Source organism: Mycobacterium sp. NGS35 (assembly GCF_059812855.1).
In genome coordinates, this window is record NZ_JCALDL010000001.1 from 394,865 (window position 1) to 620,937 (window position 226,073).

Annotated in this window: 219 protein-coding genes, 4 tRNA genes and 5 pseudogenes (2 of these 228 running past the window's edge); 82 read left to right on the forward strand and 146 right to left on the reverse strand. The window is 66.6% G+C overall.

Annotated elements, in window-relative coordinates; translation table 11 throughout:
• The 6 genes from AC5Y4C_RS01965 to AC5Y4C_RS01990 form a co-directional block, all read left to right on the forward strand.
• A protein-coding gene (locus AC5Y4C_RS01965; protein WP_499964224.1) for an APC family permease crosses the window boundary here: on the forward strand, window positions 1-919 show its 3' portion. The gene continues 668 nt to the left of window position 1, outside the view; 919 of the gene's 1,587 nt are visible here — the last part of the coding sequence; its start codon lies off the left edge, out of view; its stop codon occupies window positions 917-919.
• Window positions 920-927: 8 nt separating this feature from the next.
• Window positions 928-1,794, forward strand: coding sequence for an urea amidolyase associated protein UAAP1 (locus AC5Y4C_RS01970; RefSeq protein WP_499964226.1), 867 nt, complete (start codon window positions 928-930; stop codon window positions 1,792-1,794).
• Window positions 1,795-1,859: 65 nt separating this feature from the next.
• Entirely contained in the window at window positions 1,860-2,477 is a 618-nt protein-coding gene (locus AC5Y4C_RS01975; RefSeq protein WP_499911535.1) for an urea amidolyase associated protein UAAP2, read from the forward strand.
• Window positions 2,474-6,091, forward strand: a complete 3,618-nt coding sequence (gene uca, locus AC5Y4C_RS01980; RefSeq protein ID WP_499964228.1) for an urea carboxylase — start codon at window positions 2,474-2,476, stop codon at window positions 6,089-6,091. The genes AC5Y4C_RS01975 and uca overlap by 4 nt, the downstream gene beginning before the upstream one ends.
• Window positions 6,091-7,743: an allophanate hydrolase gene (locus AC5Y4C_RS01985; RefSeq protein WP_499964230.1), complete on the forward strand. Its 1,653-nt coding sequence runs from the start codon at window positions 6,091-6,093 to the stop codon at window positions 7,741-7,743. Before uca ends, AC5Y4C_RS01985 begins: the two co-directional genes overlap by 1 nt.
• Before the next feature lie 26 nt (window positions 7,744-7,769).
• The gene (locus tag AC5Y4C_RS01990) at window positions 7,770-8,459 is read left to right on the forward strand and encodes a TetR/AcrR family transcriptional regulator (RefSeq protein ID WP_499911346.1); all 690 of its coding nucleotides are present in this window, start codon (window positions 7,770-7,772) and stop codon (window positions 8,457-8,459) included.
• Between the two features lie 67 nt (window positions 8,460-8,526).
• Here the strand turns inward: AC5Y4C_RS01990 and AC5Y4C_RS01995 are convergent, their stop codons facing one another.
• From AC5Y4C_RS01995 to eccCa, 4 genes are read right to left on the reverse strand one after another with little or no spacing between them, the layout of a single operon-like run.
• Window positions 8,527-8,823, reverse strand: coding sequence for a WXG100 family type VII secretion target (locus tag AC5Y4C_RS01995; protein ID WP_499911343.1), 297 nt, complete (start codon window positions 8,821-8,823; stop codon window positions 8,527-8,529).
• Window positions 8,824-8,831: 8 nt separating this feature from the next.
• Window positions 8,832-9,155 carry a WXG100 family type VII secretion target gene (locus AC5Y4C_RS02000; protein WP_499964232.1) on the reverse strand — a complete coding sequence of 108 codons (324 nt, stop codon included), beginning with the start codon at window positions 9,153-9,155 and terminating at the stop codon, window positions 8,832-8,834.
• Window positions 9,156-9,173: 18 nt separating this feature from the next.
• Window positions 9,174-10,385 carry a type VII secretion-associated protein gene (locus AC5Y4C_RS02005; protein ID WP_499964234.1) on the reverse strand — a complete coding sequence of 404 codons (1,212 nt, stop codon included), beginning with the start codon at window positions 10,383-10,385 and terminating at the stop codon, window positions 9,174-9,176.
• Window positions 10,382-14,167, reverse strand: a complete 3,786-nt coding sequence (gene eccCa / locus AC5Y4C_RS02010; RefSeq protein ID WP_499964236.1) for a type VII secretion protein EccCa — start codon at window positions 14,165-14,167, stop codon at window positions 10,382-10,384. Before eccCa ends, AC5Y4C_RS02005 begins: the two co-directional genes overlap by 4 nt.
• Before the next feature lie 119 nt (window positions 14,168-14,286).
• Here eccCa and eccD point away from each other — a divergent pair, with 119 nt between their 5' ends.
• Window positions 14,287-15,618, forward strand: a complete 1,332-nt coding sequence (gene eccD, locus AC5Y4C_RS02015; protein ID WP_499964238.1) for a type VII secretion integral membrane protein EccD — start codon at window positions 14,287-14,289, stop codon at window positions 15,616-15,618.
• Complete coding sequence (mycP, locus tag AC5Y4C_RS02020; RefSeq protein ID WP_499964240.1) at window positions 15,615-17,009, forward strand: type VII secretion-associated serine protease mycosin; 1,395 nt, start codon at window positions 15,615-15,617, stop codon at window positions 17,007-17,009. The genes eccD and mycP overlap by 4 nt, the downstream gene beginning before the upstream one ends.
• On the opposite strand, the gene eccB is transcribed toward mycP, so the two are convergent.
• Together eccB and AC5Y4C_RS02030 are read right to left on the reverse strand one after the other, a co-directional pair.
• Window positions 16,929-18,323: a type VII secretion protein EccB gene (gene eccB / locus AC5Y4C_RS02025; RefSeq protein WP_499964242.1), complete on the reverse strand. Its 1,395-nt coding sequence runs from the start codon at window positions 18,321-18,323 to the stop codon at window positions 16,929-16,931. The genes mycP and eccB overlap by 81 nt on opposite strands.
• A 63-nt stretch (window positions 18,324-18,386) precedes the next feature.
• Entirely contained in the window at window positions 18,387-18,932 is a 546-nt protein-coding gene (locus AC5Y4C_RS02030) for a CGNR zinc finger domain-containing protein (protein ID WP_499911329.1), read from the reverse strand.
• A 74-nt stretch (window positions 18,933-19,006) separates the two neighbouring features.
• Between AC5Y4C_RS02030 and AC5Y4C_RS02035 the strand changes: the two genes are divergently transcribed.
• From AC5Y4C_RS02035 to AC5Y4C_RS02045, 3 genes are read left to right on the forward strand one after another with little or no spacing between them, the layout of a single operon-like run.
• Entirely contained in the window at window positions 19,007-20,056 is a 1,050-nt protein-coding gene (locus AC5Y4C_RS02035) for an EamA family transporter (protein WP_499964244.1), read from the forward strand.
• A 2-nt stretch (window positions 20,057-20,058) separates the two neighbouring features.
• On the forward strand, window positions 20,059-20,709 hold the full coding sequence (locus tag AC5Y4C_RS02040) for a cutinase family protein (RefSeq protein ID WP_499914591.1): 651 nt from the start codon (window positions 20,059-20,061) through the stop codon (window positions 20,707-20,709).
• Window positions 20,710-20,767: 58 nt separating this feature from the next.
• Window positions 20,768-21,430: a cutinase family protein gene (locus AC5Y4C_RS02045; RefSeq protein WP_499964246.1), complete on the forward strand. Its 663-nt coding sequence runs from the start codon at window positions 20,768-20,770 to the stop codon at window positions 21,428-21,430.
• A 4-nt stretch (window positions 21,431-21,434) separates the two neighbouring features.
• On the opposite strand, the gene AC5Y4C_RS02050 is transcribed toward AC5Y4C_RS02045, so the two are convergent.
• Together AC5Y4C_RS02050 and AC5Y4C_RS02055 are read right to left on the reverse strand one after the other, a co-directional pair.
• The gene (locus AC5Y4C_RS02050) at window positions 21,435-22,487 is read right to left on the reverse strand and encodes a polyprenyl synthetase family protein (protein ID WP_499911320.1); all 1,053 of its coding nucleotides are present in this window, start codon (window positions 22,485-22,487) and stop codon (window positions 21,435-21,437) included.
• Window positions 22,484-23,128, reverse strand: coding sequence for a hypothetical protein (locus AC5Y4C_RS02055; RefSeq protein ID WP_499964248.1), 645 nt, complete (start codon window positions 23,126-23,128; stop codon window positions 22,484-22,486). The genes AC5Y4C_RS02050 and AC5Y4C_RS02055 overlap by 4 nt, the downstream gene beginning before the upstream one ends.
• Window positions 23,129-23,320: 192 nt before the next feature.
• On the opposite strand from AC5Y4C_RS02055, the gene AC5Y4C_RS02060 reads away from it, so the two are divergent.
• The 5 genes from AC5Y4C_RS02060 to AC5Y4C_RS02080 all read left to right on the forward strand — a co-directional run bounded on the left by AC5Y4C_RS02060 (window position 23,321) and on the right by AC5Y4C_RS02080 (window position 32,226).
• A complete protein-coding gene (locus tag AC5Y4C_RS02060) occupies window positions 23,321-24,748 on the forward strand; it encodes a hypothetical protein (RefSeq protein WP_499964250.1) in 1,428 nt (475 codons plus the stop codon).
• The gene (locus tag AC5Y4C_RS02065; protein ID WP_499964251.1) at window positions 24,745-25,299 is read left to right on the forward strand and encodes a hypothetical protein; all 555 of its coding nucleotides are present in this window, start codon (window positions 24,745-24,747) and stop codon (window positions 25,297-25,299) included. The genes AC5Y4C_RS02060 and AC5Y4C_RS02065 overlap by 4 nt, the downstream gene beginning before the upstream one ends.
• Window positions 25,296-28,499, forward strand: a complete 3,204-nt coding sequence (locus tag AC5Y4C_RS02070) for an ATP-binding protein (protein ID WP_499964253.1) — start codon at window positions 25,296-25,298, stop codon at window positions 28,497-28,499. The genes AC5Y4C_RS02065 and AC5Y4C_RS02070 overlap by 4 nt, the downstream gene beginning before the upstream one ends.
• Window positions 28,496-30,574, forward strand: coding sequence for an FAD-dependent oxidoreductase (locus tag AC5Y4C_RS02075; protein ID WP_499964255.1), 2,079 nt, complete (start codon window positions 28,496-28,498; stop codon window positions 30,572-30,574). The genes AC5Y4C_RS02070 and AC5Y4C_RS02075 overlap by 4 nt, the downstream gene beginning before the upstream one ends.
• Window positions 30,575-30,948: 374 nt before the next feature.
• Complete coding sequence (locus AC5Y4C_RS02080) at window positions 30,949-32,226, forward strand: hypothetical protein (RefSeq protein WP_499964257.1); 1,278 nt, start codon at window positions 30,949-30,951, stop codon at window positions 32,224-32,226.
• 58 nt (window positions 32,227-32,284) lie between these two features.
• On the opposite strand, the gene truA is transcribed toward AC5Y4C_RS02080, so the two are convergent.
• The 9 genes from truA to AC5Y4C_RS02125 form a co-directional block, all read right to left on the reverse strand.
• A complete protein-coding gene (gene truA, locus AC5Y4C_RS02085) occupies window positions 32,285-33,157 on the reverse strand; it encodes a tRNA pseudouridine(38-40) synthase TruA (protein ID WP_499964259.1) in 873 nt (290 codons plus the stop codon).
• A gap of 4 nt (window positions 33,158-33,161) precedes the next feature.
• A complete protein-coding gene (rplQ, locus tag AC5Y4C_RS02090) occupies window positions 33,162-33,785 on the reverse strand; it encodes a 50S ribosomal protein L17 (protein ID WP_499964261.1) in 624 nt (207 codons plus the stop codon).
• Between the two features lie 27 nt (window positions 33,786-33,812).
• Window positions 33,813-34,868: a DNA-directed RNA polymerase subunit alpha gene (locus AC5Y4C_RS02095; protein WP_499911304.1), complete on the reverse strand. Its 1,056-nt coding sequence runs from the start codon at window positions 34,866-34,868 to the stop codon at window positions 33,813-33,815.
• A gap of 97 nt (window positions 34,869-34,965) precedes the next feature.
• On the reverse strand, window positions 34,966-35,571 hold the full coding sequence (gene rpsD / locus AC5Y4C_RS02100; protein ID WP_499911301.1) for a 30S ribosomal protein S4: 606 nt from the start codon (window positions 35,569-35,571) through the stop codon (window positions 34,966-34,968).
• A gap of 27 nt (window positions 35,572-35,598) precedes the next feature.
• A complete protein-coding gene (gene rpsK / locus AC5Y4C_RS02105; RefSeq protein WP_499911298.1) occupies window positions 35,599-36,024 on the reverse strand; it encodes a 30S ribosomal protein S11 in 426 nt (141 codons plus the stop codon).
• Between the two features lie 3 nt (window positions 36,025-36,027).
• The gene (rpsM, locus tag AC5Y4C_RS02110) at window positions 36,028-36,402 is read right to left on the reverse strand and encodes a 30S ribosomal protein S13 (protein ID WP_499911296.1); all 375 of its coding nucleotides are present in this window, start codon (window positions 36,400-36,402) and stop codon (window positions 36,028-36,030) included.
• 182 nt (window positions 36,403-36,584) lie between these two features.
• On the reverse strand, window positions 36,585-36,698 hold the full coding sequence (gene rpmJ / locus AC5Y4C_RS02115; RefSeq protein WP_003879483.1) for a 50S ribosomal protein L36: 114 nt from the start codon (window positions 36,696-36,698) through the stop codon (window positions 36,585-36,587).
• Window positions 36,699-36,766: 68 nt separating this feature from the next.
• The gene (gene infA, locus AC5Y4C_RS02120) at window positions 36,767-36,988 is read right to left on the reverse strand and encodes a translation initiation factor IF-1 (protein WP_003418601.1); all 222 of its coding nucleotides are present in this window, start codon (window positions 36,986-36,988) and stop codon (window positions 36,767-36,769) included.
• A 272-nt stretch (window positions 36,989-37,260) separates the two neighbouring features.
• Window positions 37,261-37,533 (reverse strand): hypothetical protein, encoded by a 273-nt coding sequence (locus AC5Y4C_RS02125; RefSeq protein WP_499911294.1) that lies wholly within the window; start codon window positions 37,531-37,533, stop codon window positions 37,261-37,263.
• A gap of 159 nt (window positions 37,534-37,692) precedes the next feature.
• Here AC5Y4C_RS02125 and AC5Y4C_RS02130 point away from each other — a divergent pair, with 159 nt between their 5' ends.
• Both AC5Y4C_RS02130 and AC5Y4C_RS02135 read left to right on the forward strand, forming a co-directional pair.
• Window positions 37,693-39,357 (forward strand): NAD(P)/FAD-dependent oxidoreductase, encoded by a 1,665-nt coding sequence (locus AC5Y4C_RS02130; protein ID WP_499911292.1) that lies wholly within the window; start codon window positions 37,693-37,695, stop codon window positions 39,355-39,357.
• Window positions 39,358-39,367: 10 nt separating this feature from the next.
• Window positions 39,368-40,828, forward strand: a complete 1,461-nt coding sequence (locus AC5Y4C_RS02135; protein ID WP_499911289.1) for an ATP-binding protein — start codon at window positions 39,368-39,370, stop codon at window positions 40,826-40,828.
• A gap of 30 nt (window positions 40,829-40,858) precedes the next feature.
• Here AC5Y4C_RS02135 and AC5Y4C_RS02140 read toward each other — a convergent pair.
• The 3 genes and pseudogenes from AC5Y4C_RS02140 to AC5Y4C_RS02150 all read right to left on the reverse strand — a co-directional run.
• Window positions 40,859-41,050: pseudogene (locus tag AC5Y4C_RS02140) on the reverse strand (SDR family oxidoreductase); the annotation flags it as partial.
• Between the two features lie 57 nt (window positions 41,051-41,107).
• On the reverse strand, window positions 41,108-41,470 hold the full coding sequence (locus AC5Y4C_RS02145; RefSeq protein ID WP_499911288.1) for a hypothetical protein: 363 nt from the start codon (window positions 41,468-41,470) through the stop codon (window positions 41,108-41,110).
• A gap of 370 nt (window positions 41,471-41,840) precedes the next feature.
• Window positions 41,841-43,100, reverse strand: coding sequence for an HNH endonuclease signature motif containing protein (locus AC5Y4C_RS02150; protein WP_500007952.1), 1,260 nt, complete (start codon window positions 43,098-43,100; stop codon window positions 41,841-41,843).
• Window positions 43,101-43,217: 117 nt separating this feature from the next.
• Here AC5Y4C_RS02150 and AC5Y4C_RS02155 point away from each other — a divergent pair, with 117 nt between their 5' ends.
• From AC5Y4C_RS02155 to AC5Y4C_RS02185, 7 genes are all read left to right on the forward strand, one after another.
• Window positions 43,218-44,060, forward strand: coding sequence for an LLM class F420-dependent oxidoreductase (locus tag AC5Y4C_RS02155; protein WP_499964995.1), 843 nt, complete (start codon window positions 43,218-43,220; stop codon window positions 44,058-44,060).
• 11 nt (window positions 44,061-44,071) lie between these two features.
• Entirely contained in the window at window positions 44,072-44,926 is an 855-nt protein-coding gene (locus AC5Y4C_RS02160; protein WP_499964997.1) for an LLM class F420-dependent oxidoreductase, read from the forward strand.
• A gap of 19 nt (window positions 44,927-44,945) precedes the next feature.
• On the forward strand, window positions 44,946-45,941 hold the full coding sequence (gene rfbB / locus AC5Y4C_RS02165) for a dTDP-glucose 4,6-dehydratase (RefSeq protein ID WP_499964998.1): 996 nt from the start codon (window positions 44,946-44,948) through the stop codon (window positions 45,939-45,941).
• Entirely contained in the window at window positions 45,938-46,549 is a 612-nt protein-coding gene (rfbC, locus tag AC5Y4C_RS02170; RefSeq protein ID WP_499912166.1) for a dTDP-4-dehydrorhamnose 3,5-epimerase, read from the forward strand. The genes rfbB and rfbC overlap by 4 nt, the downstream gene beginning before the upstream one ends.
• An 85-nt stretch (window positions 46,550-46,634) precedes the next feature.
• Entirely contained in the window at window positions 46,635-47,117 is a 483-nt protein-coding gene (locus AC5Y4C_RS02175) for a MarR family winged helix-turn-helix transcriptional regulator (RefSeq protein WP_499912168.1), read from the forward strand.
• A gap of 59 nt (window positions 47,118-47,176) precedes the next feature.
• Window positions 47,177-47,590 (forward strand): MmpS family transport accessory protein, encoded by a 414-nt coding sequence (locus AC5Y4C_RS02180; RefSeq protein WP_499965035.1) that lies wholly within the window; start codon window positions 47,177-47,179, stop codon window positions 47,588-47,590.
• Window positions 47,587-50,469 (forward strand): MMPL/RND family transporter, encoded by a 2,883-nt coding sequence (locus AC5Y4C_RS02185; RefSeq protein WP_499965000.1) that lies wholly within the window; start codon window positions 47,587-47,589, stop codon window positions 50,467-50,469. The genes AC5Y4C_RS02180 and AC5Y4C_RS02185 overlap by 4 nt, the downstream gene beginning before the upstream one ends.
• A 17-nt stretch (window positions 50,470-50,486) precedes the next feature.
• Here the strand turns inward: AC5Y4C_RS02185 and AC5Y4C_RS02190 are convergent, their stop codons facing one another.
• The 3 genes from AC5Y4C_RS02190 to AC5Y4C_RS02200 form a co-directional block, all read right to left on the reverse strand.
• A complete protein-coding gene (locus AC5Y4C_RS02190; RefSeq protein ID WP_499965002.1) occupies window positions 50,487-50,765 on the reverse strand; it encodes a hypothetical protein in 279 nt (92 codons plus the stop codon).
• A gap of 72 nt (window positions 50,766-50,837) precedes the next feature.
• The gene (locus tag AC5Y4C_RS02195) at window positions 50,838-51,551 is read right to left on the reverse strand and encodes a Rieske (2Fe-2S) protein (RefSeq protein WP_499912176.1); all 714 of its coding nucleotides are present in this window, start codon (window positions 51,549-51,551) and stop codon (window positions 50,838-50,840) included.
• On the reverse strand, window positions 51,548-52,114 hold the full coding sequence (locus AC5Y4C_RS02200) for an RNA polymerase sigma factor (RefSeq protein ID WP_499912179.1): 567 nt from the start codon (window positions 52,112-52,114) through the stop codon (window positions 51,548-51,550). The genes AC5Y4C_RS02195 and AC5Y4C_RS02200 overlap by 4 nt, the downstream gene beginning before the upstream one ends.
• Window positions 52,115-52,374: 260 nt before the next feature.
• On the opposite strand from AC5Y4C_RS02200, the gene AC5Y4C_RS02205 reads away from it, so the two are divergent.
• The 4 genes from AC5Y4C_RS02205 (at window position 52,375) to mmsB (ending at window position 56,460) form a co-directional block, all read left to right on the forward strand.
• Window positions 52,375-52,749, forward strand: a complete 375-nt coding sequence (locus tag AC5Y4C_RS02205) for a heme-binding protein (protein ID WP_499914570.1) — start codon at window positions 52,375-52,377, stop codon at window positions 52,747-52,749.
• 141 nt (window positions 52,750-52,890) lie between these two features.
• Window positions 52,891-54,411 (forward strand): CoA-acylating methylmalonate-semialdehyde dehydrogenase, encoded by a 1,521-nt coding sequence (locus AC5Y4C_RS02210; RefSeq protein WP_499965004.1) that lies wholly within the window; start codon window positions 52,891-52,893, stop codon window positions 54,409-54,411.
• 4 nt (window positions 54,412-54,415) lie between these two features.
• Window positions 54,416-55,576, forward strand: coding sequence for an acyl-CoA dehydrogenase family protein (locus AC5Y4C_RS02215; RefSeq protein ID WP_499965006.1), 1,161 nt, complete (start codon window positions 54,416-54,418; stop codon window positions 55,574-55,576).
• The gene (mmsB, locus tag AC5Y4C_RS02220; protein ID WP_499912188.1) at window positions 55,576-56,460 is read left to right on the forward strand and encodes a 3-hydroxyisobutyrate dehydrogenase; all 885 of its coding nucleotides are present in this window, start codon (window positions 55,576-55,578) and stop codon (window positions 56,458-56,460) included. Before AC5Y4C_RS02215 ends, mmsB begins: the two co-directional genes overlap by 1 nt.
• 79 nt (window positions 56,461-56,539) lie before the next feature.
• Here the strand turns inward: mmsB and AC5Y4C_RS02225 are convergent, their stop codons facing one another.
• On the reverse strand, window positions 56,540-57,052 hold the full coding sequence (locus AC5Y4C_RS02225; protein ID WP_499965008.1) for an HAD family hydrolase: 513 nt from the start codon (window positions 57,050-57,052) through the stop codon (window positions 56,540-56,542).
• Window positions 57,053-57,144: 92 nt separating this feature from the next.
• Between AC5Y4C_RS02225 and AC5Y4C_RS02230 the strand changes: the two genes are divergently transcribed.
• Together AC5Y4C_RS02230 and AC5Y4C_RS02235 are read left to right on the forward strand one after the other, a co-directional pair.
• Window positions 57,145-57,819 (forward strand): response regulator, encoded by a 675-nt coding sequence (locus AC5Y4C_RS02230; RefSeq protein WP_499912195.1) that lies wholly within the window; start codon window positions 57,145-57,147, stop codon window positions 57,817-57,819.
• Entirely contained in the window at window positions 57,816-59,033 is a 1,218-nt protein-coding gene (locus tag AC5Y4C_RS02235) for a GAF domain-containing sensor histidine kinase (RefSeq protein WP_499965010.1), read from the forward strand. Before AC5Y4C_RS02230 ends, AC5Y4C_RS02235 begins: the two co-directional genes overlap by 4 nt.
• Here AC5Y4C_RS02235 and AC5Y4C_RS02240 read toward each other — a convergent pair.
• The 10 genes from AC5Y4C_RS02240 to secY form a co-directional block, all read right to left on the reverse strand.
• A complete protein-coding gene (locus AC5Y4C_RS02240; protein ID WP_499951856.1) occupies window positions 59,030-59,527 on the reverse strand; it encodes a MarR family winged helix-turn-helix transcriptional regulator in 498 nt (165 codons plus the stop codon). The genes AC5Y4C_RS02235 and AC5Y4C_RS02240 overlap by 4 nt on opposite strands.
• A 66-nt stretch (window positions 59,528-59,593) precedes the next feature.
• Window positions 59,594-60,637 carry an aminotransferase class I/II-fold pyridoxal phosphate-dependent enzyme gene (locus AC5Y4C_RS02245; RefSeq protein ID WP_499951858.1) on the reverse strand — a complete coding sequence of 348 codons (1,044 nt, stop codon included), beginning with the start codon at window positions 60,635-60,637 and terminating at the stop codon, window positions 59,594-59,596.
• Entirely contained in the window at window positions 60,637-61,656 is a 1,020-nt protein-coding gene (locus AC5Y4C_RS02250) for a 3-oxoacyl-ACP synthase III family protein (RefSeq protein ID WP_499951860.1), read from the reverse strand. Before AC5Y4C_RS02250 ends, AC5Y4C_RS02245 begins: the two co-directional genes overlap by 1 nt.
• A 7-nt stretch (window positions 61,657-61,663) precedes the next feature.
• On the reverse strand, window positions 61,664-62,359 hold the full coding sequence (locus AC5Y4C_RS02255) for an SRPBCC family protein (protein WP_499951862.1): 696 nt from the start codon (window positions 62,357-62,359) through the stop codon (window positions 61,664-61,666).
• Complete coding sequence (locus AC5Y4C_RS02260) at window positions 62,340-64,061, reverse strand: thiamine pyrophosphate-binding protein (protein ID WP_499951863.1); 1,722 nt, start codon at window positions 64,059-64,061, stop codon at window positions 62,340-62,342. The genes AC5Y4C_RS02255 and AC5Y4C_RS02260 overlap by 20 nt, the downstream gene beginning before the upstream one ends.
• A gap of 74 nt (window positions 64,062-64,135) precedes the next feature.
• Window positions 64,136-64,870, reverse strand: coding sequence for an anti-sigma factor family protein (locus tag AC5Y4C_RS02265; protein ID WP_499912210.1), 735 nt, complete (start codon window positions 64,868-64,870; stop codon window positions 64,136-64,138).
• Complete coding sequence (locus AC5Y4C_RS02270) at window positions 64,867-65,382, reverse strand: sigma-70 family RNA polymerase sigma factor (protein WP_499951865.1); 516 nt, start codon at window positions 65,380-65,382, stop codon at window positions 64,867-64,869. The genes AC5Y4C_RS02265 and AC5Y4C_RS02270 overlap by 4 nt, the downstream gene beginning before the upstream one ends.
• Window positions 65,383-65,540: 158 nt before the next feature.
• Window positions 65,541-66,338 (reverse strand): type I methionyl aminopeptidase, encoded by a 798-nt coding sequence (map, locus tag AC5Y4C_RS02275; protein ID WP_499951867.1) that lies wholly within the window; start codon window positions 66,336-66,338, stop codon window positions 65,541-65,543.
• Window position 66,339: 1 nt separating this feature from the next.
• Window positions 66,340-66,885 carry an adenylate kinase gene (locus AC5Y4C_RS02280; RefSeq protein ID WP_499912215.1) on the reverse strand — a complete coding sequence of 182 codons (546 nt, stop codon included), beginning with the start codon at window positions 66,883-66,885 and terminating at the stop codon, window positions 66,340-66,342.
• Window positions 66,882-68,213 (reverse strand): preprotein translocase subunit SecY, encoded by a 1,332-nt coding sequence (gene secY / locus AC5Y4C_RS02285; RefSeq protein ID WP_499912217.1) that lies wholly within the window; start codon window positions 68,211-68,213, stop codon window positions 66,882-66,884. The genes AC5Y4C_RS02280 and secY overlap by 4 nt, the downstream gene beginning before the upstream one ends.
• 229 nt (window positions 68,214-68,442) lie before the next feature.
• Between secY and AC5Y4C_RS02290 the strand changes: the two genes are divergently transcribed.
• Genes AC5Y4C_RS02290 through AC5Y4C_RS02300 form a run of 3 tightly spaced genes read left to right on the forward strand, consistent with a single transcriptional unit; the run spans window position 68,443 to window position 71,219 of the window.
• Complete coding sequence (locus AC5Y4C_RS02290) at window positions 68,443-69,360, forward strand: SAM-dependent methyltransferase (RefSeq protein ID WP_499912219.1); 918 nt, start codon at window positions 68,443-68,445, stop codon at window positions 69,358-69,360.
• Window positions 69,361-69,370: 10 nt separating this feature from the next.
• Window positions 69,371-70,309 carry an SAM-dependent methyltransferase gene (locus tag AC5Y4C_RS02295; RefSeq protein WP_499951868.1) on the forward strand — a complete coding sequence of 313 codons (939 nt, stop codon included), beginning with the start codon at window positions 69,371-69,373 and terminating at the stop codon, window positions 70,307-70,309.
• Window positions 70,310-70,319: 10 nt separating this feature from the next.
• A complete protein-coding gene (locus tag AC5Y4C_RS02300; RefSeq protein WP_499951871.1) occupies window positions 70,320-71,219 on the forward strand; it encodes a class I SAM-dependent methyltransferase in 900 nt (299 codons plus the stop codon).
• Window positions 71,220-71,227: 8 nt separating this feature from the next.
• Here AC5Y4C_RS02300 and sppA read toward each other — a convergent pair whose 3' ends face one another.
• The 34 genes and pseudogenes from sppA to AC5Y4C_RS02470 all read right to left on the reverse strand — a co-directional run bounded on the left by sppA (window position 71,228) and on the right by AC5Y4C_RS02470 (window position 98,632).
• Window positions 71,228-72,997: a signal peptide peptidase SppA gene (gene sppA / locus AC5Y4C_RS02305; protein ID WP_499951872.1), complete on the reverse strand. Its 1,770-nt coding sequence runs from the start codon at window positions 72,995-72,997 to the stop codon at window positions 71,228-71,230.
• A 41-nt stretch (window positions 72,998-73,038) separates the two neighbouring features.
• On the reverse strand, window positions 73,039-73,245 hold the full coding sequence (locus AC5Y4C_RS02310) for a hypothetical protein (RefSeq protein ID WP_499912227.1): 207 nt from the start codon (window positions 73,243-73,245) through the stop codon (window positions 73,039-73,041).
• Window positions 73,246-73,364: 119 nt separating this feature from the next.
• Window positions 73,365-73,808 (reverse strand): 50S ribosomal protein L15, encoded by a 444-nt coding sequence (rplO, locus tag AC5Y4C_RS02315; RefSeq protein ID WP_499912230.1) that lies wholly within the window; start codon window positions 73,806-73,808, stop codon window positions 73,365-73,367.
• On the reverse strand, window positions 73,805-73,996 hold the full coding sequence (gene rpmD, locus AC5Y4C_RS02320; protein WP_499912232.1) for a 50S ribosomal protein L30: 192 nt from the start codon (window positions 73,994-73,996) through the stop codon (window positions 73,805-73,807). Before rpmD ends, rplO begins: the two co-directional genes overlap by 4 nt.
• Window positions 73,997-73,998: 2 nt before the next feature.
• Window positions 73,999-74,667 carry a 30S ribosomal protein S5 gene (gene rpsE, locus AC5Y4C_RS02325; protein ID WP_499912234.1) on the reverse strand — a complete coding sequence of 223 codons (669 nt, stop codon included), beginning with the start codon at window positions 74,665-74,667 and terminating at the stop codon, window positions 73,999-74,001.
• A gap of 31 nt (window positions 74,668-74,698) precedes the next feature.
• The gene (gene rplR / locus AC5Y4C_RS02330; RefSeq protein ID WP_499912236.1) at window positions 74,699-75,097 is read right to left on the reverse strand and encodes a 50S ribosomal protein L18; all 399 of its coding nucleotides are present in this window, start codon (window positions 75,095-75,097) and stop codon (window positions 74,699-74,701) included.
• Window positions 75,098-75,637 (reverse strand): 50S ribosomal protein L6, encoded by a 540-nt coding sequence (gene rplF, locus AC5Y4C_RS02335; RefSeq protein WP_499912239.1) that lies wholly within the window; start codon window positions 75,635-75,637, stop codon window positions 75,098-75,100.
• Between the two features lie 15 nt (window positions 75,638-75,652).
• Window positions 75,653-76,051 (reverse strand): 30S ribosomal protein S8, encoded by a 399-nt coding sequence (gene rpsH / locus AC5Y4C_RS02340; protein WP_499912241.1) that lies wholly within the window; start codon window positions 76,049-76,051, stop codon window positions 75,653-75,655.
• 40 nt (window positions 76,052-76,091) lie between these two features.
• Window positions 76,092-76,277, reverse strand: a complete 186-nt coding sequence (locus tag AC5Y4C_RS02345; RefSeq protein ID WP_499912243.1) for a type Z 30S ribosomal protein S14 — start codon at window positions 76,275-76,277, stop codon at window positions 76,092-76,094.
• The gene (gene rplE / locus AC5Y4C_RS02350) at window positions 76,277-76,840 is read right to left on the reverse strand and encodes a 50S ribosomal protein L5 (protein ID WP_499951873.1); all 564 of its coding nucleotides are present in this window, start codon (window positions 76,838-76,840) and stop codon (window positions 76,277-76,279) included. Before rplE ends, AC5Y4C_RS02345 begins: the two co-directional genes overlap by 1 nt.
• A complete protein-coding gene (gene rplX / locus AC5Y4C_RS02355; RefSeq protein WP_499912247.1) occupies window positions 76,837-77,157 on the reverse strand; it encodes a 50S ribosomal protein L24 in 321 nt (106 codons plus the stop codon). The genes rplE and rplX overlap by 4 nt, the downstream gene beginning before the upstream one ends.
• Complete coding sequence (gene rplN / locus AC5Y4C_RS02360) at window positions 77,158-77,526, reverse strand: 50S ribosomal protein L14 (RefSeq protein ID WP_499912249.1); 369 nt, start codon at window positions 77,524-77,526, stop codon at window positions 77,158-77,160.
• Window positions 77,527-77,768: 242 nt separating this feature from the next.
• Window positions 77,769-78,194, reverse strand: coding sequence for a DUF7144 family membrane protein (locus AC5Y4C_RS02365; protein ID WP_499912251.1), 426 nt, complete (start codon window positions 78,192-78,194; stop codon window positions 77,769-77,771).
• A gap of 38 nt (window positions 78,195-78,232) precedes the next feature.
• A complete protein-coding gene (locus tag AC5Y4C_RS02370; RefSeq protein ID WP_499951875.1) occupies window positions 78,233-79,111 on the reverse strand; it encodes a formylglycine-generating enzyme family protein in 879 nt (292 codons plus the stop codon).
• A 115-nt stretch (window positions 79,112-79,226) separates the two neighbouring features.
• Window positions 79,227-79,311, reverse strand: a pseudogene (locus tag AC5Y4C_RS02375) (ribbon-helix-helix protein, CopG family); the annotation flags it as partial.
• Window positions 79,312-79,338: 27 nt separating this feature from the next.
• Window positions 79,339-81,690, reverse strand: coding sequence for an arylsulfatase (locus tag AC5Y4C_RS02380; RefSeq protein WP_499951876.1), 2,352 nt, complete (start codon window positions 81,688-81,690; stop codon window positions 79,339-79,341).
• A gap of 140 nt (window positions 81,691-81,830) precedes the next feature.
• Complete coding sequence (locus tag AC5Y4C_RS02385) at window positions 81,831-83,516, reverse strand: glycosyltransferase family protein (protein ID WP_499912257.1); 1,686 nt, start codon at window positions 83,514-83,516, stop codon at window positions 81,831-81,833.
• Window positions 83,513-84,985 carry a glycosyltransferase gene (locus AC5Y4C_RS02390; protein WP_499965016.1) on the reverse strand — a complete coding sequence of 491 codons (1,473 nt, stop codon included), beginning with the start codon at window positions 84,983-84,985 and terminating at the stop codon, window positions 83,513-83,515. The genes AC5Y4C_RS02385 and AC5Y4C_RS02390 overlap by 4 nt, the downstream gene beginning before the upstream one ends.
• Entirely contained in the window at window positions 84,982-86,496 is a 1,515-nt protein-coding gene (locus AC5Y4C_RS02395; RefSeq protein ID WP_499912262.1) for a hypothetical protein, read from the reverse strand. Before AC5Y4C_RS02395 ends, AC5Y4C_RS02390 begins: the two co-directional genes overlap by 4 nt.
• A gap of 1 nt (window position 86,497) precedes the next feature.
• Window positions 86,498-88,438 (reverse strand): hypothetical protein, encoded by a 1,941-nt coding sequence (locus tag AC5Y4C_RS02400; protein ID WP_499965017.1) that lies wholly within the window; start codon window positions 88,436-88,438, stop codon window positions 86,498-86,500.
• A 125-nt stretch (window positions 88,439-88,563) separates the two neighbouring features.
• Window positions 88,564-89,919, reverse strand: a complete 1,356-nt coding sequence (locus tag AC5Y4C_RS02405; RefSeq protein ID WP_499965019.1) for an alpha/beta hydrolase — start codon at window positions 89,917-89,919, stop codon at window positions 88,564-88,566.
• Between the two features lie 55 nt (window positions 89,920-89,974).
• The gene (locus tag AC5Y4C_RS02410) at window positions 89,975-91,183 is read right to left on the reverse strand and encodes a lipase family protein (RefSeq protein WP_499965021.1); all 1,209 of its coding nucleotides are present in this window, start codon (window positions 91,181-91,183) and stop codon (window positions 89,975-89,977) included.
• A gap of 100 nt (window positions 91,184-91,283) precedes the next feature.
• On the reverse strand, window positions 91,284-91,616 hold the full coding sequence (gene rpsQ, locus AC5Y4C_RS02415; protein WP_499912276.1) for a 30S ribosomal protein S17: 333 nt from the start codon (window positions 91,614-91,616) through the stop codon (window positions 91,284-91,286).
• On the reverse strand, window positions 91,616-91,849 hold the full coding sequence (rpmC, locus tag AC5Y4C_RS02420; RefSeq protein WP_499965023.1) for a 50S ribosomal protein L29: 234 nt from the start codon (window positions 91,847-91,849) through the stop codon (window positions 91,616-91,618). The genes rpsQ and rpmC overlap by 1 nt, the downstream gene beginning before the upstream one ends.
• Window positions 91,849-92,265, reverse strand: coding sequence for a 50S ribosomal protein L16 (gene rplP, locus AC5Y4C_RS02425; protein ID WP_499912280.1), 417 nt, complete (start codon window positions 92,263-92,265; stop codon window positions 91,849-91,851). Before rplP ends, rpmC begins: the two co-directional genes overlap by 1 nt.
• Before the next feature lie 3 nt (window positions 92,266-92,268).
• On the reverse strand, window positions 92,269-93,129 hold the full coding sequence (rpsC, locus tag AC5Y4C_RS02430) for a 30S ribosomal protein S3 (protein WP_499912282.1): 861 nt from the start codon (window positions 93,127-93,129) through the stop codon (window positions 92,269-92,271).
• On the reverse strand, window positions 93,129-93,671 hold the full coding sequence (gene rplV / locus AC5Y4C_RS02435; RefSeq protein WP_499912284.1) for a 50S ribosomal protein L22: 543 nt from the start codon (window positions 93,669-93,671) through the stop codon (window positions 93,129-93,131). Before rplV ends, rpsC begins: the two co-directional genes overlap by 1 nt.
• On the reverse strand, window positions 93,668-93,949 hold the full coding sequence (gene rpsS, locus AC5Y4C_RS02440) for a 30S ribosomal protein S19 (RefSeq protein WP_003925848.1): 282 nt from the start codon (window positions 93,947-93,949) through the stop codon (window positions 93,668-93,670). Before rpsS ends, rplV begins: the two co-directional genes overlap by 4 nt.
• A 12-nt stretch (window positions 93,950-93,961) precedes the next feature.
• On the reverse strand, window positions 93,962-94,804 hold the full coding sequence (gene rplB / locus AC5Y4C_RS02445; RefSeq protein ID WP_499912287.1) for a 50S ribosomal protein L2: 843 nt from the start codon (window positions 94,802-94,804) through the stop codon (window positions 93,962-93,964).
• 18 nt (window positions 94,805-94,822) lie between these two features.
• Window positions 94,823-95,125 (reverse strand): 50S ribosomal protein L23, encoded by a 303-nt coding sequence (rplW, locus tag AC5Y4C_RS02450; RefSeq protein ID WP_499965025.1) that lies wholly within the window; start codon window positions 95,123-95,125, stop codon window positions 94,823-94,825.
• Complete coding sequence (gene rplD, locus AC5Y4C_RS02455; RefSeq protein WP_499912293.1) at window positions 95,125-95,781, reverse strand: 50S ribosomal protein L4; 657 nt, start codon at window positions 95,779-95,781, stop codon at window positions 95,125-95,127. The genes rplW and rplD overlap by 1 nt, the downstream gene beginning before the upstream one ends.
• Entirely contained in the window at window positions 95,781-96,434 is a 654-nt protein-coding gene (gene rplC, locus AC5Y4C_RS02460) for a 50S ribosomal protein L3 (protein ID WP_499912297.1), read from the reverse strand. Before rplC ends, rplD begins: the two co-directional genes overlap by 1 nt.
• Before the next feature lie 15 nt (window positions 96,435-96,449).
• A complete protein-coding gene (rpsJ, locus tag AC5Y4C_RS02465; protein WP_003883485.1) occupies window positions 96,450-96,755 on the reverse strand; it encodes a 30S ribosomal protein S10 in 306 nt (101 codons plus the stop codon).
• A 362-nt stretch (window positions 96,756-97,117) separates the two neighbouring features.
• On the reverse strand, window positions 97,118-98,632 hold the full coding sequence (locus AC5Y4C_RS02470; protein ID WP_499965037.1) for a carboxylesterase/lipase family protein: 1,515 nt from the start codon (window positions 98,630-98,632) through the stop codon (window positions 97,118-97,120).
• Between the two features lie 139 nt (window positions 98,633-98,771).
• Here AC5Y4C_RS02470 and AC5Y4C_RS02475 point away from each other — a divergent pair, with 139 nt between their 5' ends.
• Window positions 98,772-100,022: a cytochrome P450 gene (locus tag AC5Y4C_RS02475; RefSeq protein WP_499912302.1), complete on the forward strand. Its 1,251-nt coding sequence runs from the start codon at window positions 98,772-98,774 to the stop codon at window positions 100,020-100,022.
• A gap of 114 nt (window positions 100,023-100,136) precedes the next feature.
• Window positions 100,137-101,798, forward strand: coding sequence for an MFS transporter (locus tag AC5Y4C_RS02480; protein WP_499965039.1), 1,662 nt, complete (start codon window positions 100,137-100,139; stop codon window positions 101,796-101,798).
• Here the strand turns inward: AC5Y4C_RS02480 and mftG are convergent.
• The 7 genes from mftG to mftA form a co-directional block, all read right to left on the reverse strand.
• Window positions 101,715-103,151 carry a mycofactocin dehydrogenase MftG gene (gene mftG, locus AC5Y4C_RS02485; RefSeq protein ID WP_499965027.1) on the reverse strand — a complete coding sequence of 479 codons (1,437 nt, stop codon included), beginning with the start codon at window positions 103,149-103,151 and terminating at the stop codon, window positions 101,715-101,717. The two genes, AC5Y4C_RS02480 and mftG, sit on opposite strands and share 84 nt — an antisense overlap.
• 7 nt (window positions 103,152-103,158) lie before the next feature.
• On the reverse strand, window positions 103,159-104,571 hold the full coding sequence (mftF, locus tag AC5Y4C_RS02490; protein WP_499965029.1) for a mycofactocin biosynthesis glycosyltransferase MftF: 1,413 nt from the start codon (window positions 104,569-104,571) through the stop codon (window positions 103,159-103,161).
• Window positions 104,568-105,308, reverse strand: a complete 741-nt coding sequence (gene mftE, locus AC5Y4C_RS02495; RefSeq protein WP_499965031.1) for a mycofactocin biosynthesis peptidyl-dipeptidase MftE — start codon at window positions 105,306-105,308, stop codon at window positions 104,568-104,570. The genes mftF and mftE overlap by 4 nt, the downstream gene beginning before the upstream one ends.
• Before the next feature lie 125 nt (window positions 105,309-105,433).
• A complete protein-coding gene (gene mftD, locus AC5Y4C_RS02500; protein WP_500007960.1) occupies window positions 105,434-106,618 on the reverse strand; it encodes a pre-mycofactocin synthase MftD in 1,185 nt (394 codons plus the stop codon).
• 2 nt (window positions 106,619-106,620) lie between these two features.
• Window positions 106,621-107,781 carry a mycofactocin radical SAM maturase gene (mftC, locus tag AC5Y4C_RS02505; RefSeq protein ID WP_499963264.1) on the reverse strand — a complete coding sequence of 387 codons (1,161 nt, stop codon included), beginning with the start codon at window positions 107,779-107,781 and terminating at the stop codon, window positions 106,621-106,623.
• A complete protein-coding gene (mftB, locus tag AC5Y4C_RS02510) occupies window positions 107,781-108,050 on the reverse strand; it encodes a mycofactocin biosynthesis chaperone MftB (protein WP_499912317.1) in 270 nt (89 codons plus the stop codon). Before mftB ends, mftC begins: the two co-directional genes overlap by 1 nt.
• Window positions 108,051-108,052: 2 nt before the next feature.
• Window positions 108,053-108,148, reverse strand: a complete 96-nt coding sequence (mftA, locus tag AC5Y4C_RS02515; protein ID WP_499912319.1) for a mycofactocin precursor MftA — start codon at window positions 108,146-108,148, stop codon at window positions 108,053-108,055.
• 87 nt (window positions 108,149-108,235) lie between these two features.
• Between mftA and mftR the strand changes: the two are divergent.
• From mftR to AC5Y4C_RS02530, 3 genes and pseudogenes are all read left to right on the forward strand, one after another.
• Window positions 108,236-108,808, forward strand: a pseudogene (mftR, locus tag AC5Y4C_RS02520) (mycofactocin system transcriptional regulator MftR); the annotation flags it as partial.
• Window positions 108,809-108,947: 139 nt separating this feature from the next.
• Window positions 108,948-109,466, forward strand: a complete 519-nt coding sequence (locus AC5Y4C_RS02525; RefSeq protein WP_499963266.1) for an RNA polymerase sigma factor — start codon at window positions 108,948-108,950, stop codon at window positions 109,464-109,466.
• Window positions 109,463-110,737: a VOC family protein gene (locus AC5Y4C_RS02530; protein WP_499963268.1), complete on the forward strand. Its 1,275-nt coding sequence runs from the start codon at window positions 109,463-109,465 to the stop codon at window positions 110,735-110,737. The genes AC5Y4C_RS02525 and AC5Y4C_RS02530 overlap by 4 nt, the downstream gene beginning before the upstream one ends.
• A gap of 194 nt (window positions 110,738-110,931) precedes the next feature.
• Here the strand turns inward: AC5Y4C_RS02530 and AC5Y4C_RS02535 are convergent, their stop codons facing one another.
• The 8 genes from AC5Y4C_RS02535 to AC5Y4C_RS02570 form a co-directional block, all read right to left on the reverse strand.
• A complete protein-coding gene (locus tag AC5Y4C_RS02535) occupies window positions 110,932-112,116 on the reverse strand; it encodes an NAD(P)/FAD-dependent oxidoreductase (RefSeq protein WP_499963270.1) in 1,185 nt (394 codons plus the stop codon).
• A 65-nt stretch (window positions 112,117-112,181) separates the two neighbouring features.
• Window positions 112,182-113,027 (reverse strand): mycofactocin-coupled SDR family oxidoreductase, encoded by an 846-nt coding sequence (locus AC5Y4C_RS02540; RefSeq protein WP_499912328.1) that lies wholly within the window; start codon window positions 113,025-113,027, stop codon window positions 112,182-112,184.
• Window positions 113,028-113,175: 148 nt separating this feature from the next.
• Window positions 113,176-114,006, reverse strand: a complete 831-nt coding sequence (locus AC5Y4C_RS02545; RefSeq protein ID WP_499963272.1) for an SHOCT domain-containing protein — start codon at window positions 114,004-114,006, stop codon at window positions 113,176-113,178.
• A gap of 357 nt (window positions 114,007-114,363) precedes the next feature.
• Window positions 114,364-115,554: an elongation factor Tu gene (tuf, locus tag AC5Y4C_RS02550; RefSeq protein WP_499912332.1), complete on the reverse strand. Its 1,191-nt coding sequence runs from the start codon at window positions 115,552-115,554 to the stop codon at window positions 114,364-114,366.
• 86 nt (window positions 115,555-115,640) lie between these two features.
• Window positions 115,641-117,746, reverse strand: a complete 2,106-nt coding sequence (gene fusA, locus AC5Y4C_RS02555; protein WP_499912335.1) for an elongation factor G — start codon at window positions 117,744-117,746, stop codon at window positions 115,641-115,643.
• 76 nt (window positions 117,747-117,822) lie between these two features.
• Entirely contained in the window at window positions 117,823-118,293 is a 471-nt protein-coding gene (gene rpsG, locus AC5Y4C_RS02560) for a 30S ribosomal protein S7 (protein WP_499912338.1), read from the reverse strand.
• Window positions 118,293-118,667, reverse strand: coding sequence for a 30S ribosomal protein S12 (gene rpsL / locus AC5Y4C_RS02565; RefSeq protein ID WP_424745522.1), 375 nt, complete (start codon window positions 118,665-118,667; stop codon window positions 118,293-118,295). Before rpsL ends, rpsG begins: the two co-directional genes overlap by 1 nt.
• Window positions 118,668-118,930: 263 nt before the next feature.
• Complete coding sequence (locus AC5Y4C_RS02570; protein WP_499912349.1) at window positions 118,931-119,479, reverse strand: TetR/AcrR family transcriptional regulator; 549 nt, start codon at window positions 119,477-119,479, stop codon at window positions 118,931-118,933.
• Between the two features lie 259 nt (window positions 119,480-119,738).
• Between AC5Y4C_RS02570 and AC5Y4C_RS02575 the strand changes: the two genes are divergently transcribed.
• Entirely contained in the window at window positions 119,739-120,104 is a 366-nt protein-coding gene (locus AC5Y4C_RS02575) for a DUF3060 domain-containing protein (protein ID WP_499914566.1), read from the forward strand.
• Window positions 120,105-120,185: 81 nt separating this feature from the next.
• Here AC5Y4C_RS02575 and AC5Y4C_RS02580 read toward each other — a convergent pair whose 3' ends face one another.
• The 5 genes from AC5Y4C_RS02580 to AC5Y4C_RS02600 are packed head-to-tail and all read right to left on the reverse strand — an operon-like array spanning window position 120,186 to window position 125,198.
• Window positions 120,186-120,950 carry a crotonase/enoyl-CoA hydratase family protein gene (locus tag AC5Y4C_RS02580; RefSeq protein ID WP_499963274.1) on the reverse strand — a complete coding sequence of 255 codons (765 nt, stop codon included), beginning with the start codon at window positions 120,948-120,950 and terminating at the stop codon, window positions 120,186-120,188.
• Window positions 120,947-121,666 (reverse strand): PaaX family transcriptional regulator C-terminal domain-containing protein, encoded by a 720-nt coding sequence (locus AC5Y4C_RS02585; RefSeq protein ID WP_499963276.1) that lies wholly within the window; start codon window positions 121,664-121,666, stop codon window positions 120,947-120,949. Before AC5Y4C_RS02585 ends, AC5Y4C_RS02580 begins: the two co-directional genes overlap by 4 nt.
• 56 nt (window positions 121,667-121,722) lie before the next feature.
• On the reverse strand, window positions 121,723-122,661 hold the full coding sequence (locus AC5Y4C_RS02590; RefSeq protein ID WP_499906239.1) for a crotonase/enoyl-CoA hydratase family protein: 939 nt from the start codon (window positions 122,659-122,661) through the stop codon (window positions 121,723-121,725).
• Complete coding sequence (locus tag AC5Y4C_RS02595) at window positions 122,658-124,286, reverse strand: acyl-CoA dehydrogenase family protein (protein ID WP_499963277.1); 1,629 nt, start codon at window positions 124,284-124,286, stop codon at window positions 122,658-122,660. The genes AC5Y4C_RS02590 and AC5Y4C_RS02595 overlap by 4 nt, the downstream gene beginning before the upstream one ends.
• Window positions 124,287-124,343: 57 nt before the next feature.
• Window positions 124,344-125,198: a CE1 family esterase gene (locus tag AC5Y4C_RS02600; protein ID WP_499963279.1), complete on the reverse strand. Its 855-nt coding sequence runs from the start codon at window positions 125,196-125,198 to the stop codon at window positions 124,344-124,346.
• Between the two features lie 225 nt (window positions 125,199-125,423).
• Here AC5Y4C_RS02600 and AC5Y4C_RS02605 point away from each other — a divergent pair, with 225 nt between their 5' ends.
• From AC5Y4C_RS02605 to AC5Y4C_RS02615, 3 genes are read left to right on the forward strand one after another with little or no spacing between them, the layout of a single operon-like run.
• On the forward strand, window positions 125,424-125,753 hold the full coding sequence (locus tag AC5Y4C_RS02605; protein WP_499906233.1) for a hypothetical protein: 330 nt from the start codon (window positions 125,424-125,426) through the stop codon (window positions 125,751-125,753).
• Window positions 125,750-125,926, forward strand: a complete 177-nt coding sequence (locus AC5Y4C_RS02610) for a hypothetical protein (RefSeq protein ID WP_499906231.1) — start codon at window positions 125,750-125,752, stop codon at window positions 125,924-125,926. The genes AC5Y4C_RS02605 and AC5Y4C_RS02610 overlap by 4 nt, the downstream gene beginning before the upstream one ends.
• Window positions 125,927-125,941: 15 nt before the next feature.
• Window positions 125,942-126,526 carry a hypothetical protein gene (locus AC5Y4C_RS02615; RefSeq protein ID WP_499963281.1) on the forward strand — a complete coding sequence of 195 codons (585 nt, stop codon included), beginning with the start codon at window positions 125,942-125,944 and terminating at the stop codon, window positions 126,524-126,526.
• On the opposite strand, the gene AC5Y4C_RS02620 is transcribed toward AC5Y4C_RS02615, so the two are convergent.
• The 9 genes from AC5Y4C_RS02620 to AC5Y4C_RS02660 form a co-directional block, all read right to left on the reverse strand.
• Entirely contained in the window at window positions 126,490-127,125 is a 636-nt protein-coding gene (locus AC5Y4C_RS02620; protein ID WP_499963283.1) for a hypothetical protein, read from the reverse strand. The two genes, AC5Y4C_RS02615 and AC5Y4C_RS02620, sit on opposite strands and share 37 nt — an antisense overlap.
• Window positions 127,126-127,269: 144 nt before the next feature.
• A complete protein-coding gene (locus tag AC5Y4C_RS02625) occupies window positions 127,270-131,229 on the reverse strand; it encodes a DNA-directed RNA polymerase subunit beta' (protein ID WP_499906226.1) in 3,960 nt (1,319 codons plus the stop codon).
• Window positions 131,230-131,279: 50 nt separating this feature from the next.
• Window positions 131,280-134,771, reverse strand: a complete 3,492-nt coding sequence (rpoB, locus tag AC5Y4C_RS02630) for a DNA-directed RNA polymerase subunit beta (protein WP_499906224.1) — start codon at window positions 134,769-134,771, stop codon at window positions 131,280-131,282.
• A gap of 327 nt (window positions 134,772-135,098) precedes the next feature.
• Window positions 135,099-136,238 carry a dienelactone hydrolase family protein gene (locus tag AC5Y4C_RS02635; RefSeq protein ID WP_499906222.1) on the reverse strand — a complete coding sequence of 380 codons (1,140 nt, stop codon included), beginning with the start codon at window positions 136,236-136,238 and terminating at the stop codon, window positions 135,099-135,101.
• 739 nt (window positions 136,239-136,977) lie between these two features.
• On the reverse strand, window positions 136,978-138,063 hold the full coding sequence (locus AC5Y4C_RS02640; RefSeq protein WP_499906220.1) for an ABC transporter ATP-binding protein: 1,086 nt from the start codon (window positions 138,061-138,063) through the stop codon (window positions 136,978-136,980).
• A 163-nt stretch (window positions 138,064-138,226) separates the two neighbouring features.
• Window positions 138,227-138,622: a 50S ribosomal protein L7/L12 gene (rplL, locus tag AC5Y4C_RS02645; protein WP_499906218.1), complete on the reverse strand. Its 396-nt coding sequence runs from the start codon at window positions 138,620-138,622 to the stop codon at window positions 138,227-138,229.
• A gap of 26 nt (window positions 138,623-138,648) precedes the next feature.
• Window positions 138,649-139,209: a 50S ribosomal protein L10 gene (rplJ, locus tag AC5Y4C_RS02650; protein ID WP_499906216.1), complete on the reverse strand. Its 561-nt coding sequence runs from the start codon at window positions 139,207-139,209 to the stop codon at window positions 138,649-138,651.
• Window positions 139,210-139,729: 520 nt separating this feature from the next.
• The gene (locus AC5Y4C_RS02655) at window positions 139,730-140,632 is read right to left on the reverse strand and encodes an ROK family protein (protein ID WP_499963285.1); all 903 of its coding nucleotides are present in this window, start codon (window positions 140,630-140,632) and stop codon (window positions 139,730-139,732) included.
• Window positions 140,632-141,405: an endonuclease/exonuclease/phosphatase family protein gene (locus AC5Y4C_RS02660; protein ID WP_499914559.1), complete on the reverse strand. Its 774-nt coding sequence runs from the start codon at window positions 141,403-141,405 to the stop codon at window positions 140,632-140,634. The genes AC5Y4C_RS02655 and AC5Y4C_RS02660 overlap by 1 nt, the downstream gene beginning before the upstream one ends.
• Window positions 141,406-141,440: 35 nt before the next feature.
• Here AC5Y4C_RS02660 and AC5Y4C_RS02665 point away from each other — a divergent pair, with 35 nt between their 5' ends.
• Complete coding sequence (locus tag AC5Y4C_RS02665) at window positions 141,441-141,992, forward strand: nucleotidyltransferase family protein (RefSeq protein WP_499963287.1); 552 nt, start codon at window positions 141,441-141,443, stop codon at window positions 141,990-141,992.
• Here AC5Y4C_RS02665 and AC5Y4C_RS02670 read toward each other — a convergent pair.
• A complete protein-coding gene (locus AC5Y4C_RS02670; protein ID WP_499963289.1) occupies window positions 141,982-142,938 on the reverse strand; it encodes a helix-turn-helix transcriptional regulator in 957 nt (318 codons plus the stop codon). The genes AC5Y4C_RS02665 and AC5Y4C_RS02670 overlap by 11 nt on opposite strands.
• Before the next feature lie 62 nt (window positions 142,939-143,000).
• Between AC5Y4C_RS02670 and AC5Y4C_RS02675 the strand changes: the two genes are divergently transcribed.
• From AC5Y4C_RS02675 to AC5Y4C_RS02695, 5 genes are all read left to right on the forward strand, one after another.
• Window positions 143,001-143,528 carry a DinB family protein gene (locus AC5Y4C_RS02675; protein WP_499906206.1) on the forward strand — a complete coding sequence of 176 codons (528 nt, stop codon included), beginning with the start codon at window positions 143,001-143,003 and terminating at the stop codon, window positions 143,526-143,528.
• On the forward strand, window positions 143,528-144,130 hold the full coding sequence (locus AC5Y4C_RS02680) for a DinB family protein (protein WP_499906204.1): 603 nt from the start codon (window positions 143,528-143,530) through the stop codon (window positions 144,128-144,130). Before AC5Y4C_RS02675 ends, AC5Y4C_RS02680 begins: the two co-directional genes overlap by 1 nt.
• Before the next feature lie 315 nt (window positions 144,131-144,445).
• Window positions 144,446-145,849: an ABC1 kinase family protein gene (locus AC5Y4C_RS02685; RefSeq protein ID WP_499963291.1), complete on the forward strand. Its 1,404-nt coding sequence runs from the start codon at window positions 144,446-144,448 to the stop codon at window positions 145,847-145,849.
• The gene (locus AC5Y4C_RS02690; RefSeq protein WP_499963293.1) at window positions 145,849-146,757 is read left to right on the forward strand and encodes an alpha/beta fold hydrolase; all 909 of its coding nucleotides are present in this window, start codon (window positions 145,849-145,851) and stop codon (window positions 146,755-146,757) included. Before AC5Y4C_RS02685 ends, AC5Y4C_RS02690 begins: the two co-directional genes overlap by 1 nt.
• Before the next feature lie 93 nt (window positions 146,758-146,850).
• Window positions 146,851-147,747 carry a cyclopropane mycolic acid synthase family methyltransferase gene (locus AC5Y4C_RS02695; RefSeq protein ID WP_499906197.1) on the forward strand — a complete coding sequence of 299 codons (897 nt, stop codon included), beginning with the start codon at window positions 146,851-146,853 and terminating at the stop codon, window positions 147,745-147,747.
• Here AC5Y4C_RS02695 and AC5Y4C_RS02700 read toward each other — a convergent pair whose 3' ends face one another.
• Window positions 147,748-149,379 carry a PE-PPE domain-containing protein gene (locus AC5Y4C_RS02700; RefSeq protein ID WP_499963295.1) on the reverse strand — a complete coding sequence of 544 codons (1,632 nt, stop codon included), beginning with the start codon at window positions 149,377-149,379 and terminating at the stop codon, window positions 147,748-147,750. It abuts the gene before it with no gap.
• Between the two features lie 160 nt (window positions 149,380-149,539).
• Between AC5Y4C_RS02700 and AC5Y4C_RS02705 the strand changes: the two genes are divergently transcribed.
• Window positions 149,540-150,607 carry an alpha/beta hydrolase fold domain-containing protein gene (locus AC5Y4C_RS02705; protein WP_499963297.1) on the forward strand — a complete coding sequence of 356 codons (1,068 nt, stop codon included), beginning with the start codon at window positions 149,540-149,542 and terminating at the stop codon, window positions 150,605-150,607.
• Window positions 150,608-150,639: 32 nt separating this feature from the next.
• Here AC5Y4C_RS02705 and rplA read toward each other — a convergent pair whose 3' ends face one another.
• The 12 genes from rplA to AC5Y4C_RS02765 all read right to left on the reverse strand — a co-directional run bounded on the left by rplA (window position 150,640) and on the right by AC5Y4C_RS02765 (window position 155,669).
• Window positions 150,640-151,347, reverse strand: a complete 708-nt coding sequence (gene rplA, locus AC5Y4C_RS02710; protein WP_499906190.1) for a 50S ribosomal protein L1 — start codon at window positions 151,345-151,347, stop codon at window positions 150,640-150,642.
• A 71-nt stretch (window positions 151,348-151,418) separates the two neighbouring features.
• Complete coding sequence (gene rplK, locus AC5Y4C_RS02715) at window positions 151,419-151,847, reverse strand: 50S ribosomal protein L11 (protein ID WP_499906187.1); 429 nt, start codon at window positions 151,845-151,847, stop codon at window positions 151,419-151,421.
• A gap of 65 nt (window positions 151,848-151,912) precedes the next feature.
• A complete protein-coding gene (gene nusG, locus AC5Y4C_RS02720) occupies window positions 151,913-152,665 on the reverse strand; it encodes a transcription termination/antitermination protein NusG (RefSeq protein ID WP_499963299.1) in 753 nt (250 codons plus the stop codon).
• A 15-nt stretch (window positions 152,666-152,680) separates the two neighbouring features.
• The gene (secE, locus tag AC5Y4C_RS02725; RefSeq protein ID WP_499906183.1) at window positions 152,681-153,121 is read right to left on the reverse strand and encodes a preprotein translocase subunit SecE; all 441 of its coding nucleotides are present in this window, start codon (window positions 153,119-153,121) and stop codon (window positions 152,681-152,683) included.
• Between the two features lie 72 nt (window positions 153,122-153,193).
• Window positions 153,194-153,266, reverse strand: a tRNA-Trp gene (locus AC5Y4C_RS02730).
• Window positions 153,267-153,426: 160 nt separating this feature from the next.
• Window positions 153,427-153,936 carry a (3R)-hydroxyacyl-ACP dehydratase subunit HadC gene (gene hadC, locus AC5Y4C_RS02735; RefSeq protein ID WP_499906180.1) on the reverse strand — a complete coding sequence of 170 codons (510 nt, stop codon included), beginning with the start codon at window positions 153,934-153,936 and terminating at the stop codon, window positions 153,427-153,429.
• Between the two features lie 2 nt (window positions 153,937-153,938).
• Window positions 153,939-154,367 (reverse strand): (3R)-hydroxyacyl-ACP dehydratase subunit HadB, encoded by a 429-nt coding sequence (gene hadB, locus AC5Y4C_RS02740; RefSeq protein ID WP_499906176.1) that lies wholly within the window; start codon window positions 154,365-154,367, stop codon window positions 153,939-153,941.
• Window positions 154,354-154,833, reverse strand: coding sequence for a (3R)-hydroxyacyl-ACP dehydratase subunit HadA (gene hadA / locus AC5Y4C_RS02745; protein WP_499906173.1), 480 nt, complete (start codon window positions 154,831-154,833; stop codon window positions 154,354-154,356). Before hadA ends, hadB begins: the two co-directional genes overlap by 14 nt.
• Before the next feature lie 16 nt (window positions 154,834-154,849).
• Window positions 154,850-155,017, reverse strand: a complete 168-nt coding sequence (gene rpmG, locus AC5Y4C_RS02750) for a 50S ribosomal protein L33 (RefSeq protein WP_499906171.1) — start codon at window positions 155,015-155,017, stop codon at window positions 154,850-154,852.
• Between the two features lie 31 nt (window positions 155,018-155,048).
• A tRNA-Met gene (locus AC5Y4C_RS02755) sits at window positions 155,049-155,122 on the reverse strand.
• Window positions 155,123-155,160: 38 nt separating this feature from the next.
• Window positions 155,161-155,233, reverse strand: a tRNA-Thr gene (locus tag AC5Y4C_RS02760).
• A 64-nt stretch (window positions 155,234-155,297) separates the two neighbouring features.
• Window positions 155,298-155,669 (reverse strand): hypothetical protein, encoded by a 372-nt coding sequence (locus AC5Y4C_RS02765; protein WP_499963301.1) that lies wholly within the window; start codon window positions 155,667-155,669, stop codon window positions 155,298-155,300.
• Between the two features lie 193 nt (window positions 155,670-155,862).
• On the opposite strand from AC5Y4C_RS02765, the gene AC5Y4C_RS02770 reads away from it, so the two are divergent.
• On the forward strand, window positions 155,863-156,717 hold the full coding sequence (locus AC5Y4C_RS02770; RefSeq protein WP_499914543.1) for an NYN domain-containing protein: 855 nt from the start codon (window positions 155,863-155,865) through the stop codon (window positions 156,715-156,717).
• A 22-nt stretch (window positions 156,718-156,739) separates the two neighbouring features.
• Here AC5Y4C_RS02770 and AC5Y4C_RS02775 read toward each other — a convergent pair whose 3' ends face one another.
• Together AC5Y4C_RS02775 and AC5Y4C_RS02780 are read right to left on the reverse strand one after the other, a co-directional pair.
• A complete protein-coding gene (locus AC5Y4C_RS02775; RefSeq protein WP_500007969.1) occupies window positions 156,740-157,045 on the reverse strand; it encodes a hypothetical protein in 306 nt (101 codons plus the stop codon).
• A 59-nt stretch (window positions 157,046-157,104) separates the two neighbouring features.
• Window positions 157,105-157,974 (reverse strand): hypothetical protein, encoded by an 870-nt coding sequence (locus AC5Y4C_RS02780; RefSeq protein ID WP_499963305.1) that lies wholly within the window; start codon window positions 157,972-157,974, stop codon window positions 157,105-157,107.
• Between the two features lie 194 nt (window positions 157,975-158,168).
• On the opposite strand from AC5Y4C_RS02780, the gene AC5Y4C_RS02785 reads away from it, so the two are divergent.
• Together AC5Y4C_RS02785 and AC5Y4C_RS02790 are read left to right on the forward strand one after the other, a co-directional pair.
• On the forward strand, window positions 158,169-158,885 hold the full coding sequence (locus AC5Y4C_RS02785; protein WP_499914537.1) for an MBL fold metallo-hydrolase: 717 nt from the start codon (window positions 158,169-158,171) through the stop codon (window positions 158,883-158,885).
• Window positions 158,886-158,900: 15 nt separating this feature from the next.
• Window positions 158,901-159,602, forward strand: a complete 702-nt coding sequence (locus AC5Y4C_RS02790) for a crotonase/enoyl-CoA hydratase family protein (protein WP_499963307.1) — start codon at window positions 158,901-158,903, stop codon at window positions 159,600-159,602.
• 16 nt (window positions 159,603-159,618) lie between these two features.
• Here the strand turns inward: AC5Y4C_RS02790 and AC5Y4C_RS02795 are convergent, their stop codons facing one another.
• The 7 genes from AC5Y4C_RS02795 to AC5Y4C_RS02825 form a co-directional block, all read right to left on the reverse strand.
• Entirely contained in the window at window positions 159,619-160,395 is a 777-nt protein-coding gene (locus AC5Y4C_RS02795; RefSeq protein ID WP_499963309.1) for an SDR family NAD(P)-dependent oxidoreductase, read from the reverse strand.
• 4 nt (window positions 160,396-160,399) lie between these two features.
• Window positions 160,400-161,488, reverse strand: coding sequence for a galactokinase (locus tag AC5Y4C_RS02800; protein WP_499963311.1), 1,089 nt, complete (start codon window positions 161,486-161,488; stop codon window positions 160,400-160,402).
• The gene (galT, locus tag AC5Y4C_RS02805; protein WP_499963313.1) at window positions 161,478-162,560 is read right to left on the reverse strand and encodes a galactose-1-phosphate uridylyltransferase; all 1,083 of its coding nucleotides are present in this window, start codon (window positions 162,558-162,560) and stop codon (window positions 161,478-161,480) included. Before galT ends, AC5Y4C_RS02800 begins: the two co-directional genes overlap by 11 nt.
• 14 nt (window positions 162,561-162,574) lie before the next feature.
• Window positions 162,575-163,084 carry an LppP/LprE family lipoprotein gene (locus AC5Y4C_RS02810; RefSeq protein ID WP_499914526.1) on the reverse strand — a complete coding sequence of 170 codons (510 nt, stop codon included), beginning with the start codon at window positions 163,082-163,084 and terminating at the stop codon, window positions 162,575-162,577.
• Between the two features lie 136 nt (window positions 163,085-163,220).
• Window positions 163,221-164,378: a zinc-binding dehydrogenase gene (locus tag AC5Y4C_RS02815; protein WP_499963315.1), complete on the reverse strand. Its 1,158-nt coding sequence runs from the start codon at window positions 164,376-164,378 to the stop codon at window positions 163,221-163,223.
• A gap of 133 nt (window positions 164,379-164,511) precedes the next feature.
• Window positions 164,512-164,904 carry a PIN domain-containing protein gene (locus AC5Y4C_RS02820; RefSeq protein ID WP_499963316.1) on the reverse strand — a complete coding sequence of 131 codons (393 nt, stop codon included), beginning with the start codon at window positions 164,902-164,904 and terminating at the stop codon, window positions 164,512-164,514.
• A 2-nt stretch (window positions 164,905-164,906) separates the two neighbouring features.
• Entirely contained in the window at window positions 164,907-165,149 is a 243-nt protein-coding gene (locus tag AC5Y4C_RS02825; RefSeq protein WP_499906124.1) for a type II toxin-antitoxin system Phd/YefM family antitoxin, read from the reverse strand.
• A gap of 64 nt (window positions 165,150-165,213) precedes the next feature.
• Here AC5Y4C_RS02825 and recC point away from each other — a divergent pair, with 64 nt between their 5' ends.
• From recC to recD, 3 genes are read left to right on the forward strand one after another with little or no spacing between them, the layout of a single operon-like run.
• A complete protein-coding gene (recC, locus tag AC5Y4C_RS02830) occupies window positions 165,214-168,447 on the forward strand; it encodes an exodeoxyribonuclease V subunit gamma (RefSeq protein ID WP_499963318.1) in 3,234 nt (1,077 codons plus the stop codon).
• Complete coding sequence (recB, locus tag AC5Y4C_RS02835; protein ID WP_499963320.1) at window positions 168,447-171,728, forward strand: exodeoxyribonuclease V subunit beta; 3,282 nt, start codon at window positions 168,447-168,449, stop codon at window positions 171,726-171,728. Before recC ends, recB begins: the two co-directional genes overlap by 1 nt.
• Window positions 171,725-173,416: an exodeoxyribonuclease V subunit alpha gene (recD, locus tag AC5Y4C_RS02840; RefSeq protein WP_499963322.1), complete on the forward strand. Its 1,692-nt coding sequence runs from the start codon at window positions 171,725-171,727 to the stop codon at window positions 173,414-173,416. The genes recB and recD overlap by 4 nt, the downstream gene beginning before the upstream one ends.
• A 6-nt stretch (window positions 173,417-173,422) precedes the next feature.
• Here recD and AC5Y4C_RS02845 read toward each other — a convergent pair whose 3' ends face one another.
• Window positions 173,423-173,887, reverse strand: coding sequence for a DUF1942 domain-containing protein (locus AC5Y4C_RS02845; protein ID WP_499906114.1), 465 nt, complete (start codon window positions 173,885-173,887; stop codon window positions 173,423-173,425).
• An 85-nt stretch (window positions 173,888-173,972) separates the two neighbouring features.
• Between AC5Y4C_RS02845 and AC5Y4C_RS02850 the strand changes: the two genes are divergently transcribed.
• From AC5Y4C_RS02850 to AC5Y4C_RS02870, 5 genes and pseudogenes are all read left to right on the forward strand, one after another.
• Window positions 173,973-174,995, forward strand: a complete 1,023-nt coding sequence (locus AC5Y4C_RS02850; RefSeq protein ID WP_499963324.1) for a TIGR03617 family F420-dependent LLM class oxidoreductase — start codon at window positions 173,973-173,975, stop codon at window positions 174,993-174,995.
• Window positions 174,996-175,172: 177 nt separating this feature from the next.
• A pseudogene (locus AC5Y4C_RS02855) lies at window positions 175,173-175,370 on the forward strand (ADP-ribosylglycohydrolase family protein); the annotation flags it as partial.
• 226 nt (window positions 175,371-175,596) lie between these two features.
• Window positions 175,597-176,169 (forward strand): Uma2 family endonuclease, encoded by a 573-nt coding sequence (locus tag AC5Y4C_RS02860; protein WP_499963326.1) that lies wholly within the window; start codon window positions 175,597-175,599, stop codon window positions 176,167-176,169.
• Between the two features lie 106 nt (window positions 176,170-176,275).
• Window positions 176,276-177,661 (forward strand): AAA family ATPase, encoded by a 1,386-nt coding sequence (locus tag AC5Y4C_RS02865; RefSeq protein ID WP_499963484.1) that lies wholly within the window; start codon window positions 176,276-176,278, stop codon window positions 177,659-177,661.
• 70 nt (window positions 177,662-177,731) lie between these two features.
• Window positions 177,732-178,082 carry a hypothetical protein gene (locus AC5Y4C_RS02870; RefSeq protein WP_499963486.1) on the forward strand — a complete coding sequence of 117 codons (351 nt, stop codon included), beginning with the start codon at window positions 177,732-177,734 and terminating at the stop codon, window positions 178,080-178,082.
• Between the two features lie 37 nt (window positions 178,083-178,119).
• Here AC5Y4C_RS02870 and AC5Y4C_RS02875 read toward each other — a convergent pair whose 3' ends face one another.
• Together AC5Y4C_RS02875 and AC5Y4C_RS02880 are read right to left on the reverse strand one after the other, a co-directional pair.
• Window positions 178,120-178,389 carry an AbrB/MazE/SpoVT family DNA-binding domain-containing protein gene (locus AC5Y4C_RS02875; protein WP_499963328.1) on the reverse strand — a complete coding sequence of 90 codons (270 nt, stop codon included), beginning with the start codon at window positions 178,387-178,389 and terminating at the stop codon, window positions 178,120-178,122.
• 62 nt (window positions 178,390-178,451) lie between these two features.
• A complete protein-coding gene (locus tag AC5Y4C_RS02880) occupies window positions 178,452-179,546 on the reverse strand; it encodes a hypothetical protein (protein ID WP_499963329.1) in 1,095 nt (364 codons plus the stop codon).
• A 664-nt stretch (window positions 179,547-180,210) separates the two neighbouring features.
• Between AC5Y4C_RS02880 and AC5Y4C_RS02885 the strand changes: the two genes are divergently transcribed.
• Both AC5Y4C_RS02885 and AC5Y4C_RS02890 read left to right on the forward strand, forming a co-directional pair.
• Entirely contained in the window at window positions 180,211-180,657 is a 447-nt protein-coding gene (locus AC5Y4C_RS02885) for a very short patch repair endonuclease (protein ID WP_499963331.1), read from the forward strand.
• Window positions 180,658-181,050: 393 nt separating this feature from the next.
• Window positions 181,051-182,482, forward strand: a pseudogene (locus tag AC5Y4C_RS02890) (IS1634 family transposase).
• Between the two features lie 220 nt (window positions 182,483-182,702).
• Here the strand turns inward: AC5Y4C_RS02890 and AC5Y4C_RS02895 are convergent.
• The 4 genes from AC5Y4C_RS02895 to AC5Y4C_RS02910 all read right to left on the reverse strand — a co-directional run bounded on the left by AC5Y4C_RS02895 (window position 182,703) and on the right by AC5Y4C_RS02910 (window position 188,614).
• Complete coding sequence (locus tag AC5Y4C_RS02895) at window positions 182,703-183,899, reverse strand: DNA cytosine methyltransferase (RefSeq protein ID WP_499963333.1); 1,197 nt, start codon at window positions 183,897-183,899, stop codon at window positions 182,703-182,705.
• Window positions 183,896-185,173, reverse strand: coding sequence for a DUF2357 domain-containing protein (locus AC5Y4C_RS02900; protein WP_499963335.1), 1,278 nt, complete (start codon window positions 185,171-185,173; stop codon window positions 183,896-183,898). The genes AC5Y4C_RS02895 and AC5Y4C_RS02900 overlap by 4 nt, the downstream gene beginning before the upstream one ends.
• Before the next feature lie 383 nt (window positions 185,174-185,556).
• Window positions 185,557-186,984 carry a DUF8727 domain-containing protein gene (locus tag AC5Y4C_RS02905; RefSeq protein ID WP_499963337.1) on the reverse strand — a complete coding sequence of 476 codons (1,428 nt, stop codon included), beginning with the start codon at window positions 186,982-186,984 and terminating at the stop codon, window positions 185,557-185,559.
• A 964-nt stretch (window positions 186,985-187,948) separates the two neighbouring features.
• Window positions 187,949-188,614, reverse strand: coding sequence for a rhomboid-like protein (locus AC5Y4C_RS02910; protein ID WP_499963339.1), 666 nt, complete (start codon window positions 188,612-188,614; stop codon window positions 187,949-187,951).
• A 149-nt stretch (window positions 188,615-188,763) separates the two neighbouring features.
• On the opposite strand from AC5Y4C_RS02910, the gene AC5Y4C_RS02915 reads away from it, so the two are divergent.
• Window positions 188,764-189,588: an SDR family oxidoreductase gene (locus AC5Y4C_RS02915; RefSeq protein WP_499963341.1), complete on the forward strand. Its 825-nt coding sequence runs from the start codon at window positions 188,764-188,766 to the stop codon at window positions 189,586-189,588.
• Between the two features lie 21 nt (window positions 189,589-189,609).
• Here the strand turns inward: AC5Y4C_RS02915 and AC5Y4C_RS02920 are convergent, their stop codons facing one another.
• The 3 genes from AC5Y4C_RS02920 to AC5Y4C_RS02930 are packed head-to-tail and all read right to left on the reverse strand — an operon-like array spanning window position 189,610 to window position 194,046.
• A complete protein-coding gene (locus AC5Y4C_RS02920) occupies window positions 189,610-191,109 on the reverse strand; it encodes a serine hydrolase domain-containing protein (protein WP_499963488.1) in 1,500 nt (499 codons plus the stop codon).
• A 24-nt stretch (window positions 191,110-191,133) separates the two neighbouring features.
• Entirely contained in the window at window positions 191,134-192,492 is a 1,359-nt protein-coding gene (locus AC5Y4C_RS02925) for an MFS transporter (RefSeq protein ID WP_499963343.1), read from the reverse strand.
• Window positions 192,493-192,525: 33 nt separating this feature from the next.
• Complete coding sequence (locus AC5Y4C_RS02930) at window positions 192,526-194,046, reverse strand: serine/threonine-protein kinase (RefSeq protein WP_499963344.1); 1,521 nt, start codon at window positions 194,044-194,046, stop codon at window positions 192,526-192,528.
• Window positions 194,047-194,226: 180 nt separating this feature from the next.
• Between AC5Y4C_RS02930 and AC5Y4C_RS02935 the strand changes: the two genes are divergently transcribed.
• From AC5Y4C_RS02935 to AC5Y4C_RS02945, 3 genes are all read left to right on the forward strand, one after another.
• Window positions 194,227-194,613 (forward strand): DUF2237 family protein, encoded by a 387-nt coding sequence (locus AC5Y4C_RS02935; RefSeq protein WP_499906047.1) that lies wholly within the window; start codon window positions 194,227-194,229, stop codon window positions 194,611-194,613.
• Between the two features lie 180 nt (window positions 194,614-194,793).
• Complete coding sequence (locus tag AC5Y4C_RS02940; protein ID WP_499963347.1) at window positions 194,794-196,017, forward strand: DEAD/DEAH box helicase; 1,224 nt, start codon at window positions 194,794-194,796, stop codon at window positions 196,015-196,017.
• Window positions 196,018-196,131: 114 nt separating this feature from the next.
• Complete coding sequence (locus tag AC5Y4C_RS02945; RefSeq protein WP_499906041.1) at window positions 196,132-196,335, forward strand: cold-shock protein; 204 nt, start codon at window positions 196,132-196,134, stop codon at window positions 196,333-196,335.
• A gap of 73 nt (window positions 196,336-196,408) precedes the next feature.
• Here AC5Y4C_RS02945 and AC5Y4C_RS02950 read toward each other — a convergent pair whose 3' ends face one another.
• On the reverse strand, window positions 196,409-196,915 hold the full coding sequence (locus AC5Y4C_RS02950; protein WP_499906039.1) for a DUF5994 family protein: 507 nt from the start codon (window positions 196,913-196,915) through the stop codon (window positions 196,409-196,411).
• Window positions 196,916-197,076: 161 nt separating this feature from the next.
• Between AC5Y4C_RS02950 and AC5Y4C_RS02955 the strand changes: the two genes are divergently transcribed.
• The 4 genes from AC5Y4C_RS02955 to AC5Y4C_RS02970 all read left to right on the forward strand — a co-directional run bounded on the left by AC5Y4C_RS02955 (window position 197,077) and on the right by AC5Y4C_RS02970 (window position 201,998).
• Window positions 197,077-197,781: a M15 family metallopeptidase gene (locus AC5Y4C_RS02955; RefSeq protein ID WP_499963349.1), complete on the forward strand. Its 705-nt coding sequence runs from the start codon at window positions 197,077-197,079 to the stop codon at window positions 197,779-197,781.
• Window positions 197,782-197,819: 38 nt separating this feature from the next.
• The gene (locus tag AC5Y4C_RS02960) at window positions 197,820-199,100 is read left to right on the forward strand and encodes an alpha/beta hydrolase fold domain-containing protein (RefSeq protein ID WP_499963351.1); all 1,281 of its coding nucleotides are present in this window, start codon (window positions 197,820-197,822) and stop codon (window positions 199,098-199,100) included.
• A 203-nt stretch (window positions 199,101-199,303) separates the two neighbouring features.
• Window positions 199,304-200,554, forward strand: a complete 1,251-nt coding sequence (locus AC5Y4C_RS02965) for a KasA/KasB family beta-ketoacyl-ACP synthase (protein ID WP_499963353.1) — start codon at window positions 199,304-199,306, stop codon at window positions 200,552-200,554.
• Window positions 200,555-200,582: 28 nt separating this feature from the next.
• Entirely contained in the window at window positions 200,583-201,998 is a 1,416-nt protein-coding gene (locus AC5Y4C_RS02970; protein ID WP_499963354.1) for an NCS2 family permease, read from the forward strand.
• A gap of 2 nt (window positions 201,999-202,000) precedes the next feature.
• On the opposite strand, the gene AC5Y4C_RS02975 is transcribed toward AC5Y4C_RS02970, so the two are convergent.
• Complete coding sequence (locus tag AC5Y4C_RS02975) at window positions 202,001-202,945, reverse strand: DUF3533 domain-containing protein (protein ID WP_499906025.1); 945 nt, start codon at window positions 202,943-202,945, stop codon at window positions 202,001-202,003.
• 263 nt (window positions 202,946-203,208) lie between these two features.
• On the opposite strand from AC5Y4C_RS02975, the gene AC5Y4C_RS02980 reads away from it, so the two are divergent.
• Window positions 203,209-203,634 carry an STAS domain-containing protein gene (locus tag AC5Y4C_RS02980; protein ID WP_499906023.1) on the forward strand — a complete coding sequence of 142 codons (426 nt, stop codon included), beginning with the start codon at window positions 203,209-203,211 and terminating at the stop codon, window positions 203,632-203,634.
• Between the two features lies 1 nt (window position 203,635).
• Here the strand turns inward: AC5Y4C_RS02980 and AC5Y4C_RS02985 are convergent, their stop codons facing one another.
• A complete protein-coding gene (locus tag AC5Y4C_RS02985) occupies window positions 203,636-204,520 on the reverse strand; it encodes a cyclopropane mycolic acid synthase family methyltransferase (protein ID WP_499949455.1) in 885 nt (294 codons plus the stop codon).
• Between the two features lie 25 nt (window positions 204,521-204,545).
• Window positions 204,546-205,487, reverse strand: a complete 942-nt coding sequence (locus AC5Y4C_RS02990) for a cyclopropane mycolic acid synthase family methyltransferase (protein ID WP_499906017.1) — start codon at window positions 205,485-205,487, stop codon at window positions 204,546-204,548.
• Between the two features lie 180 nt (window positions 205,488-205,667).
• On the opposite strand from AC5Y4C_RS02990, the gene AC5Y4C_RS02995 reads away from it, so the two are divergent.
• Window positions 205,668-206,129, forward strand: coding sequence for an SRPBCC family protein (locus tag AC5Y4C_RS02995; RefSeq protein WP_499963357.1), 462 nt, complete (start codon window positions 205,668-205,670; stop codon window positions 206,127-206,129).
• Window positions 206,113-206,640, forward strand: coding sequence for a TetR/AcrR family transcriptional regulator (locus AC5Y4C_RS03000; protein ID WP_499963358.1), 528 nt, complete (start codon window positions 206,113-206,115; stop codon window positions 206,638-206,640). Before AC5Y4C_RS02995 ends, AC5Y4C_RS03000 begins: the two co-directional genes overlap by 17 nt.
• Here the strand turns inward: AC5Y4C_RS03000 and nrfD are convergent.
• The 6 genes from nrfD to AC5Y4C_RS03030 all read right to left on the reverse strand — a co-directional run bounded on the left by nrfD (window position 206,624) and on the right by AC5Y4C_RS03030 (window position 214,997).
• Window positions 206,624-207,580, reverse strand: a complete 957-nt coding sequence (gene nrfD / locus AC5Y4C_RS03005; protein WP_499963359.1) for an NrfD/PsrC family molybdoenzyme membrane anchor subunit — start codon at window positions 207,578-207,580, stop codon at window positions 206,624-206,626. The genes AC5Y4C_RS03000 and nrfD overlap by 17 nt on opposite strands.
• The gene (locus AC5Y4C_RS03010) at window positions 207,577-208,380 is read right to left on the reverse strand and encodes a 4Fe-4S dicluster domain-containing protein (RefSeq protein ID WP_499906006.1); all 804 of its coding nucleotides are present in this window, start codon (window positions 208,378-208,380) and stop codon (window positions 207,577-207,579) included. The genes nrfD and AC5Y4C_RS03010 overlap by 4 nt, the downstream gene beginning before the upstream one ends.
• A complete protein-coding gene (gene fdh, locus AC5Y4C_RS03015) occupies window positions 208,377-211,607 on the reverse strand; it encodes a formate dehydrogenase (protein WP_499963360.1) in 3,231 nt (1,076 codons plus the stop codon). Before fdh ends, AC5Y4C_RS03010 begins: the two co-directional genes overlap by 4 nt.
• 309 nt (window positions 211,608-211,916) lie before the next feature.
• Window positions 211,917-213,617 (reverse strand): selenocysteine-specific translation elongation factor, encoded by a 1,701-nt coding sequence (selB, locus tag AC5Y4C_RS03020; protein ID WP_499963361.1) that lies wholly within the window; start codon window positions 213,615-213,617, stop codon window positions 211,917-211,919.
• Window positions 213,608-214,885, reverse strand: coding sequence for an L-seryl-tRNA(Sec) selenium transferase (selA, locus tag AC5Y4C_RS03025; RefSeq protein ID WP_499963362.1), 1,278 nt, complete (start codon window positions 214,883-214,885; stop codon window positions 213,608-213,610). Before selA ends, selB begins: the two co-directional genes overlap by 10 nt.
• 17 nt (window positions 214,886-214,902) lie before the next feature.
• Window positions 214,903-214,997, reverse strand: a tRNA-Sec gene (locus AC5Y4C_RS03030).
• A gap of 47 nt (window positions 214,998-215,044) precedes the next feature.
• On the opposite strand from AC5Y4C_RS03030, the gene selD reads away from it, so the two are divergent.
• Complete coding sequence (gene selD, locus AC5Y4C_RS03035; protein WP_499963363.1) at window positions 215,045-216,037, forward strand: selenide, water dikinase SelD; 993 nt, start codon at window positions 215,045-215,047, stop codon at window positions 216,035-216,037.
• A 4-nt stretch (window positions 216,038-216,041) separates the two neighbouring features.
• Here the strand turns inward: selD and AC5Y4C_RS03040 are convergent, their stop codons facing one another.
• The gene (locus AC5Y4C_RS03040) at window positions 216,042-216,545 is read right to left on the reverse strand and encodes a hypothetical protein (RefSeq protein ID WP_499905994.1); all 504 of its coding nucleotides are present in this window, start codon (window positions 216,543-216,545) and stop codon (window positions 216,042-216,044) included.
• Window positions 216,546-216,786: 241 nt separating this feature from the next.
• On the opposite strand from AC5Y4C_RS03040, the gene AC5Y4C_RS03045 reads away from it, so the two are divergent.
• Entirely contained in the window at window positions 216,787-216,987 is a 201-nt protein-coding gene (locus AC5Y4C_RS03045) for a hypothetical protein (RefSeq protein ID WP_499905989.1), read from the forward strand.
• 145 nt (window positions 216,988-217,132) lie between these two features.
• Window positions 217,133-219,499, forward strand: coding sequence for a lysylphosphatidylglycerol synthase domain-containing protein (locus AC5Y4C_RS03050; protein ID WP_499963364.1), 2,367 nt, complete (start codon window positions 217,133-217,135; stop codon window positions 219,497-219,499).
• A gap of 16 nt (window positions 219,500-219,515) precedes the next feature.
• On the opposite strand, the gene AC5Y4C_RS03055 is transcribed toward AC5Y4C_RS03050, so the two are convergent.
• Window positions 219,516-220,316: a GntR family transcriptional regulator gene (locus tag AC5Y4C_RS03055; RefSeq protein ID WP_499963365.1), complete on the reverse strand. Its 801-nt coding sequence runs from the start codon at window positions 220,314-220,316 to the stop codon at window positions 219,516-219,518.
• Window positions 220,317-220,428: 112 nt separating this feature from the next.
• On the opposite strand from AC5Y4C_RS03055, the gene AC5Y4C_RS03060 reads away from it, so the two are divergent.
• A complete protein-coding gene (locus AC5Y4C_RS03060; protein ID WP_499963366.1) occupies window positions 220,429-220,683 on the forward strand; it encodes a sigma factor-like helix-turn-helix DNA-binding protein in 255 nt (84 codons plus the stop codon).
• 141 nt (window positions 220,684-220,824) lie between these two features.
• Window positions 220,825-221,412 carry a VldE C-terminal domain-containing protein gene (locus tag AC5Y4C_RS03065; protein ID WP_499906359.1) on the forward strand — a complete coding sequence of 196 codons (588 nt, stop codon included), beginning with the start codon at window positions 220,825-220,827 and terminating at the stop codon, window positions 221,410-221,412.
• On the opposite strand, the gene AC5Y4C_RS03070 is transcribed toward AC5Y4C_RS03065, so the two are convergent.
• Window positions 221,409-222,611, reverse strand: a complete 1,203-nt coding sequence (locus AC5Y4C_RS03070; RefSeq protein WP_499963367.1) for a cytochrome P450 — start codon at window positions 222,609-222,611, stop codon at window positions 221,409-221,411. The two genes, AC5Y4C_RS03065 and AC5Y4C_RS03070, sit on opposite strands and share 4 nt — an antisense overlap.
• Window positions 222,612-222,623: 12 nt before the next feature.
• Complete coding sequence (locus AC5Y4C_RS03075; protein WP_499963370.1) at window positions 222,624-223,409, reverse strand: spirocyclase AveC family protein; 786 nt, start codon at window positions 223,407-223,409, stop codon at window positions 222,624-222,626.
• Between the two features lie 231 nt (window positions 223,410-223,640).
• On the opposite strand from AC5Y4C_RS03075, the gene AC5Y4C_RS03080 reads away from it, so the two are divergent.
• Both AC5Y4C_RS03080 and AC5Y4C_RS03085 read left to right on the forward strand, forming a co-directional pair.
• The gene (locus tag AC5Y4C_RS03080) at window positions 223,641-224,291 is read left to right on the forward strand and encodes a TetR/AcrR family transcriptional regulator (protein WP_499963490.1); all 651 of its coding nucleotides are present in this window, start codon (window positions 223,641-223,643) and stop codon (window positions 224,289-224,291) included.
• Window positions 224,292-224,449: 158 nt separating this feature from the next.
• The gene (locus AC5Y4C_RS03085) at window positions 224,450-224,785 is read left to right on the forward strand and encodes a DUF732 domain-containing protein (RefSeq protein ID WP_499963372.1); all 336 of its coding nucleotides are present in this window, start codon (window positions 224,450-224,452) and stop codon (window positions 224,783-224,785) included.
• Window positions 224,786-224,867: 82 nt separating this feature from the next.
• Here the strand turns inward: AC5Y4C_RS03085 and AC5Y4C_RS03090 are convergent, their stop codons facing one another.
• Both AC5Y4C_RS03090 and AC5Y4C_RS03095 read right to left on the reverse strand, forming a co-directional pair.
• The gene (locus AC5Y4C_RS03090; protein WP_499905967.1) at window positions 224,868-225,182 is read right to left on the reverse strand and encodes a DMT family transporter; all 315 of its coding nucleotides are present in this window, start codon (window positions 225,180-225,182) and stop codon (window positions 224,868-224,870) included.
• The gene (locus tag AC5Y4C_RS03095) at window positions 225,179-225,814 is read right to left on the reverse strand and encodes an FMN-dependent NADH-azoreductase (protein WP_499963373.1); all 636 of its coding nucleotides are present in this window, start codon (window positions 225,812-225,814) and stop codon (window positions 225,179-225,181) included. The genes AC5Y4C_RS03090 and AC5Y4C_RS03095 overlap by 4 nt, the downstream gene beginning before the upstream one ends.
• Window positions 225,815-225,898: 84 nt before the next feature.
• Here AC5Y4C_RS03095 and AC5Y4C_RS03100 point away from each other — a divergent pair, with 84 nt between their 5' ends.
• Window positions 225,899-226,073, forward strand: the 5' portion of a protein-coding gene (locus tag AC5Y4C_RS03100; RefSeq protein WP_499963375.1) for a TetR/AcrR family transcriptional regulator. It continues 410 nt past the right edge of the window; only the first 175 of its 585 coding nucleotides appear in the window; it begins with the start codon at window positions 225,899-225,901; its stop codon lies off the right edge, out of view.

The window sequence follows — 226,073 nt, forward strand, 5'->3', positions numbered from 1 at the left end:
CGAGGGCTGGTCCGGCGGCGGCTACCTGTCGGCGTTCCTCGCCTCGTCGCTGATGGCGGCGTACGTGATGGTCGGCTTCGACTCGGCCGGTGAGCTCGCAGAGGAGACGCACCGCCCCCGCAAGACCACTCCGCGCACGATCCTTCGCGCTCTGGTCATCTCGGGCATCGGCGGCGGGCTGCTGATCCTGGCGGCGCTGATGTCGGCCAGCAGCCTCACCGACGGCAAGCTGGCCACCGGCGGGCTGGCGTGGGTGCTCACCGACCGGCTCGGCGAGGTCCCCGGCCGGCTCTTGCTGTCCTGTGTCGCGGTGGCGATCTTCGCGTGCACGCTGGCCGTGCAGACCTCGGGCACCCGGATGATCTACTCGATGGCCCGGGAGCGGGCGCTGCCGCTGCACCGCTACCTCAACCGGGTATCGCCCCGCACCGGAACACCGATCCTGGCCACGATCGTGGTGGGCGCCGGCGCCGCGATCGCACTGCTGGTCAACATCAAGCAGGCCGCGATCTTCACCGCGCTGTCGAGTCTGTGCATCGCGATGCTGTACCTGGCGTATCTGGGTGTCACGCTGCCGCTGCTGGTGCAGCGGATCAGGCACCGCAACACCGACCGGTTCCCCAGCGGCGTCGACGAAGACGGCGCGCCCCAGTTCTCGCTCGGAAAGTGGGGTGTGCCAGTCACATTCGCGGCCGTGATCTACCAGATCGGCATGGTGGTCAACCTGATGTGGCCGCGCCGGGAGATCTACGACCTGACCGGTGACACGTGGTGGCTGCAGTGGAGCGCGCTGCTCTTCCTCGGCGTGTCGCTGGCCGTCGGCGCCGTCTATTTCGTGCTGCGGCGCCTGCACCGGCGCATCGAACTGGCCCACATCCCCCACACCCACGTGCACGCCCGCGTGCCGGAAACCGCGTGAGGACACCGATGACGATCTCGCATCACCAGCCTCCGGCACGCGAGGCCCGCCGCACCGACAGCGTCGGCAACGCCCGGGCCGACGCGCGCGCCCGGGCCGGCCAGACCAGCCAGTGGATGCCGTACCTGCCGGCCTCGTCGAGCCCGTACTGCCCGCCGGGGGTGACGCCTGAAGATCTGGTGTGGGCCGAAACCGTTGCGCCGGGCGGATACACGCACAAGGTGCTGGCTCGCGGCACCCGGCTGCGGCTGGACGACCCGACCGGCGACGCCTGCGCGCACCTGCTGGTGTTCAACGCGCTCGAGCCCGTCGAGCGGCTCAACGTCGCCGACACCACCAAGATCCCGTGGCAGGCCTACCTGGGCGCCGATCACCCGCTGCTCTCCGGCGACGGCCGAGTGCTGGCGACGATCAGCGCGGACACCTCGGGTCGCCACGATGCGTTCTGCGGCACCTCCACCGACTCGTGGAACCTGCGCAAATACGGCGACGCCCGCGCCCACGGCCCCTGCCCGTCGGGCCGGGCGCTGTTCGTCAAGGCCGCAGCCAAACACGGCCTGGGCCGGCGCGACCTACCACCGAGCGTGTCGTTCTTCCAGGGCGTGCGGGTGGCTGCCGACGGCGAGCTGGTGTGGCACGGCTCTGCCGGGCCGGGCACGCACGTCGAGCTGGTCGCCGAGCTGCCTCTGCTGGTGCTGCTCGCCAACGTCGCGCACCCGCTCGACCCGCGACCGGACTACGTGGTAGGCCCGCTGCGGGTGCACGCCTGGCGGGGGCGGCCCACCGGCCCGCAGGACGAAAGATTCAGTGCCACACCGGAACTCAACCGCGCCTATCTGAACACTATCGACTATGCGGAGGCCCGAGGACTGTGACCAACTCGACCGTTCCCGTCGGCGCGGCGTGCGCCGACGACACTGCGCTCGACTGGGGCGAACCCATGGTCCCCGGACGGATAGTGCTCGACGACCGCGTCCCTCCCAACGGCCCGTGGTCGGCGGTCGTGCGCGCCGGGCAGGTGCTCACGATCGTCGACGTCGGCGGCAACCAGTCGGCGGACTGCCTGATCTACAACGCCGCAGACACCGCCGAGCGCTACAGCGTCCCCGACACACTGGCCTGGCAGCGCAACGCCTACGTCCGCACCGGCACGGTGCTGCGCAGCAACGAGGGCGCAGCCCTGATGACCGTGGTCGGCAACGAGATCGACCGCCAGGACACGATCGGCGGTGCCTGCTCCAAGGAGTCGAACACCCTGCGCTACGGCCACCACGTGATGTTCCATCACGGTTGCCGGGAGAACTTCCTTTCCGAGGCGATCCGCCACGGTCTGGGGCTGGCGGATTTGGTGTCGAACCTGAACTGGTTCATGAACGTTCCGGTGGAGCCCGACGGTGCGCTGGGCATCGTCGACGGAATGTCTGCGCCCGGCAAGCGGGTCGCGCTGCGCGCCGAGATGGACGTGCTGGTGATCGTCTCGAACTGCCCGCAGATGAACAACCCGTGCAACGACTTCAACCCGACGCCGCTGCGGATGCTGGTGGTCGAATCGGCATGAGTGCGACGAACTCCGGCACCGTCCTGGTGGCCAACCGCGGTGAGATCGCCCGCCGCGTCATCCGCACAGTGCACCGCATGGGAATGCAGGCGGTGGCTGTCTACTCCGACGCCGACCGCGCCGCGCCGCATGTGCGTGAAGCCGACCACGCGGTGCGGCTGGGGCCGGCCCCGGCGCGCGACTCGTACTTGCGCGGTGAGGCGATCGTCGAGGCCGCGTTGGGCAGCGGCGCCACGATCATCCACCCCGGTTACGGATTCCTTTCGGAGAGCGCGGCTTTCGCCCAGGCCGTGGAGTCGCAGGGCATCCGGTTCGCGGGGCCGACGGCGCGCCAGATCGCCGCGTTCGGCGAAAAGCACACCGCCCGCGCGCTCGCCAGCGCGGCCAACGTGCCGCTGCTGGCCGGAACTTCACTGCTCAGCGACGCCGACGAAGCGGTGGCCGCCGCCGAGGCGATCGGTTTCCCGGTGATGGTCAAGGCCACCGGTGGCGGTGGCGGCATCGGCTTGCAGGCCTGCGCCGACGCCGACGAGGTACGGGCCGCGTTCACACGGGTCGCGGCGATGGCCGAGGCGAACTTCGGCTCCGCGGGCGTGTTCCTCGAGCGCCTGGTGCGGCCCGCCCGGCACGTCGAGGTCCAGGTGTTCGGTGACGGAACGGGACGGGTGGCCGTGCTGGGCGACCGGGACTGCTCCTTGCAGCGGCGCAACCAGAAGGTGATCGAGGAGGCTCCTGCCCCGGCGCTGCCCGACCACGTGCGGGAGCTGCTGCACACTTCGGCGCGCGACCTGCTCGCGTCGGTGCGCTACCGCAGCGCCGGCACCGTCGAGTTCGTCTACGACCCGATCCGCGAAGAAGCCGCCTTCCTGGAGGTCAATACCCGCCTGCAGGTGGAGCATCCCGTCACCGAGGAGATCTTCGGAGTTGACCTGGTGGAGTTGATGCTGGCGCTGGCCCGCGACGGCAGCGTCGACGACGACGTGTTCACCCGCACCTGGGTTCCCAGCGGGTTCGCGGTCGAGGCGCGCGTCTACGCCGAGGACCCGGCCAAGGACTCACTGCCGTCGTCGGGCCTGGTCACTCAGGCGGTCTTTCCCGGGCAGGGCGCCGACGCGATCCCGGGTGTGCGCGTGGACGGCTACATCGAGGCGGGACTTGAGGTTTCGCCGTTCTACGATCCGATGCTGGCCAAGCTCGTCGCCACCGGGCCGACCCGCGACGACGCGCTGGACCTGCTGCGCGAGGCGCTGGCAGCCAGCCGCGTGGACGGCATCGTGACCAACCTCGGGCTGTTGCGCGTGCTCACCGACGACACCGCGCTGCGCGCGGCGGCGCACTGCACCTGCAGCCTCGCGGGCAGCGGTGATCCCGACCCGCGCATCGACGTGCTCGACCCCGGCCCGCTGACCACGGTGCAGGACCTGCCCGGCCGGCTCGGCTACTGGCACGTCGGCGTGCCGCCGAGCGGCCCGTTCGACGCGGTCTCGTTCACCGAGGCCAACGTCGCCGTCGGAAATCCCGCCGGCGCGGCCGGGCTCGAGGTCACCGCCGGCGGTCTGCGCGTGCGTTTCTCGGCGCCGTCGGTGGTGTGTGTCGCCGGCGCACCCGTGCCGGTGAGTGTCGACGGCCAGCCGGTCGCGATGTGGGAGCCGTTCGACGTTCCCGGCGGAGCCGTGCTGGCGCTCGGCGTCTCAGCGGGCCCGGGCCTGCGCACGTACGTGGCGATCCGCGGCGGCATCGACGTGCCGTCGTATCTGGGCAGCGCGTCGACGTTCACCCTCGGCGGGTTCGGCGGGCATGCCGGCCGGGCGCTGGTGTCCGGTGACGTGCTGCGCACCCGCTCGGCCGACTCGGCGGAGAACGCCAGCGGGCTGGGCCGCATCGCCGGATCCACCCCCGCGCACCGGCGCCCGGCGATCCAGAACCATTGGGAGATCGGGGTTCTCGAAGGACCGCACGCCGCGCCGGAGTTCTTCACCCGCTCCGACATCGACGTGTTGTTCACCACCGACTACATGGTGCACCACAACTCGGCGCGCACCGGGATCCGCCTGATCGGGCCGAAACCCGAGTGGGCGCGCCGCGACGGCGGCGATGCGGGCCTGCACCCGTCGAACATTCACGACACCGCGTACGCGGTCGGTGCCATCGACTTCACCGGCGACACGCCGATCATCCTCGGCCCCGACGGCCCGTCGCTCGGCGGCTTTGTCTGCCCGGCGGTCGTCGCAAGCGCGGAGCGCTGGAAACTCGGCCAGCTGCGCCCCGGCGACACGGTCCGCTTCGTCGCCGTCCGCGAGTCCGATGCGAGTTCGCTCGCCGCGCAACTCAATTCACCCACGGTACGCAGCCGTGGCGGAGACGGCGACGACGGGGTGATCGCCCGTCTCGACGCCAGCGACGACCGCCCCGCCGTGACGTATCGGCGCGACGGCGACGTGAACCTGCTCGTCGAGTACGGGCCGATGGAACTCGACCTGTCGCTGCGCATGCGGGTGCACGCCCTGCAAGAGACGCTGGCCGAGCACGCCCCGGCCGGCATCGTCGACGTCACCCCCGGCATCCGGTCGCTGCAGATCCACACCGATCCCAGCCTCTTGTCGCCTCGCGCCCTCGCCGCGCTGCTCGCTGAGCTGGAGGACGAGGTGCCGCCCACCCATGAGCTCGTCGTCCCGTCCCGCACAGTGCGGCTACCGCTGAGCTGGGACGACCCCGCGACCCGGCTTGCGATCGAGCGGTACATGGCCGGCGTGCGCGACGACGCACCGTGGTGCCCGGACAACATCGAATTCATCAGGCGCATCAACGGATTGGAGTCGGTCGACGACGTGCACCGCATCGTCTTCGACGCCAGCTACCTGGTGTTGGGGCTGGGCGACGTGTACCTGGGCGCTCCGGTGGCCACGCCGCTGGATCCGCGCCACCGTCTGGTCACCACGAAGTACAACCCGGCGCGCACCTGGACCGCGGAGAACTCGGTCGGCATCGGCGGGGCGTACCTGTGCATCTACGGTATGGAGGGACCCGGCGGGTACCAGTTCGTGGGGCGCACCGTGCAGATCTGGAACCGGTTCCGCTCCGGCGGCCTGTTCCGCGACAACCCGTGGGCGTTGCGGTTCTTCGACCGCATCGAGTGGTACCCCGTCGGCGCCGACGAACTGCTGGAGCTGCGTGCCGAAACCGCGGCCGGGCGCGCCGAATTCGACACCGTCGATTCGGTGTTCGCCCTCGCCGACTACACCCGGTTCCTCGCCGACAACGCCGACTCGATTGCGCAGTTCCGGGCCCGGCAGTCGGCCGCGTTCGAGGCGGAAAAGCAGCGCTGGCGGCGGTCCGGCGAGTTCGACCGCCGAGACGAGCCGACGGACGCTGCGCCGCAACAGGTTTCGGTTCCCGACGGTGCCGCCCCGGTCACCGCGCCGTTCACCGCGACGGTGTGGCAGGTGCGCGCCGACGTCGGCAGCCGGGTGACCGAGGGCGACCTGCTGTTCTCGTTGGAGGCGATGAAGATGGAAAGCCACGTCACCTCGCCGGCCAGCGGCACGCTGGTCGAGGTCTACGTCAAGGCCGGTGAACAGGTGGCGCCGGGCCAGCTGCTGGCCGCGGTGCGCTGATGGACCCCCGGGATGCCGTCGCGGCGGCGTTCGAGCGGATCCGCGCGGCGGACCGCCCTGAGGTGTGGATTACGCTGCGCGACCGCGGCGAGGCACTGGAGGAAGCCGGCGCCGTCGACCCGGGCCTGCCGCTGGCCGGGCGGGTGTTCGCGGTGAAGGACAACATCGACGTCGCGGGGCTGCCGACGACGGCGGCCGCCCCGTCGTTTCGCTATGTGCCACAACGCGATTCGACGGCGGTCGCCCGGCTGCGCGCGGCCGGGGCGGTGGTGCTCGGCAAGACCAACCTGGATCAGTTCGCCACCGGGCTGGTGGGCACCCGCAGCCCGTACGGTGCGGTGCGCAACGCGTGGGACCCGTCGCGCATCGCCGGCGGCTCGTCGTCGGGGTCGGCGGTCGCGGTGGCGCTGGGCATGGTGGACTTCGCGCTCGGCACCGACACCGCCGGGTCGGGGCGGGTGCCCGCCGCGCTCAACGGCATCGTCGGCGTCAAGCCGACACGGGGTCTCATTCCGGTGACCGGCGTGGTGCCGGCCTGCTACCGGCTCGACTGCGTCAGTGTCTTCGCCCGCGATATGGCGCTGGCCCGCGCCGCGGCCGAGACGATGACCGGTCCCGACGGCTCCCCGTTGTGCCGCACCGAATCCCCGATCCCGCCCGCGCCGGCACGCCCGCGCATCGCGGTTCCGGCGGCGCACCAGCTGGACGGGCTCGCCGACGGCTGGCAAGAGGCCTTCACCGCGGCGGTGAACCGGTTCGCGGCAGTCGGCGCCGAGATCGTCGAGACCGACGTCACCGCGCTGCTGCAGGCCGCCGCGCTGCTGTATCGCGGGGCATTCGTCGCCGAGCGCTACGCGGCGGTCGGCGCACACATCGAGCAGCACACCGACCTCGTCGGCACCACGCTCGACCCCACCGTGGCGGCGATCATCTTGTCCGCCCGCACCAAGACCGCCGCCGACTGGGCAGCCGACACCGCCAAGCTGGCGTACCTTGCCGCAGCGGCCCGCGCCGCCCTGGACGGCTGCGCAGCACTGTTGACCCCGACCACCACGTGGCATCCCACGCTGGCTCAGGTGGCCGCCGATCCCGTCGGCGCCAACGACCGCATGGGCAGGTTCACCAACTTCGCGAACCTTCTCGACTTCGCGTCGCTGGCCATTCCCGCCGGCTTCGTCGACGGTCTGCCGTTCGGCGCGATGCTCACCGGGGACGCGTTCAGCGACCGGATGCTCGCCGAACTGGCCCAGCGGTTCGCCAATCCGGCGGTCGAGCTGTTCGTCGTGGGTGCGCATCTGAGCGGTCAACCGTTGAACCGTCAGCTGGTTGAGGCCGGCGGCACGCTGGTCGGCCCGGCGGCGACGGCCCCGCAGTACCGGCTGCACGCGCTGCGCACGGTGCCCGCTAAGCCGGGTCTGGTGCGCGTCGGCGGGGGCGGGATCAGCGTGGCCGGGGAACTGTGGCGGCTGCCCGCCGCGGGGTTCGGAATGTTCGTCGCCGCGGTGCCGGCACCGATGGTGATCGGCAGAGTGGCTCTGGCCGACGGCGGCGAGGTCAGCGGCTTTCTCGTCGAACCGGCCGCGGTGGCCGGTGCGCCCGACATCAGCGACTGCGGTGGCTGGCGCAACTACCTCGCGGCCGCCGCGACGTGACCGGCCCGCCGAACGTTCGTGCGAAGATGAGCGACATGGTGTCGCGGCCACGGCTCGGACGACCCCGCCACACGCCGGAGGAGCCCGATGCCGACACGTCGCCGCGCCAGCAGATCCTCGACGCTGCCGCCGCGCTGTTCGTCGAACACGGCTTCGCCGCGACCTCCACCCGCATGATCGCCGAACGGGTCGGTATCCGGCAGGCGTCGCTGTACTACCACTTCGCCGGCAAGGATGAGCTGCTGATCGAGCTGCTCACCACGTCGGTCAGGCCCAGTCTGGAGGCGGTGGAGGCGATCGAGGCGCTGGTGCCGCAACAGGCGAGCGCCGCGGCCGCGCTGTACCTGCTGGCCACGGTCGACGTCGGCACGCTGACCCGCATTCCCCACAACGTCGGCACCCTCTACCTGCTGCCGGAGATTCAGCACGAACGCTACGACAGCTTCCGGGCCGAGCGACGCCAGCTGCAGGACGCCTATGCCCGGCTCGGAATGCTCGCGGCCACCCCGTCGGTGCGCGCGGGCGTCACGGCGACGCAGCTGGGCGAGCTGCTGATCCAGCTCACCGAGGTGGTCATCCAAATTCGCCGGGCACGCGACCCCGACCAGTCCGACGCCGGTGTGATCGGGGCGGCGTGCCTGCGAGTGTGCGGACTTTCCGACCGGGCCGTCGAGGCGGCCCGAACCGAGGCTGCCGCGCTGGCCTCGCTCGTCTGACCGCGGGCATGCCTGTGCGGGTCCCGACGGCTCCCCTCCATCGAGACCCGCACAGCGGTCTTCGGGCTCAGCGCCCCCAGGCGTTCGCGGCCCGGCGGTCGGTGGCGGCGACATCGTCGGCGCCATCCCGGACGGCGTTGGCCAACCGGAACAGGATGTCGTTCAGCGCGGCGGCCGACGAGTCCCACATGGACTGCTCGACCTGGTATGCGTCGGCGGCCTCGCGTGTCCAGACCTGGCGCAGCGGCGTGATCTGCGCCCGCAGGTCGTCGAGCGCGGCGTTGAGGCGCCCCGCAGTCGCATGGATGTCTTGGCGCACCGAGAACTCGATCTCGGCGAAGTTGTACGAGAGAACGGGATCCATCACGTCTCCTAGAGGTTTCCGCCGATGGCGCCGATCTGCTGCGAGTGGGTCTCGCCCGCATCGCGCAGCACCCGCTCGTTGGCGCGGATGGTTTCTGCAATGCCTTGCAGCGCCTGGTGCAGCTTCATCGACTCGCTGTTCCAGCGGTCGACGACGCCCTTGAAGGCCGTCGCGGCGGTGCCGCCCCAGACCGACGCGGGCACGTTCGTCATCCGGTCGATGAAGCCACGCAGCATGGTGCGGATCTCGTCGTTGCGGGCGTCGATCTTGCCCGCGACGTTGTGCATCAGGTCGAAGTCGGTGGTGAGACTGCCCGGCCCGGGTGAGGTCATGTCGGTCCTTTCAGGTCGTTATGTGGTGTTGGACTGTGGCTGCGGCGCAACGGTTCCCGCTCTTTCGCCGGCATCTCGAGCGGTCGCCACGGCCCGCTCGCACGCCGCCCGCACCGCCTCCTCGGATCCGCGGGGGCTCTGGCAGCCGATACTGATCCGCACCCTGCCGTCGAGCAGCACTGTCCAGCGCACGTCGTGGCCCGCCCGGACCTCGGTGTACGTGACCGCAGGCCGGCCCGCCCGGCGGCCGGCCGCTTCGAAGCGGACGAAGACCCCCGGTGGTTCATCGAGCAGTGCACGACGCAACGTGTCGGCGGTGGCCTGCAACGTCTCGCCCGGCGGCACCGGCGACTGCGTGAGATGCACGGCGACGTGCGGATCGGCCGGTGACGTCACCTGTACCCGTGCCGAACCCGGGCCGCTCGTGATGCGCCGCGCGGTCCAGTCCGCCGGCACTTCGACCACCACCCTGCCCTCGACCAGCATGGTCGGCGCCGGCGCTGACGGCCCGCCCGCGACGACGACGATCGCCCCCACGGCGAGTGCCGCCGCCACGGCCGCGCCCATGGTCTGCCACAGCCGGCGCGACGGCCGTCGCGACGCGGGCGGCACGTCGACCGGCGCTGGCGAGTCGTGACGGGCGGCTCGTTCCCCGGCCGCAGCCATCAGCCGGTCGTCGTCGACGACGGTGACCTCGAACGCACCCGCGTCGGCGATCAGTCGGCCGAGTTCCGCCGCCCCGTCGACGCCCTCGGCGCAGTCGACGACAACCGCGCCGTGTCCACCGGCCAGTGACCTCACCGCATCCGCCACTTCGGCGGCGACCTCGGCTGGACTCCCCACCCGCGAGACGGCCCGGGCCGGCCTGTCATCGGCCGGACTGCTCAGCGCCACAAGCGATTCGGCGATCTCGACGACCACCGCCGGGTGCCGCCGGACCGTGGCTGCCAGCACTGCCGCCCGGCGGATCACCTCGACTTCGGACACCACGCTGCATGCGGCATCCTGAATGGTGGCAATGCGACGTTGCGGCCACCACGACGGGCAGATCAGCACCGCGGCGCCGTCGAGCATGGCGGCGAACACATCATGCCACAACGCCGCCACGGCGACGGGTTGTCCGTCGACCGACACGAAATCGTCGTCGATGCTGTCGACGGCCACTGCTGCGCGATGATCCGACGTCCCTGCGCTTTTCACGACGCGCGGGCCGACGACGACAACAGTCACGGGCCTGGCACCCAGGCCAGTTGCACGACCCGTTCGCTCCCGCGGGTGATCAAACGTGCGCGTCCCGGCGGCAGCGGGCCCGGTCGCGAGGTGCCCAGCAGCACACCCTCGTCGGGGCTGGCGCTCATCATCAGCCCGATGCACCCGAGCTCACGCATCCGCGCGAGCAGCGGGTCGAACAGTGCCCGGCCCGCTCCTCCTGAGCGCCGCGCCACCACCAGATGAAGGCCCACATCTCGTGCGTGCGGCAGCAATTCGACGACCGGTGCGAATTGAGCGGCCGAGACGAGGTCGAAGTCGTCGACGATCACGTACAGGTCCGGACCCGACCACCACGACCGCGAGCGCAATTGCCGTTGGTTGACGTCCGGCCCGGGCAGGCGCGCCCTCAACCGCTCCACGAGGGCGGACAGCTGTGCCGACAACACCGGTTCTGACATCACGTATCCGGCCAGGTGCTCGGATTCGACCACCCCCAGCAGCGTGCGCCGGTAATCGACGATCAACAGCTGCGCGTGGTCGGCGCTGTGATTGCGGACGAGTTCAGTGCATAGCAGCCGAAGCGTCGCCGTCTTGCCGCATTCGCTGTCACCGAAAATCAGCATGTGCTGTTGCTGACTGAATTCCAATGCAACACAATCGAGTTCGTCTTCGTCGAGGCCGAGCGCCATCGCGTCGGGCAGCTGTTCGACGATCGCGCTGTGGTCGACGCGCTGCGGCAGCAGCCGCACTTCAGGCGCGGTGAGGGCGGGGTGCCGGGTCCGGATCGCCGCGGCCGCGTCCGCGAGCGCCGCGGAAAGGTCTGCGGTGTCGTGCTTGCCGTCGAGCCGTGGCAGCCCGACGAGCAGATGCATGCCGTCGGCGGTGATGCCGCGCCCCGGCCGGCCCAGCGGAACCTGTTGAGCCGCACGGCGATTGACCTCCGAGTCGCCCGGCTCGCCGAGCCGTAATTCGACACGGGTGCCGAGCTGATCCTTCAACGCAGGCCGGATCTCCGCCCAGCGAGAGGCCGTCAGTACGACGTGGACGCCGTATGACAGGCCGCGCGTCGCCAGCGCAGTGATCGCAGTTTCCAAGCCGTCGAAATCGTCACGCAGGCTGCCCCATCCGTCGACCACCAGGAAGACGTCACCGAACCGGTCGTCGGCGACACCAGGGTCGCCAGCCGTGCGGCGCCGGCGGTATTCGGCCATCGAGTCGATGCCGAGCCGGTGAAACACCGTCTCGCGTGTGCGCAACACCGCGGCCAGCTCGGCGACGGTCCGGCGAACGACGTCGGTATCGGCTCTGCCGGCTACCGATCCCACGTGCGGGAGCGCGGTGAGCGGCGACAGCACACCGCCGCCGAGGTCGATGCAGTAGAGCTGCACCTGATCCGGTCCGTGGGTGGCGGCCAATGCGGTGACCAGCGTCCGCGCGGCCGTCGACTTGCCCGCCTGCGGCCCTCCGACGATCGCGACGTTGCCGGCGGCACCGGACAAGTCGACGAGCAGCGGGTCGCGGCGCTGCGCGAACGGGCGGTCGACCACGCCGATCGGCACGGTGAGCAGTCCGCCCGAGTGGCCGAGCAGTTGGTCGAGCGGCGGCGATTGAGTCAACGGTGCCAGCCACACCTTGTGCGCGGGCGTGCCGTGTCCGGCCAGCCGGTCGAGCACCGTGTTCATGACGGTCTTGCCGCCCGCCCGAGCGGCCGGCGGCTGAAGGGTGACCGTCGGGCCCATCGGTGCCGCGGTGAACACACGCACTCCACGTGCAACCTGATGTGTTGGGGCCGCATCCGAGATGCGGGACGGCCCCGACACATACGCGGTCTGAAACGCCACCGGCTCGTTGGATCCGACCTTCAGGAAAGCTGCGCCGGGTGTGGCGGGTAGGTGGAAGGCATCCGGACGGCCGATCACCGCACGGGACTCGTTGGGCGAGAACGTCTTCAAGCAGACCCGGTACGACAGGTGGGATTCCAGGCCGCGTAACCGGCCCTCGTCGAGCCGCTGACTGGCCAGCAGCAGGTGCATCCGCAGTGAGCGGCCCAGTCGGCCGATCGCCACGAAGGTCTCGGCGAAATCGGGATGCTGGCTGAGCAGTTCGGAGAATTCGTCGACGATCACCACGAGAGTCGGTAGCGGGGGAAGCGAGGCGCCGGCCTGCCGTGCTCGTTCGTAGTCGGCGACGCTGGAGTAGGCGCCGGCCGCCCGCAAAGTCTCTTGCCGCCGGTTCATCTCACCGGCCAGCGCGTCCTTCATGCGTGCGACCAAGTGCGCCTCGTCGGACAGGTTCGTGATCACCGCTGACACATGCCGGGCGCGGTCCAGGCCCAGAAACGTTGCGCCGCCCTTGAAGTCGACGAGCACGAGGTTCAGCGACTCGGGCGGGTGCGTTGCGATCAGCCCGAGGGTCAGCGTGCGCAAGAACTCGCTCTTGCCTGACCCGGTGGCACCCACACACAGCCCGTGCGGGCCCATGCCGTTCTCCGCGGCCTCTTTGAGGTCCAGTTCAACCACGTCGCCGGACGGTGTCACACCGACGGGCACACGAAGTCTGTGCCGGGGCAGGCGCTCTCGCCAGGCCGTCGAGGGGTGGATTGTTCGAGGGTTGTCCATGCCCACCAGCTGTGCCCAATCGTGTGGCTGGCCCTCGACGGCGCGCGTGCCGGTGGTGTTCCGGTACGACGCCAGTCGCCGTGCACACACGTCGGCGTCGACAACGGTCATCGCATCGGGCCGGGCGACCACTTCACGGACATCTGCGAGCACCGCTACCTCGTCGGCCGAGACGTCGAGCCGAAGGCAGGCCGCCGCATGGCACCGGTTGCCGTGCTCCAGGATCGTCACGTCGCCGCGCTCGAGGCGGCGGTCCGCCGCGGCCACATCTCCCCCGTCGACCACCACCACCGTGTGCCGGGCCGGGTAGCCTTCGACGGACTCGATGCTGCGGTAGTGCAACCGCGCCGTGCCGCCGGGATCAGTGGCGCTTGAATGCTGATGGTGCGGAAGCCACTTCAGCCAGTCCCATTCATGAGCTGCCGTGTCGTCGACCACCGCAGCGATCGCGACCGACTCCGGTCCGTGAAGAACGCCGAGTTGGCACACCATCGCTCGCATCAGATCCCGGGCATGCCGTGGCGCCCCTTGCACTGACACCACGCCGAACCTCTTGAGCGCCAGGGTTATCGGCAGCTCTGCGACGACGGAGTGGACGCGCAGGAAGTTGCGCAACGCGATTGCTGCCACGGGCTCGAGCTGGTCGACCGGGCTGAGGTCGGGTGCGGTTATCGCGGCGGCGGCTCGCTGGCTGCCCAGCCCGATGCGGACGTGGCAGAAATCCGAATCGGCGCTGCGGCGTTCCCACATTCGTCGTGTGCCGGCAAGCGTCCACAACGCCGGAGGGTCGGGATGCTGCCACCGCAGCGATTCCCACTGCCGGTGTGCGTTGTCGGCGACGTCGCCTCGCAGCCGGTCGAGGTATCTCACATAGTCTTTGCGGGTTTCATCGACCTCGGCGGCGCGGGCGCCCCCGCCTCGGCTCTGCGCGATCATCCCGATCGACGACATCGCCATCATTGCCGGAAAGAGCAATGCCGACGGATTGTGAGCGGCGCCGGCACCTGACCTGAGGAACAACACTGTCATGCCGGCCATCCCGACGAACATCACGATCGGTAGAAGCCGCGTGAGCGGGTGCACCGGTGACGGCCGCGGCGGATCCTCGGGCGCTTCGACGACGACGTCGCCGTCGGGTAGTGGTGGCCCCGCAGCGCGGGCGCTCGATTGCCAATCCGGCATGCGGCCAACGTTTGCGCCGCACCCGCCGAGCCGCAACCGACTATCCACAGGCGGCTGTGCACTATCCGCCGCAGTCCGCATCCGTCGGTTAGCGTCAGTCTCGACGAGGGGGAATGGCGATGTCGAGGACCGTCATGGCCGATGTGTGCCGCATCGGTGTGCAATTCGAAACGCAGCGAACGGATTTCGCGCTTCCGGCGGATGCCGGGATCGCGGGGCTGATGCCCGCGATCGTCAACCAGGTGACGGTTGACCGGCATTATTGGGCCGACGTGCCCATGGACTGGCACCTTGCCCGCGCCGACGGCCGACCGCTGACACCGTATCTTTCGCTGCGCGACAACGACATTCACGACGGCGATCTGCTGTGGCTACGTCGCAGCAGCCTGCAGCCGCCGGCACTGCCGATCGACGACACGACCGCCTTGGTCGCAGCGGCGGTCGCGGCCACGCCGCGCTGGAATTCGGCAGCGACGCGCGTCGCCGCATGCGCTGCCACGTTGTGCGGGACCGCGCTGGCAATTTACGGAGTGTTGCGGTCGACCTCGGCCGCCGCCCCCGTGGTGGCGGCAGTGCTGTGCACCGGCGCGCTCGTCGCCGCGGTGGTGTGCGCACAGCTGTATCGAGAATTGTTCGCCGCATTGATCTTCGGTTGCTGTGCGGCCGCGCTGGCATCAGCAGCGGGCTATCTGGCTGTGCCCGGGACCGTGCTGCCGCCCAAACTCATGCTCGCAAGTGCGCTGGGCGCAACGGTGTCGGTGGTCACCGCCCGCTGCACCCGCACCGGGCTCGCTGTCTTCACTGGTGCTGCGGCGTTCGGGTTTCTCGCCGCGGCAGCTGCCTGCATGCAGGTCGTCGCGGTAGGTGAGGTCACCGCAGCCGGGGCCGTGCTCACCGCCGCAGCGGCCGTGCTGCTCGCCGTCACTCCGCGGTTGGCCATCTGGCTGGGGCGTCTGCCGGTACCTCGTCTTTCCCACGAAGTCCACCCCGATGTGGTCGCTGCCGCGTCACGCCGCGCGCACGGCATGGTCAACGGACTGGTGTGCGGGTTCGGGGCGGCAGCAGCTTTGGGCGTCTGGCTGGCGGTTCAGGGCGAGTCGGCCTCCGGCGCGGCCTTGGCCGCCGTCGTCGGCGTTGCGCTGACCTTGCGCGCTGAACTTCATGCCGGCCTGGTACAGGTTTCGGCCTTACTTGCCTGTGGCGCAACGGCGTTCGTAGCGTGGGTGGTCTGGACGGTCGGCCAGTGGCCACAGCATGCGCACTGGATAGGGGCCGCGGCAGCCATTGCCGCCGCGACACTGGCCACGGCATCATCCCGACCAATGGCCGGCTCGCCGGTCAACCGCCGAGCCGTCGATGTAGCTCAGTACGTCGCACTTGCCGCGGTCATCCCGCTCACATGCTGGGCCAGCGGCGTATTCGCCTACACCCGCGGATTGGCGCTGTCATGACCATGGTCCGGCTCGTCGCAGTCACTTCCCTGACACTTGGCCTGGCTGGCTTGCCATCCGCGCCGGTCGCCTCCGCAGTGCGCCCGCCCGCAGTCGACCAGTCCGAGCTCCCGCCCGCTGCACCGCCGCGGCCGCCGGCGCCCACCCGCAAGCAATCCGACTGCACGACAGCCGTTTTCGACCGTAACCTACACGCGGCGGCCACTCAGCTGGCACCGTTCGACATGCGCCCGCTGTGGGCGCTGTCCACCGGCGAAGGCCAAACCGTCGCGGTGATCGACACCGGGGTATCGACGCATCCCCGGCTGCCGCGGCTGATCCCCGGCGGCGACTACGCCTCGACGGGCGACGGCCGCGAGGATTGCGATGCCCACGGGACGCTGGTCGCCGGAATCATCGCGGCGGCAGCCGACTCCGACGGGTTCGCCGGCATCGCTCCCGGTGTGTCGGTGCTGACGATCCGGCAGACCAGCGTGAAGTACGGCCCGGTCGGCGCCCACGACTTCGGTACCGGGACCGTGGAGACGCTTGCGATGGCGGTGCGCACCGCTGCCGATAAGGGTGCAACGGTGATCAACATCTCCTCGGTCGCGTGCACCGCCGGTGCGGCGTTGCGCGACCGGGCACTCGGCGCCGCCGTCGCCTATGCGGTCGACGTCAAAGATGTGGTCGTGGTGGTCGCTGCGGGGAATGTCGGCCCTGGCGGCAACTGCCCGCAACAGAATCCGGCGCCCGCGCAGCTGCACGAACCCGATTGGGAGACCGCCGATGTCGCGGTGAGCCCGGGCTGGTACGACGACTACGTCCTCACGGTCGGCTCCGTCAGCCCCGACGGGTCGCCGTCGCCGTTCAGCCTGGCCGGGCCGTGGGTCGACGTCGCGGCACCCGGCGAGGCAGTGGTGTCGCTGAATCCCAACCACACCGGACTCGCGAACACCTACCGCGGCGCCAGCGGCTCCGCCATTGCCGGGACCAGCTATGCGGCCCCAGTCGTCAGCGGGGTCGCCGCATTGGTGCGTGCGCGATTCCCCGACTTGACCGCGCGGCAGGTGATGCAACGCATCGAAGCCACCGCACACCGGGTGTCCGGCGGCTGGAATCCTAACGTCGGCAACGGCGTCGTCGACCCGCTGGCCGCCCTGACCGACGGGCGCCAGAGCGCCTCACCGGCGTGGGCGCAGCGCCCGCTGGCACCTGCGGCACCGGCCCGGCTTCCCGGAAGCAACGGGCGCGCAACGGCTTTCGTCGGCCTTGCCGGGTGTGCAGCGTTTCTGGCTGCCGCACTGGCGCTGCTCGCGCCCGCGAACCGGCTAGCGCGGCGCCGCCGCAGTGCCCTCACTGGGCAGCGCGACACCGCCGCGGTCGGGGGCGATTCCGTCGTGCGCCACTGATGCGGCGGCGCGGCTGAGTTCGGGTCCGTCGGCGAGCAGTTTGAGGATCGGCCAGTATGCCGGCACAGGTGCCGACGGAAGGCCAAGGGCTGCCGCGCTTTCGACGTCGCGCACCCCGAATCGGACGCCGGTGTCGGTGACCAGATATCGGCCCGTTGCCTCGACGTAGAGGCAGCGCCCCGGCGGCACGAACACCGCGTCGGCGTTGGGGCCGGCACCGTCTGCCTGGGCCAGCGCGACAGGCACCTGCCCCGCGGTCACCGGCAACCCCGACCCGGCTGCCACAGTGACCCCGCGATCCGGTCCCCAGTGCGCGCACACGACGCGCTCGCTCACCGGTGGTGTCACCACGTCGGGAAACGTTGTCATAGCCAGGCTCTCCAGTTGCGGCAGATTGCTGATCGCGTCGCCGGTGACCGCGGTGATGTCCGACGAGCCGTGCGAGTCGCTGAACCGCAACAGATCCGCGCCCACATGCCCGATCCGCTGCACACCATCGGCCAGCACGACGTACAACTCGTCGCCGTCGGCCCTCGCGACCCGCACCACCGAGCCGACGGGCGCCCCGCCCAGCGATGCCGGCCCCGGTGAGCCGGACGACGGAATCACCGGCGCCATGATCGCCGGCGCCTCGGGGATTGCATTCAACACTGCCGACGCCACCTCGACCGGCTCGACGCCCTCCAACCGCAGCGCTTTTGCGACCGCGAGGTCGGCCAGGCTCACGCGGGCCCGGCGCCCGTCGTAGAGAAGATATGTCGCCGAGTCGCTGCGCGAGCGGACGAACATGGTGCGGTCACCCTGCAGCGGCCGATTGTCGCCTACCGGCCCGACGATCACGGTTGACGCAGTCGCGTCGTCGCACACTTCCCACTGCGCTTCATCGGCTGCGAGCGGCTCCGGCAGTGTCGCCGGTGCGCCCGGAATGCCAAGCGTTGCTCCGAGATTTGCCCTGCGCAATTCGGATTCCCTGACAACTCGGGGAGCGGCCGGCCTGCCGGTGATCAGGCGCGCCGACGCGAGATTGAGCACCGGATGCAGCGTGTCACCGACACGGGCGTACAGCGCACCGGATTCGCGCACCATCACGATCGGGGCGTCGCCGAGCGCGCCCTGAGGGCGCACCAACGCGACGACCGCGCACGCCGCCAGCGCCACCACGGTCAGCACGGCGCCGGTCACCATCGACCTGGCCTGTGCGCGCATCGGTTCGTCGATCATCCGCACATCCCGACGCACCAGCGCATTCTCCATGCGCCGCAACAGAAATCGATGCCCGCTGACCGCGAGCCGGGTCGTCGGTTGCCGAGCCACTGTCCCCCCAATGTGCCGCCGGCTTCAACCTAACCCGCGAGAGCAAGGTGTGCGGCGGCAATTTCACCGCCTGCGTTCGCGGTAGGCCGCGACGTGCTGACGGTTGGCGCAGTTCCCGGTGTCACAGAAGATCCTCGATCGATTGCGCGACAGATCCATCACCGCCGCACGGCAATCCGGTGCCGCGCAGATCTTGAGCCGCCGCAGTTCACCCGCCCGGATCACGTCGGCCAGCGCCATCGCCATCTCGGCACCCATGCGCTGCGCCAGCGGATCGCGCACCGACGCCAGATGCAGATGCCACTCGGGCATCTCCGGATGCCGGGTCAGCCACGGCGCGGCGTGCGTGTCGGACAGCAGCGCGTTCACCTGCTCGACGGCCCGCTCCTCGTCGTCGGCGGACTCCCAGATGCGGCCCAGTCGTGCCCGCAGCTTGTGCACTGCCGCCAGCTCGGCGTCGTCGTGGTCGCGCCGCCCCGTCCAGCCGTAGGAGTCCAAGTACTCGTCGAGCGCCGCCTGAGACCCCAGCCGCTCACCGTCGACGCGGTCGCTGTTGATCAGCGAGCACGCAGCCCGCAGTGTGACCTCTGTGTCATGACTGAAAAGCATTTGACTCCTGACGGCGCGCGCTTGTAGCGTCAGTACCAAAGCAGATTTTACTCGTTACCAGCTGAAGGGGTGTCATGGGCGCGCAACGCACCTTCCGGCTCGGCGTCGCGTTCGCGCTCGGGTCGGCCGTCACATTCGGCATGTCCGGGCCGTTCGCGAAGGCGCTGATGGCTGCGGGCTGGTCGCCCAACGCGGCGGTGACGATCCGGCTTACCGTCGGCGCCGCGGTGATGGCGTCGTTCGCCACCCTGACCCACCGCCGCTGGCTGCGCGAAGCCGTCCAACACGCCAGGACTGTGGTGCTCTACGGGGTGGTCCCGATCGCCGGCGCGCAGCTCTGCTACTACAACGCCGTCTCGCGGCTGTCAGTCGGCGTTGCGCTGCTGCTGGAGTATCTGGCACCGGTGCTGGTGGTCGGCTGGCTCTGGGCGACCACTCAGCGACGCCCCGGCGCCGCCACCTTGGCCGGCGCGGCGCTCGCGCTGGCCGGCACCGTCATAGTGCTCGACGTGTTCTCCGGCGCGCATGTGGATCCAGCCGGGGTGGCGTGGGCGCTCGGCGCCGCGGTGTGCGCCGCCTGCTATTTCCTGCTGTCGGATCGGGTGGCCGCCGACGGCAGCGGCTTGACGTCGACAACCCTGGCGGCCGGTGGCCTGATCGTCGGTGCCGCCGCCGTGGCGGCACTGGGTGCGACGGGCGCGCTGCCGCTGACGTTCACCGCCCAGCACACCGTCGTCGCCGGCCACCAGACACCGATCTGGGTTCCCGTCCTCGCGCTCGGAGTGGTCTGCACCGCGGTCGCCTACACGCTCGGCATCAGCGGCGTGGCGCGGCTGCGCCCCAGCTACGCGTCGCTGATGGGCCTCGGCGAAGTGCTGTGCGCGGTGCTGGCCGCATGGATCCTGGTCGGCGAGGCGATCACCCCGGCACAGGCGTTCGGCGGCGCCGTGGTGTTGCTGGGGTTGGCGTTGGCCGGTCGTGAGCACGCCCGGCCCGTCGACGTCGTCGCGGAGGCCGGCTGGCCGGAGGTAGGCCCCGCAGACATCGTCGACCAGCCCGGCCGCGACCGTACCGACGGGCCGGCGCTGGCCGCCGGTTTGCCGGCCACCGAGTCCGGTATGTGAGGATGACCGGCGTGAGTCTTCGTCGTTTCTTTGCCGCCGCGCTGACCGCGGCCGGCGCGCTGGTCTGGCTGCCCGGCGGTGTCCCCGTCGCGTCAGCTCAGCCGTGCCCCGACATCGAGGTGGTATTCGCTCGTGGCACAAGGGAACCCGCTGGGGTCGGTGAAGTCGGTCAGGCGTTCGTCGATGCACTGCGCGAACAGGTCGGCGGCCGCAGCGTGAGCGCATACGCGGTCAACTACCCCGCCAGCTATGACTTCCTCGCCGCGGGTGACGGAGCCGCCGACGCGAGCGCTCACGTCATCGACATGGAGAAGACATGCCCGTCCACCAAGCTTGTGCTGGGCGGCTTTTCGCAGGGCGCGGCAGTGGTCGACATGCTGTTGAACGTTCCGATCCTCGGCACGAACATCGGTGTGCCGCTGCCGGCGTCGGCCGCCGACCACGTCGCCGCCGTCGCGGTGTTCGGCAATCCGTCGACCAAATTCGGCAAGCCGGTGTCGTCGGCCGCCCCGCTTGTCGCCGGCAAAGCCATCGACTTGTGCAAAGACGGCGACCCGATTTGCTCGGGCGGCCGCAATCCGTTCGCGCACCACGACTACGTGACCGCGGGCCTGACGAACGAAGCCGCGAATTTCGTTGCCGGACTGGTGTAAGAGCCCCTGATCGGGCAAGCGGACGACGCAACCGGCGATCATCGCTAACATCGTCACGATGAACGCCTTGCATCCGCGTCAATGGTTCGTCGCCGTTCTCACCGCTGTCTTGGCGGCGTGCGCACTGATCGTCACGCCGCCCGCCACAGCCGTGAACTGCCCGAACGTCGAGGTGATTTTCGCACGCGGCCGTGAAGAACCTGCGGGCCCAGGCGTACTCGGTACCGCATTCGTCAACGCCCTGCGCTCACGGGTCAAGGGCAAGTCGGTCGGCTTCTACGCGGTCAATTACCCGGCCGATTACGAGGTCGACCTTGGCGCCAACGACATGAGCCAGCGCATTCAGTACAACGCGACCAATTGCCCGAATACCCAGCTGGTGCTCGGCGGCTACTCACTCGGCGCCGGTGTGGTCGACGTCGTACTCGCCGTGCCCGCACCGGTGTTCGGCTTCAACAACCCGCTTCCGCTGGGTTCCGACGCCCACATCGCCGCGGTGGTGATGTTCGGCAACGGAACTCGCCGGGTGCTGGGACCGTTCTCCGACTTCAATCCGGCCTACGGCGACAAGACAATCGACCTGTGCCATGCCAACGACCCGATCTGCTCCAACAGCGATCTCGGCGATGCCAACAAGAACTGGCCGGATCACAGTGCCAATGCGTACATTTCGGCGGGGCTGGTGAACCAGGCGGCGGACTTCGCCGCCGGCCGGCTCTGACTGCTCACCGCCAGCGCGCCCATACGTAGGGCACCAGTGCGCGCAGAAAGTCGAGATCGGGCCCGGGCTGGGCGTCGGCGAACGCCTGCTCGAAGTACTCCTCGGCGACCAGCAGGATGCCTTCGGCGTATTCGCTTGTGAATTGGATGCTTCCGTAGTCGTCCATCAGCGCGCGCACCGCCGCCACCATTTGCGGTGTGCGCGTAGAACGGTCGCGCCGAAGGTAGTCGCGCACGAACGCAGCGTCGGCGCCATTCACGACGCTGAGCAGGTGGACAAGCGTCAACGTGCGTTTGCCCTCGTACAGATCACCCAAGATCTCCTTGCCGTACATCGCTTCGTCGCCAACGAGATTCAGCAGGTCGTCGCGGATCTGGAAGGCCGCGCCGAAGTGAAAGCCGAACCGCACCAGCGGGCGCAGATCAGCGGTGCCGCGCGAACCGACCATCGCGCCCACCCGCAGCGGGTGGATGATCGTGTACCAGCACGTCTTGTGCATGATCAGGTGCAGATAGTCTTCGGGGCGCAGCTGCTCCACGTTGTCCAGCCGCCAGCCCAATTCGGTGGCCTGGCCCTCGAGCGTGCGCATCGCCATCGTGTCGAATTCGCCCCAGACGAGGTCGGCCAAGTCGCGGTCGAACCGGCGGGTGGCGCGGCGCAGCACCTGGCCGGCCACCACCGCCAGCCCGTCGCCGGCGTTCACCGCGGCGCCGATTCCGTAGGTGGCCGCAAGCGTGGGGCGGCCGCGACGCATCTCGCTGCCGTCGGCCACGTCGTCGTGGATGAGAAATGCGTTGTGCAGCAATTCGATGGCCACCGCCAGGCCCACGAGATCGTTCTCGTCGGCGCCGAACGCCCGCCCGGCGGAAAGGCACAGCGCGGGACGCAACGCCTTACCCGGGCGCGACGGATATTCGCGCATCGGCGCGTACAGCCACTGGTTCGGCTCGCCGTCCGGCATCGCGTCCAGCATCGACCGCCGGACCAGCTTCGCCACCGCCCGGAGGCGGCCCTCGACGGCCGAAACCAGATCGGTTCGATCCGCAGTGCTGGTCATGGCGCCGCTGCGCTGACGGACAGCACCACCGGCGACCACAGCTCGGGATGGCCGCTCACCAGCATGGTGCCGCGGTAGGTGTTAGGCGATAACGCTTGGGGCACTTGTACTTTCACGTGGATTCCGCGGCTGCACCGTGGCAGCAACGGAACCACGGCCGGGTCGAACGTGACGCGGTCTGAGGCGATCAACGAACCGTCGTGCGCCAGTAAGTCGCTGCAGCGCAACACGACCTGCCCGAGATCGTCGTCGCCGCGGTTGTGCATCCACACTTCAGCGCATGCCGTGCCGCCGGCCGTTGCCCGAAGTGACACTTCACCGTCCGAATGTGTCAGGTCGACAGCGCAGGAAGCGCCCGGCGCAGCTCTGAGCAGGAACTGCCCGACGGCCGACCACCACGCCCGGGTGAGTTTCTCGGCATCCGACGCCGACGACGCCTCGTCGCCGTTGCCCAGTGCCGGCGTGCCCGTCGCAGGCGATCCGCTGGGCGTGACGATCCGGACGAACCGATCGACGAGTTGGCTGGCGGCGCGGAAGCCTTCGGCCTGAATGGCGCTGAGCGCACGGGCGTTGGCGGCCGGATCGAACACCGACGACCACGGCAGATCGTCGGTGCCGCCATGGTCAGCCCGATGTGCCACCGACGTCCTCCCGCCTACTTCTGCCTGGTGGCGACCAGCCGAACGCAATGCTAGGGCAGCACATGCAGGGACGGCGGTCCATCGGAAAAGTCGCCTTGCCGCACGAGAGTGAGCAGCACCGATCGTCGCGATGACATGTGGAAACACTCCGCTCGCCGGTATGCTAACCAGCCATACCGGCTGGAGGACGCGATGGCGGCGGTGCAATCTCTGATGGCGCTGTACGGCGCCATGGATCGGCTGGTCGCCGAATCGGAAGATCCCACCACAGCGGCCGTCGTCGAGCAGTACCTGCCCGGCACTACGGGAGCGCACGGCGGCTGGTTCGCCGAAATCGAACAGTTCTTCGACGACATGCCGGGCCGGACGCTGGCCTTCCCGAGCGTGCGCGGCGCGATCGGCGACCTGGTGGAAGGCAACGGCATGCCGATCGACCAAGGCGGCGAGCCGCTGACCAAGCCGCAGCTGTCTCGGATGGTGTACGCGCTGGGAGCGTTGTGCCACCTGGAGGGCGGGCCGGTCGACGCCTCCGAAGAGGACTACGTGACCGCACTCGCGATGGCTACGCCGGCCGACGACCGCAGCGGAACCGCCGAAGTGCGCGCAGGAGAGCTGTTCGATCTGCTGCGGTCGGAGTTCGCGTATCGCGGCGACTGGCAGCGCGTGATGCGGATCGCCATAGAGCGCTCTCTGATTGACCCCGTGGTCGCCGAGATCCCCCTCTGTGACCACACCTTGCGCCAGATCTGCGGTCACACCTGCGTCGTGCTCACCACTGATTTCACCAGCACCAGGGCATCATTCAACGAGGTGAAAGACGTTGCGGATCCCCGTAATTGGAACCGGTGCCTGCCGTTCTTCTGCACCATGGAACCGCACGGCATTCATCCCGACGACGGGTGGAGCTGGACGCTCGAACACGTCAGCATGAGTTGCAAGGTGGCCGGCTCCCCGGTGATGAAGACACCGCTTCGGTATTGGAAGGGCGAAGATCCCGCGGGCGCCTCCACCGGGTTCGCGACCGCCTGGGTCAATTACGAACTCGACGAGCACCCCGATCCGACCGCTGCGGGAGACGGCTTGACGCTGGTCGACGAGGGCTTCATCCGGATGGTCGCCACGGCCGCCGACCCGTCGACGCGGGGCGTGCGGGTGATCACCCGAAAGGTGGTGGCGTTCCGCAACCTGTCGCCCGTCGCCATCGAGAAGCTCGCGTGTATCTGCGGATACGCCGATCAGGGAATGGAGATGCTGCTCGGCGGCGTGGAGCAGCGGCGCCAAAGCGCCGCGGGATGGCAGAACTGGACGGCGTCCCGGGCGCCTCAGGCGCCGGCGACACCGCCCAAGCCTCTCGATCCGTGCCGAGCGCTCGGCGCCGCCCCGTCATGTCAAACCGACGGCGCCAGCCGGCAGGCCGTCACCGTCGCCGTCGACATGCTCACCGAGTGCATCGACGACATGTCGAAGAAGAGCATGGCGCTCGCGCAGAAGTGCGCCGGCGGAGTGGTGCCCGTCCCGGAAATGATGGCGTTCGGTGCGGAATTCGCGGCGCGGCTGGCCACCGACCCCCTGCGGTACTTGCAGAGGTTGCGCGAATCGACCGAAGGAGGTGGCGCGTGACCTCGCGCGCGGCGCACATCTCCGCGAGCATTCAGCAATGCGCGGATATGTACCGGTGCCTGATCACCCGGGCCGGTGAGGTTGCCACTGAAGCGAACGACCACATCGACGACGGCACATACGGAGCCGAGCAGTGGGCGCAGTCCATTCGTGCGCTTTTCGACATCGCCGTCACCGCCGGGCTGCACACCGCATCGGAAATGATGTCGGCGCCGTGCGGACCGGCGGGATGCGCGGCTGGGTGCGGAACATGTTGTGCGACAGGGACTGTAGAATCTGCCGACATCGTGATCGCCGGCGCCGATTACCCCCGCGCCCTGTCGATCGCGAAACCCTTTGCCCGAGAAGGTGATTCGTCGTACAAGATCCCCGACCACCTGGTCACGTTCCTTCCGCCGGTGTTGGCCAAGTCCGCGACGACGTTCCGTATCGCAGTGGCGTGGCCCGAGGTGAGAAGCGCGACGTATCGCGGGCAGGTGCGGCTGACCACCGCCGGTCAGGCCGGCGCAGCGCCCACTGACGAGACGATAACGGTCCTCATCGACCTGTGACTCCAGCCGCGCCCAGATCACCCATCGGAGAGCTGCTTGACCGGGCAGTTCAAGCGATCAACCGCGGCGATCGCATCACCGCCGCCGAGCTTGCCGAACAGGTGCTCGAGGTGGACCGCCACAATCCGGAAGCCGAAGACATCCTCGCCGCGCCGCCGGGGCGCGGCGAACTTCGGCGGCTGACAATTCTTTTCGCCGACATCGTGGGTTCGACTGCGCTGTCAACGCGGGTGGAGCCGGAGATCTACCGCACGGTGATCGGGCGGTACCGCGATCAGGTCAAGCACATCGTCGACCACTACGAAGGCCACATCTTCTCCACCAAGGGCGACGGGCTGCTAACCGTCTTCGGGCACCCGATCGCGCACGAGAACGACGTCCGCCGCGCCGTGCAAGCCGGGCTTGACATCACCCGCGACGTCGCTGCGCTGAGCGAAAAGGTAAGCAAGCGTTTCGGTTTCGGGATCGCGGTGCGGGTTGGTGTGCACCGCGGGCTGGTCTACCTCGACCGCTCCCAGGACGACGTGTACGGGCTGGGAGCCAACATGGCCGCCCGGGTGTCAGAGCTCGCGCCGCCGAACTCCGTCGTCGTCTCCGCGGCCATCGGTGGCCTGATTGCCGACGACTTCGAACTCGAGGCGCAGCCGGCCCAGACAGTGAAGGGCATCGAGGAGCTCATCGAGCATTACCGGGTGGTCGCCGAGCGCAGCGGCACCAGAGCCCCGCTCGGGCCCTTGATCGGCCGACACCGCGAAATCGCCTACCTGCAAGACAGTTGGGCTAAGGCGCAGGCCGGCACGCTGGACGTCGCCGGCGTCGGATTCTTCGGCGAGGCCGGCATGGGCAAGAGCCGCCTGGCCGCTGTCGCTACCGATCTGGCGCGCCAGTCAGGTGGCCCGGTGCTGACACTCATCGGCTCTCCGTTCCATGCAGACGCCGGCCTGCACCCGGTGCGCAGACTGCTGGAACGTCGCTGCGACATCGACCGGCTGACCGAGCAGGCTGAGCGGATTCGCCGCCTCGAGGCAGATCTTCGGGCGTACGGGCTCGACGTCGACGCCACCCTGCCGCTGCTGGCACCGGTGCTCGGCATCGGCGCAGAGTACGGCTACCAGCCGGTGCCCACCGAAGGCACCAAGCTCTACGACCAGATCGTCGGGGCCATCAGTGACTATCTGGTGGCGTGCCTGGGCGGCGCACCTGGGGTGGTGCTCGCCGAGGACGTGCAGTGGTTCGACGCGTCGACCCTCGACGTGCTCGACGCGCTGCTGGCCACCGATACTGGTCGGCTGCTGGTCGTGCTGACCGCCCGCGACGCAGCATGTTTCCCGAATCTGGCGAACGTCAAGACATTCGAGTTGCAGCCGTTGACGGCAGCCGAGACCGACGAACTCAGTGCCGCGATCGATCCCGACCTGTCCGAAGAGCAGCAGGCCGAAGTCCGCCGCCGCTGCGACGGCGTGCCGTTGTACATCGAAGAAGTGGTCACCAAGATCCACGAGCAGCCCACCGACGAGTTCCGGTGGCACCGCGTTCCCGATGCTCTCTACGAGCCGCTGTTTGCCCGACTTCGGGCCAGCGACAACGTGATCCCGGTGGTCGAAGCCGCCGCCGCGATCGGCCGCGAATTCGACCGCAGCCTGATACTCGCGGTGCTCGACATGGCCGACGACGATTTCGCCGCCGCCGTCGCCGAGCTCGAGCAGGCGCACGTGTTCGAGCCGACTCGCACCGGCTCCTGGCGGTTCCGTCACGAGCTGTTGCGGGAGGTCGCCTACGAGCTGGCGCCACCAACCGTGCGGCGGCGCTTGCACGGCCGCGCCGGCGACGCGCTGGTGAGCGCGCACGGCGGCAGCGATCCCGACTGGCATCTGGTCGCGCTGCACTACGACCAGGCGCTGCGGTACGAGGACGCGGCCGTGGCATACCAACAGGCGGCCACCGACGCCCGGCGCCGCGGCGCGTTGGAGGAGGCCCGCACCTATCTCACTCGGGCGGTCGAGCAGATCGAACGAATGCCGCCCAGCCCCGCACGCGATCGTCGGGAGATCGCGCTGCGTCTGCGCCGCGGATTCCTCGCGTCGGCGGCCGAAGGCACCGCAAGTCCGGGTGCGGCCGCCGACTTCGAACGCTGCCTGGAGCTGTCGGGCACCGATCTGCGCGAAGACGAACTCGTCGCGACGCTCGTCGCGCTGTGGGCGTACTTCTTGCCTCGCGCAGACCTGCACCGCGCCGCACAGGTCTCCGAGTCGTTACGCGGCAACCTCGACAACGCCAAGGAATGGTTTCGGTCGGAAAACGACGCCGCCATGGGCATGTTGGCCTGGTACGCAGGCGATTTCGAGGCGTCGCGGCGCCTGCTCGAGCAGGCCACCGAGTCGGTGGCGCAGGTGCAGATCGACGACTTCGACACGGTGTGGTTCGTGCCCAACGAGCCGGTCGCGTCCATGCACACGCATCTGGCCCTGGCCCGTGCCGTGCAGGGCGACTTCGCCGGCGCGGAAGCCGAATTCGCCGAAACCGAGCGTATTGTCGAAGGGCTCGACTTTCCCCAGGGTCCGTTCAGCCAGGCCTACGCGCGCTCCTACGAAGCATGGATGCGACTGGAGGCGGGCCAGCTCGACGCGGCGGCGCGGCTCGTCGAATCGCTGGCCGCGCAAGCCGAGCGGCACGGATTCGACTTCTGGGCCATGGTGGCGGCCACCGAACAAGCAACCGTCGCAGCGTTTTTCGCGTTGAACGCGGATCCGGTCGACGTCGACGAGCTGCAGAACCACATCGCGGTCATGGCCATGTTCGTCGACGCGTGGCGCGAGGCCGAGGCGCGGCTCTTCGTCACCTTCTACGACGGGGTGTTGGCACGGCTGCTGATCGCGGCCGGCCGCACGCAGGAGGCCGCGGCGCGGTTGGACACGGCACTGCGGCTCGTCGACGACACCGGGGTATGCTTCTACCGGTCAGAGCTGCTGCGGCTGCGGTCGCGCACCGCCGCCGACGACGACGCGCGGGCCGCCGACCTGCGTGCCGCGCTCGACGTCGCCAGGCGCCAGCACGCGCAGATCTTCGAATTACGAGCTGCTGTCGACGATTTCGAACTGCGTCATGATGCCGCCCGCGCGCAGCTTGTCGACGCGATCAGCAGCTTCCCCGCCGACAGCACCTGGCCGGAGCTCGACCGGGCGCGCGCGCTGCTGGCGTGAGCAGGCCCGGCGGCAAGGTCGCGATCCTCGGCGGCGGCATGGCCGGCTTGAGCGCCGCCTGGCGACTCAGCGAGCCCGGCTGGCGTGACCGCTTCGACGCGATCACGGTCTACCAGCGCGGCTGGCGACTCGGCGGCAAAGGCGCGTCCAGCCGCGGCGAGCACGGCCGCATCGAAGAACACGGTCTGCACATCTGGCTGGGCTCGTACGAGAACGCATTCGGCCTGCTGCGAGAGTGCTATGCCGAATTGGACCGCATTGCAACTGATCCCGGCGCACCGATCCGCACCTGGGATCAGGCGCTGATACCCGGCGACAACCTCGGGCTGGCCGACCGGTTCGGCAACGACTGGCTGATGTGGCTCGGCACGTTCACCCGCAACACGGGCTCACCCGGCGAGCCGGACAGCACCGGCCGGGAGATGACCGTCATCGAGTTCACCCGCCGTGCCGTCCAGCTGGTCCGCGACTTCGCCGAATCCCAGCGCAGCGCAAGTCCTTCCGGGCTCGTGCTGTCCTGCTGCCCCGAGCCGCCAGCCGCCCAGCGCTGGCTCACCACGGTGGCCGACAGCGCCCTCGCCGCACTGCTGGCCCTGGCCGATCCTCGGCGCGGCCCGCGCAGCGCCACCCGCATGATCGACGACGCACTCGACGCCGTACGCCACGCGCTCGACTACGAGCGCCGCGCTGACCACAAGCGGTCGTGGCTGTTGTTGTCGCTCATGACCGCCGTCATCCGAGGCATCCTCGCCGACAACCTGGTCACCGATCCCCGCGGCTTCCGCGCCATCAATGACGAAGACTTCGGCGACTGGATCCTGCGCCACGGCGCGCATCCCGACGTGCTCGAGTTCTCGCTGGTGCGAGGACTTTACGACCTGGTGTTCGGATACGAGGACGCCGATCCGGCGCGGCCAGCCTTCGGTGCCGGGCTCGCGGTGTTCCTCACAGGCCTGGTGCTGTTCGGCTACAAGGGCGCCATCTTCTGGAAGATGACAGCGGGCATGGGCGACATCGTGATCGCGCCGTTGTACCAGGCGCTGCGACAGCGCGGCGTCGAGTTCGAGTTCTTCCACCGGCTCGACGCGCTGCACCTGGACGAGCACCGCCAAGGCATCGCGGCGATCTCGATGGGACGCCAGGTCCGGCTCGCCGACGGCGTCGAGCACTACGAGCCGCTGACGCGGGTGCGCGGGCTGCCGGTGTTCCCTTATCGGCCGCTGCTCGATCAGCTTGCCCCCGGTCAGCATGAGCCGGCAGGCGGCTGGCACGCCCTTGAAACGCATTGGGCCGAGCCCGCCGACGCTGAAGCACGGGTGCTGCGCCGCGGTGCCGATTTCGACCACGTGGTGCTCGCGGTGTCGGTCGGCATGCTGCCCGTGGTCGCAGAAGAGCTCATCGCCGACCGGCCCGAGTGGCAGGAGATGACGACCCAGATCCGCACGGTGGCGACGCAGGCGTTCCAGATCTGGTTGCGGCCAGACGAACCGGAGCTCGGGTGGGCTGAGCCCGGTGTCACGATCAGCGCCTACCTGCGCCCGTTCGAGACGTGGGCCTCGATGCCGCAGACGTTGTGGGCCGAGGACTGGCCCGACGAGCAGCGTCCCGGTGCGGTCGCGTACTTCTGCGGCACGCTGAATGCGCTGTGGCCCACTACCGAGACCGGCGCCGGCTACGCGCGCCGCTACCGCGACGTGGTTCATACGGAAGCGGTCAAGTACATCGATCGTCACCTGAGGCCTTATTTCCCACGCGCATTCGACGACCACGGCTTCAGGTGGGATCTGTTGAGCGGCGCCGACGGCCAGCGAGGCCGGGCGGCGCTGGCCACTCAGCACGTGAGCGTCAACGTCGACCCGTCGGATCGCTACGTGCAGTCGGTGCCGGGAACCGAGCGCTACCGACTGCGCCCGGACGAAAGTGGTTGCGATGGTTTGATATTGGCCGGCGACTGGACCGACTCCGGGATGAACGCCGGCTGCATCGAGGCCGCGGTGATGTCCGGGCTCGAGGCGGCCAATGCGCTGCTGGGCCGCGGACGCTACCACCGGATTCGCGGATTTTACATGCCCTGACCGCCATGCACTGTCACACTCGACTGGTGAGCGGAACCGAGCCGGCGCCGTCGATCGAGGCCCTCCTGGACCGGCCGTGGATGCGATGAACAAGGGCGGTCGAGCAACCGCCGACGTCCTGGCGCAGCGTGTTCGGGCAGTTGACCAAAGCAACATCGACGCCGAAGACTTACCCGCGCCCACTGACCACGGCGAGATACGCCGAATGGCAATCCTTTTCGCTGACTTGGTGGATTCGACCGCGCTCTCGACGCGACGCGCGTCGAGAGCGTTGGCTTCCCACGTGGCAGATCCGGCAACGGATCCCGCGACGGCCGTTCCCTAACGTCATCCGCAGGAAGGATAGTCGAGTGATGAAGTCAATAAGCTGCGCGATGGCGATGCCTCTTTTGGCGGGCGGTTTAATAGCAGCAACGCCGCAAGAACCACAATTCAACCCATTGCCGATACGGGCGATACAGGTTCAGTTAGTGGTGACATATACCCTCGAACCGCTCGACTTCGACCACGTAATTACTATCATGAATGTCACACAAAATCAGCTCGGCGGCAAACTGTGTACTGCGGCGAGCCGTTGCGTCAAGATCGCCTACCCGGCGACCGCGTTACAGAACAAGGATGGTGTCAACGCGATCAAAGCCGCTGTAGCGTCCGGGGCGCTGAAGAGCGGTGACACCCTGAGTGGATACAGCAACGGTGCAGTAGTAATCGGCGCGTGGCTCAATAGCGGCAGTCCGGTCCCTCCCGGCCTGCGGATCATTCTGATGGGGATGGACACCAGCAGGTACGGCCAGCTGACCGTGCAGGGCGCCGCCTCCCTCTGGGGTGGCACTGTGAAGTCAGCGCCGACGACCGATCAAACGGTGATCATCATCAACCAGTACGACGGACTCGCTGCATACCCTACCGACACCTTTGATGTCGGCTACCAAATGGCCGTACAAAACGCGACGAATAACGGTCAGCACGATTACAGTAATCCAAACATTCTCGATAACCCGAACAACATCACATGGACTCAGAATGGCATCACTTACCAATTGGTACCGGCAGCAACCCTGCCGATGAACAACTGGCTCCGCGCTATTGGATTGTCATCAGTAGCGGACTCGCTTGACTCTTGGGAAAGGCCACTGATTGACCAGGCATACGGGCCATTAACGCCGATGATGCTGGCGGCGTCCGCACGAGCCAAGACAGCCGCCACGGCTGCTGAACAAGTGCCGACAAAAAGCGCGCCACAGAGACCAGAGCCTGTACTTGGCGATGGAATTGACGTTCCATTCGGCGCCACCACGACTACGGCGACAACGAGGGTGACGCTGGACCAGCCAGCGAGTCCGACGAGACCAGTACTAGACCCGCGAAGGAGCCAGCCGACGGTCAAGACCGTCAGGCCGACACTCGTGCTCCGGGTGCCACGCACAGCACAAGACGCGCCTTCGGTGATGGCGGCACCCGAGACGAAGCCTGCGTCCAAGCAGCCGCCGTTAGGCGATGTCGTCAACAAACCAGGTGAGAAGCACGATGCAGAAGCCACGCATCGAGGTCAGTCGGCCCGCGCGGCCAGCGCACCGCGCGCCGACCATGACACTGCACCGAACGACGCGGCGGACAGCACACCCGACAGGCATGACAGCGCAACGCATTAGCGGAGCTGATCGTGGCCGGAGGTGAACCGGGCGGGGTTACTGATCGGGCTGTCCTGAACTACTCGCGGGTGCGCAGGTCACGGGTGATCAGTATCCGGGCCGCGAGTTCGCCGTCGGGCGGGTAGTCGACCCCCGCCAACGTGAGGCCACGCGCAGGTGCGGCTGCGAACGCACTCGACCGCCGGATCGAATTCAGCAGGCTTGCAAGCCATTCCGCGCTGCGGCGGCCGTCACCCACCGCCAGCAGTGCCCCGACCAGCGATCGCACCATCGACCAACAGAACGCGTCGGCGCTGACGTGGGCGGTGACGAGGTGGCCGTCGCGGGTCCACTCCAGCCGCTGCAGATCCCGGATTGTCGTCGCACCGGCGCGAGGCCGGCAGAATGCCGCGAAGTCGTGAAGTCCCAGAAGTTGTTTCGATGCCGCCGTCATCGCGTCGACGTCCAGTTGCCGCGGCCAGGCCGTCACATACCGCGACAGTTGCGGTTCGACGCCGTACGGTGCGGTCGACAACCGGTACTCGTAGTGGCGGCGCAGTGCCGAGAAGCGGGCGTCGAATCCGTCGGGCGCACGGACGATGTCGCGGACGCGCACGTCGTCGGGTAGGAAGCGGGCGAGCCGGCGCACCAGGGGAAGGAACTCGGGCTCACCCGCGGATATCCGGCGCGGCCGGGCGTGACCGAGCGCGCTCGCGGGTACGTCGACGTGCGCGACCTGGCCAGTGGCGTGCACTCCGCTGTCGGTGCGACCGGCGCCGAAGACCCGCACCGGCCTACGGAACACCGTCGACAGCGCCTCGTCGAGCACTCCGGCGACCGTGCGGTGCTGGCCCTGCACCGCCCAGCCGGTGAAATCCGTTCCGTCGTAAGCAATGTCGAGGCGAAGACGAACGAACCCGCCATCGGTTTCGATGGCGGGTTCGTCGCGCATGACGTTAGGACTCGTCGTCGGTTTTCTGCTCCTCGGCCGAGGCCTCGTCGGAAGCCTCGTCGGCCGCTCCGTCTGCGGCTTCGGCCTCCTGAGCCTCCTCGATCGCGGCGTCTTCTGCCTCGACGTCAGCCACAGTCTCGGTCTGCGGACCAGCCGTCGCCTCCGGCTCCACCGCCGCCTGCGGTGCGGCCGCAGCGGCAACCGGCGCCGCCTTCTTGGCGGCCTGTGACGCCGCGGCCCGCCTGGCGCGATCGGCCTCCGACGTGACCGTCTTCTCCCGCACCAGCTCGATCACCGCCATCGGCGCGTTGTCGCCCTTGCGCGGCTCGACCTTGATGATGCGGGTGTAGCCGCCGTTGCGGTCGGCGTAGAACGGCCCGATCTCGGCGAACAAGGTGTGCACGACGTCCTTGTCCCGGATCTTCTTGAGCACCTCACGCCGGTTGTGCAGCGTGCCCTTCTTCGCGTGCGTGATCAGCTTCTCCGCGTACGGCCGCAGCGCCCGGGCCTTGGTCTCGGTGGTCTTGATGCGGCCATGCTCGAACAGCGAGGTGGCCAAGTTGGCCAAGATCGCCTTCTGGTGCGAGGACGACCCGCCGAGGCGAGGGCCCTTGGTGGGCTTGGGCATTGCTCAGTCTCCTTGTTGCAAAGCGGATTACAGCTGCTCGGTTTCGGCGTAATCCTGGTCGTTGTCGAAGTCGTACGACGCCGAATCACCGTGCCAGGTGCCGGTGGCTGCGTCGTAACCGGCGACCTCGGACGGGTCGAAACCGGCCGGGCTGTCCTTGAGCGACAGGCCCAGCTGGTGCAGCTTGACCTTGACCTCGTCGATCGACTTCTGGCCGAAGTTGCGGATGTCCAGCAGGTCGGACTCGGTGCGGGCGACCAGCTCGCCGACGGTGTGGATGCCCTCGCGCTTGAGGCAGTTGTACGAGCGCACCGTCAGGTCGAGGTCGTCGATCGGCAGCGCGAACGACGCGATGTGGTCGGCCTCCGCAGGTGACGGCCCGATCTCGATGCCCTCGGCCTCCACGTTGAGTTCCCTTGCGAGACCGAACAATTCGACCAGCGTCTTGCCCGCCGACGCCAATGCGTCGCGGGGGCTGATCGAATTCTTGGTCTCGACGTCGAGAATCAGCCGATCGAAGTCGGTGCGCTGCTCGACGCGGGTGGCCTCCACCTTGTAGGTGACCTTGAGCACCGGCGAGTAGATCGAATCGACCGGAATGCGGCCGATCTCGGCGCCCGACGCCTTGTTCTGCACGGCCGGCACGTAGCCGCGGCCCCGTTCGACGACGAGCTCGACCTCGAGCTTGCCCTTGTCGTTGAGCGTCGCGATGTGCATGTCCGGGTTGTGCACGGTCACGCCGGCAGGCGGCACGATGTCACCGGCGGTGACGTTGCCAGGGCCCTGCTTGCGCAGATACATCGTCACGGGCTCGTCTTCTTCCGACGAGACCACCAGGCCCTTGAGGTTGAGGATGATGTCGGTGACGTCCTCTTTGACGCCGGGCACGGTGGTGAACTCGTGCAGCACGCCGTCGATGCGAATGCTGGTCACGGCCGCGCCGGGAATCGACGACAGCAGCGTGCGGCGCAGCGAATTGCCAAGTGTGTAACCGAATCCCGGCTCCAGCGGCTCGATGACGAACCGCGACCTGTTGTCGGCGACAACCTCTTCGCTCAGTGTGGGTCGCTGAGAAATCAGCATGTGTTTCTTCCTCCTTCACGGCACCCGCTATTTGATGCCGCGTCCCTTCCCCGCGAGCGGGGAAATTTCGGCCGCCATCCGGACGGCCGAAAGTCCTTTACTTCGAGTAGAACTCGACGATGAGCTGCTCGGTGAGCGGCACGTCGATCTGCGCGCGCTCCGGCAGCTGGTGCACGAGGATGCGCTGACGCTCCCCGACCACCTGCAGCCAGCCCGGAATCGGCCGGTCCCCTGCGGTTTCCCGCGCGATCTGGAACGGCACCGTGTTCAGGGACTTGTCGCGCACGTCGATGATGTCGTACTGCGACACCCGATAGCTGGGCACGTCGACCTTCACGCCGTTGACGGTGAAGTGCCCGTGGCTGACCAGCTGGCGGGCCATCCGGCGGGTGCGTGCCAGCCCGGCGCGGTACACGACGTTGTCCAGCCGGCTCTCCAGGATCTGCAGTAGCTCCTCGCCGGTCTTGCCGGGGCGGCGTACCGCTTCTTCGTAGTACCTGCGGAACTGCTTTTCCTGCACGCCGTAGGTGAAGCGCGCCTTCTGCTTCTCCTGCAGCTGCAGCAGGTATTCGCTTTCCTTGATCCGCGCGCGGCCGTGCTGGCCAGGCGGATAAGGCCGCTTCTCGAACGCTTGGTCGCCGCCGACGAGGTCGACGCGCAGACGCCGCGACTTGCGAGTGATGGGTCCGGTGTAACGAGCCATGAAGTCCTTCTCCTCCTACCCCAGGCCCTAGACTCTCCGCCGCTTCGGCGGCCGGCAGCCGTTGTGCGGCTGCGGGGTGACATCAGCGATCGCGCCGACCTCCAGGCCGGCGGCCTGCAGCGAGCGGATTGCGGTTTCGCGGCCCGAACCCGGGCCCTTGACGAACACATCGACCTTCTTGACGCCGTGCTCCTGCGCCTTGCGGGCGGCGTTCTCTGCGGCCAGCTGCGCGGCGAACGGGGTCGACTTGCGGGACCCCTTGAAGCCGACATGTCCCGATGACGCCCACGCGATCACGTTGCCCTGCGGGTCGGTGATCGTGACGATCGTGTTGTTGAACGTGCTCTTGATGTGCGCGGCGCCGTGCGGGATGTTCTTCTTCTCCCGGCGGCGGCCCTTTTGACCCTTCTGCCCCTTCTTCGGAGCGGTCGCGCCCTTTTTTGCTGGTGGCATCGGTTACCTGGCCTTCTTCTTGCCGGCGATGGTGCGCTTGGGGCCCTTACGGGTGCGCGCGTTGGTCTTGGTCCGCTGGCCGCGCACCGGAAGTCCGCGCCGGTGGCGCAGACCCTGGTAGCAGCCGATCTCGATCTTGCGGCGGATGTCGGCCTGCACCTCGCGACGCAGATCGCCCTCCACCTTGAGGTTGGCTTCGATGTAGTCACGCAGTTGCGTCAGCTGCTCGTCGGTGAGGTCCTTGGTGCGCATGTCCCGGTCGATGCCGGTGGCGGCCAGGATTTCGTTGGAGCGGGTGCGGCCGATGCCGTAGATATACGTCAGCGCGACCTCCATGCGCTTGTCGCGCGGCAGGTCGACGCCCACAAGACGTGCCATCAGGCGGTGTCCTTCTTCTCTAGCGGAGGTCTGATCCCAGCCCGTTCCCTGCTCTGCAGGGGCCCGGCCTCCGGTCCGGACGTGCATGAGCGCGTATCGCTCACTGGTGCTGGGAGGTCTGCATTCAGTTGTTGGGCAGCGAGGGCTTGACTAGCCCTGTGCTCTGGTCTTCGCGCAAGCGCTCATCCCTGCCGCTGCTTGTGGCGTGGATCGGAGCAGATCACCATGACCCGCCCATGCCGACGGATCACCCTGCACTTGTCGCAAATCGGCTTCACGCTGGGGTTGACCTTCACGGCTGTATTCGATCCTTCTTGCTTTGTCGGTGACTCGCGCAAGGGCTCGTCACACCCAGTTTGTCGGGTTACTTGTACCGGTACACGATGCGGCCGCGGGACAGGTCGTACGGAGACAACTCCACGACCACCCGGTCCTCGGGCAGGATGCGGATGTAGTGCTGCCGCATCTTGCCACTGATGTGGGCGAGCACCTTGTGACCGTTCTCCAGCTCAATGCGAAACATCGCATTGGGCAAAGGCTCGACCACGCGACCCTCGACCTCTATGGCGCCGTCCTTCTTTGCCATAACCTCCGCAATCCCTAACTCCGGCTGCGATGGGCGCTCCGTGGGGAGCCTCCCATCAAGTGCAGTTTTCGCCCCGACTTCGAAACGTGGGCGGGACGCGGAATCATTCCGGAATTCCGCGAGATGCCAGGGCACGCAGGAGCCGGCGCGGTTGCCGCACCGTTGCTCCACGATACCGGGTCGACGGGCGCAAGCCAAAATTGTCCCGCGGCGGCCGCCGCGGCGCTTCTACCTGGACGCCCCGGCGTTCCCGCGACCGCCCAGGCGCCCCGTCACAGCAGGTTGCTGTACTGGGGGCAGCGCGTCGAAACCACCGTGTCGATGACGTTGTGCACGTCGAACGAGCTGGTTCCCGCCTCGACGAGCATCCGCGCGGAGATCGGGCGAGCCGCCCCGCGAATCACCAGCCCGGACGCTTCGGCGCCGTACGCGTCGCAGACCGCCTGGTACGGGTCCAGGGGCATCGCGTGCCCCACCGACGGTGTCAGCAGCCCGGCAGCTGTCAGCGAGCCCGCGGCCGTCAGGGCTGCGATGGTCTTTCTCATCGCGGTTCTCTCTGTCGTCGGAGGCAAACGACCCGATGCCGCTCGCTCTCCTCGAGATTAAAGCAGCCCGCACCACGCTCGCGTCGCTTCGCTGCCTTAGGCCGACGGCCCCGGGCAGGCCGGCGAACGAGAGGGCGCGTGGGCGCATACTTGACAGCGATGACTGGACCTTCCCAGCCCCGTAAACCCGTCATTCTCACCGTCGACGACGATCCCGCCGTGTCCCGAGCGGTCGCCCGCGATCTCCGCCGTAAATATGGCGAGCACCATCGCATCATCCGCGCCGAATCCGGCCCGGACGCGCTTCAGACATTGCACGAGCTCAAGCTGCGCGGCGACACCGTGGCAGTTTTCGTCGCCGACTACCGCATGCCGCAGATGAGCGGCATCGAATTCCTCGAAGAGGCGATGGACATCTACCCACTGGCACGACGGGTACTGCTCACCGCCTATGCGGACACCCACGCCGCGATCGAGGCCATCAACGTCGTCGACCTCGACCACTACCTCCTCAAACCGTGGGACCCGCCGGAGGAGAAGCTCTACCCGGTGATCGACGCGCTGCTCGACGCGTGGCGGGCAGCCGGTGACCGGGTGATCCCCCACACCAAGATCATCGGTCACCCGTGGAATGCGAGATCGACGCACGTGCGCGAGTTCTTGGCGCGAAATCAGTTGTACTACACATGGTTTCGCGCCGACGAACCCGAGGGGCAGCGCCTTCTGGAAGCTGCCGGCGAGGACGGTATGACGCTACCGGTGGTGATCACCGAGCAGGGCGAGACACTGGTCGACCCCGCCGATGCCGAGCTCGCGGCGACCCTCGGGCTCACCACCACGCCGGCCGAGGATTTCTACGACTTGGTGGTGATCGGCGGCGGCCCGGCGGGGCTGGCGGCGGCGGTGTACGGCGCGTCCGAGGGCCTCAAAACCGTGCTGATCGAACGCACCGCGACCGGCGGCCAAGCCGGCCAGAGCTCGCGGATCGAGAACTACCTCGGCTTCCCCGACGGGGTTTCGGGTGCCCAGCTGGCGGACCGTGCCAGGCGCCAGGCCGAGAAGTTCGCCGCGGAGCTCATCACCGCCCAGGAGGCCGTCGCGTTGGAGGTCAAGGGCGCGGCCCGCAGCGTCAGACTGTCCGACGGTCGCTCAATCGGTGCGCGGGCGGTGATCTTGGCCACCGGGGTGTCGTATCGCCAACTGCCCGCCGACGGCTGCGATCGATTGACCGGCGTAGGGGTGCACTACGGGGCGGCGACGTCGATCGCCGCTGAATGCGACGGCGAAGAGGTGTACGTCATCGGCGGGGCCAACTCGGCCGGCCAGGCCGCGGTGAACCTGGCCAAGCACGCGAAGTCGGTGACGCTCGTCGTGCGCGGTCCGTCGCTGGAGTCGTCGATGTCGTACTACCTGATCCAGCAGATCGACGCCATCGACAACATCAAGGTCAGGACCTGCACGGTGGTCACACAGGCATGCGGCGACGACAGACTCGAGAAGTTGGTGCTCGAAGACCGGCGCACCGGCGCGATCGAGGAAGTGACGTGCGGGCGGATGTTCATCTTCATCGGTGCCGAGCCGCGCACCGACTGGCTCGACGGCGTGGTGGCTCGCGACGACCACGGCTTCGTGCTGGCCGGCCCCGACTTGAAGAACGTGTGCGGCTGGACGCTCACCCGCCCGCCGCACCACCTGGAAACAAGCGTGCCCGGTGTCTTCGTTGCAGGTGACGTGCGAGCCCAGTCCGCCAAGCGTGTGGCGGCCGCTGTCGGCGAAGGCTCGATGGCCGTGATGCTGGTGCATCGATACTTGGCCGAGGCGTAGGAGAGACAGCATGGGTGAGAACTGCCTGCCCGACGAGCTGCGGACGCTGTTCTTGTTCGAGGCGCTGTCCGACGAACAGCTCGCGACCCTGTGCAAGGACGGCCACATCGAAACCTTCGAGCCCGGCCCGATCTGCGTCGAAGGTGAGCCGGCCACATGCTTCTATGTGCTGCTCGACGGCGAGCTGGTGATGTCGAAGCGCTCCGGCGGCGTCGACATCGAAACCAACCGCACCTCGCAGCGCGGCGTGTACTGCGGGGCCTGGTCGGCGTACGTGCCCGGTGAGGAGCACGTCTACGAAGCGTCCGTGCGCGTGACCCGCCCGTCGCGGTTCTTCGTCCTCGACGCCGACGCCTTCGCCCGCTTCATGCAGGCCGAGTTTCCGATGGCCGTGCACCTGCTCGAGGGGCACAAGGTCGGCGGGCTGCGGCAACGCCAGATCATCGGTCAGCGTGAGAAACTGCTCGCGCTGGGCCAGATCACCGCCGGGCTGACCCACCAGCTCAACAATCCCGCCGCCGCGATCACCCGTGACGTGGCCAACCTGCGCGACAACGTCGGCAAGATGCGGCACAAGCTCGCGATGCTCGCCGACGGCAAGTTCACCCCGGAGGCACTGCGCGTCTTGGTCGGCATCCAGGAGGAGGTCGCCGAGCTGGTCGCCAAAGCCAAGCCGGTGGAGCTCACAGCGCTGGAGACCTCCGACCGTGAGGACCAGATCGGCGACTGGCTCGAGACTCACGGCATCGCCGGTGCATGGGACTACGCGCCGACGTTCGTCGAAGCCGGCCTGGACATCGACTGGCTGGAGCGGGTGTCCGCGTCGATCGAAGACGTGGACGCGACGGCGTCTCTGCAGGGGGCAGTCGGTTGGCTGAAATACACGATCGACACCGAGCTCGCGGTGAACCGGATCACCGAGGCCAGCAAGCGCATCTCGGTGCTGCTGGCCGGGGCCAAGCAGTACTCGCAGATGGACCGGGCGCCGTATCAGGCTTCCGATGTCCACGAGCTGCTGCACAGCACGCTGATGATGTTCGGCGACCGGGTGGGCAAGGACAACCCGATTCGGCTGGTCAAGGAATACGACAAGTCGCTGCCTGAAATCCACTGCTACCCAGGCGATCTCAACCAAGTCTGGACCAACATCATCGAGAACGCGGTACAGGCGATGGACGGCGCCGGCACGCTGACGGTGCGGACCATGCGCGAGAACGACGACCACATCCGCGTCGAGATCTGCGACGACGGACCCGGTATCCCGGACGAGATCGTCGACCGCATCTTCAACCCGTTCTTCACCACCAAGCCGTACGGCGAAGGCACCGGGCTCGGCTTGGACCTGGCGTGGCGGATCGTCGTCGAGAAGCATCACGGCAACCTGCGCGTCGAATCCGAGCCGGGCAACACGCGCTTCATCATCGTGTTGCCGTTGGTGGCGCCCGCACCTGATGCGCCCAATCCTGAGTAGTCCCCGCCATTCAGATGAAACTGACCCGCCGTCGACGGGATTCTCGGCGTCCAAGCCGTCGGCTGCGAGGACGTCGGTCAGCGCGTCGGTGAAGCTCGCGGTGACAATGGTGTCCGGTCATACGCAGTTCACCCGAATGCCTTCTCGTGCAGGGCTTTTCGCGAGATTCTTGGTGACGCCGCTCAGTGCGGCCTTGGATGCGGTGTAGGCGACGACCGCCGGTCACGACCGTGGCGCCGGCCAATCCGAGGTCCACCCAGTCTCCTTTCCGGTGAAGCGCTAGTCGTCCAGGACCGACGCAATCACGTCGGGTGTGACGCCGATCCCGCGCAAAAAGAACTGCTTCGTGTGCCGACGCGCCCCACCGCCCGTCCGGTCACCGGTGATCCACTGCCGCTGGGTGCACACCCACACCACGCCGTGAATGGCCTCCGCGTCGGCCTCGGGATCCACGCCACGGAAATATCCTGTTTCCCTTCCCTTTTCGAGTTGCTCGATGAGCGGTCGCAGCATTTCGCCGAACGCCGCCGCGACCTTGTCGGGCGAGGCGAACATCTGCGATTGCGCCTCGATCGAGAAGTGGCGCAATTCGGACGTGTTGCGCTCGTCGAACGCCGGGTCCAGTCGCGCGTCGATCCACATGCCACCGCCTCAACGGGATTGGCAGCGGCTGCCATGCGGGCTCGAAGCCGCGACGTTTCGGCCCGCGCCGAGATTCGTCGATGCCGCGCTGCACATCGACTGGCGCGGGCGGGTGTCGGTCGTTCGTCGACGACGTCGGCGCGGCGTGGTTAGCAGGGCGCGATCGGGCGGCTGCGATGCACGATCGAGCACGTGACGATGGCAGCGGAGGTCACGCGGATCGTGACGACGGCACTTCGAGAAGGCCGTCGGTGAGGTCGGGCGGCGAGGCGGACCCTGCGGTTGATGCGTCGACTGTGGACGAATTCCGCTGTGTGCCAATCAGTTACGAGTCGACGCGGTGGCGATGCCCGACGCTGGGCGACATACGTCAGTTGTTTGTCGGTGGTGGTTGGGGTTGGAAGGGTTGGTACCACCACCACTGGGCGCGTTCGCCGGTGGGTCCGGGGCATGGTGGGACCGCGGGCGGGGGGTGCTTGGGTGGGCGGGCCAGCGAGGCGGCGCTCAATGGTCGGCCGTCGCTGTCGGTGACGGTCAAGGCGTCGGCGGGTCCGGTGATGGTGATGGCGCCGCGGTGGTGCAGCCGGTGATGATGTGGGCAGACCAGCACCAGGTTGGCCAGCTCGGTGGGGCCGCCGTCTTCCCAGTGCCGGAGGTGATGAGCGTGCAAACCGCGGGTGGCCCCGCACCCGGGCACCACACAGGTGCGGTCGCGGTGCTCGAGTGCGCGGCGCAGCCGCCGGTTGATCTGGCGGGTTGTTCGGCCCGCGCCGATGGGTTGCCCGTCGCGTTCGAACCACACCTCACAGGTGGCCTCACAGGTCAGGTAGCGGCGCTCGGCGTCGGTGAGCAGCGGACCCAGATGCAGCGCCGCGACACGGTCTTTGACATCCAGGTGCACCACCACCGTGGTGTGCTGGCCGTGCGGGCGGCGCGCCGCCTCGACGTCCCAGCCCGTCTCCACCAGCCGCATGAACGCATCGACGCTGCTGGGCATGGGCGGGGCCGTCTCTGACGGGCGCTCGCTGTTGTCGTGGTCGTGTTTCCACTCGCCGATCAGCGCCTCCAGATGCGACGCCAACGCCGCGTCGAACTTGGCCGCGTCATCATGCGGCAGCCTGATCCGATAATTGCTGCCCTGCTCGTCGCTGGTCTTGATGATCGAGCGCGCCGGGTGCGGCCGCGCAGGCTGCAGCTCGCGTTCGGGTCGCGGTTCGAGCTTGACCGCGGTACGTAACTGGTTGACCGTGGCCACGCTGGCCAGCTGCGCATAGTGCTCATCAGAGCCCTCGGCTGCGTGTGCGGCGATCACCCCGACCTGATCCAGCGACAGCCGGCCCTCGGCCAGACCCTGCACACACCGCGGAAACTGCTCACGCCGGCCCGCCACCGTGGTGATCGTGTGCGCATTGGCCGACGACACCCCCAGCTTCCAGGCCACCAACGCCGGCACCGACCGCGCACCCGTCGCGCCCCATAGCCCGTCGCGATCGATCTCAGCGACGATCTCCACGATGCGCCCATCAATCGCATTACGCTGACCGCTCAGCTCCGCCAACTCCTCGAACAGCGCCTCAAGACGCTGCGCAGGGCTCACCGCAACAGCGCCACCAGAAGCGGAAGAAGACATGACGCCAGCATCGCACCCACCACCGACAAAGTTCCGGCACCAATTTTCTGCCGGCGCCCCGGACCAGCCAAATGTCGACGTGGAATAGCGGCCGACCGAACCAGGGTTGGAGGTGTCATGACTGAGCTGAACCTTGGCAAGTTCGGATCGTTCGGACGCGGAGTGACCCCCGAACAAGCAGCGCAGATCGAGAAACTCGGCTATGGCGCCGTCTGGGTCGGCGGCTCTCCCCCGGCCGAGCTCGAGTGGGTGGAGCCGATCCTCGAGAAGACCACCACGCTGAAGGTGGCCACCGGAATCGTCAACATCTGGACCGCCGCGCCCGGGCCCGTCGCCGAATCGTTCCACCGCATCGAAAAGGCCTATCCCGGAAGGTTTTTGCTCGGCATCGGCGTCGGACACCCCGAGGCGCACACCGAGTACCGCAAACCCATCGACGCGCTCACCGAGTACCTGGACAAGCTCGACGAGTACGGCGTGCCCAAGCAGCGCCGAGTCATCGCCGCACTCGGCCCGAAGGCCCTGAAGCTGTCTGCCGAGCGCAGCGCCGGCGCCCATCCGTACCTCACGACGCCAGAACACACCGCCAAGGCGCGTGATCTGATCGGCCCACAGGCGTTCCTGGCGCCCGAGCACAAGGTGGTTCTGACCACCGACGCCGAGAAGGCGCGTGCCATCGGCCGCAAGGCCCTCGACATCTACCTCAACCTGACGAACTACGTGAGCAACTGGAAGCGCCTGGGCTTCACCGACGACGACGTACGCCGCCCGCCTAGCGACAGGCTCGTCGACGCGCTGGTTGCCTACGGAACGCCCGACGCGATCGCCAGGCGGCTGACACAACATCTGGACGCCGGCGCCAACCATGTTCCGATCCAAATTCTGGGTAACCAAGACCGACTGATTCCGACGCTTGCCGAACTGGCCGGTCCGCTCGGACTGGCCACGCGAAGCACTTAGAAAGGGACACCATGACCGACCCATCACTGCTCAAGCCCGACGTCGGCCGCTACGGCGTCTGGACCGGCGGACCGGTGAAGCCTGAGCAGGCGGCCGAGATCGAAAACCTCGGCTACGGCGCCATCTGGGTGGGTGGGTCACCGGCCGCCGAACTGAAGTTCGCCGAACCGATCCTGGACGCTACGGAGTCGATCACGCTCGCGACGGGCATTGTCAACATCTGGTCGGCGCCCGCGGACGAGGTCGCGGAGTCGTATCACCGCATCGAGAAGGCTTACCCCGGGCGGTTTTTGCTCGGCATCGGCGTCGGGCATCCCGAACACAGTCAGGACTACAGCAAGCCCTACGACGCTTTGGTGGCCTACCTCGATCGCCTCGATGCGGCCGGCGTCCCGACCAGCCGACGGGTACTTGCGGCGCTAGGCCCGAAGGTGCTCGAGCTGGCCGCCCGTCGCAGCGCCGGCGCACACCCGTACCTGACCACCCCCGAGCACACCGCCCAAGCCCACGATCTCGTCGGACCGTCGGTGTTCTTGGCGCCCGAACACAAGGTGGTGCTGACGACGGACGCTGACGAGGCGCGCGAGATCGGCCGCAAGACGGTGGAGTTCTACCTTGGCCTGAGCAACTACGTGAGCAACTGGAAGCGGCTCGGCTTCACCGACTCCGACGTCACCAAACCGGGCAGCGACAAGCTGATCGACGCCGTGGTGGCCTACGGCACGCCGGAGCAGATCGCCGCACGGCTGGGCGAACACCTGCGAGCCGGGGCGGATCACGTCGCGATCCAGGTGTTGGGCGGCTCCGAGCGGCTGATCCCCACGCTCGCCGAGCTCGCCAACCCCCTCGGGCTCGCGAGCGACTGACGACCGTTACTGTTTGCCCATGCGGGTGTTGGTGACGGGCGGCGCAGGCTTCATCGGCGCCAATTTCGTCCGCGCCACCGTGCGCGAACGCCCGGACGTGTCGCTGACGGTGCTGGACGCATTCACGTATGCGGGCAGCCGCGAGTCGCTGGCCGGCGTGGAGCACGCGGTCAAGGTGGTCCAGGGCGACGTCACCGACACCGGCCTGATCTCTGCGTTGGTCGCCGACGCCGACGTGGTGGTGCACTTCGCCGCCGAGACGCACGTCGACAACGCACTGGCCGACCCGGAGCCGTTCTTGCGCAGCAACGTCATTGGCACGTTCGCGGTGCTGGAAGCGGTGCGCCGGCATGGGGTCCGGCTGCACCACGTCTCCACCGACGAGGTGTACGGCGAGCTCGCACTGGACGATCCGCATCGGTTCACCGCCGACACGCCCTACAATCCGTCGAGCCCATATTCGTCGACCAAGGCGGCCGCCGACATGCTGGTACGGGCGTGGGTGCGCTCGTACGGCGTGCGAGCCACAATCTCCAACTGCTCCAACAACTATGGGCCGTATCAGCATGTGGAGAAGTTCATTCCGCGCCAAATCACCAACGTGCTGACGGGCCGACGTCCGAAGCTCTACGGCAACGGCGCCAACGTGCGGGACTGGATCCATGTCGACGACCACAACGCTGCGGTCTGGCGGATCCTCGAGGACGGTAGCATCGGGCGGACCTACCTGATCGGCGCCGACGGCGAACGCGACAACCTGTCAGTCATGCGGTTGATCCTGACCGAAATGGGCTGCGAGCCGGACGATTTCGACTACGTGCCGGATCGTGCCGGCCACGACCTGCGCTATGCGATCGATCCGACGCCACTGCGCTCTGAATTGGGTTGGACCCCAATACATGCCGACTTCACCGAAGGTCTGCGCACCACGATCGACTGGTATCGCGACAACGAGTTGTGGTGGCGGCCACTGAAGGACGGCGTCGAGGCGCAATACGCCGAGCGCGGCCAATGACGGCGCGCGAGTTGGCGATTGCGGGCGCGTGGGAAATCAGCCACCCGTTGTATCCCGACGACCGCGGGCTGTTCTTCGAATGGTTCACGCAGCGAGAGTTCAGTGGTTTTGCGGGGCACCGCTTCGATTTCCACCAGGCCAACTGTTCGGTGTCGGCGGCCGGCGTGCTGCGCGGTCTGCACTTTGCCCAGCTGCCGCCCAGTCAAGCGAAATACGTGACGTGCGTGCGGGGGGCGGTGTTCGACGTGATCGCCGACATCCGGGTCGGCTCACCGACTTTCGGCAAGTGGGATTCCGTACTGCTCGACGACCGGGATCGCCGATCGGTGTATCTGTCGGAAGGGCTGGCGCACGGATTCCTTGCCCTGCAAGATGATTCGACGGTCATGTATCTGTGCTCGGCGCCGTACAACCCCAGCCGTGAGCACACGATCTCGGCGACGGACCCCCAGCTCGCGATCGACTGGCCTGCGGTCGACGGTGCGCAGCCGCGAATGTCGGGACGCGACGCGGCGGCGCCCAGCCTCCAGGAGGTCCGAGATGCGGGTCTGCTGCCCACTTGGGACGACACTCGTGCCTTCGTCGAGCAGCTGCGGCGACTGCATTAGGCCCGTGATGCTTCCCACCCAGAATGGCAGGCCCGCTGCACCTATCCGTTGTCGATAAATAGGCACCGTGATATAAGTTCTGCTCGTGAATCCGTCGTCCCTGCCCCGGCACGGTAGCGACACCGTCGGGGAGGTCCTCGATCAGGCGACGGATCTGACGGTGCGGTACCTGAGCGACCGGTCGGGCTTGAGCGTGTCGGCCGGGTTCCTGCTCAACAGGGTGAGCCGCGACGGTCCGACCCGGCTCACCACACTGGCTGCCAAAGAGGGAGTCAGCCAGCCGTCGATGACTCAGCTGATCCAGCGGCTCGAACGCCACGGCATCGTGACCAGGCAGCCCGACCCCGACGACGGCCGCGTGTGCCTGGTCGCGATCACCGAAGCGGGCCAGGCGCTCCTCGATCAACGCACAGCCACCCGGCGCGACCGGCTGGCCGCATTGCTGACCACATTGTCTACCGAAGAGCAGTTCGCGCTGTGGCTTTCGGCGCAGGTGGCGCTGCCGCTGCTGAATCGACTCGTCGAGAACGCCCAGTCGCTGGATCTCAAATGCGGCAAGGAGGCCTGAGCTCACAGGTGAAGGGTCGGGAGCGGGTGCGCGCGGCGGCGAGAGCGGTCGGCCGCCTGATGAAGCGTGCGTGGATACCGTTGGTTCTCGTCGTGGTGCTTGCCGTCTCGGGATTGGTGGTGACCCGGCTGCACAAGGTCTTCGCCTCACAAGACCTCAACGCGAACGCCAACGCCGGCATCGAGATCGTGCAGTTCCATCCAAAGATCTTGGTGTACGACGTATTCGGCGCCTCGGGCAGCACCGCCAAGGTCAACTACTTCGACGCCGAGGCCAACATCCACGAACTCGATGTGACGCTGCCGTGGTCGACGACGATATCCACCACCCTTCCGGCGGTCAGCGGCAACATCATCGCCCAGAGCGACGGCGGTGAAGTCGGTTGCCGGATCACTGTGGACGGCGTGGTACGCGACGAAAGGCACACAGATGGCGTCAACCCACAAACCTTTTGCCTGGTGAAGTCCGCATGACAGACACCAAGCACGCAGCGCCGCAACCCAAGCGGCCGTTCTTCCCACACGCCATCCGCCTGCTGGCGGTCCCGATCATCCTGTTCTGGCTGGCGATCACCATCGCGCTGAACGTGTTCCTGCCGTCCTTGGAGAAGGTCGGCGAGGCGCACTCCGCGCCCATGGCGCCCAACGACGCGCCGTCGATGGTGGCGATGAAGCTGATGGGGCACAACTTCGACGAGTTCAGGTCGAATAGCACCGTGATGATCGTGCTCGAAGGCCAGGACAAGCTCGGCGACGACGCACATCACTACTACGACAACATCATTCACCAGCTGAACCAGGATCCGGCGCACATCCAGCACATCCAGGACTTCTGGGGAGATCCGCTGACCGCGGCCGGCGCGCAGAGTTCGGATGCGAAAGCCGCCTATGTGATGGTCTATCTCGCCGGTGACCAAGGCACCACGGAAGCCAACAACTCCGTGGAGGCGGTGCGCAAGGTCATCGACCACACCCAGCCACCGCCGGGGGTGAAGGCCTACGTCACCGGGCCGGCGGCGCTGACCGACGATCTGCACGTCATCGGCAACGCGAGCCTCGCCAAGATCACGCTGTTCACGCTGGGCGCGATCGCGATCATGCTGCTGATCGTCTACCGCTCGATCGTCACCACGCTGGTTCAGCTGTTACTGACGTTTATCGGGCTGGCCTCCGCACGCGGCGTGGTGGCACTCATGGGCAGCCTCAACGCTTTTGGGCTGACCACGTTCGCCTCCAACATCCTCACAATGCTCGGCATCGCGGCCGCCACCGACTACGGCATCTTCATGTTCGGCCGCTACAGCGAAGCCCGCGCCGCCGGCGAGGACCGAGAAGAGGCGTACTACACCACATTCCGGTCCGTCACACCCGTGATCGTGGGCTCGGGCTTGACCATCGCCGGGGCCACCTACTGCCTGAGTTTCGCTCGGCTGCCGTACTTTTCGACGATGGGCGTGCCGGTCGCAATCGGGATGCTGGTGGTAGTGGCGGCCGCCGTGACGCTCGGGCCGGCAGTGCTCTTCCTCGGCGGACTTGCGGGCCGCTTCGAATCCAAGCGCGCTCAAGGCAAACTGTGGCGGCGCGTGGGCACGGCCGTGGTGCGCTGGCCCGCACCGATCCTGGCTGCCAGTGCCGCTGCGGTACTGATTGGCATGGTCGCTGTGCCCGGCTACCACCCCTACTACAACGACCGGTTCTACCTGCCCACCAGTGCGCCGGCCAATCTGGGCTATGCGGCTTCGGACCGGCACTTCTCGCAGGCCCGGATGAACCCGGACATCCTCATGGTGGAGGCGGACCACGACATGCGCAATCCCGCCGACATGCTCGTGTTGGACCGCGTGGCGCGCAATGTGCTCAACATCCCGGGCATCGCGATGGTGCAGGACATCACCCGCCCGCTGGGCATTCCGATCCAGCACAGCTCGATTCCGTTCCTCAGCAGCATGCAGGGTCAGACCACCATGCAGCAGTATCCGTTTCAGCAGATCAACATCGCGAACATGCGCAAGATGGCCGACGACATGGGCGTCATGGCCGACACCATGGAGCACATGTATCACGTCATGCTGCAGGTCGTCGACGCCACACACGCCACCACCGCCGACACCAAGCAGCTGCAGGCCGACGTCGACGTATTGCGCGGCCACATAGCGGACTTCGACGACTTCTGGCGTCCGATCCGCAACTACTTCTACTGGGAACCGCACTGTTACGACATCCCGATCTGCTGGTCTCTGAGGTCGCTGTTCGACACGGTCGACGGGGTCGATGCCCTCACCGACGACACCGGCAAGCTCACCGCCGACATCGAGCGCCTCGACACGCTGATGCCGCAGATGGCCGCGCTGCTGCCGCCGACGATCGCCACCATGCGCATGACCCGCGGACTGATGTTGTCGACGTACAGCACCATGTCGGCGCTGCAGGCCCAGATGGCGGCGATGAACGACACCGCGATCGTCATGGGACAGAGCTTCGACGCCGCCAAGAACGGCGACCTGTTCTACCTGCCGCCCGAAGCGTTCCAGAACCCGGAGTTCCAGCGCGGACTCAAGATGTTCCTCTCCCCCGACGGCAAGTCGGCGCGCTATTTCATTACCCATCAAGGTGATCCGATGACCCCGGAGGGCATCGACCGGGTCAACGCGGAACGCACCGCCGCTCAGGAGGGGCTCAAGCAGTCGTCGCTGTCCAGCGCCAAGGTGTATCTGGGCGGCACGGCCGCCACCTACCGGGACATGGCCGACGGCGCCAAGTACGACCTGATGATCGCGGTCGTCTCCGCGCTCACGCTGATCTTCATGATCATGCTGATCATCACCCGCAGCTTGGTGGCGGCGCTGGTGATCGTCGGGACCGCAGCCAGCTCCATCGCGGCGTCGTTCGGGCTTTCGGTGCTGATCTGGCAAGACCTTCTGGGCATCCGCGTGCACTGGATCGTCATGTTGATGTGCGTGATCATCCTGCTGGCCGTCGGTTCCGACTACAACCTGCTGCTGGTCTCCCGGTTCAAAGAAGAAATCCAGGCGGGACTCAAAACCGGCTATCTGCGCGCGATGGCGGGTTCCGGTGGGGTGGTGACCGCGGCCGGGTTGGTGTTCGCGTTCACCATGGCCGCGATGCTGGGCAGCGAGCTACGGGTGCTCGCCCAGATGGGCTCGACGATCGCGATCGGCCTGTTGCTCGACACGTTGATCGTGCGATCGCTGCTCATGCCGTCGATAGCCACGCTGCTGGGGCGGTGGTTCTGGTGGCCGCAAGTCATCCATCCGCGCGGCGATTACGGGTTGCGTCGGATCAGGACGCCGGCTCCCGACACCGATACCGACGCGATCCCGGTACGGCCGTAACTCCAAGCGCCGCAGCGTCAGTCGTCGTCCGGACAGTCGACGTCGACGTACACGGTGGTCAGCGGGGCGGGCCGGGCGGTGATGGGCAGCCCGTGCACGCCGGTCACCACACAGCGCGATAGTGGCACTTGGGCCGAACCGTTCACCTGGACGCTGTAGCCGGCGTCACCGAGTTGCTGGACCACGTCGGCGGCCGACCCGCCGACGTCGGTGGATGCAGCAGCGGCTGGGTTGGCAGCAAGCATCGAGGCGGCGGCCGCAAATGCGAGTTGTGCGGTGATTCTCGTGGTGATCATGAAAACTCCAGTGCCACTTACTGATTGAGGCGTATGCCTCACCAACAGATAGCGACTGGGGTTACAGGATCCTCAGGCCGGCTGTGCCGGCGGCGCCAACACTTCGACGAGGCCGTCGCGCTCCCTGACCTCCAGCTGCGGCAGCGGCTTCGGAGCGATCGGCAGCGCGTGGGTGATCACCTGGCCCGCCGGCGAGAACGACGTGGAATGGCACGGGCAACGTAAGCGGTCGGCGCCCTGGTCGAACCACAGTTTGCAGCCTTGGTGTGTGCACACCCCCGACACCGCTTGAACCACACCGTTGCGCCGATGCACAAATCCGTTGACCGATCCCAGGCTGAAGGGGTGAACCGACCCTTCGGGCACATCGGCGCTGTCCGCGACCACCTGCCAGGTGCCGTCACTGGGCACCAATCGCGAGGCGGTGTCGGCTTGACCGGGCGGCTGGTCTCGGGTGCCCAAGACCAGCCGATCGACCGACACCGCTGCCACCGCGGCGGTCGCCGCCGCCGCGCCGCCGACCATCACCTGTCGGCGCGTCGCGCTCACAGCTGGCGGCGGCGCAGACGTCCCGGCCTCCGGTGCCGGCCCTGACATCTGTTGTGCCAGGCGATGTTTCAACGTATCGACAAACTCGGCGCGCGGCTCGTCGTTGCCTGGCCGCGCGGCGCGCAGATCGATGGCGGTGCGGATCTGTGCGGCCTCGAAATCGTCGGGCGTGAACGGCTTCGGGCGCCGGCCGGCCAGCAGGTCGTCGAGGTACCGGCGCAGTTCCCGGCGGGTCATCGGGCACCTCCCTCGCTGCTCTGAGCCTCGTTCGTCTGGCTGTCATTCATCTGTGCGGCCAATCGCAGCGCGCGATGCTGCAACACCTTCGCGTTCGCGATGCTGACACCGAGGTCGCCGGCCGCGTCGCGCACCGACTTGCCTTGCAGGAAGCGCAACTCCAGAATCCGCCGGTATTGGACGGGCAGCCGGTCCAGCACCGCTGCCGCTCGCTGCGGGGCGGTGCTGGGTTGCGCGTCAGATGCGGTCTCGGGGGCCGCGACGTCGTCGAGCGTGGTGATTTCGCGCCCCATCGTGGCTCGCCAGTGTGCCGCCAGCACGGTACGCGCGGTGGCGCGCAGATACGCGCGCACCTCGGGCACACTGGCCGTCAACCGCAACGGCCGCATCGCGGTCAAGAACACCTCGGAGGTGAGGTCCTCGGCATCGGCGCGGTTGCCGACTCGCCCGAAGATGCTGCGGTACACCCACGTCACGTTGTCTTCGTAGACCGCTTCCCAGTTCGGGTAGCAGGCGGTGGAGACCAGCCGCAGATCCCGGCCCGACTCATGTGGCACCGGCACCGCGAATCTCCCTCACTCTGGCCGGACCACCGCCTGCGATGGCGGCGCTGTCCTCGAGGAGATAGGTCACCGGGTTACACGGCGGTCGTCCGCGCGAAGTTCTTCGACTGTAGCCCCGGCTCGGTGCGCAGACAGCCCAAAGGCACCGACATCCCCAGCGATCACCCAGGTCAAACCCGCCTCGACACCCAGCGCTGCGCGTTACGGTGAAAAGCCCTGTGCTCAGCGGTATGGAACCAACGCACGACGAAGGAGTCGCCATGAAGTCATCCACCTCCAGGCGCCACGCTGTCGCCGTCTCAGTCAGCGGGGCCGCCCTCGCCGCGACCATGCTGTGGAGTGCCGCGCCGGCGGTCGCAGATCCTCCGCCGGGCTGTAGTGCAGCCGACCGCGCGCAGGTGATGTCCGACGTCTCGTCGGCGACCGCCAACTATCTCCGCACCCACCCCGACGTCAACGCGTTCTTTTCTGGCCTGGCCGGCCAGCCGCACGACGCCATGCGCAACCAGATCCACGACTACATGAACGCCAACCCCACCGTGGCGTCCGACCTTCGCGGGATCCGGCAGCCCATGAAAGACATGAAGAACCGTTGCGGCCCGTTCTTCACCAAGCCGCAGGGCGCCCAGGGCTGAGTCTTCGAGCGTGGATCAGACGACGCGCTTTGCGTGCGTCGCCTAGCTGAGCGCGCCGTCGCCGACCCGGTATTGAAGCCGAGGCCTGCCGCTTACTAGGATGTCCTAGTAATCATCTTCGCCGATTCCACGGGGCCTCTCATGACGACTCAGATTCCGCATTTCATGGACGGCCGGCGCACGCTGGGTCAGTCGCAGCGCATGGCCGACGTCTACAACCCCAATACGGGACAGGTGCAGGCCCAGGTGCCGATGGGAACGGCGGGCGATGTCGACGCTGCGGTCGCCATCGCGGTCGAGGCGCAGAAACAGTGGGCGGCGTGGAACCCTCAGCGCCGGGCCCGCGTGATGATGAAGTTCATCGACTTGGTCAACCAGAACGTCGACGAGCTCGCCGAGATCCTGTCGCTCGAGCACGGCAAGACGCTCGCCGACTCGCGCGGTGACATCCAGCGCGGCATCGAGGTCATTGAATTCACCGTCGGCATCCCGCATTTGCTGAAGGGCGAGTACACCGAGGGGGCGGGCACCGGCATCGACGTGTACTCGATCCGTCAGCCACTCGGCGTCGTCGCCGGCATCACCCCGTTCAACTTCCCTGCGATGATCCCGCTGTGGAAGGCGGGGCCGGCCCTGGCATGCGGAAATGCGTTCATTCTCAAGCCATCTGAGCGTGACCCCTCGGTGCCGGTGCGGCTCGCTGAGCTGTTCGAGCAAGCCGGCCTGCCCAAGGGCGTCTTCCAGGTGGTGCAGGGCGACAAGGAGGCCGTCGACGCGATCCTCGACCATCCCGACATCAAAGCCGTCGGGTTCGTCGGCAGCTCCGACATCGCGCAGTACATCTACGCCGGTGCAGCAGCACACGGCAAGCGCGCGCAGTGCTTCGGCGGCGCCAAGAACCACATGATCGTGATGCCCGACGCCGATCTCGACCAGGCCGTCGACGCGCTGATCGGCGCCGGCTACGGCAGCGCCGGCGAACGGTGCATGGCGATCTCGGTCGCGGTGCCGGTGGGTGAGCAGACCGCAGAACGGTTGCGCGCCAGGCTGATCGACCGGATCAACAACCTGCGCGTGGGCCATAGCCTGGACCCCAAGGCCGACTACGGACCACTGGTGACCGAGGCCGCGCTCAATCGCGTCAAGGACTACATCCAGCAGGGCGTCGACGCGGGCGCCGAAGCGGTGATCGACGGCCGTGAACGCGCCAGCGACGACCTGCAATTCGGCGACGCGAACCTCGAGGGCGGCTACTTCATCGGGCCCACGCTGTTCGACCACGTCACCCCGGACATGTCGATCTACACCGACGAGATCTTCGGACCGGTGCTGTGCATCGTGCGCGCGCATGACTACGAGGAGGCACTGCGGCTGCCGAGCGAGCATGAATACGGCAACGGCGTCGCGGTTTTCACTCGCGACGGCGACACCGCGCGCGACTTCGTGTCCCGCGTGCAGGTGGGCATGGTGGGGGTCAACGTGCCGATCCCTGTTCCGGTGGCCTACCACACGTTCGGCGGCTGGAAGCGTTCAGGTTTCGGCGACCTGAACCAGCACGGTCCGGCGTCGATCCAGTTCTACACCAAGGTCAAGACCGTCACGTCGCGCTGGCCGTCGGGGATCAAGGACGGTGCCGAGTTCGTCATCCCCACCATGAAATAGCGCCGTGTTCCGCCTCGACGACGACGAGCGCGTCATCATCCAGACGGCCGCGGCGTTCGCCGCCAAACGCCTTGCGCCGCATGCACTGGAGTGGGACGCCACCGACCACTTTCCGCTCGCCGAGCTGCGCGAAGCCGCAGAACTGGGGATGGCGGCAATCTACTGCAGCGAGGACGTCGGCGGCAGCGCACTGCGCCGGCTGGACGCGGTGCGGATCTTCGAACAACTGGCCATGGCCGATCCCACCACCGCTGCATTCCTGTCGATCCACAACATGTGCGCGTGGATGATCGACCGCTACGGCACTCGCGAACAACGCAAGACGTGGGTGCCGCGGCTGGCGTCGATGGAGGCCGTCGCCAGCTACTGCCTCACCGAGCCGTCGGCCGGGTCCGACGCCGCGGCGCTGCGCACCAAAGCCCGCCGCGACGGATCGGACTACGTTCTCGACGGCGTCAAGCAGTTCATCTCCGGAGGCGGCAGATCCGACGTCTACGTGGTGATGGCCCGCACCGGAGGTGAAGGCCCGCGCGGCATTTCGGCGTTCATCGTCGAAAACGGTACGCGCGGACTGAGTTTCGGTGCCCAGGAGCACAAGATGGGCTGGCACGCACAGCCGACGGCGCAAGTGATCATGGACGGAGTGCGGGTGCCGGCGGACGCGATGCTCGGCGGCGCCGACGGCGAGGGCACCGGCTTCGGGATCGCGATGAACGGGCTCAACGGTGGCCGGATCAACATCGCAGCGTGCTCGTTGGGCGGCGCGCAGGCCGCCTACGACAAGGCCGCCGCCTACGTGCGCGACCGCGAGGCGTTCGGCATCAGCCTGCTCGACGAGCCCACCATCCGGTTCACGCTGGCCGACATGGCCACTGCCCTGGAGTCGTCGCAAATGTTGTTGTGGCGTGCGGCAGCAGCGCTCGACGACGACGAGCCGGACAAGGTGGCACTGTGCGCGATGGCCAAGCGCTACGTCACCGACGCGTGCTACGAGGTGGCCGACCAGGCACTGCAACTGCACGGCGGGTACGGCTACCTGCGCGAGTACGGTCTCGAGAAGATCGTCCGCGACCTGCGTGTGCACCGCATCCTCGAAGGCACCAATGAAATCATGCGAGTGGTCATCGGGCGCGCTGAGGCCGCTCGGGTAAAGGGGCAGAACTGATGACGACGATTGCGTTCCTCGGCCTGGGCAACATGGGCGGCCCGATGGCGGCGAATCTGGTGGCGGCCGGGCATACCGTGCACGGCTTCGACCCGGTGCCCGCGCTGAAATCTGCCGCCGCCGACAAGGGCGCGCAGGTGTTCGACAACGGCGCCTCTGCCGTCGCCGACGCCGAGGTGGTGATCACCTCGCTGCCCAACGGTGAGGTCGTGAAGGCTTGCTACGCAGAGGTTCTCCCCGCCGCGAAGCCGGGTGCGCTGTTGATCGACACGTCGACGATCTCGGTCGACGACGCCCGCACGATTCATGCGCAAGCCGTCGAGCGCGGGTTCGCGCAACTGGACGCCCCGGTTTCGGGCGGAGTCAAGGGCGCGACGGCGGGCACGCTGGCGTTCATGGTCGGCGGCGAGGACGACGCTGTGGCACGCGCCCGGCCGGTGCTAGAGCCTTTGGCGGGCAAGATCATTCACTGCGGACCGTCCGGCACGGGCCAGGCCGCCAAGTTGTGCAACAACATGGTCCTGGCGGTGCAGCAAATCGCGATCGGCGAGGCGTTTGTGCTCGCAGAGAAGCTGGGGCTGTCGGCGCAGTCGCTGTTCGACGTGATCACCGGTGCCACCGGGAACTGCTGGGCGGTGCATACGAATTGCCCTGTGCCAGGCCCGGTTCCGACGTCGCCGGCCAACAACGACTTCAAGCCCGGATTCGCCACCGCGCTGATGAACAAGGACTTGGGTTTGGCGATGGCCGCGGTGCGCTCGACCGGCGCGTCCGCGCCGCTGGGTAGCCATGCCGCCGAGATCTACGCCGAGTTCATCAGGTCCGCCGAGTCCAACGCCGCCAAGGACTTCAGTGCGGTGATCGAGATGCTGCGGGGCACCTAGCCCCTCGCCGAGTGTGCAGTCCCGCACGCGACACGCCGATCAACGCGTACGAGGACGCACAGTCGCGGAGGCTCCCGAGTCAGGCGGCTCGCTTTTGCGTGGTCCAGCTGCGGCGGTGAACCCGTTTGCAAGCGGCCGCACTGTCGAGCTCGTCGAAATCCGTCGACACCGCGGCCAGGCCGGCGTCGGCGGCGGCGGCGGCGCCCGATGGAGCGACCACAGCCAACGCACTTCCGGCCTCGATGCCGAACTCCCACAGCGCCGATGCGTAGAGAGCCGATTCGACGTCGTCCGCACTGGAGTCGATGTCGTCGATCGTGACGATCGTCTCGACGAGCCCGTCCCCGATCAGATCACGCACCAGCGGCTCCACCTCGGCCCGACGCTTCATGCTGACAACTCCGACCCACACGCCCGCGACGAACAGACTCATCACCAAGTCGATCAGACCAGGACGCGGCGCCAGTTCGCCGTCTGCACCGAGTTCGGCCATCGCATCGAGGTCGAAGATCACCGCGGCCAACGGATTCACGTCGACGTCGGTGGATCGGTCCCACCAAAACGACCTCGCTGCAAGAGTCTGGCCCGGCATGTCATCAGAATCTGACGGCCGGGCCGCCGCGACATCCCCCGCAAGGGGGATTGTGCAGGCGGTTGCCACTCCCCCGGCTCTATTGTTTTCGCATGCGTGACGGCACAGAGCCTTCGGGACCGGTGCGCATCGTGCTGGTCGACGATCACGAGATGGTGATCGAGGGCCTCAAGGCGATGCTGGCCGCGTTCGCCGACCGCGTCGCAGTCGTCGGCCAGGCCGTGGGCGCCGAGCGTGCGCTGCCCGTGATCGAAGAGCTCGGCCCGGACATCGTGCTGTGCGACGTGCGCATGCAGGGCTCCAGCGGGCTGGACCTGTGCCAGACGCTGCGTGCCAAGGACCCGGATCGTAAGGTCGTGATGCTGTCGGTCTATGACGACGAGCAATACCTCTTCCAGGCGCTGCGGGTTGGGGCGTCGGGTTACCTGCTGAAGAGCATCAGCAGCGACGAGCTCGTCCGCCAACTCGAATTCGTCCACAGAGGCGAAACCGCGATCGACCCCGGCATGGCCGCGCGCGCCGTCGACACCGCCGCACGCATGCAGCGTGACGAATTCTGGCCCGGCGCGCGCCACGGCTTGACCCAGCGTGAGAGCGAGATCCTGTCGTACGTCGTCAGCGGGTTGTCCAACCGCGGCATCGCCAACAAGCTGGTGATCGGTGACGAGACCGTCAAAAGTCATCTGCGGTCGATCTACCGCAAGCTCGGCGTCAGCGACCGCACCGGCGCGGTGGCGACCGCACTGCGCGAGGGCATCTACCAATGACGCGGCCCCGGGCGGTCCGCGACCTCGGCCAGTACAAGTTAGGGGCCGACCGTGAACTGGCTCTGCTGCGGGAATTGATCCAGGCGGCATCCAGCGGCCCGGGTGTGGAACCGCTGGCTGCGGCCGCGGCCCGGATGATCACCGCCGCCACCGGCACCGACGTGTGCTTCGTGCACGTGCTCGACGACACCAACCAGTCGTTGACGCTGACCGGCGCGACGCCGCCGTTCGACAGCCAGGTCGGCAAAATCAGGCTGCCGCTGGGCTCCGGTATCTCCGGATGGGTGGCCAGCCATCGCGAACCGGTGGTGATCACCGAGAACAAAGAATCCGATCCGCGCTACCTGCCGTTCCAGTCGCTGCGCGGCCGCGACTTCACGTCGATGGTCTCGGTGCCCATGGAGACCGACCCCGGCGGGCTGGTCGGCGTGTTGAACGTGCACACGGTCGCGCGGCGTAAGTTCACCGACCGCGACGTGCAGCTGCTGCTGGTGATCGGCCGGCTCATCGCGGGCGCGCTGCACCAGGCGCGGCTGCACCGCCAACTGGTGGCCCGCGAACGCGCGCACGAGAACTTCGTCGAGCAGGTGATCGAGGCGCAGGAGCTGGAGCGTCGCCGGCTGGCCGCGGACATCCACGACGGAATCAGCCAGCGGCTGATCACGCTGTCGTACCGCCTCGACGCCGCGCAGCGCGCCGTCGGCAACGACGCCGACGCGGTCGCCGAGCAGCTGGAGAAGGCGCGGGAGCTCGCCGATCTGACGCTGCAGGAGGCCCGAGCGGCGATCGGAGGTCTGCGACCGCCGGTGCTCGACGATCTCGGGCTGGCCGGCGGGCTGGCCAGCCTGGCCCGGTCGATCCCTCAGATCGACCTCGACGTGCACCTGGACAACACCCGGCTGCCCGACCACATCGAGCTGGCGTTGTACCGCATCGCGCAGGAGTGCCTGCAGAACGTGGTCAAGCATGCCAAGGCCAGCACCGCCAGGCTGACGTTCGCCGTGGAGGACGGGATCGCGCGGCTGGAGATCGTCGACGACGGCGTCGGGTTCGACACGTTCGAGAATCCGCTGGGCAGCGACGAGATGGGCGGCTACGGGCTGCTGTCGATGGCCGAACGGGCCGAGATCGTCGGCGGCCGGCTCAACATCCGGTCACGGCCCGGCGCCGGAACCGCAGTCACCGCGACGATCCCGCTTCCGACACCCGCCTAGAAGTCGCCGGCGTGGCGGCGCAGCGTCTCGATCGACGCGGACAGCGCCTGCGACTCCGCAGGCGACATCCCGATGTCGGCGAACACCTCTTTGTTGAGCGTGACCGTCGCCTCCTCGACGGTCGAACGGCCCACCGCAGTGATCTGAACCAGCGTGGTGCGCCCGTCGGTGGGATGCGGGACCCGCTCGACCAGCCCGGCTGCCTCCAGCCGCCGGATCGCATGGGTCACGCTGGTGACGTGCACCTGCAGCAGGTCTGATGCCTTGCCGATCGGCAGTGCGCCGGTGCGGCTGAACGCCAGCAGACGCAGCAGCTCGAACCGCGAGAAGCTCAGATCGTAGGGGCGCAACGCGTTCTCGACACGGGCCAGCAGAATCTGGTGCGCCCGCATCACCGACGTGACGGCCACCATCCCGTCGGCGACGTCACCCCACCCGGCGCGCTGCCAGTTGGCGCGCGCCTGGGCGATCGGGTCGCGCTTCTGCGAAGGCACGCCTCTTCATACCGCACACCGGCGGTCGTCGACACGTAGCCACGGTCGCTCTGCTCGTGCGTCGCGTCACGCGACGACGGCGGACACCGCGGCCAGCACCGCGCGCGTCGACGCACGCCCCCCGACCGTCACCCGCACTCCCCCGTCGGCGTAATGCCGGGCCCGCACGCCGGCCGGTTCGAACACCTCGCGCCAGCTGCGTCCGACGCGGGCGGGCAGGTATACGAAGTTCGCATGCGCGTCATAGCTGTAGACACCCAGCGCCCGAAGCCGCCGCTGCAGATAGCACCGCTCGGCGGAGATGAACCGGATGCGTTGGCACAGTTGATTTTCCGCCTCATAGGACGCTGCCACCGCGACCGCGCTGGTGATGCCGACGCCGAACGGCAGCTGTAGCGTACACAGCCGCTTGGCCAGCTCGGGTGCGCCGAACCCGTATCCGATACGCAGTCCGGCGAGTCCATACGCCTTCGAAAAAGTCCGCAGCACAAACACATTCGGAAACTGCCGCACGAGCGCCGGTGCGTCGAGGCGGTGTTCGGGTGCGACGAACTCGACGTAGGCCTCGTCGAGCAGTACCAGGGTGTCCGACGGCACGCGCCGCACAAACCTCACCACGTCGGCTGCCGGCTCCAGGGTTCCCGACGGGTTGTGTGGCCGGCACAGCACGACCACCTTCGCGGTGCGCGCCGCGTCGGCGAGCGCGTCGAGGTCATGATGCCCGTGCGAATCCAGCGGCACGGTCACCGACACCAGCCCCGCGATCTGCGCGAAGATCGGGTAGCCGTCGAACGTCGGTGACGTCATCACGATCTTTTCACCGGGCCGCGTCACCGCCTGCAGCAGCTGCAACACCACGCCCATCGCCCCCGCACCGAGCACTACCTGGTCCTCCCGGACATGGACCCGGCCCGCGATCAGGCTGCGAAGCTGCAGCGGCAGAAACTCCGGATAGCGGTTCGCAACGTCGATTGCCTTCACGAGAGCGGCACGCACGGCGGGTAGCGGCGGGAACGGATTTTCGTTGAGCGACAACGCATATGGATCGACGGCGTCCGGCAGCGCCCCGACGACCTCGGCGACGGTGGTCTCGTGCTGGGGAAACGCCATCAGTCCCGGCCGCCCCACCGCACTGCCGCAGCGCCGGCGAAGTCACCGGCGTGCGCGAACCCCGACATCATTACCACGTCGCCTTTCGTAAGCCGGCCGTCAGAGATCGCCCGATCCAGGTTCACCGGAATCCCGGCACCGAAGAGGTTGCCGCACCGATCAAACGTGTCCACGTGCCGCTCTCGCGGCAGCTCGAGCGCTTCGCGCCAGTTGCGCAGGAATGCCCGGTTGGGCTGGTTCGTCACGAGCACGTCGATCTCTCTGGGCTGCAAGCCGATTCGGTCGCAGACGGCGTAGGACACCTCGGGCACCAGCCGGTTGCCCCGCGCCAGCACCTTGGTGATCTTGCCTTCCGTGAAGCCGACGCTGCCCTGTCCTGGCCCGGCTTCCCACCACCTGCGCGGCACGTCGAAGGAGATCGTCATGTCGGCCGAATACTCGCCGTACGTGCGGCACTCGACGTCGAGCACGGGCGACGAATCCGACACCGTCACCAACGCGACCGCCGCGCCGTCTCCGGGAACCGCTGCCTGCGCCTTCGTGCGGACCCTGTCTTGGTCGAACACCTTTCCGGCCGAATTCTGCGCGATGCACAGCAGCGCGGATCGTCCTGCGCCCGAGGTCAGCAGCTGACGCGCGAGCTTGATCATCAGCACGAACACCGCACATCCGCCGTTGTGCAGGTCGAGGACCCACTCCGGGCGCATACCGAGGCGATCGGCGACGCCGCTGCCGCAGCCGAAGACGGGGATGTCGGGCAGCTGGGTGTGCGTCAGCAAGACGTCGGCGCCGGTGACTGCGTCTTCGCCGTGGCGGGCGATCAGTCCGGCGGCGGCCCGCTCGATCATGTCGGTCGCGGTCTCGTCCTTGCCGACGTGATGACGGAACTTGGGCGCCCGGAACATCACGTTGTCGCGCAAGTCGTCCGATTCGGCGAACTGCGCGTAGTAGTCGGCGGGTATCGGCGCCCCGGGAAGGTACGTCGACACGTCGACCAGGCTGACGGGAATACTGCTCATCGGATCCTCATCTCATCCAGTCCGGGGTCACCGGCAGGCCGTTGTGATGGCGATATTCGGCAATCGCCTTGAGGTTCTTGAGCTCGAGCAGATGCCCGGGGCCGAACATGTCCCAGAAATCGCCCACCCACACCGGCCGCTTCGGCGGCGCGGTCTCCGGATAGGGATTCTTGTCGTAGAACGGGTGATGGCAGTTGGTCCACAACACCACCGAGCCTGGTTTGTCGAACACCAGCTGCGCGTCGACAATGCGCATCAGGTAGATCATCCACAGGTGCTTGCCCTGGTCCCACGCGCAGTGATAGTCGACGGTGCGCGCTTGCGCGTTGGCCACGGTGCGAGTGAAAATCGCACTGCCAGGCTGTGATCCGGTGCCCGCTCCGAGTTTGTCGTGCGCGATCCACAGGCCCGGTTCCTCCGTCGGGGCGAAGCCGCGCAAGCTGTAGGTCCACTCTTCGAGGCTGCGGGTGTCGGCCATGTAGTCGAACAACTCGCCGGGCGGGCAGTCGATGTAGTCGTTGACGGTGCAGTATTGGCCGAACACCACGTCGTGCGGGTAGACCGACCGCATCTGTTCCATGATCAGCGGGGTGGCCTTCTCTTTGGGAGTGGTCTCGATCCGGATCAGGCCCTCGATCGGGCCAGCGGCACCGGTTTCGGCAAGGTGATGGGAGGTGATGTCCTCAAGTGCTGGCAACGACATCGCGTGGGTTCTCCTTCGGAATCGAATGATTGTTGACGCCTTGGGTTTTGGATGCGGCGGCGGTGAGGAACGGCGCGAACGGCGGCATCTCGTCGGCGGCGCATTGCACGCTCACCACCGACGGCCCGTCGACGCTCAGCGCGGCGCGCACAGCATCGGCGAAGTGGGCGGTGTCGGCCACGTCGACGGAAGGCAACTCGGGAAACATCGCGGCCAGCCCGGCGCCGAGGTTGGCCGGCCGAAACCTGTTGTAGCTGTAGAGGTCGTCGTAGAACAGCTGTTCGCGGGTCACGCACATCGCGTGCGCATTGTTGTTGAACAACACCAGCGTCACCGGCAGCCCGTATTGCAGGGCGGTGTGAATCTCCATGCCGTGCATGAAGAACGAGCCGTCGCCGGCGATCACCACGGTCCGGCGGCGTCGAGCGAACGCCATGCCGATACCCGCGCCGAAGCTGTAGCCCATGCCGCCCATGCCCAGCGCCACCAGGAACCGGCCGTCGCGACGGACCGGCAGATAGTGGATCGCCGCCGCACCGGTGTTGCCGGCGTCGACGACCACGTCGACGCCGGCAGGCAATGCCTTGTCCAGGACGGCCATCGCGTCGCGGTACCGAATACCGGGTCCGTCATATGGGGGCGGCGAGAGTTGGCTGCGCCCAACGGAATCGGGCACGCGGATTCCCACCGGCCTGCCGGAGCCGGCGAGCGCCAAGGTGAGCAGCGTCAGCGAGCCGCGCAAGTCGTCGGTGTGCACGTGCGTGCACGGCAGGTATGGCGGCGCCGAGCCCAGCGAGACCGTGGGAACCGACGCCAGCACGTCGTCGAGTCCCGCGCGGGAGGTGACCGACAGCCTGGTGCCCACCAGCAGGCACAGCCCGCTGCGCGCCACCGCGTCGGCGACACCCGGATGCCCCATCACGCCGGTCACCCCGAGAGCTGACGACGAGCCGAGCCCGGGAACGCCCGCCGTGTCTTTGGCGTCGGGCACCGTGGCGACCCGCGCGCGCAGCACCGCACGCAGCTGTTCGAGTTCGGCGCGGGCGTCGTCGCGGGCCACCTGCTCGCCGGCGATGATCGTCACCGGCCCGACCGCACGGCGCAACGCGCGCGCGATCGGATGCGGATCGCCGATCTGGTGCTGCGAGCCCGGGTCGCCCGGCGGTGTGCAGTTGATCTTGGCCTGCTGAATGTCTTTGGGCAGCAACAGAACTGCCGGGCCGCCGGTGCGGGCTGCGGCGATCGCACGGGTCAACGCGGGCATGATGGCCGCGGGCGTGGTGACCCGTTCGCAGTACACCGACACCGCCGAGAACAGAGCGTGTGCGTCCAAGGCGCCGTTGCGGCCGCTGGTGTCCTGGAAGCTGCCGCGGCCGTCGAGCGCCGTGGGCGGCTGGCCGATCAGGGCCAGCACAGGAACCCGGCTGGCCAGCGCCTCTCCCAGGCCGGGCACCACGTTCAGCGAGCCGCCGCCGGAGGTGGCCGCCACCACGCCCAAGCCTGCGCCGCTGCGGCTGTAGCCGTCGGCCATGGTGGCTGCCGAGAACTCGTGCTTGGCCAGCACCGCGGTGATGTCCGGCCGGAAATGCGCGGCGTCGTAGAGGTCTTCGATGTTCGCGCCGTCGACGCCGAAGAGGTGGGTGATCCCGATGGCGGCGAGATGTTCGACGATGTGGTCGACCACCCGGTACTGCCTTGCCATGAACCCACCTGCCTTGCGTAGCGCCTGACAAGTACACGACCCGTCATGGCGATGGGTTCACGCAGTGAACGGGATCACAGCCGGCTTTCGAGTAGAACGCGATCGTTGTCGGCCGAAACCAGTTGCACCGCAGCGATTTCGTCCTTCGGCAGCGGAGTGTTGGCACTCGGCAGCGCCGTCGCGCCGGAGAGCCCGAGCCATGTCGCGACCTGTGTGCGACTGCCGTCGCGGCCCACGACGACCATCCCCAGAGTCTGCGGCTGGGTGCTGCCGCTGTTGCCCCAGTCGCCGTAGGAGCAGGCCATGTCGATGCGGGTGCCCCAGCTGAACGAGGTCATCGTGATGCTGGCGTTGATCGTCGTGTCGGACACATGCTTCATCTCCAGGCCCTGGGCGGTGGTCTGCGGAGAGTCGTTCTGCGATCCCACCGTTTCGGGCCGGATCGCGATCATCACCGCCACCGCGAGCAGCGCGGCCGCCAGCCCCACCGCCGCGGAGGTGAGCCAGCGCGAACGCCTGCGCCGCCAGCGCACCTTGTCCAGCACCGAGTCGAGGACCTCGGGCCGCAGCGGCGGCTCGGGCTGCGCGTCGTCGAGCGCGCGGACGTCTTCGAGATCCAGCTTGGCCAGCAGAGCCGGAATGCCGCTGATTTCCGCGACGGCGGCGCGACAGCGCGCGCAGGTTTCCAGGTGCGCCTCGTATTCACGACGGTCGTTGCTGGACAGCGAACCAAGGACGTAGGCCGCATCCCACGTCACGTAGCGGTCGCCGTCGGCCACGTCACCCTGGGGAAAACCGAATTGCGTCACCGTGTCACCCCCATTTCCTGCAGATTGAGCCGCAACGCCCGCACGGCGTAGTGAAGGCGGGATTTCACGGTGCCCTCCGCTATCTGTAAGTCCGTTGCGATCTGGGCGGTGCTCCAGCCCTGGTAATAGGCCCGCCGGATCACCGCGCGATGTTCGTCGGTGAGCTGACTCAGCGCGGTGGCCAAAAGCAGCCGGTCCAGCGCGGAGTCCACCTCGTCGGGCCCGGCACGGTCGGGCAGGTTCTGGATGTCGGGGCTGCTCGACTCGCTGCGGTACCGCGCGCTGCGCCGCTCGTCGATGACGAGATTGCGCGCGACCGTGAACAGCCATGCCCGCGCCGATCGCTCGGCGTCTCCCGTCACCTCGGGATGACGCCACGCGCGCAGCAGCGTCTCTTGCACCACATCCTCCGCACGAGCCCTGTCCCCAGTAAGCCGCAAGGCGTAACGCCACAGCGCCGCGGCGTGCTCGTCGTAGAGCGCCCGCATCATGGCGGCTTCTGGGTCGTCCATTACCAACCTCCGTCTGTGACACGACGTTGGCGGTATTCCGGTTCATTCTTAGGCCCACGAACGCGCAGCTCGTAGGGTTTTCAGCGATTCGGCTCGGGGCAGCTGGTGGACGCTGCTACAGCGTGCTACAGCGCTGCTACAGCGCTGCTACAGCGCTGCTACAGCGTCAGGATCCGCGGCCCGTCGTCGGTGGCGGCCACGGTGTGCTCCCAGTGCGCCGCACGCGAGCCGTCGGCGGTCACGACGGTCCACCGGTCGTCGAGGATGACGGTCTTCGTGGTGCCCAGAGTCAGCATCGGCTCGATCGCCAGCACCGACCCGGACGCCAGGTACGGCCCGCGGCCGGGTGCGCCCTCGTTGGGCAGGAACGGATCCATGTGCATGCGCCGCCCGATGCCGTGGCCGCCGTACCCCTCGACGATGCCGAACGCGCGGTCGTAGCGCGCCTCGGCGGCGTGGGTGGCCTGCTCGACGGCATGCGACACGTCGGTGAGCCGGTTGCCGGGCACCATCGCGGCGATCCCCGCTTCCAGCGACTCCCGGGTGGCCTGTGAGAGCGCGGCGTCGACGGCAGTCAGCTCGCCCACGCCGAACGTCACGGCGGCGTCGCCGTGCCAGCCGTCGACGATCGCACCGCAGTCGATCGAGACCAGGTCGCCCGCGGCCAGGATCTCGGTCGGCGACGGGATGCCGTGCACCACGCGGTCGTTCACCGACGAGCAGATGGTGGCCGGATAGCCGTGGTAGCCGAGGAACGACGGGATGCCGCCGCCGTCGCGGATCACCGCTTCGGCGACCTGGTCGAGGTCGTGCGTCGACACTCCCGGCTCGGCGGCCGCCTGCACGGCACGAAGTGCGGCAGCCACCAGCGACCCGGCAGCGGCCATCGCGTCGAGTTCACCCGCGCTGCGGTGCGGGACGACCTTGCGGTTGCGCAGTCCCGGCAGCGCGATCACGTCACTTACCGAGGGCGCGCAACGCCCTGGCGAAGACCTCGTCCATGGTGCCGACCGCGTCGACGGCCTTCACGGTTCCGTCGTAGTACTCCAGCAGCGGTGCGGTCTCGTCGCGGTACACCTTCATCCGGTTGTGGATGATCTCTTCGGTGTCGTCGGCGCGGCCGCGGTCCTTGAGCCGCTTGAGCAGCTCCTCCTCGCAGACCCGGAATTCCAGCACCGCGTCCAGCTTGGTGCCGCGGTCGGCCAGCATCCGGGTGAGCGCCTCCGCCTGCTCGACGGAGCGCGGGTAGCCGTCCAGGATGAACCCCTCGGCGGCGTCGGGTTCGTCGATGCGCTTTTCCACGAGGGCGTTGGTCAGCTCCGAGGGCACCAAGTCGCCGGCGTCGAGGTACCGTTTGGCCTCCAGCCCGAGCTCGGTGCCCTCGCTGATGTTGCTGCGGAACAGGTCGCCCGTGGAGATCTGCGGGATCCCGAACTTCTCGGCCAGCTTGGCCGCCTGCGTCCCTTTACCGGCGCCCGGCGGGCCGAGCAGAACGAGTCTCACTTCAGGAATCCTTCGTAGTTGCGCTGCATCAGTTGGCTTTCGATCTGTTTGACCGTATCCAACCCGACGCCGATCAAGATCAGAACCGCAGTCCCGCCGAACGGCAGGTTCTGCGCGCCGCCGCTGTTGCCGATCTCCAGGAACAGATTGGGCAGGACCGCGATGACGCCCAGGTAGATCGATCCGGGCAGCGTGATCCGGTTGAGCACGTAGCGCAGGTAATCGGCGGTCGGACGGCCGGGTCGGATGCCGGGGATGAAGCCGCCGAACTTCTTCATCTCGTCGGCTCGCTCATCCGGGTTGAACGTGATCGACACGTAGAAGTACGTGAAGAACACGATCAGGCCGAAGTAAATCGCGATGTAGGCGGGGTTGCTGGGGTCGGCGAGATAGCTGCCGACGAACTTCTCCCACCAGCTGGTGCCCGGTGTGGCGCTGCGACTGCGCACGATCTGGGTGACCAGGTGCGGGATGTAGATCAGCGACGACGCGAAGATCACCGGGATGACGCCGGCCTGGTTGACCTTCAGCGGCAGATAGGTGGAGGTGCCGCCGTACATGCGCCGCCCGACCATGCGCTTGGCGTACTGCACCGGGATGCGGCGCTGGCCCTGCTCGACGAACACCACGCCGATGATGATCACCAGCGCGGCCACGCACACCGCGGCGAAGATGCCGGGCCCGCGCGAGTCGAGGATGCTCTTGCCTTCGGCCGGGATGCGCGCCGCGATGCCGGCGAAGATTAGCAGCGACATGCCGTTGCCGATGCCACGTTCGGTGATCAGCTCGCCCATCCACATCACCAGCGCGGCGCCGGCCGTGATCACCAGCGTGATCACCACCAGCGTGAAGATCGACTGGTCGGCGATGATCTCGTGGCCCACCGAGCAGCCTTGCAGCAGGTTGCCGCTGCCCGCGAAGGCGACGATGCCACCGGCCTGGAGCATGGCCAGCGCGATCGCCAGGTAGCGCGTGTACTGCGTCATCTTCGTCTGGCCGGACTGGCCCTCTTTGCGCAGCTCCTCGAACCGCGGAATCACCACGGTGAGCAGCTGCACGATGATGCTGGCGGTGATGTAAGGCATCACGCCCACCGCGAACACCGACAGCTGCAGCAGCGCACCGCCGGAGAACAGGTTGATCAGCGAGTAGATCTGGGCGTTGTCGCCGCCGGCCAGCTCGTTGATGCACTTGTCGACGTTTTGGTAGTTGACTCCCGGCGACGGCAGCGACGCGCCGAGCCGGTAGAGCAGCAAGATTCCCAGCGTGAACAGGATCTTGTTTCGCAGGTCGGCTGTCCGCAGTGACGAGATGAAAGCCGAAAGCACTCTTCCTCCTGCGCAGCCGAGCGTCGGCGGCATGCAATGAGCTGGTGGTCACCAGCGTCGGGTTGGTCGGGTCTGTCAGGTTTTGCGGGTCGCGCCGATTCCCACCCCAGGCGGATACCAGGCGACAAACAGTCTACGAGACTAACAGTTGCGCACTGCCTTCAGTGCGCTGAAGAGGGCGCTCAGAAAAGCGGCGTACAGTTACATCAGCTAAGTAATGAGGAGCCCGATGCCACGCACCGAGAACGACACTTGGGACCTTGCGTCCAGCGTGGGCGTCACCGCCACGATGGTCGCCGCGGCCCGTGCCGCGGCGGGCCGGGCCGAGCACCCGCTGATCAGCGACCCGTTTGCGGAGCCGTTGGTGTCCGCAGTCGGCGTCGACGTCTTCACCAAGCTGGCCACCGGCGAGGTCACATTCGCCGAGGTCGACGACGACGCGGAGACGGGCGCGCGGCGCTTCGTCGAAGGGATCGCGGTGCGCACCAAGTTCTTCGACGATTTCTTCCTTCAGGCCGGCGACGCCGGCATCCGCCAGGCCGTCATCCTCGCCTCCGGTCTGGACTCGCGCGCCTACCGGCTGCCGTGGCCGGCGGCCACCGTCGTGTTCGAGATCGACCAGCCCGCAGTCGTCGACTTCAAGACCCGCACGCTCGCCGGGCTCGGCGCCGAGCCGACGGCCGATCGCCGCGCCCTCGCGGTCGACCTGCGCAGCGACTGGCCGGGCGCGCTGCGCGACGCCGGGTTCGACCCGGACCGGCCGGCGGCCTGGATCGCCGAGGGACTGCTGGGCTACCTACCACCCGACGCGCAGAACCGGCTGCTCGACGACGTCACCGCACTCAGCGCTTCAGGCAGCCGGTTCGCCACCGAGACGGCGGCCAACCCCGGCGCCCTGGACCGAGCCGAGATCGAGGAGCGGATGCGAACGGCGTCGGAACGTTGGCAGCGGCACGGCTTCGACATCAACCTGGCCGATCTGGTGTACATCGGCGAGCGCACCCCGGCGCCGGCGTATCTGGCCGCACACGGCTGGGAGACGACGGCCGCGACCGCCTCGGAGCTGTTCGTGCGCTACGGGCTGCCGCCCAACGACTATGTACCGAGTTTTGGTGAACTGCTCTACGTCGACGCCACCCTGAAGTAGAGGACACGCAATGGCACGCACCGACAACGACACCTGGGACCTGGCGTCCAGCGTGGGCGCGACCGCGACGATGGTCGCCGCGGCGCGGGCGATGGCGAGCCGGGCGCCCGATCCGCTGATCACCGACCCGTTCGCCGAGCCGCTGGTGCGGGCGGTCGGCATCGATTTCTTCGTCAAGGCCCTCGACGGCGAGATCTCGTTGGCCGACGACCCGGATGAGCCGCAGGACACCCTGCCGATCATCGAGATGATGGCGGTGCGAACGAAGTTCTTCGACGACTTCTTCGTCGGAGCCGTTTCGGCGGCGACATCACGCCCCGACTCCGGCGACGCCGGCATCCGGCAGGCCGTGATCCTGGCATCCGGTCTGGATTCCCGCGCCTACCGGCTGCCGTGGCCGGCTGGCACCGTCGTGTTCGAAATCGACCAGCCCGCGGTCATCGACTTCAAGACCCGCACACTGGCCGACCTGGGCGCCGAGCCGCCCGTCGAGCACCGGCCCGTCGCCGTCGACCTGCGCGACGACTGGCCGGCGGCATTGCGGGCCAACGGTTTCGACCGAAATCGCCCGACGGCGTGGAGCGCCGAGGGGTTGCTGGCCTACCTGCCGCCTGACGCGCAGGACCGGCTGTTCGACAACATCACCGCGTTGAGCGCCGCAGGTAGCCGGCTGGCCACCGAGTACCACCCGGACGGCCCGTCGGCGATCGCCGAGCGGCAGAAGGAGATGGCGCGCAGATTTCGCGAGCGCGGCTTCGACCTCGACCTCTCGGAGCTGATGTATCACGAGGACCGCACCCCGGCCACCGACTACCTCGCCGGGCTGGGCTGGCGGGTGTCGACCGAAACGCGGGCCGAGGTATTCGCCAAGTACGGCCGCCAGATGGCCACCGACGACTCGACCGCGCCTATGCGAAACAGCGTTGCCGTCACGGCGATTCGCGACTGAAGGAGCAGCCATGGCCAGAACGGACAACGACACGTGGGATTTGACCACGAGCGTGGGCGCGACCGCGACGATGGTCGCGACGCAGCGTGCGCTGGGCACCCGTGAGCGCCTGATCGACGACCCGTTCGCCGAGCCGCTGGTGCGGGCGGTGGGCCATCGCTACTTCAACCAGGTGCTCGACGGCGAGATCGACCTGTCGGAAGTGGACCCGCAGTTCAGCGTCCGGCGCTCCGCCGAGGGTATCGCCGTGCGCACGCGATTCTTCGACAACGTGTTCATGGACGCCGGCGCCGCGGGTGTGCGACAGGCCGTGATCCTGGCCGCCGGGCTGGATGCGCGTGCATACCGGCTGCCGTGGCCGGACGGCACGGTGGTCTACGAGGTGGACCAGCCAGAGGTCATCGACTTCAAGACCAGGACGCTGGCGCAATTGGGCGCCCAGCCCACGGCCGGCCACCGCCCCGTCGCCATCGACCTGCGAGACGACTGGCGAAAAGCGTTGCTGGACAATGGCTTCGACGCCGGCACACCCACGGCGTGGAGCGCAGAGGGTCTGCTGATCTACCTGCCGCCGGACGCGCAGGACAAACTGTTCGACACGATCACCGAGCTGAGCGTGCCGGGCAGTCGGGTGGCCACCGAGCACATCCCGGACACCAACGTGTTCTCCGACGAACGCTCGCAGCGCATCAAGGAGCGGATGAAGAAGTACGGCCCGGACTTCGACTTCTCCGAGCTGATCTACGACGGCGAACGCAGCCACGTCATCGAATACCTGACGTCGCTGGGGTGGCGCGTGTCCGCCCAGACGATGCGAGAAGCCTACGCGGCCAACGGGTTCGAGTTCCCCGAAGACGAGGCGATGACGCCGTTCGCGGATCTGAGCTACGTCAGCGCGGTGCTGACGTAGCCCAACGCTCAGAAGCGGTGCTCCCCCAGCCACAGCACCTGGGCGCCGCTGACGGCGCGCCCGGCCTGGTCGACCAGCCCGGCGACCGATCGGCCCAGCACCACGGCTACGGCTTCGGGTAGCGACGCGGCGGCCGGCTGCGACGACGGCCGGGGCCGCAGGAAGTCCAGCCACGACGCGCCGGGATAACTGACGATGTGGACGTCTTCGTCGGCGTCCAAGCCGGCCAGGATCTTCGCACGCCGGATCGCTGTGCGCAGGCCGCCGAGTTCGTCGACCAGGCCGCGGTCGAGGGCATCTGCGCCTGTCCACACCCGGCCGCGAGCCACCTTGTCGACGTCGTCGACAGAAAGGTTGCGACCGTCGGCGACGCGCTTGACGAAGTCCTCGTAGAAGAGGTCGGCCTCCGCTTCGACTTGGGCGCGCTGCTCTTCGGTGAAAGGGGTGTCGATGGACCAGGCGTCGGCATTTGCGTTGGTGCGCACGGCATCTGAACGCACCCCCAGCTTGTCCTTGAGCTCGCGAGCGACGAATTTGCCGGTGACCACACCGATCGAGCCGGTGATGGTGCCCGGGTTGGCGACGATCGCGTCGGCGGCCATCGACACGTAGTACCCACCGGAGGCAGCGACCGAGCCCATCGACGCGACCACCGGCTTGCCTTGGCCGCGAAGGCGGTTGACCTCACGCCAGATGGTCTCCGAGCCGGTGACCGACCCACCCGGGCTGTCGACGCGCAGCACCACCGCGGCGACGTCGTCGGCGGCACCGGCCTCACGCAGGCCCGCGGCGATGGTGTCGCCGCCAGCGCTGTTCGATCCGAACGGCAGTGCCCGCGGGCCGCCGCGGCCACTGACGATTGCACCGGCCACCGTGACGACGGCGATCGACGGCTTGCCTTTGCGCCCAGGCACTTTCGGCGTGGGCAAGCTCGGGCGCTGCGTGCGGGCGTAGCGGGCGAGATACAGCCGTGGCGGCTCCTTCTCGGGATCGGCGGTGTCGGCGCCGACCAGCTCGGCGATGCGGGCGTATGCCTCGTCGCGGAAGCCGATCCGGTCCACCAGCCCGCCGGCGAGCGCGTCGTCACGCAGCAGGGGCGCACGGTCGGCGAGCGCGTCGACGTCGGCGACATCGAGCTTGCGCGACTCTGCGATCGCTTGCCACACCTGGCTGTGCAGGCTCTCCACCAGCCGGGTGTCGGCTTCGCGGTGCGCGTCGGTGTAGCTGTCTTCGGTGAAAAGGTTTGCCGCAGACTTGTATTCGCCGCGCGCGACGAATTGCGCGTCGATGCCGGCCTTGTCCAGTGCGCCCTTGAGGAACAGCGCGTGGGCGGCGAATCCCACCAGCCCGACGGTGCCTGAGGGCTGCATCCACACCTCGCGAAACGCCGACGCGAGGTAGTAAGCCAGTGTGCCGGGGTACGTTTCGGCCCAGGCCAGCGACGGTTTGGCCGCGCTGAACGCCGCGATCGCGTCGCGCAGTTCCTGTATCGGCCCCGCAGGTGCGGCCGGGATCTGCACGCGCGCGATCAGCCCGCTGACCCGGTTGTCCTCTGCGGCCCGATGAATAGCTGCGACGGCCTCTCGCAACAGCAACGGGCGTCCGCCGGCGGTGATCACCGCCAACGGATCGAAGCCTCCGGTCTCCGGCGGTACCGCCTGCAGATCGAGTTCCAGCACGCAGCCCTTCGGGATGCCGTGATGACGGGCCGTGTCGACCTTGCGGCTCAGGGATCTCAGGTCATCGAGGTCGGGTACGCCGGGCAGGAAGCTGAACATACCGTCACCCTATGCGCTGGCGAGCAGGCGCAACGGGGTGGCTAGCCGCCGTACGGTGTGGCCTTCACGGCAGGCGCGGCCGACGGGGTCTCCGGAACGCTCGGCGGCGTCGACTGGGTGATCGTCGTGCCGGCGCCGCCGAACTTGTTGTCGGCACGCGCCTGATGGCCGCTGCCGAACACGACGGTCAGAACCGTCATCGCCGCAATCCCTGCCGTGCCGAGTGCCACCAGGACCGTTTTCGTCACAGTTGCTCACCTCGCTTTCGCATCGGCAGGCACGCTAACTTCTGCAGATTGCCGTGAGGAAACGCTTCGTTACCACGACGTTTCGTCACCGCCGCGCGGGCATGCTCGGCGCGATGGGGCTAGGACAGCTCGGTGACGGATCCGCCTGCGGCGGTGATCTTCTCGCGTGCGCTGCCACTGAACTTGTGCGCGCTGACCGCCACCTTCACCGAGATCTTGCCGTCGCCCAGAACCTTCACCAGCGTGTTCTTGCGCACCGCACCCTTGGCCACCAGCTCGTCGACGCCGACGTCGCCGCCCTCGGGGAACAGCCGGTTGATGTCGCCGACGTTGACGACGGCGTACTCGGTGCGGAAGCGGTTGCGGAAGCCCTTGAGCTTCGGCAGCCGCATGTGGATCGGCATCTGGCCACCCTCGAACGTCACCGGCACGTTCTTGCGTGCCTTGGTGCCCTTGGTGCCGCGGCCGGCGGTCTTGCCCTTCGAGCCTTCACCGCGGCCGACGCGGGTGCGCTTGGTTTTCGACCCGGGTGCGGGCTTGAGGTCGTGCAGCTTGATCGTCATTTGTTCGCCTCGACTGCTTCTACTTCCACGAGGTGGCGCACTACCGCGATCAGGCCACGGGTCTGCGGATTGTCCTCACGCACCACGGAATGACGGATGCGCCGCAGGCCCAATGTCCGCAGGCTCTCCCGCTGCTTCCAGCGGGCGCCGATGGTGCTGCGCACCTGGGTGATTCGAACGTCTGCCATGGTCACGCCGTTCCTTCACGCGCCGCCGACGCCGCCAGCGCTGCGTTCTCGCGCCGAGCGCGCAACATGCCGGCCGGCGCGACATCCTCGATCGGCAGGCCGCGGCGGGCCGCCACTTCCTCCGGACGCTGCAGCAGCTTCAGCGCGGCCACCGTCGCATGCACCACGTTGATCGCGTTGTCGCTGCCCAGCGACTTGGCCAAAATGTCATGCACGCCAGCACATTCCAGCACCGCCCGCGCGGCGCCGCCGGCGATCACGCCGGTACCCGGGCTGGCCGGGCGCAGCAGCACCACGCCTGCGGCGGCTTCACCCTGCACGGGATGGGTGATCGTGCCGCCGATCAGCGGCACCCGGAAGAAGTTCTTGCGCGCTTCCTCCACGCCCTTGGCGATCGCGGCCGGCACCTCTTTGGCCTTGCCGTAGCCGACACCGACCATCCCGTTGCCGTCGCCGACGATCACCAGCGCGGTGAAGCTGAACCGGCGGCCACCCTTGACCACCTTGGACACGCGGTTGATCGCGACGACGCGTTCGAGGTAGTTGCTCTTCTCGCCGCCGTCGCGGCCACGGCCCTCGCGGCGGCCGCGCCCCTCGCGGGGTCCGTCGCGCTGGTCGCGAGTTTCGGTGCGGCCCTCGGATACCGGCGGGCCACCCGCCTGCTCGGCCATCATGCTGTCCCTTCGTCGAAAGTCAAAGTCATCAGAACTTCAGCCCGCCTTCTCGTGCCGCATCGGCCAGCGCGGCGATCCGTCCGCCATAGGTGTAGCCGCCGCGGTCGAACACCACGGTGTCGATGCCAGCAGCCTTGGCGCGCTCGGCGATCAACTGCCCCACCCGCACGCTGTGGGCCTTCTTGTCGCCCTGCACTGCCCGGACATCGGCCTCGATGGACGACGCGGCGGCCAGCGTGGTGCCGGTGAGGTCGTTCACCAGCTGCACGTGAATGTGCCGCGACGACCGGTGCACCACCAAGCGGGGACGTTCGGCCGTTCCCGACAGCTTCTTGCGCAGCCTGGCGTGGCGGCGCAGCCGCCCGGCACGCCGCACAGCGGACACACTCTGGCCGACCGGCTTGTGCTTGTTTTCGGTACTCGTCATTTACTTGCCCGTCTTTCCGACCTTGCGGCGGATCTGCTCGCCCTCGTAGCGCACGCCCTTGCCCTTGTACGGGTCGGGACGGCGCAACCGGCGGATGTTCGCCGAAACCTGGCCGACCTTCTGCTTGTCGATGCCCGAGATCGAGAACTTCGTCGGGCTCTCCACCGCGAACGTGATGCCCTCAGGCGCCTCGATCACCACGGGATGGCTGTAACCGAGCGCGAATTCGAGGTTGTTGCCCTTCAGCTGCACGCGGTAGCCGACGCCGTGGATCTCCATCTTCGTGGTGTAGCCCTGCGTCACACCGGTGACCAGGTTGCTCACCAGCGTGCGCGACAGCCCGTGCAGCGAGCGGTTGCGCCGCTCGTCGTTCGGCCGGCTGACGATGATCTCCCCGTTGTCGTTGCGTGACACGGTGATCGGCTCGGCAACCTGCAACGCGAGCTCGCCCTTGGGTCCCTTCACCGAGACGTTCTGGCCGTCGATCGTGACGTCGACGCCCGCCGGAACGGGAATCGGCTGCTTACCAATACGCGACATCTGTTCCGTTCCCCCTCACCACACGTACGCGAGGACTTCGCCACCGACGCCCTCGCGGGCCGCCTGACGGTCGGTCTTCAGACCCGACGAGGTGGAGATGATGGCCACACCGAGGCCGCCGAGCACCCGCGGCAGGTTGGTGGACTTGGCGTACACGCGCAAACCTGGCTTGGACACGCGGCGCAGTCCCGCGATGCTTCGTTCCCGGCTGGGGCCGTACTTCAGTTGCACCACAAGCGATTTGCCGACGCGGGCATCTTCGGTGCGGTAGTCCGCGATGTAGCCCTCGTTCTTGAGAATCTCGGCGATGTTGGCCTTGATCTTGCTGTGCGGCAACCGAACTTCGTCGTGGTACGCCGAATTGGCGTTGCGCAGACGCGTCAGAAAGTCTGCGATGGGATCCGTCATCGTCATCGGGCTACCTCAATGCTCTTCGCGCAAGCGCTCATCGACCTCACCAACTAGCCTTCTGCACGCCCGGCAACTGGCCGGCGTGCGCCAACTCCCGCAGGCAGATTCGGCACAACCCGAATTTGCGATACACCGCGTGCGGACGGCCACACCGGCTGCACCGCGTGTACGCGCGCACCTTGAACTTCGGCTTGCGCTGTTGCTTGTTGACCAAGGCCTTCTTCGCCATCAGTTCTCCTTGAAGGGAAAGCCGAGTGCCCGCAACAGCGCCCGTCCTTCCTCGTCGGTCGTCGCCGAGGTGACGACGGTGATGTCCATGCCGCGCGGCCGGTCGATCTTGTCCACGTCGATCTCGTGGAACACCGACTGCTCGGTGAGCCCGAAGGTGTAGTTGCCGGTGCCGTCGAACTGTCTGGGGCTCAACCCGCGGAAGTCGCGGATACGCGGCAGCGCGATCGTGATCAACCGGTCCAAGAACTCCCACATCCGGTCGCCGCGCAGCGTCACCCGCGCACCGATCGGCATGCCTTCGCGGAGCTTGAACTGCGCGATCGACTTGCGGGCCCGCCGGATCTCGGGCTTCTGGCCGGTGATCAGCGCCAGGTCGTTGACTGCGCCGTTGATGAGCTTGCCGTCGCGGGCGGCGTCGCCGACGCCCATGTTGACGACGACCTTGACGATGCCCGGGATCTGCATCACGTTCGCGTAGCCGAACTGCTGCTGCAGCGCGCCACGGATCTCTTCGCGATAGCGAAGTTTGAGGCGGGGCTGGATCTTTTCGACCGTCGTCATGGGATGTCCTTGCCGTTGCGCTTGGAGACGCGGACCTTCTTGCCGGTCTCTTCGTCGATGCGGTAGCCGACGCGGGTGGGCTTGCCGTCGGAGTCGACGATCATCACGTTGCTCACGTGAATCGGCGCTTCCTGAGTGACGATGCCGCCCGAGCGGGCGCCGCGCTGGTTGGTGGAGACGGCGGTGTGCTTCTTGATCCGGTTGACGCCCTCGACGAGCACTTTGTTGTCTTTCGGGAACGCCTTGAGCACCTTGCCTTTGGCGCCCTTGTCTTTACCGGAGATGACGAGCACGGTGTCGCCCTTGTGGATTTTCATCTACAACACCTCCGGGGCCAGCGAGACGATCTTCATGAACCGCTTTTCGCGCAGCTCGCGGCCGACGGGCCCGAAGATGCGCGTGCCGCGCGGATCGTTGTCGGCCTTGATGATCACGGCCGCGTTCTCGTCGAACTTGATGTAGCTGCCGTCCGCACGCCTGCGCTCCTTGGCGGTGCGCACCACCACGGCGCGCACCACGTCACCGCGCTTGACGTTGGCCCCAGGGATGGCCTCCTTCACGGTCGCGACGATCACGTCGCCGATGCCGGCGTAGCGTCGCGACGAGCCGCCGAGCACCCGGATGCACAAGATCTCCTTGGCGCCCGTGTTGTCGGCGACCTTGAGCCGCGATTCCTGCTGGATCACAAGATCTCCTCGACAGTGGTATGTGCACGCCGAGGGAAAGCCCGAACGTGCGCGGTCTTGGCGTCACCGAAGGGCACGCGGGGCCAACCAGCGCGAACGCGGCCAGCCGAGGTCTGCCCAAGGCAACCCCTAGATTCTAGGGGACGACCCGCGAGCAGCCAAATTGCCCGCCTCACCCCGCGAGCGGGCGTGTTTGCACAGCGACACGCCGCCTCCACCCGGACGACGGCGCACGCTCGCGCTCATCTGAGCGTGCTGTCCACGCCCCTGTCCCACGTCGCGACAGCCCAGATCACGATCACGTCCAGTGCGATCACCACCAGCGACCACACCGGGTAGTAGGGCAGCCACAAGAACATCACGACGATCGACACCGACGCGATCACAATGGCCCCGACGCGCGCCCAGTCCCGGCCGGTGATGAGGCCGATGGCGATCGCCGACAGCACGACACCCAGCACGATGTGGATCCAGCCCCACACCGTGGTGTTGAACTTGTACACGTAGTCGGCGGTGACCACCAGCAACTCGTCGTTGACCACCGCCGACACGCCCTGGAAGAAGGTCAGCAGTCCGGTGACCAAGAGCAATGCGCCGGCGGCGATCGACGTTCCGGCTGCGACGACGTTGCGGACACGGTGGTTCTCTGTGGGGTTGCTGTGCGTCATGTGCACTTCTTTGCCCGTTGGCGGAATCGGCTAAACGGTCAGCCTGCGACGCACCGAAATCCGATGTGCGTGGTGGCGGTGTCGCGCGCCTGCGGAGACCGGGCGGCGGGGCGGTACCGGTGGCAGTACTCGGGTGCGCACAGATGCGAGCCGCCTTTCAGCGTCTGGTTGACGCTCGGATTTGCCGACGGGATGGTGTTCGACGGTGCACAGCACGCGCCGCCGACGCGGTGGTGCGGCGAGTATTCGGTGGTGGTCCACTCCCAGACATTGCCGATCATGTCGACGAGCCCGAAGCCGTTGGGGGCAAACGTGCCGACCGGTGACGTCCCCACCCAGCCGTCGGCGCCGTCGTTGCGGTAGGGGAAGCGGCCCTGCCACGTGTTGGCCATCAGCCGGCCACCGGGACGTGGCTCGTCACCCCAGGGATATACCGACGTCGAGCCGGCCCGGGCTGCGTACTCCCACTCGGCCTCGGTGGGCAGTCGCCGGGCCGCCCATTGCGCGTACGCCCACGCGTCCGGGTAGGCGATCTGTACGACGGGGTGGTCGGGCTTGGCGACGACGTCGCTGTAGGGCCCGAACGGGTGGCGCCAGCTCGCCCCGGGCGCCCAGTCCCACCACTGCCGCCAGTCGCGCAGATCGACGGGGCCGGCGCTGGGTTTGAACACCATTGCGCCGGGCACCAGGTCGGCGACGGCCGCCCCCGGATACAGCGCAGGATCAAGCGGCTGCTCGGCGACCGTCAAATACCCTGTGGCACAGACGAATTCGGCGAACTGCTGATTCGTCACCGGATGCTGCTCGATCGCGAATCCCGCGACAGTGGCGGTGTGGACGGGCGCCTCTTCGGGGTAGAAGCTCGTCGACCCCATGCGGAACGACCCGCCGGGCAATTCGACCAGCTCCGTCAGCATGTGCCCAGAGTAAGGCGTGCATCCGCCGCTGACGCCCGACGCTCACGCCATCGTGAACGGTGGATGTAGTTCGGCCAACACCGGAAATGCCGGACGTTCAACGTCGCCCGCTCGAGGCCCGTGACACCCCTTCCTGTTCGGCGAGCCGGTCCAGCGTTGCTGTTCGCTCTCGCGTCGAGATAGATGTTGGTGCGCTTCATACACACAAATACACCGCCGACAGTTTTCTAGTCCTTCGCGAACGCCAGCGCCAACTCCTTCTCCAGGTCCTCGTAGGGCTGCCCGGAGATGTCGACGACCACCTGGTCGATCGTTCCGCCGGTAAACGCATACGGCGCTTTGTAGGCAGCCGAGACCGCCGACCCGCTGTTACGCCCGACCGACAGGCTCGCTCCCGCCAGGCCGAAGGTGCCCGGGTGGGCCTTGACTTCCGCCCGGGCCGCCACCGCCTGCTCGTCGACGTAAAGCGTGGCTTCTCCTACAGGTGTGTGACTGCCCTCGACGATGCCCACTCGGCCATAGCGGACACCGAAGACGTGCCTGCCCAGCGGCACCGGGCCCGGTGCCGAGACCTTCTGTTCTTCGTCGCCCATGAAGTTGTAGACGTAGTGCAGCCTGCCGTCCTGAATGAACAGCACATGCCCGCCGTGCGCACCGCCCTGCTTGAACAGCACACCTTCGGCGCCGGTGGTGTCGACGGACACTTCGGCCAGCACGGAAAACGACTGCCCCCGAATCTCCACCGCCGCACCGATTCCCACTTCGGCGGTGTCGGGGTAGTACGTGAAGCTTTTCCTGTCGCCGGCGAGATACGGCCGCCACCGGGTCATGGTTTCCAGAAGGTTCAAGTCGGCCAACGGCAGTCCGTTGTACTTGGCCGCTTCGGCGAACCAGAGCTGTTTCATCTCCTCGAGCTTGTCCGGCTCCCGCGACGCCAAGTCGTGGCATTGGCTGCGGTCGACGTCGATGTGAAACAGCTCCCAGCGGTCCTGCTCGAAGTGCGACCAGCCCGACGGCGTGGCAGCGTGCACGGTGTCGGCGAACCAGCCTCGATGCCAAATGCCGCGGGTGCCCAGCATCGTGTAGAACTGCGTGTCCTTGCCGGTTTTTGCACACGGATCGTCAAGGGCCGCTTTGAAACTGATGCCGTCGAGTGGCTTCTGCGCAATACCTTTGACGGTGTCCGGCGGCGTGACGCCTAGAAGATCGTACACCGTAGGTGTGATGTCGCAGACGTTGATGTAGTTGTCCCGCACCTCGCCACGCGCCCGAATACCCTTGGGCCAGCCGATGATTGCGGTATCGGCGATACCGCCCTCGTGGGAGGCGTAACGCTTGAACAGCTTGTACGGCGTGTTGAACGCCATCGCCCACCCGATCGGATAGTGGTTGTAGGTGTCCGGCCCGCCGAGGTTGTCGTAGAACCGCAGGCTTTCCTCGACGGTGTCGATGTACCCGTTGAAGAACTTCACCTCGTTCACCGAACCGTTCGGGCCGCCCTCGCCACTGGCGCCGTTGTCGGAGATCACCACGATGATCGTGTTGTCGAGCTGGCCGGACTCTTCGAGGTAGTCCAGGATGCGGCCGAGCTGGGCGTCGGTGTAGGACAGGAAACCGGCGAACACCTCCGCCATCCGGCAGAACAGCTTCTTTTCTTCGTCGGCCAGGCTGTCCCAGGGCCGCACGGTGTCCTGCAGCGGCCACGGTTCGCCGTTGGGCCCCTTGACATCTGAGTACGGGTTGAGCGGCGACAGCTCGGTGTCGGGCGGGACGATGCCCAGCCTTTTCTGGTTTTCCAGGACGATGTCGCGATAACGCTCGTAACCCATATCGAAGGTGCCCGCGTACTTGTCGGCCCATTCTTTGAACACGTGGTGCGGCGCATGACCGGCGCCCGGGCAGACGTAGGAGAACCATGGCTTGTCCACAGCGATCGTCTTCGCGTCGCGGATGAACTCGATTGTCTTGTCGGCCAGGTCTTTCGACAGGTGGTAGCCCTCCTCGGGCGTGGCCGGCGGGGCGACGGGATGGTTGTCGTAGACGAGGTCGGGATACCACTGGTCGGTTTCCCCGCCCATGAAACCGTAGAACCGCTCGAAGCCGCGTGACAACGGCCAGTGGCGTTTGGTGGCAGCCAGGTTCGATTCCTCGAGCGGGGTCAGGTGCCACTTGCCCAGACAGTAGGTGTTCCAGCCGCGCTCGGCGAGCACCTCGGAGATCAGTGCGGTGTCGAACGGAATGCGTCCGTTGCTATTCGGGAATCCGTCGGTGAACTCCTCGATGGTTGCCATGCCGACGGTGGTCGCGTTGCGTCCGGTCAACAGTGACGCACGCGTCGGCGAACACAGTGCCGTGGTGTGAAACTGCGAAAGCCGCACGCCCTGTGCGGCGATACGGCTCATGGTGGGCATCTCGACGAGTCCGCCGAAACAGTCCCACGTGGCGATGCCGTTGTCGTCCCAGACGATGTAGAGAATGTTGGGTGCCCCCGCAGGGGCGGTCGGCGCCGCGTACGGCCCCCAGTCCGGCTCGGAATCTCGAATATCCAGCTCGATCTTGCCCGCAAACTCAGCCGCCATCATCGGCTCCGTCCTGCTGTTTCTGATCCCGACGTGGCCCGGACACTACACCGGCAACGTCGACGTCAGCTGAGAAATCGACGAGCCGCCCACCGACGGCATCGGAGTTCCAGACCACCCGAAACAGGCTGCGGTGAGCCTCAACTCGCGGGCACAGGCTTGTTCACCCGGTAGAGCCGCCAGGTCGGCTGGCTGTCGCCGTTGTTGGGAACCTCCAGTTCCAGCGTGGCGACGTCGGCGCCGGTGTCGTACAGCGTCGGGTAACGCAGGTTTAACGCATCCGAGGCGCCGCGGCCGGTCGGCGGAACGACCAGCATGTACTGGATATTGCCGCCGACCGGATCGTTGAGCAGCGCGACGAAGTCGGGATCGGACGGCACGACGAAGGTCTTGGGCCGCTGCGATGCGGCGACGATCGCGAATCCGTAGACGGTGTCGGTGAGAATCGAGCTGTCCGGCAGGTTGAGCCGGTCCAGGTATGCCGCGATCTGGCGCTCGGTGGAGAACGACGCGGCGATGCGATGCTCGATGGCTTTGCGGGTCGTCACGCTGTCCGGTTGTGGAGACAGCACAGCGCCCAGCGCGTATTCCTGCGGCGCGTATCTCGGTTGGCTCATCCCCCATGCGGTCACCGGGATGCTGACGGCCAAGGCCGCCACCACGCCGGCTGACGCCCACCGCAACCGCCGGGTGACTGGCACGGGCGGCGGCTGGGCCGGTGCATACCGCCCACGCCGCTTCGCGGGCATCACCACACCTTCGGGTGCGGCCAGCAGTGCCAGTGTGGCCGCGAACGGCACCGCCACGATGTAGAACCGCAGGAATCCGAACGTGGAGCCGGTCGCGTAGCTCAGCGCCTGAAAGCTCAGCGCCGCACCGTACATCACCAGCGGCACCAGCAACACCGGCCAGTTGCGCCACCGCCATCGCGCGACGCCGGCCCAGACCGCGATCGGCACCAAGGTCGGCGCCAGCAGCGCGGTGCAGACAAGCGCGAACCGCAGTCCACCGGTCACATCATCCGTCGCACCGCCCGACTGCTGCAGAATCGCGGAATTGCCGTATTGCGAACTGAATTGGGCGAACGCCTGGCCGGTGATCAGCCAGCTGGTCACCGCCCATCCGACGAATGCGGCGAAGCCGGGTCCGCTGACCAGGATCGTGTCCAGCAAGGCACGGCGAATTCGCGGCGCAGGGCGCGCACGCAGATACGTGGTGACACCCACCAGCAGACCGGTCGCAGCGATGCACGCGACCGCGTCGTAGCGGGTGAGGTAAGCCAGTCCCATCGCGACACCGCCGGCGGCAACGAGGTGGTGCACGTCGTCGTCGGTCATCCACATGATCAACCGGCGCACCGCCCACACCAGGAAGAAAAGGAACGGGGCTTCGCTCATGCCGTTGGACCCGTAGAAGACGATCATCGGGTTGAGCGCAAACAGCGCAGCGATGGCCAGCGAGTACCGTCGCGGTAGGCCGCGGTCCAGCCCGATCGACAGGATCTGAATCACGGCACCCGCCATGAAGATCGACGACATGATCGTCCCCGAGAAGGCCCGTTCGGTCATCGCCGGCCACAACGGGCTGAGCAAGATTGCGGGCAGCTGCACCATCGCAGTCAGCGGCGTGAAGATGAAGCCGATCGCCGCCAAGTGCGGTTCACGGCTGAAGAGCACGCTCTGCGCCGCCGAGACCCGCGACAGCGCGTCGCCGAGGATGAACCCGTGGCACACCTGCAGCCAGTAGCCCACCGTCAGATAAGTCACGGAAGCGGCAGAGAAGACGACGATCTTGAGCCGGCGGCCGGAAAGCCAGCCGATTCTCACTGTTGCGCGTCCTCGTCGTCGCGGCGATCGAGCCCGTGAAAAGTCTTCTCCCAGTAGGAGGGATTGCGGATCAACTGGTACAGGCCCTTGGCGGCGGCGACGCTCATCATCAACCAGAACAGGGGGACCGTCAGCGCGGGCACGATCAGGTCAGCGCGATCGTCTTCGCGCAGCGCGATGAAGTTCATGTACAACGTGGCTGCGTTGCCCAGCACCAACGCACACAACGCAGGGAAGTAGATGTATGCGGGAAAGACGGCGCCGACGGCCGCGGGCTGGCCCAAGAACCACAACACCGTGATCAACCAGAAGGCGAGGTTGAGCACCGCGACAATGGGGGTGCCGCCGACCACGAGATTGAACCGGATGAAACTGCGCCAGCCGATGGTCCGCAGCAACTCCCTAGGCTGGCGCATGTGCACCAGCCAGGTCTGCAAATAGCCCTTGTACCAACGGGATCGCTGCCTTACCCAGTTGATGGGGTCGCTGTTGGCCTCTTCCAGGGTGACCGAGTCGACGACGGCCGTCTGGTAACCGGAGGCCGCGATGCGCAGCCCCAGGTCCGCGTCTTCGGTGACGTTGAACGGGTCCCATGCACCGATCTTGTCGAGCACCGGCGACAGGATGTGGTTGGACGTACCACCCAGCGGGATAGGGGAATTCGTTCGCATGAGGCCCGGCAGCAAGTAGCCGAACCACAGCCCGTATTCGGCGGTGAACCAGCCGGTCAGCAGATTCTGGTGGCCGTTGTGATAAGCCAGCTTCGCCTGCACACACGCGACGTTGTCCGGTAGAGCGTTGTAGGCGGCCACCACCCGTCGCAACTGCAGCGGCTCGGGATGGTCCTCGGCGTCGTAGATCGTGACGATCTCACCTGTCGCGAAGTGCAGCCCGTAGTTGCATGCCTTCGGCTTGGTGCGCGGCTCGGCGGGTGGCACGAGGATGATCGTGATCGCCTGGGATTCACCGCAATCCTTTGCCGCCGCGATCGTGACGTGGTCGTCGGCTTCCAGCAGCAGCAGCACTTGCAGCTTCTCGCGCGGATACTCCAGTGCCCCGATCGCCCCGATCAGGTTGCCCACCACTTCGGGTTCGTTGTAGGCCGGCACCAGGATCGTGTAGGGCGGCAGGTCCGCGTCCGGGATGGCCCGCGCCTCTTCGTCGGTCACCACGATGGGCCGTGACGCCAAGCCGCGCCGGAAAATCGCAACCCGGTCGACCATCGTGCACACATAGGCCAACGTGCACAGCCCCACCACAACGACCGCGGTCTGCATCGGTTTCCAGACCACGCAACCGATGACGGTCACCAGAAGGATGATGAGGGCCGGCCGCTGCCACCCTGAAATCGCCTCGGCGGCCGAATGGATCGGGTCGTCTTCGCGCAGCCCGTTGATCGCCCGGTGCAGCGCGTGTTCCCGCTCGGCACTGGAGAAGGTGTCGTAATGGCTATGAGATTCGACGGTCATAAGGTTTGGGCTCGCAGCTTGTCTTTCACCAGCGCCCGACCGAACGCGGTCAGCATGTCAGCGTCCTTGAACACGGGGTTGCGGTCACTGACCGCCGAGTTGCCGCGGAACAGAATCGTGAACATCGAGTTCAACGTCGAGGCGGTTCCGCCGGTGGGAGTGGGAAACGGCGCGTCGGGCTCGTGGTTGTCCACTGACAGCACGACGATGCGCTGCGCTTCACGGGGATTACGCCACGTCCACGACAACGAGTTCCAGCTCACCAAGAGTTTGTCGTCGACAACCGAGACCAGCTGCCCGGTGACGCCGTAGCCGAGATCCACGGTGTGCGGCGGACTGAGCCGGGTGTCGGTGAGGTCGTAGAGCAAGGTGGTCGGGTACACCTCGAACGACATCGGGCGCCGGGTCACGACGCTGTCCACCACGACCGTCCGGGGTCGTCCGAACTTGTCCCACTTCGGATTTCCCGAGGTGGCCTGCATCCACTGCCGGGTGACGTTCGCCGACTTGCCGTACAGCCGCCGAATCCAGGTGAAGTGCTCCTGCTCGGTGAGCTTCCATCCGGTGGGCACAAGCGGGGCGTTGGCGAACGTCATCGAGCTGATCTCGGTGGTCGGGGGCGCCGGTGAGGTGGGCAACTTCATGGTGGACACCGCCAGCGCCACCGCGAACAGCACCGGCAGGCCGACCCACACCTGACCCGCTGCCAGGGGTTCGATTTTGCGCTCCAAGAAGCGCTTCTCTTTGCCGCGCCGGCGATGCAGGAACAGCACCACGCCGACGAGCGAGATCGCCGTCACCACCGGAATCAGTTGGTACGCAAGTAATGGGGCGTCGGGGAAGAACACCGCCATGACGATGAGCACCGCGAAGCCCACACCCCATGCAAGGGTCGAGCCGATCACCGCTCGCCGAACGGTGCGGCCGACCCCGATCGCGGTGGCGAACGCGGCGATGATCAGCGTCGCGGCTCCGCCGGCGACATGAGAGCCGCCCAGCACGATGACGGTCAAATAGTAGGGCAGCGGGAAGATCATCAGCAGCAGCAGCCACACCCACACGAACCGCGTCACCGGACGAAGGCCGAACAGCACCACCGCCGAGCTCACCAAGAACAGCCACAACGCCACCAGGTCTAGCCGCAGCAGGTGGAAATAAAGCGCATAGCGCGCCAGCAGCACGCCTTGGATCATCATGGCGAGCACCAAACCCATTGTCCCGACGATGATGTCGGTTTGGCGGTCATGGATCGGCAGCTCGGTGCGATCGCGCCGCGCGACGCTGACGGCGGCGAGGATTGCCGCGAGTGGAACTGTCCATACGTAGCCGCCCATGCCGCCGTCGAACGTGACCTCGACGACGTTCGCCAGCGACCTGTGGAACGCCATGACCGTCACCGCACCGATGTAGAGCCACCGCAACGCAACCCGGAACGCCGGATGCAACAGGTGCATCCAGGGTGTTCGCTTGGATGCGGTATCCGCCGGACTCGGCTGCAGCGTCGTCGTCACGTCAGCCGCCCGGTTCTCGACGCCTCTTTCGCAGGACGGCCCAGCCCGCGCCGACTGCACCCGCCGCAACCGCCACGCCGGCCGCCCACCACACCCACGCCCTGTCGTCTCCCGACGACGCCTGGGCGGCGGCCGGCGCCGGCGGCACTTGGACCGGATCGCGCCCCTCCGGCTGCAGAACCGCTTCGCCGGACAGCCGCTCCCATCGGCGCACGTCGGCGTCCAGCCAGCCGAGCAACGTATCCAGTTGCGCGGGAACGGCAGTCGAGGTCGCAATGATCAGAGGGCGGTTGCCGTCGTATACGGTCTGCAACGAAGCGAATCGCAGAGACGGATCGAGCGTGAGGGTCGTGGCACCTCCTGTACCGTCCAGTCCGGCCACGCCGATCTCGTTGCCTTTGCCCGCGCTGACGGGCAGCTTGAGGTGTTCGTCGTCCCAACCGTTGGCGGTTACCAGCAGCGCCGGCAGAGCGGAGTTGCGGGCTTCGGACAGCGACGTCACGTGCGTGTCCATCGGCAGCGAGCTCAGCCGTTGCAGCCCTTCGACGATCTGCGCCGCACGCACCGTGTCGGCGAACGAATCGTCACCGATGCCGATTTCCACCCGCGGCAGCAGTGCCTGCGGCAGTGACTGGAAGCCGCGCGGAGCCGGCGGCACCGCGGCCTGAGTGGTCACCGTCGTCGCGCCGTCGATGGTCAGGGTGATCGGCTGGAACTCACCGCAGCGGCCGGTGTTTCCGGCGATGTCGATCGCCACGCCCAGATTCGTGTAGCGCAGCAGCAGGTTGTCGGGGACGTTCACCCAGCGGTCGATCACGCCCTTGGCCTCGGCGGGCCACCGATCGATCGTCTGGCCGCCGATCGCCACGATGACGCTGCCGGCCACGCTCGAAGGCAATGGAGTGTACGAACCCTGAAGGTGCACACGGACATTGCGCACCGAACGGCCGAGCCGGGTCTGGTCGAGCGCAATGGAGACTTGCGGCGCCAGTGCCGTGCTGTTGACGCCGGGTTGGCCAAGATCCCGGATCGTCACCGAGTCGGGCGGCAGCTGCGGGCTCGAACGAAGCGGTCCGACAACGGCTTTCGACGACAGCGCCAACCGGGAGATGTCTCGGGACAGCAGCCTGGTCTGGTTGGTCAGCTCGTTGGCCGGGCCCGAGATCAACAACGACGGCACGCCGGTGCCGCCCTGGAGGCTCAGCCCACTGGTCGGGTCCTCCTTGATCACCACTTGACGCTCCAGCGGCTGCGACGGTGCGGGCGGCCTCGGGGCGTCCCCCGGCAACGGCAGCACACTGACATCGGTGGGCTGCTTGCCGTAGTGGGCCACAGTGGCGGCGGTCAACCGCACCGCGGCGTCGGACTCGGCTCGGGTGGGCTTGGCCGGTAAGAAGATCGTGAGCTTCTGCAGCACCGGCGGCAAGAAGTCGGCGACGGTCGCCGGCGCGGCCTCCACCCCGGCGTAGGTCAACGACAGGTCGACGAGCCGCAGCGGAATCGTCGGGTCGTAGAGGCAGAACCCTTCGACGGGAAACAACGTGCTGCGCAGGACCACTGTGACCGCGTTGTCGACGATCTCCGCGCCGGCGAGCGGAATCACAATCGGCGCCCGGTCGGTGTTCGGCACGTCGACCCGCGAGATCGTGCGGTCGTCCTGCGACACGGTGATCGTGCCGCTGCGCAGGTTCGGCGGCAGCTCGACCGTCGCGTTCACCGACGCGGGCACCAACCCCCGCGGAACCGGAACGGTCAGGTTCTGGGTGCCCTGGGTTCCGTAGAACGACAGGCTCGGGTCCAGTCCCAACGTCCGGTACGCGAGAGTCGGCGAATCAGCGGGAAGCCCGTCGTCAGCCGACGCGATCACCGGCGGCCAGCCGGCGGCCAACCCGAGCGTCATCAACCATGCGGCACCCAGCAACCACGTCTTAGCTGATTTCATTAGCGCTGATGGTAACCAGCCGAATGCTTCGCCAGTGCCGATCAGCGCAAAAGTTATCAACGGGGGCGTTACTGATTGCTGTCAGTTTGTTCAGCCGAACCCCGGCTGATGCCGTAGCGGATGCGTCAGCCGGCGCCCGGCAAACCGATCCTGGGCACGTTGGGTGTGCCGAGCTTGCCGGCCAGCCATGGCAGCGACGCGGCGAATCCGGCACCGGCGGATTGGAAATCGTGCCCACCCCGATAGCCGACGACCGCGCATTCGACTCCATGTGCGCTGAGCAACGCGCACATCTTGTTCGCGTTGTCGGCGTGCCGTTCCGAGTACGGGTCCCAGGCCGCCGTCGCCTGCTCAGGAACAGGTCCGCTCCCCGCCGGCCGGTGTACGGTCGGGACCTGGCCGGAGACGCCGAGCCATGCCGACATGTTGGCGTACGAGCCGCGTCTTTCGATCACGGTCTTCGGGTCGAAGGCAGCCCACGCGTCGCTGTCACCCCCGAACAGCCGGGCAATCGTCTGCCGCTGTGTGCCGGCGTTGGGACCCAGTTGACCATCGAGGTCGACGAAGGCGCTGAACAACTCGGGATGCATCACCGCGGTCATCAACGCGCAGGTGCCGCCTGACGACCAGCCGACCAGTCCCCAGTTCGACGGATCGGCGCTCACGCCGAACCGCGACACCATGAACGGGACAACGTCTTTGGTCAGATGATCGGCCGCGTTACCGCGGGGGCCATTCACACATTCGGTGTCGTTGTCGAACGTGCCGGTCGAGTCCGGAAACACCACGACAGGGGCGTAACCGCCATGCTGCGCGGCGAACTGCGGCAAAATGGCCGCGGCTCCTGCGGATTGCGGCCAATCCGACGGGTGGCTGAACTCCGCGCCGATCATCATGACGGCCGGTAACCGCGGCGGCGGATTGGACCGGAACCATGCCGCGGGCAGGTAGACCAGCTCGGTGCGGTGGCGGAATCCTGAACTCTGCGAGGGGATCTCGACCCATACGAATGCTCCTGCCGCGGGTTTCGCTCCGCTGCGCACCATCGCGGCCAGAGTGGGCTGGTCGATCCAGCCGGCCGGGTGGCTTCCGCTCACGCGTTGCCACAGGGACTCAACGGTCGGGAAGTAACCCGTAGCGGTGTTGAGCGCGGACGCCGCGCAGACCACACACAGCGGAACCGCCACCACCGCGGCCACCCGCCGCCGCCAGGCCTCGCCGCGCCAACCTAGCACCAGAATTGTGACGGCGAAACCAACCATGGCCACCCAAAACACGGTCGCCCATGACGGAAGCTTTCCGGTCCAGCCCTGGTATCTGACGAACAACTGGACAACCGCCGCCACCGCGACCCCAACCATGACGGCGGCCAGCAGGTGCACTGCCGTGCGGCGCGAATACCGCCAGCCGAGCGAGACCGCCAGCACCGCGACGGTCACAACCTGGATCGCGATGGGCAGCCAGCCGCTGGTAAGCGTCATCGTCGCTCACGAAATGAGAAGGCGCGCTGAATGTTTCGCGTCACCACGGACCTGGTCATGGGTTTCCGACGCTCGGGGTGGATTGCAGGACCGACTGACAGTCGTCTGGCGCCGGCCGGCCTCGGAAGCGGTCGTCGATCCATGCCAGTGCATCGCCGGTCGTCGCATCTTCGTCGCCGCGCCGGATCGTTATCACGTCGCCCATCGCGCACGCCCCCTGCAGTGCGCGCTTCGTCCAGACTGCCGGCGTCGAAGGATCCTGGTCGCTGTACACCACCAGCATCGGCGCTTGGGCAGGCCCCTGAGGAAGATTGGTCTTCCGGAGGTAGCCGCGCAGGGTCTCGGCGGCCGCCGTGTCGTCAGGCCGCAGCTCCTCAGGCCCCACCTGCGCCAGTTTCGGCGGCCGGCCCGACGCCGGGTCGGTGCAGCCGAGCGCGTCGTCCCACAGCTGCACGGCGTGACCGCGTCGGTAACTGTCGAGCTTGACGTCGTAGGGGAACTCCGCCTTCAGCGCGGCGAGGTAGCGGATCAGCGTCAGCTTCTGGAGGTCGCTAAGCTGCCCCGCCTGGGCCGCGTCGACGAGTCCCATCACATCGGCGATCGGCGAGATACTTGCTGTACCAACGAGTTTCAGGCCATACCCGTAGTTTTCGGCCAGCTCGTTGGCGGCCCATGCGGCCTGTCCGCCTTCCTTCATTCCCACCGCGGCCCACGACGCCGAGGTGTGCGCGACCACGTTGCGCACGGCCCGGACCGCGTCGATCAGGTTGTATCCGGACGTCGTGGAATCCAGATACGGGTGGTACACGTGCTCGTCGACCGCGGGCTTGCCCAGGCCTTGGTAGTCGGAGACGGTGACGACGTACCCCTGACCCAACAACGCCTGCACGACTGCGGCCGAGCCCTGCAGATCGGCGGACAGCGACGGCGCGCACTCGGGCTTGGTGCCGGCGGTGGCGTGACCGAGTGCGACGATCGGGAACCCGCCTGGCGGTGCGTCGCCTATGGGCACGAAGATCGATGCGCTGACGCGGGTAGTCGAGTCGTTGACCCCCGACCGTGACGTGTAGGTGACCAGGCGTGCCGAGGCCGCCGCGTCCCGCAGACCCGAGTCGAGATTCGTCAGCGGGCTGTCCGCGACCACACCGCCGGGTTGATCGGCCTTCGCCTGTGGGCCCGTGGTTGGCGACGGATCCGAGCGCGATCCGCTGCAGCCGGTCAGGGCGACGACGACGGCCGCCATCACTGCGAGAGTTCGGACCATGGACCTACCCGGCTTGCGTCATCCGCTACGGCGAAGCGGCGGCCCCGATCATACAAATGAGGACCGCACACAGCGCGTCATCGGCACGCCGCGGGTGGGACTACTTGGCGCGCTCCAACACCTCGACGAGCCGCCAGCGCTTGGTTGCGGACAGCGGACGCGTTTCCATCAGCGAAACGCGGTCACCGATGCCGGCGTCGCCGTTCTCGTCGTGCGCCTTGACCTTCTTGGTGGTGCGGATGATCTTGCCGTACAGCGGGTGCTTCACCCGGTCTTCCAGCTCGACGACGATGGTCTTTTGCATCTTGTCCGACACCACATAACCGATCGCGGTCTTACGACGACCGCGCGGCTTCTCCTTGCGCGGAGTGTACTTGGGGCCCTTCGGCTTTGCGGTTCCAGTGCCGCCCGTGGCGGAAGCCTGCTCTGCCATTACGATTCCTCACTGCCGGGGCCGGAGGCCAGCCCCAACTCACGTTCACGCAATATCGTGTACACGCGTGCGATTTCGCGGCGCACGGTGCGCAGCTGACGGTTGTTGGACAGCTGGCCGGTGGCCGACTGGAAACGAAGGTTGAACAGCTCTTCCTTCGACTCCCGCAGCCGCTCGACCAACTCCTCGTCGGTGAGCTCGCGCAGTTCGCCAGCGGAGGTTCCCACTGCCATCAGAACTGCTCCTCTCGGGTCACGATGCGTGCCTTGATCGGCAACTTGTGGATCGCCCGGGTCAGCGCGGCCCTGGCGGTCTCCTCGTTGGGGTAGCTCAGCTCGAACAGAATGCGGCCGGGCTTGACGTTGGCGACCCACCATTCCGGCGAGCCCTTGCCCGAACCCATGCGGGTTTCGGCCGGCTTCTTGGTCAGCGGGCGGTCCGGGAAGATGTTGATCCACACCTTGCCGCCACGCTTGATGTGCCGGTTGATCGCGATACGCGCCGACTCGATCTGCCGGTTGGTGATGTACGCGTGTTCCAAGGCCTGGATGCCGTAGTCGCCGAAGCTGACCGTGGTGCCGCCGCTGGCCATGCCGCGCTGACGCGGGTGATGTTGCTTGCGGTGCTTGACCTTACGGGGAATCAACATGGCTCAGCTCCCTGACTCATTCGAGGTGCCACTCGTCTGAACATCGGGCGCAGAACCGGTTTCGACTGCCGCCGCAGCCTCCTGCGCCGGCGAGCCCTCCTCGGCAGCGGCTCGGCTCACGTCGGTGCCGGTCGCGGTGGTGCCCGACGCGCCGCTGCGGCGCGGCCGGGTGCCCGACGGACGCTCCCGGCGCGGACGGTCCGCCGCTGGTGCCGCGGCCGCGAGTTCGCGCTTGCCGCCGACGATGTCGCCCTTGTAGATCCACACCTTCACGCCGATCCGGCCGAACGTCGTCTTCGCCTCGTAGAGGCCGTAGTCGATGTCGGCGCGCAGCGTGTGCAACGGAACGCGGCCCTCGCGGTAGAACTCCGAGCGGCTCATCTCTGCGCCGCCGAGCCGGCCTGAGCACTGCACCCGGATGCCCTTGACGTTGGGCTGACGCATCGCCGATTGGATTGCCTTGCGCATCGCGCGGCGGAACGCCACCCGGTTCGACAGCTGCTCGGCGACGCCCTGTGCGACCAACTGTGCTTGCGACTCAGGGTTTTTCACCTCGAGGATGTTCAGCTGCACCTGCTTGCCGGTGAGCTTTTCCAGGTCTGCGCGGATACGGTCAGCCTCGGTGCCGCGCCGGCCGATCACGATGCCGGGACGTGCGGTGTGAATGTCGACGCGGACGCGGTCGCGGGTGCGCTCGATCTCCACGTCGGCGATGCCGGCGCGCTCCAGACCGGTGGCCAGCAGCCGCCGGATCGCCACATCCTCTTTGATGTAGTCGGCGTACTGCTTGTCGGCATACCAGCGGGACTTCCAGTCGGTGGTGATACCGAGCCGGAAGCCGTGCGGGTTGATCTTCTGGCCCACTACTGCGAGCCTCCCTTCGCTTCCTGTGAAGCCTCTTGCGCCTTCGCCGTCGCCTTCTTCGCGGGCTCCGCCTTCTTCGCGGGCGCCTTCTTCGCGGGCGCCTGCTTCGCGGGCGCCGCCTTCGCGGCTGCCTTGCTGGCCTCGGCCCGCTTCGCGCGCGTCGACCGCCCCGATCGTTCGTCGCGGCGCGGACGGCTCTCCACCACCGCGGTGATATGGCTTGTGCGCCTGCGGATCCGGAACGCACGGCCCTGAGCGCGCGGACGGATGCGCTTGGCGGTCGGACCCTCGTCGGCGGTCAGCGTGGCGACGACGAGCGTCGACGGGTCCAGCCCGTTGTTGTTCTGCGCGTTGGCCGCCGCACTGGCGATCACCTTGGCCACCGGGCCGCTGGCCTGCTGCGGAGCCCAGCGCAGGATGTCCAGCGCCTCCGCGACCGGCTTGCCGCGCACCAGGTCGATCACGCGGCGGGCCTTGGTCGCCGACACTCGCACGAAGCGCGCCTTGGCTGTCGCACTCGGGTACGTCTCAACAGAAGTCATCGCCTCTTGCTCTTCCGGTCGTCCTTGATGTGGCCCTTGAACGTCCGGGTCGGCGCAAACTCACCGAGTTTGTGGCCCACCATCGCCTCGGTGACGAACACCGGGACGTGCTTGCGGCCGTCGTGCACCGCAAACGTGTGCCCGATGAAGTCGGGGATGATCGTGGACCGGCGCGACCAGGTCTTGATGACCTGCTTCGTGTTCTTCTCGTTCTGCGCGTCGACCTTCTTGAGCAGATGGTCGTCGACGAACGGGCCCTTCTTGAGGCTGCGTGGCATTACCTATCGCTCCTACCGGTGATGCTTCTTGCCGGTGCGCCGGCGTCGGACGATGAGCTTGTTGCTCGCCTTGTTCGGTTTGCGGGTGCGGCCCTCGGGCTTGCCCCACGGGCTGACCGGGTGGCGGCCACCGGAGGTCTTCCCCTCGCCGCCGCCGTGCGGGTGGTCCACCGGGTTCATCACGACACCACGGACCGTGGGGCGCTTGCCTTTCCAGCGCATGCGGCCGGCCTTGCCCCAGTTGATGTTGGCCTGCTCGGCGTTGCCTACCTCGCCGACCGTGGCGCGGCACCGCACGTCGACGCGCCGGATCTCGCCGGACGGCATGCGCAGCGACGCGTAGCTGCCTTCCTTGCCGAGCAGCTGGATGCTCGACCCAGCCGAGCGGGCCAGCTTCGCACCGCCGCCGGGACGCAGCTCCACCGCGTGGATCAGGGTGCCGGCCGGGATGTTGCGCAGCGGCAGGTTATTGCCGGGCTTGATGTCTGCGTTCGGGCCGGACTCCACCACATCGCCCTGCGAAAGACCCTGCGGCGCAATGATGTAGCGCTTCTCGCCGTCCAAGTAGTGCAGCAACGCAATGCGGGCGGTGCGGTTCGGGTCGTATTCGATGTGGGCGACCTTCGCGTTCACGCCGTCTTTGTCGTTGCGGCGGAAGTCGATGACGCGATACGCACGCTTGTGGCCGCCGCCCTTGTGCCGGGTGGTGATGCGCCCGTGTGAGTTTCGCCCGCCATGCCCGTGCAGCGGACGCACCAGCGACTTCTCCGGGGTGGAGCGGGTGATCTCAGCGAAATCCGAGACGCTGGCACCGCGACGGCCGGGCGTCGTGGGCTTGTACTTGCGAATTGCCATCTCTGCTAACTCTTTCCCTTACGCGGGCGCGCCGAACAGGTCGATCGGCTTGCTGCCGGGGGCCAGGGTCACGATCGCGCGCTTGGTGTCCTTGCGCTTGCCGAATCCGGTGCGGGTGCGCTTACGCTTGCCCGGCCGGTTGGCGGTGTTCACCGACGCCACCTTGACGTTGAAGATCTTCTCGATCGCGATCTTGATCTGCGTCTTGTTGGAGTCGGGGTGCACGATGAACGTGTACACATTGTCCTCGATCAGCCCATAGGACTTCTCTGAGATCACCGGGGACAAGATGATGTCGCGGGGGTCGGTCACGGTCGCCATCAGGCCGACACCTCCTGAGTCTTCGCATTCGCCGCGATGAATGCATTCAGCGCCTCTACCGAGAACACCACGTCGTCGGACAGCAGCACGTCGTAGGTGTTCAGTTGATCCGGCGAAAGCACATGCACCCCAGGCAGATTGCGAACGCTCTTGGCGCCGGTCTCGTCGGTACGGCCGATGACCACCAGCACGCGCTTGCGGTCGGTGAGCTCGGCGAGGAACGACTTGGCGCTCTTCGTCGACGGGGTCTGGCCTGAGACGATCTCGGTGACCGCGTGGATCCGCCCGTTGCGGGCACGGTCCGACAATGCGCCACGCAGTGCCGCGGCGATCATCTTCTTCGGGGTGCGCTGGCTGTAGTCCCGGGGCTTCGGACCGTGCACGGTGCCACCGCCGGTGAACTGCGGCGCACGCGTCGAACCCTGGCGGGCGCGGCCAGTGCCCTTCTGACGGTACGGCTTGCGGCCGCCGCCGCTGACCTCGCCGCGGGTCTTCGTGGAGTGCGTGCCCTGGCGGGCCGCCGCACGCTGGGCCGTCACCACCTGGTGCATCAGCGCGATGTTGGCCGGGGCGTCGAACAGCTCGGCGGGCAGCTCGACGGTGCCGTCGGTCTTGCCGCCCGGGCTGCGGACGTCGATCTTGAGGGTGTCAGCCATTACTTCTCACCTCGTTTGACGGCGCTGCGCACCATGACCAGCCCTCCGCGGCGGCCGGGGATCGCGCCTTTGATCAACAGCACGCCGTTTTCGGCATCGACCTTGTGCACCAACAGGTTCTGGGTGGTGACGCGCTCGTTGCCCATCCGCCCGGCCATCCGCGTGCCCTTGAATACGCGAGCCGGAGTGGCACAGCCGCCGATCGAGCCCGGCCGCCGGTGCACGGCCTGCGCACCGTGGCTGGCACCCTGGCCCCGGAAGCCATGGCGCTTCATGGTGCCCGCGGTGCCCTTGCCCTTGGAGGTGCCGGTCACGTCGACATAGCTGCCGTCGGTGAAGATGTCGGCGGTCACTTCCTGGCCGACCTCGTACTCCGCGACAGCCGCCGGATCGTCGAGCCGCAGCTCGGCCAGATGCCGGCGCGGGTTCACGCCGGCGGCCGCGTACTGCCCGCCTAGCGGCTTGTTCACCTTGCGCGGGCTGATCTCGCCGTAGGCCAGCTGCACAGCGCTGTAGCCGTCGCGCTCCGGCGTGCGGATGCGGGTGACCACGTTCGGTCCCGCTTTGACGACCGTCACCGGGACCACGCGGTTGTTCTCGTCGAACACCTGCGTCATGCCCAGCTTGGTGCCCAGAATGCCCTTCCTAGCCATGGTGTCTGCCAGCTCCTACTGAATGTTCACGTCGACGCTGGCCGGCAGGTCGATACGCATCAGCGCGTCGACCGTTTTCGGCGTGGGGTCGAGGATGTCGATGAGCCGCTTGTGGGTGCGCATCTCGAAGTGCTCCCGGCTGTCCTTGTACTTGTGCGGAGAGCGGATGACGCAATAGACGTTCTTCTCGGTAGGCAGCGGCACCGGGCCGACCACGCTGGCGCCCGTGCGGGTGACCGTCTCGACGATCTTGCGCGCCGAGGCGTCGATCGCCTCGTGGTCGTAGGCCTTGAGCCTGATGCGGATCTTCTGTCCCGCCACGCTTCTTCCTCACTCCTGTCGCGCCGCCACTGTCGCGGTGCCGCCACTGTTCACCTGTCCTGGTGCACCGGCCCCCGCGGTCGGGTGTGTCGCCCGCACGCAGCCTCAGACGCGGCCGGAAATCCGTCGCGATCGAGGGTGGGACCGGACGCGCCCGTGTGGGCGCCGGTCGTATGCCCTGGCCGGGCAGTCCGCGAAGGCACCGCCCCTGCGCAAGGCAACCTGAACAGTATGCCCTACATCGGGTGCGCCGCCAAATTCCCCCGGGAGCTGACGCCGAGCCCCGCGAACGTGAACCAGCTGCGGCGACACGCCGACTCAGCGCGCACTGAGTTCACGTTCGCGGCCGTTTCGCCACGCGCTCAGTGCACGGTCGCCCAGAACCCGCACTGGTGCTCGTCGTTGAACGAGGTGAACGTGCGCACCTCCGGCGTCTGCAGAGACATCCACGGGCCCTGCTCGCCCTGAAGCGCCGGCCATTCCGGTGCCCCGTCGGCGCGCGGTGTGCCCGTGGCCACGAAGCTGCTCCAGTATCGGATCATTCGGTCTGACAGCTTCTGTTGGGCCGGCGTCAATGACGGCGCTCCCCCGACGTCGAAGAGGTAGCGCAGCTCCAGGGAGTGGCTGGCCCCGACCGGAAACGGCAGCGTCCGCAGTAGATCCGGCGCGGGTGCGTCACGGTCGTTGAATTCGTAACCGTACACCTTCGCGCTGCGCTGCAATCCGACGGCTAATTCGGTTGCCGGACAGGCGAATACAGCGTCAGTGGCGACAGTCGAGTACGCCAGCGCCGGGTCCGGGAAGCGGCTCAGCGGATACTGTTGCAGGATCCGGCCGGCGTCGGCTCCGAAAGCATCGGCCAGCACGGCAGGATAGTCCGGCATCCGGCCCTGCTTCAGATACTGCGTCGCGGCGAACAGCGTGAACTCGTCGCGATTGGTGCCGACCAGCACCGGAACACGCGCCGCCTCTCCCCCGGCGATCGCAGCCATCGGGTCGCGCGGGAGCACCGACGTCCCGGTGACGGGACCGGTGATGCCGTCGCCGGCCAGGCGGTAGTACACCGGCGGCCCGATCAGCTTCTCCACCGGCAGCGCCCGCAGGCACGACGCGGCCAGCCCCGGATCGGGACATCCCGCCGCCGCGGCGTAGTCGAGGCTGATGCGTTCGGCGGTGGCCTGATCGGTTTGCGCCTGGCACGGCCCGCTTTGGATGATCGCGGCCCGAAACAGGCCCGCGGACCCGGGGGCGACGAGGTGGTCGCACACCGACATCGCGCCCGCTGATTCGCCGGCGACGGTCACTTTGGCCGGATCGCCTCCGAACGCGGCGATGTTGTCGCGCACCCAGCGCAGCGCCGCTTGCTGGTCGGCCAGCCCGTAGTTGCCGACGTCGCCGGCGTCGGCCAGTGCCGGATGGGCGAGAAAGCCCAGCGCGCCGAGGCGATAGTTCAACGTGACGACGATCATGTCGCCGCGTGCCGCCAGCCAGCGCGCGTCGTAGATGTCGCCACTGCCGTTGACGAAGCCGCCGCCGTGAATCCAGACAATCACCGGAAGACCCTGCGCGCTACGAGGTTTCGGCACCCACACGTTGAGCGTCAGGCAGTCCTCACTGACGGCTCGGCCGAAGTCGCGGTCGGTCGCCTGGTCTTGAACGCAGCGCGCGCCGTACTTCGACGCGTCACGCACTCCCGGCCACGACGGCGCCGGCTGCGGCGGTTTCCAGCGCAGTGCTCCAACCGGCGGCGCCGCGTACGGAATGCCGGCGAACAGCACGTGGTCGTCGCTGAACGCGCCCCGTAGAGCGCCGGAGAGCGTGTGCACCAGCGTGGAATCGGCGGTGGTCGTCGCGTCGTGGCCGCACGCCGTCACCATGAGAGCCGCGACAAGCAGGGCCGACGCCCAGCCGCGTCGGCGTCCAGAACGCACGTCGCCGAAGCCTACAGACCGGCTCTTCCCCTGACCGCCCGCCATGGTCGAGACTCGTGACCACCGACTCAACGAGGAGAAGGCCATGGGCGCGCCGATTGTCGATGACGCCGCGAGGGTGTTCGCGGATCCCACCTCTTACGCGGACGAGGAGCGGCTGCACGCCGCCATGGCACACCTTCGCGCTCATGCGCCCGTCGCGTACGTCGACGTGCCGCCGTACCGGCCGTTCTGGGCGATCACCAAGCATGCCGACATCATGGCGATCGAGCGCGACAACAACCTGTGGATCAACGAGCCCCGACCGCTGCTGCAGACGGCGGAGGCCGACGACTTGGCGCGCGCTCAACTGGAGGCCGGCATGGGACTGCGCACGCTGATCCACATGGACGACCCCTACCACCGCGACGTACGAGCGATCGGCGCCGACTGGTTTCGTCCAAAAGCCATGAGGGACTTGAAGGTTCGTGTCGACGAACTGGCCCGCCAAACCGTCGACAAGATGCGCGACATCGGGCCGGAATGCGACTTCGTCACCGACATCGCGATGAACTACCCGCTTCAGGTCATCATGTCGCTGCTGGGCATCCCCGAAGAGGACTTCCCTCGCATGCTGACGCTCACCCAGGAACTGTTCGGCGGCGACGACGACGAATACAAGCGCGGAACCACACCGGAGGAGCAGCTGCAGGTGCTGCTGGACTTCTTCGCCTATTTCAACGCGCTGACGGCGTCGCGGCGCGCCCATCCGACCGAGGACCTGGCGTCGGCAATCGCCAACGCCAAGGTCAATGGTGAGCCGCTGTCGGACCTCGACACGGCGTCGTACTACGTCATCGTCGCGACCGCCGGCCATGACACCACCAAGGACGCGATCTCCGGCGGCATGCGTGCGCTGATCGAGAACCCTGACCAGTTGGCGCGGCTGCGCGAGCACCCCGAGCTCATGCCCACGGCGGTCGAGGAAATGATCCGCTGGACCACACCCGTCAAGGAATTCATGCGCACCGCAACGCGAGACACCGAAGTGCGCGGCGTGCCGATCGCCAAAGGCGAGTCGGTGTACCTGGCATACACCTCCGCGAACCGCGACGAGGATGTCTTCGACGAACCGTTCCGCTTCGACGTGAGCCGCGATCCGAACAAGCACCTCGCGTTCGGTTACGGCGTGCATTTCTGCCTCGGTGCAGCGCTGGCCCGGATGGAGATGAGGAGCTTGTTCACCGAGCTCATCCCGCGCTTGGACGCGGTGGAGCTGGCAGGTCGTCCGGAGCTGTCCGCCACCGTGTTCGTCGGCGGCCTCAAGCACCTGCCTGTTCGCTATTCGCTGCGGTAACCGTCGGTGCGGCGGATGTTTGAACGCAAGACTTTCGGTCTATGAACTAGACGACTAGTCTCGAAAAATCCACCGCCCTCGACCGGAAGGACCACCGTGGCCGGTCTGACGACCATGGTCGACACCCTCATGCGGCCCGATGCCAGCACACCCGATGTGACCGACGTTTCCCGGCGGCGACGGACATGGACGCTGGTGGTGGCGTGCAGCGGCGTGGCTTTGGTGATCGCCTCGATGATCGCGTTGAACACCGCTCTAGGCGACATCGCCGTCGCCACCGCGGCCACGCAGACCCAGCTGACCTGGGTGGTCGACGGTTACACGCTGGTTCTCGCCTGCCTGCTGCTGCCCGCCGGCGCGATCGGCGATCGCTACGGACGCCGCAAAGCCTTGCTGGTGGGACTGGCCATCTTCTTTCTCGCGTCGCTGGCGCCGTTGTCGTTCGACAGCCCAATGCAGATCATCGTTTCGCGGGCTGTCGCCGGCGCGGGCGCGGCGTTCGTCATGCCGGCCACGCTGTCGCTACTCACCGTCGTCTACCCGAAAGACCAGCGCATTAAGGCCGTCGGCATCTGGGCAGGCGTCGCAGGCATGGCCGCCGTGGTGGGTCTGCTGGTGCCGGGGTTCCTGCTGAACTTCTGGGAGTGGAAGGCGATCTTCTGGGCGCTGGCCGCCGCGGCGGCGCTGCTGTTCGCGCTGACACTGACTGTGGCGGAATCCCGAGAAGACGACGCGCCGCCGGTCGACTGGCTGGGCGCAACACTGATCGCACTGTCGGTCGCGGTGTTCGTGTTCGGCGTCATCGAAGCACCGACGCGCGGGTGGACCGATCCTGTGGTGACCGTGTCTCTGGTGGCCGGGATAGTTCTCGCCGCGGTGTTCGGCTTCGTGGAGTTGCGCCGTCGCCGTCCGCTACTGGACGTGCGGCTGTTCAAGCGACCCGAATTCGCCACTGGCGCTTTGGCTGTCACGATCTTCTTCTTCGCCAATTTCGGTTTCTTCTACCTGATCATGCAGTATTGCCAAGAGGTGCTTGGCTATTCGGCTTTACACACCGCGCTCGCGCTGACACCGCTGTTCGTGCCCATCTTCATCCTGTGCCTGCTGTCCTTCTGGTATCTGCCGAAACTCGGCCTGCGGCTCGTGCTGTTCACCGGCCTTCTTCTCGTGGCGGTGGGGATCTTCTTCATGCGCACCATGGAGCTCGGCGCTACCTACTTGGAAATGGCGTGGCCGATCACGGTGATGTCGATCGGCATCGGACTGTGCACCGCGTCGGCGACATCGGCGATCATGAACGCCGCGCCCGACGAAAAGCAAGGCGTCGCATCGGCGATCAACGATGCCACCCGCGAAATCGGTGCGGCGCTGGGCATTGCGGTCGCCGGTTCCATTCTCGCCGCGAACTACGCAAACGTGTTGCGCCCCAAGCTCTCGACATTTCCCGAAGCTCTGCGCGGCCCGGCGTCACACTCCCTCGCTGAGGCCATCAAAGCGTCCGAACACCTTGGTCCGCAAGGACATCAGCTGGCAGACGTGGCGAAGGCATCGTTCGTCGAGGCCATGCACTCGTCGTCACTGGCTCTGGCGATCAGCATCGCGATCGGCGCCTGCCTCGTCGGGCTGTGGGCACCGGGACGCGACGGCCAACAGCTGCGGGTCGTGCGTTACTTGTCGGCCCGGTGGCGACGCTCACCCCGCGGTGACGAACTCGGCGGCGCGGTGGGCCAGCATCACGATTGTGGCGTGCGGGCCCCGGCTGGGTATCGCGGGTAGCGCAGCACCGTCGATCACCCACAGTCCCTCGACCCCGCGCACGCGGCACGTCGGGTCGAGCACCGCACGCTCGTCGTGGTCGGCGCCCATCGGCGCCGTCGCGCACAAATGCTGCGACGTCGACCACAGCGGTTCGGCCTCCGGATGGCTGAGCGGGCACAGGTGACTCGCGAGCTGGGCACCCTCGCGCAGGGCCGCGACGTCGGCCGGCTCACTGTCGTAGCGGTGCTCGATGCGTGGCGCCACATCCGGACGGGCCGACCGCACGGTGACCGTTCCACGCGACCGCGGCTGCATCAGCGCCACCCCGACGTGCGGCCAGTCCGGCCGCCCGGCCGTGCCGTCGCCGACCATGGCGATGAAACCGCCTGTGTAAGGCCGAATTTCGAGTCCCGAGCCGGTGTGCAGGACAGCCTCCAGCACCGGACGGCCGGGGCTGCTTCGCCAGCTGGTGGGCATCACCCACTCCGGATGGTCGACACAGTGCATGCCGACCGGTGCGGGTTGTACCACCTCTATTCCGTGGGCGCGCAGACCTTTCTCGTCGCCGATACCCGACAGCATCAGCAGGTGCGCCGTCGCGATCGCTCCGGCGCACAGCACGATGCGGTCCGCCGTCAACGACACGGACCCGTCAGCCCCGACGCCCTCAGCGCTGGTCACCCGGCCGGCCGAGATCCTGAGTCGGCGCACTGTCGTGCGGGTGAGCAGTGTCAGGTTGGGCCGGTCCAGAGCAGGTGCCAGGATGGCCGAACCCGGCTGGACCCGGGTGCCGTTGTCGACATTGAGCGGTACCGCGCCCACCCCGGTTGCCGCGTCCGCCGGGTGCACGGCGCCGTTGAGGTCCGGTATCCAGTCGAAGCCGGCATCACGCGCCTTCTCGACGAATTCTGCTGTGCTGTCGGACATTTCGTTGATCCGCTGCACGGTGATCGGTCCCGAGCTGCCGTGCGCCGGGCCGTCGAAGTTCAGGTCGGTTTCCGTGTCGCGGAAGTGACGCAGCACATCTGACCAGCTCCAGCCGGGAAGTCCCCACGCGTCGAAGTCGCCCGGCAGACCGCGGCAGAAGTAGCCACCGTTGACCGCACCGGAGCCGCCGACCACCGCACCCCGGACGACCAGCGTCGGGCGGCGCGGATGCTGTGTCAGCAGAGTCTCGAACCGGTGCACCAGACGGCTTCCGGCACCCACCGGCAGCACCGAACCGTCCGCCACCACCGCCGCGACATCCGGATCGGTCGCCGACGGTCCGGCCTCCACCACGGTGACCCGGCACCGTTCGTCGGCGGAGAGGCGCTCGGCGACAACACATCCTGCGCTACCGGCGCCGATGACCAAGACGTCGCTGTGCAACGGCTGGCTATGTCCGAATCTGCGGCTTCAACGGTCCGGGATGACGCTCCTGGACCATTCCCATCCACATTCCGGTGCCGTAGGCGAGATCGTCGAGACGCTTGAGCGCCAGGTAGGTCAGAACGCCGAGCTGCTTCGTCTGCCGGTCGACGTTGTTGTGCCGGCTCAACCAGTCCGCCACCCCGTCGACCACTGCAGCCATCAGCACAATGTGCCGGCAGCGCCGGAAAAGTATCGCGGCCAACAGCGCGATCGGCCAGTAGTGGCGGCAGATCGCCGAGGCCAGTTGTAACGCTGCGCCTCCTAGGCCGCGCGCGGCGAGCACAGCGACATCGCGCGGTTTGGAGTCCACCCCGTCGAGCGTGTTGGCGATCCTGCGCGCCATCAGCACTGTGATGACCATCGACACCAGATAGCTCATGCACGACCCCATGGCCAGCAGCAGCCACAACACCAGGCTCCAGCCGGAGATGACCAGCGGAGCGGTCTTGTCGGGATGGCGGACCGACAGCGGCGCCGCAGAACTACCATAGAAGGCCTTGCGGGACAACCATTCTCGAACACCGACCCGATGGTCGTGGGCCACCAGCGCGATCGGCTCGTAGCGCAGCCGGGCGCCGGACTCGACCAGCCGCCAGCACAGGTCGACGTCCTCGCCGCAGCGCAACGTCTCGTCGAAACCGCCGGCGGCCAGCAGCGCCGAGCGTCGGCAGATGACCGCCGCGCTGGGCACATAGGACACGGTTCCGTACGGGACCACCGGCGCCTCGCGCCGCCCGAGATCCAGCGACGAGCGCACCGCCTCGTAGCGGGCGATCATGTTGTCGCTCTGGGTGAGCCCGATGATCCGCGGTGCCACCAGCGCCACGGCTGGGTCCACGAAGTGCCCTAGCAGCGCCTCCAGCCAGCCGCGGCGAGGCACGACGTCGGAGTCCAAGAACGCGACGAAGTCGGTGGTGCAGGCCGCCAGCCCGGTGTTGCGGGCCGCTGCGGGTCCCTTGCTCCGGGAGTGCCTGATCACCTGAACCTGGCAGCTGAAGCGCTCGAAGTCGGACTCCCTCACCGGTATCGCGGAGCCGTCGTCGACCACTACCACCCGCAACCCGCGCAGCGTCGACAACAGGCGGCGAAGACCAAACATGTTGTCTCGCACCGGAATAACGACGGTCACGTCGCGATGGGACGGGCCACCGGACGGCCGCGGGTGGGCCACCGTGGCGTCCAGCAGCGCCCGCGCCAGCTGTGCGGTGACAGCGTCGTGCACCTCCAGCCGGCCATTGTCCAGCAGGCTGCGGGCCGACGGCGCCAGCCGCAGCAGGCGGGTGGGCGACCCACCGAGAAGGGCGGCGTTTGCGCCGAGAACACGCACACGCCGGTCGACCTGGACGGCGAATCCGTCCGGCAGCCGCGGCTGGGTCATGTCAGCATTCCGTCGCCGCCTGGGGCCCAGCGCCGGACCCGGGCGACGCAGACGTCGGCCATCTGCCGAAAGAGACGCGCGCCAGCCTCGGCCGTCGCCGTGGTGGGGTCCCCCAGCACTCCTACCTCGCTCACTGCGGCTACTCCGCCGCGGCGCATGCTCGACATCAAGTCCGCTAGCGGAGACACGTTACCTGCACGACGCTCGTCGAGTCGCACAGTTGAGGGTGAAATGTGCAGCAATATCGACGTTTCTGTATGTCCGGCGTGCGCGTCGCAGCCCGGCACCGCACACGGGCACCACGCGACGTCGCGTTCTTCGCTCCTCAGCAGTCGCACCGCCGCGACCAGCGCGTCGAGGTTTCCGCCGTGACCGTTGACGAACACGATCCGCGGCGCCCACGCGCACGCCGAGCGTCCGAACTCGACCAGCAGCTGCTCGAGCACCGCCGTTCCGATCGAAATCGTCCCGGCGAAACCCTGATGCTCTCCGCTCGACCCGTAGGCGACCGCGGGTGCGGCGAGGGCCGGCTGACCAGCAGCGGCGAGGGCAGCGACGATGGCGTGCGTGACTGCGGCAGCGATGCGGGTGTCGGTGTCCAGCGGCAGGTGGGGTCCATGCTGCTCGGTGGAGCCCACCGGCACCACCACGATTGGCGACGCATCTTCGACCTGCTTCGACGTCGACTTCCCCAACTCCGTCGGGAAGGTCACGTGGCGATCGTAGGCCGAATTCATCTGGGATACATCAGATGTTGGGGGATGAGAAATCTTGCTTCGTCAAATGCCTAGCCTCTGACCCTCATCGTTCACGGCAGCACCGTCAGTCCCGTCGGCACCATCGCGGGGTCGCCGGGTCGTCGTCAACTCCGGTCGCGCGGCTCTCCCAACGACCGGGTGAAGCCGGGCGGCACGACGACGTCGTCGGGACGCAGGTCGTGAATCGACGACCGGCCGAGCCCGCGCAGCGCCGAGTCGATGCCGCCGCGAAGGATGTCGAGCACGTTCTCCACGCCGGCCTGTCCGGCGGCGGCGAGACCCCACAGGTAGGCACGACCGATCATCACGCCGCGGGCGCCCAAGGCCACCGCCTTGACCACGTCGCTACCCCGGCGGATGCCGCCGTCCAGCAGCACCTCGACGTCGCCGCCCACCGCGTCGACGATCGCGGGCAGGGCCCGGATCGGAGCGGGTGTGGAATCGAGGTTGTTTCCTCCGTGGTTGGACACCGAGATCGCCGAAACACCCGCGTCCACAGCGCGTTTCGCGTCGTCGACCCGCATCACGCCCTTGAGCATGAAGGGCCCGCCCCACAGTTCCCGCAGCCAGGCGACGTCGTCCCAGGTGGGCGGTGGGGTGTTCATCCATTCCCCGTACGCGGTGAAAAACGGTGGGCCTTGTTCGCCGCGGCGCGCCTGGTTGGGCACGCGCAGGTCGGGCGGTCGCATGGTCTTCGCCCACTCCCACAGCCAGGCGGGCCTGGTGAGGCCAGTCGGCAGCATCCGCACGGTGGTGCGCAGGTTCATCGCCTCAGGGATCTTCGGGCTGCCCCAGTCGCGACCGTGCGAGAAGCTCCAGTCCGTGGTGAGAATGAGCCCCGCGGCCCCGGCGTCGCGGGCACGCTGGACCCGCTGTGCGATCGCGTCGCGATCGCCGAGCCAGTAGATCTGGAAGAACAGCTTGGGGTTGGCGGCGATCACCTCTTCGATGGGCTTGCTCGCGAACGACGACAACCCCATCGCGGTGCCGCGAGCGGCGGCTGCCCGCGCGACGGCTACTTCGCCGTCTGGGTGAACCGCCTGCACCCCGGTCGGCGAGATGATCACAGGAAGCGAAATATCTTGTCCCAGAACGGTTGTCGCCATATCACGTTTCTCGGTGGCGCCGATGACGTGGGGCGCGAAGCCCAGTTCGCTGAAGGCCTCGACGTTGTCAGAGGCGGTCACGCCCTTTTCGCTGGCGGCCACCAATGCCGAGTACACCGGCTTGGGCAGCCGCTTTCTGGCCTTCTGCTGCGCGAACGCCACCGTTTCGAACCACTGAGCCATCGCTACACCGGGCTTTCGTTGCACAGGCGCGCCGGCGGGCGGGGCGCCAGTCTCAGCGGGACAGGACCACGACGCGAATGGTCGCCGCTGGGCCGGGGCACATGTCGAGGCTGCGCCAGCGCGGGCGCTCCGTAGCCTTGAACGCATTCCGGGTCCGGGCCGTCCATCGGCAGGCCGGTGAAGAACTTGGCAGCCATGCAACCGCCGCGGCAGCTGTCGTAATGCCCGCAGCTGTTGCACGCTCCGGCTGATTGTGGCTCACGCAGCTCCCGGAACAGCGGCGCGGTCTTCCACACGTGGTCAAATCCGCCGTCGCGCAAGACGTTTCCGGCCAGGAAGCGGTCGTGGATAGCGAACGGGCAGGCGTACACGTCGCCGACGGGGTCGATCAGGCACACCACCCGACCGGCGCCGCACAGGTTCAGGCCGGCGAGCGCTCCGGGCGCACCCAGCGGCGACAGGTGAAAGAACGAGTCGCCGGTGAGCACACGCTCACCGTGGTCCACCAGCCAGTGGTAGAGCTGCACCTGCTGCTCTGCGGTCGGATGCAGCTCATCCCACACGTCGGCGCCACGGCCGGAGGGGCGAAGTCTGGTGATGCGCAGCGTCGCGCCGTAACGGCTTGCCAGCGCGGCGAATTCGTCGAGCTGGCCGATGTTGTGGCGGGTGACCACCACCGAGATCTTGGCGTCTTCGAACCCCGCAGCCTGCAGATGATCGAGCGCCCGCAATGCCATGTCATACGAGCCGGGGCCGCGCACCGCGTCGTTGACCGCGGCGGTGGCGCCGTCGAGCGAAATCTGGACGTCGACGTAATCGCTGGCGGCGAGTTGCTCGGCCCGCGCCCGGGTGATCCGGACACCGTTGGTGGAGAACTTCACACCGACGTGATGCGCGGTGGCATAGTCGACGAGCTCCCAAAAGTCTTGGCGGACAGTCGGTTCGCCACCGCCGACGTTGACGTAGAAGACCTGCATACGCTCGAGCTCGTCGATCACGTCCATGCATTGGCGCGTGGTCAGCTCGCGCGGATCGCGGCGGCCCGACGACGACAGGCAGTGCACGCAGGCGAGGTTGCACGCGTAGGTCAATTCCCACGTCAGGCAGATCGGCGCGTCGAGGCCGCGTTCGAACTGCTCGACCAGACGAGGCATGGCCGTCATCACGCCTCCTGACCGATCAGCATGTCGGAAGCCGCCAGGGTTTCCAACGCGCGAAGGTAAGGCCGCTCGGCACCGTCCTGCACTCCGGCCGCGCGGCACGCGGCGCGAGCATCCGGGTGGTCACCGAGCGACTGCACGATCATCAGGATCGTGCGGTCCTTCAGAAACGACAGCTTGCGTGTGCCGAAGTGATAGAGCAGCGCACCGAACGGCTCGGGCCGCACCGCGACCTGAGGGTGCAGCCGCCAGCGTCGGGCGGGGTCGAACATGCCTAGTAGACGCCGCACATGCCGTCGATGGAGACCTCTTCGACGAGCGTCTCGGTGACCAAGTCCTCTTCGGTGTGCACCTGTGCGTTGGGTTCCATCGGGCTGCCTTCCTGCTGGTGGGGTCTCGACAGACTGCGGTTGAGTCGACAGAATATGGCATCGAGTGCCGTAATGGAAGGGCAGGTCTGGTGCAATCCAGAGTCGGCCGGCGCAGGTCGACCACACGCCACCACATCACCGATGTGGCCATCGACCTGTTCGCCCGCCGCGGGTTTGCCGAAGTCAGCGTCGACGACGTCGCCGAGGCGGCCGGGATCGCCCGCCGGACACTATTCCGGTACTACCCGTCGAAGAACGCGATTCCGTGGGGCGACTTCGACGCACATCTGCAGCATTTGCGCGAACTGCTGGCTGCCGTCGATCCCGGTGTGCCCGTCGAGCAAGCGCTGCGCGATGCGCTGTTGGCGTTCAACACGTTTGACGCATCCGAGACCACACGACACCGACTGCGCATGCAAGTGATCCTGCGAACCACGGAGCTGCAGGCGTACTCGATGACCATGTACGCGGGCTGGCGGGAAGTCATCGCAGAGTTCGTCGCCGCGCGGGCCGGCACCAAGCCCGATGACCTCGCACCGCAGACCGTCGCGTGGGCGTTGCTGGCGGTGTCGCTGGCGGCCTACGAGCATTGGCTTGCCGACGAGTCGGTGTCGCTGACCGACGCCTTGGGCGACGCGTTCGACGTGATCCGCCCGGGTGGCGAACTCCCCCTCCCCCCGCGAGCGGGCGTGTCTGTACGGCGACACGCCGCGAGTAGCCGTACAAGACCGCACGCTCGCGCAGAAAAAGTCGCGCACGAGGCGTCGGAGTTCGGCGGCCGGCGGCGACGATAAGGGTGTGAGCGCCGAACCTCGCCCGCCCGACGCTCCGCGTGCGCTGCTCGCCCTCTACGACCAGGCGCTGCCCGCGGTGTACGGCTACTTCGTGCGCCGCTGCGGCGACCGGCGCGCCGCGGAGGATCTCACGTCGGAGACCTTCCTTGCGGCGATGGACAGCGCACGCAAGGCCGAACCGCCCGACATCAGTGTGCCGTGGCTGATCGGCGTCGCCAGACACAAACTGGCAGACCACTTTCGGCGTGGGCACGACCGCCATGCGATCTCTGTCGCCGATGTTCCGGAGGCCACGGACCCTACCGACACGTGGGACGCGCAGCTGGACCGGCTGGTCGCCGAGGCCACGCTGCGACGATTGCCCGAGCCGCAGCGCACGGTGCTGGTACTGCGCTACATGGACGACTGCTCGGTGCCCGAATGCGCGCAACTGATCGGCCGCACCGTCCATGCCACCGAAGCGTTGCTCGTGCGGGCACGCCGGGCTTTTCGCAACCACTACGAGGAAGGAGGTGCGCAATGACGGATCCGCTCGACGTGCTGCGCGCCGACGACCTTCCGGTGCACCCCGATCCCGAGTTCGCGGCCCGGCTGCGGGCCCGGCTCGAATTTGCACTGTCCCTACCCGCCGGCACAGAAGGAGTTGAGATGAGCGGCACTGCGCAGGCCATCGCCGAGCTGACCGAACCCGCTGACACGTATGCGGCGCCGCCGCGTCCGGCCGCCCTGCCGTACCTCGCTGTCGCCGACGCGCGCGCCGCCATTGCCTGGTACACCGACGCGCTGGGCGCCGTCGTGGTCGGCGAGCCGATCGTGATGGAGGACGGGCGCATCGGTCACGCCGAGCTCGCCTTGGCCGACGGCGTGCTCTACCTCGCCGACGAATATCCCGAGCTCGGCCTCAGAGCCCCTGCGCCGCAAGCTGTTTCGGTGAGCCTGATGCTGCACGTCGCGGACATCGATTCCGCGTTGGCCCGGGCCCGCGCGCACGGAGCGCAGGTGCAGCGCGATATCTACGAAGGCCATGGTGGCCGCAACGCCACCATCATCGACCCGTTCGGGCATCGCTGGATGCTCACCAGCCCGCTGGCCGCGCCTGTCGAGACGATTCGGCACGGCGACCTCGGCTACGTCTCGGTATGGACGCCGGATGCCGACCGGGCCGCGGCGTTCTACGGCCACGTGCTGGGATGGACCTACGACGCCGCCAGGCACATGGTGATCAGCACCGAGCAGCCGGTCGGAATTTTTCCGGTCGACTCCGCACCGACGCTGTTCTGCTGCTACGCGGTCGACGACCTGCAGGCCGCCGCGCAGGCGATCCGCGATGCGGGTGGCCAGCTCGGCGACCAGCGGACGTTCGACTTCGGCACCGTGCTCGACGCCACCGATCCCAGCGGCACCAGGTTCGCGGTTTATCAACCCGTCGGCCAGCCTCCACGGCCACAGCTCAACGGTGCGGGGCCAGGCGAATTGTCCTATGTCACTTATGAAGTCGAAGACTCGGCGGCGTTCCGCGAGTTCTACGGGCGGGTGCTCGGTTGGAGCTTCGAGCCGGGCCGCATCGACGACGGCTGGCAGATCACCGGCACGCACCCGATGGCCGGCGTCGCGGGAGGCAACGCCGCAGCCACCACCGTGCCGATGTGGACGGTGGCCGACATCACCGAAGCGGTGGCGCGGGTGCGCGAAGCCGGCGGGACGGTGCTTCAGGAGCCGACGAGGCAGCCCTATGGCCTCATGGCGCAATGTCGTGACGACCAGGGCGGCCGGTTCTACCTCGGCCAGTTCTGAGCGTCACTAGCGTCCACGGGCGCGGACGCGTCCACGGGCGCGGGCACGGGCACGGGCACGAGCACGAGCACGAGCACGAGCACGAGCACCAGCACGAGCGTGCGCCGTCGTACGTCTCGCGTCGGCGTGTCGGTGTACAGACGCGCACACTCGCGGCAACAGGCCAACAGGCCAACAGGCCGCTAGGCGCGCGCTCAGTTCAGCACTTCGGAGATCGGCGCGCCGGCGGCGATCTTGGCCCGCGTCTTCATCACCGCACCCGGCATGCCGCCACCGACCACGCCGGCCACCACGCCGGCGCGTTCGTAGTACGCCAGGAACTTGCGGCCGTCGTCGCGGACCAGATGCACGATGTCGTCGGCCTCCGGCTCGCCGAGGCACTGGATCTTGACGTCATACTGGTCGCTCCAAAAGTAAGGCACCACAACGATATTCGACGGAACCTCCTGGCCGAGCAGTGAGGGCACCAGCACCCTGGCCTGCTCGGTGACGTTGCTCCAGTGCTCCACGCGCGCTTGGTGTCCGGTGGCATCCTCCCAGGATGCGACGTCGCCGAGCGCCCACACATGCGGTGCGCTGGTGCGACCGACGTGGTCGCACACCACCCCGTTGTCCACCTTGACGCCGCTGCCTTCGAGCCAGTCGGTGGCCGGCCGGGAGCCGATCCCGACGACCACGAGGTCGGTCTGCAGCTCGGACCCGTCAGTCAGCACGACCTTGTCGACCCGGTCGCCCCCGGTGACGGACTCGACGCCCAGACCCGTGCGCACGTCGACACCCTCGGCACGGTGCAGCCGCGACACCAGCGCCCCGATCTGCTCGCCCAGCACCGACGCCAGCGGCTCAGGTTGCGGTTCCACCATCACGACCTCGATGCCGAGTCCACGCAGGCTCGCCGCCACCTCACAGCCGATGAACCCGGCACCCACCACCACCGCGCGCTTGGCCGCCGCGGCCTCTGCCCGCAGCGCCATGCTTTCGTCGAACGACCGCAGGACATGGATGCCGGCCAAGTCAGGAAAGGACGGAATCCTTCGCGGCACAAGGCCAGTCGCGATCACCGCTTCGTCGTACTCCAGCTGCGACCCGTCCTCCAGCGTCACCGTCTGATTTGCCGTATCCAACCTGCGCGCGGCCGATCCGAGGAGCAGCGTGATGTCGTTCTCGTCGTAGAACTCTCGCGGCTTGAGGGCCGTGTCGTCCATCTCGCTGCGCAGCACCTGCTTGGACAGCGGCGGACGGTCATAGGGCAGGTGGACCTCGTCGCTGACGATCGTGATGGGCCCGTCGAAGTCACACCGCCGCAGTTGTTCGGCGGTACGGGCGGCCGCCAATCCGCCACCGACGATGACTATCCGTTTGCTCACGTAACGGTTCATACACGATCACCCGGCGCGGGAGTAGCGCTCCCCTGCCCTACTCGCCGGTAGCCGGCGCCGACGGGTCAGTACTTCAGCACGCCGCGGTCGACGGGAATCTGGACACCCGATAGCGTCGCTGAGCCGTCGCCGGCTAGCCATGCGACGACGTCGGAAACCTCTTCGGGCGTCATGAATTCATTGCGATGCCGCTTGCCGCCAACATCTTTGGGGTTCAGCGGCATTGGCGCGAAGCTGTGCAGGAAGCTCGGGTGATTCTTGAAGAGCTCCATCATGGCCTCGCGCTCGATCATCGGGGTGTCGATCGAATACGGGTGAATGGAGTTCACCCGGATGCCGAACTCACCGACTTCCAGCGCCAGCGAGTTGGTCAGCGCCACCAGACCATGCTTGGACGCCGCATAGTGACCATTGCCCGGCGTGGCCTTCAGCCCGGCCGACGAGCTGACGATGATGATCGAGCCGCCGTTGCCGGCCTCGATCATGGCCGGAACCGCGGCGCGCAGAGTGCGCCAGGTGCCCGACAGGTTCACGTCGATGACTGTGTCCCACTGCTCTTCGGTCAACTCCCATATCCGGCCCCAACTGAGCACGCCCGCGTTGGCAACGAGGATGTCGAGCCGGGCGAACTGCTCGACGCCGTCGGCGACCACCTGCCGCAGGGCGGCGGCGTCGCGGATGTCGACATGTCGAGCGAGGATCTTGCGGCCCGCCGCCTCGACGCCCTGTACCGTCTCGTCGAGATCTTCGGGGGTCGCGAGCGGATAGGTGATCGACGGTGACACCGGCCCGCAGATGTCGATGGCGATGATGTCGGCGCCCTCGTGGGCCAGCCGTATCGCGTGGGCGCGGCCCTGACCCCGCGCGGCACCGGTGACGAACGCGACCCGTCCCTCGAGTGATCCAGCCATTCGGTCAGGCTAGCAGCGAAACTGGAACGTGTTCTAGTGGGGCTTGACGGCGATCACTGCGAGAGCGGCGATGTTGTCGCGGTGCGTCCGGAAAGGTACGCCTAACTTGCGGTCAATTGCGAGTCCCGGCTGAAGCGCTCCGCGAATGTCAGATCTCGGAGATGATCTGAGACCGCTTGGATTTGTACTCCTCCTCTGTCACTGCACCGGTCGCACGCAGCGTCTCGAGCTCTTGGAGCCGCTGCGAGATCGAGACCTGCGGCGGCGCTGCGACCGAAGGCGTTGCGACGGGGGCCGCGGCGGGCGCGGGCGGAGCCTGCTGGGCTACCGCGCGCCGCACAATCGCCTGAATCTGCTGCCGCAGAACAGGGTTGGACCGGATATCGACCATGCGGTTCAACGGTATGCCATTGGCCTTGAGCAATTGCAGAATCTCCATCAACGGGCCGGCTTGCCCGGACAGGTCGTACGTCTTGTTGTCTTCCGCGACGGTGAACTGAGCGGGCACCAGGCCATTGACCAAAGCGCTTCGCTCCCAGTCGATTTGGAAGTCATTAGTGGCAGGGTCGACGAGTACGACGAGTTTGCGGGCGTTGAAGTTGCCCAACCGTGTGACGGATGCGATGACGCGATCGTGCGCGTCGAACGCAGCGATACCAGGGCCTTCGATGTGCAGGTCGAGCTTCACCAGCGGTTGATCGTTGATGCGCGTACCGGTTTCGCCGATGCCGGTGATGTGAGCCAACGCGAGCACACCGCTCTGCTCCAAAGCTGCTGTCTTGGCAGCGGACTTCGCGCTGAAGTTGGCCAACGCCAATGCGATCAACACGTCCGCGGCCGTGATCAGTAGACCCACGAAGAACATCCACCGAAGGAGACTTGATTGGCCGGTGGCGAAGTACACCGCCAGGAAGATCGGCCCGACCAGGCCGCCGCACAGCAGGACGATTACTTGGGACTTCAGGTACCGCGCGAACATCGGGCGTGCTCCTCACCGCCCCCCTTGCATGTCAGATTAGCTGTAGGACCTGCTTTTCGCGGTGATTGTTGACGGGTCAGCCCGGAATCCTGCGCATGGACGAACCGCGTGGCTGCCAATCCTGCGAATAGTCAGACGGTGCCAGCCGGTGGGCGGATTGCTGTGCGGTGTGCATTTGCCTGCGCGCCAACGGCATTACCGTTCAGGGGCGAAGCCCCGTTGACCTTGAGCTGGTCGATGATCCGTGCAGCTTGCAGCATCGCCTCTAGTCTGCCGCGTGGCGTATCGGTGATGTGTCCGCAAAAGCCCAACGGCGCCCACCCGTTCGGATGAGCGCCGTTTGGCGTGATGCTTGAACTACTTGATGATCTTCGTGACCCGGCCGGCGCCGACGGTGCGGCCGCCCTCGCGGATCGCGAAGCGCAGGCCCTCGTCCATCGCGACGGGCTGAATCAGCTTGACGTGAATGTTGGTGTTGTCACCCGGCATCACCATCTCGGTGCCCTCGGGCAGTGTCACCACACCGGTCACGTCGGTGGTGCGGAAGTAGAACTGCGGACGGTAGTTGTTGAAGAACGGCGTGTGCCGGCCGCCCTCGTCCTTGGACAGGATGTACACCTGGCCCTCGAACTCGGTGTGCGGGGTAGTGGTGCCGGGCTTCACGACAACCTGGCCGCGCTCGACGTCCTCACGCTTCACGCCACGCAGCAGCAGACCGACGTTGTCGCCGGCCTGGCCCTGGTCGAGCAGCTTGCGGAACATCTCCACACCGGTGACCGTGGTCTTGGTGGTGTTCGGACGGATGCCGACGATCTCGACTTCCTCGTTCACGTTGATCACGCCGCGCTCCACACGACCGGTGACCACGGTGCCGCGGCCAGTGATCGTGAAAACGTCCTCGACGGGCATCAGGAACGGCTTGTCGGTCTCGCGGACCGGGTCAGGGATCGACTCGTCGACGGCCTCCATGAGCTCCTCGACGCTCTTCACCCACTTCTCGTCACCCTCGAGCGCCTTGAGCGCCGAGACCCGCACGACCGGAGCCTCCTCGTCGAACTCTTGGGCGGCCAGCAACTCGCGGACCTCCATCTCGACGAGCTCCAGCAGCTCCTCATCGTCGACCGCGTCGGCCTTGTTCAGCGCCACGAGGATGTAAGGCACACCCACCTGGCGGGCGAGCAGCACATGCTCGCGGGTCTGCGGCATCGGACCGTCGGTGGCGGCGACCACCAGGATCGCGCCGTCCATCTGGGCGGCGCCGGTGATCATGTTCTTGATGTAGTCGGCGTGGCCCGGAGCGTCGACGTGCGCATAGTGACGCTTCTCGGTCTGGTACTCCACGTGGGAGATGTTGATCGTGATGCCGCGCTGACGTTCCTCAGGCGCGTTGTCGATCTGGTCGAATGCGCGCGACTCGTTCAAATCGGGATACTTGTCGTGCAGAACCTTGGTGATTGCTGCGGTCAGCGTGGTCTTGCCGTGGTCAACGTGACCGATGGTCCCGATGTTGACGTGCGGCTTCGTCCGCTCGAACTTCGCCTTCGCCACTGTGTTGTCCTCCTGGACTTCTGTTGGTGCTTGCTAATGAAGCAGGGTTGATCTTTGCAGTTGTTGTTCGCCGCCCGACAACCGGGTTACTGCCCCGTCGCCTTCGCGATGATTTCCTTCGACACCTGCGCCGGCACTTCGGCGTAGCTGTCGAACACCATGGAGTAGTTCGCCCGGCCCTGGGTCTTCGACCGAAGGTCGCCCACGTAGCCGAACATCTCCGACAGCGGCACATGTGCCTTGACGACGCGAGCACCGCCGCGCTCCTCCATGGCCTGGATCTGACCACGGCGCGAGTTCAGGTCGCCGATCACGTCGCCCATGTAGTCCTCGGGCGTGGTGACCTCGACGGCCATGATCGGCTCGAGGATCACCGGATTCGCTTGTTGCGCAGCCTTCTTCAGCGCCTGCGACCCGGCGATCTTGAACGCCATTTCCGACGAGTCGACCTCGTGGAACGCACCGTCGAGCAACGTGACCTTCAGATTCACCAGCGGATAGCCGGCCAGCACGCCGTACTGCATCGCGTCCTGCGCGCCGGCGTCCACCGACGGGATGTACTCCCGCGGGATCCGGCCACCGGTCACCTTGTTCTCGAACTCGTAGGTGGCACCGTCCTCGCCGACGAACGGCTCGACGCTGATGATCACCTTCGCAAACTGGCCGGAGCCACCTGTCTGCTTCTTGTGCGTGTACTCGACGTTCTCCACCTTGCGGCGGATGGTCTCCTTGTACGCCACCTGGGGCTTACCGACGTTGGCCTCGACCTTGAACTCGCGGCGCATGCGGTCCACCAGGATGTCGAGGTGCAACTCGCCCATGCCGCCGATCACGGTCTGACCGGTCTCCTGATCCAGATGCACCTTGAAGGTCGGATCTTCCTCGGCCAGCTTCTGGATCGAGGTCGACAGCTTCTCCTGATCGCTCTTGGTCTTGGGTTCGATGGCCACCTCGATCACCGGATCGGGGAACGTCATCGACTCGAGCACCACCTGGTCATTCGGGTCGGAAAGCGTGTCACCGGTGGTGGTGTCCTTCAGCCCGATCACCGCGTAAATGTGGCCGGCACTTGCCCTTTCGACTGGGTTCTCCTTATTGGAGTGCATCTGGAACAGCTTGCCCAGCCGCTCTTTCTTGCCCTTGGTCGCATTGATCACCTGCGAGCCCGAGTCGACGGTGCCCGAGTACACGCGGATGTAGGTCAGCTTGCCGAAGAACGGATGCGTGGCGATCTTGAATGCCAGCGCGGCGAACGGCTCGTCGACGCTCGCGGTGCGGACGACCTCTTCGTCTTCCTTGCCGGGGCGGTGCCCGATCGCCGGCGGCACGTCCAGCGGCGACGGCAAGTAGTCGACGACCGCGTCGAGCATCGGCTGCACGCCCTTGTTCTTGAACGCGCTGCCGCACAGCACCGGGTAGATCTCCGAATTGATGGTCAGCTTGCGGATCGCACCCTTGATCTCGGCGACGGTCAATTCCTCGCCGCCGAGGTACTTCTCCAGCAGCTCTTCATCGGACTCTGCAACGATCTCCAGCAGCTTGGTGCGGTACTCCTCAGCCTTCTCCGCGAGACCGGCCGGGATGTCGACGACGTCGTACTTCTCGCCGAGCTTCGTCTCGGCGCTCCACACCTTGGCGTTCATCTCGACCAGGTCGACGACGCCCTCGAACTCGCTTTCCGAGCCGATCGGCAGCTGAATGGGCACCGCATTGGCGCCGAGGCGCTCCTCCATGGTGCGCACAGAGAAGTAGAAATCGGCGCCGATCTTGTCCATCTTGTTGACGAAGCAGATGCGGGGCACGTCGTACTTGTCGGCCTGGCGCCACACCTGCTCGGACTGCGGCTCCACGCCTTCCTTGCCGTCAAACACGGCGACGGCGCCGTCGAGCACCCGCAGGTTGCGCTCCACCTCGACGGTGAAGTCGACGTGCCCGGGGGTGTCGATGATGTTGAGCTGGTTGTCTTTCCAGAACGTGGTGGTGGCAGCCGAGGTGATCGTGATCCCTCGCTCCTGCTCCTGCTCCATCCAGTCCATGGTGGCGGCGCCGTCGTGCACCTCACCGATCTTGTAGTTGATGCCGGTGTAGTAGAGGATGCGCTCAGTCGTCGTGGTCTTACCGGCATCGATGTGCGCCATGATGCCGAAGTTGCGTACCTTGCTCAGGTCGGTCAGCACATCTTTCTGTGCCACAGAAGTCTCACTCTTTCGGTTGCGTTGTTGGCTTGGTTGGCGGTGCGCTCGCTACGGGCCGAGGACCCGGCGAACATCACCAGCGGTAGTGCGCGAAGGCCCGGTTCGCTTCGGCCATCTTGTGGGTGTCTTCGCGTCTCTTCACAGAGGCACCCAGCCCGTTGCTGGCGTCGAGAATCTCGTTGGCCAGCCGTTCGACCATCGTCTTCTCCCGACGCTGCCGCGAGTACCCCACCAGCCAGCGCAGAGCGAGCGTGGTGGAGCGGTCGGGACGCACCTCGACGGGAACCTGGTAGGTCGCACCACCGACGCGGCGGCTGCGGACCTCAAGCGCGGGCTTGACGTTGTCGAGGGCGCGCTTGAGCGTGACCACCGGATCGGTACCGGTCTTTTCGCGTGCCTGCTCGAGCGCACCATAAACAATGCGTTCGGCCAGCGATTTCTTCCCGCGCATCAGGACTTTGTTCACCAGTTGGGTGACCAGTTGCGACCCGTAGACCGGATCGTTGACCAGCGGACGCTTTGGCGCGGGCCCCTTGCGCGGCATCAGCTCTTCTCCTTCTTGGCCCCGTAACGGCTGCGCGCTTGCTTGCGGTTCTTCACACCCTGGGTGTCCAGCGAGCCGCGGATGATCTTGTAGCGCACGCCGGGGAGGTCCTTCACACGACCACCACGCACCAGCACCATCGAGTGCTCCTGCAAGTTGTGGCCCTCGCCGGGGATGTAGGCGGTGACCTCGACCTGGCTGGTCAGCTTCACGCGCGCGACCTTGCGAAGGGCCGAGTTCGGCTTCTTCGGCGTGGTGGTGTACACGCGGGTGCACACGCCGCGGCGCTGCGGGCTGCCCTTGAGCGCCGCGGTCTTCACCTTGGCGATCTTGTCCTGGCGCCCTTTGCGGACCAGCTGCTGGATGGTTGGCATCTACCGGCTTTCTCTGTTGCGTCTTTACGTCTGTACTGCGGTTTCGCCTGGCTCGGTCACCCCGAGGCCGGGCGTGTCGCATGCGTCCGCCGCGGTCTCGACCTGTCATCGGGGACATGCGAATTGGCCCGGCGTGCGGGCATGCGATACCGCAGGCGCCTTATCTGCCAGGCACGGACGACTACGATACCAGGGCCGGCACAGTCGAAACAAACTCGTCGGCCGCCCCTATGCGCAGGTCACCGGGCGTCTGCGTGCGTCGCCTACCGCTTCTCCATCCCAGTCGCGAGCCGCAAGACCATGTCGGAGAACACCGCGTCGACGTCGACGTCGGCCATCACGCCGGTCATCTCCAGCAGCACGAATCCGTGCAGGGCCGCCCAGAACTCCAGTGCCGCATGGAACGCCTCGTCGCCGTCGAGCCCGTAGGACGCCAGCACTGCGATGACGGGTTCGGCCGCGGCGCGGGCCACTGCGGTGAACTCCGGGTCGTCGCCGCCGTCCAGCGGCATCCGCGTGAACGCCGAGTACCGGCCCGGGTGATGGTGGGCGTAGCTGCGGTAAGCGCCGGCCATCACGAGCACGGCGTCGTCGCGGGTTCTGCCCTGCCCGACCGTCCCGAGCATCTCGATGATGTCGCCCACGACGCGCTTGCGCACCGATCGCCGCAAGTCGTCGAGGCTGGCGACGTGGTTGTACAACGACGGACCCTTGGTGCCCAGCTGGGCGGCCAGCGCATTGATGGTCAGCGCATCCCAGCCTTCACGGTCGAGGAAGGTCAGTGCGGCGTTGACGATCACGTCGCGGCTCAGCTTGGTCGACCGGCCCCCCGATTTCTGCTGGGCGCGCGCCGCTCCCCTGGCTCGGCCCGCCGGCCGCGGCTGCGGCTCAGCTGCCACGTCGTCCTTTCTCTTTGCGCTCGCGCGAGCGCTCTTCGGCAAAGAACTCTAGTCCTAGCCGTCGTGGCAGCGGTCAGCTGACGCCGTCGCAGCTGCGATGACGGACTTCTACCGCAGCGGGCGGCTACGTGGGTACGCTTTGCCGGTCGGGACGTGCGCAAAGGGGGCGACGATGACGCGAACCGTTGCATGTTGCACTGCCGCGGTGTGCTTGACGCTCTCGCTGGCCGCAATGCCGACGGCGCATGCTCGCGGCGAAGGCGACACGCACATCACCGGCGTGAGCATCCAGACGACCATCGACTGCAACAACGGCACGCTGTTCGTCAACGGATCGTGGAACACGATCACCGCGTCGGGAGTGTGCTACGCGGTCACCATGCAAGGCTCCGGCAATGTCGTGATCGCCGACACCATTACCGACGACATCACCGTCTACGGCTCCGATCAGACCGTGATGTTCCACAACGGCGACCCCTACATCCTCGACCGCGGCCGCGAACTCGGGATGACCAACCGGATCGACAAAGTCCCCTAACCCCGTGCCGCGACCGTGCGTGTCGCGCCAGCGACACGCCGCATCGGATGGCATTCGGCGCACGGTCGCGCCGGCTGAGCGCTACGCCGGTGCGCCGTGGCGGCCCGCCCCGGCGGCGAACCGCCCCGCGCCTTCGAGCGCTTCGGCCGCCACCCGCGACAAGCTGCCGAACTCGAAGTCCAGCGCCTCCTTCTCCGACAGGCCCCATTGGTTGAGCATCGACAGTCGGTCCGAGCGCATGCACTGTTGCGGCAACGTGGCGAGCTCAGCAGCCAGCTGCTCGGCGGCTTGGCGTGCTTGTCCTCTCGGCACCACGCGATTGGCCAGTCCTATCTGATGGGCCTCCGCGGCATCGACCGGCCGGCCGGTGAGGATCATGTCCATCGCCCGGCTGTGGCCGATCAGCCGCGGCAGCCGAATCGTGCCGCCGTCGATCAACGGCACGCCCCAGCGGCGGCAGAAGACCCCGAACACCGCGTCTTCCTCCGCGACCCGCAGGTCACACCACAGCGCCAGCTCCAGCCCACCGGCGACCGCGTACCCGCTGACGGCGGCAATCACCGGCTTGGACAAGACCATTCGCGTCGGGCCCATCGGCCCCGGCCCGGTGCGATGGGTGGCGTTGGCCTCCGGTGTGCCGAACGCCTTGAGATCGGCACCCGCACAGAATGTTCCGTGGTCGCCCCACAGCACAGCTACCGATGCGCCGTCGTCGGCATCGAACTCTTCGAACGCGGCCACCAGCTGTGCGGCCGTCGGGCCGTTGACGGCGTTGCGCGCAGCGGGCCGGTTGATGATCACCGTCGTCACCGGCCCCTGACGTTCCACGCGAACTTCGTCGGTCATGACGATGCCTCCATAAGGTGTTGGGCCGGGTGACGACGGGCGGCCAGCTCGTCGGCAAAGCGAGAGTAGCTGTCCCGCAACGAGTTCGCGGGCCAGTCCGGCGGCAGGAGTTGCTCCGGAAGCACCGGGTCGGTGAGCAGGTGGCGCACCATGCCGGCGGCGGCCACGAACCGGCCGGGCGTGTCGGTCGCCGCGGCCATGTCGTCGAGCAGCTGGGTCGCGGTCTGCGCCCACCGCGACAGGTCCCATAGCTGGCGTGCCAGGTCGGCCGGATCGTCGTCGCGGGAATGCAGCACCCGGACTCTGTTGGTGATGTCACTGGGAAGCGTGATGTCGAGATTGTCGGGCCGCAGCCACACCCCTTCGCGAAGCTCGCCAAACCGGCTCTGCTGCAACGTTGTTCGCAGCGACGCGCGGGTTCGGGGATCGGTGCCGATGCTGGTGATCACGAGCGTGGTCCAGGTACCGTCCCAGGGTTTGACGTGGGGGCGCATCGCCTCGTCCTGTCGCCGCTGGCGGGCCAGCAACCGATCCGACAAGCGATAGCCGTCGGCGGAGCGCACCAAATCGCCCGTCGCGACCAGCCTGGTCAGCGCGACCCGCACCGTCGATTCCTTCAAGCCGAAATCTGATGTCAGCGTGAGCAATTCGGCGGCGGTGGCCCACGCCGGATGCGCTCCCAGCAGTACGCTCAGGACCACCGAGCGTGCGGTCATCCGGTTGAGGGTCTTGGGTCGCGACGAGCGGCTCGCGCGAAGCGTATCGGACACGGTCAGACTTGCGACGCTCGTCGACCGTAGTCGCCGAATGGTTCGTCGCGCCGTCGCACCGCCTCGCGGAACCCGTGCTCTCGTGCCTCGGCGACGAACGCATGTCCTTCGGGGGTATGCCGGGCAATGCCGTCGAACACCGTCGAGATCATCGCGCTGTTGGCGACGCCCTGGTTGTACAGCGCGCTGTTCATCGCCAGCTTGACCATGATGAGCTGGTTGACCGGAACCGCGGCGATGCGCTGCACCAGCCGTTCGGTGCGCTCGTCGAGGTCCTTCGGATCTGGAGCTTCGACCGCCAAACCCCATTCCGCGGCCTGGGCGCCGGTGATGCAATCACCGGTGAGCAGAAGGCGTTTCGCGCGTTGATCGCCGAGCCGGTGCGCCCACATGCCGGCTGCCGGCACCCCCCACACGCGGGTGGGCGGGTAGCCGATCTTGGCGTCGGCCGCGGCGATCACCTGATCGGCATGCAGCGCGATGTCGGTGCCGCCGGCGACGCAATAGCCGTGGATTTTCACGACCGTCGGCTTGTCGGCATGCATCAGACTCGAGAAGCCGCGGACGAAGCGGCTCATCATCTGGTAGTCGATCATCGGATCCCACGGCTGATTCGGCAGATGGTTGACCGCCTGGGTCTTGCCGTCGAGCACCGTGCCCTTGTACGCACTTCCCCCTCCGGCCGAGGAGGACCCCTCCGCGTACGCGCTCAAATCAAAACCTGCGCAAAACCCTTCGCCGCGGCCGGACACCAGGATCACGTGCACGTTCGGATCGAGATCCGCACGCTCGACCAAGGCCGAGAGTTCCAACGGCGTGTCGGCGACGATCGCGTTGCCTTTCTCGGGGCGGTTGAACGTAATTCGGGCGACGCGGTCGGTGACCTCGTAGGTCATGGTTTTCAGGTTGTCGAAGTCGACGGGACGAATCGCGTGAGTCATCCCTTGACCAACGCGCGTTCGATGATCGGCGCGACGTCCAGCCCGGTGGGCATGGTTCCGAACGCACCACCCCAAGCCCCGCCCAGCCGCGTCGCCAGGAACGCCTCTGCCACGGCGGGATGGCCGTGCCGCACCAACAGCGAGCCTTGCATCGCCAAGCAGATGTCCTCGGCCACCTTGCGAGCGCGGTACTGGATCGTGTCGAGGTCTTGCAGTTGCGGCTTGAGCTGCTCGACGTGCTCGTCCAGGCGTCGGTCGTGGCCGGTCGTGTTGGCCAGCTCGTCGAACAGCACGTCGACGCACTCCGGGCGAGTTGCCATGGCGCGCAACGTGTCCAACGCGCTGACGTTGCCTGAGCCCTCCCAGATGCCCATCAGCGGAGCTTCGCGGTACAGCCGCGCCATGCCGAAGTCCTCGACATAGCCGTTGCCGCCCAAGCATTCCATCGCCTCGGCAGCATGCGGGGTGGCGCGCTTGCACACCCAGTACTTGGCCGCCGCCAACCCGATGCGGCGCAACAACTTCTCGCGTTCGTCGCCGCGCACTGCGTTGTCGGTGGCACCCGCCATCCGCATCGCGATCATGGTCGCGGCCTCCGCCTCGACCGCCAGATCGGCAAGCACGTTGCGCATCAGTGGCTGGTCAATCAAATAGGCGCCGAACGCTTTTCGATGCTGTGCGTGGTGGATGGCGCGGGCCAGTCCGTTGCGCATGCTGGTGGCGCTGCCCAGTGTGCAGTCGAGCCGGGTGAGGTTGACCATCTCGATGATCGTCGGGACACCGCGACCCTCCTCGCCGACCAACCATGCGGTGGCGCCGTCGTATTCGACCTCGCTGGAGGCGTTCGCGTGGTTACCGAGCTTGTTCTTGAGGCGCTGCAACAGCATTCGGTTGCGGGTGCCGTCGGGAAGAATCCTCGGCAGGAAGAAACAGCTCAGACCGCCGGGAGCCTGGGCCAGCACGAGGAAGATGTCGCACATCGGCGCCGAGGTGAACCACTTGTGCCCGGTAAGGGTGTAGCTGCCGTCGGCGTTGCGGGTGGCCTGGGTGGTGCCGGCGCGGACGTCGGAGCCGCCTTGCTTCTCGGTCATCGACATGCCCGCCGTGATCCCGGCCTTGGTGGTGGGCACCTTGAGCTCGGGATCGTATTCGCGACTGGTCAGCAGCGGCTCGTAGACGGCGGCGAGCTCCGGGTTGCACCGCAGCGCCGGCACCACCGCATACGTCATCGAGATCGGGCAGATGTGCCCCGGTTCGGGCGTCCACACGGAGGTCTTGGCCGCGCGCACGACGTGCGCACCCGGCCGGTCGTCGGCCCACGGGGCGGCATGCAGGCCGTGCCCAACGGCGACCCGCATCAACTCGTGGTAAGCGGGGTCGTATTCGACCTCGTCGATGCGGTGCCCGTACTTGTCGTGGGTGTGCAGGATCGGGCGGTTGCGGTCGGCCAGCTCGCCCCACCGCTGTGCCTGTGCGGAGCCGGCGAGCGCGCCGAGCTCGGCGACTTCGTCGAGACCCCATTGCCCGCCCTCGCGGATCAGCGCCTCGACGACTACGGGCGACGAGGCGGGGTTGTAGTTCTCCAGCGGCGGGACCTGGTTGGTGACGAGGTGCGTGTCGGGCATGCCGCAATGTTACATTTTTCCGACGGCCGCACAAGATGCGTAACAGCCTGGCGGCGATCACGCCGCCCGCGGATGCGCGGCGAAGAACTCCCACAGCCGCTGCGTCGCAAACGGCGGCCATTCATGACGCCCGCCATCGACCGTGATCAGCGTGACGCCGCGGTTGTCAGGGCAGGCCGCGCCTGACGTGGTGACCGCCCCGTCAGTGGTGACGACGGGCTCGCCGCACCCGTCGACGCGCCGCCAGAAGGCGTTGACCTCCGGCACCGGCGGTCCGTTGACGCGGGCCACCCCTTCACCTGGGCCGCCCTCGAAGCGGATCAACCGGTCGGCGGTGCCGTGGATGTGCATCACCGATGTGGGGTGGGGCGAGTCGCAGGGGTCGAGCTGGGTGGCGGAATCAGGGCCGATCGCGGCGAAGACGTCGGTGTTGCAGGCGAGCGTGTAGCTCATCATGCCGCCGTTGCTGATGCCGGTCGCGTAGATGCGGTTCTGGTCGACGCCGACGTCTGCGCTCACTTCGCGGACCATCGCGGTGACGAAGCCCACGTCGTCAATGCCGTCGCGGCTGGGTTTGCCGCAGCAGCCGTGCACGTTCCATGCCCGCGCGATGCCGTCGGGGTACGCCACCACGAATTTCGCGGTGTCGGCCAATTCGTCCCAGCCGTAAGCTCTTTCGGCTTGCTCAGCGCTGCCGAACCCGCCGTGAAGCATCACCACCAGCGATGCGGAGCCGGGCAGTCCCGACGGTTTGTGGACTCGGTACGAGCGTTTCAGGCCGCCGACGTTGATGGTGTGCACGCTCGTGCCGTCCGGGAAGCCGGTTGCCGGCTCGGCTGAGCCGTGCGGGGCAGCCGAGCATCCGGCGACCACAGCGACCGCGGCCATGATGCTGAGCGCTCGCACAAGCATGCTCACCACGGTACGTGGAGAAGCGTTCGAGACTGGCGCACGCGGCCGATCCACCACGCGCCGAGCGTGAGCTGGCTGCGAGATTTCCAGCGAAATTTCGCAGCCAGCTCACGCTCGGGACGAGAGAAGAGGCCCCGGGATCACGGATGCCCGACGCGCCTACAGTGTGGCTGAACCAGTATTTGGTGCAGAGTGCCTGTCTAAGCGGTCATTGGGCTCATATCCATGAGCGCGGGGCGGATTGTCGCCGATTCTGCAGGGCTGCTGGGCTTCTCGGCCGCGTGCGAGCGTCACGCTGCCGACGTGGCCGATGTAAGTACGGCGACTCCGACTGTGCTGGCCCCTGGGCAGGCCACCGCCGCGGTGGTCAATGAAATCCACACAACTGTGGCTGGCATCGGCGCGGTTTTCGGGCAGTGTGTCCGCTACATCGGTGCCAGCGCCGCGCAAGCCGCACGTCTCTACGCCGCACAGGAGCGGATCAGCGTCGAGAATATCGACGCGCCGCGGGGCACACCCCGCCGGGATTCCGGATTACGCCCGGCCAGGCGGTGACGGCACCGTGCGATGCGGGGCCCGCGGCAACCAGCATCTATCAGCTGGGCGACCTGCGCGACACCGCGAAACATCACGGGGGCGCCATGGTAGGCAAAGCGGGATTTCACGAGTTCGTGCTGATCGACCGTGACGCTCACTCGGTGGCGTTGGTGGTCGCCAGCGACGATTGATTCAGGGGTCGACTAATGAATGACACCAGCGAGAGCCTCGGCGCTTCGAGGGATCACTCGGGGGAAGGTGGCCAATCGGCGGCCGAAGCCGTGCCGGTCGAGCAGCAGCTGGTTTATCAAGAGTCGGTGTTCATCAACTTCCTCAACGACACCTACCAGTGGGTAGACATCAAACTGTTTGCCTTGCCGCCCGGTGACATCAACGACCGCCGCCTGTTGGAGCTGCTGACGCACCATGTGCGCTACCGGGACAGCTACGCGGGCACAGGCGACAAGGATATGGAAACGATTCACGGCCCGTACTGGCTGAAAGCCATTACGCCCGTATCATTTACGCGAGTCGATGCCGCCGACGCCGAGGCGCTGTTGCGCACCTGGGCCGAATACAACGCACCGTTGCCCGATTCGGTTCGCACGCAGATGGAAACCGAACTGTATCCGCGCCTGCGCTCGGCAACCAGCATCTATCAGTTGGCCGACCTGCGCGCCACCGCCGAACACGACTGGGGCAACGTGGTGGGATTGACTGGGTTCTACGAGTTCGTACTGATCGACCGCGGCGCTCAATCGGTGGCGTTGGTCGTCGCCAGCGACGACTGATCATCCAGGCTGCCGAGAAAACCCTGATACACCGCATCCGAAAGCGCGACGACGTCGTCGGCGAAGCGGGACCGGTGACCGTCGTCCACGAAGACGTTATGGATGATCAGCCGAGCGGCGTGCGTGTGATCCGAGCCCGCGACATAGTTGCTTTGTTGCGCCCACACCGCCCGCCCACCTAGGAGAAACGTGCCGCTGCTACGGACCGCGGCTGTCCAGGTCCGCGCCAGCACCGGCAAGACGCGTGTACTGATGTCGGCAGCGTGCAGGTCGCGTAGCGTGCCCGCGGCATTGCTCATCACGTCCCCGAAACCGGGCCAACCGGTGAACGCGAACAGGCTGACCGTTTCGCTCGCATCCCAGCCACCGTCCGCGCGCTGCCCACTGACTGCTATTCGAGCTAATGCCCTTCCGCGATCACCGATTTGGGCCAGGTGCCAGCCCGCCGGCACCGGCAGCCGCCGCACCCACGCTGGCGCCGCGAAAGCATCCAGTGCGGCCAGGTCGACGATCTCCTCGTCGGACTCAAGCACCCGCACCAACGAGGAGGCCGTCATCAACCGAGACCACTCGTCACCACCCTGATCCTCGCCGGCCATGCGCCGACACTAACCACTGATGCCGGCCGACCCATGCGCCGAGCGTGAGCGCACGGCGACATCTCGGCGGAAATTTCGCAGCCAGCTCACACTCGGCGCAAAGAAAGAGCCCCCGGGATACCCCGGGGGCTCTTCTCAGGCGGACTAGCGGTAGTCGCTGTACCCGTAGTCGTCCAAAGGCACCGCGGCACCGGTGCTCTGGCCGAAGTCCGGGCTGTAGTACTGATCCTCGTAGCTGGGGATCGTGTACGCAGCGGCCCGGGCCTCTTCGGTGGGCTGCACCTGGATGTTGCGGTACCGGTTGATGCCCGTACCGGCCGGGATCAGCTTGCCGATGATCACGTTCTCCTTCAGACCATTCAGCTTGTCGCTGCGGCAGTTGATCGCCGCATCGGTGAGCACCCGAGTGGTCTCCTGGAACGACGCCGCCGACAGCCACGAGTCCGTGGCCAATGAGGCCTTCGTGATGCCCATCAGCACCGGACGGCCGGCTGCGGGCTCGCCGCCCTCGGCCACCACCCGACGGTTCTCGGCCTCGAACTCCGAACGCTCCGTCAACGACCCCGGCAGGAACTCCGTCGAACCCGAGTCGATGATGGTCACGCGCCGCAGCATCTGCCGCACGATCACCTCGATGTGCTTGTCGTGGATCGACACGCCCTGCGCCCGGTACACCTCCTGAACCTCGTGGGTCAGGTGCAGCTGCACCTCGCGCGGGCCCTGCACACGCAGCACCTCGTGCGGGTCGGCCGAGCCTTCCATCAGCTGGTCGCCGACCTCGACGTGGTCGCCGTCGCGCAGCAGGCCCTCGGTGCCGTCCTCGTGGACGACGGCCTTGAGCCGGCGATTACGCACCGGAATCTTGTCGTAGACGACTTCCTCGCTGCCGTCGTCAGGAACGATCGTGATCTTGTAGAACTTCTCGTCCTGCTCGACGCGCACCCGGCCCGACACCTCGGCGATGGGGGCCTTGTCCCGCGGCACGCGGGCCTCGAACAGCTCCTGCACGCGCGGCAGACCACCGGTTATGTCTTGGCCGCCGGTGACGCCACCCTGGTGGAACGTCCGCATGGTCAGCTGCGTGCCGGGCTCGCCGATCGACTGCGCGGCCACGATGCCCACCGCCTCGCCGATGTCGACGAGCTTGCCGGTGGCCATGGAACGGCCGTAGCACATCGCACAGACGCCGTTGGCAGACCCGCACGTCAGCACCGAGCGCACTCGCACCGACGAGATGCCGTGTGCCAGAAGCAGATCGATCGCCGGGTCCCCTAGGTCGTGGCCCTTCTCGACGAGCACGTTGCCGTTGGCGTCGACGGCGTCTTCGGCCAACGTCCGCGCGTACGCCGACGTCTCGACGTACTGATCCTTGACCAGCGAGCCGTCGGGCTGGACCTCGGCAAGCCGCACGGTGATGCCACGCTCGGTGCCGCAGTCGTGCTCGCGCACGATCACGTCCTGCGACACGTCCACCAGACGACGGGTCAGGTAACCCGAGTCGGCGGTACGAAGAGCGGTGTCGGCCAAGCCCTTTCGGGCACCGTGGGTGTTGATGAAGTACTCCAGCACCGTCAGGCCCTCGCGGAACGAGGACTTGATCGGACGCGGGATGTATTCGCCCTTCGGGTTGGTCACCAGGCCCTTCATGCCGGCCAGCGTCCGCGTCTGGGTGAAGTTACCGGTCGCACCGGACTCGACGATCGTGATGATCGGGTTGTCCTCGGGGTAGTGCGACCGCAGCGCCTCACCCACCTCTTCGGTGGCGTCCTGCCAGATCTTGACCAGTGCATCGTGACGCTCGTCTTTGTTCAAAGCGCCGCGCTGGTACTGCTTTTCGATCCGGTCGGCTTCCTTCTCGTAGCGCTCCAGGATCTCCTGCTTCTCCGGCGGCACCAGCACGTCGGCCATCGACACGGTGACACCCGAGCGGGTGGCCCAGTAGAAGCCGGCGTCCTTGAGCTTGTCGACGGTCTGCGCGACGACGATCATCGGGTACCGCTCCGCCAGGTCGTTGATGATCCGAGCCTGCACCTTCTTGTGCATCTGCTCGTTGACGAACGGATACCCATGCGGCAGCAGCTCGTTGAACATCACCCGGCCCAGCGTGGTGTGGATAGTCCACGCATCGCCCGGCTTCCAGCCTTCGTCACCGAACAGCTGAGCCTCCAGCTCCGCCGGCGGGCGCAGCTGGGTGAGACGAACCTTGATGGGTGCGCGCACGGACAGCGCGCCGCGGTCCATCGCCATGATCGCCTCGGCCGGCGAGCTGAATACGCCCTGCTCCGGCGAATCCTTTGTCGCAGGCTGGTATTCGCCCTTGTCGCCCGGAACCTCGGTGGTCAGGTAGTACAGCCCCGTGACCATGTCCAGTCGCGGCATGGCCAACGGCTTGCCGGAGGCCGGCGACAGGATGTTGTTCGACGACAGCATCAGGATGCGCGCCTCAGCCTGCGCCTCCGCCGACAGCGGAAGGTGCACGGCCATCTGGTCGCCGTCGAAGTCGGCGTTAAACGCCTCGCACACCAGCGGGTGCAGCTGAATTGCCTTGCCTTCCACCAGCATCGGCTCGAAGGCCTGGATGCCGAGGCGGTGCAGCGTCGGGGCACGGTTCAGCAGCACCGGGTGCTCGCTGATGACCTCTTCGAGCACGTCCCACACCTGCGGGCGCTGCCGCTCGACCATCCGCTTGGCGCTCTTGATGTTCTGCGCGTGGTTCAGGTCGACCAGCCGCTTCATCACGAACGGCTTGAACAGCTCGAGTGCCATCAGCTTGGGCAGGCCGCACTGGTGCAGCTTGAGCTGCGGGCCGACGACGATCACCGAGCGGCCCGAGTAGTCGACGCGCTTGCCGAGCAGGTTCTGACGGAACCGGCCCTGCTTGCCCTTGAGCAGATCCGACAGCGACTTCAGCGGGCGGTTGCCCGGCCCGGTGACCGGGCGGCCGCGGCGACCGTTGTCGAACAGCGCGTCCACCGACTCCTGAAGCATCCGCTTCTCGTTGTTGACGATGATCTCGGGCGCGCCGAGATCGATGAGTCGCTTCAACCGGTTGTTGCGGTTGATCACGCGCCGATACAAATCGTTCAGGTCGGAGGTCGCGAACCGGCCACCGTCCAGCTGGACCATCGGGCGCAGTTCCGGCGGGATCACCGGCACCGCATCCAGCACCATGCCCATCGGCGAGTTGCCCGACTGCTGGAACGCCGCAACCACCTTGAGGCGCTTCAACGCACGAAGCTTCTTCTGCCCCTTGCCGCTTCGGATGACCTCGCGCAGCGAATCCGCCTCGGCGTCGATGTCGAAATTCTCGATGAGCTTCTGAATGGCTTCCGCGCCCATCGAGCCGGTGAAGTACTCGCCGTAGCGGTCGACGAGCTCGCGGTAGAGCACCTCGTCGACGATCAGCTGCTTGGGGGCCAGCTTGGTGAACGTCGTCCAGATCTCTTCCAGCCGGGCCAGCTCACGCTGCGCGCGGTCACGGATCTGACGCATCTCGCGCTCGCCGCCGTCGCGCACCTTGCGTCGCACGTCGGACTTGGCGCCCTCCTCCTCGAGCTCCTTGAGGTCGGCTTCGAGCTTTTGGGCGCGGGCCTCCAGGTCGGCGTCGCGCTGATCCTCGATGGCCTTCTTCTCGACCTCCATCTCGGCTTCCAGCGTCGACAGCTCGTTGTGGCGCATCTCGTCGTCGACGGCTGTGATCACGTACGCCGCGAAGTAGATGATCTTCTCGAGGTCCTTAGGCGCCAGGTCGAGCAGGTACCCCAGACGCGACGGGACGCCCTTGAAGTACCAGATGTGCGTGACGGGGGCGGCCAACTCGATGTGGCCCATCCGCTCACGGCGCACCTTGGCGCGGGTCACCTCGACGCCGCAGCGCTCACAGATGATGCCCTTGAACCGGACGCGCTTGTACTTGCCGCAGTAGCACTCCCAGTCGCGAGTCGGCCCGAAGATCTTCTCGCAGAACAGGCCGTCCTTCTCCGGCTTGAGCGTGCGGTAGTTGATGGTCTCCGGCTTCTTGACCTCGCCGTAGGACCACTGACGAATGTCGTCGGCGGTGGCCAGGCCGATCCGGAGCTCATCGAAGAAGTTGACGTCTAACACGTAACTCCCTTTCCCCTTTCGGGATTAGAAATTTGTAAAGGAAAGATCCGCTATGCCAGATCTTCTACGGACGCAGATTCGTTGCGCGACAAGTTGATTCCGAGGTTGGCAGCAGCGCGCTCCAAGTCCTCGTCCTCGCCCTCGCGCAGCTCGATCGCCGCGCCGTCGGAAGACAGCACCTCGACGTTCAGGCACAGCGACTGCAGCTCTTTGAGCAGCACCTTGAACGACTCCGGAATGCCCGGCTCGGGGATGTTCTCGCCCTTGACGATCGCCTCGTACACCTTGACCCGACCGACGGTGTCGTCGGACTTGATGGTCAACAGCTCCTGCAGCGTGTACGCCGCGCCATAGGCCTGCATGGCCCAGCATTCCATCTCACCGAACCGCTGACCGCCGAACTGCGCCTTACCGCCCAGCGGCTGCTGGGTGATCATCGAGTACGGGCCAGTGGACCGGGCGTGGATCTTGTCGTCCACCAGGTGGTGCAGCTTCATGATGTACATGAAGCCGACCGTCACCGGATACGGGAACGGCTCACCGGAGCGGCCGTCGTAGAGCACCGCCTTGCCGTCGGCGTTGACGAGCACGTCGCCGTCGCGGTTTGGCTGCACCGACGACAGCAGGCCCTGTAACTCCTCCTCGCGGGCACCGTCGAACACCGGCGTGGCGACGATCGTGCCCGGGTCGGCTTCCAGCAGCTCCTCGGGCAGCTTGTTCGCCCAGTCGGGCGAGCCCTCGACCTTCCAGCCGCTGTGCGCACACCACCCCAGGTGGGTCTCCAAGATCTGCCCGATGTTCATGCGTCGCGGCACACCGTGGGTGTTCAGGATGATGTCCACCGGCGTCCCGTCCGGCAGGAACGGCATGTCCTCGACGGGCAGGATCTTGCCGATCACGCCCTTGTTGCCGTGGCGGCCGGCCAGCTTGTCGCCGTCGGAGATCTTGCGCTTCTGCGCGACGTACACGCGGACCAGCTCGTTGACGCCCGCGGGCAGCTCGTCGTCCTCCTCGCGGGAGAACATGCGCACGCCGATCACCTTTCCGGATTCGCCGTGCGGCACCTTCAGCGAGGTGTCGCGGACTTCGCGGGCCTTCTCGCCGAAGATCGCACGCAGCAGCCGCTCCTCCGGCGTCAGCTCGGTCTCACCCTTCGGGGTGACCTTGCCGACCAGGATGTCGCCGTCGCGGACCTCTGCGCCGATGCGCACGATGCCGCGTTCGTCGAGGTCGGCCAGCACCTCGTCGGACACGTTCGGGATGTCGCGGGTGATCTCCTCGGCGCCCAGCTTGGTGTCACGGGCGTCGATCTCGTGCTCCTCGATGTGGATCGAGGTGAGCACGTCCTCCTCGACGAGACGATTGGACAGGATGATCGCGTCCTCGTAGTTGTGGCCTTCCCACGGCATGATCGCGACGAGCAGGTTCTTGCCCAGCGCCATCTCGCCCTGGTCGGTGCACGGCCCGTCGGCGATCACCTGGCCCGACTCCACCCGCTGGCCGGCGTCGACGATCGGGCGCTGGTTGGCGCAGGTGCCGTGGTTGGACCGGGCGAACTTGCGCAGCTGGTAGCTACGCCGGGTGCCGTCGTCGGCCATCACGGTGATGTAGTCGGCTGAGACCTCCTCGACGACGCCGCTCTTCTCCGCGACGACCACGTCGCCGGCGTCGATCGCGGCACGCAACTCCATGCCGGTGCCCACCAGCGGCGCCTCGCTGCGCACCAGCGGCACGGCCTGACGCTGCATGTTCGCGCCCATCAGCGCGCGGTTGGCGTCGTCGTGCTCCAGGAACGGAATCATCGCCGTGGCCACCGACACCATCTGGCGCGGCGACACGTCCATGTAGTCGACCTCGTCGGAGCTGACGTACTCCACCTCGCCGCCCTTGCGGCGCACCAGGACGCGCGGCTCGGTGAACCGGCCCTGGTCGTCGATCGGCGAGTTGGCCTGCGCCACCACGTGGCGGTCCTCCTCGTCGGCCGTCAGGTAGTGGATCTCGTCGGTGACCACACCGTCGACGACCTTGCGGTACGGCGTCTCGATGAAGCCGAACGGGTTCACCCGGGCATACACCGACAGCGAGCCGATCAGGCCGATGTTCGGACCTTCCGGGGTCTCGATCGGGCACATGCGGCCGTAGTGGCTCGAGTGCACGTCGCGGACCTCGAGGCCGGCGCGCTCGCGGGACAGACCGCCCGGGCCCAGTGCCGAGAGGCGGCGCTTGTGGGTCAGCCCCGACAGCGGGTTGTTCTGGTCCATGAACTGCGACAGCTGGCTGGTGCCGAAGAACTCCTTGATCGCCGCCACAACCGGTCGGATGTTGATCAGGGTCTGCGGCGTAATCGCCTCGACGTCCTGGGTGGTCATCCGCTCCCGCACGACGCGCTCCATGCGGGACAGGCCGACGCGGATCTGGTTCTGGATCAGCTCGCCGACCGTGCGCAGGCGCCGGTTGCCGAAGTGGTCGATGTCGTCGGTCTCCACCGGCACCTCGACGCCGCCCGGAGCCGTCATCGTCGGCTGGCCCTCGTGCAGCCGCACCAGGTACTCGATGGTGGCGGCGATGTCTTCCGGGGTCAGCGTGGTGGTTTGCGAGGCGACCGGCTTGTCGGTGTTCAGGCCCAGCTTCTTGTTGACCTTGTAGCGGCCCACGCGGGCCAGGTCGTAGCGCTTCTCCTTGAAGAACAGGTTCTCCAGCAGGGTCTGCGCGGACTCCTTGGTGGGCGGCTCGCCCGGACGCAGCTTGCGGTAGATGTCGAGCAGCGCCTCGTCCTGGTTGGCGGTGTTGTCCTTCTCCAGGGTGGACATCATGATCTCGGAGAACCCGAACCGCTCGCGGATCTCCTCGGCGGTCCAGCCCAGCGCCTTCAGCAACACGGTGACGGGCTGACGACGCTTGCGGTCGATGCGCACCCCGACGGTGTCGCGCTTGTCGACGTCGAATTCCAGCCACGCGCCACGGCCGGGGATCACCTTGACCGAGTGCAGTGTCTTCTCGGTGGACTTGTCGATGGTCTCGTCGAAGTACACACCTGGCGAGCGCACCAGCTGCGAGACGACGACGCGCTCGGTGCCGTTGATGATGAAGGTGCCCTTCTCCGTCATCATCGGGAAGTCACCCATGAACACCGTCTGGCTCTTGATCTCGCCGGTGTTGTTGTTGATGAACTCGGCCGTCACGAACAGCGGGGCCGCGTAGGTCTGATCCTTCTCCTTGCACTCGTTGACCGGTGCCTTGACCTCGTCGAAGCGAGGATCGGAGAACGACAGCGACATCTGCCCCGAGAAGTCCTCGATCGGGGAGAGTTCCAAGAGCACCTCTTGGAGCCCGCCGACCGGGTTCACGTCGCCGCGGGCGACGGCCTTCTCGCGCCACTCGTCGGATCCGATCAGCCACTGGAACGACTCGGTCTGCACCTCGAGCAGACCAGGAACCTCGAGCGGTTCACGCAACTTTGCGAAAGAAATTCGATTGGGGGCTCCGGGAACGGAGCTATTAGCGGTAGCTACTGCTGATTTGCTCTGGCGAGAGACTGCCAAGATGCACCCTTCCAGCACCTCATGCGACCACAGTCACCGGATTACCGGCTTCTTCGTCGCTCTTCTGCGTCGGTTCGGCCGGCCGACAACCTGTCCGGTTCTCAGAGCACGCATATGAACCCCGACAGGGGCTCAAGCGTGGACCACGGTGTCAAATTCAGGTGAGGTGGGCAGGAGGCAGCCAGCGCAACGTCCAACAGTACCGCAGGACGCGGCATTCCTCAACCACGGCATGCTGACAGTAAAGGCGCTGGCTGGCGACCTGTACTGCGACATTTGTACATGCTGCCCAACAGACTGACGCCTTCACGCGCTCTCGTCAAGGGTTTACGCGGCGTTTGGCGTAGCCAATTGCGTGCCGGCACCACTTCGCAGAGGGGTCGGCGGATGCGCGGCGCCGGGGTCATTTCCAAGGAAACCGAAGAACAGGTCGCTGCCGACGCGGAACAGATCCCGCAGCAGATTTGTGACCGGGGTCAGTGCAGTCGGCGGTGCCGGTAACGCGATCGCGGTAGCGGTCCCCGCTGCCGTGGGAATGGAGATCGTCGCACCGGGCGTGCCATAGACACCGTTGGACGTCCCGGCCAACATGTCGTTGATCCATCCGCCGGCCAGCGTCTGAACGGCCGCGATGTTTCGCGGCTGCGAAACACCTGCGACAAGGTATGCCGCGCCTTGGATCAGCGGGTTGCCGCCCTGCATCGCGTCGATGTGGCGTCCACCGACCAACTGGACACCCACGAATCTTGCGGGCCGCGCCTCGGTGAGCTCGGCGCTGGCGATGCCGAACGAGTTCCATATGTAGGGCGGAGAGGAGATCATCAAGACGGGTATGTCGTCGGGAAGCTTGGCGAGCGCGGTAGGGATCGCGCCTTGCAGCCCTACGCCGTCGAGTAGCACTACGCCCTTCAGATCGGCCACTGCGCCGTTGTCGGCGGTGTATCCGGCGACGGCAGTGACGAACCCGCCGCCGAGTGAGTGCCCGACGAGCACGACGTCTTGTGGCAGCGACACCGGATGTCCAAGAGCCGCGCTGGCGCTGGCGGTCAGCGCTGCCCGATCGCCGACGAACAGGCCGGCGGCTGCCTGCTGCAGCGTCGAACCCCCGAGCCAATTGCCGTCGGTGGTGAAGAAGTTCGACGACAACGTCGGGACGACGACCACACTGTGCGTCTGCTCGGCGAGTCGGGCTGCGGTGTAGCTGTACATCGGGCCGGTCGCAAAGAAGCCATGCTGGAAGTAGATGACACTCTTCGCCGGGGCCGGGCCGGCCGGGACATACCAGTCGGCCGGGGCGGTGACGTCGCCGATCTGCAGGGTGGACTGGCGCACCGTCACAGTGCTTCCCGGCGGGAGCACCGGCGGACCTACCAGGCTTCTCTCCACCAACGAAATCGTGTTGACCACCAACGATCCGATGGCGTTGAGCAGCGGGGGCGCGCGCGGCATGGCAGGTCGCGTGGTCACGGCCTGCGGCTTGGCGGGCGATGGTGCAGGCGCCGGTGCGCCGACGGTCGCGAGGGCAACAGGTGTCGTCGTCGTCGTTTCTGCGGTCGTCGCGGACCGTTGAGCCACATCGGCTGTCGTCACTGCGCGGTGGATTCGCGCACTAGGCGCTTCATCTTTGGGCTGGGGCCGCGACAGTGGGCCAGCATCGGTGTCGGTCTGCGGCAGTCGCGTCTTGGTCAGCCGTGACGCGCCGATGGAGAGCGGCGGTTTGGTGGTGTCTCGGGACGCCTCCGACCGCTCTTCTGCGGGCGCTGCGTTCTCTGGCTGCGGTGGCCCTACGCGCTGCCCCGACCGGGTCTTCGACGGTGCGGTCGTCGGCGCCGTCTTGGAAGGCGACGACGACCCCGTCTCTGGACGTGGGGCACCTGCCGCGACCGAGTCGAGCCGCCCTGTTGGATGCCTCGTCGGCAGCGGCGTCCGAGTCGACGCCGGCGTCCGAGTCGACGGCTTGCTCGCCGTCTTACCCGCGGATGTCGGCGTCGAGGCTGCAGAGTTGGTGCTGTCGCTTTGGGCAGAGTCTGCCGATGCAAGTCCGCACCCCAAGCCCAGCGCCACCATCCCGGCGGCTGCGCCTGCAGCAACCCACAGCGCCAGTCGCCAGCGCTCGATGGTCACCGGCAGACTCCCTCGTGAGATCGGAGCTTCGGGCGACCCGACCTATCGGAGCACGACGATGTCGGGCTGCTCGGACGCCTGTTTAACGCTGGTCGCCGGAGACCGGAATCCGCCCGGTCGGCGCCTCGTCGCTGTAGCGGTCGCGATCCCCGTCGCTGGAGTCGGGGAAGTCGTGCGACTTGTACTTGTGCGTGCCCTCGAGGTCGTCGCGGATGGCCTCCTGGGCCGCCGGCGGCAGCGTGTCCAGGATTTCGCGCACCCGCGCCCGGCGCCGGGCCACCGCCTTGCGCTCCGGCATGCCCGGCGTGGCGCTGATCTGCGGCGGCACGCCCTCGATCTCCTCCACGCCACCGTGATGGTGGCCGGCTTCGACCATGGCCTGCTCTTCGGCCATCGTCGCCTCGTCCTTTTCCTCCGACATGCCGATCGGGCCGATCCGGCGGCCGTTGAGGAATTGACGGACCACGGGCTCGTCGCTGGTCAGCAGCACTTCGCGCGGTCCGAACATCACCAGCTTGCGGCGGAACAGCATGCCGATGTTGTCGGGCACCGTGCGGGCGATGTTGATGTTGTGCGTGACGATCAGGATCGTCGCGTCGATCTGGGCGTTGATGTCGATCAGCAGCTGGCTCAGGTACGCGGTGCGCACCGGGTCCAACCCGGAGTCAGGCTCGTCGCAGAGGATGATTTCCGGGTCCAGCACCAGCGAACGGGCCAGGCCGGCACGCTTGCGCATACCGCCGGAGATCTCGCCGGGGAACTTCTTCTCGTCGCCTTCCAGACCGACCATTGCGAGCTTCTCCATGACGATGTCACGGATCTCGCTTTCCTTCTTCTTGGTGTGCTCGCGCAGCGGGAAGGCGGTGTTGTCGTAAAGGTTCATCGACCCGAACAGCGCGCCGTCCTGGAACATGACGCCGAACAGCTTCCGGATCTCGTAGAGCTCCTTGGCCGAGCTCTCGATGATGTTGGTTCCGTCGATGATGATCTTGCCGCGCTCGGGACGCAGCAGGCCGATCAGCGACTTCAAGAACACTGATTTGCCGGTACCCGAAGGGCCGAGCAACACGCTGACCTCGCCCGGCGGCAGGTCGAACGTGACGTCCTCCCAGATTCGCTGGGAGCCGAAGGACTTGGTCAGCCCCTCGATCTGAATGCCGATGCCCACGCGTAGTCCTTCCGCCAGTGCTTTCCCGCCACACACGCCCCGCTTGTGGTTGCGGTCACTCTAGCCTACGTCAGCAGGTGTCGTTAGCTATAGAGCCAGGTTGTGACATGCGAAAGGGGCCGCCCGGTCGACGCGGCGGCCCCTTTGCGTGGAACTGCGTGAACTACTTGACGGTGACGGTGGCGCCGGCGGCCTCGAGCTTGCTCTTGGCTTCCTCGGCGGCCTCCTTGGCAACCTTCTCGAGCAGCGGCTTCGGGGCGCTGTCGACGAGGTCCTTGGCCTCCTTGAGGCCCAGACCCGAGACGATCTCGCGGACGACCTTGATCACGCCGATCTTCTTGTCGCCGGCCGACTCGAGGATCACGTCGAACTCGCTCTGCTCCTCGGCCGCCTCGGCGGGGGCACCGCCCGCGGCAGCGCCAGGAGCGGCGGCCACTGCGACCGGTGCGGCGGCGGTGACGTCGAAGGTCTCCTCGAACGCCTTCACGAAGTCGGAGAGCTCCAGCAGCGTCATTTCCTTGAACGCGTCGAGCAGCTCGTCGGTGGACAGCTTGGCCATGGTGGGTTCCTTCCTGATTACGGGGTTTATTCGGCGGCAGCCGGTTCGGGGTTCGCGGTTTCCTGGCCGCCTTCTTGGCTCTTCTTCTCTTGCAGCGCGGCGGCCAGCCGTGCCACCTGCGATGCGGGTGCGTTGAACAGGCCGGCGGCCTTGGTCAAGTTGCCCTTCATCGCGCCGGCGAGCTTGGCCAGCAGCACCTCGCGCGACTCGAGGTCGGCGATGCGCTCGACCTCCGCAACGGTCAGCGGGCGACCGTCCATGTAGCCGCCCTTGATCACCAGCGCCTTGTGTTCGCGCGCGAACGTCTTCAGCGCCTTCGCGGCGTCCACCGGCTCGCCCTTGACGAACGCGATCGCCGTCGGGCCGGTGAACAGTTCGTCGAGTCCATCGATGCCGGCCTCGGTGGCCGCCCGCTTGGCGAGCGTGTTCTTGGCGACCGAATAGGTGGCGGACTCCCCGAGTGACCGGCGCAGCTGGGCAAGGTTGGCCACCGTGAGGCCGCGGTACTCGGTGACCAGCGCGGCGGTGGCTTCCTTGAACTGTTCGGCGATGTCGGCGACGGCGGCGGCTTTGTCAGCCTTGGCCATGCATGCCTCCTTGCGTGGGTGTGGGTGGCCCCGCAGAAGATCGTCGGTCGCCGGAAATGACGAACGCCCCGACGCAGGGATCGGGGCGCGCAATTGCAGATGCCTCGTCCGCCTGCGTGGGCCGCCGGGAGTTTCCCGGACCTTCGACCGGATTTCTCCGGTGACCGACGGTCTTCGGTGGAGCCGTCCCAGGTTAGCAGTTACCGCCCATGAACGCCGAATCGCGGCGCGACCACCCACGATCCGCCCTTCTTCTGACGCTCAGCGCATTAGCTAGCCAGCCTCTCGAACCCTCTGAAATATGTATGCTGGCAATCCGCGTGTTTGCGGTACAGCCAGCGCATTTTCGTTTACGATAAATTTGCTGTCGCCGCGGCAGCAGGTCGGGGAAGGAAAACCGCTATGTTGCTCGCAGTCATCATTTCGGTTTTCGGGTTGGCCACTGTGTGGCTCGTCAGCGAACTGCAGTCGTACGCCGAACGCAGGGTCGCACAAAAGCACGAGAACGACTGACCGCCGCTCAACTTTCGACGAGTGCTGCCGCGCCGATCAGCCCCGCATCCGCACCGAGCGCGGCAGGCACCATCCGCACTTTCCGGAGAAAGTCGAGTCCCGCGTAGCCGCTGAGCGCCTCGCGCAACGGGTCGAACAGCAGCGGGCCGGAGCTCGCCACTCCCCCGCCGATCACCACCAAGTCCAGGTCGCAGACCGCCGCGACCGAGGCGATCATCGCGGCAATGGCTGTGGCCCCTCGAAGAAAGGCCTTCAGCGCCAACGCGTCACCGGCGTTGGCGGCATCCGCAAGATCTTTCGCGTCGGCGTCTGGGGCACCGGACCATCCGTTGGCGCGCGCCCAGCGCACTAATTGCGGCCCCGACGCGATTGTTTCCACGCACCCGCGCGCGCCGCACGCGCACGGCTGGCCGTCGAGGTCGACGACGACGTGGCCGACGTGACCCGCGTTGCCGCTGGCGCCGCCGTACGGTGCACCGTCGAGCACGAGCCCGCCGCCGACTCCGGTGGACACGACGATGCCGAGCAGAAACCGCACGCCCCGGCCAGCGCCGCGCCGGTGCTCGCCGAGTGCCATGCACAGCCCGTCGCCGGCAAGTCGCACCGGCACCCCGGGCAGCAGCGCCGCGACCTGAGCCACGATCGGGAAGTCGCGCCATGCAGCGATGTTGATCGGGCTGACGGTGCCGGCGGGGACGTTGATCGGCCCGGCCGAGCAGATGCCGACGCCCCGCACGCTGCAGTCCGAAACAAGCTGTCTCACAAGCTCTTTCACTGCCGACCACACAGCGTCGGCATCACCACACGGTGTCGGGCGCCTCACCGTCCGGGTCAGCGCTCCAGCTGAATTCACCAGTCCGGCAGACAGTTTCGTGCCGCCGATGTCGACCGCCAGGACAGGCGATGCCATCAGTGCTGAGGCCGCGAGACGTCGACGACGAGCGCGCGGTGGTCTGAAACCGACATCAGCGGCGCCGAGAACGCATCGACTTTCAGGGTGTGGTCGTCGGTGAGAATGTGGTCGAGCTGACGGTCGGGCTCAGGTGCCGGGAACGTCAACGCCTCGGCGAGCGAGCGCAATCCGGTCCAGCGACTCGGCCTGGGCGGGCTCATGTTGAGATCGCCCATCAGCACGCGGGGCCCTGGGAAGCCGCGCAGATCGCGGATCAATCGCCGCAACTGCACGCGGTTCCAGCCCGGCACAAACGACAGATGCGTGTTCGCGACGGTGATCGGCCCGAGCGGTGAATCGATGCGTGCCACCACCGCCGCGCGGGGCTCCTCGTCGACAATCGTCACGCGGTTCGGCGCGGGCAGATACATCGGGAAGCGCATCGGAATGCGAGGCAGCCGCAGGACCTGCCAGCTCTCGACCGGGAACCGCGACAGCAGCGCAATGCCGTAGGCGGCCGTGCCCGGTTGTTCTTCGCCGGTCGCCGCCATCCAGGTCGCTCCCGGGGTGCCGGAGATGGCGGCGACGAAGCGGTGGCTGACAGCGCCCATCGCCTCGGCGGCGACGGCGGTCAGATCGGCCATCTGCGAGCGCGGCTGGTCACAGTCGACCTCTTGCAGCGCGAGCACGTCGGCGTCGAGTTGGCGCACGGACGCGGCGAGCCGGTCGGGTTCCACGTTGCCGTCATGCACGCTGCGGCCGTGCAGGATGTTGAAAGTCGCCATCCGCATGGGTACTACCTACCCAACGATCCCTTGGAAGAGACGTGCCTGACCGAAATGACGAGTTGCGCGACGCGCTCAAGCGCGCGGCGTCGGCGCTGAAGGCGAACGGACCTGAGTTCGCCCTCGCCGGCAGCTACGCGCTGTGGGTCTACGGTGGGCCGGAACCGGTGCACGACGTCGACTTCGTCGTCGCCGAATCCGACGTCGAGGCGGCCGTGGCGGCGCTCGAAGACGCGGGCTTCTCGATCGAGCGGACACCCGAGGACTGGCTCTTCAAAGCCTGTGTAGCCGAGGAATTCGTGATCGACGTGCTGCACCGGCTCAACGGCGTTCCGGTGGACAAGGAGCTGATCCGCTCGGCCGATGTACGCGAGGTGCTGGCGATCGCGATGCCGGTGTTGTCGCCGACGGCGGTGGTCACCGAAAAGCTGGCTTCGCTCCACGAACATCACTGCGACTTCGCCTCGTTGCTGCCCGGCGTGCGCGCGGTCCGCGAGCAGGTGGACTGGGATCGAGTGCGCGCCGACACCGCCGACAACGACTTCGCGGCGGCGTTCCTGGTGCTCACCGACCGGCTGGGCATCACGTCTTGACCGCTGCCCGCCGCAGCCGTTCGGCGAGCACACCCACTGCGTCGGCCACCTCCGGAGGCTCGAGCACTTCGAACTCCGCGTCCACCGTCGCCAAGTACAGCGCGAGTGACTCGGCGTCGTCGGCGCCGGCCGTCACGATGCAGGCGTGTGGACCATCAGGCTCCACAGTCGCCGCTGCAGGCGAAAAGCGCTGTGCCACAACGCTTTCTGGCGCAGAATAGCGAACCCGTGCGACGTACCGGTACGGCGAGGCGGTGATCGAACGCGCCACAAAGGCGGCCGCATCGGGAGCATCGCGGGGAGTGAACATGGTGCCCGCCGCGCGCGCCTCGGCGATTCGGTCCAGCCGCAGGCTGCGCCAGTCCTGCCGGTCGCGGTCGTAGGCCATCAGATACCAGCGCCGGCCGGTGGTCACCAAGTGGTAGGGCTCCAGCCGCCGGCGAGTGGTTCGGCCGGCGCGGTCGACGTATTCGGCGGTGACGTGTTCATGGTCGCGGCAGGCGCGCGCCAGCGTCGTCAGCGTGTCGGGTGCCACCGCTTCGGGCGGGTCGCGGGTCAGCGTCACGGTCGCGTCGTGCACGGCCCCGACCTGCGAGCGCAGTCGGGCAGGCAGCACCTGGTCGAGTTTGGTGAGCGCACGCAACGCGGCCTCACCCACTCCGGCGACCGTGCCGCCGGCGGCCAGCCGCAGGCACACGGCAACAGCCACCGCCTCGTCGGGATCCAGCAGCAGCGGAGGTAATGCGGCGCCTGCGCCGAGCCGGTAGCCGCCGCCGTGGCCCTTACTCGCGTGGACGGGGTAGCCGAGGTCGCGCAGCCGCTCGACGTCGCGGCGCACACTGCGGGTGGTCACGCCGAGCCGCTCTGCGAGCTCCTCACCGCTCCACACCCGCCGTGACTGCAGCAGTCCGAGCAGTTGCAGCACCCGCGCCGTCGTCTCGGCCATAAGTTGAGCGTGCCAGAGTCAGCGGACAGAAACTGTCCGGTGGTTCCGGCAAGCTGGTGCGCATGGAGATCACCGCGCAACTTGCCGACCAGCTCGACGTGCACTGGCGTGACCAACTGCGCCCGCGTCTCGACGGGTTGACCGACGACGAGTACTTCTGGGAGCCGGTGCCGGGCTGCTGGACGGTGCATCGCGACGGCGCGATCGACTTCGCCTATCCGCCGCCACGCCCCGAACCGTTCACGACGATCGCGTGGCGGATGGCGCACGTGATCGTCGGCGTGCTGGCGATGCGCAACCACTTCCATTTCGGCGGTCCACCCGCGGATTACCAGTCGTGGCAGTACGCCACCGATGCGGCGACAGCACTGGGCCAGCTCGACGACGCCTACGCACGGTGGAACGCCGGCGTGCGCGGGCTCGATGCGGCGGCGTTGGCGCGCCCGTGCGGACCGGCCGAAGGGCCGTACGCCGAGCTGCCGATGTCTGCGCTGATCCTCCACATCAACCGCGAGGTCATTCACCACGGTGCCGAAATCGCTTGTCTGCGCGACCTTTACGTCCATTCCCACCGAACAGGAGAACACTGATGCCCGCACTGGCTCGCCCTGTCGCCGACGAGCGCCACGCGCTTCGCGAATTCATCGCCTACCACCAGAACGCGTACTTCGCCATTGCCCATGGGTTGACCGACGAGCAAGCCCGGTTATCGCCGTCGGCGAGCGCCCTGTCGATCGGCGGCTTGGTCAAACATGCGACCGGCATGCAGCGGACGTGGATGCAGCGGGTCGCGGCCGCACCTGAATCTCCGCAGCCCGACACTCGGTCCTTCGAGGAACGCCGGGCCGCGTTCGAGGACGAGTTCGTGATGCGCGAGGACGAGACGCTGCACGACGTGCTGGCCGCGCTCGCCGCGCAGAACGCTGAGACGTTGCGGCTGCTGGACGCTGCCGACCTCGATGCACCGGTTCCCGTGCCGACGGACGCACCGTGGTTCCCGAAGGACATCACACAGTGGTCCGTGCGCTGGGTCTTCCACCATGTGATCAATGAGCTGGCCCGTCACTCCGGCCACGCGGACATCATCCGCGAGTCGCTCGACGGCGCGACGATGTACGAGCTGATCGCGGCGCACGAGGGCTGGCCGGAAACGGACTGGCTCAAGCCGTGGCGGCCGCCTGCGTCCCGCTGACCTCAGCAGTCACATTGCTCACTCTTGTCTTGCGCGGGCGGCGGGAAACCGTTGTGCCCGGCTCTTGGCGACAACTGCGAAAGCCCAGCTCAGCATCCCTAGATAGCACGCCAAACCAATCCGGCCTCTGCTCCGAACCCGCTGGTCAAACCGTGTCGCTAAGAGGCGGGCACAACGGACTCCAAACCGCCGAGTGACTCATGTGGCGCAAGTGGCGACGCAAACCCGCCCCCACGAGAAAAGCGCATGATGGACCGGGTGGAGCCGCCACCCGCAGATTATGAGAACCCTAAGAACGTTTGGCACACTGCCTCTATGAGCTCATTATCACGCTCTTCGCGCGAGCGCTCATCGCTATCTCTCTCTTCGCGCGAGCGCTCATCGACCAAGCATCGCGAGGTCGCCAAGCTCGACAGTGTGCCGCTTTTCACCGAGGCCGCCCGCATCGGGGCGACCGGCTGGCACGTAACCAGAGCCGCGGGCCGGGTAGCCGGAAAGCTGTTCGACGGAGGGCCCTGGCAACAGAAGGTCATCAAGGAGGTTCCGAACGTCTTCGCGGACCTCGGCCCCACCTACGTCAAGTTCGGCCAGATCATCGCGTCGAGTCCCGGTGCGTTCGGCGAACCGCTGTCGCGGGAATTCCGCAGCCTGCTCGACGCGGTGCCTCCTGCCGACCCCGATGAGGTACACAAGATCTTCGTCGAAGATCTTGGCGAGGACCCCAACACGCTGTTCGCCAAATGGGACGACCGGCCGTTCGCGTCCGCGTCGATCGCGCAGGTGCATTACGCCACGTTGCACACCGGCGAGGAAGTGGTGGTCAAGATCCAGCGGCCCGGCATCCGCCGACGGGTCGCCGCCGACTTGCAGATCCTCAAGCGCGGCGCACAGCTCGTCGAGCTCGCAAAGCTCGGCCGGCGGCTGTCCGCCCAGGACGTCGTCGCCGACTTCGCCGACAACCTGGCCGAAGAGCTCGACTTCCGGCTCGAGGCGCAGTCGATGGACGCCTGGGTAGCGCACATGCACGCCAGCCCGCTGGGCAAGAACATCCGCGTGCCGCAGGTGTATTGGGACTACACCACCAGCCGCGTGCTGACCATGGAGCGCGTACACGGCATCCGCATCGACGACGCCGCCGCGATTCGCAAGGCCGGCTTCGACGGCACCGAACTGGTCAAGTCGCTGTTGTTCAGCGTGTTCGAGGGCGGCCTGCGGCACGGCCTCTTCCACGGCGACCTGCACGCCGGGAACCTCTACGTCGACCCCGACGGCAAGATCGTGTTCCTGGACTTCGGGATCATGGGCCGCATCGACCCCCGAACCCGTTGGCTGTTAAGGGAATTGGTGTACGCCCTGCTGGTGAAGAAGGACCATGCCGCGGCAGGCAAGATCGTCGTGCTGATGGGTGCGGTCGGCACTACGAAGCCAGAGGCGCAGGCGGCCAAGGACCTGGAGAAGTTCGCAACACCGCTGACCATGAAGAGCCTTGGCGACATGAGCTACGCGGAGATCGGCCGGCAGCTCTCCGCGCTGGCCGACGCCTACGACGTGAAGCTTCCCCGCGAGCTGGTGCTGATCGGCAAGCAGTTCCTCTACGTCGAGCGCTACATGAAGCTGCTGGCGCCCAAGTGGCAGATGATGTCCGATCCAGAGCTGACAGGCTATTTCGCGAACTTCATGGTCGAGGTCAGCCGCGAACACAAGGAAGTCGAGGTCTAGTGCAAATCCGAACCGGCACCGCCCGCTCGGGTGACCTGGACATCTACTTCGAGGACATGGGCGACCCGGACGACCCGGCCGTGTTGCTGATCATGGGCCTGGGTGCGCAACTTCTCTTGTGGCGCAAGGCTTTCTGCGAGAAGCTGGTCAACCAGGGATTGCGGGTGATCCGCTACGACAACCGCGACGTCGGGCTGTCCTCCAAGCTGCACGGCCGTCGTCACCCGGGATCGCTGCCCGTGAAAATGGTGCGGCACTTCTTCGGCCTGCGTAACCCGGCCATCTACACCCTCGAGGACATGGCGGGCGACGCGGCCGCGGTTCTCGACCATCTCGGCATCGACCGGGCGCACGTGGTGGGCGCGTCGATGGGCGGCATGATCGCGCAGGTCTTCGCCGCCGAGTACAAGCACCGCACGAAGACGCTGGCCGTGATCTTCTCCAGCAACAACCAGCCGCTGTTGCCGCCACCCGGACCACAGCAGCTGCTCGCGATCCTGCAGAAGCCCAAGGGCTCAGACCGCGAGGCGATCATCGCCAACGCGATCCGGGTCAGCAAGATCATCGGCAGCCCCGGCTATCCCCGCAGCGACGACGTGATCCGCGCCGAGGCCATCGAGGGGTTCGACCGGTCCTACTACCCGGCCGGTATCGCGCGGCATTTCGGGGCGATCCTCGGTACCGGCAGCTTGCTGCGCTACAACCGGCAAACCGAGGCGCCGACAGTCGTCATCCACGGGAAAGCCGACAAGCTGATGCGTCCGACAGGTGGTCGTGCGGTGGCTCGGGCGATCCCGCACGCCCGGTTGGTGCTCTACGACGGGATGGGTCACGAGTTGCCCGAGCAATTGTGGGACGACATCGTGGGCGAGCTGAAAACAAACTTCAGCGAGGCCACGCCCGCGTGAGTTTCAGAGCAGTCCTGCACATCGGATAGCATTTCCAGTCAAGTCTTGGGGCGTCAGCCGCCTCGGAAAAACCACGAAAGGCAAGCTAGACACATGCCTAACAAGACCAAGCAAGCCGACGACATGCGGCCGCACTTCGAGGACATCCAGGCTCACTACGACCTGTCCAACGACTTTTTCGGCCTGTTCCAGGACCCCACTCGCAAGTACAGCTGCGCGTACTTCACCGGGCCTGACGTAACGCTCGAAGAGGCACAGCTCGCCGACGTCGACCTCAACCTCGACAAGCTCGACCTCAAGCCGGGCATGACGCTGCTGGACATCGGCTGCGGCTGGGGCGTCACCATGAAGCGGGCGCTGGAGAAGTACGACGTCAACGTCATCGGCCTGACACTGTCGAAGGAACAGCTGTCGTACTGCAAAGAGCTGCTGGGCAAGGTCGACACCGAACGCACCTACGACGTGCGTCTGGAGGGCTGGGAGCAGTTCCACGAGCCGGTCGACCGCATCGTGTCGATCGAGGCGTTCGAGCACTTCGGCTTCGAGCGCTACGACGACTTCTTCAAGAACTGCTTCGACATCCTGCCCGACGACGGCCGGATGACCATTCAAAGCAGCGTCGGCTACCACCCGTTCGACCTGGCCGCGCAGGGCAAGAAGCTGACCTTCGAGCTCGCCCGGTTCATCAAGTTCATGATCACGGAGATCTTCCCGGGCGGTCGGCTGCCCACCACGCAGATGATGATCGAGCACGGCGAGAAGGCCGGGTTCGTGGTGCCGGAGGCCAAGTCGCTGCGCACCCACTACATCAAGACGCTGGGTCTGTGGGCCGAGGCGCTGGAGCGCAACAAAGAGAAGGCCATCGAGGTCACCGACGAGGAGAACTACCACCGTTACATGCGGTACCTCAAGGGCTGCCAGTACTACTTCATCGACGAGAGCATCGACGTCAGCCTGGTGACCTACCTCAAGCCGGGCGCGGCGGCCTGATCACGCCGCCGCGCGCTGCCCGGAATCGGGCGACGTCGCGGCGTTCTGCTTGCCACCCGGCTTCGTGCCGTCCGTACCCGTCTGCCCGCTCTGGCCGGTCCTGTGCTTGCCGAACAGATCGCTGACGCGCGGTAGCGGGTTGTCGACCTTGGCAACGTCCGCCGGCTTCGGCAGCTTCGGCGCGGCCGGCTTGGGCGTCTTCGCGTTCGGCGTCGTCTGATCTCCCGCGACCGACGACCTGCCCAATCTGAGCTTGAACGGGTTCTGATTCTGTTCGTTGGCGTTGCTGGAACCCTGCGGGCTGGCCGACTTTGTGGCATCGGGTTCGGTTGACGTCGTCCGCGCCAGATCCAGCGTCGGAACGGCATCCGCACTGGTCTGCTGCTGCTGGGTCTTCTGCACTTGAAGTGCTGGGTTCGATTGTTGCGCAGCAAATGTCGAGAACGGCGAGATCGTCGTCGTCGACGACGAGGACGGCGGCGTCACCGTCGGAACAATCGGCACGCCGTCGGTCGCGTCGTGAATGCCCTGCCCGATCGCCGCAATCAGATCGGTCGCGAGCTTCACCGGGTTGATGTTCGGGATCAGACGGAACGTCACGGGATCCCCCGGACTGGCCGTGCGGTCATAGCCGGTGTCGATCAGCACCTTCAGAGCCGGCTGGACCAGTTCCAGGAGCGGGTCGACGATCGCCGACGTGCCAGTCGCGTTGCCCAAGTCGATGAACGGCTGCAGGATCGGCAGCGACTTCGCCGGAATGGTGACGTACGTGGTGTCACCCTTCGTCGGATTGCCGGCCGCCTCGATGAAGTTCTGGATGTCTGCGGGCGTGTACCCCCACGGCAGCTGATCCGTCGGGCCGTTGCCGTTGGGCACCAGGTAGTAGCCGTGGACGTACTGGAAGCCGGCGATCGCATTGGCGACGGCGAGCAGGTTGAGCGGATACGCCGGGAAGTCGGACACCCCGTCGTACTCGAACGAGATGTCAGTGGTCTTGATGTCGGCGTTCGTCGGGGTGGGATTGCCAAACGACACGTCGAGGATCGGGATCGTCGGCAGGAAGCTCAGCCGCGACCAGAGCCCGCCGTTCGGGCGGCTGATGTTGCCGATCATGACCATCTCGACCTGCTTCTTCTGGTCGGGGGTCAGCGTGGCGGCCAGGCGCTCCTTTTCGATGCTGACCACGCGCGCGCCTTGCGAGTATCCGAAGATGACGAGCTTGTCGCCAGGCTGGAGGTTGCCGACTACTGGCTGAACCTCGTCGTCGAGGTGCTGCACGCCCTCGCCCACCGACTCGTTCCATTTGGCGCAGTTGGCCCCCGGGCACCAGTTGGGGATGAAGAAGATCGGCCAGAACGACGCCGGATAGTTGATGCCGCTGAGCGCGCAGTTGGTGGCTGCGGTGCACGTCGAGGGCACGCCTGTGGGGTCCGACGCGTAGATGTAGCGGTTGTAGGCGTTCTTCAGGTAGTCGGTGACCACATTCGCGTTGGGGGTACCGGTGCCCGGAACGACGAACGCCGTGACCGCGCCCCACGTCAGGGCGGCGCTGAACACCGACACGACGCCGAAGGCGACCGCCGACAACAGCGCTACGACAGCAAACAACGCCTTGCGGTATGTGGCACGCACCTTCAGCCTCCTGCATGACCCGTGGACCGCTTACCCCGGACGGGGCGCGGCTGACTCAGGCGGTATGAACGGCATCGTCCCACAGACGACCGACCGGTTTTACAGAACCGTCAAATCGGCCGTCGAAACTTTGCTGGAAGGCCGCGCATAGCATGACGACATGCTTCAAGGCCGCCTCGCGAATCCCGACTGCACCCTCGGCACAGACCCGCGCTCCGACCCCCGAATGGTCGCCGCGCTCGCGCCGTTCGGCCTCGACGGGCTGGCGCCCACTCCGCCGCTCACACCGGACGCGCCGCTGGCCGACCGGCTGGCCTACATCGCCAAAGCGGAGGAGGTGACGGTCGCGTTCCTCACGGCGTTGGCGCAGAAGGCGCCGGCGGCTGAGGGCGTGTCGACCGAGACGGTGACCATCGACGGCGACGGCGGCGACATCACGCTCTACGTCAGCCGGCCGAGCGCATCGTCGTCGACGCTGCCGTGCCTCTTTCACATCCACGGTGGCGGCATGGCATTCGGAAGCGCCACCGACCTCGGCTACGTCCGCTGGCGCGACAACCTCGCGGCCACCGGGCTGCTGGTCGTCGGCGTCGAATTCCGCAACAGCGCAGGCAAATTGGGCCCGCACCCCTACCCCGCGGGCATCAACGACTGCGCGGCCGGAATCCGTTGGACTGCAGCGCATCTCGATGAATTGGGCGGATCGCACATCGTGGTGTCCGGCGAGTCCGGCGGCGGCAACCTGACACTGGCGGTCACGCACAAGGCCAAGCGCGAGGGCTGGCTGCATGAGATCGCGGGCGTGTACGCACAATGCCCGTACATCTCCAACCGGTTCCTGGAGCAGCCCGACGAACTCCCCTCGCTCAAAGAGAACGACGGATACGTCTTCAGCTGCATGGAGCTGGCGGTCAACGGCTCGGTCTACGATCCCGACGGCGAGCACGCCAACGATCCGGCGTGCTGGCCCGGCAACGCGACCGGAGACGACCTCGAGGGCATGCCGCCGCACGTGATCGCCGTCAACGAACTCGACCCGCTGCGCGACGAGGGCCTGCTCTATTACCGACGGCTGGTGCGCGCCGGAGTGCCGGCGGTCGGCCGGATCATCGCCGGCACCGGGCATGCCGGCGACATGATGTGCGCGGGTGCGCTACCCGACGTCTACGGCGCGAGCCTGCGCGACGTCAGCGGCTTCACGAAATCGCTTGCGGCCCAACGCGTCTAGACCTCCGGCCTTATGGTCGGTTCCGGCTCCGCCTACACCTCGGCAAAATTCCGCGTCACTGACGGATCCACCGGGATGCCCGGGCCCGTCGTCGTCGACATGGTGATCTTCTTCAGGTAGCGGCCCTTCGACGCGGTCGGCTTGGCCCGCAGCACCTCGTCGATCGCGGCGCCGTAGTTCTCGACGAGCTTGTTCTCGTCGAACGACGCTTTGCCGATCACCAGATGAAGGTTGGCCTGCTTGTCGACGCGGAAGTTGATCTTGCCGCCTTTGATGTCGCTGACGGCCTTGGCGACGTCGGGGGTGACGGTGCCGGTCTTGGGGTTGGGCATCAGGCCACGCGGACCGAGGATGCGTGCGATCCGACCGACCTTGGCCATCTGGTCCGGCGTCGCGATGGCGGCGTCGAAGTCGAGGAAGCCACCCTGGATCCGCTCGATCAGATCGTCGCTTCCGACGATGTCGGCGCCGGCGGCCAGCGCCTCCTCAGCCTTGTCACCGACGGCGAACACCGCGACGCGAGCGGTCTTGCCGGTGCCGTTGGGCAGATTGACGGTGCCGCGCACCATCTGGTCGGCCTTACGCGGGTCGACGCCGAGCCGGATCGCAACCTCCACGGTGGCGTCCTGATTCTTCGACGACGTCTCCTTGGCCAGCTTGACCGCCTCGAGAGGCGAGTACAGGTGAGTGCGATCCACCTTCTCAGCGGCCGCGCGATATGCCTTGCTCTTCTTGCTCATTCATTCATCCAATCGTGGTGTTGGAGCCGTGGTGCGGGCCGATGCCAGCCCTCCCACAGATGGTTGTTCCGTTATTCGACGGTGATGCCCATTGACCGGGCAGTCCCGGCGATGATCTTCGCCGCGGCGTCGATGTCGTTGGCGTTGAGGTCTTCCTTCTTGGTCTCGGCGATCTCACGGACCTGGTCCCACGACACCTTCGCGACCTTGTTGCGGTGTGGCTCAGCCGAACCCTTGTCCACGCGGGCAGCCTTGAGCAGCAGCTTGGCCGCAGGCGGCGTCTTCAGCTTGAAGTCGAAGCTGCGGTCCTCGTAGACGGTGATCTCCACCGGCACGACATTGCCGCGCTGGTTCTCGGTCGCGGCGTTGTAGGCCTTGCAGAACTCCATGATGTTGACGCCGTGCTGGCCGAGCGCCGGGCCGACGGGCGGCGCGGGGTTGGCCTGGCCGGCTTGGATCTGCAGCTTGATCAGCCCGGCGACCTTTTTTCTCGGGGGCATGCTCTTCCTTTCCTTTGCGATTTCGGTGCGTTTTCATGCGCTCAGCGCCGGTTAGCGCACCGAAATCAAAGCTTTGCGACCTGGTTGAAGGTCAGTTCGACGGGTGTCTCGCGGCCGAAGATCGACACCAGCACCTTGAGCTTCTGCTGTTCGGCGTTGACCTCGCTGATCGAGGCGGGCAGCGTCGCGAACGGGCCGTCCATGACGGTCACCGATTCGCCGACCTCGAAATCGACCTCGACCGGCGTCCGTTCGATTCCGCCGGTTTCAGCGGCAGCGCCGGCGGTCGCGGCCTTCGCGGTCTTCTTGCCCGCACCCTGTGGCAGCAGGAACTTCACCACTTCGTCGAGCGACAGCGGCGACGGCTTCGACGTCGCGCCGACGAAGCCGGTGACGCCCGGCGTGTTGCGCACGGCCGACCAGGACTCGTCGGTGAGGTCCATGCGGACAAGGATGTAGCCGGGCAGCACCTTGCGGTTGACCTGCTTGCGCTGGCCGTTCTTGATCTCGGTGACCTCTTCGGTGGGCACTTCGACCTGGAAGATGTAGTCGCCCACGTCGAGGTTCTGCACGCGAGTCTCGAGGTTGGCCTTCACCTTGTTCTCGTAGCCGGCGTAGCTGTGGATGACGTACCACTCGCCGGGCTTGGAACGCAGCTCGGCCTTGAGCGCCTCGGCCGGGTCGAGCTCTTCGGCAGGGGCCTCGTCGGCAGGGGCCTCGTCGGCCGAACGCTCGTCGACATCCACGGCCGCACCCGCGGACAGCTCGGCGTCAGGCTGCTCCTCGGAGTAGCCCTCGACGCCGTCAGGGGTTGTCACGGTCCTTGTCCTTCCCTACTTAAATTTCAATGCCCAGTCGCCGGCGAACACGCCACGCACGATTGCCGCATAGCCGATGTCGACGACGAAGATCAACGCCACCATGAAGACCAGGAAAGCCAGCACCACGGAGGTGTAGCTGACCATCTGCTTGCGGTTCGGCCAGATGACCTTGCGCATCTCGGCAACGACTTGCCGCAGGTAGTTGATGACGAACGCGATCGGGTTGCCGCGACCCTTGTCCGGGCCGGTCTTCTTTGCGGCTTTGGCCTTGCCCTTGCCGCCATCCTTTGTTTCGCCGGCCTTTTCGATCGGCTCGGCCTCGACGGCCTCGGTCAGTTGCCGGGACCGCTTGCCGGTGGGGCGCAGCGGCCGAGTGGCGACCGCGGTCCGACCGCTGGCGGTGGTGTCTTCGCCGTCGCCTGCGGCGCCGGCAGCCTCGCGCTCGTCGCTCACCGCATGCCCTTCCGTTCGTGCCTTCGCCGTGTCCACCCTCCAGTGTCCACGATCACTTCGTGTTCGGTTCTGCAGGGGCGACAGGACTTGAACCTGCAACCTGCGGTTTTGGAGACCGCTGCTCTGCCAGTTGAGCTACGCCCCTAGAGGTTGGCAGGCCAACCTGTATGCGTTCAGGGGCCCACACAATTCGCGCGCTCCCCGTGCGGTCGATCCAATTACCGACGGACAGCGCGCTGACGTGGGGAAACCCCGAGGTCCGAGTGTACATCGGCCCGCGTCGGACTTACCAATCCGATTACCGCCTACGCGCCGACGGCGGTCCGCACCACCTGCCCTGTTTCCGGATCCCATTTCGCCGAGATCGAGTTGTCGCCCTCGTGGCCCATCATCGTGGTGAAGGCCTCCATGATCACCTCGCCGTTCTCGTCTTGGACGACGTTGCGGGTGGTCACGATGTCGGCACCGAACCGCTCGTCCACGGACTCGACGTACATGGTCCCGAACAGCTTGTCCCCCGCCATGATCGGCCGGTGGAACTTGAACTTCTGGTCGACCTGGACGATCTGCAACGTCTCGAAGCCGATGTCGACGTGCTGGAAGAAGTGCCGCTGGATCATCACCGCAAAGATGGCCGCGAAAGTCAGCGGTGCCACCAGGCTGTCGTAGCCGAGTTCGCGGGCAGCCTCTTCGTTGTGGCTGGCCGGATCGTATGCCTTGACCGCTGCGGCGTATTGGCGGACCTGTTCGCGGCTGACCTCGAAGTAGTCGGGATATTTCCAGACCATTCCGCGGATATCGGTTTTGAGCGCCATGGTTACGCCAGCTTCGCGGTCGCGACGGCGCGACCGAAGATCTTCTTCCCACCCGTGGTGGCCGACAGCGCGATCGTCACCGACTTCGTCTCGGGATCAACCGACTTCACGCGGCCGGTGAACACGATGTCGGCACCCTTGCCGTCGTTGGGAACCGGGACGACGGCAGTGAACCGGACGTTGTATTCGGTGACCGCGCCCGGGTCACCGACCCAAGAGGTCACGTAGCCGCCGCCCAGACCCATGGTCAGCATGCCGTGGGCGATCGCGGTGTCGAGGCCCACCTGCTTGGCGATGTCGTCGTCCCAGTGAATCGGGTTGAGGTCACCGGACACGCCGGCGTAGTTGACCAGGTCCTGGCGGGTCAGCGTGATGACCTTCTCGGGCAGCTGATCCCCGACCTTCACCGAACTGAATTCACGCAATGGCATCTTTGAAGCCCTCATCTCCCTCTTCGTCACTGCGACCGACCAGCGTCGTATAGCACTCCAGGACTTCTTCGCCCTTGTCATTCGTGACGACGTTCTTGGTGACCACCGTGTCGGTGCCGAACGACTGCCTGACCGAATCCACGTAGACGTCGCAGTACAGCCGATCGCCGGTCTTGAGCGGCTTGTGGAACTTGAGCACCTGGTCGACCTGCACGATCTTGGCGTCCTTGATGGCGACGTTCGCATTCTCGAAGAACGCGGACTGCGCTTGGTAACCGAACACCGAAATGAAGGTCAACGGCGCCACCAGCCCGTCATGGCCGAGCTCCGCCGCCGCTTTCTCGTCGAAATGCGCGGGATGGTCGTTCTTGACGGCCTCGGCGTACTCGCGGATTTTTTCCCGGCCGACTTCGTAGTAGTCGGGATAGCGAAAGTGCATCCCGACGATCCTGTCGGACAAAGACACGGCTGGCGAACCTACCTCAGCGGGTCTCTTTGTGTGCTTGGTGCTTGCCGCAGTTGGGGCAGAACTTCTTGAGTTCGAGCCGGTCGGGATCGTTGCGGCGGTTCTTCTTGGTGATGTAGTTGCGGTGTTTACACACCTCGCACGCCAACGTGATCTTCGGCCGAATGTCCGTGCTGGAGGCCACTTCTGCTGCCCTTCTTGTTCTTCCTGTCCTGTAGCGATGGCCGGACTCGAACCGGCGACCTAACGATTATGAGTCGTTCGCTCTAACCGACTGAGCTACATCGCCTTGTGCTGAGGCACCGCCAGTCCACCCGGCGTCCGCCGAGCCCCCTAACGGAATCGAACCGTTGACCTTTTCCTTACCATGGAAACGCTCTGCCGACTGAGCTAAGGGGGCCTTGACCCGCGCATTGGGCCTTGTAGAGGGTACAGCGTGGCTAGCTGGCCCGCCAAACAGGAGGTCAGTGCGGTTTGCGGTCTGCCCGGTGCCGCAACGGCCGCGCCGGGTCGGGGTACACGTCGTTGTTGCCGCCTGTTGTGGACAATTCCGCGGCCTCGTCGCGCAGAGCCAGCACCCGCGTGTGAATGCGGTACTCCGTCGACCGCGGCATCGAGGCCGCGCTGTAGAGGTTGCGCCGACGTCTCCACACCCGCCCGAGCCGGATTTCCCACCGCAATGCATCAGAAATGGCTTTCGACGGCCGCCCGTCTGTGACGAAGTTCCACCTGGCCAGCATCACCGCGAGGTCCGCGACCGTTGCAGGGCCGTGAACATGCAGATGGTCAGTCAGCACGTAGCGCAATTCCGTTCCGCGCAGTAACCGCTTCGTCATGACCGGACCCTGACATGGGGGTCCGACACCGCGGATTGTCGCTTAGAGGCGGGCACGACGGGTCTTCCCCCGACTTCCTCCGGCGAATAGCTCCCATCGGGCTCGGGGACGTCACTGCCGGTAAAGGCCGACATGCCCGCCTCTAAGCGACAAATCTCGGTAGCCGCAGCAGGGGGGACCCTAGATTGAGCCCATGGCTGACGGTGGTGCGACCCGCGTTGCGGTGTACCTCGACTTCGACAACATCGTGATATCGCGGTACGACCAAATCCACGGCCGCAACTCGTTCCAGAAAGACAAGGCGCGCGGGCTGACGGCCGAGCGGCTCGCGGAGGCCACCGTGGACGTCGGGGCGATCATCGACTTCGCCTCGTCGTTCGGCACCTTGGTGCTCACCCGCGCCTATGCCGATTGGTCGGCCGACGTCAACGCGGGTTACAGCGGCCAGTTGGTGGCGCGCGCAGTGGATCTGGTGCAGCTGTTCCCCGCGGCGGCATACGGGAAGAACGGCGCGGACATCCGGCTTGCGGTCGACGCGGTCGAAGACATGTTCCGGCTTCCCGACCTCACGCACGTCGTCATCGTCGGCGGTGACTCCGACTACATCGCGCTGGCCCAGCGCTGCAAGCGCCTTGGTCGCTACGTCGTCGGAATCGGCGTGGCAGGAGCGAGCAGTGGCTCGCTGGCGGCCGCGTGCGACGAGTTCGTCACCTACGACGCCCTTCCGGGCGTCCCTTCGAAAGAGGCACCGAAGAAGCGTGCCCGGCGCAAGGCGGCACCTGCGGTGGAGGGGGAACCGTCGCCTCCGGACGCGCAGCAGGTCGCCACCGACCTTCTGGAGCGGGCACTGCGAATCGGCCTGCAACGCGACGACACCGAATGGCTGCACAATTCCGCGGTCAAGGCCCAGATGAAGCGTATGGACCCGTCGTTCAGCGAGAAGGCCCTGGGTTATCGCTCTTTCAGCGACTTCCTCAGATCGCGTTCCGACCTCGTCGACCTCGACGAAACCAGCACCACCAGGATGGTGCGGCTGCACAGCGATTGACAAGCGGAGGCACCCTGGCGGATCAGCGCTCGCCGGAGTCGACCTGGGCGATGTAGCGGTCGTACACAGCTTCTGGATCGCCGCTGGCCATCGCCTCGGCGCGCACTTCCGGAGGGATCCGGTACACCCCGGGAATCGGATCATCCAGATGACGTGTGGCAGCGCGGAGAACCGCGACGATATAGCCCTTTTCGCTGGACGCACGACGTTGGTCCTCAGTACGCAGTTCCTCGATCGCTGCTTCACGTGTTTCACCGGACGCCGTCCAGTCCCGGCAGGGATAACGCGCCTCCCATGTGCCGTCTGGGCGCTGCCATGCCTGAGGCACGAAGTAGAACGATGACCCATCGTTGGGAGGCAAGCCCTCTACCGGGGTTGTTGGTCCCATCACCATCCCATCGTTCCGGATTCGTCGGTGGGCGAGTAGAAAACCTCGTGCTTGCCGTTCGGGTAGTGGATCACGCAGGCGAACCCATACGCCGTATGCCCTGTGTCATCGCACCAGATGAGGAGTGGAGTATCAGGCGGCGGACCGCCCATCGCCTGGATGGCCTCGCCACAACATCCGCGGCGGCCGGGCAGCGACTCAAACCCGAAGCGGTCCAGTTCCGTTCGCACGGCGGTCAGCTTTGCCGCGACACTCCGGTCGACCGCATCCAATGCGGCCGCCCGCTGGTGAACAGCCGCGGCGAGGCGTTGCATCTCGGCAGCCTGGGCCCTTGTGGGCGGTGCGTGTGATGTCACGGTCAAGTCCTCATTGACGACGAGGCCCGCGGCCTGCGCCTGATGGACAGCGGCAATGGCGCGCTGCTGGGCGGCGGCAATCTCCGTTGCACCCGAACGCGCCATGGCGGCAGCCCCGTGCAATGCATCGGCGACGTCGACGACCTTGGCCCGGTCAGCCCGCGTCCTGGCTTGTGCAGCAGCCGCCGCCGATCCGTGCCATTCCGTTCCGCCAGGATTCTGCACGATGCCGTCAGCGGTTCTGAAGGCGTTGTCCCATGCGTTGGCGGCATCAGCCCATTGCACTGCCGCGATCTCGAGATGCTCAGTGCTCCAACGGCGCAGTTGTGACAGCGTCGGGTTAGCTGGCATAAGCGGATTGCCCCACTGCGCGGATTGTCCTGCCGGAGTCGCTTTCTGTTCGCGAGTAATCACCCGCTGCTGAAGAAATCCTGGATGCCAGCGCCTCGATCCGGCGTTTGACCATCCCTGATGTTGTCGAGACTCCGGCATGAACGTCGTGCACCGCAGCAACCGTCGCTTGGTGCGACGGTCCAAGTGGCGCCGCGCCTACCACAAGCTGCGTGGCATGCTGTCGAAGCAACGCTGCGGCAGCCTCGAGCCCACTCATATCAGCCTCTGTCGCCCACATGCGATTCAGCCTATGGCCGCCCGCGGGGTCCCACCCGCACCAATTTCGTCTGCCAGACGCCGAATACCCTGAACACATGGCCAGCGACGATCGCCTGTACTTCCGCCAGCTGCTGTCCGGCCGCGACTTCGCGAAGACCGACATGATCGCCCAGCAGATGCGCAACTTCGCCTACCTCATCGGCGACCGCGAAACCAAGGACGCCGTCGTCGTCGATCCCGCGTATGCCGCGCAGGATCTGGTCGACGCGCTCGAGCGGGACGGCATGCGGCTGTCCGGGGTCCTGGTCACGCACCACCACCCCGACCACGTCGGCGGCACGATGATGGGCTTTACCCTCAAGGGCTTGGCGGACCTGCTGGAGCACGCCGAAGTACCCGTGCACGTCAACAGCCATGAGGCGCTGTGGGTGTCACGGGTGACGGGCATCCCCCTGGCAGACCTCACCACCCATGAGCACGGCGACAAGGTCAACATCGGCGACGTCGAGATCGAACTGCTGCACACTCCGGGGCACACGCCGGGCAGTCAGTGCTTCCTTCTCGACGGGCGCCTGGTCGCGGGCGACACGCTGTTCCTCGAAGGCTGCGGCCGCACCGACTTCCCAGGCGGCGACGTCGACGCCATGTACCGCAGCCTGCATCAGCTGGCGAAGCTGCCGGGCGACCCGACCGTCTACCCCGGCCACTGGTACTCAGCTGAGCCGAGCGCGTCGTTGTCGGAGGTGCGTCGCACCAACTACGTGTTCCGCCCGACCAGCCTGGAGCAGTGGCGGATGCTGATGGGCGTCTGAGTAACGTCGGTGGCCATGGGAGAACGGGTTCACTACAGCGTCGACGACTCGGTCGCGACGATCACCATGGACGACGGCAAGGTCAACGCGCTGTCGCCGGACATGCAGCTCGAGATCAACGAGGCGCTCGACCACGCTGAACTCGAAGGCGTGCAGGCGGTGGTGATAGCCGGCAACAACCGCGTGTTCTCCGGCGGCTTCGACCTCAAGGTGCTGACGGGCGGCGGCGATGCCGCTCTCGACATGCTCGTCGGCGGATTCGAGCTCGCCGCAAGGGTTCTCGCGTTCTCCAAGCCGATGGTGATGGCGTGTACCGGCCATTGCATCGCGATGGGATCGTTTTTGATGCTCTGCGGTGACTACCTGATCGGCGCGCCGTCGCACCGCATCCAGGCCAACGAGGTAGCGATTGGGCTCACGATGCCGGGTCCGGCTCTCGCGATCATGCGAAATCGATTGACGCCCGGGGCGATTCAGCGTGCCGTCAACCTCGCCTACGAGTTCAAGGGCGAAAACGCTCTTGCCGCAGGATATCTCGACGAGTTGGTCGAGGCGGACATGGTGCGTCCGCGCGCACAGGAAGTCGCCAAGGGCTTCGCTGCGCTGGACGCGCGGGCACACAAGGAAAGCAAGCTGAAGGTACGGGCGGCTGTGCTGGACGAGATCCGCACGACAATCGCCGCCGAGTTCCCTAGACCTTCCGATTCTCGGACTTGATCGTGCACGCCGGGCGTCAGGCGTTGCGGGCAGTCATCCCGCCGTCGACGACCACCATCGCACCGGTGATGTAAGAGGCTGCCGGCAGGCACAGGCTCAGGATCATGTGCGCTATTTCCGCCGGCTCGCCGTAACGGCCGAGGGCAGTCCGACGTTTCGCGAAGATCGTCTTGTGCTCGACCGGGATTCGCTCGGTGAGTGCGGTGTTGATCGGTCCGGGACAGACACAGTTGACGGTGATGCCCTCGCGCCCAAGGTCGACCGCGAGCGCACGCGTCAGGCCCACCACGCCGTGCTTGGCGACGGCGTAGATGCCGTTGCCGCGGGTGGCGCCCATCGCCTCGGTTGAGGCCAGGTTGACGATCCGCGGGCACGACGACTGCCGCAGATACGGCAGCGCCGCCCGGGCGATCCGCTGGTGTGCGGTCAGCATCACGTCCAGCTGCCACCGCCAGATGTCGTCGTACTGTTTGTCGTCCAACGCGGTCGGGCGCACAACTCCGGCGTTGTTGACGACGAAATCCAAGCCGCCGAGCGCGTCGGCGGCTTCGGGCACAGTCGTGGCGACCGCCGCCGCGTCGGCGACATCCAGGCGGTAAGCCGTTGCGTGCCCGCCTCGTTGGCGGATGGCGTCGGCCACCTGGTGCACCGCGTCGGACTGGATGTCGGCGAGCGCCACCCGCACGCCCTCGGCGGCGAAGACTTCTGCGGTCGCGCGGCCGATTCCACTGCCGGCGCCGGTGATGAAGGCCGTCCGGCCGGCGACGGAGCGGCTGAGGTTCGGGGTCGTCATCGCGTCAGCATTCCATGGCGCCGGGCCCTGCCGTCGTGCGCGTGACCGTCGGTGCGGGATAGCCGGCGCGGTGGGTGACGTCGCGTACGGTTTCCGCGACGTTGTCGAGCCGGTTGACGGGTACGAGTGCGATCACGCAGCCGCCGAAGCCGCCGCCGGTCATCCGCGCACCCAGCGCTCCGGCTCGCACCGCGGCGTCGGCGATCAGATCGATGTGGTCAGTGGTGATGTCGAAGTCGTCGCGCATTGATCGGTGGGATTCGGTGAAGATCGTGCCGGCGGCTTCGAAGTCGCGATTACCAAGGGCAGCAACGAAATTCAGCACCCGCTGGTTCTCGGTGAGAACGTGGCGTGCGCGACGGGCGTCGACGCCGGTGAGCGCATCCAACGCTGCGGAGTCTTGCACGGCACGTAGCGTCGAAACGCCGAGCATTGCGGCCGCGCGTTCGCATGAGGCGCGGCGGGCTGCATACTCGCCGTCGGCGTGGCGGTGCCGCGCGTGTGAGTCGATGAGCAGCAGCGCAACGTCGGATGCATCGGGATCGAACGGGACGGGCTGCACCGAAAGCGATTGGAAGTCAATGAGAATCGCGGTGCGCGGTGCGCCGAAGAGACTTGCCAATTGGTCGAGCAGTCCGGTGGGGGCGCCGACGTAGTGGTTCTCGGCCGCTTGCGCGATCTGCGCCTGCTCGACGGGATTCAGGCGTAGGCCTTTGGCAGTGATCAGTGCACCCAGCACTGCGCACTCCAGCGCCGCTGACGACGCCAGACCCGCGCCGATCGGGAGATCACTCGAGATCGACATGTCGCCGCCAAGCACCGGATAGCCGGCACGGCGCAGTGCCCATAGCACGCCGGCGACGTAAGCCGCCCAGCCGCTGACATCGCCGGGGGCAGTGCCGAGTGCGATCTGAGCAAGACCGTCTGCTGCGTCGCTGCGTACGGCCAGCGTGGCGGAACCGCTTGGCGCATAGGTGACGACGGTCCGTTGGGGCAGTGCGATCGGCAGCGCGAAGCCGAGGTTGTAGTCGGTGTGCTCGCCGATCAGGTTGACCCGCCCAGGTGCGGCATAGCGGATCACGTCAAGCCTCACGCAGACGCTGCGCGGTGCCTTCGGGTGTCACGTCGCTGATGAACGCGTCCATGGCCGATTCCGAGGCGGCGAGGTACTTCAGTTTGGTGGCGCTGCGGCGGATCGACATCAATTCGACGTGGAAGTAACCCTCACGCTGGACGTCGGTGTCGGCGTACTGATGCAGCGCGGACATGTAGGGCAGGGGCGCTGAATACAGGCGGTCGAAGCGGCGCAGGATGTCGAGGTAGATCTCGGTGAACTCGTCGAGTTCGTCGTCGTGGAGGTCGGTCAGGTTGTGTACGAACCGGTTCGGGTAGATGTGGACTTCGACCGGCCAGCGGGCGGCGAAGGGGACGAACGCGGTGAAGTGCCCGGTCTGCCGGACCACGCGTCGGCCGTCAGAACGCTCGGCGTGGAGGAGATCTTCAAAGAGGTTAATGCCATGGCGTTTTCGGTGACGGCGTGCTTGGAGCAGCATCACCTCGGTGCGGGGCGTGAGGAACGGGTAGCCGTAGATCTGGCCGTGTGGGTGGGTCAGGGTCACGCCGACTTCCTCGCCGCGGTTCTCGAAGCAGAAGACCTGGGCGACACCAGGTCGAGCCATCAGATCGGCGGTGCGGTGACGCCACGCGTCGACGACGAGGCGGGCGTGCGCCTGGTCGAGCTCGGCGAACGAGCCAGTGTGGTTGCTGCAGAAGCAGATGACCTCGCAGCGGCCGCGGCTGGGCGCGGCGGTGAAGAGGTTGCCGTCGGGTGCGGCGAGATGGTCGGTCGCGTGGCCGGTGAAGCTCGGGAAGCGATTCTCGAAGACCACGACGTCGTAGTCGTCGGCAGGAATTTCACTGGTCAGGCCGGAAGGGCTTGGGCAAAGCGGACATTCGTCGGAGGGCGGCTTGTAGGTGCGGTCTTGGCGGGCCGTGGCGATCGTGATCCACTGGCCGGTCTGCCGGTCAAAGCGCAACTCGGCCAAGGCATGTTCGTGTTCGGGCAGGGACCGTCGGTCGGTGACCGGCATCGGGGTATGGCCGGGTAACGCGAAGAACAAGAGCTCGCGGCCGTCGGTAAGGGTCCAGGCCAGCGGCTCGGTCATATGTTGGCGGCTGCCTACGGGATAGGCCAATCCTGGCGGGGCGGGATGGGATCGGCCATGACGGCACGGGCGCCGTCCCAGTAGTAGCGGACCGGAGTGACCTTGCCGTCAGTGCAGGTTCCGCAGGTGCGGCCGGACACATAGTCGACGATCAGGGTGTCCTTCGTGGATGCAGCCACGTCGATGGTGGTGAAAGGTTGGCCGCGAGTGAGCGCGTTACCGACGTAGTTGCCGCGGTTGAACAGGAAGACCTGACGTGGCGACGACGGCTTGGCCATGTCGATGGTCAGGACGACGCCGGACAGGTTCGCGCACGGGTCGAAATTGCTCATGACCGGGTTGGGGTTCCAGGGACCTTGGGTCATGGACTCGTGGCGGTCGTGGGCGGTCGCGATGGCGATGGCGGTGGCTTGGTCGGGACCGCATGCCGGTGGGGGGTCTGCGGTTGCAGTGGGCAGGCCGCCCACGACGGCCGCGAAGGCGCACACCGCCGTTGAACTCGCCACTACTCGGCTGATCGCCATGGTTACCTCCGCGTCGACTGTCGCCCTTGCGAAAGTATCGTGCCCACAAGGGTTGATCGAGGGTGTTTTGAGCGCATTGTCCACTTGGCTCACGTCGGCCACAGCTCTCGCTCATGAGGCAAATGCACAAGCGGTATCACGGGCTTGTCGCATCGCTTTTCGGATCGATGAGGATCTTCGCGTGCTTGTCGGGATCGGCAAGCATGTCGAACGCAGATTCAACACCCGGCAGCCCGACCGTCCCAGTAATCAGCGGTGCGGCGTTGACCTTTCCGTCCGCGAGCATGTGCAGCGTGTCGCGGAATTCCAATGGCGTGTAGCCCAACACGAACCGTAGGTCGACCTGTTTGTTGATTGCCATCGCCGGACGGATGCGATCTGCACCCATGCACACGCCGGCCACCACGATCCGGGAGAACAGGGGTGCATCGGCGATGATGCGGTCGATCATGCCCGGCACGCCGACGCATTCGAAGATCACCGGACGCTTGGGCGCCGCCGCCCCCACCACTTCCGCGGCCCGCAACAAATGCCACCATGGCACGCGCAGCTTGTGCAGCGTTTCGAGCGCGCTGATGCGCCCGAATGCGTCGGACACGGTGTCGAGGTGGCCGTGGCCGGCGGCCGCCTCGTACGGCGACTCCTGTACGGGATCGACTACTGCGTCCGCTCCGCACGCCATCGCGAGAGTACGTCGAGCAGACGACAAGTCGCTGGCGATCACGGTGCGGACACCGACGGCCTTGAGCATGCAGATCACCGCCAAACCGATCGGCCCGCAGCCGATGACGATCGCGACGTCGCCCTTACCCACGTCGCTGACGCGCACAGCGTGCAAGCCGACGGCCATCGGCTCGGTGAGAGCGGCTACCTCAGGTGTCAACCCGTTCGGCACCGGGAACGCCAACATCTGTTCGATGAGAAGCTGCTCGGCGTAGGCCCCCGGCGCCTTTGTGGTCAGCCCGATCGCATGCACCTCCTTGCCGCGGCGCAACAGCGGCATCGCGACGACGACCGTGCCGGGGCGTGGCGACTTCCTGGTACCTGGGCCGTAATCGACTATCTCCCCGCAGAATTCGTGCCCGAACACGACTTGCTGATCCGACCGCATGAAGTCGTCGTACCCCGACTCGGTCATCACGTCGGCGAGTTCGTCGCAGTGGTGTCGGGCGTGCAGGTCCGAACCACAGATACCGCACCGGAGGACGTCGATGAGCAGCTGGCCCTTCGCGGGTACCGGGACCGGCAGTTCGACGACCTCGAGCGTGGCCTTGGTGCAGGCGACGGCTTTCATCCGTCGAGCGTACGACCGATACGCGTGCGCTCGACAGGCCGATGCGGGAGGCTTGACGTCGGCGGAGGCTTGACGTCGGCGGGTGGTGCTGACGAGTTGAGGAATGTTCGCGTGTCGCAGATATTCGATCCGGCTAGCTCCCGACTTCAGTCGGACGACGAACATCCACGAGGTCGCTGATGATGCGAAAGTCGCCAACGTCGAACGAAAGTAGCGGGACACCGAGGATGTTTGCGGTTGCGGCGATTGCGAGGTCGACCGCACGCCGACGCGGCTGGCCGCCACGGTTCATTACGGCGGCTGACAGCCGGCCCCATTCGCGGGCCACATCATCTGTGATCGGGTGCGGGTCGAACGTGGCTTCAATCGCTCCAAGCCGGACCGCACGGCGGGCGCGTTCGTCGTCATCAATAGCGACCAACACACCGAAATACAGCTCTGCGATAGAAGCGACGCTGATCGCCGCCTCGACACCATTCGGCGCTGCCTCACCGATGAGCACGGAGGTGTCGAGAAGCGCACGCATCGCTACTCGAACGGATCGACCAGCGAGGCAGGAAGTCGCTCGAGATCATGCTCCAGTGTCTGCGGAGGGGCTGTGCGCCAGATGGCCTGCAGCGCCGGGCCGGTAACCCATCGCCGGTGCCGAGTGGGCCCGAGCCGAGCCACCGGTCTGCCGGCAACCGTTATCGTCAGCTCCTCGCCAGCCTCGGCGCGACGCAGCACCTCGGCGACGTTGTTGCGGAGTTCCTTCTGCGGGATCGTGGCCACAGCGCCGAGGGTAGCAGAATTGCTACCACCGCGATGTCGGTGCCGCGGCATATCGTGACCGTCAATGCTTCATCTCCACCGTGCCGAGCGCACCGACCTCCTAGCTGACGGCCTCGGCAAGCTGCTGTCCGACCCGCTCCCCGACCCGTTCGCCGAGGAGCTCGTCATCGTCCCCGCCAAGGGCGTCGAACGCTGGCTCAGCCAGCGCCTGTCCCACATCCTCGGCCGCGCCCACGAATCCGACGGTGTCTGCGCCGGCATCGCGTTCCGCAACCCGCAGTCGCTGATCGCGGAGATCACCAACACCGTCGACGACGACCCCTGGTCCCCCGACGCGATGGTGTGGCCCCTGCTCGACGTCGTCGACCGAAGCCTCGACGAGCCGTGGTGCACGACGCTCGCCACCCACCTCGGCCACTTCGCCTGCGGCGACGAAAAGGAACTGAGACAGGGCCGGCGCTACGCCGTCGCCCGACGCCTCGCGGGGCTTTTCGCCTCTTACGCCCGCCAACGCCCACACTTGCTCGAAGCGTGGCTCCGCGGCACCACCGAAGGCCTCGACCGAGACCTCAGCTGGCAACCCGAACTGTGGCGCGCACTCGTCCACCGCATCGACGCCGACCCACCGCACATCAGGCACGCCAAAACCGGTGCGCGGCTGCAGGAGTCGCCTACTGACCTTCCGCAAAGACTCTCACTGTTCGGCCACACCCGGCTGGCGATCACCGATGTCGAGCTGCTGCAAGCGCTAGCCACCCATCACGACCTTCACCTGTGGCTGCCGCACCCCAGCGACGACCTCTGGCACAAGCTCCAAGACCACCACGGCCCCATCCTGAGAAAAGACGACACCAGCCACCGCCACGTCGAGCACCCGCTGCTGGCCACACTCGGCCGCGACCTCCGTGAGCTCCAACGCAACCTGCCGGAGCCTCACACCGACGAATATCTGGGCGGCACAACCAAACCCGACACGCTGCTCGGCTGGCTGCAGCAAGACATCACCGCCAACGCCATCAGGCCCGAAGGGCGCAGACACACCACACGCGACCGCAGCATCCAGGTCCACAGCTGCCATGGGGCGGCCCGCCAAATCGACGTGCTCCGCGAAGTCTTACTCGGCCTGCTCCAAGACGACAAGACGCTGGAGCCGCGGGACATCCTCGTGATGTGCCCGGACATCGAGACCTACGCACCGCTGATCGTCGCGGGCTTCGGCCTCGGCGACATGATCAAGGGCGTCCATCCCGCACACCAGCTGCGCGTCAAGCTCGCCGACCGCGCGCTGACGCAAACCAACCCGCTGCTCGGCGTCGCGTCCCAACTCCTGGAACTCGCCGGCGGCAGGGCCACCGCCACCGAAGTCCTCAACCTCGCGCAAGCCGCGCCGGTAAGAGCCAGGTTCGGCTTCACCGACGACAACCTCGAAGACATCACTCGCTGGGTGCGCCAGGCCAACATCCGGTGGGGCTTCGACCGCGCGCATCGCCAGCCGTTCGGTGTCGACTTCGTCCAGAACACATGGCAATTCGGCATCGACCGTGTGCTCGCCGGTGTCGCGATGTCCGACGACTCACGCGCCTGGCTCGAGGCCACCCTGCCGCTCGACGACGTCAGCAGCAACCGCGTCGAACTCGCGGGCCAGCTGGCCGAATACATCGACCGCCTCAGGCATGCCGTCGAAAATCTCAGCGGCACAAAGCCATTGAACGAGTGGTTGACCGATCTCACCGAAGCCATCGAACTGCTCACCCGAGTCGGCGACGACGATGTCTGGCAGACCAGCCAACTGCAGCGCGAATTCGGCGGCGTGCTGACCCACGCCGGAGATCGCACGGACACACCGATGCGACTGCCGGACGTCAAAGCAATCCTGCAACGCCACCTCGCCGGACGCCCCACACGCGCGAACTTCCGCACCGGCACGCTGACCGTCTGCACGATGGTGCCAATGCGCTCAGTGCCCCACCGGGTCGTGTGCCTCGTCGGACTGGACGACGGCGTATTTCCGCGCCAAGGTGTGGTCGACGGCGACGACGCGCTCGCCCGCAACCCGATGACCGGCGAGCGGGACATCCGTTCGGAAGACCGGCAACTGCTGCTCGACGCGATCGGCGCGGCCACCGAGAAGCTAGTCATCACCTACACCGGCGCCAACGAATACTCGGGGCAGGAACGGCCGCCCGCAGTGCCGCTGGCCGAACTGCTCGACACCCTCGACATGACGACGGAACGCCACGTGCGCCACGACGTCGTCGTCAAACATCCGTTGCAGCCCTTCGACACTCGCAACGTGATCCCTGGCAAGTTGATCCCCGACGAACCGTTCACGTTCGACCCCACCGTCCTCAACGCCGCCCACGCCCGCGCGGCGGACCGGCACCCACGTCCACCGTTCATCGACGGCCCCCTTCCCGAGCCAGTACCCGACGACGTCGTGCTCGCCGACCTCGTCGCCTTCTTCAAAGATCCGGTGAAGGGGTTCTTCAGGGCACTCGACTTCACGCTGCCGTGGGAGGTCGACGGCGTCGAGGACGCCATGCCCGTCGACATCAACGCGCTCGAGGAATGGACGGTCGGCGACCGGATGCTGCACGACATGCTCAACGGCATGGACCCCGACCAGGCCCGGCATGCCGAATGGCGCCGCGGCACCCTGCCGCCAGGTTGGCTGGGTTGGCGTAAGGCCACCGAGATTCGCGACCAGGCCGCGCTGTTGGCTGAGACCGCCGGGCCATATCGACACGCAGAGCCCAGCGCGGTCGACGTCGACATCCATCTCGACGACGGCCGGCGCCTGACGGGCACGGTCTCACCCGTCTACGGGAATCGGCTCGTGTCGGTGACGTACTCGAAGCTCGACGGCCGCCACCTGATGCAGTCGTGGATCCCGTTGCTGGCGCTGGTCGCTCACGCTCCGCAGTCAGAGTGGGCGGCAATCTGCGTCGGTCGCCCGAAGCGGGGCACCACACCGAAAACCGATGAGCTGACCGGGCCGGCCGACACCGCCTTGAAGCTGTTGAAAGACCTTGTCGCCATGTACGACGAGGGCCGCCGTAAACCGCTGCCGCTGCCGGTCAAAACGTCTTACGCCTGGGCAGCGGCCGTGCACAGCCACGATGACCCGCAGCGCGCAGCCGGCTATCGGTGGCGCTCCGACCGTTATCCCGGTGAGGATGCCGACCCGGCGCACGTCCGCGCATTCGGTGAGGGCGCCTGGCTCAGGGACCTCCTCGCGAAAGGCCTCGACGAGTACGCGCAACGACTGTGGCTGCCACTGTTGAGAGCGCTTGTGTGATGGATCCTTTCGACCTGCTGGGTCCGCTGCCCGCGCCGTGTTCGATGACGGTGCTGGAAGCCAGCGCGGGTACGGGCAAGACGTTCGCGCTGGCCGGTCTGGTCACGCGGTACATCGCCGAGGGTGTAGCGACGCTCGACCAGATGCTGTTGATCACCTTCGGGCGCGCTGCCACCCAGGAGCTGCGCGACCGCGTGCGGTGCCAAATCGTCGACGCCGTAGCCGCTTTCGACAATCCGAGCCGTATCGGCGACAACCAAGTTGTCGAGCACCTGGTCACCGGAACCGGCGAAGAGCGAAACCGGCGGAAAGGACGGCTGCGCGACGCGCTGGCGGCCTTCGACGCAGCGACCATCGCCACCACGCACCAGTTCTGTCAGATGGTGCTCAGGTCGCTGGGCGTGGCGGGCGACACGGATTCCGGCGTCACGCTGGTGGAAAGCCTTGAGGAGCTGGTCACCGAGATCGTCGACGATCTGTATCTGCGCCATTTCGGCAACGAGCGCGACGACCCGCTGCTCAGCCACGCCGACGCCCTAGAGCTCGCACGTGAGGTGGTGAAGAATCCCGCTACCGAGCTCAGGCCCGCACACCCCGATCCCGATTCGCGCGCCGCGGTGTGTATTAGGTTCGCCAAGGACGTTCTGGAGGAACTCGAAATCCGCAAGCGCCGCAAGGCAATTTTGGGCTACGACGACCTGCTGAGCCGGCTCGCTGACGCCCTGGACGCCGACGATTCGCCGGCTCGAGCGCGGATGCATCACCGCTGGCCGATCGTGATGGTCGACGAGTTCCAGGACACTGACCCGGTGCAATGGAAGGTGATCGACCGCGCATTCACAGAACGCTCCACGCTGATCCTCATCGGCGACCCGAAGCAGGCAATCTACGCGTTTCGCGGCGGGGACATCGTCACGTATCTGAAGGCGGCCGAGACGGCGGGCACCAGAATGACGCTCGGCAAGAACTGGCGCAGCGACGGCGCGCTGGTGCAGCGGCTGCAAGCCGTGCTGGGTGGCGCGCAGCTCGGTGACCCGCGGATCGTCGTGCACAAGGTCGACGCTCATCACCAAGGATCACGTTTGAACGGCGCCGGTGACCCGTTCCGGCTCCGCGTCGTGCGCCGAGAAACGTTGGGCCGCAGCGGAATCAAGGTACTGCCGATCTCCGAATTGCGCGACCACATCCCCCGCGACCTCGCCGCTGACGTCGGCAATCTGCTGGCCAGTGGTGCCACGTTCGACGGCCGCCCGATCGAGGCGCGCGACATCGCGGTGATCGTCGAGAACCACAAAGACGCGCGCGCTTGCTACCGGGCCCTGTGCGACGCGGGCATCGCGGCGGTCTACACCGGTGACACCGACATCTTCACCTCCGAAGCCGCCGAGGACTGGCTGTGTCTACTGGAGGCGTTCGATCAGCCGCACCGCTCGGGCATGGTTCGCGCCGCCGCGGCGACCATGTTCTTCGGCAAGACCGCCGACGAGCTCGCCGACGGCGGTGACCACCTCACCGACGAGGTCGCAGAGACGTTGCGGGAGTGGGCCGGTCATGCCCGCGAACGCGGTGTCGCCGCGATCTTCGAAGCGGCCCAGCGCAACGGGATGAGCGACCGGGTGCTGTCATGGCAGCGCGGCGAACGGCTGATGACCGACCTCGCACACGTGACCCAGTTGCTGCAGGAGGCGGCGCACCGCGAGCACTTCAGCCTGCCCGCGTTGCGCGATTGGCTGCGCACCCAACGCGAGGAGCGAAGCGGCGCGAAGGAACGCTCGCGTCGACTCGACAATGACGCCGCCGCGGTGCAGATCATGACCGTATGGGTGGCCAAGGGTTTGCAGTTCCCGGTGGTGTATCTGCCGTTCGCGTTCAACCGCAACGTGCAGACCCGCGAAATCGTGCTCTATCACGACGGCGACACCCGCTGCCTGCACATCGGCGGCAGCGACAGCCCGGACTTCACCGCGGTGTCGCGGCTGGGTCGCGCTGAAGATGCGAGCGACGACAGCCGGCTGACGTATGTCGCGATGACGCGGGCGCAGGCTCAGGTGGTCGCGTGGTGGGCGCCGTCCTTCGACGAGCCGAACGGCGGGCTGTCGCGGCTGCTGCGAGGCCGCAAGCCGGGCGAGCCACTGGTGCCGCATCGCTGTATGCCAGACAAGGTTTCGGATGACGAGGCGCTGGCGCGGTTCAAGGAGTGGGAAGCCGCCGGCGGCCCGGTCGTCGAGGAGTCGGTGGTGCGGTCGGTGCCTGCGTTGCCACCAGAGAAGACGCCGTCCCACCTCGGGGTGCGGCACTTCCACCGGTCCATCGACACGTCGTGGCGGCGGACGTCGTATTCGGGGTTGATCCGCGCCGCTGAGTCGTCTCCGGTGAGCAGTGAACCGGAAGTGGTCGAACTCGACGACGAGGTCGCGGAGATTCCGTTGGTGTCGGCGGCCGCCGGCGCGGACGTGTCGTCGCCGATGGCGGAGCTGCCGACGGGCGCGAAGTTCGGCACGTTGGTGCACGCTGTGCTGGAGACGGCCGACCCGTTCGCCGCTGACCTGGCCGCTGAATTGGAGGCACGGATTCAAGAGCACGCGGTGTGGTGGCCGGTCGACGTGCCGGCATCCGAGATGGCGGCCGCGATGGTCCCCTTGCACGACACTCCGCTCGGCCCGCTGGTGGACGGGTCGACGCTGCGGCAGATCGGCCTGAAGGACCGGATGCGGGAGATGGACTTCGAATTCCCGCTTGCCGGCGGCGATTTGCGCACTGCCGCACCGGAGATCCGGCTTCGGGACGTCGGCGAGCTGTTGCGTGCGCATCTGCCCACCGACGATCCGCTGGCCTCGTATGCCGACCGGTTGGCCGAAGCGGCGCTGGGCAGTCAGCCGCTGAGGGGCTACCTGTCGGGTTCGGTGGACGCGGTGCTGCGCGTCGCCGGCCGGTTGGTGGTCGTCGACTACAAGACCAACTGGCTGGGTGACCCGAGCCGGCCGTTGACGGCCGCCGACTACACCCGGCCGCGGCTGGTCGAGGCGATGCTGCATTCCGACTATCCGCTGCAGGCGCTGCTGTACAGCGTTGTGCTGCACCGGTTTCTGCGTTGGCGACTGCCCCGGTATGCGCCCGAACAGCATCTGGGCGGAGTCCTCTACCTCTTCCTGCGGGGCATGTGCGGGCCGGACACTCCTGTGGTGGACGGCCACACCGCAGGAGTGTTCAGCTGGCAGCCGCCCGCGTCACTGGTCACGGCGCTGTCCGATCTGCTTGATTCGGGTGAGGTGGCGGCATGACGAGCGTGGAGTGGCGGCGTGCCCGCAGCGCCACGGGGCTGCTGCGGGTGTTCAGCGATGCCGAGGTGATCGAATCGTCGGATGTCCATGTCGCGCAGCGTCTTTGCGTCTTGACATCCGAACACGACGAAACGGTGGCATTGGCAGTGGCGTTGACGGTGCGGGCTTTGCGCAACGGCTCGGTATGCCTGGATCTGCGGTCAGCCGAGCAACAGGTCGGGGTCGAGGGCTTGCCGTGGCCGGACGTCGACGCGTGGCTGGCGGCGGTGCGGGCCAGCCCGCTGGCCGGGTCACCACCGGCCCTGCGCGTCGATGGTGATCTGATCTATCTCGACCGCTACTGGCTCGAGGAGCAGCAGGTCTGCCGCGACGTGCTCACGATGACGTCGACCGAACCGAAGCCGGTGTCGGCCGCCATCGAGCGCTTGTTCCCGGCGGGCTTCGAGGAGCAGCGTGCCGCCGCGGAAGTGGCGCTCTCGCAAGGCTTGACGGTGCTCACGGGCGGGCCAGGGACCGGCAAGACGACGACGGTGGCGCGGTTGTTGGCGTTGCTTGCCGCCGGCACGCGGTTGCGGATCGCTTTGGCCGCACCGACAGGCAAGGCAGCGGCACGGCTACAAGAGGCGGTGCAACTCCAGGTGGCCGAGCTCGAGCCGGCCGACCAGCAGGCGCTGTCGGGCCTGCACGCAACCACACTGCACCGGCTGTTGGGCAGCCGTCCGGACACGTCGGCGCGATTTCGCCACCACCGCGGAAACCGCCTGCCGCACGAGGTGATCGTGGTCGACGAGACGTCGATGGTGTCGTTGACCATGATGGCTCGGCTGCTGGAGGCGGTGCGTCCGGATGCGCGCCTGATCCTGGTGGGTGATCCCGACCAGTTGGCGTCGGTGGAAGCGGGCGCGGTGCTTGCCGACTTGGTCGACGGTCTCGGCGAGGCCAAGGTTGCGGCGCTTACGAGGTCGCACCGGTTCGGTAAGTCGATCGGCAGGCTGGCGTCGGCGATCCGCGCCGGAGATGCGGACGACGTCGTCGAGGTGTTGCGCGCGGGCGGCAAGCACGTCGAGTGGATCGAGACCGACGAACCGGCGGAGCGGTTACGCGAAGTGGTTGTCCCGCAAGCGATTCGGCTTCGTCAGGCGGCGATCCTGGGTGATGCCAACGAGGCGCTGCGTGCGCTGGACGAGCATCGGCTGCTGTGCGCGCACCGGCGCGGCCCGTTCGGGGTGCGGTATTGGAACCGTCAGGTGGAGCGGTGGCTGGCGGAGGCGACGGGCGAGCCGATCTGGTCGGCGTGGTACGCGGGCCGGCCGGTGCTGGTGACGGCCAACGACTACGGGCTCGGGCTGTACAACGGCGACACGGGCGTCACCGTGGTGCGTGACGGCGTGCTGCGCGCGGTGATCGCGGGCGCGGAGCGGCTCGAGTTCGCGACGGGCAGGCTGTCAGATGTCGACACGATGCACGCGATGACCATCCACAAGAGCCAGGGCAGTCAGGCCGACGAGGTGACGGTGCTTCTGCCGCAAGAGGATTCGCGGTTGTTGTCGCGCGAGCTGCTGTACACCGCGGTCACGCGCGCGAAGAACCGGGTTCGGGTGATCGGCTCCGAGTCGGCGGTGCGGGCTGCGGTGCAGCGGCGTGTGGTGCGGGCGTCCGGGCTGGCGGAGCGCTTGCGGTCGGCTTAGGGCGGCTTACGGAACCCAGCCCAGCAGGTCTTCGAAGCCGTTGTTGTAGACGACGCTGTTGGGCGGGGCGCCGACGACGTCGAAGTAGATCTTGCCCGTCGTGCTGGCCCCCGGCGGCAACGGGCCGCCGCCGATACCGTCGGGTGTCCAGACTTCGGCGAGCGCGCGGTAGTTGTCGCCGTTTTCCGCGCGGGCGTTGAAGAACGCGATCATCGGGGTGACCGTGCCGGCTAGCGATTCGGCGGTCACCGTCGCTTCGTACAGCTGGCCGGCGACCGGGTACGGGATGGCGTCGGCGCTGTGGGTAAGCGCCGTGACCGTGTAGCCGATCTCCGTGCCGTTCGGGTCTTTGAGCGTCTCGCGCACGCCGAACCGCTGAATGTTGCTGGTCGCCGAGGCCGGCGCCGTCGCACTGGCGCTGATCAGCATGGCCGCCGCGACCACGCTTCCCACGATCTTCGAGATCTTCACGGTGACTCACCCCCTCGTCTCCCTGCGCGACCAGTACCCCTGGCGTCGCGCCTGCGAAACCCCCGCCCGAGCGTATTGTTCCACCGTGCAGGTCGACGCGATGACGATTCCGCAGCCGTTGAACCAGATCGGCGGGCTTGCCCGACGGACGCAGCAGGCAGGATTCTCGGGTCTGCTGTTCACCGAGACCGGTCGGACGCCTTATCTGAACGCGGCCGTGGCGTCGCAGGCGGCGCCGGGCCTGGAGCTGTCGACCGGTGTCGCGGTCGCGTTTCCACGCAGTCCGTTCGTGACGGCGGCGGCGGCATGGGAGCTGCAGGAGGCGACGGGCGGCAAGTTCCGGCTCGGCATCGGCACGCAGGTGCGCACGCATGTGGTGCGGCGCTATGGCGTGGAGTTCGAGCATCCGGGTCCGCGGCTGCGCGACTACGTGCTGGCGGTGAAGGCGTGCTTCAGCGCGTTCCGGACCGGCAAGCTCGATCACCACGGCGAGTTCTACAACCTCGACTTCATCACGCCGCAGTGGAGTGCGGGGCCGATAGACGAACCGGACCCGAAAGTCGATGTGGCAGCGGTAAATCCGTGGATGCTGCGGATGGCGGGTGAGGTCGCGGATGGGGTGCATGTGCATCCGCTGGGCGAGCCGGGGTACATCGCGCGGCATGTGGTGCCGAATGTGGCTGCGGGAGCGGCGAAGTCGGGTCGATCGGCGTCGGAGATCGCGGTGATCGTGCCGGTGATGACGATCGTCGGCGACACCGACGAGGAACGGCACCGGGAGCGTGAGGCGGTGCGGGCCAGCATGAGCTTCTATGGCAGCACGCCGAACTATGCGTTCATCTGGGACGAGGCAGGCTTCGAGGGGACGACGGCGCGCATCCGCGAGAAGCAGAAGGCGGGCGACTTCGCGGGGATGGCAGCGCAGGTCAGTGACGAGCACATCGCGACGTTCGCGACCGAGTCGACGTGGGAAGGCTTGGCGGATGCGCTGGTTCAGAAGTACGGCGACGTCGCGACGCGGCTCGTGTTGTACAACGCGCTAGGCGATGCTGAGCGGTTCGAGCGGTATGGTGAGGTGGCGAAGTCGATCGCGTTGCGTCGCAAGTAATCTCGGTCAGACGCGAAAACGGCGTCGGAGGAGAACACCGTTGTGCCCGACTCTTAGCGACAATTGCGTGGTGCAGTGCGCGCTTGTCGCTAAGAGCCGGGCATACGCGCACTCAGCAATCCGCGATGGCGTCACCGGCGGAACAGTTCTGCCGGACGCCCCCGGCCCCCGGTGGCCGCGGAACACCTCAGGCTAGCGCTGGACGCCGCGGTGCGCGCGGGGAATGACACCGAAACCGTGGCCGCGATCGCGGGCGGGTTGCTCGGCGCCGCCTATGGGGCCAGCGCGGTTCCCCGGCGTTGGCGCACGCTGCTGCACGGGTGGCCCGGCCTGACGGCGCACGGTCTGGTGAATCTCGCTGCAGCTGTGGCACGAACGCATCCATCGACGTCGTCGTAGATCGGTGACGATTGCCAAAGCCTCGCAACCCGTATGGCGTCCACCTCGCATGTCCAGCGGTGTATCCGCCATTACCGCATCGCGCAAAGCATCTCGATTCGCCGCAACGATCGCTTGTCGGTGGCATCCGCCAGAATCCGACGCGATCGCCGTTGCGCGTATTCTGCACATATTCGAGCTCTGTGGCGAGAGGAGGCGGGCGGTGTCCGACCTTGCGAGCTTCCCGCGTGGCCTACTGAGCCTGGAGCAATGGGACGCCCTGGAACTCGACCCGACGCGACGGTGGGAGCTCAGCGAAGGGACTCTCATCATGTCGCCGCGGCCGCACGTTTGGCATCAACGCGTTTCCAGAAGGCTAACCCGCCTCCTCGAAGATCACCTGCCGGAGGGACTCGAGGCACTTCCCGAGATCGAGGTGATAACGCGATCGTCGTTTCCTCCGAGTGTCCGTGATCCCGACATTGTGGTGGTTCCTGATCGTGTTTTCGAGCAGCGGCCCGCCCGGGTCCAGGCCGCAGACGTCGTGCTCGTCGTCGAGATCGTGTCGCCGGGCTCGCGCGGGACAGACCATGTCATGAAATTGCACGAGTACGCCCAGGCGGGCATCCAGAATTACTGGATCATCGATCCCGACGCACCGCCAGACGAACGATTTCTCGCCTATCGCCTCGACGGCGAAGCCTATCGGCGGCTCCCGGCACTCGATGCAGGCATGGTTCGTGTAAACGAGCCGGCGACAATGGAATTCGCCCTCGATGAGTTGACTGGCCGCTGAGGCGCGTCGGGTCGACTGGCCGTTATCAGTCGCAATAACTCAGTTGACGGCGTGGCGGTCGGGTGCAATTCTGTTCGACTTGCCCTTTCCCGACGACCACCTGACGATGACTCTGACCGACGAAGATTTGAACGATCCAGCCGCCGAGCCCGCCACCGGCGATGGCGGGCTCCGCCGACCGATCACCGACGTCAAATCGTGGCTCGAGGGTCTGGACTCCGATGTGCGCCCTGCGCTGCAAGCGCTCGGCGAGCTGTTGGTGGGTGTCGTCGAACGGGAAATCGCGGAAAGCGCAGACAGGTTCACCGCCCGCTGCTTGAGCGTCCCGGACTCTAGCCACCTCCTGGATGAGGAACGCGAGTTGAATTCCGTATCCCGGTTGACCGTTCCGCTGGCCCTGGCCGAGTGGATCGACAGGCACGCTGACGTCTGCGAGATCGGTCCGGGCGAGTACACGTCTCCACCGACGTGGACGCAGACCGAGATCGGCGGCCGGCAGCATCGGCACCCGCTCTGCTTGCGGGTGCATTTCCCCGCGGGGACGCTTGACGTCACGGGATGCGTCATTCACGTCGATGCGCGCGAAAGCGTTATCCACACCGCCGAAGTGAGCGCGTACGTGGCGCCCGACAACCAGGTGCACGCCCGCGCTGTGCTGGACCGGCTGGCCGCGCGCGCCGATGAGCTGAACCCGTACCGTGGCCAGGCGGTGCGCGCCACCCTCGAGCACGGACTGCGGTTCGACGTGGTCGACCTACCGTCGACCGCGACCCGTGAGACCGTGATCGTCCCCGACGAGGTGTGGACTGAGGTCGACCTAGGTGTCACCGCCGTGCGCGTCCGTCACGTCGTACTCAACGCACACGGTCTCGGCGCACGACGCGGTGTGCTTTTGTGCGGTCCACCGGGCACCGGAAAGTCAGCGGTCAGTTCGGTCGTCGCTCGCGAGGTCGTCGGCCAATTCACCGTCATCTATGTGGAAGCCAAGGCCGGTGCCGAGCTGCTCACCGCTGTGGTTGAGGAGGCTCAGCGCCTCGGCGGTCCAGTGCTGATCGTGCTGGAGGATGTCGACCTGTGGTGCCGGGACCGCAATACTGGCGGATCGGGATTGTCGGAGCTCTTGCAGGCAATGGACATCAAGGTCGATGCCCGCATTCTGACGCTGGCGTCCACCAACGACGCCGCGACGCTGGACAAAGCGGCGATCAGGACCGGGCGGTTCGACTCAGTCGTCCAGGTCGGCCACCCCAACCGCGCTGACGCTGCGCGCATTCTGGCGGCGCTGATCCGCGATATCCCCGGCGGCCGGGACGTCGACACAGCAGCGGTCGTGGCGGCGATGCCGGAACGGACAAGCGGCAGCGACATCCGCGAGGTCGTCCGCCGCGCGGTGCTCGCCGGTGACGACGGAAGCGTCAGCACCGCAACGCTATTGGCCGAGGTCGGCAGCGGGCGGTACCGGGCCGAGGTTCCGGCAGGGATGTACCTCTGAGGACGCTCACCGGTGTCCGGTCGCTGGTTCAAGCGGCAGCTCGGACCCACGCCCACGTAGAGTGGTCGGCGTGGACTCTGGGGACCTCGAACCACGAGTCAGCGCTTTCGAGGAGCAAGTGCGCGATCTCGCCGGCCGGGTCCGGGCAACTGAGCAAGACGCCGCGTCCGCTCGTGTTCTCGCCGGCGCCGCCGACCGTGACGTCAGCGAATTCCGCGGGGAGATACGCGATTTCCGCCGGGCCACCACGGCGAATTTCAACGCCCTTCGGCAGGACTTCGTCGGCCTTCGTACGCACGTCGACAACGGCTTCACCGAAATGCGCGGGAAGTTCGATGTCATGACTGCCGGACGACAACAAATCGTCGACCTGCTTCAGACGATCGTCACGGATCAAGGGCGTACAGAAGCGGCCAGGTAGCCCGCCGCCATGACCGATACCGACTGCGGGCGAAAAGTCAGAGCGGAGCCATCGGCCAGCAGTTTGGTAAGCGCCGCCCGGAATCGACGAGCGCCAACACCATCTCGTCAGCGACCACCGTGTCGGCCCTGGCTACCAGGCGTCCATCTTCATCCCGCTCGAGTCGTGCGGTTCGCTTTCCCGGGACGATCTGCAGTCCACCGCCGTGTGCAGAAATATCGACCTTCGTGCCGGCAGCCAGACCCAACGCATCACGCAGGTGCTTGGGTAAAGCGACTCGACCTTGCGAATCGATGACTCCCTCCATGGGATCATGGTACCGATGAGAGCCAATTTTCCGGCTCGGCTCCTTGCCGCTCTCAGGTGGAACTAGACAGCGTCGTCGAGACTCCAGCGCTGCGCGTGCATCAGAAGCTCACGCTTGTAGCTCGTCCTCAGCGCATCGATCACTGCGAGTGCTCGTGACGTCAGTTCGTCCCGAATCCCGCTCTGCGCGTGAGCGTATGGGATGTACGCGCGTAACAGGTCGGGAACGTCCAGCATGACCTCTAGCGGAATGTTGTCGTCGATGTAGGGCGTGCCGCCGATCGCCTGTTCGACACGCGTCGTGCTCCACCGCAATGGGTCACCCGTACCAGTCTCGAGGAGCTCCAGCAGCAGCTCCCGATGGCTAGGGTCGGCGAACGGCGCTGCCGAACTGGTAGCGAAGAACCTGTCGCACAGCTCCTCGGTCATCTTCCAATCCATGGCCGGTGACCGATGCTCACCGCCTTCGGGTAGCCGAGTTACCAGCCACTGAACCAGTGCTCGGTAAAGCGGCCAGGTTTCGGTTTCCGGTGCGAGCATCGGCTTGCTGAGTGCTTCTTCGATCCACACCCGGGCATCGGCGAGGCTCATTTCGACGACGTTGGTGTCGCTGCTGGACTCGGCCACCCGTGCAAGAGCTTCCTCGACCGAATCCGGCACAGCGCATGCATCGACGACAGTCGAAAATTTGTTGTGGTCGATGAGGACCGCGACAGTCAGCTCGTGCCGGCCCAGTCGCGTACCGATCACGAGTTCGTCGACGTCGCCGAGCACATGCGTTTTGCGCACCGCCTGATACGCCGCGATCTGGGGCAGAGCGCTGATCCATCGCGGCAGGTGCTCGTCTCGTTCAGCCAGCTCCTGCCGACATCGCGCCTGCGCGGCGGGCTCGTCGACGAGAAGCTCGGCGATCACGGCCAGTAGCGCCATGGTCTCCCGGTTCCGCATACCCATGAGGCCGGTCAGGACCCGATCCAGATAGATCTCTTCGCGCAACGGTTTTGATTTCGCCCGGTAAACGAACCAGCTGGCCACACTCAGCAGACCAAGGGGATGCCCCCTGGCCAGGGCACGGCGCAATATGCCGGTGAGCGTCGTGTCGGCGGAGGTATCCGGGTTGCGGTTCTTCGGCCGCCTAGGCCGTCGCTTGTTAGTCATGGCGCGGAGGCTACGCATGGGCGGTGACATGCGGCCTGCGCCGTTCAGAGTCCCTTCGCGCTCAGTGCTTTCATCAGGGCGGGTCGGCGGCCGTACTCCTCGCGGATCTGCGCGATGAACGACGCGAGATCGGCGCTGCGACCGCCTCTTCGTACAGTTTGGCAATGGTCGCCAGTCTCGCGGCGATGTCTGGATACAGCTTGGAGTCGGGGTACCTTAGATACACCTCGAGCTGCTGCTGCGTCGACGGGCCGAGCTTCGGCGCCTCGGTCGGCCAGTTCCCGCCATGCCCAGCCGGGACCGTAGCGGTCCGCCGCCTCCCAAGCGGCATCGACATCACCCTCGCTCAGCAAGAGCTGAACCAAGACGGCTGCGGCGGCGAAGCGGCCGGATGCTAGTTGTCGCGCATGCTTCAATGCCCGCGGACTTCATCCGACAGCCGTCAGTCCAGAACTACCGTGTCTCAATCGATTTCGCGGCCGGCATCGACCCTGCCGATAACGAGCACACTTGCGTGCTCTGGTGATGTTGCCCAGCAGGTCGTACCCATACTTGGCCAACCGGAGTAGAACGCAGACGAGGAACCTACCGGCACCAAACCTGCCGATGCAGAAGGATACGCTGGGTTCGTCGGCTCGCATTGACTACATCTGGAGTTTCCGCCGTGACGAACTCTTGGGCTTCATCTCCAGCCGCCCGCGCCGCGATGCAAGGGAACCGTCGTCGTGACACCGCTCCCGAACTTGCCGTTCGGCGGCTGGTCCATGCGGCAGGGCTACGCTATCGAGTGGATTCAAAACCAGAACGCGCTGTTAATCGCAGGGCGGACCTCGTGTTTTCACGAGTGCGAATCGCGGTATTCCTGGACGGCTGCTTCTGGCATGGATGCCCTCAACACATGCGTCTGCCCTCATCCAATTCGGATTATTGGTCCTCCAAAATTGAGGGCAATGCGAGGCGAGACTGCGAAACTGATCAACAATTGAGAGAACTGGGATGGACTGTCTTTCGATTCTGGGAGCACGACGATCCTGCTCGAATCGCTAACAGCATCGTCAATGTGGTGCGCGGCGCGAATCCCAACAAGGTGAAGGCCATAGATGACAAATGACGATCGGAGAAATTGAGGGTCCTAGTTGGCAGCGCACTCCGTCACTTATCACAAACTGCATACGAGTCACCGTTGACTGCAGCACCCGGCCTAGCTTATCGAGGCTTACGACAGGGTAGTCACAGGACATATTTTAAGCATCTAACACGTCGACTCGTTCGACGAACGCAGTAGGACAATCCCATGTTCATACCTGACTTAGGACATTTTCTGGCATTGCGCTGTCGTGCAGGGCTTTGAGCAGGCAGCGAATTCTGTGGGGCTGGGGCCAGTATTTGCACACTAAAGTGGGGGCTCTAGGGTCCTGTCGTGGCCTATGTGCGCACCGTGAAGACCGCCTCGGGGGCCACAGCGGCGCAGATCGTGTGATCGACCCGTCGTGGGTCGCGCAATATCGCGCATCTGGGCTCAGCGCACGACGACGGTGAGGTCGAAGCGCTCAAAGCCGCGGCGCGGCAGCGGCTGGCCGAGGGCCAAACCACCCTTGATCTCGGGCTGGGCACCGCCGATGTTGATGGTGATCCGTTGGAGGTCGTCTCGACGAAGTCGACCCCCCGCTGTGGGAATCGTTGTGCGCGGCCTATCAGGAGCTCGGCTTCGACGCGGCCACCGGCGGCGACGCGGTGTTCCGGGATCTGGTGTGGGCCCGCATCATCGAGCCGACCAGCAAGGCGGACTCGCTGCGCGTGCTCGCCGAAATCGGCATCGATACCGTCGACTACTGCACTGTCACACGTCGCTTGCCGAAATTCGCTAAACCTGCTGTACGCCAAGCACTGTCAGCGGCATGCGCCGCCCGCGCCGGACTAGGTCCCACGTCGCTGGTGCTCTACGACGTCTCGACGTTGTACTTCGAAACCGATGCCGCTGACGGGTTCCGTGAACCGGGATTCTCCAAGAAACGCCGGCTGGAGCCGCAGATCACCCTCGGGCTGCTCACCGATGCGTCGGGATTCCCACTGGCCGTCGAAGCGTTCGAGGGCAACAAAGCCGAGACCGCGACCATGCTGCCAGTGATCAACGCGTTCAAGGCCGCCCACAATCTCAGCGATGTCATCGTCGTCGCCGATGCGGCATGATCTCTGAAGCCAATCAGATCGCGCTGAAAGCCTCGCGATTGTCGTTCATCATCGGCACCCGGATCCCGTTCGTGCCCGATGTGGTGCGCGAATGGCGCGACAAGCATCCCGATCAAGACATCGACGATGGCAGATCTTCATCCAACCCTGGCCGGCGACCAGCAGCGAGAAGACCCGCGGTATCCCCGATCGCGTCGTGTACTACCAATACCGCCACGACCGGGCCCGGCGCACGCTCCGCGGCATCGCCGAGCAAGTCGCCAAAGCCGAGAGGGCCGTCGACGGACGAGCCCCGGTCAAACGCAACCGATTCATCAAGCTCACCGGCGCCACCAAGACCGTCAACCGTGAGCTGGAGGCCAAGGCCCGCGCCCTAGCCGGGTTCAAGGGCTACACGACCAACCTCGTCGAACAGACACCGGAGTTCATCATCGTGGCCTGCAACCAGCGGTGGCGCATCGAGAAGAGCTTCCGAATGTCCCAACACGATCTCCAGGCCAGACCCATTTATCACCACAAGCGCGAATCCATCGACGCTCACCTAACCATCGTGTTCGCCGCCCTAGCCGTCAGCCACTACATCGAGACCCAAACCAGCTGGAGCATAAAGAAATTCGTGCGAACAGCACGGCGCTACCGCACCGTACAGATCAAAGCTGGCAGACAAATCCTGACCGCCGTTGACCCGCTACCCGATGACCTGCCGCGAAGCCATCACCAAGATCAACCGCAGCGATGCACACTAAATTGTCCGAAGTCGGGATTTTAAGCATCTAACACGTCGACTCGTTCGACGAACGAAGTGGGACAATCCCATGTTCAAAGAACCTAATCTTCAGCCCGGTTGGTGATGCCATTCAGCCGGTGAAGCGTAGAAATGTACGCGTTCTATTGCAGCCAAATGTGGCGCATTCACTGGTTGGGGCGGCGAGAGTCGTCGAATCTCCACCAATCGAGCATCTTCAATCAACTTTCCAACGACTTCGCCAGGCTTTCAGCAATGTGTCTCGACAAGAGGGGCGGAACTGCTGACCCAATCATCTTCGCCACATGTGGCTCAGACTTGCTAAGGAAATCAAAGTCATCGTCAAAACTTTGAAGACGCGCCGCCTCCCGCATCGTGATCCCGCGGTCTTCGACGGGATGGCCGAAACACCCCGAGCCGAGGTAGTTACAGCTCTTCGTAATCGTCTTTGCTGGCGCGTCCCAGCTCAATCGGCCGTAACTGTTGTAGTAGGCCGACTTAGTCTTGAGGTGGTCTGGCAGGTCGGACGCGATCATGCCAGGTTTCATCGCTCTTAGGCGGTTAAGGACTCGTTCTGAAGGGATTCTCGCTACGTGGTTCATTGGAGTGCCTATGTCGCTGCGCATTGCAAGCGCATAACCCGCGACGGTCGGACGATAGTTTGTTACGGGGCGCCGTCCGACCTCACGTGGGGCAGCGGGAGGAAGGTCGCTAATCGCATCGCGAACAGTTACATAAGGAGCGAGGCTGCTTTGTGAGAGGGAATTCGAAGCGGCTCTGGCGCGCTTATGAGTCGGTTCAGGCCACTCGAAGGGGCGCAAATCTCTCTGAACCCCGACGACGAATGCTCTTCTCCTTACTTGGGGCACTCCATAATCCGCAGCGTTCAACACTGACCACTGAACATTGTAACCCATTCCACGCAGGCGACGCGCAATTTCAGCTATTGTCTTGCCGCCGTGCGACGTGACCATCTGAGGCACATTTTCGATGACAACCCCTCGTGGCCTCAAGGTGTCGACGAGGTTCAAGTAGTACCTAAATAGCGTATTCCTTGGGTCCCGGCTGTCGAGTGGATTACGTGTGTACAGGACGCTGCCGTCTGCGAGACGCACACCGTTGCTCAGGTTCTGGCTGAAACCTTCACACGGTGGCCCTCCGACAAGCACATCAAGCGAGCCCTTTGCGTCTAAGGCCAACGGCTCAAGCCGTTCTTTAAATTGTCGAGGCGCCAGAGCAGCTATATCTCCCGCAACCAGCATGGGATAGTTGCCTTCCTTCGCGTGATTGTGGGCGAAGGTGTCTAGAGCCTGGGCGTCGATGTCAGTAGCGAGTACGACCTCATACTTCCCGGTACGCACGAAGCCGTGAGACAGTCCGCCGCATCCCGCGAACAAATCCACGATGCGCATCTTCATGCGACTGTTCCCTCCAGGCGCTTGTCCAAGTAATCATTTATCGCTTCCTCCATCAGCGCAGTGCCGGAGGGAAGCATCGGTATTCCACCAACGCCCACCGACAACCAGCTTATGTAGAAGCGGTGGTAGCGGTACTTTTCCTTTTCGACACCGGGAAAGGCGATCAACCCAGCGTGGGCCAACCGCACATGTGGCGGCTCTTTGCTGACAATGGCGTCGCGGTAGCGGTGCAATACGTTGACATCGGCAGCGAGCGGCCCCGGGATGCCGTATCGCGCCAAATATGAATGATCCTGACCGAGGCGGTACTTCGCATCAATGATCAAGAACTTAGCTCCATCTTCTACTATTTCGATGACCGCGTCTGGCTCCTGGTCGGTAGTGGGTAGGCCGAGAAACAGACGCCGGTATTGACATTTGATCCGCCGACCGGACGCGTCCGCGAGAATCACCGTTGACCTGCTGCCTGCCGTCATCACAAGCTGGCTTCCCGCCCGCTTGATAAGAGGGCCACTGTTCTTTATGACCTCGGGAAAGCGATTCTTCAGGATCTGTGTGATCCTAAGGAAAACCCAGTACTCGTACATAGTCGGTAGATCTTTCAGCCCGACTGGCTCGGAATCCCGGAGTGGTTGAAGTGCTAGCCATAGGAATCGCATATCTCGAAATGCCTTCTCATACAGCGGGTCGCGTAGCCGCACCTTGAGACTCGGCACATGGTGAACCGGCATGATTCCGATGAGCCGCAGCCGCCAGTTCTCAGCGGCTTGTGCGAGCATGCGAACAGGCACGGCAAGGTTTGGGTCAATTTTGCTGAACCAGTCGGCAGACACGACTGATCGCGCCATCGACCATAGACGATCGACCTCCCAGCGAAGATAGCCGTTAATAGGTGTCGATTCCCCCTGCCGTAATGTGTACGCTTGCATGGCGCTTCGTTGACTGGCAATTGTTCCATATGCGCGGCGAGACACTGGTTTCGCTCCTCGCAGTCGGTCGGCCATCACAATTTCACTCGAGGTCTCGAGCTGCCGCCTGAGGCGCGGTAAGAGTCGTTCCATCGATTCGGAGAGTCTCTTAGCAGATCTGCGAACCAGTTCTAACCATTCCAGGTCCGTCTCCTGCCGCTCGGTATGTGATTCGTAGCCAGCGCCTGCCGCGCCCGTGGGCGATGCGGCTAGGGTGGGTGCCAGCTTCTCTAGTTCGGTTCGAATGGCTTCAAAATCGCGTTTATAATCAATCTTCGTCGGAAAGCACTCCAGCCGTATCGTCATCGCTCCAATCGGTGTGTCCCATCTCCAGGACACTTCTCCAACGGCACCGCGGTACTTGATTTCAATGTGTTGAAGATTGTGGTGGCGCACTATTTCTGAAGCAGAATCCGACCTCGGTGAAGTAGTGATAATGGTAGCTTGCGGGCCTGTCAAATAAACCGCTATCCGTGAGTTCTCCCCTAGTAATGGGCGTGTTAGTGGGTATCTTGCAGCGGCAACCGACCCTAGGGAGGTGCCCATTACATCAACCAAAGCTGCTTCCTTGCCGTCCCAAGCGAAGCTCACGTGTGTTGCTTCTGATCGGTCATGGCGTGGCGGGCTCTCGACCAGTACGGCGGTAAGGGTGTAATCGTCCACGCGGACAGAAATAAGCGATGTTCCTTTTACCATGCGCTGAAATACCCCAGTTCGCTGTACTGCTCGAGCATCGCCAGAAGCCGCTCAGCGGAACGGGGATAACGACTGACCGCGACTTGAGGCCTTAGCGACTCAATCGAAGCATCCTCCGACACGTCAAATTCAAGGAGAACAGCCAGCGCTCGTCTAAGCGCAAGAGCTGCGCCAGGAGTCGACCCCTGCCACTTCGGCATGACACATGTCCGGAGACCAACATCAATGACGCTGTCTCTGGGCAGCACAGAGTCGAGGCCATGGCGTTCGGCCAAAGCTACAAGGGTAACTAAAGCATCTCTTTGGCGATAACCGATCGGCCCCCCAAGGGGGGCGGCGATGTCCATGAGTGCGGAAAGAAGAGTCGCAACGGCTTCAAGGTGTTCCGCTTCATACCGACTATCGCTTAGCGACCGAGGGCGATCGGTAAGCAATGCGAAGAGATTCGGCAAATCGGGCGGGGCAATGGAATCCTTCTGGTCGCCGTCGCTTCCCTCGGCTGGCGCCGCGAAAAGGTCTACATAGTGCAGGTCGTACACTGCGGCCCGGTCGAGGACCTTCGGACTTAAAGTCCGAGTGGTTTCATCGATGTTGACGGTGCCCACAAGGTAGACGCGATCTGCGATGCGCACCTCTGGGATCTTGGCATCGGACGGCGCCGGGGGAAGCTGCACCTTCGTGCTCCAGTAGCGACCATCCTCAGCCTTATGCCATTCTTCTGCAGCACTAAGGACTTCGGCCAAGTAGTACTCGGGAGGCGCGAGATTCATCTCGTCCAACCTGACGAAGCGAAGTTGTTCGGGCGTCTCTTGACCTGCACTCAATGCCGTCAATAGAACGCCTGGTACGAATGTCTGCGCTATCTCCGAGTAGTAGCCAAGGCTGTCCTCTGATGACACCCAGTTCGGCTTGACCTGGACATCGTGAAAGCTGCCGCCGAATGCGGCGCAGACGTGCCGCACGAGACTTGATTTGCCGGTCCCGCTTGGCCCCGAAAGTATCAGCCAACCGCGGCTTGCCAACAGGAGCAGAATCGAAGCCAGCTCCTCGATGCCGATGATGTAACCAACTTGCTCGAGGTGCCGCCTCAGCGAGTCCAACTCCTTGGCCGACTTCGAGACGAGATTCTCCTCTGCATCTCTCAGCGCAATCGAAAGCGCTCCGGGCGTCGACGATGCAACGAGCGCGAGGCCGGAGCCTGGTCGCCTAAGAACCGGAACGAGGCTTCCTTTTCGTTCGGGTATTACGGAGTGAACACGATCAACCTCCTCAACCAAGCCCTGGCGACGGGCTTTACCCACTGCTGCAGGAATTTGCCTTGTGGTCGCGCCCTCGGGGAGGAGCGGCCGCAAATCATCGCTCGTGAATGACTCTCGCTCAGCAGCCAATTTCTTTATGACTTCTACGATTTCATCTGTCATACCAACCATTTAGACGCCCCTCGTCTTGCTGCGGTTCCACTCTTCAGCGCGACGGCGTTTATAGTCACGACTGCGCTTGTTGTGCTCCTCCCGACATACGTCGCAGCGACAGCCAGACGCGTATGCGGTCTCAGTCCCGTGCTGGCTCAGGACTCGGCCTTCGGCGCGCACGCGAGCTATGTATCGACGATGCTGTTCAGTAGCTGCCGCTCGGCAGGCGGGACAGCGACAAGCCAAATTGCCGTAGCCGTTTACGGTCCCATGCCGAGGATCGTCCTTCGGTAAGCGGTACGGCCACTGAGCACCGGCAACTTCTCGCTCGTCGCCCACGCGCGGTATTCTGCCACAGCACGGCTCGCGCCGGGGGGCAACACACCGTTGCCGTGCCCAATCGTCGGATCAAGTGGCGAGGCTGCACCACCTGAGTCAAGTGACCAGCGTCGTCACGCCTATACCGCTTCCGGTGGTCCCGTGGTCTTGTTGATCAGGCGTATCCTCGCACCAGGAGGTTGGCATGATCTATCTAGTGCTCCTGGCCATTCTCGCCGTGCTCATTTGCATCGGCGTGAGGGTGTATAGAACTGCCAACAAATCTTCAGCGACTCGGATAGTCGGCCCCGACGACGACCAAGAGTTTCTGCGGCGGATCAGCCGGGGCCCCGACACCCCCGACTCAAGGAGGTAGGTGGGCTCTGGCATGGTATGGCTTCCTGGCCGGGCGGTGCCCCAGCATCGCCCAAAAGAGGCGCCGTGACAGTGCTCCAGACGCTGGCAAAGCACAAAGCCATGCATAGCTATCGCGCCCGGCAATTCTCAGGAGTTCAGCGGCAAGAAGCACCTCCGCTGATGCTCCGCGCCACAAGGCTCTTGCGCTAATGTCGACATTGATCCGAGCAAATGGAGGCCCAAGCGCAGGCTCGTCTGTAGCGGGCGCAACTTCTCAGTTAATGATCGGCGATCGCATTTAGCCTTTGTGCGGCTGGAGCTCGGCCCGTACCCCAGTGCAGACTATGGTGGCTTCCACACCTGAATCTCGCGGCCGAGCAGGAACCAACCGACCTGCCACCAACCCAACGATAAACGCCATCAGATGCCCCACCTCCGTAAACGTCGGCCGCACTGCGAGATTGACCACCAACGCGACGAGCGTGGCCACCTGCGCCCCCAACCGCCACGGCGGCACCACATATGCCGTCGACGCTCCTGCCACGCCGAACACGAAATAGCTCACGCCCACGTCGCGGGCATTGACCAGCCGCCTGGGCGCTCGACCGTCCCTGATCGACCATCGCAGGTAACCCTGCCCCGCATACGTGCCGATCACATGCGCCGCAAGCCCGATGAAAAACCAACGCGCAGGACGCAATAGGCGCTCCGCAGGTGCCACGATCGCCGCGAACACCGGAACGTACGGCCACCACTTGCGCTCGTCGAGCCAGAATAGACTCGTCACCAACACCCGCGACGGCTCCCTGTGCAGCTGCCACAAGTTCGTCGAATGCCGCTTCTGAATCCGCCGCGCTCGCCACTTCCCCGCCGACCGCTGAATCCGCGTCGTCACGAATAACACCAACAACCACAGGGTGGACAGCGGCGCGCTCATGACCACCCGCACGAGCACAGCTCTCATAGTGCGAACGTAGTCGTGCCACGAGACCGCGCGGCGGGCATCCTGCGCGCAGCCAAGAGCTGAGCCCAGAAAAACTCACAGCCACACCCGGGAATGCCAGCGCGCCGAGACGCCTTGGAACCTGTCGTAGCAAGCGAAAGGGTTCACCGTTGTCTGACAAAGTTTGGTTCATCACCGGCACCTCCCGCGGCTTCGGCCGGGAATGGGCGATCGCAGCACTCGACCGCGGCGACAAGGTCGCCGCCACCGCCCGCGACACCTCGACGCTCAACGACCTCGCCGACAAATACGGCGACGCGCTGCTGCCGATCCAGCTCGACGTCACCGACCGCGCCGCCGACTTCGCCGCCGTCAAGCAGGCCCACGATCACTTCGGCCGCCTCGACATCGTCGTCAACAACGCCGGCTACGGCCAATTCGGCTTCGTCGAAGAGCTTTCCGAGCAGGAAGCCCGCGACCAGATCGAGACGAATTTCTTTGGCGCCCTGTGGATCACCCAAGCGGCGCTGCCCTTCCTTCGTGAGCAACGCAGCGGCCACATCATCCAGGTCTCGTCGATCGGCGGCATCAGCGCCTTCCCCAACGTCGGGATCTACCACGCCTCCAAGTGGGCGCTCGAAGGGCTGTCCCAAGCTCTGGCCGCCGAAGTGAAGCCGTTCGGCATTCACGTCACGCTGATCGAACCGGGCGGCTTCGCCACCGACTGGGCCGGACCGTCGTCCAAGCACGCCCGGCCACTCCCCGACTATGACCAGATCAAGGAAGAAGCCGAGCGCCAACGCAGTCAGCGCGCCGCTAAACCCGGTGATCCCAGAGCATCCGCGGCCGCCCTGCTCAAAGTGGTCGACGCCGAGGAGCCACCCCTGCGGGTCTTCTTCGGCGAGCTGCCGCTCCAAATCGCAAAGGCCGACTACGAGAATCGCCTCAAGACCTGGGAGCAATGGCAACCGGTCGCCGTCGAAGCGCAGGGCTAGACAACGCCTTCCGCACGGCCGTCACCGCCCCGGCGGTGTAGCCGACGGTGCGCCATAAAGACCCAACGCCTGCGCTGCCGCCGTCGAAACAGCGGCTTGCAGATCCGAGATCGGCGTACTGCCGCGCACGTGGATGGCGTTTGTCAACAGCACGACGTATGTGTCCGAGCCCGGGTCCATCCACAGCATCGTTCCGGTGAACCCCGTATGGCCAAAGCTCCCAACGGGAAACAGCACGCCGCGCGGCTTGGAGTGGCTCGTGTCGATGTCCCATCCGAAGCCGCGCAGGTTCTGCCCCCTGACGGCCGGGTAGTGCGGCGCCTTGACACCGGCTGCTCGCGCCGCCTCTTGCGCCCCCTGCAGTTGGCCAGCAGTATGCCCGGGCTGCTGCGGCGTCGTCATCACCTCCAAAGTCGCCTGCGCCAAAGGGAATTCACTCGGACGCCCCGCCAACCGGTCGAGCAGACTCTGCGCGTACACGCTCACGTCACGAGCCGTCGAGAACACCCCCGCATGGCCCGCCACTCCCCCCATGCGCCGCGCCGTCGGGTCATGCACCGTGCCCCGCAGTAGGTGATCGATGTCCGGGTTCTTGCTCGGATCGGTCCTGCTTTCCTCGTCAAGCGCCGTCGGCGCGATCCGCGGCAACACCTCGGCATTCCACGTACCCGCCTTGGCTGCCTCACCATGCGGATCCCATGCCACCGCGGCTCCCCTTACGCCATGCGGCCCACACGCTTTCGCCAACGGGAGGTAACGAGTGTCCCGCATGCCAAGCGGCACAAACACATTCGCCTGGACGTAGTCGTCCTCCGGTTCTCCGCTGACCTTTTCCACCAGCGCACCCAGCAGGATGAAGTTGATGTCGGAGTAGCTGAACCCTCGACCCGGAGCCGATTGCAGCGGCGCGGTGAGCGCACGACGAATGCCTTCTGCTTTGTCGGGACTCGCCAGTCCCCACGGGTCTCTGAGATCGACGTCTCCCGGTTCGCCTGACGTGTGCGTGAGCAACATGCGCACCGTCACCTTCGCCCGAACCGGATCGTGCGTGGGGTTGAACTCCGGCAAGTACCGTTCGACCGGATCGTCGACGCCGACGACACCCTTTTCGTAGAGCTGCATGACGGCCGTCGCCGTTGCCAGCGGCTTGGTCAACGACGCCACGTCGAAGATCGTGTCCTCCGTCATTTGCTCTGCGGCAGAGGGCAATCCGTCGAGCCCCTGCTCGCCGGCGAGCTTGCGCACGCCGTACGCCTGGTGGAAGACCACATGGCCGTCGTGCCCGATCACCACCACCGCCCCGGGCAGCCGACGGGCCGCAATCGCATCGTTGATGAGCTTGGACACCACCGGCAAGTCCGGCGTGGGAGCCAGAACCGGCGTGGTCGTCGGCACCGCAGCCGCAGGCGCCGGAATCACCTGAGCCTGATGGCTGTCGTCATCGTGTACGGGAGAGGCGCACGACGACGCCGCAGCAATCGCAATCACGATCGCACCAACGGCTCGTGCCCTGGCGTTCATGCCGACCCGCACGCCCCTATCGTGTCACCGCGCACCACGTCGTGGCTCGAAAGCGCCGCCCTGCTCCCGATCCAGGTACGTCTCAGCCTTGTTCCTCAAACAGAACAGATAGACCACCAACGACACCGCGATGCACACGGTCACGTAGACGATGAACAGCGGCACCTGATCGCGGGCCTTGAGCGCCTGGTAGATGGCCGGCGCGGTCCCACCGACCAACGAGTTCGCCAGCGCGTATCCCAACCCCACACCGAGCGCCCGGATGTGCGCCGGGAACAGCTCCGCCTTCACCACCGCGTTGATCGACGTGTACCCGGTCAAGATCACATAACCGAGCGCCACCAGTGCGAAAGTCGTTGCGGCCGAATGCGTGCGAGGTAAGTAGGTGATCAGCACGTAGGTGTACACCAGCCCGCCGAACCCGAACCACAACAGCAGCGGCTTGCGGCCCACCTTGTCGCTGAGCAGTCCGCCCAGCGGCTGCAGCGCCATCAGGAACACCAGCCCTGCCAGGTTGATCCACGTCGCCGTCATCGCTTGGTTCTTGTACGCGGCCTTGACCATCGCCGGCGCGTTGACGCTGTACGTGTAGAACGCCACCGTGCCGCCCAGCGTGATCAAAAAGCACAACAGCAGCGGCTTCCAATAGCGCGTGAACAACTCGCGCAGCGACCCTGACGCCCGGTCCCGGCCGGCCGCTATCGCCGCCAGATGCGACTCCGGGAGCGATTCGTCCATCGTGCGCCGCAGCCAGAACACCACCACTGCCGCGACGCCGCCTACGGCAAAGCCTATGCGCCAACCGAATTCGTGTACCTGCGCGTCGTCGAACACGGCCAGCACCACCAGCAGCGTGAACTGCGCCAGCACGTGACCGCCCACCAGCGTCACGTACTGAAACGACGAGAAGAAGCCCCGCCGTTCGCGGGTCGCCGCCTCCGACATGTACGTCGCCGATGTGCCGTACTCTCCGCCCGTCGCGAACCCTTGGACCAGCCGGCACAGGATCAGGATCACCGGCGCCGCCGCACCGATCACGTCCCGCGACGGCACCAGCGCCACCACCAGCGAGCAAGCCGCCATCAGCGACACACTGAACGTCAACGCCGCCCGGCGGCCGTGGCGGTCGGCGAACCGGCCGAAGAACCACGACCCGATCGGCCGCGTCACGAACGTCACCGCGAAGATCGCGTAGATGTAGACCGTCGAGTTCTTGTCGGCCTCGTCGAAGAACTTGTATTCGAAGTACGGCGCGAACACCGTGTAGACGTACACGTCGTACCACTCGACGAGGTTGCCCGACGAACCCCTGACCGTGTTCCAGATCGCCCGGCGCGTCTCGGCCGGGGTCGATCGCGGCGCGGCTGTGGTGGTGGCCGTCATGCGAGCTCACGATAGCGAGGCCGGCCGCGCCATCTAACTGGACGCGTACTGCACCATCGGTTCCACCTCGGACGCTCGGCCGTTGGTGATCGTCAACTGGTCCGGCCGGATCACATATCGGGTGCCGTCGGCCGGATTGACCACGTCCCACCCGCCCGCCGATCGCCTGGCGTTGGACAGCTCGATGCTCGCCCCGTCGCTGAGCCGCTGCCCGCGGTAGTAGTAAGTGCCCGAGCTGCCCTGGCACACCACGAGAACCGACTTGTCGGTGCGCGCCATCGCCGCGACGGGATCGCCGGAATTGCAGCGTGCGGCCGATCCCACGAAGCCCTGCGCGTCGGTGCCGGCCACATTGGTGGGTGCACGCGACGTCGAGCTCGGTGTCGTCGACGACGGACGCGACGTGGTCGTCGTCGCCCGGGTAGTCGTGGTCACAGACGTCGTCGGCGACGGTTCCGTCGTCGTCAACGGCGCCGCCGAGGGCACCGCCGCGTCCTGAGTCCCCTTGAACACCAACCACAATGCCACCACCAACGCCACCAGCAGCAACCCCGCAGCGGCCCCCGCCAACAGCAGTTGCAGCGGTCCCATTGCGCGCCTCCGCTGCGGCGTGACAGGCAGTTGCGCGTACGGGATGTAGCCGGTCCCGACAGGGTTGGGCCACTGCGCCGGGAACTGCCGTGTCTTCTGCGGTTCACTGGGCTTCGAAGCGGCCGGCGGCGCACTCACGGCAGCTTTTGCCGCGGCCGCCAGCTCTCCCGCCGACGCGAAGCGCGCCGCCGGGTCTTTCGCCATGCCGCGTGCGATCACGTCGTCGAACGCGCGGCTGAGACCCGGCCGAACCAGGCTCGGCCGGGGCGGCGCCGTCAGCAGGTGCGCGCTCAGCAGCTGACTGAGCTCTCCCTCGAACGGCGGCCGGCCGGTCAGGCATTCGTAGAGCACACAGGTCAGCGAATAGATGTCGGCGCGCGGGCCCACCCGTCCGCCGTTGAACCGCTCCGGCGCCATGTACGCCGACGACCCGATCGCCAGCCCGGTGTTGGTCAGCCCCGCATCTCCGGCTCCATGCGCGATCCCGAAATCGGCGAGGTACGTGAAGTCGGTGGCGGTCAGCAGGATGTTCTCCGGCTTGATGTCGCGGTGTACCAGACCGTCGGCGTGCGCGGCGTCCAGTGCCGCCGCCACCTGCTCGACAATCGACACCGCCCGCGCCGGTTCCAGCGGACCCGTTCTCGCCAACAGCGACTTCAGGTTCGCCCCCTCGACCAACCGCATGTCGATGAAGAGCACACCGCCGATGTCGCCCCAGTCGTGCACCGGGATGACGTGCGGCTCCTGCAGCCGCGCGGCCACCCGCGACTCCCGGCGGAACCTCTCCTGATAGCTCGGGTCAGCGGCGAGCTCAGGCCGCAGCAGCTTGAGCGCGACCATGCGGTCCCGCGCCGTGTCGTAGGCCCGGTACACCTCGCCCATGCCGCCGACCCCGATGAGCGACCGCAACTCGTAGGGACCGAACGTCGTCCCTACGCGGTAGCCGCCGCGCGCTGACACCATCGGAAAACTCCCAAAAACCCAACCCCGCCGGGCGGCCGCTCACTATCGGGGCCTGCCTCGCGTGGGTTCCGTCGACGTCGTACCGGAATCGATCGCGACGGTACCGAATCCGCGCGAGCTGCGCCAAAGACGCTCGCAGCCGCCCACGGTTCGCGCCGTTTCGACGCGCATACTGTGCCCATGGCTGACCGCAACGTGCTCGGCGGCGTTCTCGAGCCGTGCGGCACCGACCCGCTCACCGGCTTCTACCGCGACGGCTGCTGCTCGACCGGCCCGCAGGACATCGGCCTGCACACCATCTGTGCGGTGGTGACCGCCGAGTTCCTGCGTCACCAGCGCTCGATCGGCAACGACCTTTCCACGCCGATGCCCCAATACCGCTTCCCCGGCTTGGTGCCGGGCGACCGGTGGTGTGTGACCGCCGCGAACTGGCTGCGGGCCCACGTCGACGGCTGCGCCGCACCCGTCGTGCTGGCCTGCACTCACGAGGCCACGTTGGCGGTGGTGCCGCTGGAGACGCTGCAGAAATACGCCGTCGACGTGCCCGACGATCTCGGCGAACTCTGACTTCGGGCCGCCGTCAGGTAGGCTGGCTTACGACAAACCGTCGTGGAACCCCCATCGGCCAAGCCGAAATCCGATTCGCGGCGATCGATTTTGCCCACCGGCAATCTCGCCACGTTGTGCTGAGTTACCGCGCTGTTCGGCGCGACGAGCCTCGGCGCACCCAATGCCTGAAAGACACCCATGACCACAAACTTCGCCGACCTTGGCGTGCCTGCAGCCGTGATCGACGCGCTCGCCGCAGCCGGCATCACCCGCCCGTTCCCCATTCAGGCCGCCACCCTGGCCGACACTCTCGCCGGCCGTGACGTCCTCGGCCGCGGCAAGACCGGCAGCGGCAAGACCCTGGCCTTCGCGATCCCTCTGGCCAGTCGGCTCCACCGCGGAACGCGTCCGTCCGGACTCGTGCTGGCCCCGACCCGCGAACTGGCCGCCCAGATCAGCGCGACGCTGGAACCGCTGGCCGCAGCCCGCGATCTGCGCCTCACGACGATCTTCGGCGGCGTCCCGCAGGCACGGCAGGTCAAGGCGCTGCGCGCCGGCGTCGACATCGTGGTCGCCTGCCCGGGCCGGCTCGAAGACCTGATGAAGCAACGCCTCGTCAGCCTCGACGGCGTGCAGGTCACCGTGATCGACGAAGCCGACCACATGGCCGACCTCGGGTTCCTGCCGAGCGTCACACGCATCCTCGCCGCCACTCCGGCCGGCGGCCAGCGGCTGCTGTTCTCCGCGACGCTGGACAACGGCGTCGACAAGCTGGTCCGACGATTCCTGCGCGACGAGATCGCGCACTCCGTCGACAGCGCCAGCTCACCCGTCGCGGCGATGAACCATCACGTCTTCCACGTCGCGGGCGCGCAAGCCAAAAAGGAACTGGTGCACCGGTTGGCCTCAGGCACGGGTCGGCGAATCCTGTTCTCCCGCACCAAACATCAGGCACGCAAACTCGCCAAGGAACTCACCGCGTCGGGTGTCCCGTCAGTTGACTTGCACGGCAACCTTTCTCAGCCAGCCAGGGCACGCAACCTCGCCGCGTTCACCGCGGGTGACGCTCGCGTGCTGGTGGCCACCGACATCGCCGCGCGCGGCGTGCATGTCGACGGCATCGAGTTGGTGGTGCATGTCGACCCGCCCAACGAACACAAGGCCTACCTTCACCGTTCCGGACGCACGGCCCGCGCCGGAAATGCCGGTGACGTGGTCACCGTCGTGCTGCCCGAACAACGCGGTGACACACGGACATTGCTGCGCAAGGCCGGAATTCACGTCAGTCCTCAGCACGTGGCTGCCGATTCGCCAGCGGTGCAAGCGTTGGTCGGCGAGCTGGCGCCCTACCGCGCACCGGCCGCTCCCGTTGCCGCGCCTGTCACTCGTCGCCGGTCGGGCCAACGCCGGCGACGCCCGTAATAACCGAAGGCGGCCAACGAAAATAGCGACGCAAGATGACAATTCGCGTTTCTTTGTTACGCTGGACCGCGGATGTTCTACCTACATCCGCTTTGAATGAGAGAAGTTAATTTCATGACACAAGGAACCGTGAAGTGGTTCAACGGCGAAAAGGGCTACGGCTTCATCACTCCTGACGGTGCTACCGAGGATGTGTTCGTCCACTACTCCGAGATCCAGGGCAACGGCTATCGCAGCCTCGATGAAGACCAACGCGTCGAATTCGAGATCGGGCAAGGCGCCAAAGGCCCTCAGGCAGTCGGAGTGACCAGACTCTGAGTTTCCACACGACCGTGGGCTGGGGTGGCAATGCCACACCAGCCCATTGGTCTTTCTAGGCCCTTTCTAGGCTCTAGGCCTGCGAAACGGCCTTGGCCCATGACGCGCTCTGCGCCTCGGCAACCCGCACCACTCGGTCAGCGGTCCGGAATTCCTGGCTGTCCTGTTCGGCGACGGTCAGCGGCCGCCCCGCCGCCCGGCGAAGCACCATCAGACCCAGCGCAGGCATGGTCAGATGCGGAACGACCAGCAGCGTCGCGCAGCCGCGATCGCCCTTCACAGCCATCAGCCGTTGCGGCCGGTCATTCGAGCAAAGGATCGGTTTGGGTCCGTAGCGCAACGCGTTCAAATCCGGTGCGCCGGCCATTGCTGACCAGTTGACGCTGATATCGAGGATCTCGCCGAGAAGACGATGCAGCGCCTCCACCAACTCGGGAAGCTCACCCGCCACTGACGCGGTCCGCGGCCACCAGGCCCCGTCGATGTCGCCGCCCAACGCATGGGCCAGAGTCACCCGCACCGGACGCGCCGAGCGCCGCGCGCCGGTCATGCCGTTCACGACGACACGTCTGATCGACACGAAAAGGCTTGTTGCGCAATTCTATTGACAAGAGTGGTGCGCGAGGGCACGGAATTCTTGCAGCTGACGATGGTAAGCGACTTGCGATGTTCCACGAAATTCCTCAAACCGTTGAACTTCCGACTGTACACCGATGACGAGCCGCGCCTACCATCTCCGCGGTGCCATTTCGCTTCGGAGCGGCGCGGATCGCTTCACCGGCAGCGTTACTCACCCTGTGTGCGCTGCTCACCCAGTGCACGTCCGTCCCGCCGGCGCCTCCGACGACGCCGATTCCACGGCCGGGCACAAGCGCGCTGCCGCCGGCGTCGGCCGCTGCCTCCGTCCGCCCCGTCAGCGCCGCGGAGCTGGGCGCCAGCTGGAGGCCGGGCTGCCCGGTCGCGCCTGAAGCGCTGCGGCTTGTCGAGGTGGACTACCTCGGCTTCGACGGCCACTCACACCGCGGCCAGTTGATCGTCGACGAAGACGTGGTAGCCGAGGTGATCGCGATCTTCGGCGAATTGCAGCGACTGCGCTATCCCATCGCGAAGATGCGCACCGTCGAGCAGTATCCGGGCGCCGACGACGAACTGTCGATGGAGGACAACAACACCTCGGCATTCAACTGTCGCGACCTACCGGGAACCGGCCGCTGGTCTTTGCACGCCCTCGGTACCGCTGTCGACGTCAATCCGCTCCTCAACCCGTCCATCGATGCCACAGGCGCCTTCCAACCGAAGAACGCCGCACGATATCTCGACCGCAACCGCACCGAGCCCGGCATCCTTCACGACGGCGACGCCGCCGTACGCGCCTTCACCGATCACGGCTGGCGCTGGGGCGGCAATTGGCGAAACCCGCACGACTATCAGCACTTCGAGCGGTGATTTCTGGCCGCCACCTGACCTTCTCGTATCGTGACCGAATGCGTAAGGCTCGACTCCTCCACATCGGCCGCCAAGTCGGCGCGCTGGGCGTCGCGGCAGTCGCCGCCGCGTCCACCCTCAACGGCTACCGGCCGCTGGCCCGGTCCGGCTACCCGTCGATCTGGGCGTGGGCATTCGGTTTGGTGGTCACCGAGTTACCGCTGCAGACGCTGGCCAGCCAGCTCGGCGGGCTGGCGCTGACCGCTCGGCGCCTCACCCGGCCGGTGCGCTTGATCGCCTGGGTCACCGCGGCCCTGTCCGCGCTGGGGCTGCTGACCTTCCACCGCGCCGGGCATCGCGCCGACGTTCCGCTGAAAGCCGCGCTGGACGACGGCCTGGGCGCCGACCGCCGCACCGACTCGTCGGGGCTGTGGCGCCGGCCGGCCGGCGGCGGCACCGCCAAGACACCGGGACCGGTGCGGATGCTGCGCATCTACCGCGACTACGCCCACGACTCCGACGTCAGCTACGGCCCCTACGGCCGCGCCAACCACCTCGACATCTGGCGACGTCCCGACCTCGACCCTGACGGTGGCGCTCCCGTGCTGTTCCAGATCCCCGGCGGCGCCTGGACGACGGGAAACAAACGCGGACAAGCACATCCGTTGATGAGCCACCTCGCCGAACTCGGTTGGGTCTGCGTGGCGATCAATTACCGGCACAGCCCGCGCAACACCTGGCCCGACCACATCGTCGACGTCAAGCGTGCCCTCGCGTGGGTCAAGGCACACATCGCCGAATATGGCGGCGACCCGAATTTCATTGCGGTCACGGGTGGTTCGGCCGGCGGCCACCTGTCGTCACTCGCAGCGCTGACGCCCAACGATCCGCGGTTCCAGCCCGGATTCGAAGAGGCCGACACCCGCGTGCAGGCCGCCGTGCCGTTCTACGGTGTCTACGACTTCACCCGCTTCGACGACGCGATGCATCCGTCGATGCCCGAGCTGCTCGAGCGCTGGGTGGTCAAGCAGCCGCACTCGAAAAACCTTCAGCCGTACATCGACGCGTCACCGGTGCGCTACGTGTCTGCGGACGCTCCACCGTTCTTCGTCCTGCATGGCGTGAACGACTCGCTGGTTCCGGTGGAGCAGGCCCGCGCGTTCGTCGCGCGGCTGCGCGAGGTCAGCACGCAGCCGGTGGTATACGCCGAATTGCCTTGGACGCAGCACGGTTTCGACATCATCGGCTCGGCACGCGCCGCCCATGCGGCTGTTGCCGTCGAGCAGTTCCTGGCCGAGGTCTACGCCAGCCAACGGGCGGTGCGAGTTCAGTACGCGTGACGCGCCGGTGCCTCGACGTTGCGCCGGGCATGCACGCGGGCCTGAATCCACCTGGGCAGCGTGGGACCGGGAGGCAACGCCGACTCGCTCATCGCCTCGAGCCTACGAGCCGCGGGCCGCAAGTGGGTGGCTACGGACTCGCCCGGGCTTTCGTAGGATGGAACAGCGTCCGAACGTCATCAACTAGCTAGGCGACCAGAGGCATGCCACCGTTGAGAACCGGGGACGGACTCCCCGACGTCGTCGTCACCGCAGTCACATCAACCACCGCGCTCGCGCCCGACGCCGAAGAGACATGGCAGCAGCTACTGGCGGGTCGTAGCGGTATCCGGCCCCTGGAGAAGCCGTTCGTCCAAGAGTTCGATTCACCGGTGCGCATCGGCGGTGAACTGCGCGAGACATTCGACGAGCAGCTGGACCGCGTGGAGCGCAGACGCACCTCCTACATGCAGAAGATGTCGTTGGTGCTCAACCGCCGGCTGTGGAAGATCGCCGGCGAACCGGAGGTCGACACCAAACGGCTGCTGGTCTCCGTCGGCCTGGCCCTCGGCTCCACCCAGGAGATCCCCAACCAGCACGATCTGTGGCGGGAACGCGGCCTGCGTGCCGTCTCGCCGTTGTCGGTGCAGATGTTCATGCCCAACGCGCCGGCCGCCGCGGTCGGCCTCGACCGCCAGGCCAAGGCCGGGGTGATCTCGCCGGTGATGGCCGACGCCGCCGGAGCGGCCGCGATCGCCAAGGCCTGGCAGCACATCGTGTTCGGCGACGCCGACATCGCGATCTGCGGCGGCGTCGAAACCCACATCGAGGCAGTGCCCGTCGCCGCGTTCACCAAGCTGGGGCTGCTGTCCACCAACAACGACGACCCCGCGGGCGCCTGCCGTCCCTTCGACAAAGACCGGGACGGCATGGTGCTGGGTGAGGGCGGCGCCCTGATGCTCATCGAAACCGAGGAGCACGCGAAGGCCCGCGGCGCGCCGATCCTGGCGCGGCTGCTGGGCGTCGCGATCAGCTCCGACGGCTACGACGACGTCAAGCCCGACCCTTCGGGCGAGTCAGCGGCCGACGCGATCAGCCACGCCATCCACCTCGCCGGGCTGACCCCCGGCGACATCGACCACGTCAACGCCCACGCCACCGGCACCACGTTCGGCGACCTCGCCGAGGCCCGCGCGCTGAGGCTAGCGCTGAAGAACAACAGCCCCGCGGTCTACGCCCCCAAAGCGGCACTGGGTCAGTCGCTGGGCGCCACCGCCGCGGTCGAAGCCGTCCTGACGGTGCAGGCGCTGCGCGACGGCGTCGTGCCGCCGACGCTCAACTTGCACACCCTCGACCCTGAGATCGACCTCGACGTGGTCGCCGGGGAACCGCGGCGCGCCGACTACCGGTACGCGCTGTCGAACTCCATGGGGCTGGGCGGGCACAACGTCGCGCTGGTGTTCGGCGCGTACTGAGGCCGAGCGCACCCCGTAGGGTCGAACGGTGAACCGTATCGACCGCTTCTTCGAGATCAGCTCGCGCGGCTCGACCGTCGGCACCGAAATACGCGGCGGCATAGTCACTTTCATCGCGATGGCCTACATCATCGTGCTGAACCCGATTGTCTTGTCGGGCACCGCCGACGTCGCCGGCCACCGGCTGGAATTCACTCAAGTCTCCGCGGTCACCTCGCTCGCTGCGGGCGTGATGACAGTCCTCTTCGGCGTCGCGGCGCGGCTGCCGTTCGCGTTCGCTGCCGGCCTGGGCATCAACTCGTTCCTCGCCAGCTCCGTCGTCGGTGATCTGACGTGGCCCGAGGCGATGGGCCTGGTCGTCATCGACGGACTGATCATCGTCGCGCTGGCCGCCACCGGCTTGCGCAGACTGATCTTCGACGCGGTGCCGATGCCGTTGAAGCTGGCCATCACCGCCGGCATCGGACTGTTCATCTTGTTCGTCGGCTTGGTGGACGCGGGTTTCGTCGGTTCGACGAAGCTGCCGTCGCCTCCTGTGGGCCTGGGCAGCCACGGGGGCGGCTCGATCAACACCGTGCCGACGGTCGTCTTCGTCGTCACGCTGCTGGCGACCGGCGTCCTCGTGGCGCGAAAAGTGCGCGGCGCCATCCTGATTGGGCTCATCTTCGGAACCGCGGTCGCCGTCGTCGTCGAAGCGATCTGGCACCTCGGGCCCGCGGCCAAGAACCCCGGCGGCTGGACCCTGTCCGTGCCGACGCTGCAGCGTTCACCGTTCGCACTGCCCGACCTGACGTTGGTCGGCGAATTCAGCCTCAGCAGCTTCAGCCGCATCGGCATCGTGGCGGCCGTCATGCTGGTGTTCACGCTGGTGTTCACCAACTTCTTCGACGCGATGGGCAGCTTCACCGGCCTGGCGCGCCAGGCCGGGCTTTCCGACGAACACGGCAACTTCCCGCGCCTGCAGGCCGCCCTCGTCGTCGAAGGCGCCGGCGCGGTGGCCGGCGGCGCGGTGTCCGCGTCGTCGAACACGGTGTTCGTCGAGTCCGGGGCAGGCATCGGCGAAGGTGCCCGCACCGGACTTGCGAGCCTCGTGACCGGCGGATTGTTCTTGGCGGCAATGTTTTTGACGCCGTTGGCCGCGATCGTGCCGTCGGAGGTGGCCGCCGCCGCGCTGGTGATCGTCGGCACCATGATGGCCTCCGTCTTGCGGGAGATCGACTTCTCGGACTTCTCGGTGTCGCTGCCCGTGGTGCTGACGGTCGCGGTGATGCCGCTGAGCTACTCGATCGCCAACGGGATCGGCGTGGGGTTCATCGCGTGGGTGGTGCTGCGTGCGGCGTCGGGCAGAGTTCGCGAGATCAGCCCGCTGCTGTGGGTGGTGGCAGCCGGGTTCCTGTTGTACTTCGCCCGCGGATGGATCGACACGCTCCTCGGGGTGCGCTGAGCTCACGCATTCGCCGGCGAGCGCTTCAACAGCCGCGACGACACCAACAGCGCGGTCAGCGTCGCCCCCAGCCACACCCCGAGCACCACGAACGGCAGCGCGCGCTGGTTGTGCGGAAAGTACGACGCCGAGTGGATGGCGCTGACCGCCGCACCGCTGGGCAGCGCGTGATTGAGGAACGCGAACGGCTGCGGCAGCAGCGACGCGGACACCGCGCCGCCCGACGACGTGTTGCCCAGCAGGATGAACACGCCCCACGTCGGGATGATCGCCCACCGGTGGATCAGCACCAGCATGGTCGAGTTGAACAACGCCGCGATCGCGATCTGCAGCGACAGCAGCAACCACAGTTCCGCAAACGGCGCGTGCAGCGCATCCAGCAGCGGACCGGTGACGCCCGCCAGTGCGGCGCCACCTACGACCACCAGCGCCGCCACACACACCAGCCAGCGGCGCAGGTTCAGCGTCTTGACGTTGGCGCGCAACTGGAACATCGTGACGAAGCCCAGAATCGTCGCCGCGATGATCACATAGAACGTGGCCAGTCCTGCGGGGTCCGTGGCCGGCAGCGGATGCAGGTCGATGACCGGGAGGATGAAGCGGCCGGGCGCCGACTGGTCCAGCTGGGTCAACACTCGCGCCGACGACGGGTCACTGGCGCTGGACAGCAGAAGCTGCGGGGGGCTCGCACTGGCGTCGATCACCGCAGGGATCTCCTGCCGATTCACCGCGGCGATCGCGGCCTCGCGGGACGGATATGTGCGCGCGTCGAACTCGTGGGACTTGATCTGCAGCTCATTGATGATCGCGGTCGTCGTTTCCGACGGACCCACGACCGCGATGGGCAGGTGGCGCGGAAACGGCCGGCCGAGCGCCACCGTGTACGTGGTGGCGAAGGCCGAGGCCATGAGCAGCGCAATAGCGAGAACCGTTGCGGCCTTTCGCATTTCGCGCACGGACCAGCGCGGCTCCGGTTCAGCTGCCGTTGGCTGTTGTCGAGTCATATCGCGCGCGGCTCCCCGGGTGACACGGGATCGGGTGATGACGCAACTCTATGGGTTGTCATAGGCGACGCTCGCACGCCCGACGATGTGAAAGTTCCTGCGGATGAGTACGAAGTTGCTTCATCGGGTAAGCCTCTCGGACACGCCGTTTCCGACTACCGAGGGTTGCTTTGGCTGACAACGACTATCAGGAACGCGTTCGTACAGTGACCGTGCCGATCGAGCGCAAGGGCACCGAAGCGCCGCTGCGGTTAGGAAGTTATCCGCGCCCGCCGGCCACGGTCATCGAGGTGGCCGGTGACATCGACGCGTGCGACGAAGAGCAGGTCAGCGACTACCTGCTCGGCTTCGTCCACGTCGACCACCCGCTGGTGGTGGACTTCAGCGGGGTCGAGTTCCTCGGTGTCGCCGGGCTCAAAGCCGTCCTGCGCTTCGCCCGCGCATGCGATCGAGCCGGGCGCGCGTGGATGCTCGTGACCAGCGACGCGGTGAACGTCGCGCTGGCTGTCACACCGGACCACCGGCTGCCGGTGGCGGAGACGTTGGACGAGGCGCTGCAGCGGCTGGCGAAGACACCGGATGCCGACAGGACGCTGCGGGCGCTCACCGCCGCCGACAGCAAGATCTGCTGAGCTACGCCTTGACGATCGTGAACTGCCCCAGCTCGCTGATGCCGCGCCGGAAGAAGTCGGAGCAGCCGGTCAGGTAGTGCATGTAGCGCTCGTACACCTCGACCGACGTCGCGGCGATCGCCTCGTCGCGGGCGGCTTGCAGGTTCATCGCCCAGGTGTCCAACGTGCGCACGTAGTGCTGGTTGAGCCGCTGCACGTGCTCGACGGAAAACCCTGCGGCGCTTGATAATCCGATGATGTCCTCGTCGCACGGGATCGAGCCGCCCGGGAAGATCTCCTTGGCGATGAACCGCATGAATTTCAGGTCGGTCATCGTGATCGGGATGCCCATCTCCGGCCAGCGCTTCAGCGGATGACCCATGATCGTCTGCAACACCATGCGCCCGCCGCTGGGCAGGATCCGGTAGCAGGTCTCGAAGAACGCGCCGTACCGCTCCTTGGGGAAGGCCTCGAACGCCTCGATCGACACGATGCGGTCGACGGGCTCGTCGAACTCCTCCCAGCCGCGCAAATAGACCTGCCGCGAGCGGTCGGTATCCATGGTGTCGAACATCTTCTCGCAGAAGGCCCGCTGGTTCTTGCTGAGGGTCAGACCGATGACGTTGACGTCGTAGCGCTCGACCGCGCGCTTCATCACCGAGCCCCAGCCGCAGCCCACGTCGAGCAGCGTCATGCCGGGCTGCAAATCAAGCTTGCCCAATGCGAGGTCGATCTTGGCCAGCTGCGCCTCTTCGAGCGTCATGTCGTCGCGCTCGTAGAACGCGCAACTGTAGGTCCGCGTGGGGTCCTGGAAAACGCCGAAGAAGTCGTCCGAGAGGTCGTAATGCGCTTGGACCTCTTCGAACTGCGGGCGCATCGTCTTTACGCCCGCGCCTCCGTCAGACATCGGCTGTTGCTCCCTCCTCCGAAAATCAGGCCGCCTTCTCGCAGGTGAACTGACAGACGTCGGTGTAGCCCTGCCGGAACAGGTCGGCACAGCCGGTCAGGTACTTGTGGAACCGCTCGTAGATCTCCTCGGACGTGATCGCGATGGCCTCGTCCTTCTTGGCCTCGAGATTGGCGGCCCAGGTGTCCAACGTGCGGGCGTAGTGCGGCTGCAGGTGCTGCTCGCGGGTGACGGTGTAGCCGGCCTTGGTGGCGTGCTCTTTGACCATCGAGGCCAGCGGCAGACGGCCACCGGGATAGATCTCGTCCATGATGAACTTGATGAACCGCACCCGCGACATGGTCAGCGGCAGCCCCTTGGCTTTGATCTCTTCATCCTCGGGGATGATGATCGTGTGTAGCAGCATCACGCCGTCGTCGGGAAGCCAGCTGTACGTCTTCTTGAAGTAATCGTCGTACTTGCTGAAACCGAAGTGCTCGAAGGCGCCGATCGACACAATCCGGTCGACCTTGCCCTCGAACTCCTCCCACGGTTGCAGCCGCACTTCCATGTGGCGCTTGCTCTTGGAGTTGGCGAACCAGTGTTCCTCGATGTGCCGCTTCTGGTTCTGCGACAGGGTCAGCCCGATGACGTTGACGTCGTACTTCTCCACGGCCCGCATGATCGTCGAGCCCCAACCGCAGCCGATGTCCAGCAGCGTCATTCCCGGCTGCAGACCCAGCTTGCCGAGCGCCAAATCGACCTTGGCCATTTGCGCTTCTTCGAGGGTCATGTCGTCGCGCTCGAAGTAGGCGCAGCTATACGTCTGAGTGGGGTCTTGCCACAGCTTGAAGAACTCGTTGCTGATGTCGTAATGGAATTGGACTTCTTTGGCGTCCGACCCGCGTGCCTGGGCCGCAGATTTCGAAAGCCACTTGGATTGAGCTTGAGGCGTCTGGCTCTGGGTTTGACCTGAAGTTGTTGCCATAGTCCGTCCCTGGTTGGTACTTGGGGGCTGGCGTCCGCCGCTTGTACGGTTCTTGAGACTACATCTTCGAGCGGGCTTCGCAGCTGAGGCGTTCACCCGACGGGTCCGTGTAGTCAGCGCGAGCAGTCGACGGCTTGCGCCAGCTGTCCGTCGCCACATTGAAAATGTACCATCTGGTACATGATTACGGAGAGCAGCGTCGAGATAGCCGCGCCCGCGGCCGTGGTGTGGGACGTGTTCAGCGACGTCGAACGCTGGCCGGAATGGACAGCCTCGGTCACCCGCCTCGTCGGACTGGCCGGTCCCGCGCTGGCCGTCGGCAGGCGGTTCGCGATCAAGCAGCCCCGCATGCCGCGGCTGGTCTGGGAGGTCACCGAGCTGGAGCCTGGCAGCTCGTGGACCTGGGTACAGCGGTCGCCGGGCGGCGCGACCGTCGCACGGCATGACGTGCTCGCCACAGCCGGCGACTGCACGCTCGTGCGGCAGCAGCTCGATCAGCGAGGACCGGTAGGCACGCTGGTCGGCTGGCTCATGCGGCCGATGTCCAAGCGCTACCTCGACCTGGAGGCGCAGGGACTCAAGGCCCGCAGCGAGCAGCGCTGCCGCAACGGCGTCGACGGCCTCGATGGCCCGGTCTCCTGACGCGTCGCGACGCGCTGAGCTGCTCGGTGCGCTGGTCGACACGTTCGCGGCGGGCGGCATCGGCGACCGCTCGCTGCGTGAGGTGGCCCAGAGCATCGGCACCAGCCATCGAATGTTGTTGCATCACTTCGGTTCTCGCGACAAACTGCTGATGGCGATTGTCGACGAGGTCGAGCGCCGCCAACGTGCGTTGTCGCGGGAGCTGCCCAGCGAGCCGGCCGAGGCGTTCGCCGCGATGTGGGCCGACGTTCGCCGACCGCAGCTGCGTGCATTCGAGCGACTGTTCTTCGAGTGCTACGCGCGCGCGGCCCAGGGCGAAAAGCCGTACGCGAACATGCTGCCGGGCGCGGTCGACGACTGGCTGGCCGAATTCGCCGGGGCCGAACCGGCATTCGCCCGACTGGGCCTGGCCGTGATCCGCGGACTGCTGCTGGACTTGGTGGCCACCGACGACGACGCTGGCGTGGACGCGGCGGCTCAGGCGTTCGTCGAAATCATCCGCCGGTCATGACTGTCGCGGCCCTCGCGTCGTGCCGCTCCCGTTGGGGGACGACGACGTACTTGGGGTCGCGGGTGGACGCGACGCCCGCCTCGAACACGCCGAACCGCTGCAGCGCGCTGCCCGCGAGCAGCGCCAGCCCCGACAGCGCGACCACCGGCCGGCTGCGGCCGCCCGCGACCGCGCCGACCGCGCCACCGACCGTCAGGTACTCCGCCCACATCCGCAGCCGGTGCGCTTTACCTGTGGTGTAGGCCTCGCGGACCAGCCCGAGCCGCTGCTCTGACACTCGTGACGCCACGACTTCCAGCGCTGCGCCCGCGACCGCCATGCGTCTCGCAGGCGCGGACTCGTCGAGCGGTGCCAGCAGCATCCCCAGTCCACCTCCGCTGGCGGCCGCGGACCCGGTGAACACGAACGGAAGATACGGATGCGCGTCATGCCACGCCGGGACCGCCGTTTGCGACAGCAGCACTGCCGTGTACGACGCGACCCCGGGGGCCAGCGCCGCCGCGTGCAGGCCGGCCGGCCGAGCGAGCCGACTTGCGATTCGGCCAATTAGGTTGTCCTGCAGCCGTTGTGGCAGCAGCTCTGCGACCGCGGCCAGCCCCGCTCCGGGACCGTAGGCGCCGAGTATCCAGGTGCCCACGCTCATCGGCGAGCTGGGTTTGGCCACTCTGAGCATGTGGTGGAACCGCTCGGGCCGGCCGAGGTCGGCGATCAGCAGGTACATGCTCACCACCAGGCTGCCCAGCGCGCCCAGGCGGCCGACCCGCCGCAGGTGTGGGCGGTCGGTGAGGTCGGCCCCGGCCGCCAGTAACGCCGACCCCGCCGACAGGCCGCCCGTGAACAGGTAGGCCGCGATCATCCAGTTCCACACCGGCGACTTCAGCACCGGCCGGCCGTAGTACGACCGGAACTCCGCGCGGGGAACCGCCAGTTGCTCTTTCATCTCCTGCGCCCCACGAACGCGGACACCGCCGCGGCCACCAACGCCGACGCCGCCATCCCCGCGTAGCGCCACATCGCCGGTGCGTCACGCGTGGGCACCACCGGATCTGGTGGCAGCCCGTAGACCTCGGGCTCGTCGAGCAGCAGGAAGAACGCGCCGTTGCCGCCGACGCCGTCGTCGGGATCGTTGCCGTACAGCCGCGCCTGTGTGACACCGCGCGCGTGCAGGTCGTCGACGCGCTGCTGCGCCCGCTCGCGCAGCTCGTCCAGCGGACCGAACTGAATCGAGTCCGTCGGGCACGCCTTCGCACATGCCGGCTCGAGACCGTCGTGCAGGCGGTCGTAGCACATCGTGCACTTCCATGCCCGGCCGTCGCCCTCGCGGCGCTCGATCACTCCGTAGGGGCAGCCCGACACACAGTAGCCACAGCCGTTGCAAATGTCTTGCTGCACAACGACGGTGCTGAATTCGGTGCGGAACAGCGCGCCCGTCGGACAGACGTCCAGGCATCCGGCGTGGGTGCAGTGTTTGCACACGTCGGAGCTCATCAGCCACCGGAAGTTGTCGTCGGCGCGGGCCGGCTGCTCGACGAACGCGACGTGGCGCCACGAGTTGGCTCCCAGTGCACCGGTGTTGTCGAACGACATGCCCAACAAGTTGAACCCGTCGTCGGGCACACCGTTCCATTCCTTGCACGCCACTTCACATGCCTTGCAGCCGATGCAGACTGAGGTGTCGGTGAAGAAGCCGACTCGCTGCGGATGGTCGTCGTAGCCGGATTGGCTTGCGGGATCGGTCATTGCTGTTCCTCGGTGTGGGTGTCCAAGTGGGTGCCGGTTTGCGGTGTGATGCCCGCGCGATCGCGGTATTCGGCGATGTAGCTCAGCAGCGCCGGACCGCGCGGCCGCCGCCCAGGCTGGATGTCGCAGGTGAGCACCTTGCTCTCCTGGATGAATACGTTGGGGTCGGCGACCACGCCGAGCAGGTCGTTGACCACGTCGCCGTCGACAAGCCCCGAATGCCCCCAGTGATACGGCATCCAGATCTGGTGCACCACATGGTCTTCGATGCGCAGCGGACGCATCCTGTCGGTCACGAACACGCGAGCATCCACCGCGGTGCGGCTGGTGACGACGTGTGCCCACTCCATGTGTGTCAGCCCGCGCTCGGCTGCGAGCTCCGGCGACACCTCGACGAACAGTTCAGGCTGGAGCTCGGACAGATACGGCAGCTGCCGGCTCATCCCGCCCGCGGTGTGGTGCTCGGTGAGCCGCGCCGCGGTGAACACATACGGGAACACCTCACCGTGCTGTTCGGGTGGCGCTGGGTTCGACGGATTGTCTTGGCGCGCATACACTTTGCGCGCTGGATTGCCCTGCTGGCGATACAGCGCGTTGCGCACCGGAGACTCGTGCGGCTCGTAGTGGGTGGGCAGCGGACCGTCGAGCACGCCGTTGGGCGCGAACAGCCAGGCCTTACCGTCGGCTTGCATGACGAACGGGTCGTCGCCGCGCAGTGCCGCGACGCCGACCGCGTCGTCAGGTGGTTGGTAGTCGGGCGGTTTGGTCTTCTCGAAGTCGGGCACGTCGTCGCCGGTCCATTCGCCTGCATCGGCGTCCCACCAGACAAGCTTCTTGCGTTCGCTCCACGGCCGCCCCTGCGGGTCGGCGGATGCGCGGTTGTAGAGCACCCGGCGGTTCATCGGCCACGCCCAGCCCCACTCGGATTCGTTGCCCGGGGTGCGCCGTGCCGCCTGGTTGACGTCACCGGCGTACACGCCGCTGTAGATCCAGCAGCCGCACATGGTCGTGCCGTCGGCTTTGAGGTCTGTGTAGCCGTCGACGACGCGACCCGTCGTCACGTCGATGCCGCTGATGCGGCGCAGCACGTCCTCGCCGGAAGGCTCGTCGCCGTCCATCGCGTAGTCCCAGGAGAGGTCGAGCAGCGGCCGGTCCGTGGGATCGGTTGAGCCAGCGAGCTTTTCGCGCAGGATACGGCCGAGGTGATAGAAGAACCAAAGCTCCGAGCGCGCGTCACCGGGCGGGTCGACCGCTTTTTCGCGCCACTGCAGCATCCGCTGGGTCTGGGTGAAGGTGCCGGCCTTCTCGACGTGCGATGCGGCCGGGAACAGGAAGACCTCCGTGCGGCAGGTCTGCGGGGTGATCTCCCCCGTCTCGACCTCCGGGCCGTCCTTCCAGAACGTCGCGCTCTCGATCTCCACGAGATCGCGCACCACCAGCCAGTCGAGGTTGGCCATGCCGAGGCGCTGCAGCTTGCCGTGCGCGGAACCGACGGCTGGGTTCTGTCCGAGCAGGAAGTAGCCGAACACCTTGCCGTCGACCATGTCCATCACCGTGCGGTACGTGCCGTGGTCGCCGTTGATGCGGGGCAGGTAGTCGAAGCAGTAATCGTTTGCGGCGGTGGCGTTTTCGCCCCAGTATTCCTTCAGCAGCGACACCATGTAGGCATCGGCGTTGTGCCAGAAGCCTTTCTGGTTGCGGCTGATGATGTCGTCGAGGTAATCGCTGAGCGTTTCCTGCCCGGCGTGCGGCATCGCGAGATAGCCGGGCAAAAGGTTGAACAGTGTCGGTACGTCGGTGGAGCCTTGAATGCTGGCGTGCCCTCGTAGCGCGAACACGCCGCCGCCCGGTCGTCCGATGTTGCCCAGTAGCAGTTGGATGATCGATCCGGCGCGGATGAACTGCGCGCCCATGGTGTGCTGCGTCCAGCCGACGCTGTACACCAGCGCGGAGGTGCGTTCGCGGCCGGAGTTCTGCGCCCACGTGCGGGCGACGTATTCGAACTGCTCGGCCGGCACCCCGCAGACCCGCTCCACCATCTCGGGGGTGTAGCGGGCGAAGTGGCGCTTGAGGATCTGGTAGACGCAGCGGGGGTGCTGCAGCGTCGGGTCGGACGGGATGTCCTTGGCTCCTTGGACCGGTGCGCCCCCGGAGCCCTGCTGGTCGGGTGCGCTGCGTTCCTTGGCTCCTGAGCCACCGCCTTGGGACTCGGTCTGCTGGTACTGCCAGGTCGACGTGTCGTAGGACGCGGTGTCGCGGTCGTAGCCGCTGAACAGCCCGTCGAGGTCCTCGGTGTCTTGGAACCCCTCGTCGACCAGGAAGGCGGCGTTGGTGTACGCGGTGACGTACTCACGGAAGTCGAGCTCGTTGGACAGGATGTAGTTGATCACCGCGCCGAGGAATGCGATGTCGCTGCCGGCTCTCAAAGGCACGTGCTTGTCGACGACCGCGCTGGTTCTGGTGAACCGCGGGTCGATGTGGACCACTTCGGCGCCGCGGGCCTTGGCCTCCATCACCCACTGGAACCCAACCGGATGGGCCTCGGCCATGTTCGAGCCCATGATGACGATGAAGTCCGAGTTGGCAAGGTCTTGCTGATAGTCCGTCGCTCCGCCGCGACCGAAGGAGGCTCCCAGACCGGGAACCGTGGCGCTGTGTCAAATACGAGCTTGGTTCTCGATCTGTAATGCGCCCAGCGCGGTGAAGAGCTTCTTGATGAGGTAGTTCTCTTCGTTGTCCAGGGTGGCGCCGCCGAGGCTGGCGATGCCCATGGTGCGGCGCAAGGTGTTGCGGTCTTTGTCGAAGTCCTGCCAGCCTTTGGCGCGGGCGTCGAGCACGCGATCGGCGACCATGTCCATCGCGGTGTCCAGGTCGAGGGTCTGCCACTCGGTGGCGTACGGCGCGCGGTACTTGATTGTGGTGAGCCGCTGCTTGCCGGTGACGAGTTGCTTGCTCGCAGATCCCTTGGGACACAGACGACCTCGCGACACCGGGCTGTCCGGATTGCCTTCGATCTGGATGACCTGGCCGTCCTTCACGTACACCTTCTGCGCGCAGCCGACTGCGCAGAAGGGGCACACGGAGTGGGCGATGTGGTCGGCGTCGGCCGTGCGGGGTTGCAGTTGTTGTGAGCGGTGGGATTGAGCGGCCTTGCCGCGGCCCGTGCTGTCGCTGGAGGTGAGCTGCCGATAGACCGGCCACGACTCGATCAGCTTCCTGAAGTCCATGTGCCGCCCCTCCCGTGCTCGCCCCGGTGTGATTTCGGTGCGATTTCCGGCGCTGAGCGCCGCTTAGCGCACCGAAATCTACGAGCGACTCTAGGTGGTAAGCCCCCTGCTCTTGCTGAATTCGGCGCGTCAAAGATGTTCCGGGCGTACATGCGTGTGCCCGCCTGTTAGCGACAATTCACTGACGTGCGCAGACAGCGCTGTGGCCGCCGTCGGCGGGGTCCGCCGTTTATCTCGTTGACCTGCGCAAACGCATTGTCGCTACGAGGCGGGCATGACGGTCCCCGGCCGGAATTCTCGACGCGACGGTCAAGACGGTCCGACTATCCACCGGGCGCTGTCGTCGTCACGCCGCGTGATCCGGCGGGCGTCGAGGTGTTCGAGTAGCGGCACGGCGACTCGCCGGGTGGTGCCCAGAGCACGACGGGCCTCGCTGACCGTGAACGGTTGCGGCAGCGTGCGCAGAATCAAGGCCGCCCGGTCGAACACGTCGGGTCCCAACACCACACCGTCGCCAATGCGGGTCAGCCGTCCGGCACGCACCGCCGCAGCGAGTTCCTTCGGGCCGAGACCGAGGCCGGCCAGCTCGTCAGCCTCCGGGGCGCGGAACGGTTCCTCGGCCAGCCGTTCCTCGATGATGCGCACCGCCTTATCGACCCGCGCAGGCAGCCCGATCCCCGGCTTGCGGACTCGACCATCGGCAACCTCGAGCCCGGTGCCCTCCACCAGCGGGGCGACCAGCTCAGCGGCGGGCAGGCCGAGTTGTCGGCGCAAGGTCTCCAGTGGCATGCCCGCCGCAAGATCGTGTTCGGCAGACCAGGTTTCGACTGCGGCCACAAGATAACGCCGCCGTTCGGCCCACCACTTCGAGTCGACCACCCAGTCACCGACACGCTGCCCCGCAACAGGAAAACCCATGGCGCGCAGCTCCCTTGCACGGGCGCAAACAGGCGGATCGACCCGACCGCGGGCCAGCTCTTCGGCGCGCGCGCGTGCCGTCCCGCGGCGGCGCAGCGGCGCCGGCCGCACGTCGAGCACCTCGATGCCCGCCACGATCCGATGCTCACCGGGATCACGCAACAGCCCGACATCGCCGATGCGCAACGGCAACGGCCTGGCCAACCGAAGCCTCGCGGCCGCGCCGAGCGGACGCACATGCGCCGGCACGTTGGCAGAACCGATGTGCAGCACCAACTCTCGGTGCAGCTGCCCCGGCTTGCGCAGCGCCACGTCGATCTCGGCGGTGTCCAGCCATGCGCCCGGGGTGCGAACCGTGTCGCCGCGGCCGATGTGCTGACGGTCGACGCCGCGCAGGTTCACGGCGACGCGCGCCACTGCCGCGACTTCGGCGTGGTCGCGGCCCAGCGACTGCAGACCGCGGACGGTGACGCGCCGCCCCCCGTGTTCGAGCTCGTCGCCGACTCGGATGGTGCCTGCAGCCAGGGTGCCGGTGACGACGGTGCCTGCGCCACGCACGGTGAACGAGCGGTCTACCCACAGCCGCACGTCGGCGTCGCGGTCCGGTGCCGGCAGCTGGTCCGCCAATGCCGCCAACTGGGTACGCACCTGCTCGAGGTCGGTGCCCAGCACGACCGGTGCATGTGCGAGTGTCGTGTCCGAAAGCCGTTGCCGCACTTTGTTTCTCACTGGCGCCGGATCCGCGAGATCAGCCTTACTGATCACCACCACGGCATGCCGCACTCCGAGCGCGTCGAGCGCGGCCAGATGCTCGTCAGACTGCGGCATCCATCCCTCGGTGGCCGCCACGACGAACATCACGGCCGGCACCGGGCCGACGCCGGCGAGCATGTTCGCGACGAACCGCTCGTGTCCGGGCACGTCGACGAACGCGATCTCCCGGCCCTCGATCGAGGTCCAGGCGAACCCGAGATCGATCGTCAGCCCTCGGCGTTGCTCCTCGGCCAGCCGGTCGGGCCACATGCCGGTGAGCCGCTGCACCAGCGTCGACTTGCCGTGGTCGACGTGCCCGGCCGTCGCTACTACGAACACGCCCTGACCGCCGCCAGCAGCAGTTCGTCGTCCTCGGGTGCAACCGTGCGCAGGTCGAGCACGCAGCGGCCACCTTCCAACCGCCCGACGACCGAAGGGGCGCCGGTGCGCAGCGGCGCCGCGTACCGCTCAGGCAGGCTCACCCCGGCGCTCGGCAGCTGCACCCCCGGCGCGCCACCGCCGCCGACCGCGGCGATGCAATCGACGGCGTGCGCGTCCGAAAGTTGTGCGGCGAGGTGCTCCGCGCGCCGGCGCAACGACGCGACGTCAGCCGAAAGATGCTCGACCACCGGCGGCGGCGGACCTACCAGCGTCGCTTCCAGCGCGGCGAGCGTCAGCTTGTCCACGCGCAGTGCCCGCGCCGCCGGGTAGCGCCGCAGCCGCTCGATCACGCCGGCCCGGCCGAGTAACAGGCCGGCCTGCGGTCCGCCCAGCAGCTTGTCGCCGCTGGCGGTCACCAGATCAGCACCGTCACGCAAAACCGTTGTGGCATCGGGTTCGTCAGGCAAAAGAGGGTGTGGGGTCAGCAGCCCCGAGCCGATGTCGACGACGAGGGGGACGTCGAGTTTGGCCAACTCGGTGACCGCAACCGCCGACGTGAAGCCGGTGACGTGGAAATTCGACGGGTGCACCTTGAGCACGAAGCCGGTGTCGGGGCCGATCGCGTCGGTGTAGTCGCGCAGGCTGGTGCGGTTGGTGGTGCCGACTTCACGCAGCCGCGCCCCGGTGGACTCCAGCAATTCGGGGATGCGGAAGCCGTCGCCGATCTCCACGAGCTCACCCCGGCTGAGCACGATTTCCCTACCGTCGGCCAGCGTCATCGCGGTCAGCAGCAGGGCGGCGGCGTTGTTGTTGACCACGTGCACGCCCTCCGCGGCCGGTACGGCGCGCGCAAGTGCGGCCAGCGCGCCGCGGCCGCGGCGCGCGCGACGGCCGGTGGCGAGGTCGAATTCGACGTCGGTGGCCCCGCCCGCGGTCACCACCGCGTCCAGCGCGGCCTGCGACAGCGGTGCGCGCCCGAGGTTCGTGTGCACGATCACGCCGGTGGCGTTGATGACCGGCCGCAAGGTGGTCGCACGTGTCGGCAAGCCGGCGACCGCGGCGTCGGCGACCTGCTCCGGAGTGATCTCGCCCGCACGTGCACGCTGCTGAGCTTGCGCCACAACGGTTTTCACCAAGGTGCGGCCCAGCACGCGTTGGGCCTCGGCGAGCCGCGGATCGGCCAGCAGCACGTCGGTGCGCGGCACGCGCCGCCGCGGGTCAGCCATCGACGGCCTCTGGACTATGGCGGAGGCGGACGGGAATCGAACCCGCCAGCGACAGAACCTGCCGCTCAACGATTTTGAAGACCGCGCCGGCCACCAGACCGGATACGCCTCCCTGGGCCATGACGCCATCATGGCAACTTGGTAGGGCAGCATGGAACGGTGGCCTACCGATTGACCCAGTACGCGCACGGCGGCGGCTGTGCCTGCAAGATCCCGCCCGGCGAGCTGGAAGACGTGGTCCGCGGGCTGTCGACGTCCGCGCCGCGGGATCCGGCCGGCGAACTGCTGGTCGGCCTCGACAGCGGCGACGACGCGGCCGCGGTGCGGATCGAAGGTGACGTGGCGCTGATTGCGACGACGGACTTCTTCACCCCGGTGGTCGACGACCCGTACGACTGGGGCCGCATCGCGGCGACGAACGCGCTGTCGGACGTGTACGCGATGGGTGGCCGGCCGGTGGTGGCGGTCAACCTCCTGGGCTGGCCACGCGACGTGCTGCCGTTGGAGCTCGCCGCCGAAACTCTGCGTGGCGGATCGGACGTCTGCAACGCCGCCGGATGCCACCTGGCGGGCGGACACAGCGTCGACGATCCCGAACCCAAGTACGGGCTGGCCGTCACCGGCATCGCCGATCCGAATCGGTTGCTGCGCAACGATGCCGGTAAGCCGGGACTTCCGCTGTCATTGACCAAGCCGCTGGGCATCGGGGTGCTGAACAGCCGCCACAAGGCGACCGGCGAGCGGTTCGCTCACGCGATCGACGCGATGACCACCCTCAATGCGGATGCGGCCAGAGCCGCTCTGCAGGCCGGTGTCGAATGCGCCACGGACGTCACGGGTTTCGGGTTGCTGGGCCACCTGTACAAGCTGGCGCGGGCCAGTGGTGTCACCGCGGTGATCGACGCAGCGGCGGTGCCGTACCTCGACGGCGCCCGCGACGCACTGGCGGCCGGCTACGTCAGCGGCGGGACCCGGCGCAATCTCGACTGGGTGGCCCCCCATGCCGACTTGTCGGCGGTCAGCGAAGAGGAGGCGCTGCTGTTGGCCGATGCGCAAACCTCCGGCGGGCTGCTGATCGCCGGGGAGATTCCGGGCGCGCCCGTCGTGGGCGAACTCGTGCCGCGCGGCGAGCACGCGATCGTGGTGCGCTGACGAACTAAGGACGACAGCCCAGCGGCTGCGGCAGACGGGTGATCATCACGCCGCCGTCGGTCAGGGAGACCCCGATGGTGTCGGCGGCCGATCCCCACGCCCACGTCGTGATCGCGTCGCTCAACTCGCCGCACCAGGGCATCCCGTTCAGCGGCGCATACGTCGGCAACTCGGCGCGCATCTGTGCGACCAGCTCATGATGGCTGCCGGGCACCTCCCAGAACTCGAAACCCGGCGGTGTCGGCCGCTTGCCGACGTAGGGCCGCGCGCCCACCGGCAGCGTGACCTCTGGCACCAACTGCGAACGCGGACCGCCGAGGTCGGGCAGCGGCGAGGCGGAGGGCTGCGCGGCCGTCGTGGCGGCAGGCGACGCGGTTGGCCGCGACGGCGTAGTCGCGACGAGTATCCCGACGATCAGCGCGCTGACGGCCGCCGCGATCGCACCCAGCGCGAGCCAGCCTCGCCCGGACAATGGCGGGTGGGGCGTCTGCGGTTCCGGCGTCGTCATCGTTCCCCCTGTCGCCAACCTAGGGACGCATACCTGCGCTATCCGACCACACTTGACGTTGCACTGGAGACCGGACGGTCAAATTCCCCTGTTCGCAGCGCATCCGCTGCATTTCTGCCAACCCTGGACAACTTTCTGCCAACCCGGAACTAAAAGTTTCGGCCGCCCTGTTTTCACGGTCGACCGGCCAGGAGAAACCCACCGAGTCGGTCAGCAGACAAGCACAGAGCGAGGCACGACAATGAAGAAGAACGTCACATTCGCCACGATCGCAGCGAGCGCGCTGGCCGCGCTGTCCATCGGACTGGCCGCCCCGGTCGTGGCCGTCGCGCCGGCCGACAACGGGCACGATACGGTCGGTGTCGACACGAACAACTATCCGACGAATGCGCAAACGCCTTACGGCACATACCAGAACCCGCACAAGAGCGGAGCACACTGACGCTAGCCATTCGCGAAACAACGGGCGCCTGAAAAGGCGCCCGTTGTTTCGTTGTTGGTCGGAGTGATGCTGTTAGGGCGCGACCGGCCGGCGGCCGAGCGCAGAATCAAAGCGACAGCCGACCAGCGAGACGAACGGTGCGAACATGCGAGTTGACGGGCGGGACATCACCGTTTCGGGCAGCTTGCTGCAGCCGTTGACGCGACGCACCAACGACATCCTGCGGCTCGCGCTGGCCACGGTGTTCCTGGCGATCGTGGTCACGGGGTCTCTTGTCACCCGCACCGAGTGGATGGCGTTGGAGAAGTCCATCTCCCGGATCGTCGGCATTCTGCCGCCCGCCCAAGCCAATCTGATCTATCTGGTGTACGGCTTCGCGATCCTGGCGTTGCCGTTCTTGATCCTGGTCGGGCTGATCGTCGCCCGCCAGTGGAAACTGCTCGGCGCGTATGCGGCGGCCGCGCTGATCGCCCTGCTGGCCCTGTCGATCACCGGCAACGGCATCGCCGCGCCGCGATGGCACGTCGACCTCTCCGAAAAGCTGGACACCACGCTGTCGCAATTCCTCGACGACCCGCGCTGGATTGCGATGCTCGCGGCGGTGCTGACGGTCTCGGGCCCCTGGCTGCCCAGCCGGTGGCGACGCTGGTGGTGGACGCTTCTGCTGGCCTTCGTGCCCATACATCTGGTCGTCAGCGCCGTCGTGCCGGCACGTGCGCTGCTAGGTCTCGCGGTGGGCTGGTTCGTCGGCGCATTGGTGGTGCTCGTCGTCGGTACACCGGCGTTGGAAGTGCCGCTCGACGGCGCCGTGCGGGCGTTGGCGCGGCGCGGATTCCATGCCACCGCGCTGACGGTGGTGCGGCCAGCCGGCCGCGGACCGCTCGTTTTGTCCGCGGCGTCGTCGGAACCCGGCACGCCCGCGATCGTGGAGATGTACGGGCCGAACCAGCGCAGCGGCGGTGTGCTGCGGCAGCTGTGGCGCAAACTCAAGCTGCGCGGAACCGAGACCGCCCCACTGCAGGCCTCGATGCGCCGCGCCGTCGAGCACCGCGCGCTGATGACAATTGCGATCGGCGACATCGGCATCGCCAACACATCCGCGGTCGCGGTCGCGGAGCTGGACCGTGGGTGGCATCTTTACGCCCACACGCCCGCCCGCGGCCGCCCACTTGACGACGCGATTCCCGTTGACCGCGTGTGGGATTCGTTGCATCTGCTGCATGACCAGCAAATCTCGCACGGCGACCTGCGGTGCAAGGAGATCACCGTCGAGGACGGCGCCGTGCTGTTCGGCGGATTCGGCCGCGCGGAGTACGGCGCCGCCGACGCTCAACTGCAATCCGACATCGCGCAGCTGTTGGTCACCACCACCCACATCTACGACGCCAAACGGGCGGTGGGCGCGGCGATCGACGCGTTCGGCAAGGACACGATTCTCACGGCGTCGCGCCGGCTCACGAAATCGGCTGTGCCCAAACGGCTTCGCGCCTCGATCACCGATGCGGCTGCCGTGATCTCTGCCGCCCGCGACGAGGTGAAACACCAGACCGGCGCCAACCAGATCCAGACCGAGACCATCACCCGGTTCACCCGCCGGCAACTCATTCAATTGGTGCTACTGGTCGCCTTGGTGTACGTCGCGTACCCGTTCATCAGCACGCTGCCGACGTTCTTCTCCGAGTTGCGGACCGCGAACTGGTGGTGGGCGCTACTGGGTTTGACGGTGTCGGCGCTGACGTACATCGGCGCAGCGATGGCGTTGTGGGCGTGCGCCAACGGATTGGTGAGCTTCCGGCACCTGGCGATCATGCAGGTGGCCAACACCTTCGCGGCCACCACCACGCCGGCCGGCGTCGGCGGGCTGGCACTGAGTACGCGCTTCTTGCAAAAGGGCGGACTCGGCGCGGTGCGCGCCACTGCCGCGGTGGCGCTTCAGCAGTCGGTCCAGGTGATCACCCACGTGGGGCTGCTGCTGTTCTTCAGCGCCGCGGCAGGCGCGTCAACCGACCTCTCCCACTTCGTGCCGTCGGCCACGATCCTGTACCTGATCGCCGGTCTGGCGCTCGGTGCGGTGGGCGCTTTCCTGTTCGTGCCCCGGCTGCGTAAGTGGCTGGGGACCGCGGTGCGGCCGCGTCTCGAAGAGGTGGGCGCCGACCTGGTCGACCTGGCTCGCGAACCGAAGCGACTCGCAATGATCGTGCTGGGTTGTGCAGCAACAACTCTCGGGATGGCGCTGGCGCTGTGGGCGAGCGTGGAGGCCTTCGGCGGTGGAACCACGTTCGTCACCGTCACCGTGGTCACGATGATCGGCGGCACGCTGGCGTCAGCGGCTCCCACACCCGGCGGCGTCGGCGCCGTCGAAGCCGCGTTGATCGGCGGGCTGGCCGCGTTCGGTGTGCCGGCGGCTGTCGGCGTGCCGTCGGTGCTGCTGTACCGGGTGCTGACGTGCTGGTTGCCCGTATTCGTCGGTTGGCCGATCATGCGGTGGCTGACCAACAAGGACATGATTTGACCAGCCGCATCGCCAGTCACCTGCGTACGTCGTGCAGGATCGCCATGTTGGGCACGGTCTCGAGTTCTTCGACGGAGTGGCTGAGCAGAATACGGCTTCGGTTGGGCGACAACAAGATCGACAGGTGATGATGCGGCCGGTCGTCGTCGGTGAACGAGATGCGGTCGATTCGGATGATCGGCGCGCCGATTGCGACGTCGAGCAGGCGCGCGTTGCGGGGGTTGGCGATCTCAGCGCTGAACTCATGCTGCATGCGGGTGAATTTGACGCCCGCCTCGGCGAGAAGTTGAAACATCGGTGTGTGCGCCATCTTCTCAGCGGTGACAGTTTTGGCGAGATCGGCAGGCATCCAGGCCTCCGTGACCATCAGCGGTTCGCGGGTGCGACGCGCGCGCCGGACGGCGAGGACGTACAGCGCGTCGCCGGCCAGACCGATTTTGTCGGCGATCACCGGCGGGGTGGTGCGGACGCCGAAGTCGACCACCTCGACGCCGGATTCGAATTGGATCCGATGCATCTCGTCGTCGTAGAACCGGCTGGCCGTGGGCTCGTCATGCGAATCACGTTCGCGCACAAACGATCCCACGCCTTGGCGGCGCATGATATAGCCCTGGGCCGCGAGATCGGCCAATGCGCGCCGGACGGTGATGCGAGAGACACCGAACTGGTCGCACAATTCCTGCTCCGTCGGCAGCGGCTCGCCGGGGGCGATGGCACCGCGGGCGATCTCGTCGTGCAGCACCAAGAACAGTTGCCGGTGCAGCGGCACCCCTGCGCCGGCACGGACCAAGACAGGTGTGTTGCGAGTCTCGTCCACGGCTCCTTTTTGCCCTTGCCGTCGGTTGTGTTGTCTTATTACTATAACAACATTATGTCTTCTGCGGCTCCTAGCGAAGTACCTGAGTGACCGTCACCCAGGAAGCAGTCCGATGGCCGACCCCCCGGTGAACCGCGAGATCTTGCTGAAGGCGCTCGCTCGGCTCAGCGCCGACCAGCGTGCGGTGATCGACCGGTGCTACTACGGCGCGCAGACGGTCGCGCAAATCGCCCGCGAGTTGAAGCTCGACGAAACCACGGTGCTGTCCCGGTTGCACTACGGGATGCGCGCCCTGCGCTCGTCGCTTGGTGAGTCGGGAATCGCCGAAGCGCTCGGAGCGCCGCCGGACCAGCCGGCGTCGCCGTAGATAACGTCCTGGTCACGACCGCGAAGAACGCCATATCGCGTCGCCGTCGGCAGTAAAGTCCCGCTCGTGGCCACGAACCCGTTTGCCAACGCCAGAGGGCGGTGGCTGGCGTTCGCGGTTTCACTCGCCGTGTCTGCGGCCATGTTCTACAGCCAAGGCAAAGAGACGCACTGCTGCGCCGCGGCACCGGCAGCGGTGCCGACTGCTGCTGCGGCGGCGGCGCCGGCCGATCCGCCCCGGGTCGCCAGCCCCGAGGAGGCGCAACTGCTGGCGGCGAGCGCACCGATCTCAGCCGCGGACCTGCAGTTCGCACTGCCTCGCGGTGTGGCCCCCGAAGACGGCCTGCAGGTGCACACCATCTGGGTCGCGCGGGCCATCAGCGTGATGTTCCCCGAGATCACCACCATCGGCGGGTTCCGCCAGGACCCGCTGAAGTGGCATCCCAACGGCTTGGCGATCGACGTGATGATCCCCAACCACCACTCGCCGGAGGGCATCGCGCTGGGCAACCAGATCGCCGGCTTGGCGTTGGCCAATGCGCAACGGTGGGGCGTGCTGCACGTGATCTGGCGGCAGGGGTTCTATCCGGGCATCGGGGCGCCGAGCTGGACAGCCGACTACGGCAATGAGACCGCGAACCACTTCGACCACGTCCATATCGCCACCGACGGCGGCGGCTATCCGACGGGGCGCGAGACCTACTTCCTCACGTCGATGCGGCCGGGCTAACCGGTCCTGACCGGAAGCTGTGCCCACCCCCGCACACTCGACGTCCGAGCGCGTCGCGCATTGTCGTAGTCGACCTCCCAGTCGGTCCACCGCTTGAGCACTTCCTCCAAGGCGACTCGTCCTTCGAGGCGTGCCAACGCCGATCCCAGGCAAAAGTGCAGTCCCTGTCCGAAGCTCAGATGCCCGGCTTTGCGGTGGATGTCGTAGCGGTCGGGGTCGCTGTATCTGGTCTCGTCACGGTTGGCCGACCCGTTGAGCAGCAGCATGTACGAGCCCTCCGTGACGGTGTGCCCGTACAACTCGACGTCGCGGGCGACGTAGCGCGCCTGCACGGGTGAGGGGGGTTCGTAACGCAGCGTCTCTTCGACTGCCGACGGGATGAGCGAGGGGTTTGCGACGAGTTCGCGGCGCTGGTCGGGATGTTCGCCGAGCAGTTGGCCCATGAATCCGATGAGCCGAGCGGTGGTTTCGTTGCCGGCCCCGGCGATCATCGCAGTGTAGGCGAGCACTTCGGTACGTTCGAGCCGGCGCCGCGAGCCGTCTTCTTCTTCCACCTCTGCGTTGAGCAGATCGGTCATCAAGTCGTCGGACGGATGGGTCGCCCGCCACTCGATGTACTCGGCAAACAGCGCGATCGCGTCCTGAAAGACCGTCGGGCTGAGATCGCCGACGTTGTCCTTCGAGTCGACGGTGATGCTCTTGTCGTTGCGATCCCGGATCTGCTGTTGCGCCTCTTCCGGAATGCCGAGCAGGTAGCCGATGGTGCGCATCGGCATGATGGCACCGAGATCCAGCACGAAGTCGAATCCGTCGACGTCGCGCAGCGGATCCATTGCGCGACAACAGAATCCGCGGACCAGGTCTTCGACCGCCATCATGCGCCGCGGTGTGAAAACCCGGGACAACAACCGGCGGTGCAAGTCGTGCAAGGGCGGATCCTCGAAAAGCAAGATGCCCGGCGGCACTTCAAGGCCGCTGAACAAGATGTCTGCCGTCGTGCCGCGTCCCGACCGATACGTCCGCCAATCGGGAAGCGCACGCGCCACGTCGTCGTAGCGACTCAGCGCATAGAAGTTGTACTTGTCGTTGTAATAAAGCGGGGCTTCTGCGCGCATTCGCTTCCACACCGGATAGGGATCGTCGTCGATGTCGAAATCGAACGGGTCGTAGTACAGCTCCGCAGTCTGCTTGGTGCTCACTGATGCTCCTCCCTACCGGGGTTGGTTCGGCACTCCGGGGAACAGCTGCACTGTCGGCCCCGAGGTGACCCAGCCACCGAGCTTCGTCACCAGCTGTGGCGCGAAAACGGCGCCGTAGACGACGTTTCCGATGACGACGACGGCCACGATCGACAGGATCGACGACTGGACGCGGGTGTGCGACACCCTGTCGGCCCACATCTCGATGACGTTGCGTCCTTGCGCATCCGTCCGCCCGAGAAGGTAAGTGAAGACCATCATCTGGATCCCCATCGCCAGCGCGTCGTAGATCGGATATTGATGCAGCGTGCCCTCGAACAAGCCGAGGCCCGGAATCACGTAGGCGTAGTAGAAGACTCCGAGCCGGGCCCCCAGGCCGGCGTTGAATATCAAAGCCCAGCAGAAGCCGACGACCAGACCGACTGCGAGAAGCGTTATTGGCCTGCGCCAGTTGAACTTTGCGCTCAGCCGACGTCCGAGTGCCGCACCTATCACCGCGGGCACGCAGAAATAGCCGATGTAGCCGATCGGAACCGACGACGGCAGGCCGCCCCAGGTCATGTTCAACGGCCACCACGAGGGCATGCGTGGCAGTGCCGGTGGAAACTGCGCGTACATCGCCCAGTCGTAGGGTGCCTCGATCCACGAGAACGAGATCGCCGAAATGCAGAGCAGAAGAAGCGGGTGCAGACGTCGCCGGCGGACGCTCAGATACACGCCGGCGACGAGGAAAAGGATGCCGCTGGCCCAGCCGAAGATGACCGCAGCCACGAGCAACGGGGTCAGCTCTGTGTTCACGGTTCGTGCTCTTCGCTTGTGCCACTGCGCGCTTCGGGATCGAAGGACACGACCAGACCGAAGATCAGGACGATCAGGCCGAACAGGGTGCCCAGCATGATCACTGCTCCCACGACCACGCCCCTTTCGCCGCTCACGTTTTATAAAAGTGAATACTATTCTAAGGGCCCCGGTCAAGACCGCTATCGTGGATGCCGTCAAACCGCTGAGCGCGGTTCAAGGAGTGAGGCCGTGGCCCAGCGACGTTCGATCGACAAGACGCCGGTTCAGGCGATCCGCCGGCCCCGTGGCGAACCGCGAAGGCTTCTGCTCGATGCGGCACGAGACCTGTTCGCCCGTCGCGACTACCGGAGCACGACGACGCGCGAAATCGCCGAGGCGGCCGGAGTCAGCGAATACCTGCTTTTTCGTCACTTCGGCTCGAAGGCCGGCCTGTTCCGGGAAGCGCTCGTCTTACCGTTCACCGGCATCGTCGACGAATTCGCGCAGACATGGCGGTCGGTGGTCCCCGAGCAGACCGACGAGGAAGAGCTGGCGCGTCATTTCGTCGAGCAGCTCTACGACGTGGTCGTCGAACATCGGGGTCTGCTGCTGACGCTCGTCGCCTCCGAGGCGTTCAGCGACGACGAGATTGCCGACGCGGGCATCGCCGATATCAGACGGGCGCTGGCCTTGCTCAGCCGAATTGGCGCTGAAGGCATGCGATTGCGGGGGATGCGGTCGAGCGAGGCGGACCTACCGGCGCATTCGACCGTGGCCATGATCGTCGGCATGGTGGCACTGAGTTCGACGTTCTTCGGAGCGCAGCAGCCGTCGCGCGAAGCGATCGTCAACGAACTGGTTCAGGCGGTCCTGCACGGGTTCCTGCACCGGCACGACTGAGGGGGTATGTCGCGCCGCCTTCGCAAGAGCCGAGACCCGTTGTGCCCGCCTCATAGCGACAATTAGGGCCGCTGATCCAGACGACGGGCTACCCGACCGGCCGCGGACCCACTAACTTGAGTTCATCAGCGGCGGGTGCAAGTGACCGAGGAGTCGCCATGACGTTCGCGTATCAGGACATCGCCAAGCTCGTGGGCATCGCGACAGCGGCAGCAGCACTGGGGCTGGCCACGGCGACCGGCGCGACCGCTGACTCTGACGACGACGCGTTCCTGCGCGCACTCAATGCCGACGCACTGTCGTTCGACCTGCCGCAGGTAGCGATCCAGAAGGCCTACGTGGTCTGCCAGGCATTTTCAGCAGGCGCATCGCCGGCGGACATTCTGAGCAAAATGCAGACCACGTTGCCGATGACGCCACGCCAGACGGCGATATTCATGACCAGGTCCGTGCAGGTCTACTGTCCGCAGTACGGTAGCCAGCTGTCCGGCTGAAACCCTCCGCGGACTTCGGTGGCAAGTGCAGCGTTCTGCATCAGGCGCAGGGCTAGTTATTGCGCGGCGCCGACGCCTCGAATTACGCAGTTCTGAGAATCAACACACCACCGACCACCAACGCTATGCCGGTCAGCCGAAGGGCCGTGACCGGATCACCGTACAAGACGATGCCGAGGAGGACGGCTCCTGTCGCACCGACGCCGGTGAACACCGCGTACGCCGTTCCCACGGGGATGCTCTGCATCGCGAGGGTCAAGGGATAGACCGCCGCGACCGCGAGCAGGAAGCACAACAGTGTCGGCAACGGCCGGGTGAAGCCCTCGGTCGGTTTGATGCTCTGCGACCATGCCACCTCTGCCAGCGCGGCAGTCAGCAGCCACGCCCACCCGCTCATCGCGCACCTGCCAACGTTGCGGCGAGCTGGTGCGCCAAGCGTTCGGCCCGTCTCGCGGCTCCTACCAGATCCGGCCCGGGAAACGTTGGCTGCAGGCGTATTTCATGAATGTCGGTGATGCCGCAGTACTGCAACCACCACCGCAGATACGTGGACTGGTGGTCGGTGCCAAACGTCGGTGGCACACCCGGCGCGTAGACGCGGCTGGTGTAGACGGTCACCGCACGGCGTCCGGCGAGCAGGCCCCGGTATCCGGTCGCCGGATCGAACGTGAACGCGATGCCCGGCTGGGTCACCGTGTCGACGAACAGCTTCAGCGACCACGGGATTGCACCGTTCCACATCGGTACGGCGAAAACCAGCGTGTCTGCCGCCTGCACGCGCGCGGCGATGTCGAGGACCGCAGACCAATCCCGTGCCGCCTCCTCGGGCACGGCCTGGCCCGCGATCACCGCCATCTTCGCCGCGACATGTCGCTGGCCGAATGGCGCGATGTCGGTGAAGGTGTCGAGCCGGTCCACCTTTGTGTCGGGCTCGTGCTCACGGTAGGCGTTGACGAACGTCTCGGCGAGCCTCAGCGAATGAGATTCGTCGCCACGGGGCGACGCATTGACCAGCAGCATACGGGCCATTTCGATCACTCCCTAGTTGCGGAACACTGTTCCTTACCATGAACGCCCCATATGCGGAACGCTATTCCGCAATAGCATGCGACCATGGACGGGTGGCAACCGCAGCGCGAAGCGGCGGCGCGCAACGAGGCGAAGGTGCTGGACGCGGCGCGCACGCTGCTGCGCTCACCCGACGCCGGCGATGTCGACATGCGCAACATCGCACGGGCGGCGGGTGTCGGCGTCGGCACTTTGTACCGTCGGTTCGGCGACAAGGCCG

Excerpts from the sequence above, each read along its gene's own strand:
- AC5Y4C_RS01970 (WP_499964226.1), top strand. The coding sequence starts at position 928 with ATGACGATCTCGCATCACCAGCCTCCGGCACGCGAGGCCCGCCGCACC.
- AC5Y4C_RS01975 (WP_499911535.1), top strand. The coding sequence starts at position 1,860 with ATGGTCCCCGGACGGATAGTGCTCGACGACCGCGTCCCTCCCAACGGC.
- uca (WP_499964228.1), top strand. The coding sequence starts at position 2,474 with ATGAGTGCGACGAACTCCGGCACCGTCCTGGTGGCCAACCGCGGTGAG.
- AC5Y4C_RS01985 (WP_499964230.1), top strand. The coding sequence starts at position 6,091 with ATGGACCCCCGGGATGCCGTCGCGGCGGCGTTCGAGCGGATCCGCGCG.
- AC5Y4C_RS01990 (WP_499911346.1), top strand. The coding sequence starts at position 7,770 with ATGAGCGACATGGTGTCGCGGCCACGGCTCGGACGACCCCGCCACACG.
- AC5Y4C_RS01995 (WP_499911343.1), bottom strand. The coding sequence starts at position 8,823 with ATGGATCCCGTTCTCTCGTACAACTTCGCCGAGATCGAGTTCTCGGTG.
- AC5Y4C_RS02000 (WP_499964232.1), bottom strand. The coding sequence starts at position 9,155 with ATGACCTCACCCGGGCCGGGCAGTCTCACCACCGACTTCGACCTGATG.
- eccCa (WP_499964236.1), bottom strand. The coding sequence starts at position 14,167 with ATGCCGGATTGGCAATCGAGCGCCCGCGCTGCGGGGCCACCACTACCC.
- eccD (WP_499964238.1), top strand. The coding sequence starts at position 14,287 with ATGTCGAGGACCGTCATGGCCGATGTGTGCCGCATCGGTGTGCAATTC.
- mycP (WP_499964240.1), top strand. The coding sequence starts at position 15,615 with ATGACCATGGTCCGGCTCGTCGCAGTCACTTCCCTGACACTTGGCCTG.
- AC5Y4C_RS02030 (WP_499911329.1), bottom strand. The coding sequence starts at position 18,932 with ATGCTTTTCAGTCATGACACAGAGGTCACACTGCGGGCTGCGTGCTCG.
- AC5Y4C_RS02035 (WP_499964244.1), top strand. The coding sequence starts at position 19,007 with ATGGGCGCGCAACGCACCTTCCGGCTCGGCGTCGCGTTCGCGCTCGGG.
- AC5Y4C_RS02040 (WP_499914591.1), top strand. The coding sequence starts at position 20,059 with ATGACCGGCGTGAGTCTTCGTCGTTTCTTTGCCGCCGCGCTGACCGCG.
- AC5Y4C_RS02045 (WP_499964246.1), top strand. The coding sequence starts at position 20,768 with ATGAACGCCTTGCATCCGCGTCAATGGTTCGTCGCCGTTCTCACCGCT.
- AC5Y4C_RS02050 (WP_499911320.1), bottom strand. The coding sequence starts at position 22,487 with ATGACCAGCACTGCGGATCGAACCGATCTGGTTTCGGCCGTCGAGGGC.
- AC5Y4C_RS02060 (WP_499964250.1), top strand. The coding sequence starts at position 23,321 with ATGGCGGCGGTGCAATCTCTGATGGCGCTGTACGGCGCCATGGATCGG.
- AC5Y4C_RS02080 (WP_499964257.1), top strand. The coding sequence starts at position 30,949 with ATGGCGATGCCTCTTTTGGCGGGCGGTTTAATAGCAGCAACGCCGCAA.
- truA (WP_499964259.1), bottom strand. The coding sequence starts at position 33,157 with ATGCGCGACGAACCCGCCATCGAAACCGATGGCGGGTTCGTTCGTCTT.
- rplQ (WP_499964261.1), bottom strand. The coding sequence starts at position 33,785 with ATGCCCAAGCCCACCAAGGGCCCTCGCCTCGGCGGGTCGTCCTCGCAC.
- AC5Y4C_RS02095 (WP_499911304.1), bottom strand. The coding sequence starts at position 34,868 with ATGCTGATTTCTCAGCGACCCACACTGAGCGAAGAGGTTGTCGCCGAC.
- rpsD (WP_499911301.1), bottom strand. The coding sequence starts at position 35,571 with ATGGCTCGTTACACCGGACCCATCACTCGCAAGTCGCGGCGTCTGCGC.
- rpsK (WP_499911298.1), bottom strand. The coding sequence starts at position 36,024 with ATGCCACCAGCAAAAAAGGGCGCGACCGCTCCGAAGAAGGGGCAGAAG.
- rpsM (WP_499911296.1), bottom strand. The coding sequence starts at position 36,402 with ATGGCACGTCTTGTGGGCGTCGACCTGCCGCGCGACAAGCGCATGGAG.
- infA (WP_003418601.1), bottom strand. The coding sequence starts at position 36,988 with ATGGCAAAGAAGGACGGCGCCATAGAGGTCGAGGGTCGCGTGGTCGAG.
- AC5Y4C_RS02125 (WP_499911294.1), bottom strand. The coding sequence starts at position 37,533 with ATGAGAAAGACCATCGCAGCCCTGACGGCCGCGGGCTCGCTGACAGCT.
- AC5Y4C_RS02130 (WP_499911292.1), top strand. The coding sequence starts at position 37,693 with ATGACTGGACCTTCCCAGCCCCGTAAACCCGTCATTCTCACCGTCGAC.
- AC5Y4C_RS02135 (WP_499911289.1), top strand. The coding sequence starts at position 39,368 with ATGGGTGAGAACTGCCTGCCCGACGAGCTGCGGACGCTGTTCTTGTTC.
- AC5Y4C_RS02145 (WP_499911288.1), bottom strand. The coding sequence starts at position 41,470 with ATGTGGATCGACGCGCGACTGGACCCGGCGTTCGACGAGCGCAACACG.
- AC5Y4C_RS02150 (WP_500007952.1), bottom strand. The coding sequence starts at position 43,100 with ATGTCTTCTTCCGCTTCTGGTGGCGCTGTTGCGGTGAGCCCTGCGCAG.
- AC5Y4C_RS02155 (WP_499964995.1), top strand. The coding sequence starts at position 43,218 with ATGACTGAGCTGAACCTTGGCAAGTTCGGATCGTTCGGACGCGGAGTG.
- AC5Y4C_RS02160 (WP_499964997.1), top strand. The coding sequence starts at position 44,072 with ATGACCGACCCATCACTGCTCAAGCCCGACGTCGGCCGCTACGGCGTC.
- rfbB (WP_499964998.1), top strand. The coding sequence starts at position 44,946 with ATGCGGGTGTTGGTGACGGGCGGCGCAGGCTTCATCGGCGCCAATTTC.
- rfbC (WP_499912166.1), top strand. The coding sequence starts at position 45,938 with ATGACGGCGCGCGAGTTGGCGATTGCGGGCGCGTGGGAAATCAGCCAC.
- AC5Y4C_RS02180 (WP_499965035.1), top strand. The coding sequence starts at position 47,177 with ATGAAGCGTGCGTGGATACCGTTGGTTCTCGTCGTGGTGCTTGCCGTC.
- AC5Y4C_RS02185 (WP_499965000.1), top strand. The coding sequence starts at position 47,587 with ATGACAGACACCAAGCACGCAGCGCCGCAACCCAAGCGGCCGTTCTTC.
- AC5Y4C_RS02190 (WP_499965002.1), bottom strand. The coding sequence starts at position 50,765 with ATGATCACCACGAGAATCACCGCACAACTCGCATTTGCGGCCGCCGCC.
- AC5Y4C_RS02195 (WP_499912176.1), bottom strand. The coding sequence starts at position 51,551 with ATGACCCGCCGGGAACTGCGCCGGTACCTCGACGACCTGCTGGCCGGC.
- AC5Y4C_RS02205 (WP_499914570.1), top strand. The coding sequence starts at position 52,375 with ATGAAGTCATCCACCTCCAGGCGCCACGCTGTCGCCGTCTCAGTCAGC.
- AC5Y4C_RS02210 (WP_499965004.1), top strand. The coding sequence starts at position 52,891 with ATGACGACTCAGATTCCGCATTTCATGGACGGCCGGCGCACGCTGGGT.
- mmsB (WP_499912188.1), top strand. The coding sequence starts at position 55,576 with ATGACGACGATTGCGTTCCTCGGCCTGGGCAACATGGGCGGCCCGATG.
- AC5Y4C_RS02225 (WP_499965008.1), bottom strand. The coding sequence starts at position 57,052 with ATGCCGGGCCAGACTCTTGCAGCGAGGTCGTTTTGGTGGGACCGATCC.
- AC5Y4C_RS02230 (WP_499912195.1), top strand. The coding sequence starts at position 57,145 with ATGCGTGACGGCACAGAGCCTTCGGGACCGGTGCGCATCGTGCTGGTC.
- AC5Y4C_RS02235 (WP_499965010.1), top strand. The coding sequence starts at position 57,816 with ATGACGCGGCCCCGGGCGGTCCGCGACCTCGGCCAGTACAAGTTAGGG.
- AC5Y4C_RS02245 (WP_499951858.1), bottom strand. The coding sequence starts at position 60,637 with ATGGCGTTTCCCCAGCACGAGACCACCGTCGCCGAGGTCGTCGGGGCG.
- AC5Y4C_RS02250 (WP_499951860.1), bottom strand. The coding sequence starts at position 61,656 with ATGAGCAGTATTCCCGTCAGCCTGGTCGACGTGTCGACGTACCTTCCC.
- AC5Y4C_RS02255 (WP_499951862.1), bottom strand. The coding sequence starts at position 62,359 with ATGTCGTTGCCAGCACTTGAGGACATCACCTCCCATCACCTTGCCGAA.
- AC5Y4C_RS02260 (WP_499951863.1), bottom strand. The coding sequence starts at position 64,061 with ATGGCAAGGCAGTACCGGGTGGTCGACCACATCGTCGAACATCTCGCC.
- AC5Y4C_RS02270 (WP_499951865.1), bottom strand. The coding sequence starts at position 65,382 with ATGGACGACCCAGAAGCCGCCATGATGCGGGCGCTCTACGACGAGCAC.
- AC5Y4C_RS02290 (WP_499912219.1), top strand. The coding sequence starts at position 68,443 with ATGCCACGCACCGAGAACGACACTTGGGACCTTGCGTCCAGCGTGGGC.
- AC5Y4C_RS02295 (WP_499951868.1), top strand. The coding sequence starts at position 69,371 with ATGGCACGCACCGACAACGACACCTGGGACCTGGCGTCCAGCGTGGGC.
- AC5Y4C_RS02300 (WP_499951871.1), top strand. The coding sequence starts at position 70,320 with ATGGCCAGAACGGACAACGACACGTGGGATTTGACCACGAGCGTGGGC.
- sppA (WP_499951872.1), bottom strand. The coding sequence starts at position 72,997 with ATGTTCAGCTTCCTGCCCGGCGTACCCGACCTCGATGACCTGAGATCC.
- rplO (WP_499912230.1), bottom strand. The coding sequence starts at position 73,808 with ATGACGATCAAGCTGCACGACCTCAAGCCCGCACCCGGGTCGAAAACC.
- rpmD (WP_499912232.1), bottom strand. The coding sequence starts at position 73,996 with ATGGCAGACGTTCGAATCACCCAGGTGCGCAGCACCATCGGCGCCCGC.
- rpsE (WP_499912234.1), bottom strand. The coding sequence starts at position 74,667 with ATGGCCGAGCAGGCGGGTGGCCCGCCGGTATCCGAGGGCCGCACCGAA.
- rplR (WP_499912236.1), bottom strand. The coding sequence starts at position 75,097 with ATGACGAGTACCGAAAACAAGCACAAGCCGGTCGGCCAGAGTGTGTCC.
- rplF (WP_499912239.1), bottom strand. The coding sequence starts at position 75,637 with ATGTCGCGTATTGGTAAGCAGCCGATTCCCGTTCCGGCGGGCGTCGAC.
- rpsH (WP_499912241.1), bottom strand. The coding sequence starts at position 76,051 with ATGACGATGACGGATCCCATCGCAGACTTTCTGACGCGTCTGCGCAAC.
- AC5Y4C_RS02345 (WP_499912243.1), bottom strand. The coding sequence starts at position 76,277 with ATGGCGAAGAAGGCCTTGGTCAACAAGCAACAGCGCAAGCCGAAGTTC.
- rplE (WP_499951873.1), bottom strand. The coding sequence starts at position 76,840 with ATGACGACGGTCGAAAAGATCCAGCCCCGCCTCAAACTTCGCTATCGC.
- rplX (WP_499912247.1), bottom strand. The coding sequence starts at position 77,157 with ATGAAAATCCACAAGGGCGACACCGTGCTCGTCATCTCCGGTAAAGAC.
- AC5Y4C_RS02365 (WP_499912251.1), bottom strand. The coding sequence starts at position 78,194 with ATGACGCACAGCAACCCCACAGAGAACCACCGTGTCCGCAACGTCGTC.
- AC5Y4C_RS02370 (WP_499951875.1), bottom strand. The coding sequence starts at position 79,111 with ATGCTGACGGAGCTGGTCGAATTGCCCGGCGGGTCGTTCCGCATGGGG.
- AC5Y4C_RS02380 (WP_499951876.1), bottom strand. The coding sequence starts at position 81,690 with ATGGCGGCTGAGTTTGCGGGCAAGATCGAGCTGGATATTCGAGATTCC.
- AC5Y4C_RS02390 (WP_499965016.1), bottom strand. The coding sequence starts at position 84,985 with ATGACCGTCGAATCTCATAGCCATTACGACACCTTCTCCAGTGCCGAG.
- AC5Y4C_RS02400 (WP_499965017.1), bottom strand. The coding sequence starts at position 88,438 with ATGAAATCAGCTAAGACGTGGTTGCTGGGTGCCGCATGGTTGATGACG.
- AC5Y4C_RS02405 (WP_499965019.1), bottom strand. The coding sequence starts at position 89,919 with ATGACGCTTACCAGCGGCTGGCTGCCCATCGCGATCCAGGTTGTGACC.
- AC5Y4C_RS02410 (WP_499965021.1), bottom strand. The coding sequence starts at position 91,183 with ATGGTCCGAACTCTCGCAGTGATGGCGGCCGTCGTCGTCGCCCTGACC.
- rpsQ (WP_499912276.1), bottom strand. The coding sequence starts at position 91,616 with ATGGCAGAGCAGGCTTCCGCCACGGGCGGCACTGGAACCGCAAAGCCG.
- rpmC (WP_499965023.1), bottom strand. The coding sequence starts at position 91,849 with ATGGCAGTGGGAACCTCCGCTGGCGAACTGCGCGAGCTCACCGACGAG.
- rplP (WP_499912280.1), bottom strand. The coding sequence starts at position 92,265 with ATGTTGATTCCCCGTAAGGTCAAGCACCGCAAGCAACATCACCCGCGT.
- rplV (WP_499912284.1), bottom strand. The coding sequence starts at position 93,671 with ATGACTTCTGTTGAGACGTACCCGAGTGCGACAGCCAAGGCGCGCTTC.
- rpsS (WP_003925848.1), bottom strand. The coding sequence starts at position 93,949 with ATGCCACGCAGCCTCAAGAAGGGCCCGTTCGTCGACGACCATCTGCTC.
- rplB (WP_499912287.1), bottom strand. The coding sequence starts at position 94,804 with ATGGCAATTCGCAAGTACAAGCCCACGACGCCCGGCCGTCGCGGTGCC.
- rplW (WP_499965025.1), bottom strand. The coding sequence starts at position 95,125 with ATGGCGACCGTGACCGACCCCCGCGACATCATCTTGTCCCCGGTGATC.
- rplD (WP_499912293.1), bottom strand. The coding sequence starts at position 95,781 with ATGGCTGACACCCTCAAGATCGACGTCCGCAGCCCGGGCGGCAAGACC.
- rplC (WP_499912297.1), bottom strand. The coding sequence starts at position 96,434 with ATGGCTAGGAAGGGCATTCTGGGCACCAAGCTGGGCATGACGCAGGTG.
- AC5Y4C_RS02470 (WP_499965037.1), bottom strand. The coding sequence starts at position 98,632 with ATGGTGACGGCGTGCGGCCACGACGCGACGACCACCGCCGATTCCACG.
- AC5Y4C_RS02475 (WP_499912302.1), top strand. The coding sequence starts at position 98,772 with ATGGGCGCGCCGATTGTCGATGACGCCGCGAGGGTGTTCGCGGATCCC.
- AC5Y4C_RS02480 (WP_499965039.1), top strand. The coding sequence starts at position 100,137 with ATGGTCGACACCCTCATGCGGCCCGATGCCAGCACACCCGATGTGACC.
- mftF (WP_499965029.1), bottom strand. The coding sequence starts at position 104,571 with ATGACCCAGCCGCGGCTGCCGGACGGATTCGCCGTCCAGGTCGACCGG.
- mftE (WP_499965031.1), bottom strand. The coding sequence starts at position 105,308 with ATGAATTCGGCCTACGATCGCCACGTGACCTTCCCGACGGAGTTGGGG.
- mftD (WP_500007960.1), bottom strand. The coding sequence starts at position 106,618 with ATGGCTCAGTGGTTCGAAACGGTGGCGTTCGCGCAGCAGAAGGCCAGA.
- mftC (WP_499963264.1), bottom strand. The coding sequence starts at position 107,781 with ATGACGGCCATGCCTCGTCTGGTCGAGCAGTTCGAACGCGGCCTCGAC.
- mftB (WP_499912317.1), bottom strand. The coding sequence starts at position 108,050 with ATGTTCGACCCCGCCCGACGCTGGCGGCTGCACCCTCAGGTCGCGGTG.
- mftA (WP_499912319.1), bottom strand. The coding sequence starts at position 108,148 with ATGGAACCCAACGCACAGGTGCACACCGAAGAGGACTTGGTCACCGAG.
- AC5Y4C_RS02530 (WP_499963268.1), top strand. The coding sequence starts at position 109,463 with ATGACGGATCCGCTCGACGTGCTGCGCGCCGACGACCTTCCGGTGCAC.
- AC5Y4C_RS02535 (WP_499963270.1), bottom strand. The coding sequence starts at position 112,116 with ATGAACCGTTACGTGAGCAAACGGATAGTCATCGTCGGTGGCGGATTG.
- AC5Y4C_RS02540 (WP_499912328.1), bottom strand. The coding sequence starts at position 113,027 with ATGGCTGGATCACTCGAGGGACGGGTCGCGTTCGTCACCGGTGCCGCG.
- AC5Y4C_RS02545 (WP_499963272.1), bottom strand. The coding sequence starts at position 114,006 with ATGTTCGCGCGGTACCTGAAGTCCCAAGTAATCGTCCTGCTGTGCGGC.
- rpsG (WP_499912338.1), bottom strand. The coding sequence starts at position 118,293 with ATGCCGCGCAAGGGGCCCGCGCCAAAGCGTCCGCTGGTCAACGATCCG.
- rpsL (WP_424745522.1), bottom strand. The coding sequence starts at position 118,667 with ATGCCAACCATCCAGCAGCTGGTCCGCAAAGGGCGCCAGGACAAGATC.
- AC5Y4C_RS02575 (WP_499914566.1), top strand. The coding sequence starts at position 119,739 with ATGACGCGAACCGTTGCATGTTGCACTGCCGCGGTGTGCTTGACGCTC.
- AC5Y4C_RS02580 (WP_499963274.1), bottom strand. The coding sequence starts at position 120,950 with ATGACCGACGAAGTTCGCGTGGAACGTCAGGGGCCGGTGACGACGGTG.
- AC5Y4C_RS02585 (WP_499963276.1), bottom strand. The coding sequence starts at position 121,666 with ATGACCGCACGCTCGGTGGTCCTGAGCGTACTGCTGGGAGCGCATCCG.
- AC5Y4C_RS02590 (WP_499906239.1), bottom strand. The coding sequence starts at position 122,661 with ATGACTCACGCGATTCGTCCCGTCGACTTCGACAACCTGAAAACCATG.
- AC5Y4C_RS02595 (WP_499963277.1), bottom strand. The coding sequence starts at position 124,286 with ATGCCCGACACGCACCTCGTCACCAACCAGGTCCCGCCGCTGGAGAAC.
- AC5Y4C_RS02600 (WP_499963279.1), bottom strand. The coding sequence starts at position 125,198 with ATGCTTGTGCGAGCGCTCAGCATCATGGCCGCGGTCGCTGTGGTCGCC.
- AC5Y4C_RS02605 (WP_499906233.1), top strand. The coding sequence starts at position 125,424 with ATGAGCGCGGGGCGGATTGTCGCCGATTCTGCAGGGCTGCTGGGCTTC.
- AC5Y4C_RS02615 (WP_499963281.1), top strand. The coding sequence starts at position 125,942 with ATGAATGACACCAGCGAGAGCCTCGGCGCTTCGAGGGATCACTCGGGG.
- AC5Y4C_RS02620 (WP_499963283.1), bottom strand. The coding sequence starts at position 127,125 with ATGGCCGGCGAGGATCAGGGTGGTGACGAGTGGTCTCGGTTGATGACG.
- rplL (WP_499906218.1), bottom strand. The coding sequence starts at position 138,622 with ATGGCCAAGCTGTCCACCGACGAGCTGCTCGACGCGTTCAAGGAAATG.
- rplJ (WP_499906216.1), bottom strand. The coding sequence starts at position 139,209 with ATGGCCAAGGCTGACAAAGCCGCCGCCGTCGCCGACATCGCCGAACAG.
- AC5Y4C_RS02655 (WP_499963285.1), bottom strand. The coding sequence starts at position 140,632 with ATGGCATCGCCTGTCCTGGCGGTCGACATCGGCGGCACGAAACTGTCT.
- AC5Y4C_RS02660 (WP_499914559.1), bottom strand. The coding sequence starts at position 141,405 with ATGCGGATGGCGACTTTCAACATCCTGCACGGCCGCAGCGTGCATGAC.
- AC5Y4C_RS02670 (WP_499963289.1), bottom strand. The coding sequence starts at position 142,938 with ATGGCCGAGACGACGGCGCGGGTGCTGCAACTGCTCGGACTGCTGCAG.
- AC5Y4C_RS02675 (WP_499906206.1), top strand. The coding sequence starts at position 143,001 with ATGGAGATCACCGCGCAACTTGCCGACCAGCTCGACGTGCACTGGCGT.
- AC5Y4C_RS02680 (WP_499906204.1), top strand. The coding sequence starts at position 143,528 with ATGCCCGCACTGGCTCGCCCTGTCGCCGACGAGCGCCACGCGCTTCGC.
- AC5Y4C_RS02685 (WP_499963291.1), top strand. The coding sequence starts at position 144,446 with ATGAGCTCATTATCACGCTCTTCGCGCGAGCGCTCATCGCTATCTCTC.
- AC5Y4C_RS02695 (WP_499906197.1), top strand. The coding sequence starts at position 146,851 with ATGCCTAACAAGACCAAGCAAGCCGACGACATGCGGCCGCACTTCGAG.
- AC5Y4C_RS02705 (WP_499963297.1), top strand. The coding sequence starts at position 149,540 with ATGCTTCAAGGCCGCCTCGCGAATCCCGACTGCACCCTCGGCACAGAC.
- rplA (WP_499906190.1), bottom strand. The coding sequence starts at position 151,347 with ATGAGCAAGAAGAGCAAGGCATATCGCGCGGCCGCTGAGAAGGTGGAT.
- rplK (WP_499906187.1), bottom strand. The coding sequence starts at position 151,847 with ATGCCCCCGAGAAAAAAGGTCGCCGGGCTGATCAAGCTGCAGATCCAA.
- hadC (WP_499906180.1), bottom strand. The coding sequence starts at position 153,936 with ATGGCGCTCAAAACCGATATCCGCGGAATGGTCTGGAAATATCCCGAC.
- hadB (WP_499906176.1), bottom strand. The coding sequence starts at position 154,367 with ATGCCATTGCGTGAATTCAGTTCGGTGAAGGTCGGGGATCAGCTGCCC.
- AC5Y4C_RS02765 (WP_499963301.1), bottom strand. The coding sequence starts at position 155,669 with ATGACGAAGCGGTTACTGCGCGGAACGGAATTGCGCTACGTGCTGACT.
- AC5Y4C_RS02770 (WP_499914543.1), top strand. The coding sequence starts at position 155,863 with ATGGCTGACGGTGGTGCGACCCGCGTTGCGGTGTACCTCGACTTCGAC.
- AC5Y4C_RS02785 (WP_499914537.1), top strand. The coding sequence starts at position 158,169 with ATGGCCAGCGACGATCGCCTGTACTTCCGCCAGCTGCTGTCCGGCCGC.
- AC5Y4C_RS02790 (WP_499963307.1), top strand. The coding sequence starts at position 158,901 with ATGGGAGAACGGGTTCACTACAGCGTCGACGACTCGGTCGCGACGATC.
- AC5Y4C_RS02795 (WP_499963309.1), bottom strand. The coding sequence starts at position 160,395 with ATGACGACCCCGAACCTCAGCCGCTCCGTCGCCGGCCGGACGGCCTTC.
- galT (WP_499963313.1), bottom strand. The coding sequence starts at position 162,560 with ATGACCGAGCCGCTGGCCTGGACCCTTACCGACGGCCGCGAGCTCTTG.
- AC5Y4C_RS02810 (WP_499914526.1), bottom strand. The coding sequence starts at position 163,084 with ATGGCGATCAGCCGAGTAGTGGCGAGTTCAACGGCGGTGTGCGCCTTC.
- AC5Y4C_RS02815 (WP_499963315.1), bottom strand. The coding sequence starts at position 164,378 with ATGAAAGCCGTCGCCTGCACCAAGGCCACGCTCGAGGTCGTCGAACTG.
- AC5Y4C_RS02820 (WP_499963316.1), bottom strand. The coding sequence starts at position 164,904 with ATGCGTGCGCTTCTCGACACCTCCGTGCTCATCGGTGAGGCAGCGCCG.
- recC (WP_499963318.1), top strand. The coding sequence starts at position 165,214 with ATGCTTCATCTCCACCGTGCCGAGCGCACCGACCTCCTAGCTGACGGC.
- recB (WP_499963320.1), top strand. The coding sequence starts at position 168,447 with ATGGATCCTTTCGACCTGCTGGGTCCGCTGCCCGCGCCGTGTTCGATG.
- recD (WP_499963322.1), top strand. The coding sequence starts at position 171,725 with ATGACGAGCGTGGAGTGGCGGCGTGCCCGCAGCGCCACGGGGCTGCTG.
- AC5Y4C_RS02865 (WP_499963484.1), top strand. The coding sequence starts at position 176,276 with ATGACTCTGACCGACGAAGATTTGAACGATCCAGCCGCCGAGCCCGCC.
- AC5Y4C_RS02875 (WP_499963328.1), bottom strand. The coding sequence starts at position 178,389 with ATGGAGGGAGTCATCGATTCGCAAGGTCGAGTCGCTTTACCCAAGCAC.
- AC5Y4C_RS02880 (WP_499963329.1), bottom strand. The coding sequence starts at position 179,546 with ATGACTAACAAGCGACGGCCTAGGCGGCCGAAGAACCGCAACCCGGAT.
- AC5Y4C_RS02895 (WP_499963333.1), bottom strand. The coding sequence starts at position 183,899 with ATGAAGATGCGCATCGTGGATTTGTTCGCGGGATGCGGCGGACTGTCT.
- AC5Y4C_RS02900 (WP_499963335.1), bottom strand. The coding sequence starts at position 185,173 with ATGACGATACGGCTGGAGTGCTTTCCGACGAAGATTGATTATAAACGC.
- AC5Y4C_RS02905 (WP_499963337.1), bottom strand. The coding sequence starts at position 186,984 with ATGACAGATGAAATCGTAGAAGTCATAAAGAAATTGGCTGCTGAGCGA.
- AC5Y4C_RS02910 (WP_499963339.1), bottom strand. The coding sequence starts at position 188,614 with ATGAGAGCTGTGCTCGTGCGGGTGGTCATGAGCGCGCCGCTGTCCACC.
- AC5Y4C_RS02920 (WP_499963488.1), bottom strand. The coding sequence starts at position 191,109 with ATGAACGCCAGGGCACGAGCCGTTGGTGCGATCGTGATTGCGATTGCT.
- AC5Y4C_RS02925 (WP_499963343.1), bottom strand. The coding sequence starts at position 192,492 with ATGACGGCCACCACCACAGCCGCGCCGCGATCGACCCCGGCCGAGACG.
- AC5Y4C_RS02930 (WP_499963344.1), bottom strand. The coding sequence starts at position 194,046 with ATGGTGTCAGCGCGCGGCGGCTACCGCGTAGGGACGACGTTCGGTCCC.
- AC5Y4C_RS02935 (WP_499906047.1), top strand. The coding sequence starts at position 194,227 with ATGGCTGACCGCAACGTGCTCGGCGGCGTTCTCGAGCCGTGCGGCACC.
- AC5Y4C_RS02940 (WP_499963347.1), top strand. The coding sequence starts at position 194,794 with ATGACCACAAACTTCGCCGACCTTGGCGTGCCTGCAGCCGTGATCGAC.
- AC5Y4C_RS02945 (WP_499906041.1), top strand. The coding sequence starts at position 196,132 with ATGACACAAGGAACCGTGAAGTGGTTCAACGGCGAAAAGGGCTACGGC.
- AC5Y4C_RS02960 (WP_499963351.1), top strand. The coding sequence starts at position 197,820 with ATGCGTAAGGCTCGACTCCTCCACATCGGCCGCCAAGTCGGCGCGCTG.
- AC5Y4C_RS02965 (WP_499963353.1), top strand. The coding sequence starts at position 199,304 with ATGCCACCGTTGAGAACCGGGGACGGACTCCCCGACGTCGTCGTCACC.
- AC5Y4C_RS02975 (WP_499906025.1), bottom strand. The coding sequence starts at position 202,945 with ATGCGAAAGGCCGCAACGGTTCTCGCTATTGCGCTGCTCATGGCCTCG.
- AC5Y4C_RS02985 (WP_499949455.1), bottom strand. The coding sequence starts at position 204,520 with ATGTCTGACGGAGGCGCGGGCGTAAAGACGATGCGCCCGCAGTTCGAA.
- AC5Y4C_RS02990 (WP_499906017.1), bottom strand. The coding sequence starts at position 205,487 with ATGGCAACAACTTCAGGTCAAACCCAGAGCCAGACGCCTCAAGCTCAA.
- AC5Y4C_RS02995 (WP_499963357.1), top strand. The coding sequence starts at position 205,668 with ATGATTACGGAGAGCAGCGTCGAGATAGCCGCGCCCGCGGCCGTGGTG.
- AC5Y4C_RS03000 (WP_499963358.1), top strand. The coding sequence starts at position 206,113 with ATGGCCCGGTCTCCTGACGCGTCGCGACGCGCTGAGCTGCTCGGTGCG.
- nrfD (WP_499963359.1), bottom strand. The coding sequence starts at position 207,580 with ATGAAAGAGCAACTGGCGGTTCCCCGCGCGGAGTTCCGGTCGTACTAC.
- AC5Y4C_RS03010 (WP_499906006.1), bottom strand. The coding sequence starts at position 208,380 with ATGACCGATCCCGCAAGCCAATCCGGCTACGACGACCATCCGCAGCGA.
- selA (WP_499963362.1), bottom strand. The coding sequence starts at position 214,885 with ATGGCTGACCCGCGGCGGCGCGTGCCGCGCACCGACGTGCTGCTGGCC.
- AC5Y4C_RS03040 (WP_499905994.1), bottom strand. The coding sequence starts at position 216,545 with ATGACGACGCCGGAACCGCAGACGCCCCACCCGCCATTGTCCGGGCGA.
- AC5Y4C_RS03045 (WP_499905989.1), top strand. The coding sequence starts at position 216,787 with ATGAAGAAGAACGTCACATTCGCCACGATCGCAGCGAGCGCGCTGGCC.
- AC5Y4C_RS03050 (WP_499963364.1), top strand. The coding sequence starts at position 217,133 with ATGCGAGTTGACGGGCGGGACATCACCGTTTCGGGCAGCTTGCTGCAG.
- AC5Y4C_RS03060 (WP_499963366.1), top strand. The coding sequence starts at position 220,429 with ATGGCCGACCCCCCGGTGAACCGCGAGATCTTGCTGAAGGCGCTCGCT.
- AC5Y4C_RS03065 (WP_499906359.1), top strand. The coding sequence starts at position 220,825 with ATGTTCTACAGCCAAGGCAAAGAGACGCACTGCTGCGCCGCGGCACCG.
- AC5Y4C_RS03085 (WP_499963372.1), top strand. The coding sequence starts at position 224,450 with ATGACGTTCGCGTATCAGGACATCGCCAAGCTCGTGGGCATCGCGACA.
- AC5Y4C_RS03090 (WP_499905967.1), bottom strand. The coding sequence starts at position 225,182 with ATGAGCGGGTGGGCGTGGCTGCTGACTGCCGCGCTGGCAGAGGTGGCA.
- AC5Y4C_RS03095 (WP_499963373.1), bottom strand. The coding sequence starts at position 225,814 with ATGGCCCGTATGCTGCTGGTCAATGCGTCGCCCCGTGGCGACGAATCT.